At 63.8% G+C, this 230,686-nt stretch carries 187 protein-coding genes, 1 tRNA gene, 1 other RNA gene, 7 pseudogenes and 2 riboswitches (2 of these 198 only partly in view); of the genes and pseudogenes, 133 read left to right on the forward strand and 63 right to left on the reverse strand.

Going from position 1 to position 230,686, the window contains the following annotated elements:
- The 5 genes from ftsX to BBBF_RS02495 all read left to right on the forward strand — a co-directional run.
- On the forward strand, nucleotides 1-698 hold the 3' portion of the coding sequence (gene ftsX, locus BBBF_RS02475) for a permease-like cell division protein FtsX (RefSeq protein WP_003812215.1). The gene continues 226 nt to the left of window position 1, outside the view; 698 of the gene's 924 nt are visible here — the last part of the coding sequence; the start codon falls outside the window, past its left edge; it ends in the stop codon at nucleotides 696-698.
- 135 nt (nucleotides 699-833) lie between these two features.
- Nucleotides 834-2,294, forward strand: coding sequence for a CHAP domain-containing protein (locus BBBF_RS02480; RefSeq protein ID WP_013363207.1), 1,461 nt, complete (start codon nucleotides 834-836; stop codon nucleotides 2,292-2,294).
- Nucleotides 2,295-2,393: 99 nt separating this feature from the next.
- Nucleotides 2,394-2,873, forward strand: coding sequence for an SsrA-binding protein SmpB (gene smpB / locus BBBF_RS02485; protein ID WP_003812219.1), 480 nt, complete (start codon nucleotides 2,394-2,396; stop codon nucleotides 2,871-2,873).
- Nucleotides 2,874-2,916: 43 nt separating this feature from the next.
- Nucleotides 2,917-3,657, forward strand: a complete 741-nt coding sequence (locus BBBF_RS02490; RefSeq protein ID WP_177179426.1) for a pseudouridine synthase — start codon at nucleotides 2,917-2,919, stop codon at nucleotides 3,655-3,657.
- 108 nt (nucleotides 3,658-3,765) lie between these two features.
- Nucleotides 3,766-3,984, forward strand: a complete 219-nt coding sequence (locus BBBF_RS02495; RefSeq protein WP_003812223.1) for a helix-turn-helix transcriptional regulator — start codon at nucleotides 3,766-3,768, stop codon at nucleotides 3,982-3,984.
- A 157-nt stretch (nucleotides 3,985-4,141) separates the two neighbouring features.
- On the opposite strand, the gene BBBF_RS09495 is transcribed toward BBBF_RS02495, so the two are convergent.
- From BBBF_RS09495 to BBBF_RS02505, 3 genes are all read right to left on the reverse strand, one after another.
- The gene (locus tag BBBF_RS09495) at nucleotides 4,142-4,603 is read right to left on the reverse strand and encodes a GNAT family N-acetyltransferase (protein ID WP_074740526.1); all 462 of its coding nucleotides are present in this window, start codon (nucleotides 4,601-4,603) and stop codon (nucleotides 4,142-4,144) included.
- A 127-nt stretch (nucleotides 4,604-4,730) separates the two neighbouring features.
- On the reverse strand, nucleotides 4,731-4,895 hold the full coding sequence (locus tag BBBF_RS09930; RefSeq protein WP_003812227.1) for a hypothetical protein: 165 nt from the start codon (nucleotides 4,893-4,895) through the stop codon (nucleotides 4,731-4,733).
- 43 nt (nucleotides 4,896-4,938) lie between these two features.
- Nucleotides 4,939-5,012 (reverse strand) — tRNA-Val (locus BBBF_RS02505).
- 235 nt (nucleotides 5,013-5,247) lie between these two features.
- Between BBBF_RS02505 and BBBF_RS02510 the strand changes: the two genes are divergently transcribed.
- The 6 genes from BBBF_RS02510 to BBBF_RS02535 all read left to right on the forward strand — a co-directional run bounded on the left by BBBF_RS02510 (nucleotide 5,248) and on the right by BBBF_RS02535 (nucleotide 12,986).
- Nucleotides 5,248-6,822 carry a DivIVA domain-containing protein gene (locus BBBF_RS02510; protein ID WP_021648439.1) on the forward strand — a complete coding sequence of 525 codons (1,575 nt, stop codon included), beginning with the start codon at nucleotides 5,248-5,250 and terminating at the stop codon, nucleotides 6,820-6,822.
- A gap of 57 nt (nucleotides 6,823-6,879) precedes the next feature.
- Nucleotides 6,880-8,070, forward strand: coding sequence for a 1-deoxy-D-xylulose-5-phosphate reductoisomerase (gene dxr / locus BBBF_RS02515; RefSeq protein WP_021648440.1), 1,191 nt, complete (start codon nucleotides 6,880-6,882; stop codon nucleotides 8,068-8,070).
- A gap of 117 nt (nucleotides 8,071-8,187) precedes the next feature.
- Nucleotides 8,188-9,450 carry a flavodoxin-dependent (E)-4-hydroxy-3-methylbut-2-enyl-diphosphate synthase gene (gene ispG, locus BBBF_RS02520; protein WP_013389636.1) on the forward strand — a complete coding sequence of 421 codons (1,263 nt, stop codon included), beginning with the start codon at nucleotides 8,188-8,190 and terminating at the stop codon, nucleotides 9,448-9,450.
- A gap of 267 nt (nucleotides 9,451-9,717) precedes the next feature.
- The gene (locus tag BBBF_RS02525; RefSeq protein WP_021648441.1) at nucleotides 9,718-11,343 is read left to right on the forward strand and encodes an alpha/beta hydrolase family protein; all 1,626 of its coding nucleotides are present in this window, start codon (nucleotides 9,718-9,720) and stop codon (nucleotides 11,341-11,343) included.
- A gap of 64 nt (nucleotides 11,344-11,407) precedes the next feature.
- Complete coding sequence (gene recO, locus BBBF_RS02530) at nucleotides 11,408-12,190, forward strand: DNA repair protein RecO (RefSeq protein WP_021648442.1); 783 nt, start codon at nucleotides 11,408-11,410, stop codon at nucleotides 12,188-12,190.
- Nucleotides 12,191-12,194: 4 nt separating this feature from the next.
- On the forward strand, nucleotides 12,195-12,986 hold the full coding sequence (locus BBBF_RS02535) for an isoprenyl transferase (RefSeq protein WP_021648443.1): 792 nt from the start codon (nucleotides 12,195-12,197) through the stop codon (nucleotides 12,984-12,986).
- A gap of 135 nt (nucleotides 12,987-13,121) precedes the next feature.
- Here the strand turns inward: BBBF_RS02535 and BBBF_RS02540 are convergent, their stop codons facing one another.
- Nucleotides 13,122-14,096: a YwqG family protein gene (locus tag BBBF_RS02540; protein ID WP_021648444.1), complete on the reverse strand. Its 975-nt coding sequence runs from the start codon at nucleotides 14,094-14,096 to the stop codon at nucleotides 13,122-13,124.
- Nucleotides 14,097-14,282: 186 nt separating this feature from the next.
- Nucleotides 14,283-14,747 (reverse strand): annotated as a pseudogene (locus tag BBBF_RS10230) (hypothetical protein); the annotation flags it as partial.
- A gap of 248 nt (nucleotides 14,748-14,995) precedes the next feature.
- Here BBBF_RS10230 and dnaE point away from each other — a divergent pair.
- The 3 genes and pseudogenes from dnaE (at nucleotide 14,996) to BBBF_RS02555 (ending at nucleotide 19,753) form a co-directional block, all read left to right on the forward strand.
- Entirely contained in the window at nucleotides 14,996-18,565 is a 3,570-nt protein-coding gene (gene dnaE / locus BBBF_RS02550) for a DNA polymerase III subunit alpha (protein WP_003812245.1), read from the forward strand.
- 129 nt (nucleotides 18,566-18,694) lie between these two features.
- Nucleotides 18,695-18,763: pseudogene (locus BBBF_RS10510) on the forward strand (zinc-ribbon domain-containing protein); the annotation flags it as partial.
- 162 nt (nucleotides 18,764-18,925) lie between these two features.
- A complete protein-coding gene (locus tag BBBF_RS02555) occupies nucleotides 18,926-19,753 on the forward strand; it encodes a hypothetical protein (RefSeq protein ID WP_013363216.1) in 828 nt (275 codons plus the stop codon).
- 90 nt (nucleotides 19,754-19,843) lie between these two features.
- Here BBBF_RS02555 and BBBF_RS02560 read toward each other — a convergent pair whose 3' ends face one another.
- Nucleotides 19,844-20,149: a YhbY family RNA-binding protein gene (locus BBBF_RS02560; protein WP_003819828.1), complete on the reverse strand. Its 306-nt coding sequence runs from the start codon at nucleotides 20,147-20,149 to the stop codon at nucleotides 19,844-19,846.
- Between the two features lie 187 nt (nucleotides 20,150-20,336).
- Here BBBF_RS02560 and BBBF_RS02565 point away from each other — a divergent pair, with 187 nt between their 5' ends.
- The gene (locus BBBF_RS02565) at nucleotides 20,337-22,214 is read left to right on the forward strand and encodes an oleate hydratase (protein ID WP_013363217.1); all 1,878 of its coding nucleotides are present in this window, start codon (nucleotides 20,337-20,339) and stop codon (nucleotides 22,212-22,214) included.
- 30 nt (nucleotides 22,215-22,244) lie between these two features.
- Here BBBF_RS02565 and BBBF_RS02570 read toward each other — a convergent pair whose 3' ends face one another.
- The 3 genes from BBBF_RS02570 to BBBF_RS02580 all read right to left on the reverse strand — a co-directional run bounded on the left by BBBF_RS02570 (nucleotide 22,245) and on the right by BBBF_RS02580 (nucleotide 24,803).
- Nucleotides 22,245-22,568, reverse strand: a complete 324-nt coding sequence (locus tag BBBF_RS02570) for a DnaA ATPase domain-containing protein (RefSeq protein ID WP_003819832.1) — start codon at nucleotides 22,566-22,568, stop codon at nucleotides 22,245-22,247.
- A gap of 227 nt (nucleotides 22,569-22,795) precedes the next feature.
- Nucleotides 22,796-23,836 carry a helix-turn-helix transcriptional regulator gene (locus BBBF_RS02575; RefSeq protein WP_003815241.1) on the reverse strand — a complete coding sequence of 347 codons (1,041 nt, stop codon included), beginning with the start codon at nucleotides 23,834-23,836 and terminating at the stop codon, nucleotides 22,796-22,798.
- Between the two features lie 139 nt (nucleotides 23,837-23,975).
- Entirely contained in the window at nucleotides 23,976-24,803 is an 828-nt protein-coding gene (locus BBBF_RS02580) for an aldo/keto reductase (RefSeq protein ID WP_003815240.1), read from the reverse strand.
- Nucleotides 24,804-25,103: 300 nt separating this feature from the next.
- On the opposite strand from BBBF_RS02580, the gene BBBF_RS02585 reads away from it, so the two are divergent.
- From BBBF_RS02585 to BBBF_RS02600, 3 genes are all read left to right on the forward strand, one after another.
- Entirely contained in the window at nucleotides 25,104-26,012 is a 909-nt protein-coding gene (locus BBBF_RS02585) for an aldo/keto reductase (protein ID WP_003815239.1), read from the forward strand.
- A gap of 113 nt (nucleotides 26,013-26,125) precedes the next feature.
- Entirely contained in the window at nucleotides 26,126-26,536 is a 411-nt protein-coding gene (locus BBBF_RS02590) for a DUF4186 domain-containing protein (protein ID WP_003815238.1), read from the forward strand.
- A 470-nt stretch (nucleotides 26,537-27,006) separates the two neighbouring features.
- On the forward strand, nucleotides 27,007-27,225 hold the full coding sequence (locus BBBF_RS02600) for a hypothetical protein (RefSeq protein WP_013363221.1): 219 nt from the start codon (nucleotides 27,007-27,009) through the stop codon (nucleotides 27,223-27,225).
- A gap of 373 nt (nucleotides 27,226-27,598) precedes the next feature.
- Here BBBF_RS02600 and BBBF_RS02605 read toward each other — a convergent pair whose 3' ends face one another.
- Entirely contained in the window at nucleotides 27,599-28,555 is a 957-nt protein-coding gene (locus BBBF_RS02605) for a hypothetical protein (RefSeq protein WP_013363222.1), read from the reverse strand.
- 199 nt (nucleotides 28,556-28,754) lie between these two features.
- Between BBBF_RS02605 and hisD the strand changes: the two genes are divergently transcribed.
- The 6 genes from hisD (at nucleotide 28,755) to priA (ending at nucleotide 34,431) form a co-directional block, all read left to right on the forward strand.
- A complete protein-coding gene (gene hisD / locus BBBF_RS02610; protein WP_021648451.1) occupies nucleotides 28,755-30,152 on the forward strand; it encodes a histidinol dehydrogenase in 1,398 nt (465 codons plus the stop codon).
- 94 nt (nucleotides 30,153-30,246) lie between these two features.
- Nucleotides 30,247-31,422 (forward strand): histidinol-phosphate transaminase, encoded by a 1,176-nt coding sequence (locus BBBF_RS02615; RefSeq protein ID WP_021648452.1) that lies wholly within the window; start codon nucleotides 30,247-30,249, stop codon nucleotides 31,420-31,422.
- A gap of 137 nt (nucleotides 31,423-31,559) precedes the next feature.
- Complete coding sequence (hisB, locus tag BBBF_RS02620; RefSeq protein WP_003812269.1) at nucleotides 31,560-32,162, forward strand: imidazoleglycerol-phosphate dehydratase HisB; 603 nt, start codon at nucleotides 31,560-31,562, stop codon at nucleotides 32,160-32,162.
- Nucleotides 32,162-32,875 carry a hypothetical protein gene (locus BBBF_RS02625; protein ID WP_014759989.1) on the forward strand — a complete coding sequence of 238 codons (714 nt, stop codon included), beginning with the start codon at nucleotides 32,162-32,164 and terminating at the stop codon, nucleotides 32,873-32,875. The genes hisB and BBBF_RS02625 overlap by 1 nt, the downstream gene beginning before the upstream one ends.
- Nucleotides 32,876-32,943: 68 nt before the next feature.
- Nucleotides 32,944-33,594 (forward strand): imidazole glycerol phosphate synthase subunit HisH, encoded by a 651-nt coding sequence (gene hisH, locus BBBF_RS02630; RefSeq protein WP_003812274.1) that lies wholly within the window; start codon nucleotides 32,944-32,946, stop codon nucleotides 33,592-33,594.
- A gap of 111 nt (nucleotides 33,595-33,705) precedes the next feature.
- Entirely contained in the window at nucleotides 33,706-34,431 is a 726-nt protein-coding gene (gene priA / locus BBBF_RS02635) for a bifunctional 1-(5-phosphoribosyl)-5-((5-phosphoribosylamino)methylideneamino)imidazole-4-carboxamide isomerase/phosphoribosylanthranilate isomerase PriA (protein ID WP_003812275.1), read from the forward strand.
- A 73-nt stretch (nucleotides 34,432-34,504) separates the two neighbouring features.
- Here priA and BBBF_RS02640 read toward each other — a convergent pair whose 3' ends face one another.
- The gene (locus tag BBBF_RS02640; RefSeq protein WP_021648453.1) at nucleotides 34,505-35,950 is read right to left on the reverse strand and encodes a DUF2252 domain-containing protein; all 1,446 of its coding nucleotides are present in this window, start codon (nucleotides 35,948-35,950) and stop codon (nucleotides 34,505-34,507) included.
- Between the two features lie 106 nt (nucleotides 35,951-36,056).
- Between BBBF_RS02640 and glnA (BBBF_RS02645) the strand changes: the two genes are divergently transcribed.
- Nucleotides 36,057-37,394, forward strand: coding sequence for a type I glutamate--ammonia ligase (gene glnA, locus BBBF_RS02645; protein WP_003812280.1), 1,338 nt, complete (start codon nucleotides 36,057-36,059; stop codon nucleotides 37,392-37,394).
- A gap of 125 nt (nucleotides 37,395-37,519) precedes the next feature.
- Here glnA (BBBF_RS02645) and BBBF_RS02650 read toward each other — a convergent pair whose 3' ends face one another.
- Nucleotides 37,520-38,881 (reverse strand): DUF5067 domain-containing protein, encoded by a 1,362-nt coding sequence (locus tag BBBF_RS02650; RefSeq protein WP_021648454.1) that lies wholly within the window; start codon nucleotides 38,879-38,881, stop codon nucleotides 37,520-37,522.
- 231 nt (nucleotides 38,882-39,112) lie between these two features.
- On the opposite strand from BBBF_RS02650, the pseudogene BBBF_RS10580 reads away from it, so the two are divergent.
- Nucleotides 39,113-39,376, forward strand: a pseudogene (locus tag BBBF_RS10580) (MFS transporter); the annotation flags it as partial.
- A gap of 70 nt (nucleotides 39,377-39,446) precedes the next feature.
- Here BBBF_RS10580 and BBBF_RS02660 read toward each other — a convergent pair.
- The 3 genes from BBBF_RS02660 to BBBF_RS02670 all read right to left on the reverse strand — a co-directional run bounded on the left by BBBF_RS02660 (nucleotide 39,447) and on the right by BBBF_RS02670 (nucleotide 45,320).
- Complete coding sequence (locus BBBF_RS02660) at nucleotides 39,447-40,493, reverse strand: hypothetical protein (RefSeq protein WP_021648455.1); 1,047 nt, start codon at nucleotides 40,491-40,493, stop codon at nucleotides 39,447-39,449.
- An 80-nt stretch (nucleotides 40,494-40,573) separates the two neighbouring features.
- Nucleotides 40,574-44,662, reverse strand: a complete 4,089-nt coding sequence (gene hrpA, locus BBBF_RS02665; protein ID WP_021648456.1) for an ATP-dependent RNA helicase HrpA — start codon at nucleotides 44,660-44,662, stop codon at nucleotides 40,574-40,576.
- Between the two features lie 4 nt (nucleotides 44,663-44,666).
- On the reverse strand, nucleotides 44,667-45,320 hold the full coding sequence (locus BBBF_RS02670; protein ID WP_021648457.1) for a class I SAM-dependent methyltransferase: 654 nt from the start codon (nucleotides 45,318-45,320) through the stop codon (nucleotides 44,667-44,669).
- Between the two features lie 232 nt (nucleotides 45,321-45,552).
- On the opposite strand from BBBF_RS02670, the gene BBBF_RS02675 reads away from it, so the two are divergent.
- The 4 genes from BBBF_RS02675 (at nucleotide 45,553) to BBBF_RS02690 (ending at nucleotide 50,704) form a co-directional block, all read left to right on the forward strand.
- The gene (locus tag BBBF_RS02675) at nucleotides 45,553-46,482 is read left to right on the forward strand and encodes an AbaSI family restriction endonuclease (RefSeq protein WP_003812291.1); all 930 of its coding nucleotides are present in this window, start codon (nucleotides 45,553-45,555) and stop codon (nucleotides 46,480-46,482) included.
- A 257-nt stretch (nucleotides 46,483-46,739) separates the two neighbouring features.
- Nucleotides 46,740-48,242, forward strand: coding sequence for a GTPase HflX (gene hflX, locus BBBF_RS02680; RefSeq protein ID WP_003812294.1), 1,503 nt, complete (start codon nucleotides 46,740-46,742; stop codon nucleotides 48,240-48,242).
- 191 nt (nucleotides 48,243-48,433) lie between these two features.
- Entirely contained in the window at nucleotides 48,434-49,396 is a 963-nt protein-coding gene (locus tag BBBF_RS02685) for an L-lactate dehydrogenase (RefSeq protein ID WP_003812295.1), read from the forward strand.
- Nucleotides 49,397-49,765: 369 nt separating this feature from the next.
- Nucleotides 49,766-50,704 (forward strand): cation diffusion facilitator family transporter, encoded by a 939-nt coding sequence (locus BBBF_RS02690; RefSeq protein ID WP_003812298.1) that lies wholly within the window; start codon nucleotides 49,766-49,768, stop codon nucleotides 50,702-50,704.
- A 135-nt stretch (nucleotides 50,705-50,839) separates the two neighbouring features.
- Here the strand turns inward: BBBF_RS02690 and lexA are convergent, their stop codons facing one another.
- Nucleotides 50,840-51,556 (reverse strand): transcriptional repressor LexA, encoded by a 717-nt coding sequence (gene lexA, locus BBBF_RS02695; RefSeq protein ID WP_003812299.1) that lies wholly within the window; start codon nucleotides 51,554-51,556, stop codon nucleotides 50,840-50,842.
- Between the two features lie 134 nt (nucleotides 51,557-51,690).
- Here lexA and BBBF_RS02700 point away from each other — a divergent pair, with 134 nt between their 5' ends.
- Both BBBF_RS02700 and nrdR read left to right on the forward strand, forming a co-directional pair.
- The gene (locus BBBF_RS02700) at nucleotides 51,691-52,188 is read left to right on the forward strand and encodes a LysM peptidoglycan-binding domain-containing protein (protein WP_374058441.1); all 498 of its coding nucleotides are present in this window, start codon (nucleotides 51,691-51,693) and stop codon (nucleotides 52,186-52,188) included.
- A 143-nt stretch (nucleotides 52,189-52,331) separates the two neighbouring features.
- Nucleotides 52,332-52,799 (forward strand): transcriptional regulator NrdR, encoded by a 468-nt coding sequence (nrdR, locus tag BBBF_RS02705; RefSeq protein WP_014759997.1) that lies wholly within the window; start codon nucleotides 52,332-52,334, stop codon nucleotides 52,797-52,799.
- Between the two features lie 211 nt (nucleotides 52,800-53,010).
- On the opposite strand, the gene serA is transcribed toward nrdR, so the two are convergent.
- Both serA and BBBF_RS02715 read right to left on the reverse strand, forming a co-directional pair.
- Nucleotides 53,011-54,210 (reverse strand): phosphoglycerate dehydrogenase, encoded by a 1,200-nt coding sequence (serA, locus tag BBBF_RS02710; RefSeq protein ID WP_003819579.1) that lies wholly within the window; start codon nucleotides 54,208-54,210, stop codon nucleotides 53,011-53,013.
- Between the two features lie 10 nt (nucleotides 54,211-54,220).
- Nucleotides 54,221-56,500 (reverse strand): HelD family protein, encoded by a 2,280-nt coding sequence (locus BBBF_RS02715; protein ID WP_021648464.1) that lies wholly within the window; start codon nucleotides 56,498-56,500, stop codon nucleotides 54,221-54,223.
- 274 nt (nucleotides 56,501-56,774) lie between these two features.
- Here BBBF_RS02715 and mraZ point away from each other — a divergent pair, with 274 nt between their 5' ends.
- From mraZ to BBBF_RS02775, 12 genes are all read left to right on the forward strand, one after another.
- On the forward strand, nucleotides 56,775-57,224 hold the full coding sequence (gene mraZ, locus BBBF_RS02720) for a division/cell wall cluster transcriptional repressor MraZ (RefSeq protein ID WP_231855248.1): 450 nt from the start codon (nucleotides 56,775-56,777) through the stop codon (nucleotides 57,222-57,224).
- Nucleotides 57,224-58,336 (forward strand): 16S rRNA (cytosine(1402)-N(4))-methyltransferase RsmH, encoded by a 1,113-nt coding sequence (gene rsmH, locus BBBF_RS02725; RefSeq protein WP_021648466.1) that lies wholly within the window; start codon nucleotides 57,224-57,226, stop codon nucleotides 58,334-58,336. The genes mraZ and rsmH overlap by 1 nt, the downstream gene beginning before the upstream one ends.
- On the forward strand, nucleotides 58,336-58,806 hold the full coding sequence (gene ftsL, locus BBBF_RS02730) for a cell division protein FtsL (protein ID WP_014760000.1): 471 nt from the start codon (nucleotides 58,336-58,338) through the stop codon (nucleotides 58,804-58,806). Before rsmH ends, ftsL begins: the two co-directional genes overlap by 1 nt.
- Nucleotides 58,803-60,617 (forward strand): peptidoglycan D,D-transpeptidase FtsI family protein, encoded by a 1,815-nt coding sequence (locus tag BBBF_RS02735; protein ID WP_021647888.1) that lies wholly within the window; start codon nucleotides 58,803-58,805, stop codon nucleotides 60,615-60,617. The genes ftsL and BBBF_RS02735 overlap by 4 nt, the downstream gene beginning before the upstream one ends.
- Nucleotides 60,618-60,679: 62 nt before the next feature.
- The gene (locus BBBF_RS02740) at nucleotides 60,680-61,708 is read left to right on the forward strand and encodes a hypothetical protein (RefSeq protein ID WP_003817002.1); all 1,029 of its coding nucleotides are present in this window, start codon (nucleotides 60,680-60,682) and stop codon (nucleotides 61,706-61,708) included.
- 14 nt (nucleotides 61,709-61,722) lie between these two features.
- Complete coding sequence (locus BBBF_RS02745; RefSeq protein ID WP_003812319.1) at nucleotides 61,723-63,264, forward strand: UDP-N-acetylmuramoyl-tripeptide--D-alanyl-D-alanine ligase; 1,542 nt, start codon at nucleotides 61,723-61,725, stop codon at nucleotides 63,262-63,264.
- Nucleotides 63,265-63,281: 17 nt separating this feature from the next.
- Entirely contained in the window at nucleotides 63,282-64,388 is a 1,107-nt protein-coding gene (gene mraY / locus BBBF_RS02750) for a phospho-N-acetylmuramoyl-pentapeptide-transferase (RefSeq protein ID WP_021647889.1), read from the forward strand.
- A gap of 110 nt (nucleotides 64,389-64,498) precedes the next feature.
- Nucleotides 64,499-65,929 (forward strand): UDP-N-acetylmuramoyl-L-alanine--D-glutamate ligase, encoded by a 1,431-nt coding sequence (gene murD, locus BBBF_RS02755; protein ID WP_013389662.1) that lies wholly within the window; start codon nucleotides 64,499-64,501, stop codon nucleotides 65,927-65,929.
- Nucleotides 65,919-67,253 carry a peptidoglycan glycosyltransferase FtsW gene (locus tag BBBF_RS02760; protein WP_003817011.1) on the forward strand — a complete coding sequence of 445 codons (1,335 nt, stop codon included), beginning with the start codon at nucleotides 65,919-65,921 and terminating at the stop codon, nucleotides 67,251-67,253. The genes murD and BBBF_RS02760 overlap by 11 nt, the downstream gene beginning before the upstream one ends.
- Nucleotides 67,254-67,378: 125 nt before the next feature.
- Nucleotides 67,379-68,548: a UDP-N-acetylglucosamine--N-acetylmuramyl-(pentapeptide) pyrophosphoryl-undecaprenol N-acetylglucosamine transferase gene (locus tag BBBF_RS02765; protein WP_003812327.1), complete on the forward strand. Its 1,170-nt coding sequence runs from the start codon at nucleotides 67,379-67,381 to the stop codon at nucleotides 68,546-68,548.
- Between the two features lie 70 nt (nucleotides 68,549-68,618).
- Nucleotides 68,619-70,208 carry a UDP-N-acetylmuramate--L-alanine ligase gene (gene murC, locus BBBF_RS02770; RefSeq protein WP_033509473.1) on the forward strand — a complete coding sequence of 530 codons (1,590 nt, stop codon included), beginning with the start codon at nucleotides 68,619-68,621 and terminating at the stop codon, nucleotides 70,206-70,208.
- Nucleotides 70,209-70,648: 440 nt separating this feature from the next.
- The gene (locus BBBF_RS02775; protein WP_003817017.1) at nucleotides 70,649-71,461 is read left to right on the forward strand and encodes a cell division protein FtsQ/DivIB; all 813 of its coding nucleotides are present in this window, start codon (nucleotides 70,649-70,651) and stop codon (nucleotides 71,459-71,461) included.
- Between the two features lie 84 nt (nucleotides 71,462-71,545).
- On the opposite strand, the gene ssrA is transcribed toward BBBF_RS02775, so the two are convergent.
- Nucleotides 71,546-71,942, reverse strand: a transfer-messenger RNA (tmRNA) gene (gene ssrA, locus BBBF_RS09300).
- Nucleotides 71,943-72,032: 90 nt separating this feature from the next.
- Nucleotides 72,033-72,563, reverse strand: a complete 531-nt coding sequence (locus BBBF_RS02780) for a hypothetical protein (RefSeq protein WP_021647893.1) — start codon at nucleotides 72,561-72,563, stop codon at nucleotides 72,033-72,035.
- A gap of 100 nt (nucleotides 72,564-72,663) precedes the next feature.
- Here BBBF_RS02780 and dtd point away from each other — a divergent pair, with 100 nt between their 5' ends.
- Complete coding sequence (gene dtd, locus BBBF_RS02785; protein WP_033509472.1) at nucleotides 72,664-73,137, forward strand: D-aminoacyl-tRNA deacylase; 474 nt, start codon at nucleotides 72,664-72,666, stop codon at nucleotides 73,135-73,137.
- 216 nt (nucleotides 73,138-73,353) lie between these two features.
- Here dtd and BBBF_RS02790 read toward each other — a convergent pair whose 3' ends face one another.
- From BBBF_RS02790 to BBBF_RS02800, 3 genes are all read right to left on the reverse strand, one after another.
- Complete coding sequence (locus BBBF_RS02790) at nucleotides 73,354-74,637, reverse strand: MFS transporter (protein ID WP_013389667.1); 1,284 nt, start codon at nucleotides 74,635-74,637, stop codon at nucleotides 73,354-73,356.
- Nucleotides 74,638-74,705: 68 nt separating this feature from the next.
- A complete protein-coding gene (locus tag BBBF_RS02795; RefSeq protein WP_003812340.1) occupies nucleotides 74,706-75,602 on the reverse strand; it encodes a carbohydrate kinase family protein in 897 nt (298 codons plus the stop codon).
- A gap of 104 nt (nucleotides 75,603-75,706) precedes the next feature.
- On the reverse strand, nucleotides 75,707-76,915 hold the full coding sequence (locus BBBF_RS02800) for an ROK family transcriptional regulator (protein ID WP_021647895.1): 1,209 nt from the start codon (nucleotides 76,913-76,915) through the stop codon (nucleotides 75,707-75,709).
- A gap of 243 nt (nucleotides 76,916-77,158) precedes the next feature.
- Here BBBF_RS02800 and BBBF_RS02805 point away from each other — a divergent pair, with 243 nt between their 5' ends.
- Complete coding sequence (locus BBBF_RS02805) at nucleotides 77,159-77,893, forward strand: copper homeostasis protein CutC (RefSeq protein ID WP_022174135.1); 735 nt, start codon at nucleotides 77,159-77,161, stop codon at nucleotides 77,891-77,893.
- Between the two features lie 43 nt (nucleotides 77,894-77,936).
- Here the strand turns inward: BBBF_RS02805 and BBBF_RS02810 are convergent, their stop codons facing one another.
- Entirely contained in the window at nucleotides 77,937-79,076 is a 1,140-nt protein-coding gene (locus BBBF_RS02810) for an ROK family protein (RefSeq protein WP_003812345.1), read from the reverse strand.
- A 250-nt stretch (nucleotides 79,077-79,326) separates the two neighbouring features.
- On the opposite strand from BBBF_RS02810, the gene nagB reads away from it, so the two are divergent.
- From nagB to smc, 10 genes and pseudogenes are all read left to right on the forward strand, one after another.
- Nucleotides 79,327-80,139 (forward strand): glucosamine-6-phosphate deaminase, encoded by an 813-nt coding sequence (gene nagB / locus BBBF_RS02815; RefSeq protein ID WP_003817044.1) that lies wholly within the window; start codon nucleotides 79,327-79,329, stop codon nucleotides 80,137-80,139.
- A 137-nt stretch (nucleotides 80,140-80,276) separates the two neighbouring features.
- Nucleotides 80,277-81,531, forward strand: a pseudogene (gene nagA, locus BBBF_RS02820) (N-acetylglucosamine-6-phosphate deacetylase).
- A 283-nt stretch (nucleotides 81,532-81,814) separates the two neighbouring features.
- Nucleotides 81,815-83,485: an ABC transporter substrate-binding protein gene (locus BBBF_RS02825; protein ID WP_021647902.1), complete on the forward strand. Its 1,671-nt coding sequence runs from the start codon at nucleotides 81,815-81,817 to the stop codon at nucleotides 83,483-83,485.
- Between the two features lie 154 nt (nucleotides 83,486-83,639).
- Nucleotides 83,640-84,728 (forward strand): ABC transporter permease, encoded by a 1,089-nt coding sequence (locus tag BBBF_RS02830; RefSeq protein ID WP_003821622.1) that lies wholly within the window; start codon nucleotides 83,640-83,642, stop codon nucleotides 84,726-84,728.
- Nucleotide 84,729: 1 nt separating this feature from the next.
- Complete coding sequence (locus BBBF_RS02835) at nucleotides 84,730-85,881, forward strand: ABC transporter permease (RefSeq protein WP_021647904.1); 1,152 nt, start codon at nucleotides 84,730-84,732, stop codon at nucleotides 85,879-85,881.
- On the forward strand, nucleotides 85,874-87,607 hold the full coding sequence (locus BBBF_RS02840) for a dipeptide ABC transporter ATP-binding protein (protein WP_021647905.1): 1,734 nt from the start codon (nucleotides 85,874-85,876) through the stop codon (nucleotides 87,605-87,607). The genes BBBF_RS02835 and BBBF_RS02840 overlap by 8 nt, the downstream gene beginning before the upstream one ends.
- Nucleotides 87,608-87,775: 168 nt before the next feature.
- The gene (locus BBBF_RS02845; RefSeq protein ID WP_021647906.1) at nucleotides 87,776-89,374 is read left to right on the forward strand and encodes an aminopeptidase P family protein; all 1,599 of its coding nucleotides are present in this window, start codon (nucleotides 87,776-87,778) and stop codon (nucleotides 89,372-89,374) included.
- A 73-nt stretch (nucleotides 89,375-89,447) separates the two neighbouring features.
- Nucleotides 89,448-89,969: an NUDIX hydrolase gene (locus BBBF_RS02850; RefSeq protein WP_033509470.1), complete on the forward strand. Its 522-nt coding sequence runs from the start codon at nucleotides 89,448-89,450 to the stop codon at nucleotides 89,967-89,969.
- A 556-nt stretch (nucleotides 89,970-90,525) separates the two neighbouring features.
- On the forward strand, nucleotides 90,526-92,166 hold the full coding sequence (locus BBBF_RS02855; RefSeq protein ID WP_003812367.1) for a bifunctional folylpolyglutamate synthase/dihydrofolate synthase: 1,641 nt from the start codon (nucleotides 90,526-90,528) through the stop codon (nucleotides 92,164-92,166).
- 5 nt (nucleotides 92,167-92,171) lie between these two features.
- Entirely contained in the window at nucleotides 92,172-95,834 is a 3,663-nt protein-coding gene (gene smc, locus BBBF_RS02860; RefSeq protein ID WP_021647909.1) for a chromosome segregation protein SMC, read from the forward strand.
- Between the two features lie 173 nt (nucleotides 95,835-96,007).
- Here the strand turns inward: smc and BBBF_RS02865 are convergent, their stop codons facing one another.
- Together BBBF_RS02865 and BBBF_RS02870 are read right to left on the reverse strand one after the other, a co-directional pair.
- Nucleotides 96,008-96,733, reverse strand: a complete 726-nt coding sequence (locus BBBF_RS02865; RefSeq protein WP_033509468.1) for an aspartate/glutamate racemase family protein — start codon at nucleotides 96,731-96,733, stop codon at nucleotides 96,008-96,010.
- A 25-nt stretch (nucleotides 96,734-96,758) separates the two neighbouring features.
- Entirely contained in the window at nucleotides 96,759-97,994 is a 1,236-nt protein-coding gene (locus tag BBBF_RS02870; protein WP_013389675.1) for a carboxylate--amine ligase, read from the reverse strand.
- Between the two features lie 178 nt (nucleotides 97,995-98,172).
- Between BBBF_RS02870 and BBBF_RS02875 the strand changes: the two genes are divergently transcribed.
- A complete protein-coding gene (locus BBBF_RS02875) occupies nucleotides 98,173-99,378 on the forward strand; it encodes a DegT/DnrJ/EryC1/StrS family aminotransferase (RefSeq protein ID WP_021647911.1) in 1,206 nt (401 codons plus the stop codon).
- 79 nt (nucleotides 99,379-99,457) lie between these two features.
- Here BBBF_RS02875 and BBBF_RS02880 read toward each other — a convergent pair whose 3' ends face one another.
- Nucleotides 99,458-100,456 (reverse strand): lipid II:glycine glycyltransferase FemX, encoded by a 999-nt coding sequence (locus tag BBBF_RS02880; RefSeq protein WP_003812377.1) that lies wholly within the window; start codon nucleotides 100,454-100,456, stop codon nucleotides 99,458-99,460.
- A 44-nt stretch (nucleotides 100,457-100,500) separates the two neighbouring features.
- On the reverse strand, nucleotides 100,501-102,060 hold the full coding sequence (locus tag BBBF_RS02885; protein ID WP_003812379.1) for a UDP-N-acetylmuramoyl-L-alanyl-D-glutamate--2,6-diaminopimelate ligase: 1,560 nt from the start codon (nucleotides 102,058-102,060) through the stop codon (nucleotides 100,501-100,503).
- A gap of 211 nt (nucleotides 102,061-102,271) precedes the next feature.
- Here BBBF_RS02885 and BBBF_RS02890 point away from each other — a divergent pair, with 211 nt between their 5' ends.
- Both BBBF_RS02890 and BBBF_RS02895 read left to right on the forward strand, forming a co-directional pair.
- Nucleotides 102,272-102,913 carry a sigma-70 family RNA polymerase sigma factor gene (locus tag BBBF_RS02890; RefSeq protein ID WP_013363262.1) on the forward strand — a complete coding sequence of 214 codons (642 nt, stop codon included), beginning with the start codon at nucleotides 102,272-102,274 and terminating at the stop codon, nucleotides 102,911-102,913.
- Nucleotides 102,914-102,980: 67 nt separating this feature from the next.
- A complete protein-coding gene (locus tag BBBF_RS02895) occupies nucleotides 102,981-103,274 on the forward strand; it encodes a hypothetical protein (RefSeq protein WP_371316009.1) in 294 nt (97 codons plus the stop codon).
- A 193-nt stretch (nucleotides 103,275-103,467) separates the two neighbouring features.
- Here the strand turns inward: BBBF_RS02895 and BBBF_RS10700 are convergent, their stop codons facing one another.
- Both BBBF_RS10700 and BBBF_RS02900 read right to left on the reverse strand, forming a co-directional pair.
- Nucleotides 103,468-103,542, reverse strand: a complete 75-nt coding sequence (locus BBBF_RS10700) for a 50S ribosomal protein bL37 (RefSeq protein ID WP_003817083.1) — start codon at nucleotides 103,540-103,542, stop codon at nucleotides 103,468-103,470.
- Nucleotides 103,543-103,648: 106 nt separating this feature from the next.
- Nucleotides 103,649-104,605, reverse strand: a complete 957-nt coding sequence (locus BBBF_RS02900; protein WP_003812388.1) for an aldose 1-epimerase family protein — start codon at nucleotides 104,603-104,605, stop codon at nucleotides 103,649-103,651.
- Nucleotides 104,606-104,835: 230 nt separating this feature from the next.
- On the opposite strand from BBBF_RS02900, the gene BBBF_RS02905 reads away from it, so the two are divergent.
- The 3 genes from BBBF_RS02905 to ybaK all read left to right on the forward strand — a co-directional run bounded on the left by BBBF_RS02905 (nucleotide 104,836) and on the right by ybaK (nucleotide 106,763).
- A complete protein-coding gene (locus BBBF_RS02905) occupies nucleotides 104,836-105,825 on the forward strand; it encodes a 4-hydroxy-3-methylbut-2-enyl diphosphate reductase (RefSeq protein ID WP_021647914.1) in 990 nt (329 codons plus the stop codon).
- A gap of 54 nt (nucleotides 105,826-105,879) precedes the next feature.
- The gene (locus tag BBBF_RS02910; protein ID WP_021647915.1) at nucleotides 105,880-106,101 is read left to right on the forward strand and encodes a hypothetical protein; all 222 of its coding nucleotides are present in this window, start codon (nucleotides 105,880-105,882) and stop codon (nucleotides 106,099-106,101) included.
- Nucleotides 106,102-106,253: 152 nt separating this feature from the next.
- Nucleotides 106,254-106,763 (forward strand): Cys-tRNA(Pro) deacylase, encoded by a 510-nt coding sequence (gene ybaK / locus BBBF_RS02915; RefSeq protein WP_003820868.1) that lies wholly within the window; start codon nucleotides 106,254-106,256, stop codon nucleotides 106,761-106,763.
- Between the two features lie 137 nt (nucleotides 106,764-106,900).
- Here the strand turns inward: ybaK and gap are convergent, their stop codons facing one another.
- Nucleotides 106,901-107,956 carry a type I glyceraldehyde-3-phosphate dehydrogenase gene (gene gap / locus BBBF_RS02920; protein ID WP_003817090.1) on the reverse strand — a complete coding sequence of 352 codons (1,056 nt, stop codon included), beginning with the start codon at nucleotides 107,954-107,956 and terminating at the stop codon, nucleotides 106,901-106,903.
- Between the two features lie 206 nt (nucleotides 107,957-108,162).
- Entirely contained in the window at nucleotides 108,163-108,891 is a 729-nt protein-coding gene (locus tag BBBF_RS02925; protein ID WP_003820866.1) for a thiamine diphosphokinase, read from the reverse strand.
- A gap of 104 nt (nucleotides 108,892-108,995) precedes the next feature.
- Here BBBF_RS02925 and BBBF_RS02930 point away from each other — a divergent pair, with 104 nt between their 5' ends.
- The 17 genes from BBBF_RS02930 (at nucleotide 108,996) to BBBF_RS03010 (ending at nucleotide 126,413) form a co-directional block, all read left to right on the forward strand.
- The gene (locus tag BBBF_RS02930) at nucleotides 108,996-109,379 is read left to right on the forward strand and encodes a hypothetical protein (RefSeq protein WP_230958073.1); all 384 of its coding nucleotides are present in this window, start codon (nucleotides 108,996-108,998) and stop codon (nucleotides 109,377-109,379) included.
- Nucleotides 109,380-109,601: 222 nt separating this feature from the next.
- Entirely contained in the window at nucleotides 109,602-110,297 is a 696-nt protein-coding gene (gene infC / locus BBBF_RS02935) for a translation initiation factor IF-3 (protein WP_003817101.1), read from the forward strand.
- A gap of 18 nt (nucleotides 110,298-110,315) precedes the next feature.
- Nucleotides 110,316-110,510: a 50S ribosomal protein L35 gene (rpmI, locus tag BBBF_RS02940; RefSeq protein ID WP_003812404.1), complete on the forward strand. Its 195-nt coding sequence runs from the start codon at nucleotides 110,316-110,318 to the stop codon at nucleotides 110,508-110,510.
- A 47-nt stretch (nucleotides 110,511-110,557) separates the two neighbouring features.
- On the forward strand, nucleotides 110,558-110,941 hold the full coding sequence (rplT, locus tag BBBF_RS02945) for a 50S ribosomal protein L20 (protein ID WP_003812406.1): 384 nt from the start codon (nucleotides 110,558-110,560) through the stop codon (nucleotides 110,939-110,941).
- A gap of 148 nt (nucleotides 110,942-111,089) precedes the next feature.
- Nucleotides 111,090-112,058: a site-specific tyrosine recombinase XerD gene (xerD, locus tag BBBF_RS02950; protein WP_021647916.1), complete on the forward strand. Its 969-nt coding sequence runs from the start codon at nucleotides 111,090-111,092 to the stop codon at nucleotides 112,056-112,058.
- A 241-nt stretch (nucleotides 112,059-112,299) separates the two neighbouring features.
- The gene (locus BBBF_RS02955) at nucleotides 112,300-113,139 is read left to right on the forward strand and encodes a ParA family protein (RefSeq protein ID WP_003812409.1); all 840 of its coding nucleotides are present in this window, start codon (nucleotides 112,300-112,302) and stop codon (nucleotides 113,137-113,139) included.
- 36 nt (nucleotides 113,140-113,175) lie between these two features.
- On the forward strand, nucleotides 113,176-114,030 hold the full coding sequence (locus BBBF_RS02960) for a segregation and condensation protein A (RefSeq protein ID WP_021647918.1): 855 nt from the start codon (nucleotides 113,176-113,178) through the stop codon (nucleotides 114,028-114,030).
- Nucleotides 114,031-114,126: 96 nt separating this feature from the next.
- The gene (scpB, locus tag BBBF_RS02965; RefSeq protein ID WP_013389686.1) at nucleotides 114,127-114,699 is read left to right on the forward strand and encodes an SMC-Scp complex subunit ScpB; all 573 of its coding nucleotides are present in this window, start codon (nucleotides 114,127-114,129) and stop codon (nucleotides 114,697-114,699) included.
- A 173-nt stretch (nucleotides 114,700-114,872) separates the two neighbouring features.
- Complete coding sequence (locus BBBF_RS02970; protein WP_021647919.1) at nucleotides 114,873-115,685, forward strand: NUDIX hydrolase; 813 nt, start codon at nucleotides 114,873-114,875, stop codon at nucleotides 115,683-115,685.
- A 117-nt stretch (nucleotides 115,686-115,802) separates the two neighbouring features.
- Nucleotides 115,803-117,083: a quinolinate synthase NadA gene (gene nadA / locus BBBF_RS02975; RefSeq protein ID WP_003817112.1), complete on the forward strand. Its 1,281-nt coding sequence runs from the start codon at nucleotides 115,803-115,805 to the stop codon at nucleotides 117,081-117,083.
- A 52-nt stretch (nucleotides 117,084-117,135) separates the two neighbouring features.
- Nucleotides 117,136-118,785, forward strand: a complete 1,650-nt coding sequence (nadB, locus tag BBBF_RS02980; RefSeq protein ID WP_013389689.1) for an L-aspartate oxidase — start codon at nucleotides 117,136-117,138, stop codon at nucleotides 118,783-118,785.
- Between the two features lie 133 nt (nucleotides 118,786-118,918).
- Complete coding sequence (nadC, locus tag BBBF_RS02985; protein ID WP_003812421.1) at nucleotides 118,919-119,812, forward strand: carboxylating nicotinate-nucleotide diphosphorylase; 894 nt, start codon at nucleotides 118,919-118,921, stop codon at nucleotides 119,810-119,812.
- A 2-nt stretch (nucleotides 119,813-119,814) separates the two neighbouring features.
- The gene (locus BBBF_RS02990; RefSeq protein ID WP_003812423.1) at nucleotides 119,815-121,092 is read left to right on the forward strand and encodes a cysteine desulfurase family protein; all 1,278 of its coding nucleotides are present in this window, start codon (nucleotides 119,815-119,817) and stop codon (nucleotides 121,090-121,092) included.
- A gap of 180 nt (nucleotides 121,093-121,272) precedes the next feature.
- Nucleotides 121,273-123,195: a translational GTPase TypA gene (typA, locus tag BBBF_RS02995; protein WP_003812425.1), complete on the forward strand. Its 1,923-nt coding sequence runs from the start codon at nucleotides 121,273-121,275 to the stop codon at nucleotides 123,193-123,195.
- A gap of 691 nt (nucleotides 123,196-123,886) precedes the next feature.
- Nucleotides 123,887-124,354: a hypothetical protein gene (locus BBBF_RS03000; protein WP_021647921.1), complete on the forward strand. Its 468-nt coding sequence runs from the start codon at nucleotides 123,887-123,889 to the stop codon at nucleotides 124,352-124,354.
- Nucleotides 124,354-125,382 carry a prephenate dehydratase gene (locus tag BBBF_RS03005; protein WP_033509523.1) on the forward strand — a complete coding sequence of 343 codons (1,029 nt, stop codon included), beginning with the start codon at nucleotides 124,354-124,356 and terminating at the stop codon, nucleotides 125,380-125,382. Before BBBF_RS03000 ends, BBBF_RS03005 begins: the two co-directional genes overlap by 1 nt.
- Nucleotides 125,376-126,413: a prephenate dehydrogenase gene (locus tag BBBF_RS03010; RefSeq protein WP_021647923.1), complete on the forward strand. Its 1,038-nt coding sequence runs from the start codon at nucleotides 125,376-125,378 to the stop codon at nucleotides 126,411-126,413. Before BBBF_RS03005 ends, BBBF_RS03010 begins: the two co-directional genes overlap by 7 nt.
- Before the next feature lie 73 nt (nucleotides 126,414-126,486).
- On the opposite strand, the gene BBBF_RS03015 is transcribed toward BBBF_RS03010, so the two are convergent.
- A complete protein-coding gene (locus BBBF_RS03015) occupies nucleotides 126,487-126,738 on the reverse strand; it encodes a DUF6725 family protein (RefSeq protein ID WP_003812433.1) in 252 nt (83 codons plus the stop codon).
- Nucleotides 126,739-126,823: 85 nt separating this feature from the next.
- On the opposite strand from BBBF_RS03015, the gene BBBF_RS03020 reads away from it, so the two are divergent.
- From BBBF_RS03020 to BBBF_RS03040, 5 genes are all read left to right on the forward strand, one after another.
- Complete coding sequence (locus BBBF_RS03020; RefSeq protein ID WP_003820819.1) at nucleotides 126,824-127,828, forward strand: tyrosine recombinase XerC; 1,005 nt, start codon at nucleotides 126,824-126,826, stop codon at nucleotides 127,826-127,828.
- A gap of 396 nt (nucleotides 127,829-128,224) precedes the next feature.
- On the forward strand, nucleotides 128,225-129,208 hold the full coding sequence (locus BBBF_RS03025) for an ABC transporter permease (protein WP_021647926.1): 984 nt from the start codon (nucleotides 128,225-128,227) through the stop codon (nucleotides 129,206-129,208).
- 21 nt (nucleotides 129,209-129,229) lie between these two features.
- Nucleotides 129,230-130,174: an ABC transporter permease gene (locus tag BBBF_RS03030; protein WP_021647927.1), complete on the forward strand. Its 945-nt coding sequence runs from the start codon at nucleotides 129,230-129,232 to the stop codon at nucleotides 130,172-130,174.
- A gap of 17 nt (nucleotides 130,175-130,191) precedes the next feature.
- Nucleotides 130,192-132,390 (forward strand): ABC transporter ATP-binding protein, encoded by a 2,199-nt coding sequence (locus BBBF_RS03035; protein ID WP_033509520.1) that lies wholly within the window; start codon nucleotides 130,192-130,194, stop codon nucleotides 132,388-132,390.
- 172 nt (nucleotides 132,391-132,562) lie between these two features.
- Nucleotides 132,563-134,344, forward strand: a complete 1,782-nt coding sequence (locus tag BBBF_RS03040; protein WP_033509464.1) for an ABC transporter family substrate-binding protein — start codon at nucleotides 132,563-132,565, stop codon at nucleotides 134,342-134,344.
- Nucleotides 134,345-134,540: 196 nt separating this feature from the next.
- Here BBBF_RS03040 and BBBF_RS03045 read toward each other — a convergent pair whose 3' ends face one another.
- Complete coding sequence (locus BBBF_RS03045; protein ID WP_013363280.1) at nucleotides 134,541-135,959, reverse strand: C1 family peptidase; 1,419 nt, start codon at nucleotides 135,957-135,959, stop codon at nucleotides 134,541-134,543.
- A gap of 140 nt (nucleotides 135,960-136,099) precedes the next feature.
- Here BBBF_RS03045 and BBBF_RS03050 point away from each other — a divergent pair, with 140 nt between their 5' ends.
- The 8 genes and pseudogenes from BBBF_RS03050 (at nucleotide 136,100) to BBBF_RS03085 (ending at nucleotide 147,451) form a co-directional block, all read left to right on the forward strand.
- Nucleotides 136,100-136,957 (forward strand): exodeoxyribonuclease III, encoded by an 858-nt coding sequence (locus tag BBBF_RS03050; RefSeq protein ID WP_021647930.1) that lies wholly within the window; start codon nucleotides 136,100-136,102, stop codon nucleotides 136,955-136,957.
- Between the two features lie 139 nt (nucleotides 136,958-137,096).
- Nucleotides 137,097-137,918, forward strand: a complete 822-nt coding sequence (locus tag BBBF_RS03055; RefSeq protein ID WP_003820944.1) for a DUF3710 domain-containing protein — start codon at nucleotides 137,097-137,099, stop codon at nucleotides 137,916-137,918.
- A 39-nt stretch (nucleotides 137,919-137,957) separates the two neighbouring features.
- Nucleotides 137,958-138,731, forward strand: coding sequence for a DUF3159 domain-containing protein (locus BBBF_RS03060; protein ID WP_003815849.1), 774 nt, complete (start codon nucleotides 137,958-137,960; stop codon nucleotides 138,729-138,731).
- A 25-nt stretch (nucleotides 138,732-138,756) separates the two neighbouring features.
- Entirely contained in the window at nucleotides 138,757-140,019 is a 1,263-nt protein-coding gene (locus tag BBBF_RS03065; RefSeq protein ID WP_017143303.1) for a class I SAM-dependent RNA methyltransferase, read from the forward strand.
- A 4-nt stretch (nucleotides 140,020-140,023) separates the two neighbouring features.
- Nucleotides 140,024-140,638, forward strand: a complete 615-nt coding sequence (locus BBBF_RS03070) for a type 1 periplasmic-binding domain-containing protein (protein WP_033509463.1) — start codon at nucleotides 140,024-140,026, stop codon at nucleotides 140,636-140,638.
- Between the two features lie 297 nt (nucleotides 140,639-140,935).
- Nucleotides 140,936-143,476, forward strand: a pseudogene (locus tag BBBF_RS03075) (HAD-IC family P-type ATPase).
- Nucleotides 143,477-143,548: 72 nt separating this feature from the next.
- A complete protein-coding gene (gene acnA / locus BBBF_RS03080; protein WP_003815841.1) occupies nucleotides 143,549-146,254 on the forward strand; it encodes an aconitate hydratase AcnA in 2,706 nt (901 codons plus the stop codon).
- 339 nt (nucleotides 146,255-146,593) lie between these two features.
- Nucleotides 146,594-147,451, forward strand: coding sequence for a DUF559 domain-containing protein (locus BBBF_RS03085; RefSeq protein WP_003815839.1), 858 nt, complete (start codon nucleotides 146,594-146,596; stop codon nucleotides 147,449-147,451).
- A 363-nt stretch (nucleotides 147,452-147,814) separates the two neighbouring features.
- On the opposite strand, the gene ilvD is transcribed toward BBBF_RS03085, so the two are convergent.
- Nucleotides 147,815-149,677 carry a dihydroxy-acid dehydratase gene (gene ilvD, locus BBBF_RS03090; protein ID WP_003812468.1) on the reverse strand — a complete coding sequence of 621 codons (1,863 nt, stop codon included), beginning with the start codon at nucleotides 149,675-149,677 and terminating at the stop codon, nucleotides 147,815-147,817.
- A 230-nt stretch (nucleotides 149,678-149,907) separates the two neighbouring features.
- Between ilvD and rpoZ the strand changes: the two genes are divergently transcribed.
- From rpoZ to BBBF_RS03105, 3 genes are all read left to right on the forward strand, one after another.
- Nucleotides 149,908-150,231, forward strand: a complete 324-nt coding sequence (rpoZ, locus tag BBBF_RS03095; RefSeq protein ID WP_003812470.1) for a DNA-directed RNA polymerase subunit omega — start codon at nucleotides 149,908-149,910, stop codon at nucleotides 150,229-150,231.
- 189 nt (nucleotides 150,232-150,420) lie between these two features.
- A riboswitch (SAM riboswitch) is annotated at nucleotides 150,421-150,486 on the forward strand.
- The gene (metK, locus tag BBBF_RS03100; RefSeq protein ID WP_021647935.1) at nucleotides 150,482-151,699 is read left to right on the forward strand and encodes a methionine adenosyltransferase; all 1,218 of its coding nucleotides are present in this window, start codon (nucleotides 150,482-150,484) and stop codon (nucleotides 151,697-151,699) included. (Overlaps the previous riboswitch by 5 nt.)
- Before the next feature lie 187 nt (nucleotides 151,700-151,886).
- Nucleotides 151,887-154,127, forward strand: a complete 2,241-nt coding sequence (locus tag BBBF_RS03105; protein WP_021647936.1) for a primosomal protein N' — start codon at nucleotides 151,887-151,889, stop codon at nucleotides 154,125-154,127.
- A gap of 458 nt (nucleotides 154,128-154,585) precedes the next feature.
- Here the strand turns inward: BBBF_RS03105 and BBBF_RS09935 are convergent, their stop codons facing one another.
- On the reverse strand, nucleotides 154,586-154,828 hold the full coding sequence (locus BBBF_RS09935) for a hypothetical protein (RefSeq protein WP_054828643.1): 243 nt from the start codon (nucleotides 154,826-154,828) through the stop codon (nucleotides 154,586-154,588).
- Nucleotides 154,829-154,856: 28 nt separating this feature from the next.
- On the opposite strand from BBBF_RS09935, the gene BBBF_RS03110 reads away from it, so the two are divergent.
- Nucleotides 154,857-155,561 (forward strand): HAD family hydrolase, encoded by a 705-nt coding sequence (locus BBBF_RS03110; protein ID WP_003812477.1) that lies wholly within the window; start codon nucleotides 154,857-154,859, stop codon nucleotides 155,559-155,561.
- Between the two features lie 90 nt (nucleotides 155,562-155,651).
- On the forward strand, nucleotides 155,652-156,626 hold the full coding sequence (gene fmt / locus BBBF_RS03115; RefSeq protein WP_003812479.1) for a methionyl-tRNA formyltransferase: 975 nt from the start codon (nucleotides 155,652-155,654) through the stop codon (nucleotides 156,624-156,626).
- Between the two features lie 189 nt (nucleotides 156,627-156,815).
- Here the strand turns inward: fmt and serB are convergent, their stop codons facing one another.
- A complete protein-coding gene (gene serB / locus BBBF_RS03120) occupies nucleotides 156,816-157,478 on the reverse strand; it encodes a phosphoserine phosphatase SerB (protein WP_230958080.1) in 663 nt (220 codons plus the stop codon).
- Between the two features lie 442 nt (nucleotides 157,479-157,920).
- Between serB and arc the strand changes: the two genes are divergently transcribed.
- From arc to pafA, 5 genes are all read left to right on the forward strand, one after another.
- Entirely contained in the window at nucleotides 157,921-159,483 is a 1,563-nt protein-coding gene (arc, locus tag BBBF_RS03125) for a proteasome ATPase (protein WP_309485090.1), read from the forward strand.
- The gene (dop, locus tag BBBF_RS03130; RefSeq protein ID WP_021647942.1) at nucleotides 159,480-161,120 is read left to right on the forward strand and encodes a depupylase/deamidase Dop; all 1,641 of its coding nucleotides are present in this window, start codon (nucleotides 159,480-159,482) and stop codon (nucleotides 161,118-161,120) included. Before arc ends, dop begins: the two co-directional genes overlap by 4 nt.
- Before the next feature lie 146 nt (nucleotides 161,121-161,266).
- Nucleotides 161,267-162,100, forward strand: coding sequence for an inositol monophosphatase family protein (locus BBBF_RS03135; protein ID WP_003812487.1), 834 nt, complete (start codon nucleotides 161,267-161,269; stop codon nucleotides 162,098-162,100).
- 153 nt (nucleotides 162,101-162,253) lie between these two features.
- Nucleotides 162,254-162,457 (forward strand): ubiquitin-like protein Pup, encoded by a 204-nt coding sequence (locus BBBF_RS03140; protein ID WP_003812488.1) that lies wholly within the window; start codon nucleotides 162,254-162,256, stop codon nucleotides 162,455-162,457.
- On the forward strand, nucleotides 162,457-163,914 hold the full coding sequence (pafA, locus tag BBBF_RS03145; protein WP_033509519.1) for a Pup--protein ligase: 1,458 nt from the start codon (nucleotides 162,457-162,459) through the stop codon (nucleotides 163,912-163,914). The genes BBBF_RS03140 and pafA overlap by 1 nt, the downstream gene beginning before the upstream one ends.
- A gap of 162 nt (nucleotides 163,915-164,076) precedes the next feature.
- Here the strand turns inward: pafA and BBBF_RS03150 are convergent, their stop codons facing one another.
- From BBBF_RS03150 to BBBF_RS03205, 12 genes are all read right to left on the reverse strand, one after another.
- The gene (locus tag BBBF_RS03150) at nucleotides 164,077-164,358 is read right to left on the reverse strand and encodes an HU family DNA-binding protein (protein WP_003812492.1); all 282 of its coding nucleotides are present in this window, start codon (nucleotides 164,356-164,358) and stop codon (nucleotides 164,077-164,079) included.
- Between the two features lie 130 nt (nucleotides 164,359-164,488).
- Complete coding sequence (locus BBBF_RS03155; protein WP_021647945.1) at nucleotides 164,489-166,993, reverse strand: lysylphosphatidylglycerol synthase transmembrane domain-containing protein; 2,505 nt, start codon at nucleotides 166,991-166,993, stop codon at nucleotides 164,489-164,491.
- Between the two features lie 52 nt (nucleotides 166,994-167,045).
- Nucleotides 167,046-168,482, reverse strand: coding sequence for an adenylosuccinate lyase (purB, locus tag BBBF_RS03160; protein WP_003816427.1), 1,437 nt, complete (start codon nucleotides 168,480-168,482; stop codon nucleotides 167,046-167,048).
- 159 nt (nucleotides 168,483-168,641) lie between these two features.
- Nucleotides 168,642-170,177 carry an esterase/lipase family protein gene (locus tag BBBF_RS03165; RefSeq protein ID WP_021647946.1) on the reverse strand — a complete coding sequence of 512 codons (1,536 nt, stop codon included), beginning with the start codon at nucleotides 170,175-170,177 and terminating at the stop codon, nucleotides 168,642-168,644.
- Nucleotides 170,174-170,488 carry a hypothetical protein gene (locus BBBF_RS03170; RefSeq protein WP_003821652.1) on the reverse strand — a complete coding sequence of 105 codons (315 nt, stop codon included), beginning with the start codon at nucleotides 170,486-170,488 and terminating at the stop codon, nucleotides 170,174-170,176. The genes BBBF_RS03165 and BBBF_RS03170 overlap by 4 nt, the downstream gene beginning before the upstream one ends.
- Before the next feature lie 593 nt (nucleotides 170,489-171,081).
- Nucleotides 171,082-171,672 carry a DUF6466 family protein gene (locus BBBF_RS03175; protein WP_003816421.1) on the reverse strand — a complete coding sequence of 197 codons (591 nt, stop codon included), beginning with the start codon at nucleotides 171,670-171,672 and terminating at the stop codon, nucleotides 171,082-171,084.
- 26 nt (nucleotides 171,673-171,698) lie between these two features.
- Nucleotides 171,699-172,727: a vWA domain-containing protein gene (locus BBBF_RS03180; RefSeq protein WP_003812503.1), complete on the reverse strand. Its 1,029-nt coding sequence runs from the start codon at nucleotides 172,725-172,727 to the stop codon at nucleotides 171,699-171,701.
- Nucleotides 172,724-173,782 (reverse strand): vWA domain-containing protein, encoded by a 1,059-nt coding sequence (locus BBBF_RS03185; RefSeq protein ID WP_003821653.1) that lies wholly within the window; start codon nucleotides 173,780-173,782, stop codon nucleotides 172,724-172,726. The genes BBBF_RS03180 and BBBF_RS03185 overlap by 4 nt, the downstream gene beginning before the upstream one ends.
- Nucleotides 173,783-173,796: 14 nt before the next feature.
- Complete coding sequence (locus tag BBBF_RS03190) at nucleotides 173,797-174,369, reverse strand: hypothetical protein (protein ID WP_003816418.1); 573 nt, start codon at nucleotides 174,367-174,369, stop codon at nucleotides 173,797-173,799.
- Nucleotides 174,366-175,355 carry a DUF58 domain-containing protein gene (locus tag BBBF_RS03195; RefSeq protein WP_014760062.1) on the reverse strand — a complete coding sequence of 330 codons (990 nt, stop codon included), beginning with the start codon at nucleotides 175,353-175,355 and terminating at the stop codon, nucleotides 174,366-174,368. The genes BBBF_RS03190 and BBBF_RS03195 overlap by 4 nt, the downstream gene beginning before the upstream one ends.
- Nucleotides 175,352-176,458 carry an AAA family ATPase gene (locus tag BBBF_RS03200; RefSeq protein WP_033509459.1) on the reverse strand — a complete coding sequence of 369 codons (1,107 nt, stop codon included), beginning with the start codon at nucleotides 176,456-176,458 and terminating at the stop codon, nucleotides 175,352-175,354. Before BBBF_RS03200 ends, BBBF_RS03195 begins: the two co-directional genes overlap by 4 nt.
- 10 nt (nucleotides 176,459-176,468) lie before the next feature.
- Nucleotides 176,469-177,224, reverse strand: coding sequence for a uracil-DNA glycosylase (locus tag BBBF_RS03205; protein WP_033509514.1), 756 nt, complete (start codon nucleotides 177,222-177,224; stop codon nucleotides 176,469-176,471).
- A gap of 116 nt (nucleotides 177,225-177,340) precedes the next feature.
- Here BBBF_RS03205 and BBBF_RS03210 point away from each other — a divergent pair, with 116 nt between their 5' ends.
- The 3 genes from BBBF_RS03210 to groL all read left to right on the forward strand — a co-directional run bounded on the left by BBBF_RS03210 (nucleotide 177,341) and on the right by groL (nucleotide 180,371).
- On the forward strand, nucleotides 177,341-178,087 hold the full coding sequence (locus BBBF_RS03210; RefSeq protein ID WP_021647953.1) for a LytR C-terminal domain-containing protein: 747 nt from the start codon (nucleotides 177,341-177,343) through the stop codon (nucleotides 178,085-178,087).
- Between the two features lie 155 nt (nucleotides 178,088-178,242).
- Nucleotides 178,243-178,446 carry a cold-shock protein gene (locus BBBF_RS03215; RefSeq protein WP_003816407.1) on the forward strand — a complete coding sequence of 68 codons (204 nt, stop codon included), beginning with the start codon at nucleotides 178,243-178,245 and terminating at the stop codon, nucleotides 178,444-178,446.
- Nucleotides 178,447-178,745: 299 nt separating this feature from the next.
- Nucleotides 178,746-180,371, forward strand: coding sequence for a chaperonin GroEL (groL, locus tag BBBF_RS03220; RefSeq protein WP_003812522.1), 1,626 nt, complete (start codon nucleotides 178,746-178,748; stop codon nucleotides 180,369-180,371).
- Between the two features lie 160 nt (nucleotides 180,372-180,531).
- Here groL and BBBF_RS03225 read toward each other — a convergent pair whose 3' ends face one another.
- On the reverse strand, nucleotides 180,532-180,825 hold the full coding sequence (locus tag BBBF_RS03225; RefSeq protein WP_003812525.1) for a WXG100 family type VII secretion target: 294 nt from the start codon (nucleotides 180,823-180,825) through the stop codon (nucleotides 180,532-180,534).
- A 72-nt stretch (nucleotides 180,826-180,897) separates the two neighbouring features.
- Here BBBF_RS03225 and BBBF_RS03230 point away from each other — a divergent pair, with 72 nt between their 5' ends.
- From BBBF_RS03230 to BBBF_RS03250, 5 genes are all read left to right on the forward strand, one after another.
- Nucleotides 180,898-182,043 (forward strand): hypothetical protein, encoded by a 1,146-nt coding sequence (locus BBBF_RS03230; RefSeq protein WP_021647956.1) that lies wholly within the window; start codon nucleotides 180,898-180,900, stop codon nucleotides 182,041-182,043.
- Nucleotides 182,027-182,764, forward strand: a complete 738-nt coding sequence (locus BBBF_RS03235) for a response regulator transcription factor (RefSeq protein ID WP_003812530.1) — start codon at nucleotides 182,027-182,029, stop codon at nucleotides 182,762-182,764. The genes BBBF_RS03230 and BBBF_RS03235 overlap by 17 nt, the downstream gene beginning before the upstream one ends.
- A gap of 196 nt (nucleotides 182,765-182,960) precedes the next feature.
- Complete coding sequence (locus BBBF_RS03240; protein ID WP_021647957.1) at nucleotides 182,961-184,724, forward strand: sensor histidine kinase; 1,764 nt, start codon at nucleotides 182,961-182,963, stop codon at nucleotides 184,722-184,724.
- A gap of 116 nt (nucleotides 184,725-184,840) precedes the next feature.
- The gene (locus tag BBBF_RS03245; protein ID WP_021647958.1) at nucleotides 184,841-185,230 is read left to right on the forward strand and encodes a cold-shock protein; all 390 of its coding nucleotides are present in this window, start codon (nucleotides 184,841-184,843) and stop codon (nucleotides 185,228-185,230) included.
- Nucleotides 185,231-185,248: 18 nt separating this feature from the next.
- On the forward strand, nucleotides 185,249-186,322 hold the full coding sequence (locus BBBF_RS03250; RefSeq protein WP_021647959.1) for a DUF3027 domain-containing protein: 1,074 nt from the start codon (nucleotides 185,249-185,251) through the stop codon (nucleotides 186,320-186,322).
- A gap of 150 nt (nucleotides 186,323-186,472) precedes the next feature.
- Here BBBF_RS03250 and BBBF_RS03255 read toward each other — a convergent pair whose 3' ends face one another.
- A complete protein-coding gene (locus tag BBBF_RS03255; RefSeq protein WP_003816399.1) occupies nucleotides 186,473-187,468 on the reverse strand; it encodes a universal stress protein in 996 nt (331 codons plus the stop codon).
- A 136-nt stretch (nucleotides 187,469-187,604) separates the two neighbouring features.
- Between BBBF_RS03255 and BBBF_RS03260 the strand changes: the two genes are divergently transcribed.
- The 4 genes from BBBF_RS03260 (at nucleotide 187,605) to BBBF_RS03275 (ending at nucleotide 191,362) form a co-directional block, all read left to right on the forward strand.
- The gene (locus BBBF_RS03260; RefSeq protein WP_003816398.1) at nucleotides 187,605-190,181 is read left to right on the forward strand and encodes an ATP-dependent Clp protease ATP-binding subunit; all 2,577 of its coding nucleotides are present in this window, start codon (nucleotides 187,605-187,607) and stop codon (nucleotides 190,179-190,181) included.
- Nucleotides 190,182-190,402: 221 nt separating this feature from the next.
- A complete protein-coding gene (locus BBBF_RS03265; RefSeq protein WP_021647961.1) occupies nucleotides 190,403-190,756 on the forward strand; it encodes a hypothetical protein in 354 nt (117 codons plus the stop codon).
- A gap of 20 nt (nucleotides 190,757-190,776) precedes the next feature.
- Nucleotides 190,777-190,959: a hypothetical protein gene (locus BBBF_RS03270; RefSeq protein WP_003822905.1), complete on the forward strand. Its 183-nt coding sequence runs from the start codon at nucleotides 190,777-190,779 to the stop codon at nucleotides 190,957-190,959.
- An 88-nt stretch (nucleotides 190,960-191,047) separates the two neighbouring features.
- A complete protein-coding gene (locus BBBF_RS03275) occupies nucleotides 191,048-191,362 on the forward strand; it encodes an ATP-binding protein (RefSeq protein ID WP_003812543.1) in 315 nt (104 codons plus the stop codon).
- Between the two features lie 162 nt (nucleotides 191,363-191,524).
- On the opposite strand, the pseudogene BBBF_RS03280 reads toward BBBF_RS03275, so the two are convergent.
- Nucleotides 191,525-192,930: pseudogene (locus BBBF_RS03280) on the reverse strand (DUF349 domain-containing protein).
- Between the two features lie 88 nt (nucleotides 192,931-193,018).
- Here BBBF_RS03280 and hisS point away from each other — a divergent pair.
- The 3 genes from hisS to BBBF_RS03295 all read left to right on the forward strand — a co-directional run bounded on the left by hisS (nucleotide 193,019) and on the right by BBBF_RS03295 (nucleotide 196,963).
- A complete protein-coding gene (gene hisS / locus BBBF_RS03285; RefSeq protein ID WP_033509451.1) occupies nucleotides 193,019-194,413 on the forward strand; it encodes a histidine--tRNA ligase in 1,395 nt (464 codons plus the stop codon).
- A gap of 83 nt (nucleotides 194,414-194,496) precedes the next feature.
- Nucleotides 194,497-196,293: an aspartate--tRNA ligase gene (gene aspS / locus BBBF_RS03290; RefSeq protein WP_021647966.1), complete on the forward strand. Its 1,797-nt coding sequence runs from the start codon at nucleotides 194,497-194,499 to the stop codon at nucleotides 196,291-196,293.
- 280 nt (nucleotides 196,294-196,573) lie between these two features.
- Nucleotides 196,574-196,963 (forward strand): response regulator, encoded by a 390-nt coding sequence (locus tag BBBF_RS03295; protein WP_003822918.1) that lies wholly within the window; start codon nucleotides 196,574-196,576, stop codon nucleotides 196,961-196,963.
- Here the strand turns inward: BBBF_RS03295 and BBBF_RS10750 are convergent.
- Nucleotides 196,948-197,283, reverse strand: a complete 336-nt coding sequence (locus tag BBBF_RS10750; protein WP_229032475.1) for a histidine kinase — start codon at nucleotides 197,281-197,283, stop codon at nucleotides 196,948-196,950. The genes BBBF_RS03295 and BBBF_RS10750 overlap by 16 nt on opposite strands.
- On the opposite strand from BBBF_RS10750, the gene BBBF_RS03300 reads away from it, so the two are divergent.
- The 9 genes from BBBF_RS03300 (at nucleotide 197,269) to BBBF_RS03340 (ending at nucleotide 208,159) form a co-directional block, all read left to right on the forward strand.
- Nucleotides 197,269-197,667 carry a YbaK/EbsC family protein gene (locus BBBF_RS03300; RefSeq protein ID WP_231855238.1) on the forward strand — a complete coding sequence of 133 codons (399 nt, stop codon included), beginning with the start codon at nucleotides 197,269-197,271 and terminating at the stop codon, nucleotides 197,665-197,667. The two genes, BBBF_RS10750 and BBBF_RS03300, sit on opposite strands and share 15 nt — an antisense overlap.
- 94 nt (nucleotides 197,668-197,761) lie before the next feature.
- On the forward strand, nucleotides 197,762-198,562 hold the full coding sequence (locus BBBF_RS03305) for an amino acid ABC transporter ATP-binding protein (RefSeq protein WP_014760075.1): 801 nt from the start codon (nucleotides 197,762-197,764) through the stop codon (nucleotides 198,560-198,562).
- A gap of 15 nt (nucleotides 198,563-198,577) precedes the next feature.
- The gene (locus BBBF_RS03310; RefSeq protein WP_014760076.1) at nucleotides 198,578-199,417 is read left to right on the forward strand and encodes a glutamate ABC transporter substrate-binding protein; all 840 of its coding nucleotides are present in this window, start codon (nucleotides 198,578-198,580) and stop codon (nucleotides 199,415-199,417) included.
- Between the two features lies 1 nt (nucleotide 199,418).
- Nucleotides 199,419-200,096 carry an amino acid ABC transporter permease gene (locus BBBF_RS03315; RefSeq protein ID WP_003819283.1) on the forward strand — a complete coding sequence of 226 codons (678 nt, stop codon included), beginning with the start codon at nucleotides 199,419-199,421 and terminating at the stop codon, nucleotides 200,094-200,096.
- A 4-nt stretch (nucleotides 200,097-200,100) separates the two neighbouring features.
- Nucleotides 200,101-201,189, forward strand: a complete 1,089-nt coding sequence (locus tag BBBF_RS03320; RefSeq protein ID WP_021647970.1) for an amino acid ABC transporter permease — start codon at nucleotides 200,101-200,103, stop codon at nucleotides 201,187-201,189.
- Between the two features lie 168 nt (nucleotides 201,190-201,357).
- Entirely contained in the window at nucleotides 201,358-202,395 is a 1,038-nt protein-coding gene (locus tag BBBF_RS03325; protein WP_003816364.1) for a PPK2 family polyphosphate kinase, read from the forward strand.
- Between the two features lie 57 nt (nucleotides 202,396-202,452).
- Nucleotides 202,453-205,014 carry a DEAD/DEAH box helicase gene (locus tag BBBF_RS03330; RefSeq protein WP_021647971.1) on the forward strand — a complete coding sequence of 854 codons (2,562 nt, stop codon included), beginning with the start codon at nucleotides 202,453-202,455 and terminating at the stop codon, nucleotides 205,012-205,014.
- Nucleotides 205,015-205,112: 98 nt separating this feature from the next.
- A complete protein-coding gene (locus BBBF_RS03335; RefSeq protein WP_021647972.1) occupies nucleotides 205,113-206,519 on the forward strand; it encodes a replication-associated recombination protein A in 1,407 nt (468 codons plus the stop codon).
- A gap of 173 nt (nucleotides 206,520-206,692) precedes the next feature.
- Nucleotides 206,693-208,159 carry an MDR family MFS transporter gene (locus tag BBBF_RS03340; protein ID WP_017143319.1) on the forward strand — a complete coding sequence of 489 codons (1,467 nt, stop codon included), beginning with the start codon at nucleotides 206,693-206,695 and terminating at the stop codon, nucleotides 208,157-208,159.
- Between the two features lie 24 nt (nucleotides 208,160-208,183).
- Here the strand turns inward: BBBF_RS03340 and BBBF_RS03345 are convergent, their stop codons facing one another.
- On the reverse strand, nucleotides 208,184-210,649 hold the full coding sequence (locus BBBF_RS03345; protein WP_033509511.1) for an energy-coupling factor transporter ATPase: 2,466 nt from the start codon (nucleotides 210,647-210,649) through the stop codon (nucleotides 208,184-208,186).
- Nucleotides 210,650-210,826: 177 nt separating this feature from the next.
- On the reverse strand, nucleotides 210,827-211,447 hold the full coding sequence (locus BBBF_RS03350) for an ECF transporter S component (RefSeq protein ID WP_003812575.1): 621 nt from the start codon (nucleotides 211,445-211,447) through the stop codon (nucleotides 210,827-210,829).
- Nucleotides 211,448-211,452: 5 nt separating this feature from the next.
- A riboswitch (FMN riboswitch) is annotated at nucleotides 211,453-211,605 on the reverse strand.
- A 216-nt stretch (nucleotides 211,606-211,821) separates the two neighbouring features.
- On the opposite strand from BBBF_RS03350, the gene ppgK reads away from it, so the two are divergent.
- Nucleotides 211,822-212,583 (forward strand): polyphosphate--glucose phosphotransferase, encoded by a 762-nt coding sequence (ppgK, locus tag BBBF_RS03355; RefSeq protein WP_014760081.1) that lies wholly within the window; start codon nucleotides 211,822-211,824, stop codon nucleotides 212,581-212,583.
- A gap of 93 nt (nucleotides 212,584-212,676) precedes the next feature.
- Entirely contained in the window at nucleotides 212,677-213,867 is a 1,191-nt protein-coding gene (locus BBBF_RS03360) for a pyridoxal phosphate-dependent aminotransferase (protein ID WP_033509447.1), read from the forward strand.
- A gap of 124 nt (nucleotides 213,868-213,991) precedes the next feature.
- Here the strand turns inward: BBBF_RS03360 and BBBF_RS03365 are convergent, their stop codons facing one another.
- The 3 genes and pseudogenes from BBBF_RS03365 to BBBF_RS03375 all read right to left on the reverse strand — a co-directional run bounded on the left by BBBF_RS03365 (nucleotide 213,992) and on the right by BBBF_RS03375 (nucleotide 217,787).
- Entirely contained in the window at nucleotides 213,992-214,780 is a 789-nt protein-coding gene (locus tag BBBF_RS03365) for an ATP-binding cassette domain-containing protein (RefSeq protein WP_003816351.1), read from the reverse strand.
- Nucleotides 214,781-214,924: 144 nt separating this feature from the next.
- Nucleotides 214,925-215,464 (reverse strand): annotated as a pseudogene (locus BBBF_RS03370) (aryl-sulfate sulfotransferase); the annotation flags it as partial.
- A gap of 130 nt (nucleotides 215,465-215,594) precedes the next feature.
- Nucleotides 215,595-217,787, reverse strand: coding sequence for a hypothetical protein (locus BBBF_RS03375; protein ID WP_033509446.1), 2,193 nt, complete (start codon nucleotides 217,785-217,787; stop codon nucleotides 215,595-215,597).
- Nucleotides 217,788-217,867: 80 nt separating this feature from the next.
- On the opposite strand from BBBF_RS03375, the gene BBBF_RS03380 reads away from it, so the two are divergent.
- The 3 genes from BBBF_RS03380 to BBBF_RS03390 all read left to right on the forward strand — a co-directional run bounded on the left by BBBF_RS03380 (nucleotide 217,868) and on the right by BBBF_RS03390 (nucleotide 225,494).
- Complete coding sequence (locus BBBF_RS03380) at nucleotides 217,868-221,347, forward strand: tetratricopeptide repeat protein (protein ID WP_033509445.1); 3,480 nt, start codon at nucleotides 217,868-217,870, stop codon at nucleotides 221,345-221,347.
- Nucleotides 221,348-221,433: 86 nt separating this feature from the next.
- Complete coding sequence (ligA, locus tag BBBF_RS03385) at nucleotides 221,434-224,136, forward strand: NAD-dependent DNA ligase LigA (protein WP_021647980.1); 2,703 nt, start codon at nucleotides 221,434-221,436, stop codon at nucleotides 224,134-224,136.
- Nucleotides 224,137-224,363: 227 nt separating this feature from the next.
- Nucleotides 224,364-225,494: an Mrp/NBP35 family ATP-binding protein gene (locus BBBF_RS03390; RefSeq protein WP_021647981.1), complete on the forward strand. Its 1,131-nt coding sequence runs from the start codon at nucleotides 224,364-224,366 to the stop codon at nucleotides 225,492-225,494.
- A 127-nt stretch (nucleotides 225,495-225,621) separates the two neighbouring features.
- Here BBBF_RS03390 and BBBF_RS03395 read toward each other — a convergent pair whose 3' ends face one another.
- Nucleotides 225,622-226,446 carry a hypothetical protein gene (locus BBBF_RS03395; protein ID WP_033509510.1) on the reverse strand — a complete coding sequence of 275 codons (825 nt, stop codon included), beginning with the start codon at nucleotides 226,444-226,446 and terminating at the stop codon, nucleotides 225,622-225,624.
- Nucleotides 226,447-227,009: 563 nt separating this feature from the next.
- Between BBBF_RS03395 and BBBF_RS09800 the strand changes: the two genes are divergently transcribed.
- Entirely contained in the window at nucleotides 227,010-227,159 is a 150-nt protein-coding gene (locus tag BBBF_RS09800; protein WP_154656930.1) for a hypothetical protein, read from the forward strand.
- 102 nt (nucleotides 227,160-227,261) lie between these two features.
- Here the strand turns inward: BBBF_RS09800 and BBBF_RS03400 are convergent, their stop codons facing one another.
- The 3 genes from BBBF_RS03400 to BBBF_RS03410 are packed head-to-tail and all read right to left on the reverse strand — an operon-like array spanning nucleotide 227,262 to nucleotide 228,927.
- Nucleotides 227,262-228,320, reverse strand: a complete 1,059-nt coding sequence (locus tag BBBF_RS03400) for a hypothetical protein (RefSeq protein ID WP_145962175.1) — start codon at nucleotides 228,318-228,320, stop codon at nucleotides 227,262-227,264.
- Complete coding sequence (locus BBBF_RS03405) at nucleotides 228,272-228,700, reverse strand: nucleoside triphosphate pyrophosphohydrolase family protein (protein WP_021647986.1); 429 nt, start codon at nucleotides 228,698-228,700, stop codon at nucleotides 228,272-228,274. Before BBBF_RS03405 ends, BBBF_RS03400 begins: the two co-directional genes overlap by 49 nt.
- Nucleotides 228,701-228,747: 47 nt before the next feature.
- Nucleotides 228,748-228,927 carry a hypothetical protein gene (locus tag BBBF_RS03410; RefSeq protein WP_021647987.1) on the reverse strand — a complete coding sequence of 60 codons (180 nt, stop codon included), beginning with the start codon at nucleotides 228,925-228,927 and terminating at the stop codon, nucleotides 228,748-228,750.
- 157 nt (nucleotides 228,928-229,084) lie between these two features.
- Between BBBF_RS03410 and BBBF_RS03415 the strand changes: the two genes are divergently transcribed.
- Nucleotides 229,085-229,276 carry a helix-turn-helix domain-containing protein gene (locus BBBF_RS03415; protein ID WP_047937665.1) on the forward strand — a complete coding sequence of 64 codons (192 nt, stop codon included), beginning with the start codon at nucleotides 229,085-229,087 and terminating at the stop codon, nucleotides 229,274-229,276.
- Between the two features lie 133 nt (nucleotides 229,277-229,409).
- Here BBBF_RS03415 and glnA (BBBF_RS03420) read toward each other — a convergent pair whose 3' ends face one another.
- Nucleotides 229,410-230,686, reverse strand: the 3' portion of a protein-coding gene (glnA, locus tag BBBF_RS03420; protein ID WP_003812616.1) for a type I glutamate--ammonia ligase. 172 nt of this gene lie beyond the right edge of the window; the window shows 1,277 of its 1,449 coding nt (coding positions 173-1,449); its start codon lies beyond the right edge, outside the window — the gene reads right to left on this strand; the stop codon is at nucleotides 229,410-229,412.

Here is a 230,686-nt window from a genome sequence, read left to right on the forward strand (position 1 = left end):
GCAAGGCGCCGACCCAGCAGGAGATCGTGGATCTTGAGGACGTGATCAACAACGAGCTCGGCAGTGACGTGTCAAAGATCACGTATATGAGCCGCGAGGAGTTCTTCAAGAACACGTTCCTCAAGCAGTACCCGAACGGCGTGTACGAGGGACGTACCCTCACCGCCTCCGATATGCAGGATTCGCTGCGTCTCAAGCTCAAGGACCCGACCAAATACCAGGTGGTGTCGGAGGTGCTGACCGGGCGCACGGGCGTGGAGGCGGTTGTCGACCAGCGGCAGATCTTCGACCCGGTGTTCTCGGTGTTGAACCGGGCCACCGTGGTCACCGTCGTGCTGGCCGGTGTCATGGTGGTCGTCGCCATCATGCTGACCGCGACGACGATTCGCATGAGCGCCGCCTCCCGGAAGAACGAGACAGAGATCATGCGTCTGGTGGGTGCTTCGAACTGGACGATTCGATTGCCGTTCATCCTGGAGGGCGTGGTGGCGTCCCTGCTGGGATCGCTGCTGGCGGTCGGCGCGCTGAGCGGCATCGTCAAGGTGTTCGTCACCGATTGGTTGGCGACCAGCGTGCAGTGGATGCCGTTCATCACGCAGACGACGGTGTGGCTGACCGCCCCCGTGCTGGTGGTGGGGGCCATGCTGCTGTCGGCGGTTGCGTCCGCGGTATCGCTGCGACGCTATCTCAAGGTGTGACTTGCCGCCGCGTGTCGTCCGGGATGCGCGAAGTGTGAGATGAATCATTTCGCTGCCGGATGACACGCGGCGCATTTATCCAGTTTAATTCGTTACAATACGTTCAAATACGGCATTAATGGAAGGGCGACAACAATGGTGAAGATGGCGAAACGTGGGGGTACGTTCACCGCTTTGGCGCTTGCCGCCGCAATGGCCCTGGGGGCGGGATCGGTGGCCGTGGTCGCCCCGCCCGAGCAGGCCGCTGCGGTTACGGAGTATGAATACCAGCAGAAGGTATCGAACCACAACAGCCTCAAGAAGCAGCTGACCGGCGTCGATTCCAAACTTGCCGATCTCATCATCTCGTTGAATGACCTGACCGAGAACCAGATTCCCGCCGCGCAGAAGGCCGTACAGGAGGCCCAGCAGAAGGCCGAACAGGCGAAGAGCCTCGCAGAGGCGACTACGGCGCGGCTTGAGGCGGCGAAGAACGACCGGACCTCGCTTGAGGAGAAGATCAAGCAGACCGGTGAGGATTACGATGACGCCAAGGATGCGGTCGCTCAGCTCGCGCGCGAAAGCTTCCACGGCTCGGACGCCTCCACCCTGATGGACGTGGTGACCAATGCCACCACGACCGAGGACTTCGTCAACAAGATGCAGTCGGATGCCGCTGTCACACGCAGTGAGGCGAATGCCGCCGACGCCGCGGCCACCAGCCTCAGCACGTCGATGAACCGCAAGGAACGTCTCACGGCCATCGAGGACGAGATCACCCAGCTCAAGGGCCAGGCGGACAGCCAGGCGGCCAGCGCGCAGCAGGCCGCTGAGGATGCGGCGTCCAAGCAGAGTGAGCTGGAGGCCTTGCGCAAGAAGAGCGACGAGGAACGCGCCCAGCTGGAAGCGCAGAAGAAGAGCCTGAGCACCAAGGAAGCACAGGAGGCCGCCGAACTGGTGTCGATGAAGGCCGAGATCGATTCGTGGAGCGTGCAGAACAACACCGGTTCGGCGAATGCCGGCACCGGCGGACAGCAGCAGATCAAGCCCGGCGCCGGCAGCGGGTCGGGCAGCGGCTCCGGTTCCGGTGCCGGCTCCAGCAAGCCCGGTTCCGGTTCCGGCAAGCCCGGTTCCGGTTCCGGCAATGGTTCCGGTTCGGGCGGATCCCAGCCCGGCGGATCGGGACAGGCCAACGGCATGAACTACACGGTGCCCGGCAACTGCTATGAGGGCATGCCGGTGTGCTACGGGCACAGGACCGGCAACACGGTGGGCGGCAGCGCCTACCCGTGGAGCCAGTGCACGTGGTATGCGTACCGTCGCCGCGTGTACTACTACCATCTGCCCACCGGCTCATACATGGGCAATGGGCAGGATTGGGCGAACACCGGCCGCAGCCTCGGCTATCTGGTCAACCGCACGCCGCACGTCGGCGCCGCGATGGTGTTCCGTGCAGGCCAGCTCGGCGCCAACAGCCGTTACGGCCATGTGGCGGTCGTCGAGCGTGTGAACAGCGACGGATCCGTGCTGATCTCCGAGTGCGGCGCCAGCCTTCAGGGCGTGGCGCAATGGCGCACGATTTACAATGCTGGTAATTTCCAATACGTGCATTACTGAGTTCCGGGTGGTGTTTTCCGATTCGTCCGGTCACGGCCCGTGCAAGCGGGTCTGGTCTCATGATGTCTGTGTTGATGTGAGTGATTGAAGAGGAAGACCATGGCAAAGGAACAGGGCACTGTGCTCATCGCACAGAACCGCAAGGCCCGGCATGATTACCTGATCGAGGACAAGTACGAGGCGGGACTGGTGCTGACCGGGACCGAGGTCAAGTCGCTGCGCGAGGGGCGGGCGTCGCTCGCCGAGGCGTTCGTCTCCATTGACCGTCGGGGTGAAATGTGGCTGGAAGGTGCCAATATCCCCGAATATCTCAACGGCACGTGGAACAACCATGCGCCCAAGCGCAAGCGCAAGCTGTTGCTGCATGCGCAGCAGATCGTCAAACTGTCCCGTCAGATCGAGGCCAAGGGGTACACCATCGTGCCGCTCAGCCTGTATTTCAAGGATGGTCGGGCGAAGGCCGAGATCGCCCTCGCACGAGGCAAGCGCGAGTTCGACAAGCGCCAGGCGCTGCGTGAGGAGCAGGACAAGCGCGAGGCGCTGCGTGCCATGCGCTACAAGAACATGCGCTCCCGGTGAGAGCCGACGGACGGAAAGCGCTGTGGACAGGCCGTACCGGTGGGTGAGTGAGGAGCCCCATATCCCGTTCGATATCGACGTGGTGTATGAGGATGCCGGCATCATCGTCATCGACAAGCCGCATTTCCTCGCGACGACCCCGCGCGGCATGTGGTATCGGCAGACCGCGCTGATTCGGCTTCGCGAGATGTTCGACGAGCCGGACATCACGCCCGCGCATCGGCTGGACCGGCTCACCGCCGGCATCGTCGTGTTCGTGAGGGATCCAGCGCTGCGGGGCGCATACCAGATGATGTTCCAGGGCCGGAAGGTCAGCAAGACCTACGAATGCCTGGCTCCGTGCCGGCCGACGACACGGCCGCGATACGGCACCGTCGAGCGGCTGGACCCTCCTGCCGTGTTCCCGCTGCGCCGACGTTCGCACATCACCAAGCTGCGTGGCGTGCTGCAGGCGTTCGAGGAGCCGCAGGCCGTCAATGCCGAGACGGTGATCGATCTCGCGGCGGAAGGATATCCCTCGATGGGCGGGCGCTTATGCCACGGGAGGAACGGTCTGCGCGCCTACGAGCTGCACCCGCTCACCGGCAAGACCCATCAGCTGCGCGTGCACATGAACTCGATAGGGTTGCCGATCCATGGCGATGATTTCTATCCGCGTATCGTCGAACGCGCCTATGACGACTTCTCCACGCCGCTGGAACTGGTCGCGCGGTCATTGCGCTTCACCGACCCCGTCAGCGGGGAGCCGCGCGAATTCATCTCCCGCATACCTCTGGGTTGGTGAAGTTTACTTCACTTTTTCTGTTGACGTGTTCGCGTCTTGGCGGTAATATGAAGTTAACTTCATGAGAAGTAAGCTTCATGTTATGGAAGGAATTGATTGAAGACAAGAGTGAGAGAACTGCGAAAACAATCAAAGCTGACGCAACAGCAATTGGCCGACTTGGTCCATGTTTCAAACAGAACGATTATTTCCATCGAAAAGGAACAATATAGTCCATCGCTAATGTTGGCCTACCGAATTGCGGAAGTGTTCGGCGTGACTGTCGAAGAATTGTGTTGTCTCAAAGAAAACAGGGAATTGGAGGACAAGGATCAGGAAGCGAATTAACAATGTGAGAAGTTTCGTTACGGCGATCGTGGTTCTGATTCTGGGAATTGCCTGCTTGGGTATCGCTGCCTTCCGCGGTATGGCAACAAGATTTCCTATAGCCGGAATTGTTCCGCTTGCCTGGAGTGTGATTGATTTCTTCTTCGCCTTTACTCAATCAAGTATTGACAGCCAAGCCGAAAAGGTCACGGACGAACGCGATAGGTATATTGTGATGAAAAGCAGCAGGAAAGCCCTGCTGATCACCAATTACGTAATTGGTGCCGGTGAATTCCAGGGACAGCAGATGGTATTCCAGGTCGTTGGGGTCTGGCCCCTCATCCACGAATCCGAAGCGAGAGAACAAATCCATGCTTGGCTTGTTGCGCGGATCCACTTGAGTCAGCACGAGCGGCGTGCGATTGGAACGCCACGCATCATCACGAAGTCTCATAATCACCGAGGTGAGCAGCGTGTCTCCGAGATGTTGCCCCCGTACCTTCAGCGCGGTGGCGATGTACGAAATCTGGTAGATGCCTTCGTGCTCCTTGGTGGTTTCCACGCCGACACCGTATTCGCAGAAGCCGACCACTTCATCATGCAGGGGAATGTCCCCGGATACGACAAGAAGCGTGCGCATAACTCCGGTCGGGGTCTTGCGCACGCAGAGACCGCGTATATATCTCTGTGGATCCATCGCCCATTCGGGGTCTCCTGGCTTGCAGCACAGGAACTGTCTGAGGGCTGTCTGATGGTCTCTGGAGCATTCACGCTCGATGACGAGATTCAGATTCATCGACGGTGTCTTCCCGGGTGTTTGCCCTGCGTGACAGATAGTGGCGAGCGCTGTTGGTCAGCTTCATCCATTTCTCGTCCACTGCGTTGCGCGGCTTGCCGTCCTCAGGCGGCGCGTATGCCGGAATCAGTTTCACACCGGTGCCTGATATTGGCGGTGTTCCGCCGTTTCGTAATGTGTGGGCAATAAGGGACTCGAACCCCTGACATCCACCGTGTAAAGGTGGCGCTCTAACCAACTGAGCTAATTGCCCGCAGACTCACACTGTATCGTATAGTCTGTATCGGGACGCCGGCCGAGTGTCGTTGGGTGGAATTCCGCCGTCGGTCGAACCGTGGCGATGCTGTGCTTGCCGGCGCATGATATATGCCGTAATCGTGCGAAAGACGTGTGAGGATGCCGTTTTGCTGGGCCAAATGTGAAGCTGCGTCTCAACACTCACGTAAAGTGTGCAAGAGAAGTACTATCCGTAGGAGGTCGATACACCAATGGCGCATCAAGACGGGGCAGATAAAGGCGCATCGGGGATCGCTCGCGTTGGGAAGCGCAAATGGGGATACGATCCCGATCAGGTGGACGCTTTCCTGGATCGTGCACATGCGCTCTACGAGAGCGAGGATGCCCATCTCACGCAGCAGGACATCCAGAACGTGTCCTTCGATCTGAGCAAGGGCGGGTATGACATCACCCAGGTTGATGCGGCGCTGTCTCGGCTGGAGCAGGCCGTGGTCGACAAGCAGACGACGCGGGAGATTACCGAGTACGGTCGTGTGGCGTGGAAGGCCCAGACCGAAGAGCTGTACCGTCAGGTATGTGAGCACGCCGACCGCGGAACGGGGGAGCGGTTCGCGCGCGGACATGATCGCCGGCCGTCGTACGACCGCAAGCAGGTCGACCGACTGATCGACCAGATCGTGGACAAGGCCGCCGCAGGCCTTGGCGTGGACGGCGTGAGCGAACAGGACGTGCGCAAGCTCGCCGATCTGAATTCCGGTGCCGTCTCCAACGTGGTGTTCACGCAGCGCAAGGGCAAGAACGGCTATGACGAGCGTCAGGTCGATTATTACCTCAACTCGTGCGTGCAGCTGCTCAGCCGTCTCGAATCGTTCGCGCGCGTCTCCGATTATGTCGGTGGCGGTCACGAATCCGGCGGCAGCCGGCGTTCGTCCGGTGCAAGGAGCGCCTCCGACGCGGGTGTGACGCCGTTGTTCGGCGCGGACAACGCCTATGCACATGCGCCGTCGCCGGCGCGGCAGGAAGCGGAGCCTCAGTCCTTCGCACCCGCGAACGAATCGTTCCATGCCCTCCATGAGGCAGAGGAGGCGCTGTTCTCATCGCAGACGGCCGACGAGCCGAGCGTCGCGGCCGATGCGCAGTCCGTTCCTCCCTCCTTCGCTCCCGCCGGCATGTCCGGTACGGTCGTATCCGCGCCCGCCTCAGCGCTTCCGTCCGCGTTCTCGGACGGAGCCTCCGCCCCGGAGTCGCAGTCGTCGTTGGCGGCGCTGTCCCGGCGCACCGGCAGAAGCGTGAGTTCGAGCAACGTGAGCGCGGATCATGCCGCGGCTCCTGCCCCGGCGCAGGAGATTCCGTCTCCGGCCATCCCGGCGGCACCGGCATCGTTCGCCCCCTCGTACGCCGCGGTATCCGATCAGCCGGCCGCAGTCGCCGAGCCCCAGGCTCCCGAACGCGTCGCCAAGTCCGTGAAGGTTCCCGCGGAGCCAGTTGCAGCCGCACCCGCCGTTGCTCCCTCCGCGCCGGCCCCCATGCCGGTCTTCGATCAGCCCGTGGCCTCCGACGCCCATACCGATGCCAGTGTCGAGGCCCTGCCGTCGTTCGCGCCGTCCTCGTCGCCGTCGGCGAACGTTCCCGTTCATGCCGTAGACGATGCCGCGCAGACGCAATCCGATGGCTCTCACAAGTCATCGTCGGATGACCTATTCTCCAGCATGTACCTCAGCCCGGAAAGCAAGCTCGATTTCGACATCCCCGACCTGTCGTTCCCCACGCTCAACACGGGCGAGTTCTATAGCGGACTGAGCGGTTTCGGCAAGGACAACGACTGACCATTTCGTCGGCGCGGGAAGACGGATACACCACAGAAGACATAAAGAAGCATTGCAATGAGCCAGTATAGGAATACGGTTGTCATTCTCGGATCGACCGGTTCGATCGGCACGCAAGGTCTGGATGTCATCAGTCGGCATCCGGAGCGGTTCACCGTCACCGGTCTGGTCGCCGGAGGCGCGCATGTGCGGCTTCTGGCACAGCAGGTCGTACGTCATCATGTGCCGCAGGTGGCCGTATATGACGAGGCCGCCGTTCCGGCGCTGCATGAGGCACTTGAGGAGGTCGGAGCTCGGTACACGCAGATTCAGGCCGGGCCGCAGGCGGTCAACGCCATCGCCGGTTCCGGTGCCGACCTGGTGTTGAACGGCATCACGGGCTCGGTCGGACTCGAACCATCCATTGCGGCGCTGAGGGCTGGTTCTCAGCTGGCGCTCGCCAACAAGGAATCGGTCGTCGCAGGCGGTCACCTGCTTTTCGGCGCGCAAGTGCGCGATGACCAGATCAATCCCGTCGACTCGGAGCATTCCGCCATCTGGCAGTCGCTGCGGTCCGGCACCCACGCCGAGGTCAGCAGACTGGTCGTCACGGCCTCGGGCGGTCCCTTCCGCGGCTGGAAGCGCGCCGACATGAGCGACATCACCCCTGAACAGGCACTCAACCACCCCACGTGGCATATGGGACCCGTGGTGACCATCAACTCGTCCACCCTGATGAACAAGGGACTGGAGGTCATCGAGGCGAGCCGTCTGTTCGACGTGGCGCCGGATCGCATCGTCGTGACCGTGCACCCGCAATCCATCGTGCACTCGATGGTGGAGTTCGTGGACGGAGCGACCGTCTGCCAGGCGTCCCCGCCTGACATGCGGCTGCCGATCGCCTTGGGCCTGTCGGCGCCTGATCGTCTGGGTGATGTCGCGGCGGCGTGCGACTGGACGCATGCCAGCGAGTGGACATTCGAGCCACTGGACGACGAGGCGTTCCCCGCCGTCGCGTTGGCGCGCGAGTGCCTACGCGCGTCGGAGAAGCATACCGCGGTGCTCAACGCAGCGAACGAGCAGGCCGTGCATGCCTTCCTCGACCATCGACTGCCCTATCTGGGCATCGTCGACACGGTCAAGGAGGTCGTCGACGCGATGGACGGGGAGCTTCGCGGCAACCCGCTGTTCGCATCCGTGGAGGAAATGGGTCAAGTCGAGCGTGAGGCGCGCCGGCGAGCCGATGATTTGATAAACAGTCAGAAGTGAATCATTCGCGCGACCGCGCCCGGATTGATGGCATGGCACAGCCATGCGATCAATCAGTCATGCCCCGGCATGGATGTGGTGTCGCGCATAATCGAACAGGAAAGACCAATCATCAGCATGAGCGCGTTGCCGCAAACCAGTGCACAGACATCCGCGACCACAGGAACGGCGTCGGCCGTGACAGGATCGTTCCGCAAGACCGGAGAGCCGGATATCAGCGAGAGCCCGTTGCATCCGCGCCGCAAATCGCGTCGCATCATGGTCGGGCCGGTGCCGGTCGGCGGCGGCGCCCCCATCTCCGTGCAGTCGATGACCAACACGCTCACCGCGAACGTGCCGGCCACGCTGCAGCAGATCGCCGAGCTCACCGCCGCAGGCTGCGACATCGTGCGCGTAGCGGTGCCCAGCCAGGATGACGCCGACGCCTTGCCGCAGATCGTCGCCAAATCGCCGATTCCAATCATCGCCGACATCCACTTCCAGTCGAAGTACGTGTTCCAGGCCATCGACGCCGGCTGCGCGGCCGTGCGCGTGAATCCCGGCAACATCCGCAAATTCGACCAGGTCGGCCCCGACATCTGCAAGGCCGCCACCGACGCGGGCGTCAGCCTGCGCATCGGAGTCAACGCCGGATCGCTCGACAAGGAGCTGTACGCCAAGTACGGCGGTCCCACGCCCGAGGCGCTCGTCGCCTCCGCGCTCAAGGAAGCCCACATGTTCGAGGACGTCGGCTTCCGCGATTTCAAGATATCCGTCAAACACCACGACGTGATTACGATGGTGCAGACCTACCGGCTGCTCGCATCCAAGGGCGATTGGCCGCTGCATCTGGGAGTCACCGAGGCGGGGCCGGCATGGCAGGGCACCATCAAGTCATGCCTCGCGTTCGGCGCGCTGCTGGCCGAAGGCATCGGCGACACGATCCGCGTGTCCCTGTCCGCACCGCCCGTCGAGGAGGTCAAGGTCGGCTGCAAGCTGCTGGAGTACATGGGACTGCGCAAGCGCAAGTTCGACATCATCTCATGCCCGAGCTGCGGTCGCGCCCAGGTCGATGTCATCCAGCTGGCGAACGCGGTCACCGAGGGACTCAAGAACGTCACCGCGCCCATTCGCGTCGCCGTGATGGGATGCATCGTCAACGGGCCGGGAGAAGCCCGCGAGGCCGATCTCGGCGTGGCTTCGGGCAACGGCAAAGGACAGATCTTCATCAAGGGCAAGGTCATCGAGACCGTGCCGGAAGACCAGATCGTCGAGACGCTGCTCGCGCGGGCCAACGACATCGCCGCCCAGATGGAGGCCGACGGACAGGTGCCGGTAGGCGCCACCGGCCCTGTCGTCATCCCCATCCAGCATCCGAACGCGATGAACGCCGTTCGCTGAGGTTTTTCATCGGCGTCCGGCCGCCGTCGCCGCCGGCATCCGGCCGGACGGCCTGAGCGCGGCCGGATGTCGTCAGCTCACAGCGCAGAAGACCGGCGGATTGGCTAGTATGGTTGCGTGTTGAATCGGCAGCGTAACAGGTTTCGTATCCGCCGCGGCGAACGTCCCGCAGACGGGAAGTCGCGCGTATCCGACGAATCGGCCGCATCGCGGCGGCAACCGGGCGACAAGGCGTCGCCGGCCGCCTGGACGCGATGGCGCCGTCTGATGTGCACCGTGCCGATTTTCATCATCCTCATCGGCCTGCTGGTGTTCGTCTCCAATGCGACGGCCATGCCGTGGAACAATGAGCCCACAGGGCAGACTTTGTCGACACTGTCCGCCGATACCGGCGTGACGTTCGACAACCCGGGCGGCGTTCACCTCGCCAAGCGCGGCGAGTACGAGGTGAGCGAGCGGTCTGTATGGTTCGACGCGAAGAGACCATCTACGGGCGAGATCCAACGCACGCATGTCATCATCCGCGAGCCTGTCGGCGTCTCCGGGAAGCTGCCCGGCATGGTGTTCATGCACGGCGCGGGCTACGGTTCCGCCGTCGATTCGTTCGTCGACATGGCCTATGACCTGTCGTCCGCGGGATTCGTCACCGCCGTGCTCGACAAGCCGGTATGGTCCACGAACGACATAACACGCGATTATACGGGCTCGGCGGCCGTCTATGACGAAGTGATCCGCATGTTGCGCGGCCTCGACAACGTGGATGACAGGGAGGTCGGCATCTACGCGACCTCGGAATCGACATGGGTGTCGTCATATCTGCTGGACATGGACAAGGACATCGCGTTCCAGGTGCTGCTCAGCCCGATGGTGTTCACGCCGCGACAGGCGATAGGGTTCCTCGCCGCACAGGATTTCGCGCTGGTCGGAGCCCATGACGGATACCAGTCGATAGTCCGGCGCGTGTTCAACATCGATTTCGCGCTGTTCGGCGTCACGCTTCCCGACGTCCATACGCTCAAGCCGAGCGCGTATTCGATTCCGACGCTGGTAGCGTATGGATCGAAGGACGTGATGACCGCCCAGGTGGAGGGCGTGGAGGCGATCGTGGACATGGCCCTGCGCGCGGGCAACCATGACGTGAGCATCCGCGGCTATCCCGTGGCCAATCATGTGCTCCGGTTGGGCGACGAATCCGAAACCGGGACGCCGTTCGCGGACCAGTACGCCGCTGACGTGGTGGATTGGGCGGTCGGCACGGCGAAGGGCCTGCGCCAGACGAGCGAGCGCGTGGGAGGCGTGAACCTGTATCAGTCGATAGCAGTGCCGAAAGACCTGAAGGCGAATCGCGGCCTGACGGTGTACGGGCTGCTGCTGCACGTGTTCATGGTGTTCATGATGGTGCTTTCGCTGGTCATCGCCGTGGTCGCGCTGGTGGTGAAGATACGCGCGATGATCCGTCGCACCGGTCCGGCGCTGGGGTTCTCGCATGGTTTCGGCAACCAGCTGCTCACTCTGACGGTCACTACCGTGGCCACGCTGGCCCTGTTCGGCGCCGGTCTCGGACAGGTCATCATGGGTGTGGTGAAGATTGCCTGGGGCGGTGCTCCGCCAGAGAAGCCCGGACTCATGTATTGGAGCTGGCCGGTCATCCAGGTGGTGTGCACAGTGGTGGTGTGGGCGTGGTCCCGCGTGTTGGCCCGTCTGATCGAAGTGGCGTCGCTGCGCGGTGTCATCCGGTTCCCTCCGCGCAAGGGCGCGATCGGGGATGTGATGACAGGCCGTGATCCGGTGCTCGCCTCGACCAGACTTGGACGCGTGCTGTTCTGGGTGACGGCCGTCACCATGCTGTCGGTTCTGCTGATGTTCGCGTTCTGGGGATTGTTCGTCTACTGACGGCGTCCGCCGCAGCGAACGGTGGCGGAACCAATGGATACGCGAGGAACGGGAGGAAGCGCTTATGCCGCTGTATCGTGACGAAGGCGTCGTGTTGCGTACGACCAAACTCGGTGAAGCCGACCGCATCGTCACCTTGCTGACCCGCAGCCATGGCAAGATCCGAGCCGTGGCGAAGGGCGTGCGCCGTGTGAAATCACGGTTCGGCGGGCGGCTGGAGCCGTTCATGCGAGTTGACGTGCTCATCGCCACTGGGCGGACCCTGGACGTGGTGTCGCAGGCCGAGTCCATTTCGGCGTATGCGGCTCAGATCTGCGCCGATTACGGGGCGTACGGCATCGCCAATGTCATGGTGGAGACCGCCGACAAGCTGGTGTCCGCCGAAGGGGAGCGGGCCGTCGCGCAGTACCGTCTGCTGGTCGGCGGGCTGAACGCGCTGGCGCGTCACGCGCATCCGGCGGCGGCGATCGGGGAATCCTATGTGCTGCGTGCGTTGGCTTTGGCCGGGTGGACTCCGCGGCTGCATTCATGCGTGGTGTGCGGACGGCATGTCGCCGTCTCGCCGGTCGCCGGGGAGAGCGGCGATGACGGGGGCGCCGGGGAGGGCCGCATGTCGGGCCCGATGTTCTTCTCCCCGTCCGCCGGCGGGCTGATGTGTTCGACCGACCGCACGCCCGATGCGAAACGCATCGACCCGGACGAGGTGGTGCAGCTCTCGGCGGCGGTCGACGGGGATTGGGGAGTGCTTGACGGGGCTCCGCCGGATGCGCGGGTGTTGCGATTTGTTGAAGACTGGGGCGAGTATTATCTGGAACGCCCCATTCGTTCCTTGCGCTTGCTAGATTAGCGGTATGGCTTTTGAAAACGTCGATTACACGTCGCTGGACATTCCGGTGGCGCCATTTTCCGATCCTGCGCGTATCCCGGATTTCCCGAAGAACAAGGTGCCCCGTCATGTGGGCGTGATCATGGACGGCAACGGCCGCTGGGCGCAGCAGCGCGGGCTGGTGCGCACGGACGGCCATCAGGCGGCCGAGCCTGTGGTGTTCGACACGATCGCCGGTGCGATCGAGGCCGGCGTGCGGTATCTGAGCCTGTACACGTTCTCAACCGAGAACTGGAAGCGCTCACCGCAGGAGGTGCGCTTCCTGATGGGGTTCTCGCGCGAGATCATCCACCGTCGTGTCGCGCAGATGGACGATTGGGGCGTGAGAGTGCGCTGGTCCGGTCGCCGCCCGAAGCTGTGGAAGTCGGTGATCGACGAGCTTGAGGTGGCTATGGAGCGCACCAAGCACAACAAGGTCATCGATGTGGTGTTCTGCATCAACTACGGTGGCCGCGCCGAGATCGCCGATGCCTGCGCCGAGATCGCGCGCGAGGTGGCGGCGGGACGCATCAAGGGCGACCGCGTCACCGAGAAGATGATCGCCGACCACCTGTACAACCCCGACATTCCCGATTGCGATCTGGTGATCCGCACCTCCGGCGAGCAGCGCACGTCGAACTTCCTGCCGTGGGAGGCCGCCTACGCCGAGCTTGATTTCGTGCCCGAACTGTTCCCCGACTGCGGCCGCGATGTCCTCTGGCGCTCCATCGACCACTACATCCACCGCGATCGCAGATTCGGCGGCGTGAAGAAATAGGATTCCCGTTTCGCCCTGTGTTGGCGGGGCTGTTGTGAGGCGACCGGGAGAGCGCTCCTCGGGCGTCAAGACCACCCCCCCCAGTTTCGCTCCGCTCAACAGCCCCGCCAGCGGGGGCGAGAAGAGGAAAGCTGCTCAGTAGCAGTCCCAGGTGTAGAGCACGCGTGAGAAGTCAAGCCGTTCCAGATCGCTGGGGGAGATGAAGAAGTTCGCTACGCCGGAGTCGCCGAACGACACATCGTTGGTCGAATCGATCTGCAGCAGCAGGTCGGTCGCCTTGTTCCACAGCGGATCCCTGTCATCATGCGGGTCGCTTTGCGTGAAGATCGGGTATCCGCCGACCTGGTGCCCGCCCGACATCAGCAGTACGGCGAGCGAGTCGCGAATCTCCGCCTCATGTTCGCGGAAGAAGCCGTGGTCGTACTCGTTGAGCGTGCTGACGCAGCTTTGCAGCCGCCCCTCGAACCGGTAGTCAGTAGGCGTGATCGTCTGCTTGCCGGCCTGTGCGACTAGCCGTCGCTCGGTGTCGGGGTCGTTGAACGGCAGCACCGTGTCGTCATGCCAGGCGGGTTTGACGACACGGTTGGCATGCAGTGCGGTGACCGGCACGTTGGGGAGGTAGCGCACGCGCCACGAGCGTTGCGACTGCGGGTTGTCGTAGTCCGCTCCGTACAGGGTGTCCTCGCCGTCGATGAAGAACTGCAGCAGTCCCTGGGCGGGGAATCCGCGCAGCTGCGGCAGTTGGCTGAAGTTCAGCTGGGCCAGCAGATACAGCGGGTCCCCGGTGTCGAGATTGCGTGGCACCTTCATGCCTTCCGGCACGTAGAACGCGCCGCCGAGCTTGCTGTCGGTGATCTGTGCGGGGGAGTCGTCCTCGGTCAGACGCAGCACCGGCATTTCGGTGGAATACCGTAGCAGTTGCGATAGTTTCTCGGCGACGTAGTCGGTGATCCTGGGGATGTGCGCGGTGTCCTCGTAGGCGGCGTTTCGCTGGGATCTGCCGGTGACGCCAAGCTGGTCGATGGGGTTGCGGGGCCCCTCTTTGTCCACTTTCCCTACGATTTCCTGGGACGGTGTGTCACGACCGAATAATTTGTCCAGCAATCCCATGTGATTCCCCGTTTTCAGATCATCATCCTTGCACAGGAAAGCCTAGCAGCTGAAAGGCGATTTCGCTGACGCGATTGGTGAAGGCTTGGTACCGTCTTGCGGCGTGTCTTCCCGATTGCGTCAGCGGATTGGCCTCAGTCAGTCCAGGCCGATTGACTTGAGATGATGCAGCGTCAGCGAGGTGACGGTCAGCGAGCCGGATTCGGCGACGAGCATGATCTCGCGCGGCAGGGTCAGCTGTCCGCACCAGCCGTCGTCCTGCATGGGGATCGGCTCGACGAAGGGGCTCGTCCACCCGTACATGATCTGCCGCCCGTTCGTGTTGAACGACTGCGGCGCGTAGAAATTGTGGCCGCAGTCCCACGGGCGGAACTCGGTTTCCGGCTTGAACTCGCCGTCCTTCTCCTGTTCGAGGGACGGGGCGAAGGCGATGGGCTCGCGGCGTCAGGTGACCATGTCCTCGCTGGAGACATGACCCCAATGGCACAGGCCCCACTGGGTGCCGTAGGGGTGCAGCTGGTAGAACACGTGCCAGCGGCCCTTGTAGTAGCACAGGCCGTTCGGGTCGGCCTCCTTGCGGAGCTCGTCCTTCTGCTCGGACGGGACCCGGAACAGGTAGATGAGCAGCATGCCGAGGCCGCAGGCGGCCATGAAGCCGGCCGACAGCACGATGGAGCCGATCAGCGCGCCCGTGCGGGTAGGTCTTGTTGGGTGCTGAGGGTTCTCCGCACGGCTGCCGTGCCGTTGTGGGGAATCGTTTTTTTGTACTGGAACAATAGAACGTCAATCGATTTACGTCAAACGATTGACGTTGTGTGTCGTGCTGCGGAAGAGGGTTTCCGGCGAGGATTAACGGAACATATCTACCGGTGAGTGCGGCATGAGGTAAGGTGGAACGCATGGCTGGAAACTTCGTGCAACTGCATAACCACACGCACTACTCGCTGCTGGATGGGGCATCCAAGGTGCCCGATCTGGTCAAGCGCGTCAAGGAGCTGGGCATGCCGGCGGTCGGCATCACCGACCATGGCAACATGCACGGCGCCTACGAGCTGTGGCGTGCAGCGGTCGATTCCGGCGTCAAGCCGATCATCGGCATCGAGGCGTATGTGACCCCTGAAACCGCGCGGCAGGACAAGACGCGCGTGTCATGGGACACCAACTGGACCCCGGTTCCCGGCCATGCCCGCAACCCCGACGATGTCTCGGGCGGCGGCCTGATCACCCACCTGACCATGTGGGCGGAGAACGACGAAGGGCTGGTCAACCTCATCAAGGCGTCGTCCGTCGCCAACCTCGAAGGCCGTGTCATGCGATATCCGCGTATGGACAAGGAGGTGCTGTCCACCTACTCCAAAGGCGTGATCGCCTCGTCCGGCTGCCCCTCCGGCATCATCCAGACCCGTCTGCGCCTAGGCCAGTTCGACGAGGCGCTGCGTGCCGCCGGCGAGTTCCAGGACATCTTCGGCAAGGACAATTTCTACATCGAGCTGATGGACCACGGACTGTCCATCGAAAGCAAGGTTACCGGCGATCTGCTGACCATCGCCAAGAAGCTCGGCGCGCCCCTGCTCGCCACCAACGACTCGCACTACGTCATGGAGGCGGACAAGGACGCCCAGGACGCCATGCTGTGCATCAACTCCGGCGCCACGCTGGACGACCCCAACCGCTTCAAGTTCGAAGGATCGGGATACTACATCAAATCCGCCGAGGAGATGCGCGAGCTGTTCAAGGACCATCCCGACGCCTGCGACAACACGCTGGAGATCGCGGAACGCTGCAACGTGATCTTCGACGACCATGAGGATGGCGCGTTCATGCCGCAGTTCGACTGCCCCGAAGGGTGGGACGAGACCTCGCTGTTCCTCAAGAAGGTCGAGGAGGGCCTGGAGAAGCGCTACGACGGCAACCCGCCGATGGAGGTGCTCAAGCAGGCCGACTATGAATGCGGCGTCATCTGCCAGATGCAGTTCTGCGGCTACTTCCTCGTCGTCGCCGACTACATCAACTGGGCGAAGGAGCACGGCGTGATGGTGGGCCCGGGGCGAGGCTCCGCCGCAGGGGCCATGGTCGCCTATGCGATGGGCATCACCGAGCTCGATCCGCTCAAGCACGGCCTGATCTTCGAGAGGTTCCTGAACCCCGAGCGTGTGTCCCTGCCCGATATCGACGTCGACTTCGATCCCGAAGGCCGCATGCGCGTGCTGGGCTATGTGGCCGACAAGTACGGCCATGACAAGGTCGCCCAATGCGTGATCTACGGCACCATCAAGACCAAGCAGGCGCTCAAGGACTCCGCGCGCATCATGGGATTCCCCTTTGAGATGGGCACTCGTATCACCGAGGCGCTGCCGCCGGCCGCCACCGGAGGCAAGGACATCAGCGTGCACGACATCTTCGACCCGAGCGCCAAGCGCTACGCCGAGGCGCGCGAATACCGCGAGCTGTACGACTCCGATCCCGAAGTCAAGCGCATCACCGAGGAGGCGAAGGGCATCGAGGGGCTGATTCGCCAGACCGGAGTCCACGCGTGCGCCACGATCATGGGTTCCGCGCCGATCACCGACACCTCGCCGCTGCTGGAGCGCACCGACGGCACCGTCACCACCACGTTCGAGTACCATACGTGCGAAACGCTCGGCCTGGTCAAGATGGACTTCCTCGGCCTGTCCAACTTGACGGTCATCCGCGACACGCTCACCAACATCGAGCACAACGGCAAGGGCGTCATCGACTACACGAAGATCCCTCTCGATGACCGGGAGACGTACCAGCTGCTGTCGCGCGGAGACACGCTCGGTGTGTTCCAGCTCGATTCCGACGGCATGCGCTCGCTGCTCAAGACGCTCAAGCCCGATAACTTCAACGACATCTCCGCACTTATTGCCCTGTACCGACCGGGCCCGATGTCGATGGACTCGCACACCAACTACGCCAAGCGCAAGAACGGCCTGCAGAAGATTACGCCTATCCACCCCGAGCTCGACGAGCCCCTCAAGCAGGTGCTCGATGAGACGTACGGCCTGATCATCTATCAGGAGCAGGTGCAGTCAGCCGCGCGTATCCTGGCCGGCTATTCGCTGGGCAAGGCAGACGTGCTCAGGCGAGCCATGGGCAAGAAGAAGCCCGAGGTGCTGGCCAAGGAGAAGGTGCCGTTTTTCGCCGGCATGAAGGAGCATGGCTATTCCGAGGAGGCCGCAGAGGCGATCTGGGAGATCCTGGTCCCGTTCTCCGGCTATGCGTTCAACAAGGCGCACTCCGCCGCGTACGGCCTGATCTCCTACTGGACCGCATACCTCAAGACGCACTACCCGGTCGAGTTCATGGCCGCGCTGCTGCAGGGCGCGGCGACCAACAAGAACAAGACCGCCCTGTATCTGGGCGAGGCTCGGAGAATGGGCATCCAAGTGCTCTCCCCGGATGTCAACGAGTCGGTCTACGAGTACTCCGCAGTCGGCGACGTCGTCCGATTCGGGCTCGGGGCTATCCGCAACGTCGGCGAGAATGCGGTCAAGGACATCATCGCGGAACGCGAGACGGGCCGTGGCAAATACGTGAACTTCATGGACTTCATCCGCCGCGTGCCGTTGACCGCGCTGAACAGGCGACTGGTCGAATCGCTGATCAAGGCGGGCGCATTCGATTCGATCGACCCGAACCGCCGGGCGCTGTTCACCGTGCACGAGTCGGCGATCGACTCGGTGGTCGGCCTCAAGCGCAAGCAGGCGGAAGGACAGTTCGACCTGTTCTCCGACACGGAGGATTCGGGCGCCGACGCGATGGGGGATGCGACGGTCGCCGTGCCGGACATCGAGGAATGGGACAAGAAGGACAAGCTCAAGTTCGAGCGCGATATGCTTGGCCTCTACGTGTCGGACCATCCGCTGAGCGGCATGCAAGCAGTGCTCGCCGGGATGCGGGAGATGTCCATCGCCCATCTGATTGACCGTGCGCCCACCATGCCCAGCGGGCAGCAGGTCACGCTGGCGGGACTGATTACCAACGTCGATCGACGAGTCTCGAAGAAGGGCAACCCGTGGGCGATCGTCACCATCGAGGACATGGAAAGCTCCATCCAGTGCATGTTCTTCGGCAAAGTGTACGAGGCGGCGAGCACGGAGCTCATACAGGATGCGGTCGTGCAGGTGCGCGGCCAGGTCGAGGTTCGGGACGAGACCGTCAGCATGCGCGCCACGGAAATGCAGCCGGTCGCGCTGGAGACCGATGACGAGCGTCCGTTCCTGATCACCTTGCCGCTGGTGGCCCTGGGGCGCGGCAACATGCAGCAGCTTGCGCAGATCATCACGCGGCATCCGGGATTCTGTGAAGTGCGGCTTGCCGTGCTCGACGCCAAGGGCAACGCACGGGTGATGACCTTCGGCGATAGGTTCCGCGTCAAACGCGACACCAGCCTGTTCGCCGAGATCAAGAGCCTGTTCGGCCCGAGCTGCCTGCCGACGGCCTGAGACCATCAGCCGGAATGTGACCATATGCGCTACGGAATCCGCTGACGATGGGCGTATGCAGGTAGAATGAGAGCGAAACGGGGCCGCTGGCTGCCGTCAATTATGGGCCTGGACCTAGAGGGAAGAACGATGATAGTGTGTTCACATTGCGGCGCAGACAACGCCGTTGGAAGCTTGTTCTGCAGGGCGTGCGGTGCACAATTGACGGCGGCGACGGCACAGCCGGCCGCTGCGGCACCGGCGACGCCTGCGTACACGACGCAGCCGCAGACTTCGGCTTCGCAGGTTCCTCAATCGGCACAGGTTCCTCAATCAGTGCAGTATCCGGCGCAGCCGCCGCAACCGGTACAGACGACCGGGATGCCTCCCGTTCCCGCGGCGCCCGGCACCGCTTACCAGCAGCAGCCGCAAATGGCCGGATACCAGCAGCAGCCGTATCGGGCTCAGACGTATCCGCAGCAGCCGGTCGATTCCCAGCAGTACGGCCAATACCAGCAGCCGGGCGTCCCCGGAGTCCCCATGGCTCCCGTGGCACCGGTCGCGCAGAAGAAATCCAAGAAGCCGCTCATCATCGTGCTCGCCATCATCATCGTGGCCGCGCTGGTCACCGGTGGCGTGTTCCTGTTCCTGCACCTGTCCCAGCCGGGCGTCAACGGAACGTATTCACTCAGCGCCGGCGGCAACACCGGCACCCTGAGCGTCGACGGAAAGAAGATGTCGCTTGATCTGCCGGGCAATGACGACGGAAAGCCGGCGGTCAGCGCCACGATCGACAAGGTCACAAGTGGCAATGGCAGCCATTCATACACGCTGAAGGATCTGAAGTTCAGCGGTGCGAGCGGCAATTACGTGATGTCCGAGGTCACCGGCCTCATCGGGTACATCGGCGGTCTGGGCGAGGAACAGGGCACGGCCGTTCTCAACGCGCTCAGCCCGACCGTCACCATCCCCGATGGCGCGTCCAAGGGCGAGCCGAACGGCACCTGGTCGGTCTCCTGCTCGGTCATGGGACTGGGCATGGGCATCTCAGCCAACTTCAAGGATGATGGCACATTGACGATGTCGGTACAGGCCACCGGTCATGGCGAGTCGACGCTCCATGGCACATGGAGCAAGACCGGTGACGCGACATTCGACGTTTCCCTCGATGATCCCGATATGACTATGACACTGTCATTGAAGAAGTGACCTGCACGCGCTGAAAATATGGTTGTGGCCCCGACACGATACCGGTGTCGGGGCCACAACCATATTCGCGCACGAGGAATTCGGCCGCCGTCACTCGCGTGCGAGGCGGATGTGCTCGATGTCGTTGCGTGAGCTTTTGCGGTACAGCACGAACCGGTTGCCGATGACCTGCACCACCTGCGCGCCGATCTGGCCGGCGAGCTTGTCGGCGGCCTCCTTCGCCGTCAGACCGGAGCCGTCCTGCACGGCGACCTTGAGCAGCTCGTGGCTGTCCATCGTCTCCGATGCCTGCTTCACCGCGGCGTCGGTCAGGTCGTTCTTGCCGATGTAGAGCAGTGGGTTCAGCTGATTCGCCATCGCGCGCAGCTGCTTGACCTGCTTCTTGCTCAATGCCATGTTTGGTCCTCTCCGTCAATCTGATGTGCTGTGTACGAGGATAGCGGAGCGGCACGATGAACGGCATGGACGCTTCTGGAAATCCTTCAAAACACCGACTAATGTCTATGGCGGGGACGAAAGAAATGCGACATCATGTCTGGTAATGATGTCGCAGACATCCACAATATCCTCAAGGAGGCGGAATATGTATTATTCCAGTGGCAACTATGAAGCGTTCGCACGACCGAAGAAGCCGGCGGGTGTCGACGGCAAGTCCGCGTACATCATCGGCACGGGACTTGCGGCGCTGTCGGCGGCCTGCTATCTGGTGCGAGATGCGCAGATGCCAGGCAAGAACATCCACATCCTCGAAAAGGACGCGGTGGCCGGCGGGGCGTGCGACGGCGCCGACATCCCCGGCCTCGGCTATGTCATGCGCGGCGGGCGCGAGATGGACAACCACTTCGAGGTGATGTGGGACCTGTTCCGCTCCATCCCGTCGATCGAGACCGAAGGCGTCTCCGTGCTCGACGAGTATTACTGGCTCAACAAGGACGACCCCAACTATTCGCTGTGCCGCGCCACCAAGGACCGCGGGCAGGATGCGGGACTCCAGGGCAAATTCGGGCTGAGCGACAAGGCCTCGATGGAGATCATGAAACTGTTCTTCACTCCGGACGAGGAACTGTACGACAAGCCGATCACCGATTTCTTCGACGACGAGGTGCTGAAATCCAACTTCTGGCTGTACTGGCGCACCATGTTCGCGTTCGAGAACTGGCATTCCGCGCTGGAAATGAAACTGTACATCAAACGGTACATCCACCACATTGGCGGTCTGCCGGACTTCAGCGCGTTGCGGTTCACCCGATACAACCAGTACGAGTCGATGATCCTGCCGATGGTGAAGTACCTCGAAGCGCACGGCGTGCAGTTCCACTACAATACCAAGGTCGAGAACGTCGAGTTTGCGATCGGCGGCGGGAACGGACCCGAACGTGAGCGCACCGGGGTCGGACAGGACACGATCCAGAAGATCCAGGCCACGTCCGGCTTCTTCAAGCGCAACCCGTACGGCACGAACACGAAGAAACTCGCCGTCCGCATCGACATCGACCACGAAGGTGACAAGTCGTCCATCGACCTGACGCAGAACGATCTGGTGTTCATCACCAACGGCGGTTGCGTGGAGAACTCCACGATGGGATCCCAGCATTCGCCGGCCGCATGGAATCCGGACCTCAAGCCCGGTGGCGGTTGGGACATGTGGCGGCGCATCGCCAAGCAGGACCCGAGCTTCGGGCATCCCGACACATTCTGCTCGGACCCGGATGCCACCAAGTGGATGAGCGCCACGGTGACTACGCTCGACGCAGAGATTCCGCCGTACATCAAACGCATCTGCAAGCGCGACCCGTTCTCCGGGCGCGTGGTGACCGGTGGCATCGTGACCGTGGAGGACTCCAACTGGCTGATGAGCTGGACGCTCAACCGCCAGCAGCAGTTCCGTGACCAGCCCAAGGAACAGCTGTGCGTATGGGTGTATGGCCTGTTCCCCGACAAGCCGGGCAACTATATCAAGAAGCCGATGACCGAATGCACCGGCGAGGAGATCTGCGAGGAATGGCTGTACCACATGGGCGTGCCGATCGACAAGATCGAGGCGCTCGCGAAATCCCACGCGAACACCGTGCCGGTCATGATGCCGTACATCACCGCGTTCTTCATGCCGCGTTCGGCCGGTGATCGGCCGGACGTGGTGCCGGATGGCGCCGTGAACTTCGCGTTCCTCGGCCAGTTCGCCGAGACGCCGCGCGACACGATCTTCACTACCGAATACTCGATGCGCACCGGCATGGAGGCCGTGTACACGCTGCTCGACGTGGACCGCGGCGTGCCGGAGGTGTGGGGCAGCGTCTACGACGTGCGCAACCTGCTCAACGCCACGGTCAAACTGCGCGATGGCTCCCCGGTCACCGATATGAAGCTCAATGTCGTGGAGCGCGCCGTTATGAAGAAGGTCCTCAAGAAGCTCGGCAAGACCGACATCGGCATGCTGCTGCGCGAGTACGGGGCGATCTGACGGCATCGGCCTCGCAGCGAACCGTTCTCATTAGGAAACGTGTGAGGATTCCTCACGTAACCACACAAGTGAACATTTCGGTAAGGTCCGGAATTCCGGGCCTCTGAAGGGTTCCGTGTTCGTTTGGCGGACCGCAGGGCTCGCACGTTTCCCAATGAGAACGGTTCGCTGCGTATCGCGGGCTGTACGCCCCGCCTGATGCAATGCTCTCAGCGTCTGCAGCAGTTGCTCCTGCAAGGCCGTCCTGCCGGCGAAGTACTGGAAGTCGTCGATGAGTACCATGTCGATATGCCTAAACCGGTTGCCGGACAGGGTGATCCGGTCTTGTTGCAGGTCGGCATCCTGCGCCGTCATGACGAATTCATTGGCATGATCCTCACTGGTGAGATAGAGGTACTTCGCGGAAGGGAGTCAGCGCGAGCGTTTCGAATGTCTGATCCCTGTTCAGACGTGCAGTCAGATTGATGGCGGGCATGATCGTCTCCTGTGGGTTGCTCTCCATTCGGTAGACGGATTCGCCTCACCGAATGCGGGGATTCCAACATAGGGTCCGATTCACTTATCCGGTAGATATGTTCCTCTTATTGTTGCGCGTATGTCGACGCCAGATATTCCCCGGTATCGTGCAGCATCTTGCGCAATGAAGCCGGCGACAATATCTCGATGATGTGCGAATCCGCGTACTGCAACGCCCACCAAAGGGTCGCGTGTTCGTTCGCGACGACGTGCACATCGTATTCGCGCTCGCCGGTCTGGACGACATCGGCGTCGGCGAACCAGTCGTACAGCGGTTCAAGCGCCCCGTGGATCTTCATGTGGATCGGCGTCGCCTTGCCGTCCATCGGATAAGGTCGCTCGTTCATATGCCGCACGATGTCGAACGGTTGCCCCGGCGTGGGGCTGAAGCTGTCGAGCGTGCGTTTGAGTGAGTGGTCTGGCCCCTCAATGGACAGGTCCCGGATGCGTTCCACATGCAGGTAGGACAGCGAGTCATACCGGTGCATGTGGCACAGCAGGTAGTATTTGCTGTTCTTGTACATCAGGTGGTAGGGGTCCGCCAGATATGTCTTGATGTCGCCGTCGCCGTTACGGCGGGGGACGAGATTGCCGTTGACGTCGTACGTGCAGTACCGGAACCGGATCACGCGCCCGTATGCGATGGCATCGTTCAGAATCTCGATGTTGTTGAGGAACTCCGTATTGTAGTTCTTGGGCGTGGTGAGTTGTTCGAGGCCGCGCAATTGGCCGGATTTGCCGGCGAACGTGTAGATCTTGGCGATGAGTTCGCGTAGGTATTCGCCGTCCGAGCTCGACAGCGCCGCGCCGTCCACGAGCAGGCGCATCTGCGCGATGTCGAAGACCGGTTCGATGTACCAGCCGGGTCGGGGGTTGGCGCTTTCCGCGTTGACCAGATCCCGCCGGTCGAGGTGGCCCACATGGCGGTCGAACGGCGTCATGGACTGCAATGCCTTGAGATGCCCGCGCACGGTTTTGTCGGATACATTGATGCGTTTGCTGATTTCCGCGGCAGTGAGGCCGTGCTCGGGGTCGGTGTGCTTGATGAGCTGTTCCAGGATTTCGATGACGATCTGAGCGGTGGGGAGTGCCGATGATGCAGCCACGATGTCTCCTCTCCCTTGACGGATACCGTGCCACCTGGGTGATTAAAACGGTAGATAACTACCGGTAATCATATCATCGCCTGTTGCGTGTGGCGTATCGCTCTCAATGAGAGCGATACGCCACACGGATAAGGATCCATCAGAAATCGAAATTGTCCGGGTCGGCGCTGTTGCGCTTACCGGTGTCCATGGCACTGATCGCAGCCATGTCATCGTCCGACAGCACGAAGTCGAACACGTCGATGTTCTGCCTGATGCGATCGGCGTGCGTGGACTTCGGCAGCACGACGACGCCGCGCTGGATGTGCCAGCGGATCACGGTCTGCGCAGCGGACTTACCGTACTTCGCGCCGATCTCGGCCAGCTCGGGGATGGCGAGCAGGTCGCCGCCGGTGCCGCCCAGCGGGCTGTACGCCTCGGTGGCGATGCCCTTGGCAGACAGCTCGTCCACCAGCGGCTGGTTGGTGAACTGCGGCGAGGATTCGATCTGATCGACGGCCGGCGTCACGTCGCTGTTCTTCAGCAGGTCGGCGAGATGATGCGGCTGGAAATTGCTCACGCCGATCGCCTTCGCACGCCCGGAGGCATAGATCTCCTGCAGGTCGTCCCACGCCTGCTGCCAGACGTCCGCCGGCCAGTGGATCAGATACAGATCCACATAATCCATGCCCAGGCGGTCGAGGCTCTCCTGGAACGCTTCTTTGCCGCGGTGCGCGCGAATGTCGTCGTTCCACAGCTTGGTGGTGACGAACAGGTCGCCTCGCGGCACGCCGGAACGGCGGATTCCCTCGCCGACAGACGTCTCGTTGCGATATATCATCGCCGTGTCGATATGCCTATATCCGTTCTCCAACGCGGTCTGCACCGCGTTTACCGTCGTGTCGCCGTCCGGCGTGCGGAACACGCCCAGACCGATCTGCGGGATGACCGTGCCGTTGTTCAGCGTGATCGTCGATTGAATCGCCATGACCATTGTCTCCTGTGATATTGCCGATGATGCGTCGCAGACAATTGTAATGATGCCGGCGAAGGCGAATCGACAGGCGAGCAGGCAATGCTGCGCCCGCAGGACGTCCCAAATCGCAGGTCCCGGCCGGGACGGGGGGCGTTTCCTCGCCGTGCCCGACCGCGGGTGGGCAAGAGATGAACGATGACGCTTGCGCATGCATGGCCGCGTATTACCATGAGTACTGGTTCGCAGGTGTGGCGCCGTGGGGTGCCGGGCGGCGGCGATCGTCCGCCGCGAATCCGTGGGGAAACGAGGCATATGGTGAGTGATGACACGACGCGGGGGCAGCAGGGGAGTGCCGAGGCTCAGGAGCTGACGCTGAACGACAAGGCGCATTCGGTGATTCCTCAGATAGGGTTCGGCACGTTCCAGATTCCGCCGGAGGACACACAGCGCGCGGTCGAGGAGGCGCTGGAGATCGGCTACCGGCACATCGACACCGCGGCCGCGTACTACAACGAGAAAGAGGTCGGCGACGCGCTGAAGGCCACCGGCATGGCCGGCAAGGTGTGGGTGACGACCAAGCTGCGCAACTGCGACCAGGGGTATGATTCGACGATGGTCGCGTTCGACCGTTCCCGCAGCAACCTCGGCGTCGACGTGGTGGACATGTATCTGATCCACTGGCCATTCGCCGCGGCGGGGTTCTTCAAGGAGACGTGGCGCGCGCTGCTGAAGCTGCGCGACGAAGGCGCGGTCCGTGTGCCCGGCGTCAGCAACTTCCTGCCGCAGCACCTGCGTGCGCTGATCGAGGATTCCGGTGAGACCCCGGCCGTGAACCAGATCGAGGTCCATCCTCGGTTCAACCAGCCGGGAAACCGTGCGTTCTGCGCGGCGAACGGCGTGGCCGTCGAGGCATACAGCCCGCTCGGCCACGGAAAGGACATCGAATCCGAGCCCGTCGTCGCCGCGGCGAAGGCGCATGATGTCACGCCGGCGCAGGTGGTGCTGCGCTGGCACACGCAGGAGGGGCGCATCATTATCCCCAAGTCGAAGCACGTGGAACGCATGCGGGTGAACCTCGCCAGCTCCGATTTCGATTTGACGTCGGCCGAACTGGCGGCGATCGATGCGCTCGACGACCCGCATGACAACGTCAGCGCCGATCCGGCGACCTTCATGCATTCCCAGTCGTGGGCCGACCAGCACGTGCGCGGCAATATCTGATTGTGGCGGGGAGGGACGGTCGGCGGGATCACCCCCAGTCGGCTGCGGCTTGGTCTGTGGGCGAGATGTAAGCGGGCGTGGGTTGTGCGGAGGTGCGCGGTATGGATGGTGAAATGGAGCGGGTCTTGCCGGATGATGCGGACGATGGTGCCGAACGCCGGTGGATCGATGACACGCTGAACCGGCTTTCGCGCTCCTCATTCCGTGCGAAATTCGAGTTGTCGGCGAAGGACCGCGCGTATGCGCGGGCGAAGGGCAAGGCCATGATCGATCGCCATGCCCGCGAGCTGCTGCGCGCCCGCATCGGGGCGGCGAATCCGCGCAACGACGGGCGCCAGACGCCGTGGCGCGGGCATCCGGTGTTTACCGCGCAGCATGCCACCGCCACGTGCTGCCGCGGGTGCATCGCCAAATGGCACCATCTTCCCCAAGGCAGGGAGCTCACCGATGCCGAAATCGATCGCTTGGCGGACCTGGTCATGGCGTGGATAGAGCGCGATCTCATACGTCATCCCGCCGTCTGAGTTCGTCCATCGTGCTGCATCCGCCGCGGGCGAGGCATACGGTTCGGGGCCGATGTTGCCGCCGCCGAAAAAAATATGAAGGCGATTACAATCGTGATTTTTTGTGAAGGTGTTGCGTCGCTGCTGGATAAATGACCGTTTCTCAGTCGCAGAGGAAGTTATGGCGATGATGGCACAAGACGGAACCTGTCTCATATCACGGTCGTCGCGAAAGGAAAATTACTGGTTTGTAATGGAAAAACCAGACAACTATTTTCAAGGAAAGCGGTGCGTGGTGGCACTGATAGTGGCCATGACGCTTCTTTCGGGAGCGGGATTCACGGCGTCCGTAGCATCCGCGGACACCGACACGGTGGGCTATGAGACTGATCGCATTGCATTTTCAGGGGCTCGGACCGTATGCGGGGAGGGCTCCATCGATTTCGCGGCTCTGACCCGCTCCCGGATGTTCCTGATTGACGGGGGCCGGCGTGGAACTGAAGGGGCCTGACACCGACTATCAGTGCCCGGGTGGCATCATCGGCTTTGACAATTGCTCGAATGCCGGTTACGGCAGTGCGGAGATCATCCGTCCGACGGATGTCAAGGGAAAGAAGAAGCCGGATTCGTCGCGTCCCTATCTATGTTTCCTGGCCGAACACATGAATGTGCCTCCTGCTGACGATGCCGTGTACTATCTGCAGGAATGACCGGGCGCGGGCCTGCGCCGGACCGGTGTAGAGGTGACCGGGCTGTCGAAGTTGTGCCACACCAGGGCAATTTCGGCGGTTTTGAGCGTGGTGTGGCCACGTCCGTATGTAGGGATGTTTACACGTGGCGAGCAAACCGTTGGAAAATGGCGGTTTGTGGTTTCAGCTGTCTACCCGCGCTGTACCATACCAGAGAATGATAAGGTTAACATCGCATTGTGAGGCACGCGAATTGCCACACAATGCCTAAAAGACGTGTTTTCTCGCTGGTGTGGTACAGCCTCGACGCCGATCGTCTCACATTGCAGACGGTGAATCTCGAAGCATGGATGGCGCGGCCCTGCCGGTGCATGGCATGATGATGCGACTCGTGTCAGACCGCGGATTCACGTCGCTTTTTTCGGTCAGCCGCCTTTTCCCGGCGTGCCAGCTCCTCGACCGTCATGGCGATCACACGAAAATCGACGTCACAGCCGCGGAGGGTAAGCTCACGCGCGACATTGAGCGCGAATTCGGCACATGCGACCTCGTCTCTGATGTCATCGGCCGTTATGACGATGATCGTCCATCCCAATTGCCGAAGCCGGTCTCGTTTTTTGCGATCCCTGCGCCATTGGTGCTTGTCGGTCCGATGATGATCGCCGTCGTATTCCACCGCGACCTTGAAATGCTTCCATGCAATGTCCAGGCTCATTGGCTTGCCCGAATCGAACATCGCCCTGTCGACATGGCAGTTGACCTCCGCGTCGGGCAGGCCGTGCCGGAGGAGTACCAGTCTCGCCTTGCTCTCCTTCGGCGACAGCACGTTGGCCTTGACCAGTTGCAGTGCGGTCCGGCAAGCGGTCTTCCCGAGAAAGTATGGCGCATTGTCGATGAACTCGCGCAAGGACGACAAGACCAGTCGGGGATATCTGCCCGATGATTTCGATATGGCGGTGATGATGGCCTCCGCCAGTATGACGAGTTCCTCCAAGGACACGTGTGATGACAGCTGCGCCCAGGCATGGAAGGGATGCAACGCGAATACATTGCCCTTGATCGGTACGCACGCATCAGGATGAGTGGCGATCAGCTTCCATACATGCGGATGCGTGCCGGGAATGCGGCGCCGCCTCCTGTCGGGAGTGCTGGAGGTGATGTGCAGCATCTCCGCGTCCAGATCGCAGGCCTCCGGCAACGGCACCTGCTGCAGGGCGAGAGCGGTGGTCATGCCGAACAGCACATTGCCTCCGATGCGCCACGCCAATGCGGCGCAGCACATGATGGCATCCTGGGCGCGGTCGCGCAGCGATTGCGTCATGGGCGTTCTCTCGCCCATCGGCTGGAGCATCACATCGTTCATGAATGTCACGGTAGCGTATTCGCGCTGTCGGTGTGATGAACCATGGAAAAAATGTGGATATGTGGATGAATGCATGGATATCCACAGCTATCCACATCGCCGACGAGCCTGCGCGATTTCTCACGATGTGGGTGATACGGCGATTCTGGGAGGATTACGACAGCGTGCATTGGTACGATAGGGCGTTATGAGCGAGAACATCATGCGAATCATTGATCTACGGGGCAAGAACCTGTCCCGCGCCGAGTTACTTGCCGCGATGCCGCGCGCCGCGATGGGCACTTCCGAAGCCACCGATCTGGTGCGGCCTATTCTTGACGACGTCAAGGAACGCGGCGCCGCGGCCCTGCGAGACTTCGAGGAGAAGTTCGATCATGTGCGTCCCGAGCACCTGCGCGTGCCGGTCGAGGCGATGACCGCGGCACTTGAGACGCTTGATCCCGAAGTACGCGCCGCCATCGAGGAGTCCGTGCGTCGCGCACGCGCCGTCGCCGCCAACCAGGTGCCGAAGGACTTTTACACCGATCTGGCCGAAGGCGCCCGCGTCGCCGAGCGTTGGATTCCGATCCAGCGCGTCGGTCTGTACGTGCCCGGCGGCAAGGCTGTCTACCCGTCTTCCGTGATCATGAACGCCGTGCCGGCGCAGGCCGCTGGCGTCGAGTCGCTGGCCATCGCCACTCCGCCCGCACGCGACAACGCGGAAGGACTGCCCAACAAGACCATCCTCGCCACCTGCGCCATCCTCGGCGTCGACGAGGTCTACGCGGTCGGTGGCACCCAGGCCATCGCCATGTTCGCATACGGAGCCAAGGGCTCCGAGCCGCAGGACGGAGACGTGCTGTGCGACCCGGTCGACAAGATCACCGGCCCGGGCAACATCTTCGTGGCCACCGCCAAGTCGCTCGTCTCCGCGTTCGTGGGCATCGACGCGGTCGCCGGCCCCACCGAGATCGGCATCATCGCCGACAAGACCGCCGACCCGAGCCTGCTGGCCGCCGACCTGATCGGTCAGGCCGAGCATGACGAGCTCGCCGGCTCCGTGCTGTTCACCGATTCCACCGAGATCGCCGAGAAGGTTCAGGAGTCCCTGAACTACCGCGTGCCGCGCACCGAACACGCCGAGCGCGTCCACACGTCGCTGTCCGGAAGCCAGTCGGCCATCGTCCTGACCGACAGCCTCGACCAGTCCATCGACGCGGCCAACGCATATGCGGCCGAGCATCTCGAAATCCAGACTGCCGACGCGGACGCCGTCGTGCCACGCATCAAGAACGCGGGCGCCATCTTCCGCGGCCCGTACTCCCCGGTGCCGCTGGGCGATTACATGTCCGGCTCCAACCACGTGCTGCCCACCGGCGGCACCGCCCGCTTCGCCGCGGGACTCGGCGTGCACACGTTCATGAAGCCCGTCGAGGTCATCGAATACGACGAGGAGGGCCTGAAGGCCCTCGCTGCGCGCATCAACGCCTTCGCCGTCTCCGAGGACCTGCCCGCCCACGGCGAGTGTGTCCTGTCGCGCTTCGTCAAGGATCCGTACGACAAGGCCACGCTGCGCGAACAGGAGAAGGAAGCCGGTCTGCGCTAAGGGCTGCTTGGGTGGTTTGCCCCCCCAGTCTGCCGCGTGCGAATGCGAATACAACCCCCGTCAGCGGGACTATAGACGGAAAGAACAGAGAGCAATGAGTGAGAACAACAGCAATGCAATTCCGGCGAGCCTGCCGCTCAGGGACGATCTGATCGGCGAGGAGCCGTACGGCGCGCCGCAGCTCGACGTGCCGGTGTGCCTGAACGTCAACGAGAACCCGTATGCGCCGGATCCAGCCGTGTGCGACACCATCGCCAGGCGCGTGCGTGAGATCGCGCCCACGCTCAACCGCTACCCGGATCGCGAGCATATCGAACTTCGCCAGGCGTTCTCCGACTACCTCGCCCGCGAATCCGGCACCCGTCTCGACGTGGACGAACTGTGGGGCGCGAACGGCTCCAACGAGATTATGCTCCAGCTGTTCCAGGCCTTCGGCGGCCCGGGCCGCACCGCCTTGGGCGCCGACCCGACCTACTCCATGTACCCCGAATACGCGCGCGACACGTTCACTGGCTGGAAGCTCGCCCACCGCAACGCCGATTTCACGCTGAACGTCGACAGGGTAATCGAGGCCATCGCCGAGGTCAAGCCCTCGATGGTGCTGCTCACCAGCCCGAACAACCCCACCGGCACGCCGCTGCCGATGGCCGACATCGAACGCATCCTCGCCGCCTGCGAGACCGCCGACGTGGCGGGCGCGGGCGAAGGCGTCCACCCGATCCTCGTCATCGACGAGGCGTACGTGGAGTTCCGCAAGCCCGGCACGCCGAGCGCGGTCTCGCTCATCAAGAACCACCCGAACCTCGCCGTCAGCCGCACGATGAGCAAGGCGTTCGCATTCGCCGGCGCACGTGTCGGCTATCTCGCCGCGAGCAAGGGCATCATCGACTGCGTGCGCATCGTGCGTATGCCCTACCACCTGTCCGCCGTGACCCAGGCCGCCGCGCTCGCGGCGTTCGAACACACCGACGAGCAGCTGAGCCGCGTCGAGCACTTGCGTGAGATCCGCGAATCCACCGCCGAATGGCTGTCACGTCAGACCTACAAGGGCGAGCCGCTCGAAGTGGCCGAGTCCGGTTCGAACTTCCTGCTGTTCGGTGGGCATTTCGACGACCGCGAGGCCATCTTCGACGAGCTGCTCAGGCGCGGCGTGCTCATCCGCGTGGTCGGCCCGGACGGCTGGCTGCGCATGTGCATGGGCACCGACAAGGAGATGGAACAATTCCGTAACGCGCTGACCGAAGCATTGCGTATTGTAGAAAGCAGATAACAACTCCCGAAACGCCGGCGGCGCGCGCGACCATTAACGTCATGACCCGTCGTCGGCGACCGCCGACCGGCACACTGGCCGGCAGGCAAGCCGGGACTTATCGGGACATATCAGGATCAAGGACCAAGGAGCACATCATGGCGCGTACCGCGCACATCGTCCGCGAGACCAGCGAATCGCACATCGAACTCAGCCTGAACCTTGACGGCACCGGCAAGACCGACATCGACACCTCCGTGCCGTTCTACAACCATATGATGAACGCGCTCGGCAAGCATTCGCTCATCGACCTGACGATTCATGCGCACGGCGACACCGACATCGACGTGCACCACACCGTCGAGGATACGGCCATCGTGTTCGGCGAGGCGTTGAAGCAGGCGCTCGGCGACAAGCGAGGCATCCGCCGCTTCGCCGACGCCACCGTGCCGCTCGACGAGGCGCTCGCCAAGGCCGTCGTCGACATTTCAGGCCGTCCGTACTGCGTGTGCTCCGGCGAACCCGACGGCTTCGAATATTGCATGATCGGCGGCCACTTCACAGGCTCCCTGGTACGCCACGTCATGGAATCCATCGCCTTCCACGCCGGCATCTGCCTGCACATGCAGGTGCTCGCCGGCCGCGACCCCCACCACATCGCCGAAGCCGAATTCAAGGCGCTCGCGCGGGCGCTGCGCTTCGCGGTCGAGCCGGATCCGCGCATCCAGGGCCTGATCCCCAGCACGAAGGGCGCACTGTGATGAGCGGCAACGACGACAGGCACGGCGGAGACGACGGTTTCGACGACGACATCCATTTCAGCGACGAGGAACTTGAGGCCGCGCTGGACGGATTCGAGAAGGAATTCCGCGATTCGAACGCGGCTGCCGGCGAACCGGCGAACGACGCCGCGGCCGACAGCCCCGCAGACGATGCGGGGGCCGCGGATTCCGGTCAGGCACAGGAGGCCGACACCGCGGCCGCGTTCGACGACGAGCTGCAAGGGCTTCTGGGCAACAAGGCGAAGGCCGCCGTGCTGATTACGCGTGTCGCGTCCGCCCGCCTGCTCGCCGCGTTCTGCCAGCTGTCGGACGTGTCCGCCGACTGCATCGGATCGGAGGAAGGGGCCGTGGCCATCCTGCGCAACCTTGACGGCGACGGGCCCGAAGTCGCGGCACGCGACCTCACCATCGTCGTGTCGGGCATGTCGCTGGTGCTCGCCGTCAACCGTGCGGACAAGTTGGAGGCGACCGTCTATCTGCAAGGCAAGCCGGGGCAGACGATCGCCCCGCCGCTGCTGTTCACATCGACGGCGCCGTTCGTGGAGGATCTGCTGCTTGGCATCACCGACGAGGACGGCCTGATCGGCACCGGCATGAAAGTCGAACAGTCCGCGGATCTCGACCATGACCAGGCCATGGCCGTCATCGCGGAACACACGAAGTTCGGGCGCGGCTCGTCGCGCATTGAATAATCGGGCGGCCGGCGGTTGACGCCGCCCGTGCCCGTGCAGCCAAGGATTTTCAGACTGAAGGAGACGACATGACATCGGTGGTGGTATTCGACTATGGATTCGGCAACGTGCGTTCCATGGTGCGTGCGCTCGCCAATCTCGGCCTTGACACGACACTGACCTCCGACTACCGGCAGGCGCTTGAGGCGGACGGCATGGTCGTGCCCGGCGTCGGCGCGTTCGCCGCCTGCATGACCGGCCTGCGCGAGGTGTCGGGCGACCGCGTCATCCTCGACCGTCTGCGTGCCGGCCGCCCTGTGCTGGGCGTGTGCGTGGGCGAGCAGATCATGTTCGAGCGCGGCAACGAGCACGCAGACACCACCGAAGGACTTGGACTGATCGGCGGTACCGTCGATCTGCTGGATGCCGATGTCGTGCCGCACATGGGATGGGACACGGTCGAAGCGCCGTCCGGTTCCGCGCTGCTCGAAGGCGTGGAGAACGAACGGTTCTATTTTGTGCACTCCTACGCGGCGATGAGCGCCACCGCGAAGGATCTGAGCGCCGAGCAGGTCGATCTGGGCGGCGACGAGCATATCACGTGGTGCACGTATGGCCGCAGCAGATTCGTCGCCGCCTATGAGCGCGGCCCGCTGTCGGTCACCCAGTTCCACCCCGAGAAGTCCGCCGACGCCGGCAAACAGCTGCTGCGCAACTGGGTCGGCACGTTCTCGAAGTAGCCGGCTGAACGGCATGACCAGCCGGCGCGGCCGGGAACCCCGACTCACCCGGCAACGCGGACGGCGGGCCCCGAGCCTCAACGACTTCAACGATTCCAAAGGAGAACAACCATGTCACTCACATTGCTTCCCGCGGTCGACGTGCGCGACGGCAAGGCCGTGCGCCTGCGCCAGGGCGAATCCGGCTCAGAGACCGACTACGGCAGCCCGCTCGAAGCGGCCCGCACGTGGGTCGAGGCCGGCGCCGAGTGGATTCATCTCGTCGATCTGGATGCGGCGTTCGGCACGGGGAACAACCGCGCGCAGCTGCGTGAGATTGTTCATGAGCTCGGCGACAAGGTCAACATCGAGATGTCCGGCGGCGTGCGTGACGACGACTCGCTGTCCGCCGCGCTGGAGGCCGGAGCGGCCCGCGTGAACATCGGCACCGCCGCGTTGGAGAACCCCGAATGGACCGCCTCGGTCATCAAGCGGTACGGCGACCGCGTCGCCATCGGACTTGACGTGCGCGGCCACACGCTCGCCGCCCGCGGATGGGTCAAGGAGGGTGGCGACCTGTTCGAGACGATGAAGTTCCTCGACTCGGTCGGATGCTCCCGCTACGTCGTCACCGATGTGGCGCGGGACGGCATGATGAGCGGCCCGAACATCGACCTGCTGCGCGAGGTCGCGGAACGCACCGATGCCAAGGTCACCGCTTCCGGTGGCATCAGCAAGCTGGACGACCTGCGCGATATCAAGATCCTCGCCGATTTCGGCGTGGACTCGGCCATCCTCGGCAAGTCGCTGTACGCCCGCGCGTTCACGCTCGAAGAGGCGCTCGAAGTCGCCCGCTGACCGATACGGCTGTCGACGGGGGCCGCCCCCCCCGCCGCCCGTCACCGTCGGCTGGGCGGCCGGCGGCCCCTGCTCACTTCTTCGCGCCGCTTTTCTTCGAGCAGGGGAGCTCGCCCTTCTTGATGAGCTTCCTGAACAGGGAGTAATCCTCCTCGTTCTGCTCCGCATACGCCTGGGCGAACGCGGCTATCGCCTGGTCGAACTCGTCGGTGCCCCCAAGATAGTTGGCGATGGCCACGCTGTCGCCGGTGCGGGCATGCGCGTGCGCCAGGCACCATGCGCACATGCGGCCCAGATCCGACAATCCCAGCGCGTTCAGATGATCGATGTCGATCGAGCCCTTGCCGTTCCAGAATTGGCGCACGTAATAGTCGCGCGGCCGGCCGTCCTCCGCCACGAAACTCGCCCAGCCGAGCAGCACGTCGGCAGTGGATTGGATCAGCTTCTGCCCCTGCACCACACGCTCGCCATGCGTCGCATACGGCGAGCGGCCGACGAACCGTTCGAAGACCGACTCGTTGGCCTCCTTCATCTGCAGCATCAGCGGGTCGTCAAGCCCCCGTCCGGTGAGAATCGACACCCAGGCGCGGGTTCCGACCGAGCCGACGCCCACGACCTTGCGGGCGGTGTCATGGTACCGATAACGGTTCAGCACGTAACGCCGGTCCTCGTACAGGCTTTGCCGGTAGCTGTCATACAGTGCGTCCAGCCTCTCCCGCAGCACCCCGAGATCCGCATAGTCCTGCAGCTCGCTGATCGGCACCAGCTCCGGCGGCTTCGAGCGGAACCGCAGCCGCTTCTCGCCGCTGTCAAGATAGGTGAGCTTCGCGGCCGCATGGTCGGAATCACGCACCGACGCGCGCAGCGCGGCGTCGCGCAACGTGCGGTTGCGCTTGCCGTTCACCGTGCTTTCGTAATGGTCGAGCGCCGCCTCCACGTCGAGATGGTCGTACCAGACGTCGAGGAAGTCCATCTGCGAGAACTGGCGGATATGGTCGCGGTACGAGTGCACGCAGCGTGCGACCGCGTTGCGCCGGTCCTTCTCCTTGATGCCGTTCGCCCGCCCGCAGATCTCCACGGACACCGCGAGCCGCTTCACGTCCCATTCCCACGGTCCCGTGGCTGTCTCGTCGAAGTCGTTGATGTCGAACACGAGCCGGTCGCTGGGGGAGCGGAACATGCCGAAATTGCCGATATGCGCGTCGCCGACCGCCTGGACGGGGATGCCGGTGGTCGGCGTGTGCGCGAGGTCGTTCGCCATGATGAGCGCGGTGCCGCGGTAGAACGTGAACGCGGAATCGCTCATGCGGTAGTACCTCAGCGGGATCAGATCCGGCACCCGCTGCGCCGACTGTTCCTCCAAAAGCCCGATCACGTCGCGCCGGCGCGGCACGATCTTCCAGTCGGCGTGGCTCTCCAACGGTGTGGTCTTGCGCAGCGCGATGCCGGCCTTGGCCTGCCCCAGCGGCGTGTCGGCCATGTGCCATGACATATCGATGATGGGATGGTTCTCGCTCATGGCTCCACGATAACGCCGACGCGGGAGCGACATTCCGGCGATGCCCCGGCGTGTCCGATGGCATGTTAACGAGTCTCGTAACACGGACGTGAAACCATGAGGGATTATGGATAAGCAGCAAGAGTTTGCCCTGCGCACGGTTGAGGAACGCGACGTGCGCTTTATTCGGTTGTGGTTCACTGACGTGCTGGGCACGTTGAAATCCGTGGCCATCGCGCCCGCCGAGTTGGAGGCGGCGTTCGAGGAGGGGCTTGGCTTCGACGGTTCCGCCATCGAGGGAATGACGCGCGTGTCGGAGGACGACATGATCGTGCAGCCCGACCCGTCCACGTTCCAGATACTGCCGTGGCGTGGCGGCCCGCAGGGTACCGCTCGCATGTTCTGCGACATTCTCACGCCCGACGGCGAGCCGTCCCTGGGTGACCCGCGCCACGTGCTCAAGCGTGCGCTCGCCAAGGCGAAGGAGAAGGGTTTCACGTTCTACGTGCACCCGGAGATTGAGTTCTATCTGTTCGAGAACCAGACCGACTGGTCGAAGGCGCCGACTCCAATCGACGAGGGCGGCTATTTCGACCATGTGCCGCGCAGCCCGGGCATGGACTTCCGCCGCGCCACCGTCAACATGCTGGAGCAGATGGGCATCTCCGTCGAATACTCGCACCATGAGGCGGGTCCCGGCCAGAACGAGATCGACCTGCGGTATGCCGACGCGCTGACCACGGCCGACAACATCATGACGTTCCGCACGGTCGTCAAGGAAATCTCGCTGGAGCGCGGCATCCACGCCAGCTTCATGCCCAAGCCGCTCGCCGACGCGCCCGGTTCCGGCATGCACACGCACCTGAGCCTGTTCGAGGGTGATTCCAACGCGTTCTACGAGGCCGGCCAGGAGTTCAACATGTCCCTGACCGCCCGACAGTTCGCCGCGGGCATCCTGCATCATGCGGCGGAGATCTGCGCGGTCACCGACCAGTTCGTGAACTCGTACAAGCGACTGTGGGGTGGTGCTGAGGCGCCGAGCTACATCTGCTGGGGTCACAACAACCGGTCCGCGTTGCTGCGCATCCCGCAGTACAAGCCCGGCAAGGGCAACTCCGCGCGTATGGAGTTCCGTGGACTCGACCCGGTGGCGAACCCGTATCTGGCGTATTCGGTGCTGCTCGCCGCCGGTCTGGACGGCATCGAACAGCAGATGACGCTGGGCGAGCCGACCAGCGACGACGTGTGGGAGCTGACCGACGCCGAACGTCAGGCGATGGGCATCGAGCCGCTGCCGGATTCGCTGGACGCCGCACTGAAGATCATGGAGAAGTCCGATTTCGTCGCGGACGTGCTCGGCGAGCATGCGTTCGAGTATTTCCTGCGCAACAAGCATCAGGAATGGGACGAATACCGTGGCCAGGTCACGCCGTACGAGTTGAAGAAGTACCTGCCCAAGCTCTGACGTGACGTGAAACCGGCCGACTACCGGCAAACAAGAAACAGTGTGGGGATGATGGCTGCTGATCCGGCCATCATCCCCACACCGTTTTTGCTTGCCGAACCGACCGCCGCAGGATGCCGCTGCGGTCACTCGACCTTGCGCGGCGTCATCTTCTTGGTGACCATGTCGTTGCCCCCGTAGGTGCTGGACAGGCGAACCTTGACCGGCTGGCCCGGGTCTTCGACCACATAGGAGACCGTCGCCTTGGCCAGGACCCCCGGCTGGACGGAGCGGCTGAAACTCATGTTCTCGTACCCTTGTGGGAGCGGCGGCTCGGTGTAGTAGTTCATTTCCAGCTGTGAGCCGTCCTGCGTGACGGTGAGCTTCACGGCGTTGGACAATGGCTCATTGGCCTCGGATTGGTTCACCCATGTGATGGTGACGATGATGGTGTGACGGCCCTGATAGTCGTCGGGGCCCGTCGTCACGTCGTCGATGGAGACGAGGGCGTCCCCGCTGTAGCTGCTGATCCGCTTCATCTTGCGCTTCTCCGCCTCGGCGGCTTTCGGGGCGGGAGCGATGTCGTCAGGCTGGACCTGCTCGTATTGCGTGCCGCTGGTCGGTGCCTTGAACGCGGACACGATGCCCTCATGGTAGCGGGTCGCCTGATTGGCTACGACGTACAGGTCGCCCGTCGCGTCGTTCAGCTGGTACGCGATGGTCGCGTCGCTTTCCTCGCCCTTTGCGATCTTGATGTCGTCCGACTGCGTCTTGTACCCTTCGATGGATGAGCCGCCGCGGCTGTGCAGGTAGGTTTTGTTCAGGCCGATGCCGCTCTGATATACCTGCAGGTCCATGGCGAGTTCCCCGAAGGTCGTATTGGCATCGCCGGTGTTCTTCCAATGGTAGGTGATGATCACCGTCTTGTGCCCGTCGTGATCCGTGGGGCCGGTGGTCGCCTTGGCTATGGTGACCGTGGCCTTCCGGTTGCCGAACGATGTCGTCTCGCCGGTTTTCACGCGGGTCGGCTTGTTGTCTTGGGAGGGCGACTTGAATGAGTACGATGAGTCGTCTGAGTCGCTGCTGCCGCCTGTGCTGATGATATGACTCACCAGGTTTGATCCCAGCGCGAACACGATTATGGCGATGACGGCAACCCAGGATCGGCGCTGGCGCTTCGTGGCTCCGCCGGGTTTGCGGTCGCTCTTGGACTGCACGTGTCCGTAGCCGCCGCGATATGGATGGCCGTTGTAGGACGGATTGAGGGGAGCGTCGCCCGCTCCGGTCCGTGCCGGCCCGCCTGGTTCGTCTGCGGGGCTCGGGGCGGCCGGCTTGCCTGCCGGTCGGCGACGATCGGCATCGGGGCTGATTCGGCCGCTTCTGGGCTGCTGATACGCCGGCTCGTCGACCTGCGAGGTCTGGGAATCGATGCTGATGTACGCCGGCGAATCGTCCACATCGAACGGCGATACATAATCGTCGTCATGATGCCTGCTGAACAATCCCATGCCTGTTCCCTTGTCTCTCGGCCGCGCACGGTGATGCATGTCTTCTCCCATTGTAGGCGGCGTGCCGGTGCAGCGCGAGCGCCGGAAGGTGAAGACCGTCGAAATCGCCGGTGAATGATGGGCCGTGCGTCTTCGGCGCGTCTCCTGCGTGTCTCGGGGGCCTTGCGCGGCAGGAGGTGCCGCTAATGTATGTTCCGTCTGGAAGAAGAGAAAAACAGCAGGGGTACGGTCATGTCCGGTTCCGCCATCCGTGGGCGGCAGGGGAGCGAACGCTTCTTCACGCTGCCGGCCGTCACGCTGATCGCGTCCAGTTTCGTGCTGGGCATGAGCGATTTCGTGGTCGTGGGCATCCTGTCCGACATCGCCCACGGGTTGCGGGTCTCCGAGGTCACGGTCGGCAATCTGGTGTCGCGGTTCGCCACCCATCTGACGTTGATCGGCGTGTTCCTCGCCGGCAACATCCTGTGTGCGCTCGCGCCGAATTACGCGGTGCTGCCGCATTACAGCCACATGGCGAAGGTCGGTTTTCTGCCGCAGTTCCGCATGCGGGCCGGCAATGGCTGTCTCAGTGCCTTGCGTCTCCGAACCATCCCCGGTAGATGATCGAGAAGTTCCTGTTGCCGTAGCTGGAGCAGGAGTCTCCTTCCCCGGCTCCAGCGGCGAGCGCGGCCTCGTTCGGCTGGTAGGGCGTGTAGATGTACAGCAGTGCGGTCGCCTTGTTGCCGATGACCACGTTGGCACCGCCGCAGCTCGTGTTCGGATGGAACCTGACGAAGTTGAGCTTGCCGACATGGTAACCGTATGATGCCTCATGCCGCACGTAATACCTGTATCGATGCGCCGCGCCGTAGACCTGCCGGAAGAAGCCTGCGTACTGCGGGTCGCAGTCGTTGTCGTCGGGGCAGCTCAGGCCCATGGCCGCCTTGAACTGGAAGTCGGTCGGCTTGCTCGCGGTGACGAGCTGCTGTTCCTTCTGCAGCACGGTAAGCAGCACTTTCTGGCTGATGCCGCATGATCGCGACGATTTGTCGATGATCGTCGCCGCAGTCTCTCCCTTGGCGCCGTCGTATCCGTCGCAGTACCGGTCATCGGGCTGGTCCGTGGTGTCGAACGTGCGGTTTTTCAGGCATCCCGTCCCGGTGCAGTCGCCGCCGTGCTCATCGAGGAACGATTGCACTTCGGTGCGGCTCATCGCATAGCCGTTGAAGAACTGGCCGTCGGAGATGATGTTGCCCGGGTCGAAACCGTATCGGTCGCCCAGATTCTGCTGTCGTTCCTCGGCCGTCACGAGCGCGATGCGCTGTCCGACGAACGAGGTGGTGCCCCACGCCAGCGCCACGGCGCACACCGCCGCCAGCGCGGTGCCCGCCACCGCGAGGATGCGCCTGCGCCATCCAGCCCGCTTCCACCAGCGGCGCAGCGTGTTGCGTCGGGCCTTCGGCTTCGGGCGGCGGATCGCGGACCGTGCCGCTGTGCCGTGCCTGGTGTTTTTGGTGTTGTTTCCCCTGATGTTTTTCTTGGCGGGCGTACCGGGCCGGCGGTTGCGTTGCTTGCCGCCGTTCCGTCCTCCGGTCCGCCCGGTGTTGTTCCCCTGCTTCTTACATGTTGTCATCGTCCGTCATTGTAGCGCGGGGATATGTTGGATGCGCGGACTGGCCGTGCGCGGCGACGGGGGAGAGGCCGCGCACAGCGCTATTTGCCGAGCGTTTTCTTGATTCGCTGCAAGCTGACCGGCTTCGCGGTGCCAAGCTCCTGGGCCCACAGAGAGACGTAGAACTCCTCCAGCATCCAGCGCGCGTCGTCGGCCTGTTTCGTCAGTGCCTCATGGCGTGGGCCCGCGGGCTCCGTCTTGGCACGCTGAACGGCCTTGTCGACCAGCTGTCGCGCCTCGTCGGCCTCCCAGGCCCATCGCACGTCGCGGTTCTTGTCGTTCTTCGCCTTGGTGAGACGGATCAGGTCGGCCTCCAGATACTTCGGTATGCGCGGCAGGGCGGCGGGCGGCATCGCGCCGATGAACCCGGGGAACACCAGCGTGGCGATATGCTCGCGCACCGATTGCAGCACCGACAGCATCGGCAGGTCGGCCTTGCCGGAGGTCGCCTTGTCGACATTCGCGTACGCGCGCAGGATGGCGATGACATCATGGGCGAGGGCGTAGACGGTGTCCTCGTAGACCTCGGTCACCCCCATCACCGCATCGGCGAGCGCATCGTCGTCGGGGAGCGTGTCGATGTTCGGCAGCAGACGTTTGACGGTGGCCAGCTGCAGGTCCTCCACCAGCGCCTTGGTGGAGGGGTATGGCGCCGACGCGAGCATCAGCGCCTCGGCGCCGAGCCACCGAGACGAGATACGCTCCGAAGGCATGCGCAGCGCGTCCAGGGCGCCCCGCCACAGCATCACCGCGCGCGACTCGCTCGTCGCCCCGGCCTTGTGCAGCAGGTTGGCCTGTTCGACCAGTTTGCCCTGGCTGGCGGCCTGTTCCGCCTTGTGTTCGACCATGCGCCGGGCGGATGCCTCCGCCTGTTCGGCGAACTGCCGTTGCAACGCGGTCAGGGATTTGCCTGAACCCAGTACCTTCACCGGGCCACGTGCATGCCGCCGCCCGCGTGCGTTGCGCGGCGCGGGGAGTTGCTGCTCGATGGAGAACGTCATCCGCAGATAGGCGGGCAGCTTCTCCCATAGTTCGCCGGTCAGCACCTCCGGGTGGATCTGAGCGCCCACGGTGTCGATCGCCGCCTGGGTGAACACGTGCGGCAGGTCGGGCCATGCGTGGCCCTGGCCGTCGGACGTGCCGGTGCCGGGCAGGGCCGGATACCGGTCGTCTATCCATGCGCGGATCTTGCGCGCGGTGTCCGGTGCGGGCACGAACTGCACGCGCAGTGATTTCGGCAGGGACTTGATCAGCCCCACGATCAGCTCGTCGAGCAGTCCGGGAACGTTCCATGTGAACTGTTCCGGTGTCAGACGGGACAGCGCCTTGAGCGGCACGTGCACGGTCACGCCGTCGGCGGGGTCGTGCGGGTCGTAGATGTAGCTGAGCCGCAGGTCGATCGGCTGGCCGTCCGTGCCGAGCGCATGCCAATGGTCCGGATAGTCGGCGAGGCTCACCGACTCCGCCGATGACAGGCGTTCGACCTTGTCCGGGTCGAAATCGAGCAGATGCGGGTGTTCGCCGTGCTCGCGCTTCCACCATTTCGCCAGGTCGGCGACGCAGGTCACGTCATTGGGGATGACCGACTGGTAGAAGTCGTAGAGGTCCTCGTCGCTGACGGACTGCGAGACCTGCCTGGTGCGACTGGCGTCCTCGGCCGCCTCGTCCAGGATGTCGCGGTTTCGGGCCAAAAAATCGTCATAGCTGAACCGCTGCTGGACGTCCCCCTCGACAAGGCCCTGCCGGATCAGGAAGTCGCGGGCCTCCATGGGGTTGATGCGCCCCCATTGCACGGTGCGGTCCGAGATGATCGGCAGACCGTACAGCAGCACCTTCGCCGTGGCGACGGCGGAGCCGCGCGAACCAGACCAGTGCGGCTCCGCATACGTGGTGCGGGTCAGCTGCCCGGCCAGCGGCTCGGCCCACGCCGGGTCGATGGCGGCGCTGTACCTCGCCCACAGGCGGCTCGTCTCCACCAGTTCCGTGCTCATCACCCACTGCGGGGTGGATTTGGCCACGGCCGAGGCCGGGAACAATGCGAAATGAGTGCCTCGCGCGCCCTGATAGTCGTTCTTCGCCATCTTCTGAGCCCGCTTGATGGCCTTGGCCTTCGCCGCGCCCTTGAGACCGGCGAAATCGGAGGCCTTCGGCTCGCGCACGATCTGCATGCCCATCATCGACAGCAGGCCGGAGAGCATCGACGTGTGAATGCCGCGGTCGTCCCACGAGCAGCACAGCGAATGGGCCGCCTGCTGGTTGATCGGCAGCTGGCGTACCGCCAGATCGGGGCGGGAGGCCGGCTGCGGGGAGCCGACCTTGAACTTGAGTTCGCGGCACATCTCCGTCAGCTGATTGACCAGGTCCTTCCACTGGCGTACGCGCAGCCAGCTGAAATACTCGCTCTTGCAGATACGGCGCAGCGCATTGTTGCTCGGCTCGCCATCGGCCTGGAAGATACGGTCCCAGATGTTCAGCGCGGTCAGATAGTCGCTGGACGGATCCGCATACCGGTTGTGGATGCGGTCGGCCTCATCCCGGGCCTCGTCCGGGCGTTCACGCGGATCCTGAAGGCTCAGGAACGCCACGATCACCAGCACGGCAGCCAACGTGTCGGGCGTGCTGGATTTCGCGGCCTCGATCACCATGCGGCCGAGACGGACATCGATGGGGATGCGGGCGAGCTGCCGTCCGACATGCGTCAGCGTCACCTCGCCGCGCTTGCGGCCGATCGCCTTGAGCTCCGTCAGCTCGTTGAAGCCGTCGGAGACCGCCTTCATGTCCGGCGGGTCGATGAACCCGAAATTCGTCACATCCTCGGCCGTACGGGCGACGCCCACCGACAGCATGTGCAGCACCACGGCACCCAGCGATGTGCGCAGGATCTCCGGCTCGGTGAACCGAGGACGGTTCTCGTAGTCCTCACGCGAATACAGGCGGATGGCGATGCCGTCCGCGATACGGCCGCACCGGCCGGACCGCTGGTCGGCGCTCGCCTGGCTGATCGGCTCGATGGGCAGCCGCTGCACCTTGGCGGTCTTCGAATACCGGCTGATGCGGGCCGTGCCCGGGTCGACCACGTAGCGGATGCCCGGCACGGTCAGTGACGTTTCGGCCACGTTCGTGGCGATGACGATGCGCTGGTGCGTGTGCGGCTCGAAGACGCGGTGCTGCTCCTTGGACGACAGGCGGGCGAACAGCGGCATGATCTCGATGGCGTCGGGGTGGCGCATGTCGTCGGCGCGCGGGCCGTAATGGCGGCGCAGCGCGTTCTCGAACTCGTGGATGTCGCGCTCGCCGGAGGCGAACACGAGGATGTCGCGGGCGCCGCGCTCATGGCTGGAATGGATGATGAGCTCCGCGCACGCCCTGGCGACTGCCGTGGGCATGTCCATGTCGGGTTCGCGAGATGAGCCACGGTCCCGGCCGCCGTCGGAGGGCGCCGCCGACAGTTCGGCATACGATTCCTCGCCGGGCATCGCGCCGGTCTCGAATCCGGGCACGTGCCGCATCAGCGCGGGCGCGGTGCCCAGCGGCTCGTAGACGACCTGCACGGGGTAGGTGCGGCCGGAGACCTCGATGACCGGAACCTTCTCGTGCAGCGCATGCTCGAAATGCTCCTGAAACTTCACCGAATCGATGGTCGCCGAGGTGATGATCAGCTTCAGGTCGCGACGTTTCGGCAGCAGCGCGGTGAGGTATCCGAGCAGGAAGTCGATGTTCAGGCTGCGCTCATGCGCCTCGTCGATGACGATCGTGTCGTATTGCCGCAGCTGGGGGTCGCGCTGGATCTGCGCCAGCAGGATGCCGTCGGTGACGACGCGCAGCCGGGTCTTCGGCGACGTCTCGTCGGTGAACCGCACCTGATAGCCGATCTCGTCGCCCAGATGGACGCCCATTTCGGAGGCGATGCGTTCGGCGACGGTTCGCGCGGCGAGCCTGCGCGGCTGCGTGTGTACAATCTGCCGGCCGTGCGTACCGCGGCCGAGCTCCAGCAGGATCTTCGGCAGCTGCGTGGTCTTGCCCGAACCGGTCTGGCCCGAGACGATGACGACCTGGCTTGATGACACCGCCTTGGCGATGTCATCGCGAGCCGCCGAGACCGGCAGCTCGGAAGGATATGTGAATTTCATCCGTTTACTTGTTCCTCAACACTTCAATGACGCGATATCCCTTCGCGGAATGATACTTCGACACCTCATAATCGTCGCCCAGCGCGGTGGCGAGCCAGGGGATCAGCGAGTCGGCGCCCAAGTTTTTCTGCACCACCAGGTACGCGGCGCCTGCGGGGTTGAGCCGCGGCAGCCACGTCATCAGCAGGTCGTGCAGCGCGTCCTTGCCGATGCGGATCGGCGGGTTCGACCAGATCGCGTCGAACGTCAGATCGGCCGGCACCTGCTCCGGCGACGCGGCATGGATGTGCTCGCAGCCGTTGGACTTGGCGTTGGCGCGGGTCAGGTCGAGCGCGCGTTCGTTCACGTCCACGGCCCAGACGTCGGCCTTGGGCGAGGCGAACGCCAGCGCAAGCGACACGGGTCCCCATCCGCAGCCCAGATCCAGCAGCGTCCCCGTCTCCGGCGGCTCCGGCACCTCGCGCAGCAGCACCGACGTGCCCAGATCCAGGCGCGAGCCGGAGAACACGCCGTTCGACACCTCGACCACGGCATCCTGCCCGCGCAGCGTCACCTTCATGCGACGGCGAACGTCCTCGGAGGACGGTTCGGTGGCGAAATACTGTTCGGTGGCGTTCCCGTCCCGCTTCGAGGCATCCGAGGCATGCTGCGTTTTCATTCGTTCTCCCGCATATAGATGAGTGATGGCTTTCGACTTGGAACCATGATAGTCAAAGGCATGGTTAGCGGGGGAGGGCTGTGGATTCCTTTGCCTTCGAGAGCTCTGCGTCTCTTCGAGAATGCTTTCTGGCGCAATTATCCGGTAGATATCTACCGCAGTGACATTGCGTGGTGCACAATGCAATTGTCGGGCGGATGGATTCCGCCATCAATGGCGAAAGGATGGGATCATGAGTGGTGCGGATAAACTGGGATACCTGATTCGTGCGCTTTCGAGGACGAAGCGCAAGGATTACGAGAATTACGTCGTCAATGCCATATGGAACCGGTTGGCGATGGACGATGTCAAGCCGGTCACGCAACAGCTGGTGTTGTGGCCTGACGGGCGTCGGTCGTTCGTGGACCTGTATTTTCCTCAGGCGATGATCGGGGTGGAATGCGATGAGGCCTATCATCAGAGGCAACGGGAACGTGACCGCGAGCGCGAGATAACCATCACGGACGTGCTGCGTCAGATTCGCGGCGAGGACTATCGGGCGTTGCATGTGGATGTTTCCGGATCGTATGAGCAGGTGGAGCGATCCATCGACGACTGCGTGCGGCGGATACGTGCAGAGATCGAACGGCGCAGGCAGGCGAACGAGTTCACGCCGTGGACGGAAGCCTACGTCGATTACAAGGAGTTCTACAAGACGAGGGACGCCGTCAGCGTTGCGGATGACGTCGGCTTTCCCCGAATCGCCGACGCGGTCAACACGCTGTGCGGTTCCGAGTACAAGAGATTTCAGGAATCCTGGTTCGTCCCCAGCGTGATGCGCCAATGGTACGGCGACCGATATCGAGTCTGGTTCCCGAAGCTCGCCATAGGCGGGAAGGCCGTGGCAAACGGTTGGAACAACCGGCTGTCCGATGACGGCACCTATATCTACGAATACAACGAGGACGCCGATCTGGTGGATCCGGTCGGCGACGGCGACCCCAATGACATCCGTATAACGTTCGCCAAGTCCGCCGACCCGGTGACGCGGATTCAGGCGTATCGATTCGTTGGCGTGTTCCGCCGGATCTCGAACAGCGAGGACGGAACACGGAAGCGGTACCAGCGCATCGAAACCGTCTTCCCGATTCATCGCACGCCTTGTCTGCCAATCCACAGATAATGGCAAGCGTTTGGAGAACGTCGTTCCGTACTCACCATCGTGCATGCGATGCGGATCACCTGCGATGCGGACCACCGTGGTGTGGTTCATGCCTGCAGGGGCGTTTCGTGTCGGATGCCGAGTGACAGATGTCGAGTGACGGATACCGAGTGGCGGATGACGAGCAGAGAGCATGAGTGACAGCAGAGGTGCCATTGAGCCAACAGAATACCGTTGATGCGAATCAGGCCGGTCAGCCGGGCGAACAGGAAGAGCCGGTGCTGACCGGTGTGCTGGCCGACCAGTCGGACGTCTTGCTGGACGAGAACGGCGATGGGCACGTCGGGCAACGGGACGCCGAGGAGTGGGAGGAGCGCGAATCCCGCAACCAGCTCAAGCATGTCGCGGGTCTCGGGGAGCTGCAGGACGTCACCGAAGTCGAATACCGCAAGGTCCGCCTTGAGCGTGTGGTGCTGGTGGGCGTGTGGTCCAGCATGACCACCACCGCGGCTCAGGCCGAGGAGTCGCTTCGCGAGCTCGCCGCACTGGCCGAGACCGCCGGAGCGGTGGTGTGCGATGGTCTGCTGCAGCATCGGTACAAGCCCGACTCCGCCACATACGTGGGTTCGGGCAAGGCCCGCGAGCTGGCCGACATCGTCGCCGTGAACGAGGCTGACACCATCGTCGTCGACGATGATCTGCCGCCCAGCCAGCGGCGTGCGCTGGAGGATGCCACCAAGGTCAAGGTGGTGGATCGCACCGCGGTGATACTCGACATCTTCGCCCAGCACGCCACCAGCCGTGAAGGCAAGGCACAGGTGGAGCTCGCGCAGCTTGAATACATGCTGCCGCGTCTGCGCGGTTGGGGCGGGTCGCTGTCGCGTCAGGCGGGCGGCCGTGCGGCCGGGGCCGACGCGGGCATCGGATCGCGAGGCCCGGGCGAGACGAAGATCGAGATGGACCGTCGCGTCATCCGGAGCCGGATAGCCAGATTGCGGCGCCAGATCGCGCAGATGGCCCCGGCCCGTGAGGTCAAGCGCGGTTCGCGTCGACGGTACGGGCTGCCGACCATCGCCGTTGTCGGATATACGAACGCCGGCAAATCCTCGCTGACGAATCGTCTCACCGGTTCCGCGGAGCTGGTCGAGAACGCCCTGTTCGCCACGCTCGACACTGCGGTGCGTCGAGCCCGGGCCAAGGACGGGCGACTGTACGCCTACGTCGACACCGTCGGCTTCGTGCGAAACCTGCCGACCCAGCTGATCGAGGCGTTCAAATCCACGTTGGAGGAGGTCGCCGAAGCCGACATCATCCTACATGTGGTCGACGGTTCGCACCCCGACCCGTTCTCGCAGATTGACGCCGTCAACGACGTGCTCGCCGACATCGAAGGGGCCGAGGAGATACCGCGCGTCGTCGTGTTCAACAAGATTGACCGAATCGATGCGGCCACACGCGAGCGGCTGGCGGCGCTCGAACCGGAGGCGAGTCTGGTGTCCGCCGCCACGGGAGAGGGTCTTGACGACCTGCTGCGGCGCATCGAATCTATGCTGCCCGTTCCGGGCGTGCACGTGTCTGCGCTGCTGCCCTACGACGCCGGTTCGCTGCTGTCGCACGTGCGCGAATACGGCAACGTCGATTCCGTCGACTATCGCGCCGATGGCATATGGATCGAGGCGGATGTGGACCGCCGACTCGCCGCCCAGATCGTCGATAGGGCGATCGATGAGACGGACGGTGATGGCAGCGATCACATCGATGCCGAGCATGATGTCGATTGAGTGTTCTACCCATTGCCGCTGACGCAATGTCTGTGAGCGTTCACAACAATGTGACGCAAATCACCTTGCCTTCGGGGCGATAATGACTACGGCAATCAGCGCAAACGTCATCATGTGTAGATACAGTAAGTGTGTTGTCAAAATGAACCCCGCCAAACACGGGGCACTGTGCTAAGAGAGGTCTAGCAAACATGGTGGATTCACCCATTAAGCCCACAAAGCTCGCCATCGTCGGTGCCGGCGCAGTCGGTTCCACGCTCGCCTTCGCCGCCGCCCAGCGCGGTGTCGCCCGTCAGATCGTCCTCGAAGACATCGCCAAGGAGCACGTCGAAGCCGAAGTCCTCGACATGCAGCACGGCTCCAGCTTCTACCCCACCGTCTCCATCGACGGTTCCGATGACCCTGAGATCTGCCGTGACGCCGACATGGTCGTCATCACCGCAGGTGCCCGTCAGAAGCCCGGCCAGTCCCGCCTCGACCTCGCCGGCGCGACCATCAACATCATGAAGTCCATCATCCCGAACATGATGAAGGTCGCCCCGAACGCCATCTACATGCTCATCACCAACCCGGTGGACGTCGTCACGCACGTGTGCCAGAAGCTGTCCGACCTGCCGACCAACCAGATCTTCGGTTCCGGCACCAACCTGGACTCCGCTCGTCTGCGCTTCCTGATCGCCCAGCAGACCGGCGTCAACGTCAAGAACGTGCACGCCTACATCGCCGGCGAGCACGGTGACTCCGAAGTCCCGCTGTGGGCCTCCGCCACCATCGGCGGCGTCCCCATGTGCGACTGGACCCCGCTGCCCGGTCACGAGCCGCTCGATGCCGCCAAGCGCGAGGAGATCCACCAGGAAGTCAAGAACGCTGCCTACAAGATCATCAACGGCAAGGGCGCCACCAACTACGCCATCGCCATGTCCGGCGTCGACATCATCGAGGCCATCCTGCGCGACTCCAACCGTATCCTGCCCGTCAGCTCCATGCTGAAGGACTTCCACGGCATTTCCGACGTGTGCATGTCCGTGCCGACGCTGCTCAACCGTAAGGGCGTCAACACCGCCATCAACACCCCTGTCTCCGACCGCGAGCTTGCCGCCCTGAAGCGCTCCGCTGAGACGCTGAAGGAAACCGCTGCCCAGTTCGGCTTCTGATATCGGATTGATTGACGGGGCGCCGGTGCAGATCGGCGCATGAACCGCCCTCAGTCTTGCTTCGCGCCTTGCCATGCTGGCGCGGCTGTCGGTCAGGAGCCGGCGGTGCTCTCATCTTGCCCTCCCCGGTGGGAAGGCCATCGAGTGAAGCGAGACTGGGGGTGGTTTTGTTTATCGGCAGGGGTCCTCCTCGTCCTGGTATTCGCCCGCATCTGCTCACAGAGAACGTCGGCGCGCCGTTCGATTCGGTGTATAGTGAACCCTGTTGTTTGAAAACCTCGGCTTCGGCCGAGGTTTTCGTCGTTCTAGGGCTATTGAAAATGATTGTAGGAAACAGTTTCACATAGCAGGCAGAAGGAGAGGTACACTATGCCGCACATGCATGGAACGGTGAACGAGGTGACGCGCGGCAGCAAGGCGCACCAGCGACGGCTTATGATGACGCTGACCTTGACCGGCACGGTGTTCGTGGCGGAGATCGTCGGCGCCATCATCACCGGATCACTGGCATTGCTGGTGGATGCCGGGCATATGCTCACGGACATGTCGGTGTTGATTGCATCGACGGTGACGGCGGTGCTTATGCGTCGAAAGCCCAACAGCTCCCGCACCTGGGGTTGGGCCCGGCTTGAGGTGCTGACCGCGGAGGCGGGAGCGATGATCCTGCTGTTCGTCGGATTGTATGCGCTGATCGAGGCGGGGATGCGACTGTTCGGAGGATCCGCCGAACATGTGGCGGACAGTGGGCTGCTGCTGTTCTTCGGCATTCTGGGTCTGGCTGCCAATGTCGGCTCGATCATCATCCTTGCCGGGCAGCATAACGACAACATGAACATGAAAGCCGCGTTCCTCGAAGTGGTGAATGATGCCCTGGGCTCGGTGGCGGTCATAGCGTCGGCCGTGGTCATGATGCTCACCGGGTGGGATGGCTTCGATGCCATCGCCGGCGGCCTGATCGCGCTGCTGATGATTCCACGTGCGGTGAAGCTGTTGCGCGATGCGCTGAAAGTGCTGCTGGAGGAGACCCCGGACGGATTGAATCTCGACGAAGTACGTACGCATCTGGAGAATATCCCCCACGTCGTGGCCGTCCATGATCTGCATGCGAGCACCGTGTCCACCGGCATGCCCATGCTCATGGCGCATGTCGTGGTGGAACCCGGCATGAGCATGGATCAGGCGGCGAATGTGCTCAGCCAACTGCAGGACTGCCTGCGCGAGCATTTCCCCGTCTCGATTCCCCACACCACGTTCCAGCTCGAACCGCAGGGGTACCGTTCGCCCAGCGCCGAACAGCTGCACTCCTGAATGGGACGCCGCATTGCGCGGCTTGATACGACAATGGGTTGGGTGATTGCCTGAAATCGGGCGATTACCCAACCCATTGTCGTATCAAGCCGCGCGAGTGTATTGAATTGCAAGGTCCGGGACGGTTGGCTGCGGTCAGAGTCGACGCAGCACGCTGACGACCTTGCCCATGATCTGCGCGTGGGTGCCGTCGATGGGGGAGTATGCGGGGTTATGCGGTATCAGCCAGATGTGGCCATTGTCCTTGCGGAACGTCTTGATCGTGGCCTCGTCGTCGAGCAACGCGGCGACGATGTCGCCGTTGACTGCGGACGGCTGTTCGCGTATGACCACGTAGTCGCCGTCGCAGATAGCGGCGTCGATCATCGAGTCGCCGTGCACTTCGAGCATGAACAGTTTGCCGCTGCCCGTAAGCCGTTGCGGTAGCCGCATGACATCATCGATGTGCTGTTCGGCGGTAATCGGGACGCCGGCGGCGATGCGCCCGACCAGCGGGACGTCACGGGATGCGAGAATCGACTCGCTGGCCTCCGTGTCCCCGGGGAAGGGGAGTACCGTGGCGGTTTGCGAGTCCGTGCCGGAATCATACAACTCGATGGCGCGGCCCTTGTTGGCGCTGATATGAAGATAGCCCTTGCGCTCCAGTGCATGAAGCTGATGCTTGACCGATGACGGGCTCTTCAGCCCGACAGCTTCGCCGATTTCTCGGAAGGACGGAGCGAATCCCTGTTCCGCAATGTGCTTGCGTATGGCATCAAGCACCAGATGCTGCCTTTCGGTCAGGGCGTCATCGCGTTGCCGCGTGGCGTTTTTCGAGGTGGGTGCTGGTGTGCTCACGTCGACTCCTTTCATCTTCGTTCAATCATAGCGTGATTTGTTCCATGAAAACAAACATTCGTTCGATATGGCGTGTTGCTTTTGTCGAACCGCTGTGTCACTATGAGTACAGTTGTTCTATGAAACATGAGTTCGAGAAGGAGGGCGACATGATGGAACAAATGATTGCGGCAGCGGGGCTCCAGTGTGCATCAAGTCGTCATGATGCGATGCGCGATGTGGCGTTCGATGTCAAAAACAGCGATGTTCCAACGTTTTTGAGGAATATGGATTCTTCCGATGCGCGACGGCGTGATTCCCGGGTGATTATCGGAGTGTGCGACGAGCATGGTGTTCGCATGGCGAAGAGGGGTCATTCGACCATGTGTTTGACTCTTCGCGGCAAGATCGTGTTCTCGATGATGGGCGCCCTGCTGTGCCTGTGCATGATCGGCCTGCTGATGCCGCAGGTCGCCCGGTCGGCGCCGGATCTCTCCGCAGTGTACAGCTATACCGTGCAGCCGGGGGACACCTTGTGGTCATATGCCTCGGCCATCACTCCTGATGGGGGCGATGTGCGCGACACCATCGATGATCTGATATCGCTCAACCATCTCGATGGTGTCTCGTTGCAGGTGGGGCAGCAGCTCAAGGTGCCGATTGTCTGATTCCGGCGAATTCGGAGCGGTGCGTCCCCATGAGTGCTTTCTCGAATCGCTTCTTCGGCATTTACCGCCGGCCGCTTCCGGATTCGGACGTGACCGTTGACATGGGGAAGGGGCTTTGTCAACGCTTACGATATTCTGAGGTCATGCATTGTCCTTATTGTCAGAATTCCGATACCAAGGTCATCGATACGAGAATCAGTGATGACGGGTTCTCGATTCGTCGCAGGCGTGTGTGTCAGATATGCCACAAACGCTTCACCACCGTGGAAAGCACCATGTTGTTGGTGCGCAAGCGTTCCGGAAACGTAGAGCCGTTCGACCGAAAGAAGGTGGTGTCCGGCGTGAGGAAGGCCTGTCAGGGACGGCCCATCAACGAAGACGATCTACGCACACTCGGTCAGCGCGTCGAAGAGGATCTGAGGGCGAGGGGGCTTGCCGAAGTCGATTCGGACGATGTCGGCAAGGCGATATTGGCTCCTCTACGGGAGCTCGATGAGGTCGCCTACCTGCGATTCGCCAGCGTGTATCAGAATTTTGATGGTCTTGAGGACTTCCAGCGAGCCATAGACGATCTGCGCAAGGAAAAGCACGCCGAGGCGGAACAGCACTGAAACGGAACGGTGCTGAAACGGAACGGTGCTGAAACGAAGCAGTGCCGGAGCGAAGCAGTGCTGAAGCGGAACTGCGCTGGTCGAAACTGCGCTGACACGAATCAATGTTGATGTCGATGCCGACGTCGACATGTGACGCCTGATATGCGACCGGCCCCTTCCATGATCGAACAGCGGAAGGGGCCGTGTGGAAAACCGATGACCGGCTTGTTCAGCTGATCACGCGCATGCGAATCGTGCCCTCGATGTGGCTGAGCGCGTCCAGCGTGGTCTGGCTGGGCTTCTGCGATACGTCAGTGACCACGTAGCCGAGTTCGCCCTCGGTTCCGAGAGACTGCGCAGCGATGTTGATGTTCTCCTTGCCCAGCACATGGTTGACGCGGGCGAGAACGCCCGGCAGGTTGGCATGCAGATGCGCGATTCGAGCAGCGCTCTTGCACGGCCCCAACGTCACCTGGGGAAGGTTGACCGAAAGCATGGTCGACCCCTTGTCCCAGTAGTCCTCAAGTCGCTGCGAGACGAAATGCCCGATTGACTTCTGCGCCTCAAGCGTCGAGCCGCCGATATGCGGGGTGAGAATCATGTTGTCCTCGTCGGCGAGATCGGTGTCGAACGGATCGCCGCTCTTCTTCGGCTCGACGGGGAACACATCGACCGCGGCGCCGGAAAGATGACCGGAATCCAGATGACGCTTCAACGCGTCCAGGTTGGCGACGAAGCCGCGGGACAGGTTGATGAAAATGGCATTCTGCTTCATGCGGGCGAACTGGTCCTCGCCGAAGAAGCCAGTGTTGGACTTGCGGCCGTCCACATGCAGGGTCACCGCATCGGACTGCTCCAGCAGTTCGTCAAGGGTCTCGCAACGGTGGGCGTTGCCCATCGCCAGCTTCTCCTCGATATCGTAGAACACGACGCGCATGCCCAGAGCCTCCGCCAGCACGGACAACTGCGAGCCGATATTGCCGTATCCGATGATGCCCAAGGTCTTGCCGCGAACCTCATGCGAGCCGGAAGCGGACTTGTCCCACAAGCCATGGCGCATGTGATGCGTGTGGGCGGGAATGCGGCGCATCAGGCAGATGATGTCGCAGATCACCAGTTCCACCACGGAACGGGTGTTGGAATACGGGGCGTTGAACACGCCGATGCCATGCTTGCCCGCATAATCGAGATCCACCTGATTGGTGCCGATGCAGAAGCATCCGACCGCGGTCAGGGACGGGCATGCGTCGATGACCGCTGCGGTCACGGGCGTCTTGGACCGTATGCCGAGCAGGCTCACGCCGTCAAGCGCCTCGATGAGTTCCTTCTCGCCCAGGGCGCCCTTGCGCGTCTCCACTTCGAAACCGTGATCGCGCAGCGATTGCGCCGCATCCGGGTGAATGTTTTCCAATAACAGAGCTTTTGCCATGGTACCTACCTTATAGCTGCAAAGCTGTTTCGTCTTCCCCTGTCCGCACTATAACCAATCGCTGCGTTGGTCTGGTCATAGCCACGTAGAGATCCGAAGCCGCCACCAGGCGCGAGGGAGCATCCTGCTCGATACGTCCGGGCTGTACGACCACTACGGCGTCGAATTCAAGTCCCTTGACCGACTCCGTGGAACCGACGCTGATCTGCGCGTCCCACTCGTGCTGCTCGGACAGCCGGTCCGTCTCTTGCTGTCCCAGCGTACCCGGAAGCGTTGAAAAGATAGTGGATCGGAGCGGATCGAGCATGTGGGAAGGGGCGATGACCGCTACGCGACCGGTTCCGTCCGCATCCACGAACTGCTTGGCTAGCTGCGCGACATGCGATGCCGCGGTCGCGATCGTGTCGGATTCGCCGTCGACGATGATCCTGCGCACGGCGTCCGGTATCGTGCGCACGGCGTTGACCGTCGAGATATACAGTCCCGCCTTCTGCGCGAAGTCCGAGGCCAGGTCCGAAACCTCCTGCGGATTGCGGTAGTTGATGGTCAGCTCGTTGAGATCCCACCGCCGCTCGCCGAACAGCCGGTTCATCGTGCGGTCCCAGCGGCGCGTGCCGCCGAGCGCAGACGTCTGAGCCACGTCGCCGACGATGGTGAACGAGCGCGACGGGCACCGGCGGATCAGCATGCGCCAGTCCATCGCGGTCAGTTCCTGAGCCTCGTCGACGACCACATGCCCGTATGTCCACTCGCGGTCGGCCGCGGCACGCTGTGCGATGAACTCGCCGCCCTCGCCGTTCATCTGGTCGACCAGCATCTGCGAGGAGACGATGCCCGACCCGAGACCTACCGAGTTCAGGGTGTCCTGCGCGAACTGCTCCTCCTGGGCGCGCTTCGCGTTCTTGGCGGCGATCTGCGCCGCGATCTTGGGGTCGGGCCCCAGAAGCTCCATGGCCTCGTCCAGCAGCGGCACGTCCGATTGCGTCATCGGGGCGCCCTTGGGGCGGGTGAGCGCGGCGATGCCATCGTCGTCAAGCCACGGCGCGAGCGCGCGAAGACGGAGCGGATGGGACCACAGGTTGTCGATCAGCCACGTGCCGTTCATCGGCAGCCACGCGAGGTTCAGCGTGACCCTCACCTTGTCGTTCAGGCGAAGGTTCGTCAGCGCCTCGTTCAGCTCGTCGTCGGACGGCGTATAGTCCAGCTGCTCGGCGTAACGGTCCCGAAGCGCCATCAGCATGGTCCGCACGAAGGTCTCCCGCGCCTTGTTGTGCGGCTGGCGCGTGCGCTTCGCCTGGTCGATGGCCGCCCTGACATCGGTGTCGAGCATGCGGACCGCGAAGCCGTTCACGTGCACGGTGGGCAGGTCCTGCGGAACCCGTTCGCGCAGCGCGATGGCGTTGGCCACGACCTGCGCCATGCGACGGTCGCCCTTGAGCTTGGCGGCGAGCGGAGTGTCCGTCGCGGTCGCCTTGATGCCCGGGATGAGGTCGGCGATGGTGCGGCTGACGACGCCCGTCTCGCCGAGCGAGGGCAGCACCTGGTCGATGTAGTGCAGGAACGTCGTGCTCGGGCCGATGACCAGCACGCCGGAGCGCTCCAGCTTGCGCCGGTGCGTGTACAGCAGGTATGCGGCGCGGTGCAGCGCGACCGCGGTCTTGCCGGTGCCGGGCCCGCCCTGCACCACCAGAGCCCTGTTGAGATCTGAGCGGATGATGCGGTCCTGCTCCGCCTGGATCGTGGCGACGATGTCCGTCATCTTGCCGGTTCGGCGCGAACTGAGCGATGCCAGCAGGGCGCCTTCGCCGGTGAGCGTCCCGGCCTTCGAGGCCTTGTCCACCTGCTCGGAATGGACGTCGAGCACCTCGTCCTCGATGCCGATGACATCGCGGAAGTTCAGTGTGATATGGCGGCGCATGACGATGTCGCCGTGGTTGGATGGCGTCGCCTCGTAGAACGGGCGGGCCGCCTCGGCGCGCCAGTCGGTCAGTATCGGCTCGTGGTTCTCGCTGGACAGGCCGATGCGGCCTATGTACCGGCGCTCGCCCTTCACGTCATCGAGTCGGCCGAACACCAGACGGTCTTCCATGGCGCGCAGCTGGGTGAGCCGGTCCTCGTACATGGTGGCGAACGAGTCGCGTAACGTGCGCTGGGTGGGGGACCCGTGCGAGCCGGCCGCACGTACCGTATCCAACCGCGTGCGCGTCTGCGATCGCAGGGCGTCCAAGCGGGCGTATGCGCGGTCGACCGCTTGCTGTTCCTCGTGCAGTTGCGTTGATAATCCCGGCATTGATGTCCGTTCTCTCGGTGAAAACTCAGGCATTCAAATGTAGCGCAAGGGCAATACGAAGCCGTGTGGATGTGTCCTGCCGCAACGGCGCTCCGAAGCGGTTGTGGAGGATACGCATTAAAACTATGTGGAAAAACCATTTCGTAGGGATTTGTGGTGAGAAGTGGGGTACAGTGGTGGATTGGTGTATCCGGATTCACGGTTAGGAGGTGGAACGTTGGCAGACGACTCGCAAGTCCAGAACGCCACGAACCCCTCCGCACAGCCGGAGCCGATGGCCCTGCCCCCGCTGTTGCTGGGCACGTACACCCCGAAAATCGACGCGAAGGGCCGCATGGCCCTGCCTGCCAAGCTCCGTTCCCAGCTTGGCGCGGGACTCGTCATGGCGCGCGGCCAGGAACGGTGCGTCTACCTCCTGCCGCAATCGGAGTTCCGTCGCATCGCCATCCAGATCCAGCGCACGTCGATGGGCGACAAGGCCGCACGCGACTACCTGCGCGTGTTCCTGTCCGGAGCCGTCGACCAAGACCCGGACAAGCAGGGACGAGTGCTGGTACCGCAGATGCTGCGCGACTACGCGAACCTCGGCGACGACATCGTGGTGATAGGTGTGGGCACCCGCGCCGAGATCTGGAACCGCGAGGCTTGGGAACGATATCTGAACGAGAAGGAACAAGGCTATGCCGACATAGCCGACGACGTGCTTCCGGTGGTGGGATTCTGATGACTGATTATGCTTCGATTCACCAGCCAGTACTGCTTGAGCAGTGCGTGTCGCTGGTCGCCCCGGCGTTGCAGGACCCCGGATCCATCGCGGTCGACTGCACGCTCGGTCTGGCCGGCCACACCATCGCCTTCCTCAAAGCCGCGCCGCAGGCCCGCGTGCTGGGCATCGACCGGGATGCGGAAGCACTCGCCATGGCCACCGAGCGCATCGCCGGGGAAGGACTTTCGGACCGCTTCATACCTGTCCACGCCGCATTCGACGCGTTCGGCCAGGTGCTTGACGACCAGGGCATCGATCGGGTGAATGCGGTGTTCATGGATCTGGGTCTGTCGAGCCTGCAGATCGATGAGACGGACCGCGGCTTCTCCTACGCGCACGACGCGCCGCTCGACATGCGCATGGACGTCAGCCAGCCCCTGACCGCGCAACGCGTCCTGGCCGAGTACCCCGAGCGCGAGCTGGTACGCATATTCCGCGCATACGGGGAGGAACGGTTCTCCCGCCAGATCGCCCGCGAGATCGTGCGCCGTCGCGCGCAGGAACCTCTGACGACGTCCGCCCAGCTCAACAGGCTCGTCGACGAGGTGGTGCCGCAGGCGCACCGTCCCGCCGGAAACCCCGCCAAGCGCGTGTTCCAGGCATTGCGCATCGAAGTGAACGGCGAACTGGACAAGCTCGCCGGCACCCTGCCGCAGATAGCCTGCCGGCTCGCCCCGAACGGCCGCCTGGTGGTCGAGTCGTATCACTCATTGGAAGACAAGACGGTGAAGTCGTTCATGAACGAAGGACTGCGCGTGGACGCGCCGGCCGACATGCCGGTCATCCCCGACGACGCGCAGCCGTTCTTCGCGCCGCTGACGCGCGGCGCCGTCCAGGCCGGGCCGGATGAGATCGCAGCCAATCCCAGGTCGGCGTCGGTGCGCCTGCGCGGCGTCGAGCTGGTCAGGCCCCTGCCTGCGCGCTGGCGCCAGCGCTTCCGGCAGAACGCGCAAGTCGCCCGGGACCATGAGTCGGCCCGGGACGCGGGTGAAAACCGCGGCAGACACGGTGGCCGCGGCAGACATGACGACATGACGGCACGAAACACGACATCGAGAAGGAGGGGATGATGGCCTCGACATTGCGAACCGCCCGCTCCAACGCGGCGCCCGTGGCACCGGCGGGGCGCGGCTCGGATGGCGCCGCACGCCCCGCCGCCCGCCCGCAGCTGCACGTCATCGACGGCTCCTCCCAGCGCAACGGCTCCCGGTCCACCGGCAGCCTGGCCCGTATCATCGCCTGGACCCAGGCGCGCGGCGCGTCACTGATCCATGTCACGGTCGCCATCGTCTTCCTGGTCGCCACGTTGCTGATAACCCTGATGCTGCGCACGCAGATGGTTCAGAACTCTTTCGAATCCAACACGGTGCAAAACAACATCAACATGCTCACCCAGGACGTGCAGGACGATCAGGCGAAACTTGACGAGCTGATCTCGTCGCTGCCCGACAAGGCACAGAAGATGGGCATGGTGCCCCAGCAGGATTCCGTCACCATCGATCTCAACGGGTACAAACCCAGTAAGGGGTCCGCTCAATGATCGGCCGAATAACCGCAATGATACGGTTCGCCAGATGCCGCAAGTTCCTCTTCCAGTGCATCGCCATCGGCGTCATACTCGCGATGGTCGCCTCCGCATGCCTGTTCAAGCTGGCCTCCATCCAGCTGATAGACGGCCAGATGGCCGCACAGGCGGCGACCCAGGCCCGGACCAAGAAGGTGATCGTCCACTCGATGCGCGGCAAGATCACCGACACGAACGGCACCGTGCTGGCGCAGAGCGTCGAGCGATACACGATCATCGCCGACCCGTGGGCGGCCTCGCAGTTCGAGCCGATCGACTGCGACACGCAGAAGGCGAAGCAGGCCGGATTCTGCCACAAGGTCAACGGCAAGCCGGTCGGGGTCAAGGGATCCGCGGGCGTGGCCCGTCTGCTGGCACCCGTGCTGAAGATGGACGCGAAGACGCTCGGCGCCAAACTGACCGGCACCAGCCGGTACATGATCCTGAAGAAGGACGTGACGCCGACGGTCAAGCGGGCCATCGACGACCTGAATCTGGGTGGCGTGGTCTATGGCGAGTTGAGCAGCCAGCGCATCTACGCCAACGGCACCCAGCTCGGCGCGCTGCTCGGCGGCGTGGACGATTCCGGCAAGGGCGTCGCCGGGGTGGAAAGCATGGAGAACTCCGCGCTGACCGGCACGGACGGTTACGTCATCTACCAGCAAGGTAACGGCGGCGAGGAGATCCCCGGCACGCTGACCGGTTCCCAAGAGGCCGTGAACGGCTCCGACGTGGCGCTGACGCTGGACCATGACGTCGACTGGTACGTCAAGCAGGCGCTGCTGGAAGGCCAGAAGAAGACCAAGGCGACGTGGGCCATGGCGGTGGTCCAGGACATCCAGACCGGCGAGATACTGGCCCTGGAGGACACCGACGAATACCAGGCGGGCAGCGACCAGGCTAAGCTGAACGCGTCCCGTGCCGTCAGCGAAAGCTTCGAACCGGGCTCGGTGGGCAAGGTCATCACGATGTCCGGACTGCTGCAGACCGGGCTGCACAAGGCGACCGACAAGTTCACTGTGCCCTATTCGTACACCAAGGACGGGCAGGAATACCATGACTCGTCCGCGCACGGCGACGAGCACTGGACTCTGGCCGGCATCATCAAGAACTCCTCGAACGTGGGCGTGGTCATGGCTTCGTCGCAGTACACGAAGAAGCAGCGGTACGAGTACCTCACGAAGTTCGGCATCGGCCAGTCCAGTGGCATGTCCATCCCTGGCGAGTCGCGCGGGCAGCTCGGCACGCCGGAATCGTGGGACGGGCGAACCGGCAACACGATCCTGTTCGGTCAGGGATACTCCGTGAACGCGCTCCAGCTGACCAACGTCGTCGCGACCATCGGCAACAAGGGCGTGCGCAAGCAGCAGTCGCTGATCAAGTCGGTCACCCACGCCGACGGCACGGTGGAGACGCCGCAGGAGGGCTCTTCCACGCGCGTCATCGACGAGTCGGTCGCCGACCAGGTCAAGAACGCCATGGAATCCGTGGCCGAGGGATACAGCAAGGTGGTGAACGTCAAGGGATACCGCATCGCGGCGAAGACCGGTACCGCCGAGGTCGCGGGAAGCGACGGCCGGCTGACCTCGATCGTCGCCGATTTCGCCGGAATGATCCCGGCGGACAACCCGCGCTTCGCCATCACCGTGATCATGAAGGATCCGCAGGGCACCTACGGCGGCATGACGGCTGGCCCGGTGTTCGCCAAGATTGGTGAATTCCTTATGCAGAAGTACAACGTGCCGACTTCCAGCCCGCGCAACGATGCTATTGCAGTGGACTGGTAAGGGGCCGCGCCGGAAATCCGGCGGGGCGTCGACAAGGAACATACGGAAGAAAGGCGGAAGCGATGAGCGCAGTCAGTGAAGCCGTCGCGCGGCGGATGACGTTGGGATATCTGGCCGACACGTACGGGCTGGAACTCGACCCGGACTTCGCTTCGGGGGTCACCGTCACATCCATCGCGGACGACGTCGATTCCGTGGCTCCCGGATCCCTGTATGTTCCCGCGCAGAGCGTGGACGTCAAGCGGCTGGAGGAGGCCCGGGCCCGCGGCGCGTACGCTGCGCTGGTCCCCCCGTCGATGAAGCACGAGGACGGCCCCGCGCAGATGCCACTGCTGCGCGCGCGCCTGACGTCCCGGCAGCTGGGCGACATCGCCAGCGACATCGCGGGCACCCCGTCCAACGCACTCGCCATTTTCGTGGTTGGCTCGGATGACCCGAAACGCAGTGAACGGTACGCGTCATGCGTAGCGGATTTCCTGCACATGCTGGGCAATCCTGTCGGCGTCGTGAAATCATCCGGCTCGACGTCGCTGGAGCGCGAGCTCGACCTGACCTACCCGCTGTCGATACTCGACGTGCAGCAGACGCTGTCGGTCTGCGCGGAGGACGGCGCGGCGGCGATGGTGTTCGCGCTCAACGACCGTACACTCAAATCCGATGCGCTGACCAGCGTGAACGTCGACGTCATCGGCCTGGACTCGGCACGAGACCTGCGCCAGCCGACGCCGAGCGGCACCGGCGAGGATTCGCGTGCTGGCGAAGGCGGCGAAGCGGCATCTCCGTCCGGGCAGTGGGCGAGCGGGGAGGAGCCCGCCGGGTCGGCTGGCGACGCCCGGGACGACCTCGCACAGGCGCGGCAGCTGGGGGCGGGCTTCGGCTTCGAGGTCGACGAGCAGACCCACGTCGCCCGTGCCGACGCGCAATCCGACCTGCTCGCGGCGCAGGCCCCGTTCGCCTCGGACCGCGACAGTATCCGTGAATTGTCGCTCGCCATTGCCATGGTTATGGCGGCGGGGATTCGCAGAAACAACATTCGCAGTGCGCTGCGCGTATCTCACGAATTGGCTCATGGAGAGGAAAACAAGGCATGAACGCAGAGGCAACGATGATGCCTATGACCGTTCGGCAGGTGGCCGAGGCGGTCCAAGGCAGGCTGATCGTCCCGCAGACGGGCGACGGCGTCGAAGACGGAGCCGATGCACTGGCCACGTCGGCGGTCAGCGATTCGCGCCAGGTCCGTGAAGGCTCCGTGTTCGTGGCGATCGCCGGCGAGCGTGTGGACGGTCATGATTTCGTCGCTCGCGCCGGCGAATCCGGCGCGGTCGTGGCGCTCGTACAACATGAAGTGGATGCGCCGGTGGCGCAGATAGTCGTTCCCGATACGGTCGACGCGCTGGGCCTGCTCGCGAAGGCGAACATCGCCGCTCGGCGTGCGGCCGGAACGCCGTTCACCCTGATCGGCATCACCGGCTCGGTGGGCAAGACCACCACCAAGGACCTCATGGCCGCCCTGCTGTCCACGCTCGGCTCCACCGTGGCGCCCGTCGGCTCGTTCAACAACGAGATCGGCCTTCCTCTGACCGCGTTGAAGGTCGGCCGGGACACGCGCTTCTTCGTCGCCGAGATGGGAGCGAGCCATGTCGGAGAGATTACGCGCCTGACCACGATCGCCCCTCCGGACATCGCCGTCGTGCTCAAGGTCGGATGCGCCCATCTCGGCGAATTCGGCTCCGTCGAGCGCATCGCGCAGGCGAAAAGCGAGATCGTCCAGGGGCTGGTTCCCGATGGGCTGGCGGTGCTCAACGCCGACGACGCCCATGTGGCGGCGATGGCCCCCCTGGCGCCGCAAGGACATGTATTCTGGTTCGGCATGGCCGGCGACGACGCCGAAGCCAGCGCTGGCAACGCCGCATCCGGGAAGTCGGACGCACTGTTCGCCAGCGACGTGCGGACCGACGACGGCGACCGCCCCTCGTTCACCTTGGAACGGGCCGATGGCGGAACCGCCCATGTGCAACTGGCGATTCGCGGCACGCACAACGTGATGAACGCCCTCGCCGCGGCGAGCGTCGCCCACCTGCTGGGCGTACCGCTGCAGTCGATCGCCGAGACGCTGTCGCGTCAGTCCCGCATCAGCCCGCACCGCATGGCGGTGTCCACGGTCCGGCGCGGCGGGATGTCTTTCACGCTGATCGATGATTCATTCAACGCCAACCCCGACTCCATGCGAGCCGGTCTCGACGGGCTCGCCCGGTGGCGTTCCGATGAAGACCCGTACCGTATCGCGGTGCTGGGAGCGATGCTGGAGCTGGGCGGTGACGAGTCCGCGCTGCATGAGGGCATCGGCGAGTACGCGGCCGGCCTGCCCATCGACGCCGTCATCGCGGTGGGCAACGATGACGAGCATTTCGACGCGCTGGCTTCCGCCCTTGCGAAGGGCGCGCGGAAGCGGCGTGACGACAGTGACGGCAACACGCCGGAGGTGCATTGGGTTCACGACATCGATCAGGCCGACACCTTGGTCCGAGCTCTTGCCGGAGACCATGACGACACGGTTGTGCTGCTGAAGGGGTCGCACGCCTCGGGCCTGAGCGCCCTGGCGCAACGATGGACGACAGCGGACGGACAGCCGTCCGACCACGAATAGGAAGCGGGGAATCTGAGTTGATCGCGTTAATCATTGGCATTCTGGTCTCGCTTCTGGTGACCATCGCGGGCACGCCGATGCTGATCCATCTGGTGCATCGGCTGCACTACGGGCAGTACATCCGTCAGGACGGGCCGAAGTCGCATCTGGTCAAGCGCGGCACCCCGACCATGGGCGGCGTAGCAATCGTGCTGGCGATCGTGCTCGGATGGGGGGCGTCGGCACTGTACCGTTACGTCCGCTCGGGAGCGGTTCCCTCCCTGTCCGCGATGCTTGTGCTGTTCGCGATGCTGTCGATGGGCCTGCTCGGCTTCATCGACGACTTCGCCAAGGTGCGCAAAAAACAGAATCTGGGCCTGTCGGTGCATGCCAAGTTCATCGGCCAGTTCATCTTCGCCACGATCTACGCGGTTCTCGCGCTGATCATCCCCACCAAATCGGGGTTCCCCAGCGCTCAGGCAGGCATGAGCTTCATTGAGAAGCCGTTCTTCGACTTCCGGTTCGCCGGCGGCGTGGCCGCCGCGATCATATTCGTCATCTGGGTGAATTTCCTCATGACCGCGTGGACGAACGCGGTCAACCTGACCGACGGCCTTGACGGCCTGGCATCCGGTTCGTCGATGATCGCGTTCGCCGGATACGCCATCATCGCGTTCTGGGAAAGCTACCATATCAAGGGCGGCACGCACGAAGGGTTCTCGTATGCGGTGTCCGATCCGCTCGACCTGACCATCATCGCCTGCTGCGCGGCCGTCGCCTGCTTCGGATTCCTGTGGTACAACTCGAACCCGGCGACGATCTTCATGGGCGACATCGGTTCGCTGGCGCTCGGCGGCCTGTTCGCCGCGCTGTCCATCGCCACACACACCGAATTCCTCGCCATCATCATCGGCGGCCTGTACGTAATCGAGGTGATGAGCGACATCATCCAGGTCACTTCGTTCAAGCTCACGCACAAGCGCGTGTTCAAGATGGCGCCGATCCACCATCATTTCGAGCTTCTCGGGTGGAGCGAATCAAAGGTCGTCGTGCGCTTCTGGATGATCGAGTTCCTGTTCATGATCGTGGGCCTGATGATGTTCTACGTCGATTGGGTGTCCCGATCCGGGTTGCTGTTTGTCTGAACGGTACCGTGACGGCTCCGCGCCGCACAGCGTGGCGTGACCGCCGCGGTATAGGCAGGTTCGCATGAGAGCGTCCGCCGGTTCGGCGGTGCAATGACAAGGGAGACGATATGGATCTCAGTGACAAGACCGTTCTGGTGGCCGGTCTGGGTATATCCGGCCGCAGCATGATGGAAGTGCTGCGTTCCCGCGCAGCGCGGGTAATCGGCGTGGACGAGCATAAGCCGGAGGCCGACCTGCATTCGTTCGACGACATCGACTGGGATTCGGCCGACATCGTCATGACGTCGCCGGTGTTCAACCCGCGCACGCCGTTCATCCTCGAAGCCCAACGCCGAGGCATCCCCGTGTACAGCGAGGTCGAGCTCGCGTGGCGGCTGCGCGTGGACAGCGCCCGCACCGGCCGCCCCGCCCCGTGGGTGGGCATCACCGGCACGAACGGCAAGACGTCCACGACCGAGATGACCTCGGCCATGCTGTGCGCCGATGGCCTCGTTGCACCGGCGGTCGGCAACATCGGCAAGGCGGTGTCCCACGCCGCGGTCGATCCGGACAACGACGCGCTGTGCGTGGAGCTCAGCTCGTTCCAGCTGCATTTCACCGATTCGCTGGCGCTGGATTGCGCGGCGATCACGAACATCGCCGACGACCATCTCGACTGGCATGGCGGCATCGAAGCGTACGCCGCCGACAAGTCGAAGGTGTTTCGCAACGTCAGGCGCGCCCTGGTGTTCAACGCCGACGACCGGCGCGTCAGCGCGCTCGCCTCGGCGGCGCATACCGCCGAGGGATGCCGGCGCATCGGATTCACACTCGGCGTTCCCCAGCCCGGCCAGATCGGCGTGGACGACGGCTGGATCGTCGACCGCAGTGGCGTGGCCGGCGGCGCATTCGGCGATGAGACCCGCCTGGCGCCGGTCCAGGAGTTCCCCCACCTGTGTGAGCCGGACGGCACCGTGTACCCGCACCTGCTCGCCGACGCGATGACCGCGCTGGCGTTGGCGCTGGGAATGGGCGTGGACCTCGATAAGGCGTTGGCCGCGCTGAAGGCGTTCGCCCCCGGCGGCCATCGCATCCAGACGGTGGCGACGGCCGCGACGGGCGACGGCGGCTCGATACGCTTCATCGACGATTCGAAGGCGACGAACGCCCACGCGGCGCGGGCATCGCTGAGCAGCTTCGCCCCCAAGAGCGTGGTGTGGATCGCCGGAGGACTCGCCAAGGGAAGCCGTTTTGAACAGCTCGTGGCGGATCAGGCGCATACGATTAAGGCGGCCGTCATCATCGGCAAGGACCAGAAGCCGATGCTTGAGGCGTTCGCCGCCAGCGCACCCGGCATTCCTCTTACCGTGATCGAGCCCGAGCCCTCGGACACGGTGATGGCGCGCGCGGTCGATGCCGCAGGCGCATACGCCGGCACAGGTGACGTGGTGCTGATGGCACCCGCTTGCGCCTCCATGGACCAGTTCGTCTCCTACGCGGACCGCGGCACCCAGTTCGCGCGGGAGTCCTCACGATGGGTGACGCAGCATGGCAAGTGACGATCCGCGGCGACGCGCCCGCTCCGTAAGATCCGGCCAGCCTTCGCGGTCGGATGCTGGTTCCGCGGGCGCGGGCACTGGCACGGGCAGACGCACGGGGCAGGATTCGTCCGCCTCCCGACTGGCCGAGGCTCGGCGGGTCGAAGAGCGTGACGCCCAACGGCTCGGCAGGTTCACCGGACTGCGCAGCCTGCTCAACCCGCTGTGGTGCTATCACGGCTTCCGGGCCGCCGTTGTGGTGCTCACCGGCTTCGGCGTGATCATGGTGTTCTCCAGTTCCACCGTGTCGATGGTTTCCGCCGGCCGATCGCCGTTCTCGCAGGCCATCAGCCAGGGCATGTACTGTGTGATGGGTCTGGTCGTGGGCGTGGTTTTCATGTGCCTTCCGGCTCGTATGTACAGGCGTTTCAGCTTCGCCGTGGTGTTATTCGCGATGCTGCTGCAGCTGCTGACGTTCACGCCGCTCGGCGTCGAGGTCAACGGCAATGCCGGCTGGATCGGCAAGCGCGGCGTGTTCACGATGCAGCCGGCCGAGGTGATGAAGCTCGCCTTGTGCATATGGCTTCCGGCGGCCCTGCACTGGGCGAAGAAACACAGCGGTAAGATCGGCAAGTTGCGGGCATACGCCCCCCTGACGGTTCTGTATCTCCTGTGCCTGGGATTCGTGATGTTGGGCAAGGATCTGGGCACGGCCATGATCGTCCTGTTCATCGGATTCGTCGCGTTTCTTTTGGGAGGATATCCAGGCAAGGTCCTTGCGGCCTTTGCCGCCCTGGGCATCATCGGCATCGTGGGATTGATCGCATACAGTCCGAACAGGCTGAACCGCGTTCTGGCCGCGTACCAGGAGTGCAGCGGCACCGATGCCCAAAAGGTCTGCTACCAGTCGATACACGCGAAATACGCCTTGGCCGAAGGCGGTCTGTTCGGGGTAGGCTTGGGCAACTCCCGCGAGAAATGGAACTATCTGCCGGAGGCGCACAATGATTTCATCTTCGCCATCATCGGCGAGGAGACCGGTTTCATCGGAGCGGCCATCGTCATCATACTGTTCGTGGTGCTGGGAGGATGCATGATCAGCGTGGCCCTGCAGACCGCGGACCGTTACGCGTCGGTCAGCCTGCTGTGCATCACCGTATGGCTTGTCGGGCAGGCGCTGATCAACATCGGCGTCGTGGTCGGGGTTTTTCCCGTCATGGGCGTGCCGATGCCGTTCGTCTCGGCGGGCGGGTCGTCCCTGATCATGTGTCTGGCGGCGGCCGGCGTGGCCGCCTCGCTCATGCGCGCCCAACCTCAGATCAAGGCCGATTCGTCCCGCGCCTGACCGGAGGCGGGGCTGTCGGCGAAGCCAGCTGGGGTGGCCATAAGGCCCTGCCAACAGGGCGAAATATGTCAAAGTCGGCTTGACGAAGCCGCGTTTTTTCATCACTCACGCTAAGCTCGGAGATTATGAGTTCATCACCTGTGCATATCGTTCTGGCAGGCGGCGGCACCGCCGGTCATGTCAACCCGTTGCTGGCCGTGGCGGATGCGATTCGCCGTATCCGGCCCGAGGCTTCCATCAGCATCATCGGCACGGCCGTAGGACTGGAGCACGACCTTGTTCCCCGCGCCGGCTATGAGCTGGACACCATCGAAAAGGTCCCGTTCCCGCGGCGCCCCAACAAGGCCGCGCTCCAGTTTCCGGCCAAGTGGATGCGCGAGACCCGCAAGGTCCGCGATATCCTGCGTTCGCGTCACGCGGACGTTGTGGTCGGATTCGGCGGCTATGCCTCGGCTCCGGTGTATTCCGCGGCGCACAGGATGGGCATACCCGTCGTCATCCATGAGCAGAACGCCCGAGCCGGCATGGCCAACAAGCTCGGCGCGCGTTACGCTGCGTTCATCGGTACGGCGTACGAGAACACCGGCCTCAAGCCGGGATCCGGGTGCCGTATGGAGCGCGTCGGGCTGCCGTTGCGGCCGGCGATCAGCACGCTCGCGGCGCAGTTCGCGTCCGATCGCGCGTCCGTGCGCCAGTCGGGGGCCGAGGCGATGGGCATCGACCCAGCGCGTCCCATGGTGCTGGTCACCGGAGGGTCGCTGGGCGCGGTCAGCCTGAACAGGGCGGTGGCATCCAGTGCCGCGGTGCTGCTCGAACACGCGCAGGTCGTCCATCTGACCGGCAAGGGCAAGATCGACGAAGTGCGCTCGTTGGTGGGAGAGCGCGCCAATGCCGGGGTCTTCACCGGTGTGGGCCCTGATTCATACGGCAAGGGCGACTATCATGCGGCCGAATATCTGGAACGCATCGATCTGGCGTTCGCATGCGCCGATCTGGTGATTTGCCGGTCCGGGGCGGGATCGGTGTCCGAGCTCGCCGCCCTGGGCCTGCCTGCGGTGTATGTCCCGTTGCCGATCGGCAACGGGGAGCAGCGGTTCAACGCGCTTCCCGTGGTCAAGGCCGGCGGCGGGCTGATGGTGGCCGACAAGGATTTCACCGCGCAGTGGGTGCAGTCCCATGTGCCGTCGCTGCTCGCCGAACCGGACCGGCTGCGCGAGCTGGGCGACAAGGCATGGGAGTACGGCATTCGCGACGCCGCCGACACCATGGCCCGTCGTGTGCTTGAACTGGCGTAATGCGGCGCTCTGATTGGCGTCGGGTATGACCATAATGGTGACCAGCATGAATCATCAAGGAGAATCTGCAGTGTCTGAAGCGCAAACCAATGCCACCCCTATCGTCCTCGACCCGATGAGGGTCGCGTTCGCGCCCGACGCGACGGTGTTGCAACTGGGAAGGACCCATTTCATCGGCATCGGTGGCGCCGGTATGAGCGTGCTCGCCGAAATGCTCCATGAGCGTGGCGTCGACGTCGACGGTTCCGACCGTGAGGAAGGCTCGAAGACCGAACGGCTGCGATCCCTCGGCATCACCGTCGAAATCGGCCAGCAGGCCGACAACGTGCGTGGTGCCGACACCGTGGTGTACTCCAGCGCCATCAAGCCCGACAACCCCGAAATCGTCGCGGCGCACGAGCGGGGCATCCGCATCGTGCATCGCAGCGACATCCTGGCGTTGCTGATGAACGGCCGCCGGGCGGTCACCGTCGCCGGAGCGCATGGCAAGACCACGACAAGTTCGCTGCTATCCCACATCCTCGTCCATGCCGGAACCGGGAAGCTGGCCGATCCCAGCTACGCCATCGGCGGCACCATCCAGGCACCCGGGGGAGCGGTACTGGACGGCGGGCATGCCGGACGCGGCGACGTGTTGGTCGCGGAGGCGGACGAATCCGACGGCAGCTTCTGCAAGTACCGTCCCTCGATCGCGGTGATCACGAACGCGCTCGCAGACCATCTCGACCATTATGGCGACGAGGCGCATTACTGCGCCGCGTTCGTCGACCATGCGGGGCATGCAAGCGGACATGTCGTCATGACGGGCGATGACGAGGGCGCCGTGGCCGTGCTGCGCGACCTCGACCCGTCCGTGGCCCGTCGAACGATCGTGTACGCCACCAAGGATGCCGATCAGATCGGGGACCTGCGCGGCGCCACGCTGGTGCGCATCGATGCCGAGCATGAGAGCGCCGACAGCGGCCGGGAGACCTTCACCGTCCATGTGCCGGCGTCGCTCGCGTCGGTCTGCGGCTGTGGCGACGCCGATCTGGCGTTGCCGGTCAGCCTCGCCATCCCCGGCATGCACAACGCGCGCAACGCGACCGCGGCCATCCTGGCCGCGATGCTGTTGGGCGTGACCCCCGAGGCCGCAGCCCAGGCCGCCTCGACGTTCCTCGGAGCCTCGCGCCGGTTCCAGGTGCGCGGCGAGGAGAACGGCGTGACGGTGGTCGACGATTACGCGCATCATCCCACGGAGATCAGCGCGCTGCTCGACGCCGCCCGGCGCCGGTACCCGCGTTCCGTCATCCGGGTGCTGTTCCAGCCACACCTGTTTTCGCGCACGCGTATGTTCGCCCACGAGTTCGCCGAGGCGCTGTCCAAGGCCGATGACGTCATCGTCACCGGCATCTTCCCCGCACGCGAACTGCAGCGGGACTTCCCGGACGTTTCCGCCATGACCATCGTCGATGCCGCGCAGGACGTGCCGCACGCTTCGGCGCAGGGCGACGGGACGTGGATCAGCGCGGTCGACGACATGCAGGTGGCGGCTCAGATGCTGGCGATGCGCTGCCGTCCCACGGACGTGGTGTTCACCGTCGGCGCGGGGGACATTACCGCCATGGGCGCGGTGATCCTGCACGCACTGGGGGCCCGGCACAATCTCGGTGACCGCTGATGGCACGGCGGGTCGTTTCCTCACATGGCGATGCCGGTCGTGAGGCCGGGCAAGGGTCCGGCTCGCGCAAGCCGCGCACGACGGCAGACAGGGCCTCATCGTCGGGTGCCGAAGCCAATCGCGTCGCCGTGACACGGGAACGCCAGACCAGGAAAAAGCCTCGCACCGCGTCGAATGACGTGTCCCGGAAGGCTGCATCCGGAGAGGCGTCGCCGGGGAGAACCACGGTCGGGAAGGCGACGGGCCGGCAGATGACGTCCGGCAGGAAGTCGGAAAAGGCCTTAGAAAAAGAGACTTCCCGACAGGTAAAGGGCGGGAAAACAGTCTCCCGAAAATCGAGGTTCGGAAAGACGGCGTCCCGGAGCGTTTCGTCGTCCTCGTCCCGGTCGGTATCACGCGCCGAAGGTTTCGTCGACGCGCGTCGCCTGCACAGCGAGGATGTGGTCAAGAAGACGCTCGATGAGAACGTCGGCGTGCTCGGCGTGGCGACCCGTCCCAAAGTGCTGGATTTCGACGCGCGCCTGAAGGAGCGGAAGAAGGCGGGCACCCGGGTCGCCGCCATCCGCGTGCTGATTGTGATATTGGCCGCGGCGCTGGTGTCCGCGCTGATCTGGCTTCTGTTGTTCTCATCCGTGTTCCGTTTGGAAACCTCGCAGATCAGCGTCAGCGGCGGCAACGAATGGGTGAGCGAGAAGGATGTGCTGGATATCGCGAACCAGCAATCCGGCAAATCGCTGTTCCTGGTCTCCGCAGACAAGGTCAGCTCGCAGCTGAAGAACATCCCCGGCGTAACCCAGGCGAACGTCGTCAAACGGTATCCGCGCTCGCTGGAGATTGACATCAAGGCGCAGCAGCCCGCCGCCATGCTCAAGGAACCAGATGGAACCCTGGTGGCGGTCGACCGCAAGGCCCGCGTGCTCAACGCGGTGGGCAAGGCGTCCATGAAAGGTATTCCGGTCATCGAGGTGAGCTCGGTGGACAACGGTCTGAACAGCCGCGCCGTCAAGGAGGCACTGACCATCCTCGGCGGTCTGCCCGACACGATGCGCACCGTCATCACCAAGGTGAGCGCGAAAACGCAGGATTCCATCACCACCGAGCTGAGTTCCGGCAAATATGTCGTCGTCTGGGGTGATTCGTCCGAGCTGAAACTCAAGTCGGCGATCGTCGACAAGCTGCTCAGCGACCCGTCGCTGATAGGAGACAAGCATCAGATCGACGTGTCGGCCCCGAGCCGACCCATCATCAAATAGCGCGCGTTTCGCCGTGGGCAGGACGCGAAACGTGGGTGAAAATACGAAAAGGGCCGCATGATCGTTGGAATCATGCGGCCCTTGGAGTGGAGCTGCGGGGAATTGAACCCCGGTCCGATGACCGAACCCTCAGTCTTCTACGTGCGTAGTCTGCTGGCCATATGGCGGTTTTTCTGCCCCCATCGATGTCGCAGACAACTGATGGCGGGCATATCCGCAGTTAAAGTCCCCGAATCACCCTGTGGCTCAATGATTCAGGCGAGTCTTCTAAACGACGCTCAGCATCCCCCCAAAGACGAGAGGGAGTGAACGGAGCGGCTGCTCACTGTTTAACCCTGGCGCGAAGCTCAGGCAGCGAGAGCGAACTCAGTGCGGTTAGATTTAGCACTTATTCTTTTGCAGGGGACATCCACGAGCGGACCCTGCGTTCTCGGCACGCTTCCCTGCGACGAACAGGTCACCGTCGAAACCGATCAGCCCCGATATTGAATTATCAATTCGCATTCCGGTTTATGACCGGACATTTCATTATATCCCAGCTGCTCGAAAAAGCAAGTCGGTCATCAGTCGGTCACCATACGCGCTTGGTGCCGGTCTGGACGCGCTTGGTTCCCGTCCGCACCTTTTTCGTGCCGGACTTGATGCTCTGCACCTGATACGAGCCGTGATCCTCCTGCCGGGTCCCGACCTGGATCTGCTTGTCCTGCCAGACCTTTTCGTACCGGTAGTTGTCGGGGAGGCCGGACTTGAGCAGGTAGTCACCGTGCTCCTCGAACGCGGGGTCGTTCACGTTCGCAGTGAACCAGTCGTGTTCAAAGATGGCGCGTCCGGTCGGCACCTGCACCCGTTGCGTCTCATAGACCGGCCGGGTCTCCCAGTGTCCGGAGGGGCCGCCGTTCGGGCCGCTCCTGTCGGGCTGTGCAGTGGAATCGAGCTGCGCGGATTTGCCGTCGGCATTGTCGGCGTCGGTGCCGTCCTTACGGATATTGTCCCCGGTTGCTTCGTTCTTGCCACCGGGGCCGGACACCCCCCCCTCGGTTTCCGGAGAGGTTCCCTGTTCTCCGGAGGCGACGGTGCCGGCCGGCTTCGGTGGACGCGGCATAATCGCGTGTTCGTTCGCGCTTATGGTTTTTTTTGGGGGGGGTATGCCGTGGTATGCCCAGTTCGGATGCGGTGGCGGTGGGTGCGATAGAATCCGATACATGAAAGTGGTATTGCAGCGTGTGTCGCAGGCGTCGGTCGATGCCGTCAATGAGCTGGGGGATTTGGATCCCACGTTCGACCTTCAGCAGATCGGTCCGGGGTTCCTGCTGCTGGTCGGCGTGACCGATGAGGACGGCGATGACGAGATCGCATGGCTGGCGCATAAGATTCTGCGTCTGCGCGTGTTCGAGGACGAGCAGGGCAAGATGAACCGGTCGATCCAGGACATCGGCGGTGAGATCCTGTCCGTGTCGCAGTTCACGCTGTTCGCCGACGTGCGCAAGGGGAACCGGCCGAGCTTCGTCGGCGCGGGCAAGCCGGAACATGCCGACATCATGTGGATCAAATTCAACGAGGCGCTGCGCTCCGGGGGCGTTGCAGTACGCGAGGGGCGTTTCGGCGCCCATATGCGCGTCGGCCTGGTCAACGACGGCCCGGTCACGATCGTCATCGACACCGCCGACCGCCATTGATCGGTCGGGCCGCGGCTGCGCCGTCACCGTGCGAGGGTACCGTCCCGCGTGACGGTGCCCGTGACGCAACCCGTGCAACCCGCGCGGAGTATTGCCGTGTCCGTGTCGGTTCTCGAATATGCGAAAACCCGCCCGACCGGCTGCCGGTCGTAACCGGTCAGTCAATCGGGCGGGCTCTGCGGGGCGGTCAGTCAGCGCCGAAGTGCCTTGACCCTATCAGGCTTCCACGGGTTTCTTGCCGCTTTCGAGCACCCTGTAGGCGAAGCCGACGACGAGTACGTAGAGGCAGCCGATGGCCATCACGAGGATGCCGCCGAACTGACCTGCGACGTCGGCCGCGGCACCCATGATGGGCGGGAAGATCGCGCCGCCGATCAGGCCCATGAGCATCAGGCCGGAGATCTCGTTCTGACGGTCCGGACGGTACATGAGCGCGTGGGAGAGGAACAGCGAGAACACGTTCGAGTTGCCGAAGCCGACGAGTGCGACCGCGACCCAGAACAGCCAGACCGGCGGATTGGTCGGCACGAGCGTGAAGATCGCGAAGCAGATGGCGGAGAGCGTCATGATGACGCCGCAGATGCGCACGCCGAGCTTGTTGCTGATCTTCTGGAGCACGATGCCGCCGGTGAAGCAGCCGATCATGCGGGCGACGAAGTACACCATCGTCGCGGAGGACGCGATGGCTGTGAACGTGTCGCCGGTGTGCTCGGTCAGGATGCGCGGCGCCTGCGCGTTGATGGCGACGTCCACGCCCACGTGCGCCACGATGCCGAGGAAGCACAGGAGCACGATGCGGTCGGAGAACAGCAGCTTGAAGCAGCGGCCGATGGTAGTGGTGCCGGCGTCAGGCGCGGGCTCCTCGATCTTGTCGAACGCGAGCAGCACGTAGCCGAGGATGCCGACGATGAAGTAGATCACGAACAGTATCCACCACATGCCGACCTGCTTGCCGTCAGCGTTGGTGTAGGTGAAGGCGGAGATGCTGTTCGCGCCCCACATGGCGATCCACGGGGCGAACAGGGAGGCGAACGCCTTGACGAACTGGCCGAGGGTCAGCGTGGAGGCGAGCTTATCACCCTTGACGAACACGGTCAGCAGCGGGTTGAGCGACACCTGCATCAGTGTGTTGCCGATGCCGAGGAACGCGAAGGAGATGACGATGAGCACCAGCTGCACGGTGGACTTCATCGGGCACAGCAGGTAGGCGATGATCGGCAGTGCCATGGCGACGAGCGTCACCAGGATGGACCACAGCACGGTCTTGCGCCGCCCGATCTTGTTCATCAGGATGCCGGTGGGCACGGAGAAGATCAGGAACCAGAAGAACACCATGGTGGTGAACAGGTTGGCGGTTCCGTCGGCGAGACCGAACTCGGCCTTCACGTAGTTCGTCGCGGTGCCGACCAGGTCGACGAAGCCCATGACGAAGAAGGCGAACATGACAGGCAGGATCTTGGCGAATCCCGCGTTGACTGGCTTGGTGGTTTCGTTGCTCATTGCGATGTTTCCCTTTTCTCTGATAATGAGCTGTGATTATTTGATCGTCGGTGCATCCTGCGGGCGTGTCACTGCGCGGCCTGCGCGAGGTAGTCGGGCATGGTGTCCGGGTACTCTGGCCAGGCGCCGTTGGCGGTGCAGACGTACGCGGCGGTGTTCACGGCCTTGCGGTGCGCCTCGGCCAGCGTGTCGCCGAGCAGCGTACGGGCGGTGAACGTGCCTGAGAAGGAGTCGCCGGCGCCGACGGTGTCGACGACCTCGACGTGCGGGGTGGCCAGCGTGGAGGACTCGCCGTTCTTGGAGATGATGGTGGAGAACGTGGAACCGCCGGTCAGGATAACGTAGTCGAGGCCGTACTCGCTCATGAACCAGCGGCAGGCGTCGTCATCGGAGGTGCCGCGGATGTCGAACATGTCGCGCAGGAGCAGCAGTTCGGCGTCGTTGATCTTGAAGACGGTCGCCGCTTCAAGCAGCTCCTCGATGAGCTCCTTGGAGTAGTGGTCGCCGCGCAGGTTGATGTCGAAGAATTTCATTGCGCCCGGCTTGGTGTGCTTGAGCAGCTCGATGATGGTGTCGTGGGTCTCGGGGGAGCGCAGGGCCAGCGTGCCGTAGCAGATGGCGTCGGCCTGCTCCACGACCTCGATGAGCTGGCGGGTGAGCAGCAGGTGGTCCCAGGCGACGCCCTTGACGATGGTGTACTCCGGGATGCCGTTCTTCAAGCTGACCTCGACAGTGGAGGTGGGCCATGCGTTGCGCTGGATGATGGAGTGGATGCCGGCCTTCTCGGCTTCGGCGAGCAGCTCGTCGCCGAGCGCATCCTCGCCGACCGCGCTGATTGACCAGCCGTCGGCGCCGTTCATCTTCGCGTGGTAGGCGAAGTTGACGGGGGCGCCGCCTGCGCGCTTTCCGCTGGGCAGCATGTCCCACAGGAGCTCTCCGAGAGACAGAACGATGGGCTTGGTCATGATGGTTTCCTTTCCGGGATGGTTGCTGTGGTTGTTGTGTTGTTGTGTTGCTGCGGGGTCCTCCGTTGTGGGGACCCCGGAAATCCGTGATGTTCCGCGGGCGGTCACGACAGTTCGAAGAACTGTGGCGGGTGGTCGAGGAACTGGTTGATGGCTACGGCCGCGGCGCCGTTCAGGGCGGCGTCCGCGGGCAGGGCGGACAGGGTGATGGCGGTGGTGTCGTTGAGCTCGTGGATGACGTGCTTGTCGATGACCTTGTGCACTTCGTCGAGCAAGAGCTGCCCGGCTTCGGCGACGATGTCGCCGATGACGATCTGCGAGGGGTTGAAGGAGTTGAAGATCGTGATGCAGCCGAAACCGACGTACCGTGCGACCCGCTTGATCAGTGCGATCGCGCGCTTGTCGCCGCCGCGGGCCAGTGCGAACAGCGCTCGGCATGCCTGCAGGTGGGTCATCGTGCCGGCATCGGCGATCAGATCGTCTTCCTTCAGGATCATCTCGTGGATCGCGGGGGTGGAGCAGTAGCGTTCGAGGCATCCGACGTTGCCGCAGTCGCACGGCTTGCCGTTGATGTCGATGCTGACATGGCCGATTTCGGTGGCCGCTCCGAGGGCGCCGTTGATGATGTTGCCGTGGTCGATCACGCCGAGGCCGACGCCTTCGCCGACGAGGTAGTAGGCGAGGTTCTCGGTGGTGATGGTGGGATCGAACAGGTATTGGGCCATCGCGCCGGCGCGGGCGTCTTGCTCCACGAACACGGGGACGGTGAACGCGTTGCTGAATTCGTGGATGAAGTTGACTTTCTGCCATCCGCGCATCGAGGACACGACGGCGGTGCGTCCCACGCTGCGCAGGTAGGGGCCGGGGACGGCCATGCCGATGGCGATGATGCGTCGGTCGGCTTCGATCAGCGAACCGATGGTGTCGTGGAGCTGCATGATCGCCGAGTCGATGGTGTCTTCGGTGACTTGGGGCAGTTCCTGCACGGTCAGCGGTTTGCCGGCGAGGTCGAACACGCCGAGCTGTACCAGGCTTCGCGCGAATTTCACGGCGATGACGTGGAATTCTGCGGTGTCGAGAGTGAGCCCGATGGAGCGGCGGTTCTTGCGCCCCTCGAAATCGCCGGTCTCCTTGATGGCGCCGGCTTCTATGAGCTTGGCGGTGATCTTGGTGATGGCGGCGGGGGTGAGGTCGAGGGCTTTGGCGATCTGCGCGCGAGAGCTGATGCCGTGCTGGTACAGGTGCTGCATGATCCGCGAACGGTTGGTTTCGGACACTGATGCCAGGGTTGCGTTGGCGATGGTGTTGGTCATCACTGCTCCTTCGCTGTCGTGCCGTGTGCGCGGTCGTTGCGTGTTGTTGTCATGCTCGTCATTGAATATGAACGATGTTTATATATTAACACTGTTAATCAAAAAAAGGGAGGCGCGCCGTTGTTCGGCGTGTCGCGCCTTGTCCCACGGTTTGCGCGTGTCGGGGCGTGGGATGGTTCGGGTGCCCTCGTGCGGGATGGTACGGTGATAGACAAGGTATGTGACGCATCGAAGGAGATGACAATGACGGTTGAAATCGCGGTGCAGGACGTGGAGGGCGCCCGCATCGCACATGAGGAGGGGGCGGATCGCGTCGAACTGTGCGCCGCTCTGATGGGCACGGGCGGGCTGACCCCAAGCTTCGGCATGATCCAGGCATGCTCCCATGTCGGCGTACCCCAAGGCGTCCAGGTGCTGATCCGTCCGAGAGGCGGTTCGTTCGTGTTCACCGATGAAGAGAAATACGTGCAGATCGCCGACGTCCGTTCGGCCATCCTCGCCGGGGCGTCCGGCGTCGTCGTCGGAGGCATGACCGAGGACGGGCGCATTGACGTGCCGTTCACCCGCGCGCTGGCCGAGGCCGCCCGCAACGAGGCCGTGCGCTGCAATCGCAAGGTGCAGGTCACGTATCATCGTGCGTTCGACATGCTCGACGATCAGTTCGCCGCGCTGGATACCCTGATCGAACTTGGCTTCACCCGCGTGCTCACCTCGGGTGGCGCCGCATGCGTCCCGGATGGTCTGGGCCGCCTGCGGGAGCTGTCCGAATACGCCGCGGGGCGCATCCAGATACAGGCCGGCGGCGGTGTGACCGTCGATCTCATTCCCGCCTTGAAGGAGACGGGCGTGTCGGCGATTCATTTGTCGGCGAAACGCACGATGACATCGGATGGGGGCCCCGGAGGCGGAGGCAATGGCGTCATGGTATGCCGCACCGATCGGGATGTCGTGCGTGCCGCAGTCGCCGCCGCGCGCTGAAAATCCAAATCCTCCCGCTGACGGGAGGTGGCGCGCAGCCTGATCAGCGGTTTTCCAGGTAATCGTGGAGAACTGATAGGGCTTCGCCACGCAGGGTGATTTCGCCCTCGCACTCGCATCGGCGGATGATGGTCCGCGTGTGGAACGACGAGCCGGTCAGCAGGTCGAGCTGCGCCTGCGCGGCCGACAGCAGGGTGTCGTTGACGATGTCGCTCTGCCCGTACACGCACACGTCGGCAAGGTCCAGCAGTCCCACGGGCATGGACAGCGCCGTGCCCAGATAGGTGCCGGCCTCGCGCAGGATGCTCGCGCGCATCCGTTCGTCGCTGCGCTGCAGCCGTGCGTGCAGCGAGGTCGCCGAGACCAGGCGTTCGAGGCACCCTCGCTTGCCGCAGGCGCACGGAGGGCCCTGCGGGTCGAGGGAGATGTGGCCGATCTCGCCGCCGGCGTGGTTCTCGCCGAACACCGGCACGTCGCCCAGCAGCACGGCGCCTCCGACGCCACGGCGCAGGCGGACGAACATCATATTGGGGCCGCCCTTGCCGAACAGTCGCTCGGTGAACATGGCGGCGGTCGCGTCGTTGTTCACGGTGACGGGAAGTGAGAAACGCCGTTCGATGGGCGTGCGGACGTCGACGTTGCGCCAGCCGAGCAGCGTGGAGCGCTTCACCAGGCCGTTGCCGTCGACCACGCCGGGCATGGCGAGCCCGATGCCGATGACGTTCTGCGTGGCGGCGTGCAGGGGAGTGATGACCTCGTTGATGGTGTCGAAATCCACATGGTTCACCGCCCGCAGCGCGTGTTCCACGTGCATGACCGGCTCGCCGAGCAGGTTCGTGGCCTCGCCCTGGATGAGATGCGGCTGTGACAGGTCGATGCTGATGATATGCAGCGTGTCGGGGTCGACGCTCAGCAGCGTGCCTCGCTTGCCCTTGCCGCCGTTGGACTCGCGGCCGTTCTCGCGCAGCAGGTGACAGCTGAGCATGCTGTTGACCACATCGGAGACCGCCACGCGGGACAGTCCCGTGCGCCGCCCCAATTCGGCGCGTGAAAGTTGGACGTCGGGGAACAGCAGGCTGAAGATCAATGACCGGTTCGTGCGTCTTGCATCGGCGGGACTTGCCTTGCCGCTCTGTCCCGGGTTGTGGGGGCCCCATATCCCGGATTGCTGGTAAGCGGTCATAAGTCCCTGGATCCTTTCCGTGGCTCTCCGCGAGACCATTTCCGGTCACGCAATGTTCATTCTACGGTCGCTCATGTTCAATGTCCGTTGTGTCGCCGAAGATGCGGATATACACATTAGTTAGTATCATTAACAAATAGCGGATGCGCATGTCACGGGAAACGCAAGAATCGCGTGACGGCACGGCTGGTCGCTGATGACAACGGGGTGGCCGAACCGCTGAAGAATGAACAACACAAGGAGGTTGCACATGCCTGAAGTGATTATCGTGAAGGATCAGGATGAGGCCGGCGAGCTGTACGCCCGCTGCGTCGCCGATCTGATCAAGGGCAAGCCGGACGCGGTGCTGGGTCTGGCGACCGGTTCGAGCCCGCTGGCCGCCTACCGTCACCTCGCCGCCATGGTGAAGGCCGAGGACATCGACGTGTCGAAGGTGCGCGGTTTCGCGCTTGACGAGTACATCGGTCTGCCGCTGACCCATCCGGAGTCCTACCACAGCACCATCCACCGCACCGTCGTCGAGCCGCTCGGCCTCGACCCGGAGAAGGTGCACGTGCCCGGTGACGTGCTCGACGGCGCCCCGCTGGAGGACGGCGAGCGTATCGCCCACGCCGGCCCCGAATACGATGCGGCCATCGAGGCCGCGGGCGGCATCGACGTGCAGATCCTCGGCATCGGCACCGACGGCCACGTCGGCTTCAACGAGCCCGGCTCGTCGCTGGCCTCCGGCACGCGCGTCAAGACGCTGGCCGAGCAGACCCGCGTCGACAACGCCCGCTTCTTCGACGACGACATCAACCAGGTGCCGACCCACTGCATCACGCAGGGCATCGGCACGATCCTCAAGGCCCGTCACCTGGTGCTGCTGGCCTTCGGCGAGGGCAAGGCCGAAGCGGTCGAGGAGACCTGCGAGGGCGGCGTGAGCGCCTTCTGCCCGGCTTCCGCTCTGCAGCTGCACCCGCACGCGACGATCATCGTCGACGAGGCCGCCGCCTCCCGCCTGCGCCACAAGGACTACTACAAGTACGCCTTCGAGCACAAGCCGGCTTGGCAGGGCATCTGATCAGCGCCCTGACAGGCATATCGATATGCGCTCCCGAACCGGGGCGCATGACGGATGGGTTCCCCGTCTGGGGGACCCATCCTCGCATGGGGCGGTCATCATCGCGCCCCGAATCACATACAAAGAGGTAGGACAATATGACTCAATCACGAGAACAGATCGTCGCGCGGGTGACTGATGCGCTGAAGGGCGAGGCGGGTCGCGTCGCCGTTCGCGGTGCCCGCAAGGTGGATGCGTGCGGCGTCCAGGATCATTTCTGGCTGACCGCGGCGGACGGTGTCATCGTCGCCACCGGCACCGACGACGAGGCGTTCGAGTCGGCGTGTCGTTCCATCGGCCTTGATCCGGCTGACGAGACGGCCATCATCGATGCGGCCGGGCAGCTGATCACCCCGGGCTATGTGGACATTCACGCGCATGGCGCATGGGAGCATTCCTTCGATGACGGTCCGGAAGGCATCGACATCGCGCGTGCCGGTCACGCCGTGCACGGCACGACCAGGCAGGTGCTGTCGCTGATCACCAACCCCATCGACGTGATCTGCGCGAACCTGAAGAACGTTCGCGCCAAGATGGACGAGCGCCCCGACGTGCTCGGCGCCCATCTCGAAGGTCCGTTCCTGGCGCTCGCCCGCAAGGGCGCTCATGATCCCGAGTGCCTCAAGGACCCGGTTCCCGAGCTCGTCGACGAGCTGCTGGGCGCTGCCGACGGCTGCATCCGCCAGATCACCATCGCGCCCGAGCTGCCTCACGGCATCAGCGCCATCAAGCAGTTCACGAAGGCGGGCGTCGTGCCGGCCGTCGGCCACTGCGACGCCGATTACGAGACCGCCAAGGCCGGTTTCGACGCCGGCGCGGGCATCATGACCCACATGTTCAACGCGATGAATGGACTGCACCACCGCAAGCCGGGCCCGATCCCGGCGGCCGTGGAGGATCCGCGCGTCACTATCGAGCTGATCAACGACGGCTTCCACGTGCAGGACCCGATGGTCAAGCTGGGCTTCGAGTTCGCACCCCACCGCACGGCGTTCGTCACCGACGCGATGGCGGCCACCGACTGCCCTGACGGCCCGTACAAGCTGGGTGCGCTGGACGTGAACGTCGTCGACGGCCACGCCCGTCTGGTGTCGAACGGTGCCATCGCCGGCTCCACGCTGCTGCTTGAGGTCGCCGTGCAGCGCGCCGTCAATGAGCTGGGCATCTCCCCGGTCGACGCCGTCGAGGCTGCCACGCTGGCGCCCGCGCGCGTTCGGCTACGACAAGCCGAACACGGTCACCGGCGCCCCGCTGGGTCTGCTCGCGCCCGGGTACGCCGCCGACCTGTTGCTCACCGATCCGTCCAGCTGGACGGTCAACCAGGTGTGGTGCGCCGGCCGCAAGCTGAAGTAAGGCGCAGCCGCAAGGCGTTGATTGCATTCGTCACGGGAAACTGTGATAGGTCGCGATGAGGGCCGTCTGCATATGCAGGCGGCCCTCATCTCATGTACAGCCTTGTCGCCCCCACCTCTTCCGGTCTCATAATGTGGGCATTGTGTGGCGGATGTCGCAAAATACCGGAATAGTTGCAATTCCAAGGGTTATTCGGCCACAAGCCGCACCCTTGCACATCCAGCCGATTCGTATGGAAACACATGGCTAACACAATAACCCCATAGTCTTGGTGACCGTGCCAATGAAGACGGCGCGGAGAGTAGTTAAGGAAGAGGTATTTCCCTTGAAGAATCATCGCAAGTTTTTGGCGGCTGTCGCATCCATCGCGGCAATCGCATCGCTGACCGCATGCGGCGGCGTGAAGGACGTCAATACGGCGAGCGGATCCGCGATCACCATCGGCACCACCGATAAGATCACCAGCGTGGATCCCGCGGGCTCTTACGACAATGGTTCGTATGCCGTGCAGATTCAGATTTTCCCGTTCCTGTATGCACAGGATTACAATACGTCCGAATTGAGCCCGGATATCGCCGCCGATGACGGTACATGGAATGATGACGGCACCGAATTCACCGTAAAGATCAAGGAAGGGCTGAAGTTCGCGAACGGTCATGACCTGACCGCATCCGATGTCAAGTTCTCGTATGACCGCATCAAGACGATCAACGACGCGAACGGCCCGAGCTCGCTGCTCGCCAACGTCGAATCCGTCGAGGCTCCGGACGATACCACCGTCGTGTTCAAGGACTCCGTGCCGTTCGATGTGACGCTCAAGCAGGTCATGTCCAGCCCGGCCGGACCCATCGTCGACGAAGAGGTCTTCGACGCCGACAAGCTGACCGACGCCGACACCATCGTCAAGGGGAACGCGTTCGCCGGCCCGTACAAGCTCACCGCGTTCAAGATGAACGAGACCGCGTCCTACGAGAAGAACGACAGCTACAAGGGCCTGACCCCGGCCAAGAACGACGCCATCCAGGTCAAGTACTTCGCCGACGCGTCCAACCTCAAGCTCAACGTCCAGCAGGGCCAGATCGACGTGGCCTTCCGCTCGCTGACCCCGACCGACATCGAGGACCTGTCCAAGGACTCCAAGGTCAAGGTCGTCAAGGGGCCGGGCGGTGAGGAACGCTTCCTGACCTTCAACTTCAAGATCCAGCCCTACGGCGAGTCCCAGTCCGACGCCGACGCCAACAAGGCCAAGGCCGTGCGCCAGGCCGTCGCCAACCTCATCGACCGCGATGAGCTGAGCAAGAAGGTCTACAAGGGCACCTACACCCCGATGTACTCCTTCATCCCCGACGGACTGTCCGGCCATGACGACACGCTGAAGGCCACCTATGGCGACGGTGAGGGCAAGCCCGACGCCGCCAAGGCCAAGAAGGTGCTGGAGGACGCCGGCGTTTCGACCCCGGTCGACCTCAAGCTCCAGTACAACGGCGACCACTACGGCTCCTCGTCCGCCGACGAGTACGCCGCCATCAAGTCCCAGCTGGAGGCCGACGGCCTGTTCAAGGTCGACCTGCAGCAGACCGAATGGACGCAGTACAACAAGGAACGCGTCGTCACCGAAGACTCCGACGGCTCGTACCCGGTCTACCAGCTCGGCTGGTTCCCGGACTACTCCGATCCGGACAACTACCTGTCCCCGTTCTTCCGCGACGGCAACTTCGTCAACAACGGCTACTCCAACAAGGAAGTCAACGATCTGATCGTCAAGCAGGCAGGCGAGAAGGACGCCACCAAGCGTGAGGAGATCCTCAAGCAGGTCCAGGCCCTGGAGACCGAGGACCTGTCCACCATCCCGCTGCTGCAGGGTGCCCAGGTGGCCGTCACCGGAACGAACATCAAGGGTGTCGTGCTCGACGCCTCGTTCCGCTTCCGCTACGCATCAGTGACCAAGTCCTGATCCAGTCCCGGCTCCCGCCGACGCGGGGCGACGCCCGTGAAGCCGGTCATGGATGGTGCAGTTGACGCCAAGCCATCCATGACCGCCGCGGGCGATCCCACACGCCGCGGGAGCATCATCCGTATTCGATCGTTTTTCCCAGAAGGAGCATCGCGTGTCCGAAAGCGCCACGGCGTCGGCACCTGCGAAGACGCAGCCGAAAGCCAAGAAAAACCGTTTGTCCAGTGGGTTTTTCCGTTTCGTATTGACCAGATTCCTGCTGATCATCCCCACTGTATTCATTCTCGTCACCATCGTGTTTTTCGTGATGCGTGCCACCGGCGACCCGATTTCCGCCGCCATGGGCGGACGCCTGACTCCCGAAGAGCTGCAACGCCGTATCCATGCCGCCGGCTATGACCGTCCGCTGGTCGTGCAGTACCTCGACTATCTTGGCGGGCTGCTGCGCGGCGATCTGGGCACCACGCTCACCGACAACCAGCCGGTCACCACCATCCTGACCCGCTACGGGGCGGCCACGTTCGAGCTCGCGTTCCTGAGCCTGATCGTCGCTCTGATCGTCGGCATCGGACTGGGCCGTCTCGCCGCCAGGCGCCGCGACCACGCCGCCGATGCGGGCATCCGCGTGTTCGCCATCCTGTGCTATGCGACGCCGGTGTTCTTCCTGGGACTGATGCTCAAGCTCGTCTTCGCGGTGTGGCTCAACGTGCTGCCCCCATCCGGTCGTTCCAGCTTCGCCAGCGACATGCAATTCCAGAGGCTGGTGTCGCCCACGGGCTTCTACATCATCGATGCCTTCCAGCTGGGTGACATGAGCGTGCTGGTCGATGTGCTGCGTCACGCGGTGCTGCCCGCCCTCGCGCTGGGTCTGCTGACCGCAGGCGTGTTCATCCGTCTGGTGCGCACCAACGTCATCTCCACGTACACGTCCGGCTACGTCGAGGCGGCGCGCTCCCGCGGCGTGTCGGAGGGCCGTCTGCTGTCCAAGCACGCCTGGCGACCCGCAATGATCCCGATCATCACGGTCATGGGCATGCAGATCGCGCTGATGCTCGCCGGCGCGGTGCTGACCGAGACCACCTTCGAGTGGAAGGGTCTGGGATTCATGCTGTCCCAGTACCTCAAGCAGCGTGACTTCGTCGCCGTGCAGGGCATCGTGATCCTAATCGCCATCATCGTCGCCGTGGTCAACTTCATCGTTGACGTGATCAGCGCGCTCATCGATCCGAGAGTGAGGTACTGACATGACCGAAAGCACTGCAACCAAAGTCGGCGTGCCCGGCGATAAGCGGCTCGGCGACCTCAAGGTCAACAAGCCGGTGCCATGGTACGGCAAGCTGCCGGTGGTGCGCGACCTGAAGATCGCGGTCGGCTGGCAGAAGGCCATGCTGGTCACGGGCCTTGTCATCACCGGCGTGTTCCTGCTCGTGGCGGTCTTCGCCCCGCTGATTGCGCCTTACGGATACTCGCAGATCAAGGACGCGGACGGCGTGTCGTTCCCGACGCAGGCCGCCCCCTCGTCCAAGCACATCTGGGGCACCACCGTCGGCGGATTCGACGTGTTCAGCCGCACGGTGTGGGGAGCGAGGACCGCGGTCATCGCCATCATCGTCGCCGTGCTGCTGTCGATCTTCGCCGGCGTGCTGCTCGGCCTCATCTCCGGATATTTCGGCGGATGGGTCGACCGCGTGCTGGTCGTGATCGCCGACGCCATCTACTCGTTCCCGTCGCTGCTGCTCGCCATCCTGATGGCCATCATGATCTCCGGCGGCCAGTCCGGCCTGTGGAGCGGCATCCTGGCATCAGGCATCTCCATCACCGTGGTGTACATCCCGCAGTACTTCCGCACCATCCGCGCCGAAGTGGTGCGCATCAAAGGGTCGGCCTACGTCGAGTCGGCGAAGGTCGTGGGCGCCTCCACATGGCGCATCATGACCAAGCACCTGCTGAAGAACTCGACGCGCACGCTGCCCGTCATCCTTACGCTCAACTCGTCCGAGGCGATTCTGACACTCGCCGGACTGGGCTTCCTCGGCTTCGGCATCGAGCCGACGTCCGCGGCCGAATGGGGGTATGACCTGAACCGTTCCGTCGCCGACGTCACCGCCGGCATCTGGTGGACGGCCGTGTTCCCCGGCATCGCCATCGTGCTGATCGTGCTGGGCATCACACTGGTGGGCGAATCGCTCAACGATCTGGCGGATCCGCGTCTTCGTGCCCGCAAGTCCGCCGGCGAGGTCATCGGATCCATCGAAGACACGTCCGTCGACCCCAGTGAGAAGCCGAGCGCCGACAACGAGGTGATCGCGGAGCTCAAATCCGAAGGCAAGCCCCAGGTCAGTGTGGAGAACCCTGCCATCGCGCAGGTGATGGAAAAGGAGACCGACCATGAGTGACTCGACCAACGTCAAGGACACGTCCGGCAATCTAGCCGAAATCGAGAACCTCAGCGTCTCGTTCATGACCGATGCGGGCTCCATCAAGGCCATCGACAAGGTGGATTTCACCATCCCGCGCAAGACCGTGGTCGGCGTGGTCGGCGAATCCGGCTCCGGCAAGTCGGTGACCGCCCGTTCGATCATCAAGCTGCTGCCCGAGACCGCCACCACGTCCGGTGCGATCTACCTGTCGAACCTTGCCGACTCCGAACGCCTTGACGTGCTGAGCCTGTCCGGTGAGGATCTGCGCCGCATGCGCGGCTCCGAAGCGGCCATGGTGTTCCAGGAGCCCAACTCGGTGCTCAACCCGGTGTACACCATCGGCTGGCAGATCGAGGAGGGCCTGCGCGCCCACGGCATGAAAGACAAGAAGGAGCGCCGGGCGAAGGCCATCGACATCCTCAAGAAGGTCGGCATCCCCGAGGCCGAGACCCGCATCGACTACTATCCCCACCAGTTCTCCGGCGGCCAGAAGCAGCGCATCGTCATCGCGATGGCGCTGGTGCTCAACCCCGGGCTGATCCTCGCCGACGAGCCGACCACCGCGCTCGACGTGACCGTGCAGGCCGAAATCCTCGACCTGCTGCGTCTCGCCCGCGACGAGTTCGACGCCTCCGTGCTGATCATCACGCACAACATGGGCGTCATCGCCGACATCGCCGACCAGGTGGTCGTGATGTACCGCGGCCATGTCGTCGAGCAGGGCGATGTGGAAAGCATCTTCTACCATCCCAGCCATCCCTACACCCAGCGCCTGCTGGCTGCGGTGCCGCGCATCGGCCAGAAGCTGGTCGTGCGCGATGTCGACGGCAAGCCGATCGACCGCACGTCGGATTGGCATGACGAGCCACTGGCCGTCGAGGCGAAGGGACTGACGATCACGTACCCCGGGCACCTGATGCAGCCCGACTTCGTGGCCGTAGACGGCATCGACTTCGCGATCCACCGTTCCGAAGTGCTCGGTCTGGTGGGGGAGTCCGGTTCCGGGAAATCCACCACCGGCCGCGCGATAGCCGGCCTGCAGAAAGTGAGCGGAGGCTCGCTCAATGTGCTCGGCGTCGAGATGAACGGCGTCAGGGAGCGTGATTTCAAGCCCAAGCGTGCCGACATCGGATTCGTGTTCCAGGATCCGGGTAGCTCGTTCAACCCGCTGATGACCATCGCGGAGAACGTCGCCGAACCGCTCATCGTGCACCGCAAGTACTCGTCGGTCGCTGACGCGAAGGAGTACGTGGGCGACCTGCTGGAGATGGTGCAGCTGCCGAGGGCGTACATGAGCCGATTCCCGCACGAGCTGTCGGGTGGCCAGCGGCAACGCGCCTCGCTGGCACGCGCGCTGGCGCTCAAGCCGTCGCTGCTGATCGCCGACGAGCCGACGAGCGCGCTCGACGTGTCGGTGCAGGCCAAGGTCCTTGAACTGTTCAAGAAGCTGCAGGTTGAGATCGGATTCGCCTGCCTGTTCATCACCCACGATCTGGCCGTGGTGGACATGCTCGCCGACCGTATCATGGTCATGCACAAGGGACGCATCGTCGAGCACGGCGACGCCGACGACATCATGCAGCGGCCGAGCAACCAGTACACGAAGAAACTGCTCGCCTCGCTGCCGGTTCCCGACCCGCGCGAACAGCAGAAGCACCGCGCCCACCTGCACGAGCTCCTGGCCGCCGAAAACGCGGCCTAGCCGCTAGCCCCAGCAGGATTACCGGTTCCGCCCCGCTGGCGGGAGGACACATATCGACTCCACGCGAACGTCGTATGGGCGGGCGTGGTGCGACTAGTATAGGGAAGGAATTGTCAGTCGGTTTTCGAACGGCACAGGTTTTCGAACAGTACGAAGGAGCGTCACACGATGAGCGAAGTCATCACCGAGAAGGACAAGGAATACGAGGCCCGCGAGGAGGCGAACGCCCCCGGCGCGGATCAGGCGATGAGCGACCGTGTGAACAACCGTTCGCTGCGTCCCAATTCCAGCGCCTTCATTGATTTCATGAAGACCGGTTGGGACGCCAGCGAACCGGAGATCGAGCCGCTCGAATCCTCGAAGTTCACGCCGGCGCGACTCGCCGCACTGGGCAAGGCGTTCCCCGGCGAGCGTCTGGTGATTCCGGCAGGCAGTCCCAAGGTGCGCAACAACGACTGCGATTACATGTTCCGCCCGGACACCACCTTCGCGTACTACACCGGCCTCGGCCAGGATTACGAGGCGGGTGCCGTGCTGGTGCTCAACCCTCTCGACCCGGATTCGCCCGAGGCGAAGGCCGGCAAGACGCATGAGGCCGAGCTGTTCGTCGCCCCGCGCGCCGACACCGCCACGCAGGACTTCTTCATGAACGCCCATTACGGCGAATACTGGGTGGGCCCTCGCGCCGGTCTCAAGGAAATGACCGCGATGACCGGCATCGAGACGCACGACATCGCCCAGCTGGCTGACGCGCTGTCCAAGGACGTCGGGGCCGAGGCCGGTGCGGTGCGCGTGCGCGTGATCAGCGACGCCGACCCGCAGGTCACGTCACTGGTCGAATCGATCCGTGAGGCCAACGGCTATACCGACCCGGACAAGAACAACGCAGCCGACGACAAGCTGCACGAGTTCGCCGCCGAAGCCCGCATGGTCAAGGACGAGTACGAGATCGGAGAGATGCGCAAGGCTGTCCAGGCCACCAAGCACGGCTTCGACCACATCCTTGCGAAGCTTCCCGAAGCGCTCGACAAGCCGCGCTCCGAGCGCATCCTCGAAGGCGCGTTCAACGCGGTGGCCCGCGAGGAGGGCAACGCGCTGGGCTACGATACGATCATCGCCTCCGGCGAGCACGCGCCGATTCTGCACTGGATGCGCAACACGGGCGTCGTGCGCAAGGGCGACATGCTGCTCATCGATGCCGGTGTGGAGGTCAACAGCCTGTACACGGCCGACATCACCCGCACGTTCCCGACCAACGGCAAGTTCACCGATTTCCAGCGCCGGCTCTACCAGGCGGTGCTGGACTCCCAGCAGGCCGGCTTCGAGGCCGCCAAGCCGGGCGCCACGTACTCCGACATCCATCACGCCTGCATGCGCGTGATCGTGCAGCGCCTGCACGACTGGGGGCTGCTGCCGGTGGACGTCGAGGAATCGCTGTCGCCCGAAGGCCAGCAGCACCGCAGGTGGCTCGCCTGCGGCGTGGCGCACCACCTCGGGCTTGACGTGCACGATTGCGCACAGGCTCGCTACGAGTCGTACCAAGGCGCGAAGATCGAACCCGGCATGATCTTCACCATCGAGCCCGGCCTGTACTTCCGCGAGGACGACCTGCTGATTCCGCCGGAATACCGCGGTATCGGCATCCGCATCGAGGACGACGTGCTGATGACCGAGAACGGCCCCGAATGGATTTCCGCAGGCATCCCGAAGCAGCCCGACGACGTCGAGCAGTGGATGGCCGACATGGCCGCAGGCTCCAAGGCCTGATTGTTCCGATACGATGCCGCCCCTTTCAACGGGGCGGCATCGTCGGTTGTACGCAATATAAGGAGGAATGCCCATGCCAACACCCGAATTCGTATTGGAGTTGCGCAAGAAGATCGGCCATGACCTGTTGTGGCTCAACGGGGTCACCGGCTGCGTGCTGGACGACCGGGGCCGCCTGCTGCTGGGCCGTCGCTCCGACACCGGCGAGTGGGCCATGGTCTATGGCATCAACGAGCCCGGTGAGCAGCCGGCGGATACGGTGGTGCGCGAGATCAAGGAGGAGACCGGCATCGACGCGGTCGTCACAGACCTGGTCGCCGTCACGTCGTCGTCACGCGTGATCACCTATGCGAACGGCGACAACACGATGTACATGGACCACTCGTTCCTGTGCGCTCTCAAGCCCGGCGGCAATGCCGAGCCGTATGTGGGGGACGAGGAAAGCCTGAACGTGGGCTGGTTCGAACTGGATGATCTGCCCGAGCCCCTGGCCGCCAGCACTGTGGAGCGGCTGAAGCTGTTCCGGCGCTATCTCGACAACAAGCGCCGGGGCGACGCCCACGCGCTGTTCGTCGCCGACGGGGTGCAGCGCTAGCGGCGGGTCTGTTTGCGTTTCTAAGTGCGCGCCGAAACGACAAGTGCGCGAACATAGGGACGCAAACCAGGCCATTTGCGTCTCTAAGTGCGCACGGTTGTCGTTTCGGCGCGCACTTAAGGACGCAAACGAGCGCTACACGGTCGTCATAGGGGTTGACCGGTGTGACGTGCCATCCGTCTCACTCGTCTTCCATGTCGGCGAGCTCATGCGCCGGGCAGGCAAGCGCAAGCACGGCCGTGGTCGCTATGAACGCGACGCCACTGAGGATGATTGCCCGCATGATCCATCTCCTATCGCGTGGTCTTCTCATCGGAGAGCCGAACCTTTCCTTATCAAGTACAGCACCATATAAGAGCTCGTTTCATGGGTCAGGTCATACGAACGGTCAATTTTTGGTGACGACTTCGTGAATTACGCCGTCATCGTGCCTGCGATTGGCGTCGCAATGACGCGGCGGCGACCTGCTGGCCGGATATTGCCGTCGGCATATGACAGGACGACCATTAGAATGGCGTAACGGAACCATTGACAAGCAAACGAGGTCGACATCAGCATGTCTTTTGAACATCCGAACCGCAACAACGAGTCCATCCGCGACGTGGAGCGCGACATCATGCGCCGCCCGCCGGAGCACAACACCACGAATCTGGATCTGGACCGGATGAACCTCATGCTCGACGTGCTCGGCCATCCGGAGCACTCGTTCCGTGTGATCCACGTCACCGGCACGAACGGCAAGGGGTCGACCGCCCGCATGGCCGAGGCCCTCTGCCGGGCGTATGGGCTGCGCACCGGCCTGTATACGTCGCCGCACCTGGAACGTATCAACGAGCGCATCGCCATCGACGGGCAGGAGCTGAGCGATGACGATTTCGTGGACATGTGGGATCAGATCAAGGATCTGGTCGCCATCGTCGACGCGAAGATGGCCGAGTCCGGCCGCCCCCCGATGAGCTTCTTCGAGGTGCTGACATCGATGGCCATCTGGAAGTTCGCCGACGCGCCGGTCGACGTTGCCGTCGTCGAGGTCGGCATGGGCGGCCTGTGGGACGCGACGAACGTGCTGGACGCGGACGCGGCCATCATCGGCCCGGTCGACATGGATCATATGCAGTGGCTTGGCGACACCGTCGAGCAGATCGCCACCGAGAAGGCCGGTATCATAAAGCCGAACTGCACCGCCATCATCGGGCCGCAGCCGCATGAGGAGCGGGTCATGCCGATTCTGATGGAGGCCGCCGAGCGCAACCATGCGACGCTGATACGCGACGGCTATGAGATGGAGGTCACGGACCGCGTGCCTGCGGTCGGCGGCCAGATCGCCACGCTGCACACACCGAACGGGGTGTACGAGCAGGTGCCGATCGCCAAGTTCGGCGAGCACCAGGCACACAACGCGCTCGCCGCGCTCGCTGCCGCGGAGGCGGTCATCCCGGTCAACGGGCCGTTGAACGGCGACCTGGTCGGGCAGGCGCTGCAGGGCGTCAAGGTGCCCGGCCGCATAGAGCAGATCCGCACGTCGCCGACGATCATCCTTGACGGCGGACACAACGTGAACGCGGCCGAGGCGCTGCGCAAGGCCATCGAGGAAAGCTACGACTTCACACAGCTGGTCGGCGTCGTCGCGATGATGGGCGACAAGCAGGTGGAGGAGTATCTCGGCGTGCTGGAGCCGATCCTGAGCCAGGTCGTCGTCACCGAGAACTCGTGGCGCGACCGCGTCATGCCGGCCGAGGAACTGGAGAAGATCGCCGTCCAGGTGTTCGGCCGCGACCGTGTCATCCGCGAGGACAGCCTGCCAGACGCCATCCAGAAAGCGGTCGACATGGTGGATGTCGAGGATGAGACCGGAGTCGGCTACGGCCGTGGCGTGCTGGTCTGCGGCAGTTTCGTCACCGCCGGAGACGCGCGCACGCTGCTCAAGGAGCGGATGAACGCCGACCTCGCCAAGCCGAAGGCCGAGCGTGTCAATCCCTCGGTGGGCGAGCCCGAGCCGCGCACCGGCGCCGGAGACCCTGCACGGTCCGGGGTGGAATCGGACGCCGACACGGACTTCGCCACCGATGCGAACCCCGATTTCAACGAGAACGACTTCGGCGATTTCGGCTTTGACAAGGCCGCCAAGGAGGCTGCCAAGGAGGCCGCCAAGGAGGCGGATGCCGCCGACGGCGGTCCCAAGGGCGGACAGGCCTAGTCGACATGTATCTCAAGGAACTCACGCTGCGCGGCTTCAAATCGTTCGCATCTGCCACGACGCTGCGATTCGAGCCGGGCATCACCGCGGTCGTCGGTCCGAACGGTTCCGGCAAGTCGAACATCGTCGACGCGCTCACCTGGGTGATGGGTGAACAGGGCGCGAAGAACCTGCGCGGCACGTCGATGGAGGACGTGATCTTCGCGGGAACGTCCTCCCGCCCGCCACTCGGCCGCGCACAGGTGAGCCTGACGATCGACAACACCGACCACACGCTGAACATCGACTACAGCGAGGTGACGATCAGCCGCACCATCTTCCGCAACGGGGGTTCCGAATACGCGATCAACGGCTCGGCCTGCCGTCTGCTCGACATCCAGGAGCTGTTGAGCGACACCGGGCTCGGGCAGCAGATGCACGTGATCGTCGGGCAGGGGCGGCTGGACGCGATTCTGAGGGCCGATCCCAGCGGCCACCGCGCGTTCATCGAAGAGGCCGCGGGCATCCTCAAGCACCGCAAGCGCAAGGAACGTGCGCTGCGCAAGTTGGCGAACACCGAAACGAACCTGTCGCGGCTCGACGACCTGCTGAGCGAGATACGACGGCAGCTCGGGCCGCTTGGCCGGCAGGCGCGTATCTCGCGCAGGGCCGACAGCATCCAGGTGACGTTGCGCGATGCGCAGAGCCGCCTGTACGCCGACGATGCCGTCGCCGCGATGGCGAAGCGCGACGCGGTGCGCGGCGAGCTGGCTTCGGTGCGTCACGACCTGCAGGCCGCGCAATCGGAGCTCGCCCGGGTCAAGGTGCGCATCGAACAGATCGAATCGCTGAGCGCGCAATCCAGCCCGGCACTCGCGCGAATCAACCAGACCTGGCATGAGATGTCTCAGATACAGGAACGGCTGAAATCGTTGTCCTCACTGGCCGGCGAACGCGGACGGTCGCTGCTCGGGCAGCTGGTGACCTCTCTCGGCGAGGACCCCGACATGCTGAACAAGCGGGCGGAGGAACTGGAATCGCAGGCGCGGCGGCAGTCGGAGACAGTCAACGACATGCGCATCGCGCTCGACAAGGCGATACAGGAGCGCGCCGACGACGAGAAAAAACTCGCCTCGGTGCGGCAGACCCTGGCGGAGCTGCGCAAAAGCGCCCAGCAGCGCGACTTGCAGATCGCGAACCTCAACGCGCTGATCGCCCGCGAGGAGGCGGCCGCCGAACTTGCAGACACACGCGCCAAGGATTTCACCGCGCAGCGCGAAACACTTCAGACCCAGTTGTCGCAGGCGCGCTCGCAGTGCGAGTCGTTGGAACGCGAGGCCGACAACGGCGACGATGACGGCGGCAAGGCGCTGGAACAGGCGCGGGCCGATCTCGCCAAGCGGCAGGAGGCGCTTGACGACGCGCTCGCGCGGCAACGGGACGTCGACGGTTCGATCATCACGCTGCAGGCCAAAGCCGACGCGCTGCGCGACACGCTGGAATCGCGCAACGCCTCCGGCGCTCTCGAACAGGACGATCAGGTGGCCGCGATGGGGCGGCTCGCCGATTTCATCCACGTCGAGGAAGGCTGGGAGGAGGCCATCGCCCACGCGCTGGACGCGTTCTCGGGCGCCATCGTGGTGCCGGGGGAGCGCAACCTCCTGCATGCGCTGCGCAAGGCGAAGCAGGATCGTCTGGGCAAGGCCGTGCTCGTGATGTCCGACGCGGCTGAAAGCGGTGCCGGTGCCCCGGAACAGGTGGCCGTCGCTGAGGAGAACGATGGTTCGCCATATCGGACGCCGTGTGCGGCCGGCACGATGGTGTCGGCGAATCCGGATGCACCGGACCCGGGCCGAGCCGCGGGGGTCGTCGGCGCGGTGCGGCTGCTGCTCAACAACGTCGTCGCGGTCGAGACGATGGATGAAGCCGTGCGGATGGTCCGCGACGGCGGATGGGCGCAGGCCATCACCCGCGACGGGGAGGTCGTCAACCCGGTGGGTGCCGTGGGCGGTTCATCACTGTCGCAAAGCGATCTGTCCTTGGCGGCGAGGCGGGATAAGGCGCTGAAGCGGATTACGGTGCTGCAAGGGCAGCTGGACGACATCACGCGGCAGGTTGGCGAGGCCCGTCAGCGGCGGGACCAGGGGCGAGTGCTGGTCGACAAGGAATCGCAGCGGCGCATTCAGGCCAAGCTCAAGTCCGAACAGGCCGCGAAGGCGTTGCAATCGGCCGAGTCGCGGATGAAGGGCGTGGAACGTCAGGTCGCGGCGATCGAGGAGAAGCTGCGCGGCAGTGTCGAGGAACGCCGGAGCCATCAGTTGAAGCTCGACGATTTGCGGCGGGCGCTCGCCGCGATCCGGGATTCCGGCGCGGAACATGCCGACGTCGACGAGCTGGGGGAGCGCGAGCATCGGCTGGAAGCCGCGTTGAACGCTACCCGCGAGCATGAGGTCACCGCGAAGATCGCGTGGACGGAGGCGGAACGCAAGGTCGAGTCGTTCAAGCGGCAGGCCGGGCTGTTGCGCGACAACGCCGCGGAGGCCACGCAACGACGCGCGCGCATCGAGGCCATGAACGAGCGTCGCAAGGCGCAGGCCGCGCACGCGCAGCGCATCGCCGACGATGCCGCGCAGGTCGCCTCCCTGGTGGCGGCGAGCATCGACGATGTGATCGCCAAGCGCGAGGCGCTGCAGGCCGAGGCATCGAGCCACGACGCGGAGCTGAAGACGCTGCGGGCGCAGCGCGATGGCATCGAGCCGAAGGTCGCGGGACTGCAGCGGCGTGAACACGAGCTGGATGTGGATCGCGAACGATTGGCCGGGGAATTCGGGCAGTTGACGCAGAAGGTGTCGGATGACCTGGGACTTTCCATCGACGAGCTCACCCGCGATTTCGGCCCCGAGCGGCCGGTGCCCGTGCTGGACGAGAACGGGCGTCCCGTGCCGCGTGCGGACGCTTCTGAACCTGAATCCGAGTCCGAACCAGGCTCCGAATCTGACGGAGGCGACGACCCGAGCCGGTTCGAAACCGTTCCGTATGACCGTGCGGAACAGCGCAAGAGGCTGGAGAAGGCGAAGCGCGACCTCGCCGCGCTCGGCAAGGTCAATCCGTTGGCCGGCGAGGAATACGACGCGCTTGAGACCCGCAACCAATACCTGAACGACCAGCGCAACGACGTGGTCAAATCTCGCGATGATCTGATGAAGCTCATCAGGGATCTGGATTCCACGATGGTGAGCGTGTTCAAATCCGCGTTCGATGATACCGCCGCCGCGTTCGAGAAGATGTTCGCCACGCTGTTCCCCGGCGGTACCGGCCGTTTGCGTCTCGACGACCCCGATGACCTGCTTGCCACGGGTGTCATCGTCGAGGCGAGCCCGGCCGGCAAACGCGTCAAGCAGCTGAGCCTGTTGTCCGGCGGGGAGCGGTCCCTGACCGCGCTGGCGCTGCTGTTCGCGATCTTCACCGCGCGGCCGAGCCCGTTCTACGTGATGGACGAGGTGGAGGCCGCGCTCGACGACGTGAACCTGACCCGCCTTATCAACGCGTTCAACGAACTGCGCGAACACGCCCAACTCATCATCATCACCCACCAGCAGCGTACGATGTCGATCGCCGACGCGCTGTACGGCATCACGATGCGCTCCGACGGCGTCACCGCCGTAGTCAGCCAGAAACTCAGCCGCTGACCCCACATCGAAGACCACCCTCCGGCGCTGCGCGCCACCTCCCGTCAGCGGGAGGATTACCGATTGCCGACCCGCTGGCGGGAGGTGTCGGCCGTAGGCCGACTGGGGGTGGCCGTGCATCCGGGGATGTGGCTGTTGCTCCGCCCGACCGACCTTTTTCGCCTGCGCCGACTCTAGCGGCGGATGGCCTTGGCCCAGCTGACGGTGTCCTCCACGAGGACGGCCTGGGCGTCGATGATCGGCAGCTGAGGCAGCGGGAACGCCTCGTTGAGCACGGAGAGCTCGGTGCAGCCGAGCATCAGCGTATCGCAACGGCACGTGCCGGCCGGATCGAGCATCGCCTGCAGCACCGACTCGTAGCGCTGCAGATTCAGGTCGCCGGTTCCCTTCACGTCGTCGTAGATCAGTGACGTGATGCGCTCCTGCAACTCGTCGTCCGGCTCGACGAAGGTGTAGCCGGCCTCCTCGACGGCCTGACGGTACACGCCCGAAGCCCGCGAGCCCATCGTGCCGAGGAATCCGACGCGGTGGAAACGCTCCTTGGGGTATTGCCCGGCCATGTGCGCGACGGCGCCGCGCGGCATGTGCAGGATCGGCACCGGCGTCAGCGACTGGAAATGATCGTAGAAGTAATGCGCGGTGTTGCAGGTGAGCACGATGAAGCTCGCGCCCATCGCGGTCGCCTTGTCGATGTCGTCGGCGATTATCGGGAACGGGTCATCGTCGGACTGCCCGATGATGAACGCGGTCCGGTCGGGCACGGCCGCGTCGTTGAACACGACGTAGTCGAGGAACTCCTGGTCGCTGTGGGCGTGCGTCTCACGGTTGACCAACCGGATATAGCTTTCCGTGGCCAGCGTGCCCATGCCGCCCAATACCGCAAAAAATGGTCGTCTCATAAATGTCGCCGTCGATTCCGAAAAGTCAGTCGTTCTTGCCGAGATACGTGTCGTAGTTCTTCGCGGTCAGCCGGTGCAGCCTCCACAGCAGCAGCCGGCGCCTGAACGACAGGTCCCGCCCGTAGCGCAGCGTCCAGCCGGATTTGCCCGCCTTGTGCAGCGCGATTCCGCGGTCAAGCGCCTCCCCCGGCTCCGCGTACTTCTTGAGCGTCGAGAACGGCACCTCCAGCAGCATGCTGTCACCGCGGCCGATGACCGTGTCGCCCTCCATCGGGTTGCCGAGCACCAGGTCGTCGACGAAATACTCGGCCAGATTGAAGCCGTTAAGCGTCACGAAGAAGTTCGTGCGGCCCTGGCGCAAGTTGATTTCGAACAGCTTGTACTCTCCGTCGCGCGGGTCGAACTTGATGTCGAAGTTCGCGACGCCCTCATATCCGATGCTTTCCAGGAAGCTCTTGATCTTCAGGCAGAATCCCTCGTTGTAGTCGGGGATGATCGCCGCGTAGTTGCCGATGGCCTCCGGCGTCGGGTCGGCGAGCAGCACGTGGCCGAGCACCATCATGCGCACATGGTGGTCATGGTCGACGTAGGCGTTGAGCACGCGCATGTTGGCGTCGGAGCCGGGGATGAAGTCCTGGATGATCAGCTCGGAGCCGTAGCCGGCGCCGTAGATCGCGGAGACGACATGGGCCAGCTCCTCGGGCGTGTGCAGAATGAACGCCTTCTTGCGTCCGGGGAAGTCCACGTGCAGGTATTCGACGCTGTTCGCCGGCTTGACGGCCACGGGGAAGCCGAACGGCAGGTCGTGATACTTGCCGGCCGCGGCACCGGCCTTGTCCAGAACGAACGTGAGCGGGTGCGGCAGGTCATACTGGGCGCACAGCTCGTAGAAGGAGGTCTTGTTGCTCAGACGGTCGTGCAGGTCGGCATCGACCGACACGAACGTGAAATACGGCTTCAGCTCGTCCTTGTACCGGCTCAGCAGCTCGCTGTAGTCGTCACCGCACGCGATGAGCAGGAACGTGGTGTCGGGTCGCTCGGACGTGAGCCGGCGACCGGCCTCGACCATGTGACGGCGGAAGGATTCCGGCTCGGTGAAGTCCGCGAAGAACGTCGGCTCCATAATCGAACTGAATTTGGTGACGGAAAGCTGCATACGGCCGTATACCAGCGATTTCAGGCCATACGCGCTGTGGAACGCGCGGGCCATCGCGTAGGCGCAGGTTTCACTGCCGAGTAGTACAGGCTGGAAAGCCGTCATTATCGATCCTTCTGTTGGACGTTCACGATTGCTTATGACATTCTACATACTCCGTGTGGCGATGGGAGGCCGTTTCGTGCGCAGAGTGCGAAGATGCGGTCACGCGGGCCGTTGCCCCTGGCGCGGGGGGACGATACATTGAAATAAGACGTATTCTCCCGATGGAACGAGGTTGGTCATGGAAGAGACGACGGCACGGGGATTCGCGGAACTTCGTGAGGCGTTGGCGTCCCGCACCGGGACGCGGCCGGAGGACTGGTTCCCGGTCTTCAAGGCACGGTACGGCATGCAGGTGGCGTTCGACGCAGTGAGGTCGGTTCGTGGCGACGGCTCGGTGCTCACCCAGCTGTTCACCTGCTGCACGGCGGTCGATCCGATTGTTGTGAGCGGGCTGAGACCGCGGTATGCGGATGTGGGCGCCGACACGATGGGCATTGACGTCGCCAAGGTGGAGTCCATGCCGCTGGGGAGCGACGAGCAGGTGCATGCGATGGTGATGCAGCATACGTTTGGCGCGATCGATGAGGACTCGTCCCGGCGGCTGGCCGCGCTGGCGGGGGAGATGGGGGCGTTGCTCGTCGAGGATTGCGCCCACTGCGTGACCCGCATGGCCCGTGATGCTGCGGGATGGCCGTTGGCCGACATTTCCGTGCACTCGTTCGGCGTGGAGAAGATGCTGCCGACCAGATTCGGCGGCGCCATCTGGGTCAATCCGCGGCTGCGTGAGCGGGATGCGGCGCTGGACGCCGAGACCCGAGGCCGGCTCGCCGCGCTGGAGCAGCCGTCCCATCATCTGGATACGGTCACGAAACTGTATATCAACGAGAACCGCGTGCTGTCGCGTCTGGGCGGATTCGGCGGGTGGATGCGTGAGCGACTCACCGCTTCGGGCTGGTATGAGCCGCCGATTTCCGACAAGGAGCGTCGCGGCGCACTGGAATATGAGCCGATGACGGTGACGCCGTGGATCGCACAGCAGGCGGTGGCCGGCATCTCCGCGCTCGACGCCAATGAGAATGGGCGGCGCGCGGTCGTGACCATGTATCGCGAGGCTTTTGCGGGCGTCGACGGGTTGGACGTTCCGGCAGTGGCGATGAACGGCGAGGCGCAGCCGCTGTTGCGGTTCCCGTTGTTCGCGCGGGATACCGAGGCGGCGGAGCGCATCATCGCCGCAGCGCGGCAGGCGGGTGGCTACGCCGAACGCTGGTACCGCCCCGAACTGTTCCCCGGCGTGACCGATCCGGCCGCCTATGGGCTCGACACGTTGGACCGCTCCACCGTGCCGGTCAGCGACCGTCTGGTCTCCACCGCGCTATGCCTGCCCACCGAACTGGGTGAAGACGCGGTTCGCCGCGTCATCGACGCCGTCCGCGCCGCCGTCTGACCACCGGCACGTCTGACCGCCCTCTGGCGCGCGCAGCGGGTGTTCAGACGTCTCACCCCGTTGCACCGCGCCGGGAATCTTACTTCTTGAGGGTGTTCTTCAGTGATTTGGCGAGCTTGAGGGAGCTGTAGAAGGCCTTCTTGATCGGCACGTCACGCCCGGCGGCCACCGGGGTGATTTCCTCGGTGAACTTGCACTTGAATTCGTTGAGGCCGTTGAGGCTCGGTGCCAGCTCGGAGCCGATGCCCATCAGATCGTATTCGGTGATGCCCTGCGAGCCAAGGATGCAGCACTCGGTGTACAGCAGCTTGTCGGTCACGTGCAGGCGCATCACGTCGTTGCGCATGCCGGCATAGTAGCGTACCGCGTGCGTGCCGTTGACGGTCACGATTGACCATGCCACCACGCGGCCCTCGATGCGGGCCGCGAACACGCGGCAATGATCCGCGCCCAGCGCCTCGATCATGTCGGAGTAGTCGGTGATCGGAGCGGGCGTGAATCCGTCGCGCTTGCCGGTCTCCACCATCACGTCGTAGTATTCCGCGAAGTCGGCGATCGCCTGCTTCGTCTCGTCGGCGATGTCGGCCGGGCATTCGCGCAGCGACTTGCGTACGTCGCGGCGGCCGCGACGCTTCATGCGACTCAGGATCGCATCGTCGCCGCCGGTCACGTCGATCACCACGGTCTGGTCGTACGGCACGGTCGACAGCACCGGCACGGTGCCGTCGGTGAACCACGTGTCGATGCGGATGAACGCCACGTGCCTGTCCGCTCGGTGCACTTCGGCGGCGATCGCGTCGATGGCCTCGCGTTCCAGCGCCTCGTCCGGCTTGACGATCCAGACCGGGCCGTGCATCGAACGCAGGTAATGGTATCCGTGCGTCTCCATGTCGATGAACGCGATGAACGCGACGGTCTCGCCGTCTCGCTGGATCAGGTACACGCCCCAAGGAGTGCGGCCGGGGATGTCCGCCTGGAAGCGTGCCCACACGTCGGTCTGTTCGATCGGCAGCGTCACGCCGGCATCGGCCGCCGCCTGTTCCATTTGCTGGTAGTCGGTTTTCTGTAACGTAATCATGCTTGTCTTGCTTGTCTTTCTATCGGTTCGTGCGCTTTGGCGGCTCAGGCGAACATGCGCTCGACGATGCGGTCGTCGCCCTCGAACGGCACGTGCTTGTTGTGGTCCTTGATCCAGCGTTCGTCACCCTTGCCGATGATGAGGATGATGTTGAACCGGTCGGCGTGCGCTCGGGCGTCGTAGATCGCGTTCGTGACGGCGGTCGGGCGGTCGGAGATGACGGTGGACGCGATGCCGGGCACGGTGATGTACCGTTGCATCTCCGTGCAGATGTCGATGAACGGTTCGGTGTCCGTGTCCTCGGCGGTGAAGATGAAGCTGTCGATGCGATGCTGCGCCGCTTCGACGATCTCCTTGCGCCGGTCGTACGCCTTGTTGCCGGCCGAGCCGGTGACAAGCGTGATGCGCGGGTGCTGCGAGCCGAACCGCTCGTCGACGAAATCGAGCAGCGCGGTCACGGAGGCGTAGTTGTGCGCGTAGTCGACGATCGCCAGCGTGTTGGACTGCGGGTCGTGGAACTGCTCCATGCGGCCGGCGATGCGCACCGGCTCCATCGCGTGCGTGGCTGCGGCGTCGGCGGTCAGGTCGATTCCGGCGGCATGCGCGATGGCCAGCGCCGCTGCCGCGTTGGCGTAGTTGAAGTCGCCGTCCAACGCCAGACGGAACTCGCCGAGATCAGCGCCGTCTGCGGCGATACGGTAGGCGCTGTGCTCGGCGTTCGCCGGGCTTGCGGTGACATCGGCGGCATCGGATCCGGCGGGGCTCTGCCCGTCCAGCAGCTCGAACGTGGTGACCGGCACGCCGGCGTCCGCCGCGTCCTGACGCAGCAGGTCGGCATGATCGCTGGCCGCGCCGAGCACCAGCGCACGGCTGTTGCGCACGATCTGGCGCTTGCAATACAGGTAATCCTCGAACGTCGGATGCTCGATCGGGCTGATATGGTCGGGGGAGATGTTCAGGAACGTGGCCACGTCGAACGTCAGCCCGTACACGCGCTCGACCTTGTACGCCTGCGAGGAGACCTCCATGACGAGGTACTTCATGCCGTTGTCAGCGGCCTCTCGCATCATGCGGAAAGCGTCCATCGACTCGGGCGTGGTCAGGTCGGACTCGACGTACGTGTGCCCGTCCAGGCAGTTGTCCACGGAGGAGAACAGCGCTGCCTTGCCGTGCGAGTGGGCGTTCAGCACGGCCTGGGTGAAGTACGCGGTCGTGGTCTTGCCCTTGGTGCCGGTGATGCCGACCACGGTCAGCTCGTCCTGCGGGCGTCCGTAGAACTCCGCGGACAGCAGGCTCATGGCCTTGCGCGCGTCATTGACGATCAGGCCGGGTGCGCCGGTCTCTGCCGAAAAATCGGTGTCGGCCACGTATGCGGCCAGCCCGCGCTCGTCGATGTCATGCAGATACTCGGCCTTGAACCGCCCCTTGCAGCACAGCAGCGTGCCCTCGCGCACGTCCCTCGTGTCATAGGTGATCGCCGAAAAAGCGGTGTCAGCCCCTTCGATGTCGTGCGCATCAAGCGTCCAACGATCCGCGCGGATGATCTCCCGAAGCAGACCGTGCCGCTTGAGCAGTTGCGCCGCCGATGCCAACGTTACCGTCATACCAAAACCTTTCCTCATGGTGCCGCTGTCATTGTACAAGCCCGACGACCGCGGGAACGATATGCGCGACATGTGCTGATAAGTCCATCACAAAACCGTGCCCACGCTCACAATTTCACCGCACGTCTTGCATACAATAGTGAGCGTGACCGACGAACAGCAACCGAACGAGACCACGGCGCAGGCGCGAGCGAGATTCGAGAAGCTCGCCATGCCCGCGGTCAACGCGCTGTACCGCCAGGCGATGAAGCTCACCAACAATCCCGATGATGCCCAGGACCTTGTGCAGGACACGTTCGAACGCGGGTTCAAGGCGTTCGACAGTTTCGAGGACGGTTCGAACTTCGAGGCGTGGATGACCACCATCGAGCGCAACGCATACTTCAACCAGTACGCGAAGGCGAAGCGGCGGCCGCAGCGGGCCAACGACTCCACCGGCGAATACGACGACTGGGACATCTACGCGGCGTCCGAGCACTCCTCGGAGGGGCTGAAATCCGCGGAGCAGGAGTATCTGGACGCCTTCGCGCCGCAGGAGATCATGGCGGCGCTCGCAAAACTCCCGCCCGAGCGCCGGCAGGTGTTCATTGACGCAGCCATCGACGGCAAGTCGTACCAGCAGGTCGCCGACGAGCAGGGCGTGAAGATCGGCACGGTGATGAGCCGCCTGAACCGTGCGCGCACCCAGTTGAAACGCGAACTGTCATCGTACGCGCTGGCGCATGGATACGGCGACGCCCGCAAGCAACTGCCAAGTTCACCGTCCGCGAACTCCAGATCCCCGGTGAGCGTTCATAATGGAGATGACGGAATGCGATCCGTTGCGACGAGCGAAAGGAGCAGGCGTGAGTGACCCTATTGAGCGGCACAGCCATATTTCCATCACACGGCAGACGCCTGTGGGCATCGTCCATGCGGATATGCATATCACATCGGTGGAGATTTCGGGCATGCCCGGTGACATGGGCGATGATCTGGTCGGGGACTGTTTCGACCCGGATTCGTGTTGCGACGAGCATGAGAAGGCGATGATCGCGGCGCTGCGTGCGTATCTGCGGCCCGAGGTCGCGCCGGAATGTCTGCTGGCGCGGTTGCGCGACACGCTTGACCGCTGCTGCTGCGAGGATGGCGGGAATGCTGCCGGTGCCGTCGACGAGCCGGGACGGTCCGCGCAACCCGCGCAGCCTGTACGCGGCGCTGCGGTCGTGTCCTGAGACGCGATTTCGGCTTGGGCCCCTGTCTCGAAGCTCGGCAAGCAGGATAAAACGGGCCTGCATAATAAAACGGAATAATAAGATAACAAACGGGTCTGCCCGGCTTTCGCTGGGACAGACCCGTTGTCGTCTGTTATGACACCGCCGTATATGGCGATGTCTCGCGGCGTGGAATCACGCCGTCAGGCAAGAATCAGGCGTTCGGCCTTTTGCCGTGGTTGGCGGCCTTCTTGCGACGATCCTTGCGCTTGCGTCCGCGCATGCCCATGATGGACTCCTTTACTACGATTAATAAGCCTTGGGAATTATCACATACGGGGTAGACGTTGTGCAAGTGGCGAATTGTCACCAGCCGTAGGACGGCCGGGTGCCGGTCACTTGACCGTCACCTCGTAGCGTACCACGGTCGTGACGCTCTTGCCGGGCTCTATCACGGTCAGGTGGTCGCCGCTGCGGAACGCGTTGGCCGGGGCGGTCATCGGTTCGACGGCGATGCCGTTCGGATGCTGGTCGAACGGGGCGCCGGTGGCCGTGTAGCATTGCCACGCGTTGATGGTCTCGTCGCCGACCAGCTTGATCTCCATGCCATCGGGGCGGGTGAACACGGTCGTTGTCGTGCCGTCGTCGGCGCGGTGGACGTCCACCCAGGCGTCGTCGAACGCGCGTCCGTCCAGAACCGGGTCGTCGCGCAGATCGAACTTGGTGCCGTCCACAGGCTCGGTGCCGTTCGGCACCAGACCGGCGTCAACGGTGACGTGCGTGTCCGCGTCGATCTTCAGGCGGCATGCGGCCGAATCGGCGTCACGCTGCTCGCTGGTCTCGCCGTTTTTGCCGTTCGCCACCCACGGGTGCAGGCCGAGCGCCCACGGCGCCGGCTCGTCGCCATCATTGCGGGCGCTGACCGTGACGGTCATGCCCTTGTCGTTCAGCTCGTACGTGGCGGTGACGGTGACGTCGAACGGATAGCCGTCGAGGTTCGGGAAGCGCAGTGACTGGGTGACGCTGTTCTCGGTGAGCGATTCCAGCTTCCACATGTACTGGTATGCGTAGCCGTGGTTCGCGTTGTTGCGCGGCTCGGGATGATACTCGTTGACCGGCGCGCAGTAGTGCTTGCAGTTGAAGTCGTATTCGCCGTCCTTGATGCGGTTCGGCCAAGGCGCGAGGATATAGCCGCAGCAGGTCGGCGTCAGGTCGTCCGGTCCGTAGCTGCAGAACACCTCCTTGCCGCCGTAGTCGAAACGGCGCAGCTTCGAGCCGAGCTCGCAGACGACGGCGGAGAAATCGCCATGATGGATGGAATACTGGTTGCCGGTACGCGGTGTGGTGCCCATTGCTTGCTCCATGATCGACAGTGATATTGTTACCGCTCGCTATCATAGTGTGCGCTGGGCTTCTGCCGTGTGCGGTCGGGGTGTCGCCTGTTGCCCCCGGGCATTGTCATGTGCCGGTATCGCACGTGTAGGGATGTTCCGGCCGCACCCGTGCGTGTGCCTTTGCTACGCTGAGTCGTTGTGATTGAGTGATGCCGCATGGCGGCCACTGACTGCATGAGGAGGATGATATGGCGAAACGCATCGTGCTGGCGGACCCGCGCGGATTCTGCGCCGGGGTGGACCGGGCGATCCTCACCGTGCAGACCATCCTGAAGGCCGCGTCGGCGCGGGTGGATGGCCTGCCGCCGGTGTATGTGCGTCGTCAGATCGTGCACAACCGGCATGTCGTCGAGGATCTCGCCGCGCAGGGGGCCGTGTTCGTGCAGGAGCTCGCGGAGATACCTGACGAGGCTGCTGCCGCCGGCATCCCGATCGTGTTCTCCGCGCACGGCGTGTCGCCGCAGGTCAAGGCGGAGGCCGCACGCCGCGGCATGCACGTCGTGGACGCCACCTGCCCGCTGGTCAGCAAGGTGCATCGTGAGGTATTGCGTTTCGTGCGCGAAGGCTACGAGATCATCTACATCGGCCATCGGGGGCATGATGAGGCGGTCGGCGTGGTGGGGGAGGACCCCGTGCACGTGCATCTGATCGAACATGAGGCGGACGTGGATTCGCTGGATTTCCGGCCGGAGCAGAAGCTGGTGCTGCTCACGCAGACCACGCTCAGCATCGATGAGACGGCCGGCACCATCGCGGCGCTCAAGTGCCGGTTCCCGTGGATGAAGGAGCCGCCGAGCTCCGATATATGCTACGCCACGTCCAACCGCCAGGCCGCGGTGAAGCTCGTTGCCGAGCAGTCCGATAGCGTGGTGATCGTGGGGTCGGCGAACTCCTCCAACTCGGTGCGGCTCATGGAGGTCGCGCAGGGGGCGTTGGGGGAGCGCGGGCGAGCGCACCGCGTGGATGACGCGAACGAGCTCGACCCGTCATGGTTCGACGGGGTCGAGGCGGTCGGCATCTCGTCGGGCGCATCCGTGCCGGACGAACTGGTCGCGGGCGTCATCGAGGCCTTGCGCGCACAGGGCTTCACCGATGTATCCACCGTGGAGACCATCAAGGAGAACATGCATTTCGTGCTTCCGGCGGAACTCCGCCGGAAGCCCTCGCAGGCGCGGTAGTGCGCCTGCTCGCCTCATCGCCGCTGGCGGGACGAGGCGTATAGCAAACCCTATGTGAGGGTGTTCAACGCCAATGACGGGGCCGCCACGGTTCCCGGCATCGCGGCGGGGGAGTGCTCCACACTCGCGGTCGACGGCAAGGTGACGCTGACGGGAGGCTCCACGGTGAACGTGGGCGCTGACGGGTATGCGGCGGCGGGACTGTCCGCCACCGGTGCGCCCGTGGGCGCCGTCGCGCTTGCCGACCGCAGCCGGGGCCTTGCTGCGACATCGTGAAACCAGTGGCCCAAGCGGCGGAGAATCCGCCGAATAGTCGAGGCATTCCCGATTCGCGCTCTCAAAACTCGCAGATACGAAAAGCCGTTTGTTGGAAAATGGCGGTTTCCGATTTCGTACCTTCGAGTTTTGAGAGCGGTAGTATGGAAAACATGGGCAAAAAAACGAAGCATGAGAAGGGTGCCGGCTCCACGCCGGCGACTGTGCAGCTGGAGAAGGCCGGAGTGCCGTTCAAGACCTACGAGTACGAGCATTCCAACGACCACATGGATGACGGTTACGGGGTGGAAGCCGCGAAGAAGCTCGGATTCGATGAGCATCAGGTGTTCAAAACGCTGATGGCCGACACCGGTTCCGAGCGCGTGGTGGGCGTGGTGCCGGTCAGCGGACACATGGATCTGAAGGCGTTGGCGGCGGCGGTCGGTGCGAAGAAGGCATCGATGGCCGACCCGAAGGTCGCGATGCGCGAGTCCGGCTATGTGGTCGGAGGCATCTCGCCGCTCGGGCAGCGCACGCATCACAAGACCGTGCTTGACGAGAGCGCTCTGCAATTCGACGAGATCCTGCTGTCCGGCGGCAAGCGCGGGTTTTCGGTCGGCGTCAATCCGCATGATCTGCTCAAGGTATTGAACGCGGTCGCTGGGCCCATCGGTACGTGGTGACGGAGTCCGGCTCAGCCCGCCGGCAAGTGCCGAGCCGGTAAAAACAAAGGGTTTATGGTTTGGGCTCCCACAGCGAAGCACTGTGGGAGCCCAAACCATAAACCCTTGTGGAATCTAGCGGCCTAGACCGCGGGGATTCACTCGGAGATCTCGGCGAAGTACAGCAGGGTACGGATCATGTTGCAGGTGAAGCCGTACTCGTTGTCGTAGAAGGACACGGTGCGGGCCATCGTGGTGCCGTCAACGGTGTTCACGTCGGTCTGCGTCGGGTCGAACACGCCACCGTGGGTGTCGCCGATGATGTCGGAGGAGACGATGCCGTCCTCGTTGTAGCCGTAGTACTCGGTGTTGGAGAAGGCTTCCTTGAACGCGGCGTTGATCTCGTCAGCGGTGACTTCCTTGTTCAGGACGGTGGTCAGCTCGGTGATGGAGCCGTCCGGGACCTGGATGCGCTGGGCATGGCCCTGCAGCTTGCCGTTGACCTCGGGCACGACCTTGCCGATGGCCTTGGCGGCACCGGTGGAGTGAGGGATGGTGTTGATCGCGGCGGCGCGGTTGTTGCGAGCCTTCGGGAAGCGCGGGCCGTCGAGGATCATCTGGGTGCCGGTGTAGGCGTGGATGGTGGTCATGAAGCCGAGCTTGATGCCGAACTTGTCGTTCAGCAGCTTGACCATGGCGGCCATCGAGTTGGTGGTGCAGGAACCGGCGGACACGATGTTGTCGGAAGCCTTCAGGATCTCGTGGTTAACGCCGAACACGACGGTCGGGGTGGTCTCGTCCTTGGCCGGGGCGGAGATCAGGACCTTCTTGGCGCCGGCGTTCAGGTGGGCCTGGGACTTCTCGGCGGAGGTGTAGAAGCCGGTGCACTCAAGCACGAACTCGACACCGTCGTTCTTGACCCACGGGATGTTGTTGGCATCCTTCTCGGCGTAGACCTTGTATTCCTTGCCGTCGACCACGATGGCGTCGTCGGTGGAGGTCACGTCGACCGGGGTGCCGTCGTCGTGACGGAAGGTGCCGTGGGTGCTGTCGTACTTCAGCAGGTAGGCGAGCATGGACGGCGTGGTCAGATCGTTGATTGCAGCGACCTCGATGTCACCGGCCTGGCCACCGCGAGCCTGCAGCTCGAAGATGCGGCGGAAGGCGAGACGACCGATACGACCAAAGCCGTTGATACCAATCTTAACTGTCATGTGTTCTCCCTTTGTAGGGTAGACCGTTTGCGCATGGATGCGCTATGGCCTTTGTTTACCAACAGTGTCTACTGTAATGCGCCGTCTGTACTAGAGCAACGGTGTCGCGCTTGCTTTGAGCATAAAACGGCCATATTTCGTTAACGCTAACAAATATGTCTGTACAGCCTGCGGCGATTCGATGCGAGGCATTCCGCACCGCGGCCTCACCGCACCGCCAGCGCCGAGGACACCGTCGTGTCGAGCGCGCCCAGATCCCCGCCGAACGGATGCCGCAGTCTCACCACAGGCAGCGGCGCCTCGATCGGGAACGTGATGATCAGCGTGCCCGACTCCACCGAGACCGTCGCCGCGGAACCGTCCACGAACTCGTTGCTCACCCCCTGCACGACGGTGTTGGCGAGCGCGGCGCCCTCCAGCACGTATTTCAGCCCGGCGATGGTGACGCCATGGCAGACGTCGCTGTGCGAGAACACCGAGATCATGCGGCGCGGGGCGACATGATTGGCCGGGAACTCCAGCGCCCCGTCCGCGATCGCGGTAACGATGCTGCCGTCGCCGTACAGATATCCGATGCCGCCATGCGAGGCCAGTAGCGCCATCAGCTGCATGTTGGCGATCGTGTGGTCGATGCGACCGCCCAGCGCTCCATATATATGGAACTCGCGTGCGCCGCGGCTCCATCCGACCTTCAGCGCGCTCAGCAGATCCGGATCGTCCTTCTGCGGCGGCAGGCGGACGCTGCGGTCGCCGTCCGGCACGTCGCCGGACAGCGAATCGAAATCGCCGATGACGAAATCCGGCGACAGCCCCATCGCCCGCATATGGTCGAGCCCGCCGTCCGCGGCGATCGCCAGCATCCCCTTCTCGATAGCGGGCGCGGGCCCCTCGTAATACTCGCCAGCGCCGAAAATCACGCAACGTTCATATGCCATGCTGCCACTGTATCGTGTGCACGGCACTGCGCGTCGCGCCTGCTGATCGTCACCGTGTCGACGAACTTCCCGGTCATCGCCGCGTTAGCTGCATGCCGATCTTCGTGCCGCCGCTATTCCTGCTCGGCACGGTCACGCCGGGCCTCAACAAGTTCGCGGCCGACTCGCTGGGGAACAACGCCTCCGTCGTCGGACGACTGTCCGCCTGCAATACGGTCGGCTCGATTCTCGGCACCTTCCTGCCGACCTTCGTGACGATCCCCGCGGTGGGCACGTTCGTGACGTTCCCGATCTTCTCCGGACCGCTTCTGGCATCGGCGATGGGCGAGGTGGCGGGCCGGTTCGAGACCATCGCCGACCCGGACGGCAAGCCGGGCGCCACGATCCTGACCGACGACAAGGCGCCGGTCGATGGCTTGCCTGCGCCTGGACCGGAACTTGTGGCGACACGCCCGGTCTGGGGGTGTGGTAGTATCTACAAGGCTTGAGAAATCAAGAAAGCGGGGCAACCCCACCTGGAAGCCTGTCATGGCCTCGGGTCCAAGGCAATAGCCTATCCGGTCGCGTGGAATGCGCGGTCGTGAGCATGCCTCATGAGGCATGCGATCATGCGAATATGTATGATGGCCGGCGCTGCAGTGCGCACGGTTCGGTGAGCCATGGATTCGTCCGTCATGCCCGGTATCCGGCGAAGGTCCGCTTCGGAGAACATGAGGATTGGAGTCATCATTAGCGACGAACCACGTATCAATGACGAGATTCGCGTCTCGCAGGTACGCCTGATCGGCCCGAACGGCGAGCAGGTGGGAGTCATCGCGACCTCGGTCGCGCTCAACCTGGCGAAGGAAGCGAACCTCGATCTCGTCGAGGTGGCGCCCAACGCCAAGCCTCCCGTCGCCAAGCTGATCGATTACGGCAAGTTCAAGTACAACGAGAAGATCAAGGCCCGTGAGGCCCGCCGTAACCAGAGCACCGCCGAAATCAAGGAGATCCGCTTCCGCCTGAAGATCGATGATCACGATTTCGAGGTCAAGAAGGGCCATGTGGTCAGGTTCCTCAACGGCGGCGACAAGGTCAAGGTGACCATCATGCTGCGCGGCCGCGAGCAGTCCCGCCCCATCGGCGGCGTCGAACTGCTGCAGCGTCTGGCCGCAGACGTCGAGGAGTACGGCACCGTCGAGTCCCGGCCGAAGCAGGAAGGCCGCAACATCATCATGACGCTTGCGCCCAAGGGCAAGAAGGTGCACACCCAGTCCGAGCAGCGCCGCCGCGGCGACCAGTCGCGCGCCGAGCGCCAGGCCCGTCAGGCCGCCCGCCTCGCCGCCAAGCAGGAGGCGCAGAGCCAGGCAGCGGCGGCGTCCGCAGCCGCGATCGACGACCAAGACAAGACTTCCGAAACGAAGTAACCAACAAGGAGGGCAGCAATGCCGAAGATGAAAACCAATTCCGCCGCGTCCAAGCGCGTCCGTGTCACCGGCTCGGGCAAGCTGATGCATGCAGGCAGCGCCATGCGCCACAATCTTGAGCACAAGTCCGCTCGCAAGCGTCGTGCGCTGAAGGCCGACGGCGTGCTGGCCACGGCCCAGTCCAAGAACATGAAGAAGCTGCTGGGCCGCTGAACCGCGCCAGCCGAATAGATACGTCAAAAGAAAGCTGAGGAATAACTATGGCACGTGTCAAGCGCGCAGTGAACGCCCACAAGAAGCGTCGCGTCGTTCTCGAAAGGGCCTCCGGCTACCGTGGCCAGCGCTCCCGTCTGTACCGCAAGGCCAAGGAGCAGCTGCTGCACTCCTTTACCTACAACTTCCGCGACCGCAAGGCTCGCAAGGGTGACTTCCGCAAGCTGTGGATCCAGCGCATCAACGCCGCCGTCCGCGCCGAAGGCATCACCTACAACCGCTTCATCCAGGGTCTGCACCTGGCCGGCATCGAGCTGGACCGCCGCGCCCTCGCCGAGCTGGCCGTCTCCGATCCCGAGACCTTCAAGGCCATCGTCGAGCAGGCCAAGGCCGCTCTGCCCGAGGACGTCAACGCTCCGGTCGAGGCCTGAGCCGCGAACCTCGGCGGATGCGCCTTCGCGCGCATCGGCAACCGCATGAGAACCCCGCCCTGTGCGGGGTTCTCGCATATCATGCGGGAACGTGCAGGTATGCAAGCCTTCCGCACGCATACAGGGTTCTCGCATATGATGGGGCACCATGTACAACGGATCCACCCGGCTTCTTGACCAGTTCATCGCGCATATCTCCGTCGAACGCGGACTGGCCAGGGCGACCGTGCGGGCATACGAATCCGATCTTCGCCGCTATCTCTCGTGGCTCGCGCACACGCGCGGCATCACCGATCCCGATGCCATCGGCAAAGCCGACATCGAGGAGTACGTGGCGCAGCTGGATTCGGACGGCGACAGCGCGCGCAGCAAGGCGAGGAGGCTTGCCAGCATCCACGAGTTCCACCGGTTCGCCCTCGCGCAGCACGCCGTGAGCGACGACGTGTCCGCCACGGTCAAGGCACCCAAGAGCGCGCAGATGCTGCCGGATGTGCTGACGATCGACGAGGTCTCCCGCCTGCTCGACGCGATTCCCGACCCGCACGGCACCGACGCGGCGCGGGGGAGAGCTGGCATCGGAGCGTTGCCGGACGCCGTGCTGCTGCGTGACAGGGCGCTGATCGAATTCATGTACGCCACCGGATGCCGCGTCTCCGAAGCGGTCGGAATGAATCTGGACGACATCGACATCGACGACGCGCATGTGGCGCGGCTGACGGGCAAAGGATCCAAGCAGCGACTCGTCCCGCTCGGCGAATACGCATGTCGCGCGCTGCGCCGATACCTCGCCGAGGGGCGCGGCACGCTGGAGGGCCGCGCCAAGGGCACGCCGGACCGCCGCGCGGTATTCCTCAACAAACGGGGACGCCGGCTGTCTCGCCAGTCGGTATGGGAGGTCATCAAACTGGCGGGGGAGCGGGCCGGCATCGATCGTCCGCTTCACCCGCACACGCTCCGGCACTCTTTCGCCACGCACCTGATCCAGGGCGGCGCCGACGTGCGCACCGTGCAGGAACTGCTCGGCCATGCCTCGGTCACCACCACGCAGATATACACGCACGTCAGCCCGGAGACCTTGATTGAGGCGTACCTCACCTCGCATCCGCGCGCGCGGTGAACGCGGAGCGGTTGCCCGGGCGCGATAGCATGGATGCGACATGCGAAGGAGGCAGCTCGACATGCAGCAGGCGGCATATTCCCGCTTCGACGGCGACGACGCGGGAAACAGGCAGGGAACGCTGCCGATCCGCGGCACCTACGCCGCCGCGCCACGGGGAGACGACGGGTCTTCGGCGGAAACGGTGATGGTCGGCACGTCCGGCGGCCCCGCGCACACTGGTGATGATAAGGTGAACGGTATGCCTACTGATCTGCTTGGACGAGAATACGAGACGTTCCCCGCGCCGAAACCGCTGTCGCAGCACGGTCCCGCGCGCATCATCGCCATATGCAACCAGAAAGGCGGGGTGGGCAAGACCACCAGTTCCATCAACATCGCCGGCGCGCTCAGCCAGTACGGGCGCCGTTGCCTGATCGTCGACTTCGACCCGCAAGGAGCCGCGACAGTCGGCCTCGGCATCAACGCGAACGCTGTCGAGAACACCGTGTATACTGCGCTGTTCGACCCGTCGATCGATCCGCACGAGATCGTACAGCACACGGATTTCGAGAATCTGGACATCATGCCGGCGAACATCGACCTGTCCGCCGCCGAGGTGCAGCTGGTCACCGAAGTCGGTCGCGAGCAGATCCTCGCCAGCGTGCTGCGAAAGCTCCGCAACGAATACGACGTGATCATCGTCGACTGCCAGCCGTCGCTGGGCCTGCTCACCGTGAACGCCTTGACCGCCGCGGACGGCGTGATCATCCCGGTCGCCGCGGAGTTCTTCGCGCTGCGCGGTGTGGCGCTGCTCATGCAATCCATCGAGAAGGTGCAGTCGCGCATCAACCCCGACCTGCAGGTCTACGGCGTGCTGGTCACCATGTTCACGCGCACCCTGCACTGCGAGGAGGTGCTGCAGCGCATCTACGAGGCGTTCCAGGACAAGGTGTTCCATTCGGTCATCTCGCGGTCCATCAAGCTGCCGGACGCCACCGTGGCCGCCGCCCCGATCACGATCTACGCTCCCGGCCACAAGACCGCGAAGGAATACCGCGAGGTGTCGCGCGAGCTGATCGCCCGCGGCATCGTCGCGTGATGGCGCGGCCATGGTGAGCGGCGCAAGTGCGATGCGATGAGCGAGTTGACGGAACCTGCCGACGGCGGCGAGATCGGAGGCGATGCCGCCGTCTCCCCGGGATTCTCCGTCGAACTGGAGGTCTATTCGGGGCCTTTCGACGCGCTGCTGTCCATGATCGCGAACCGGCGGCTGGAGCTCACCGAGGTGTCGTTGTCGGAGATCACCGAGGAGTTCCTTGCCTATGTGCGCACGCTGGATCTCGCGCGCGACATGGAGGAGGCGAGCGCGTTCCTCGATGTCGCCTCGGTGCTCGTCGAGGCGAAGAGCGCGGCGCTGCTGCCGCATGACCAGACGGATGGGGAGCGCGACGAGCAGAGTCTCGAAGCGCTGCGTGAGCGTGACCTGCTGTTCGCCAGGCTGTTGCAGTATCGTGCGTTCAAACAGGCGGCCGGCGATTTTCGCGCCCGGCTCGCTGCCAATGCCGGCAGGTTCCCGCATCCGGCATATGTCGATGAACGTGTCGCGGCGATGCTGCCGGAGCTTGCATGGTCGCTGGGCGCAGAGGACTTGGCGCGCATCGCCGCACAGGTGTTCGCCAACGCGCCGGCCAGCGAGGTGTCGCTGCATCAGCTGCATGTGCCGCTTGTCGACCTGCGCGCGCAGGCGGCGGTCGTGCGCGACCGGTTGCAGGCGTTGCCGGCCGGCGGTTCGATGACGTTCGTGGAATTGACGCGTGACGCACACCGCCGTGTAGAGGTGGTCGCGCGTTTTCTGGCGGTTCTGGTGTTCTTCAAGCAAGGCGTGCTGCAGTTTCGGCAGGCCGGGCCATTCGAGACGCTGCATCTGCGCTGGGTCGAAGACGCCCAGGACACCGGTGTGGTCGACATCGCGGAGGGGGACTTCGCATGAGGCTCGCAAAACGTGAAGATACAGGCAGCGTCGTATTGGAAAATAGCGGTTTGGTTTTTTATATCTCGACGTTTTGTGAGCGAGAAAGGTGACGTGATGGATGCGCAATTCACGGCGGAGGACTTTCCGGGTGGTCTGAGGGCCTGCATGGAGGCGATTCTGATGGTCGCCGACCAGCCGCAGCACGCCGCCGACCTGGCGCGGGTTCTGGGCGTGGGCGAGCAGGAGGCTCGTGCCGCGCTGGAGCGTCTGCGCTCGCAGTATGACGAGGAGGGGCGCGGCTTCGAGCTGCGGCATACCGCGCGTGGCTGGCAGTTCGCGAGCCGGGCGCAATACGAGCAGGTGGTGTCGGCGTTCGTGACTGACGGGCAGACCGCGCGCCTGTCGCAGGCAGCGTTGGAGGCGCTGGCCATCGTGGCGTACAAGCAGCCTGTGACGCGCGCCCAGGTCGCGGCGATCCGCGGCGTGAACTCCGACGGCGTGATTCGTTCGCTGACAGTGCGCGGACTGGTCCGCGAGGATGGCGTGGACGAGGATTCCCGGGCCGCGCTGCTGGTAACCTCCGGCCTGTTCCTGGAACATCTCGGATTGGAGTCGCTCGACCAGCTGCCCCCGCTCGCCCCATTCCTGCCCGAACGCGAGACCACCAACGTCCCCGACGGCGAATAGGAGTTGCCGGAGGGCTGTCGGCCGTAAGCCGACTGGGGTGGTCGGTGTTTCAGCGTATGTAGGTTATGCCGCCTCCGCGGCCTCGCATGACACACCACTTAAAGTCATGTTGACTATAAGTGATATGCTCTGGTCTTGAACTGGAGAGCACACCAGTCGGAAAGTGGGCATGCATGGTCGGCGGAAACGTGTCGGAGCGGCGGATGCAACCGCCGGCCGTCGGGGTCTCCGTGGTGATCCTGGCCCTGGGGCCGGAGGAGACCGCGGCGGATTGCCGTGACGCGATGCCCTCGCGTCTGTGGCTGCCGCTGGTGCGCCGCGTGCGCCAGCCGTTTCTGGGGCGGTGGGCGCTGCCGGGCGGCGATTTGCGCGCCGACCGTTCGCTGGAGCAGTCCGCCTATCACGCGTTGGAGACCACCACGGACCTGCATCCTCGCTACCTTGAACAGCTGTATACGTTCGGCGATCCCGCGCGATCGCACGGTGGCCTGCCGATGGTCTCCATCGTCTACTGGGCGCTGGTCGGCAAGGCCGAAGCCCATGATTTCACCGAGGCGGACAACGTCCGGTGGTTCCCCGAGGACGAGCTTCCCGAACTGGCCTTCGACCATCGGCAGATCATCGACTATGCGTTGTGGCGCCTGCGCAACAAGATCGAATACCCGGATATCGCCACCAAGCTGGTCGGTGACACGTTCACGCTGCGCCAGCTGCATCACGTGTATGAGGCCATAACCGGCGAGGCCATCGACGTGGCGAATTTCCGGCGTCGCATGCTGCTGTCCGGCGAGCTGGAGGATACCGGCGAGAAACTGCGCGATGGCCGCCACCGCCCGGCGGCCGTGTACCGGTACAACCCCGACCGTTCCCGCGTGTCGACGGCCCCGCCCGTCGGGCCGCCACGCGACGCGCCGACCATCGAGGAGCTGGAGGGCCAGCGCATCGAGGACGCGCTGTCCGCGTTGATGCCATCGGCACGCGCATGACGGGAGGCGGGCGGCAAGACCCGCGTCCGTGCCGTATAACCGCATATTGATTTTGGCCGGCCACCCGGTTGTCAGATACGTTGGCGTGCCCGCACGCCTTAGAGAAAGGAACACACCATGAGCGCAACATTGTCCGCCCTGTCAGTGGATGAGATCATCGCCCGCCTCGGTGCGCAGAGCACCTGCGACGCCGGCCTGACCCAGGATCCGTGGCATTTCGACACCACCAAGCCCAGCTACGGGCCGGGCGCGTCCATGCTCGACAAGCTGCCGCACAACGCACCTCGCCAGCAGGTGCTGCCGGAGGAGTACCGCAACGCCTCCGACGAGGAGCTGCAGGAGCGCATTCGCTCGGCCAAGTCCCGTCTCGGCAGCAAGCTACTGATTCTGGGGCATTTCTACCAGCGTGACGAGATCATCTGCCACGCCGATTACGTGGGCGACTCGTTCCAGCTGGCCAAGAACGCCACGCAGTGCCCGGACGCCGACCACATCGTGTTCTGCGGCGTGCATTTCATGGCCGAGACCGCCGACATCCTCTCCACGCCGGAGCAGACTGTGACGCTGCCGAACCTCTCCGCCGGCTGCTCGATGGCCGACATGGCCAACATCGACCAGGTCGAGGAGGCCTGGAGCCAGCTCGGCGAGATCTGCGGCACCAAGCCCGACGCGGACGGCAGGCAGCAGATCATCCCGGTCACCTACATGAACTCGTCCGCGGCTTTGAAGGCGTTCTGCGGACGCAACGGCGGCATCGTGTGCACCTCGTCCAACGCGCACGCCGTGCTTGAATGGGCGTTCGCGCGCGGTAAGCGCGTACTGTTCTTCCCCGACCAGCATCTGGGCCGCAACACCGCCCGCGCGATGGGCATTCCGCTGAGCGAGATGCCGCTGTGGGACCCGTACAAGGCGCAGGGCGGCGCGACCGACCCGTCCGACTACGCCAAGGCCAAGATGATCCTGTGGAAGGGCTTCTGCTCGGTGCACCAGCGCTTCACCGTCGAACAGATCGAGAAGGCGCGCGCCGCGTTCCCGGGCGTCAAGGTGATCGTGCACCCGGAGTGCTCGATGCAGGTCGTGGACGCGGCCGACGGCACCGGCTCCACCGCGTACATCGTCAAGGAGATCGCCAACGCGCCGGCCGGATCGGCCATCGCCGTGGGCACCGAGATCAACCTCGTGAACCGCCTGGCCGCGCAGTACCCCGACAAGACCGTGTTCTGCCTGGATCCGGTGGTCTGCCCGTGCTCCACGATGTACCGCATCCACCCGGCGTACCTCGCCTGGGCGCTGGAGAACATCGAACAGGGCAACATCGTCAACCGCATCACCGTGGACGACGACACCGCACGCGAGGCAAAGGTGGCTCTGGAGCGCATGCTCCAGGTGCACCCGTGATCGCAAGCTCCCGTCAACGGGAGCACATCAACAATATTGAGGAAGCAGCACAATGAGCAACGCTGAAATCGTCGTAGTCGGCGCGGGCGTCGCGGGCCTTTCCGCGGCGCTGGCGGTGGCCGATGCCGGCCAGGACGTGACGCTGGTCACCAAGGCCGACCTGGTGGAATCCAACACCTACCATGCGCAGGGCGGCATCGCCGCGGCGGTCTTCGCCGACGACGACCCGAAACTGCACGCGGCCGACACGATGGCCGCGGGGCATGGTCTGTGCGAGCCCCGTGCCGTGGAGATACTGACCCGCGAGGGCGCCGACCGTGTGCGGCAGTTCGCCGCCGCGGGCGTGCATTTCGATCGTGACGCGCAAGGCCACATGCTGCGTGGCCTCGAAGCCGCGCATTCGCGGGCCCGTGTCGTGCACGCCGGGGGAGACGCCACCGGCAAGGTGGTCGAACTGGATGTGTCCGCCATGGTGCGGGCCAATCCGCTCATCCACATCATCGAGCATGCGTTCCTTGAGGATTTGATTGTGCGCGACGGCGCCATCGCCGGCGTGCGGCTGCTCGTCAGGGGCGGCGAGACATTCCGCAGCGCCGACATGGCCGCTTCACGAGTCATCCTCGCCACCGGTGGCGCCGGACGTCTCTACCCGTACACCACCAATCCGGCCGTCGCCACCGCGGATGGTCTGGCGGCCGCATGGCGTGCCGGCGCACAGGTCGCCGACGTGGAGTTCTACCAGTTCCACCCCACCGCGATGGCCGTGGGCGAGCACTTCCTCGTTTCCGAGGCGGTACGCGGCGAGGGCGCGGTGCTGCTCGACGAGCACGGCGAACGGTACATGACCCGTGTCGACGAGCGCGCCGAACTCGCGCCGCGCGACGTGGTGGCCCGCGAGAACTTCCGCGTCATGCAGGCGCAGGGCGGCAAGCCCGTGATGCTCGACGTCTCGCCGATGCGCCGCGAGAACCCGGATCTGGCCGAGTTCCTGCGTCACCGGTTCCCGACCATCGACGCCTATACGCGTTCTCTCGGCTTCGACTGGAGCAAGGAGCCGATTCCGGTCGCGCCCGCCGCGCACTACTACATGGGCGGCATCCGCACCGATCTGGAAGGCCGCGCGAGCATCCCCGGCCTGTATGCGGCCGGCGAATGCGCCCGCACCGGCGTGATGGGATCCAACCGGCTCGCGTCGAACTCGCTGCTTGAAGGACTGGTGTACGGTCGTCGCGCCGGGCTCGCCGCCGTGAACGATCCGGCCGGTTCCGTGTGGAATCCGGTCTGGTTCTCCAACTCGGCCACCAGCCGCATCGTCAGCGACACACCGGTCGAGCTGAGCATGCCGGCACCCGATGAGCGTGCCGGGGCCAATGGCCGGCCTGCCATCTGGGATCGCACCCGCATCCAGAACACGATGTGGGCCGGCGTGGGCGTGTTGCGCGACGGCGACGGCCTGCGCCAGGCCATCGACCAGCTCGGCACCGGCCTGGCGCTGGCCGATGCCGACGCGACGGAACCCGCTGCCACGGCCTGTGAGCCTGACCCGATCACCCGCCTGGAAAACCGCAACCTGCTCACCGTCGGCTACGTCGAGGCCAACGCCGCGCTGCGCCGCACCGAGTCGCGCGGCGCCCACGCCCGCACCGACTATCCCGAGTCATGCGACGAGTGGGCGCAATCCATCGCCTACATCAACGCCTAGCGCTGTTTGCTCACTTGTCGGTTGGCGCCGGACTGTCGTTGCACGCCGCCGGAGTGGTCTCGGTACCCTGACCCGATGCATTGCGATTAATCCCGCAAGAACGACAGCAGTCCATATCAAGAAAGACCCGATCATGCTTACGCAACACATCATCCGCACCGCCGTCGAGGCGGCGCTCGCCGAAGACGCGCCCTACGGCGACATCACCTGCGAGACCACAATCCCCGCGGACGAAACCGGCTCGGCGCACCTCACCGCACGCGAGAGGGGCGTGATGAGCGGCATCGCCGTGTTCACGGCCGCCTTCACGGCGCAAAATCCCGGTATCGGCGTCTCGCCCCTGATCGCGGACGGGGAGCGATTCCAGCGCGGCCAGATCCTCGCCACCGTGGAAGGTCCGGTACGTGACCTGCTCGCCGCCGAACGCATCGCCCTCAACTTCACCCAGCGCATGAGCGGCATCGCCACCATGACCGCCTCCTTCGTGGACGCGGTCAACGCCATCTACGATGACGGACATGACGGGACCGTCACCCGGCCGCATCGCTACGAGCGCACTCGCATCGTCGACACGCGCAAAACCACCCCCGGCCTGCGCCCGTTCGAGAAATACGCCGTGGTCTGCGGCGGAGGCCACAACCACCGTTACGGGCTGTCCGACGCGGTGATGATGAAGGACAATCATCTGGCGGCGCTCGCCGCACGCGGCATCGACCTGACCGGCGCGATCCGCCACGTGCGCGAACAGGTGGGCCACACCACGCATATCGAAGTGGAAGTCGACCGGCTTGAGCAGATTCCCGCCGTGCTCGCCGGCGGTGCGGACACCATCATGCTCGACAACTTCTCGCTCGATGACACCCGCCGCGGCGTAGATATCATCAACGGCAAGGCCATCGTGGAAGCCAGCGGCAACATGAGCATGGAGCGCGTGCCGGCCGTGGCCGCCACCGGTGTGGACGTGATCTCAGTGGGCGCGCTGACGCACAGCGTACGCAGCATCGACCTCGGATTGGACTGGAACTAGCCATGACTGACACTCCCAATGCATCCGGCGAACCCGACGAGCTGTATCTGGACGCCGCTGCCACCGAGCCGGTGACCAGGAACGTCATCGAGGCGATGATGCCGTTCATGACCGACGCATACGCGAACCCGGCAAGCATGCATCAACCCGGCAAGACGGCGGCGAGGGCGCTTGATGCCGCCCGCGCCTCGTTCGCCGCCGGTCTCGGCGCTCGCCCGGACGACGTGATCTTCACTTCCGGCGGCACCGAGTCGGACAATCTGGCCATCAAGGGCATCGCCATGGCACGTATGCGCGCACTCGGCCTGCAGCCGGTCTACGGTCTTGCCGGAATCGATGACGAGCCGTCCGGCGTGAACCCCGCGCAGGCCGGTGAACATCCGGCGATCCGCCGTCCGCGCATCATCATCTCATCCATCGAGCACCCGGCCGTCGCGCAATCGGCGCAATGGCTGCACGAATGGTTCGGCTTCGAAGTCGTGCACATTCCCGTGGACGGTCAGGCTCACCTCGACCTTGACGCGCTCGAACAGGAGCTCGACGGCGAGGCCGGTGAACGCACCACGCTGGTTTCCGCCATACTGGCCAACAACGAGGTCGGCACCGTCGAACCCGTGGAGGAGCTGGTCCGCATCGCCCACGCGCACGGGGTTCCCATTCATGTGGACGCCGTGCAGGCGGCCGGGCAGATTCCCATCCGCATGCGCGATTGGGATGTGGACGCGCTGAGCGTGTCCGGACACAAGTTCGGTACGCCCAAGGGACTGGGGGCGCTGCTGGTCCGCGGTCGAACCCCGATCGAGCCGGTGCTTTCCGGCGGCGGTCAGGAGCGCGGGCTGCGCTCCGGCACGCAGAACGTGGCCGGTGCGGTGGCGCTCGCCATAGGGCTCAACGAGTCGAACGCGCGCATGGCGGCGCAGTACCGGGAGCTGACAGATTCCCGCGACATGCTGATTGACGCCGTGCGGCGGGTGGTGCCTCGCGCCGAACTCACCGGCGACCCGGTCAGTCGTCTGCCGGGACATGCGTCATTCATTTTCCCCGGAGTCACCGGCGAAGCTCTGCTTGTCGATCTGGACGCCCGAGGCATAGCCGCCTCGTCCGGATCCGCCTGCGCCATTGGCCGTCACGAGATTCCCGGCACGCTGCTTGCCATGGGGCTGGAACCGCAGATCGCCAAATCCGCCCTGCGTATGACATTCCGCCGTCCCCTCACACGGGAGGAAATCGAGCGCATCTCCATGGCCTTGGAAGACTCCTACACCGAGCTGACGTATTAGTGCACATGGTCTCCAGTCAACGATCCCTGCGGGGGCAACGTGTGCTGTTACTCGTCGGAGGACGGTTCGGTTGTGTGTCAAGGCGTATCGCTAGGCTTGTGCCGGTTTGCGTGTAAGTACAGATATGAACCAAAACAAGTACCGAACGGTTACGCGAAGAATCAATTAAGAGAGGTTTCTATGGCGGTTCGCGGTGATATTCGTAATGTGGCTATCGTGGCACACGTCGATCACGGCAAGACCACGCTGGTAAACGCGATGCTCCAGCAGTCCCACGTGTTCAACGAGCGCGAGGAGGTGCCGGATCGTGTGATGGACTCCAACGATCTGGAGCGCGAGAAGGGCATCACCATCCTGGCCAAGAACACGGCCGTGGAATACACCGGTCCGCTGGCGGCCAAGTACGGTTACCCGGACGGCATCACGCTCAACATCATCGACACCCCCGGCCACGCCGATTTCGGTGGCGAGGTCGAGCGCGGCATCTCGATGGTCGACGGCGTCGTGCTGCTCGTCGACGCTTCCGAAGGCCCGCTGCCGCAGACCCGTTTCGTGCTGCGCAAGGCCCTTGAGGCCAAGCTGCCGGTGATTCTGTGCGTCAACAAGGTGGATCGTCCGGACGCCCGTATCGAAGAGGTCGTCTCCGAATCCACCGACCTGCTGCTGGGCCTCGCCCAGGACGTCATCGAGGAAGGCGTCGACCTCGACCTTGACCACCTGCTTGACCTGCCGGTCGTCTACTGCGCGGCGAAGGCCGGCTACGCGTCCGTCAACCAGCCCGAGAACGGCGGCCTGCCGGACAACGACAACCTTGAGCCTCTGTTCGAGGACATCATCAAGTACATCCCCGCCCCCGAATACGAGGAGGGCGCGCCGCTGCAGGCGCACGTCGCCAACATCGACTCCTCCGACTTCCTCGGACGACTCGGCCTGGTCCGTATCTACAACGGCACGCTGGAGAAGGGCAAGACCTACGGCCTGTCCCGCGTGGACGGTTCCATCGAGAACTTCCGCGTCGTCGAACTGCTGCGCACGCAGGGCCTGGAGCGCACTCCCGTCGAATCCGCCGGCCCCGGTGACATCGTCGCCGTCGCGGGTGTCAACGACATCATGATCGGCGAGACCATCGTCGACCCGAACGACCCGAAGCCGCTGCCGCTCATCCACGTCGACGACCCGGCCATCTCGATGACCTTCGGCACCAACGACTCTCCGCTGGCCGGCCGCGAAGGCAAGGACCACAAGCTTACCGCCCGCATGCTCAAGGATCGTCTCGACCGCGAGCTCATCGGTAACGTGTCGATCAAGGTGCTGCCCACCGACCGCCCCGACGCCTGGGAAGTCCAGGGCCGTGGCGAGCTCGCGCTGGCCATCCTCGCCGAGCAGATGCGCCGCGAAGGCTTCGAGCTGACCGTCGGCCGCCCGCAGGTGGTCACCAAGACCATCGACGGCAAGATCAACGAGCCGATGGAGAACACCACCATCGACGTTCCCGAGGAATACATGGGTACCGTCACGCAGCTCATGGCCGACCGCAAGGGCCGCATGGACTCGATGAGCAACCACGGTTCCGGCTGGGTGCGTCTGCAGTTCACCGTGCCGTCCCGTGGCCTGATCGGCTTCCGCACCGCGCTGCTGTCCGCCACGCGCGGCACCGGCATCGCCTCCTCGCTGTCCGCCGGCTACGCGCCGTGGGCCGGCGCCATCGTCACCCGCCAGAACGGCTCGATGGTTTCCGACCGCGCCGGCGTTGCCACCCCGTACGCCATGCAGCGGCTGCAGGCCCGCGGCAACTTCTTCGTCGAACCGCAGTCCAACGTGTATGAGGGCCAGGTCGTCGGCATCAACAACAAGCCGGACGAGTTGGACGTGAACATCACGCTGGCCAAGCACATGACCAACATGCGTTCCTCCACCGCCGACGTGCTGGAAACGCTGACTCCGCCGATCAAGATGAGCCTTGAGGAGTCGCTCGACTTCGCGAATGAGGACGAGTGCGTCGAGGTCACCCCTGAGGCGATTCGCGTGCGCAAGATCATCCTCAGCCGTGAGGACTGGTACAAGTGGCGTGCCAAGCAGCGTCGTCAGAACAACAACGCCTGACGGCGTTGCCGTTCTGACGACCGTCGCGGGCGCTGATTGCGCGCCCGCTCCCTTCACCTACGGACAGTCCGCTGGACTGTCCGTTTGGCGGTTCAGCAGTCCAACAACGCCTGACGGCGTTGCCGTTCTGACGACCGTCGCGGGCGCTGATTGCGCGCCCGTCTGCTTGCTTCTGATTACGGAGAGTCCATTGGGCTCTCCGTTTTTGTTTTTCGAGGGGCTGTTCTGACGGGTCTGTGTGCCACACCAGGCCGATTTCGGCGTTTTTAGGGCTGGTGTGGTACGACGGAAATTCCTGCGATTGGGACGAATGTTTGTTCATCGTTGAAAAATGGCGGTTTCTATGATTTTGCCTGTTGCCATACCAGCGAATGTTAGGGCTAACATTCCATTGTGTGGCAATATGTTGGCCACACAATGCGATTTTTGCCTGTTTTGACGCTGGTGTGGCATGTTCTGCGGCAGCGGCATGGTGTTATGTCCCGCCAGCGGGGGCAAGATATGAGTTCGCCGGGCCTTCTGGCCTGTAATTGGATGGCCTGCGGACACGGCTTCCGCTGTTTGCCATACGGCTCATTGCGCCAGCGGAGCGAGATTTCACCGCGCCGATACAGCGCATCTCCTTATACTGGTGACCATGACTCAATCGGATGATCGTTCAATTCTGCCTTGGTCTCATCGGCTCAGCCCCGTGCTGCGCGGACTCGTCACCGTCGTTGCCGGCATCCTGTGCGGCATCGTCGGCACGTTCGCGCATCGCATGGGCGCTTCGGCCAACATTCCGTATGGACTGGTGCTCGCCTTCCTGATTCTTGGCATATCGGCGTGGTGTGCACGCTCGCGGCTTGACGTCGTCGGTCTCGCCCTGCACCTGATCGCCTCGTCCGGCACGATATGGCTGATCGCTGTGCAATCCACCGGCGACGCGTTGACGCCGGTCGGATTCAGCGGATCATCGGTGCCGTATTTTTCCCAGCGTGTGGGATACCTGTGGCTGATCGGCTGCATCGTCGTCCAGCTGATGCTGATGTTCCTGCCCGCGCGATGGTTCGCCATCACGCCCAAGACCGATGGAAAGACCGACGACAAGAATTCGCAGCAGCCATCGCAGCTGTCCGTGTCCCGGCAGACTCCCGACACGCTGGCGGAGAGCCGATGATGGCCGAGTATACGTTGCATTTCCTGGGGCCGACCGGGACGTTCACCCATCAGGCGGCGATCGAGGCCGCCAAGATGATCCGCCCATCCGGCGCATCCGTGACGCTGACACCCGAGCCGGACGTCCCGACGATTCTTGACGCGGTGCAGCGTCGGGGTGACTGGGGCATCATCGCGTGGGAAAACAACGTGGAAGGGTACGTCGTGCCGAACCTCGACGCGCTCATCGACGCTGACAATGTGGTCGGATTCGCCCGAGTCGGCGTGAACGTGTCATTCGACGCCTTCACCTTGCCCGGCACATCACTCGCCGATTGCCGTACCGTCACCGCCCATCCGCACGGGTTGGCGCAATGCCGCCGTTTCACGGCCGACCATCAGCTGCAGCAGCTGCCGTCATCGTCGAATGGTGCCGCCTGCCGAGACCTTGAGCCCGGCCAGGTGGCGCTCGGACCGAGCATCTGCGGCGATTTGTACAATCTGACGCGCGTCGCCCCCGCCGTGGGCGACTATGCCGGCGCGCGCACCGAGTTCCTGGCACTCGCCCCGCGGGACGAGGCCATCACCGTGCTGCGCGAGCGGGCATCACGGACGGCCGGGGATGAGACAGTGGAATCGATGCCGGCTCCGGGGGAGACGACCGACCCCGTTTCGGAATACGAATCGATCATCGCGTTCATACCGCTGAGCACAGGCCCCGGCGTGCTCGCGAATCTGCTGGACGTGCTGCGCGACGCCGGTCTGAACATGACGAGTTTCATATCTCGCCCGATTAAGGGACGCGACGGCACGTACAGTTTCATCGCGACCATCGATGCAGCGCCTTGGCAGGAACACCTGCGCGACGTGCTGACACAGGTCGTCGACCATGGCGATTGGGTGAAGACGCTGGCGGTGTATCCGCGCCGCGAACGGCCGAACCCGCCGATCTACGCGTGGTCGCTGCCCAACGGGGGAGTGCGCCGCGAGCCGGCCGCGCCCGGCACATGGACGGAAGGCGACACTGCGCGAAGGGAATTGCTGTGGTAGGAAGTCATGATACTGCGGCCGCCGTACGGCTCACGGTCGGAGTCATCGGACTCGGCCTGATCGGCGGGTCGCTGGCCCGAAGGCTCGCCATCCGCGGGGTGTCGGTCGTCGCGTGGAACCATCGCCCGCATCCATACGCCCAGGCCGAAGCCGATGGCATACGCTGCATGCGCACGCTCGCCGAACTGGTCGAAGCGCAGCCGGAGGTCATCGTGCTGTGCAACCCGCTGAAGGCGATGCCGGCGATTCTCGGCGAGTTGCGGCCGCTGCTCGAACCGTATCAGGACATCACGCTCACCGATGTGGGCAGTGTCAAGATGATGGTCCGCGATCAGGTGCGGGACGCGGGTCTGGCGGGCCGCTATGTCGGCGCGCACCCGATGGCCGGCAACGAGCTCTCGGGATGGGCCGCCGCTGCCCCGGCGCTCTACGACAACGCGCTGTGGGCCATGACCGTGGATGGCGACACCGATTACCGTCGTTTTCTCGCCGTCGCGCGGATGATCACCGACGATGCGGGCAACCGCGTCATCGTGCTCGACGACGATACCCATGACCGCGCTGCCGCGCTGATCTCACACATGCCGCACGTCGTCGCCACGGCGCTCATCAACCAGCTGACCGACGACCCGGACCGCAACATCGCAGCTGCGCTCGCCGCGGGAAGCTGGAGGGACATGACGCGCGTCGCGCTGACCGATCCGGACCGCACCCGTGCGATGGTCGAAGAGGACGCCGACAATGTGGAACGACTGCTGCGCATGATGGCGGCGCGGCTTACCGAGGTCGCGGACGAATTGCATGGCGCAGATGCAGGTGCCATCGCCGCGTTTTTCGCGGATGGACAGCCGTTCCGCGACTACAAGTCCGCGGTCAGAAGCGGTGCGGACGGGGACGGGCCGGTCTTCGACCTGACGATACCCGCGGAGGGATGGCAGGCGGCACTGCTCGATTCCGCCCGCCGCGGCGAGCATATCCTGCGTTTCGGCGACGACTATACCGCCTGCGTGCAGCGTCGCAGCGCGATGTGATGCTGCGGGCTACTTGACGATAGACCACCCCTAGTCGGCCACGGGCTGACTAGGGGCTTGACGGCACCACAGCTCAGGGGCGGGTGAAGTGGCGTTCGGGGACGGGTTTGAGGGTGATGATGGTGTCGGCGTCGATGGTCACGCGATGTTCGGGGCGTGACCCGTTGGCCGCCGCGTCGCGGATCATATCCAACGTGTGACCGTCCCATGAGGTGACGTGTCCGACGTAATCGCGGTATTTCATGCGATGGTCGGTCGGATCGACCCCTTCGGACACTCGGACGACCACTCGCGCGTTGGCAGGGATTTCATTGGGAATTGCCATGGGGACTCCTTTGCCGTCGGTTTGTTCCATTCTAGTGGGTGAAACGCGGTTTTGCGGGATAGAATCGGCAAAGAAAGGAGTGTGCATGGATGGCGATGGTGATCTGTCCGCGTTCCTTGCGTATCTGCGGGCCAACAGGGGATTGTCGGGCAATACGGTGAAGGCGTACGGCACCGATGTCAGGGAGTGCCTGCATGCACTGGCGTCGCGCGGCATCGCAGATCTGCGTCAGGTCACGACCGACGACCTGCGTGGATGGATGGCGTTCGAGACCCGCGACCACGCCCGCTCCAGCATGGCCCGCAAGGTCGTGTCGGTCCGTTCGTTTTTCGCTTGGGCGCATGAGCATGGCAGGATCGAGGCCGATCCGGCGGCCGTGCTGATGACGCCGAAACTGCCGGACACGTTGCCTTCGGTGCTGACTGAGGCCCAGGCGGAGCGCCTGATGGACCGTGTGGATGACGATGCGTCGCTGCATGCCGCCTCATCGCAGCGTTACGAGACACGGCATGATGAGATGCCCCGCCTTGATTCGGCCCATCGGGGCGAAGGGATGAGTCAGCGTGACGAAGTCGTGGCGCTACGTGATGCGGCCATGCTGGAATTGCTGTACGCGACCGGTATCCGCGTGGCGGAACTCGTCGGGCTCGACATCGGCGATGTCGACTGGTCCCACCGCACGATACGGGTTACGGGAAAGGGCAGCAAGCAGCGCGTGGTGCCCTTCGGCGACCCTGCCGAGAAGGCGCTGGCCGGCTGGAAGGAGCATGGCCGACCATTGATATTGCGCAGAGCCGGTGCGGGCACTCTCGATACGGCCGCGTTGTTCCTCGGCATGCGCGGCCGCCGCATCGACCAGCGTATCGTGCGCGATGTCGTGCATCGTGCCGCCCGCGAGAGCGGGGTGCCCGATATCAGCCCGCATTCGCTGCGGCACAGCGCGGCGACGCACATGCTGGACGGGGGAGCGGACCTGCGCGAGGTTCAGGAGATGCTCGGCCATTCGTCGTTGCGCACTACGCAGCGGTACACGCATGTGTCGATCGAGCAGCTGAAGGAGCGGTACCGCCAGGCGTTTCCTCGGGCCTGACATCGTCACGTTCCGAGCTTGATCGTCCCGCGATTGCCTACGTCGACAACTCCGCGATAACTCCGCGGTCATCCTGCGCTTACCCTGCGCTTACCCTGCGGTCATCTTGCGATCAACCCGTGATTTCGCCTCGATTGCCCTGCAATCCGCATGATTCCGGGGTGCAACAGGCGAATTGTGCACGTTCACATCATTTAAAATCTTGAAATGTGATACAAATATGAACAAAATGTGGCAATTAACGTCGAAATCTTGACGGAAGCGTATCCTTATCACGTTTTGCGTTTACATGGGGTGACTATAATCGGTCACCAACAAGAACGCCGCCATCCAAAGGCGACAGTCGAGTGAACGCTTTTGTCGTTCGGAACAAGGAGGAAGGATGGCCCCGGCTCAATGCTGAAGTTCATCGCCAAGCGCCTCGCCAACTACGTCGTCATGCTGTTCGTGGCGATTTCATGTACGTATTTTCTGGCTTCTGGTTTCATGCGTCCGCGCTCGAATTACGAGTCGAGGACTCCCCGCCCTCCGGCAGCGTCCATCAACCGCAGCTTGGATCTGGCCAATATCAATGATCACACCAATATCTTCACTCGGTATTGGCGTTGGCTGACCGGTGTCGTCACCAGATGGGACTGGGGACTGTCCCCTGATCTGGGGTCGGTCAACGGTGCGCTTGCGCCGCGTATCGTTGCCTCCACCGAGCTGGTGACGATCGCCACAGTCCTTTCCATCGTGCTTGGCGTGGCGCTCGGCATCTACACCGCGCAGCGCCAGTACAAGTGGCAGGACCGCCTGTTCGGCACCACTGCCACGTTCTTCCTTGTCATCCCGACCGCCGTGTTCGCTCTGCTTGTCGTGATGCTCGCCATCTTCATCAACGGCGCCAGCGGCTTCCGCCTGTTCTATGTGACGGGTCTGTCCAGTTATACAGGAAATAACTGGTTCCTGAGATTGGCTGATTTCGGGCAGCACATCATCCTGCCGACCATCGTGCTGACGATTCTGGGCATGGTCTCCTACCATCTGACGCAGCGCACCTACCTGCTTGACGAGATGCACGCCGATTACGTGCGCACCGCCCGTGCGAAGGGTCTGACCCGCCGCCAGGCCATCCGTCGCCACGCGTTGCGCGCATCCCTGATTCCGACCGCCGTCAACGTCGCATTCTCCATCGCCTCGGTGTTCACCGGCGCGGTCATCACCGAATCTATCTTCGCCATCAACGGCTTGGGCCGGTACTTCATCCAGGCCATTCTCGACAACGACATCAATGCCTCGGTCGCCATCGCGGCGTTCGGCGGCGTGTGCACCCTCGCCGGTGCGCTGCTGACCGACATCGTGTCCGCGTGGCTTGATCCGCGCATCAAGATGAGCTGAGTGCAGGGGATGTGAGAAACAATGACTGATACAACCGTCAAAAACAACGAAACGACACAGAAAGAGTCCGACGAGAGCACGTCGAAGGGCGATATCAAGCACATCGGTTACGCCGGCCTGATCGCGCGTCGTTTCTTCCGTCAGCGCTCCGCCGTGGTCGGACTGATCATCCTTCTGGTGCTGGTGTTCTTCGCGCTGTTCGGCGCCAACATCGGCAAGTGGGCGTATGACGACCCTGACTTCCTCGCCCTGTCGGCAGGTCCGAGCGCCAGCCACTGGCTGGGAACCGACTCCGGCGGCTCCGACCTGTACGCCATGGTGGTGCGTGGTCTCGGCAAGTCGCTGATGATCGGCATCATCACCTCGGTGGCGACGATGGCGATCGCCTCGCTGCTGGGAACGGCCATCTCCTTCTTCGGCGGCTGGGTCGAGCGCGTCGGCATGTGGCTGCTCGATATGCTGCTCGTCGTGCCGTCGTTCCTGCTGATCGCAATGATCGTGCGCACCGCGAACGCCACCACCGGATGGATCTGGCTGATCATCGGCCTGACCGCGTTCGGCTGGGTCGGCTATGCGCGAATCATACGAACGCTGACGTTGTCGCTGCGCGAGCGCGACTACGTCAAGGCGGCCCGGTTCATGGGCGTCGGATCGTTCAAGATCATCGTGCGTCACCTCATGCCGAACCTCGCCTCGATGATCATCATCAACACGGTGCTGGGCGTCGTGGGCGCTGTCAACTCCGAGACCGCACTGTCGTACCTTGGTCTGGGCGTCAAGGCGCCCGACGTGTCGCTGGGTTCCGTCCTGCAGTCCGGCGCCGTGTCCATGCAGACCGCTCCCTGGCTGCTGGTCTTCCCCTCCATCGCCCTGGTCCTGTTGACGTTCAGCATGCAGCTGATCGGTGACGGTCTGCGCGATGCGCTTGATCCCAATTCACGTGCGAGCGGAACGGTGGGTGCCTGATGTTCAGAAAGACAATGATGAAAAACAACAAGTCAAAGGGCAGCGTCTCAAGCGAGCACAAGGAGATCGTGCGCGACGACATCCTCCAGTACGAGCTGCTTGAAGGCAACGGCCCCAAGGGCGCGCCGAAGGGCGATCCGATCATGCAGGTGCGCGACCTGCACGTGTCCTTCGCCACAGAGGCCGGCGTGTGCCGTGCGGTGCGAGGCGTCAACTTCGACCTGTGGCGCGGGCGTACGCTCGGCATCGTGGGCGAGTCCGGCTCCGGCAAGTCCGTGACCGCGTTGAGCCTGATCGGCCTGCTCGACGACAACGCCAAGGTCACCGGCTCCATCATCATGAACGGCGAGGAGCTCATCGGCAAGACCGACGAGGAGATGAGCGAGATCCGCGGCGAGCGTATCGCCATGGTGTTCCAGGATCCGCTGTCCGCCCTGACCCCGATGTTCACCATCGGCGACCAGATCGCCGAAGGCCTCATCACCCATCATCCCGACATGTCCAAGCAGCAGATTCACGACCGTTGCGTCGAGCTGCTCGAACTGGTCGGCATCCCGCAGCCCGAGGAGCGTCTCAGCAGCTTCCCGCACCAGTTCTCCGGTGGTATGCGTCAGCGCGTGATGATCGCCATCGCCATCGCGAACAACCCCGACGTCATCATCGCCGACGAGCCGACCACGGCCCTCGACGTGACGATTCAGGCGCAGATCCTCGACGTGCTCGCCAAGGCGCAGAAGGAGACCGGCGCCGCCGTCGTGCTCATCACCCACGATCTGGGCGTGGTGGCCGGCGCGGCCGACGACATCCTCGTCATGTATGCCGGTCGTCCCGTCGAGCGCGCCAGCATCGACGACATCTTCCAGCACCCCTCCATGCCGTACACGATGGGTCTGCTCGGCGCCGTGCCGAAGCCGCACATCGCCGCCTCCCAGCGTCTCGTGCCGATTCAGGGCAACCCGCCGTCGCTGGTCGACATCCCGAAGGGATGCCCGTTCTCGCCACGATGCCCGCTCGCCACCCCGGAGTGCTCGCTGTCTGAGCCGAACCTGGAAGTCGTGGACGCGAACTCCGGTCATCTCGCCTCCTGCCGTCGACTGCAGGAGATCATCGACAAGAACATGAAGTACACGGACGTGTTCCCCGTGCCCGACCTGCTTCCCGCCGACTGGGCCGACGTCCCGCGCGACCAGCGCCCGGTGACGCTGGAGGTCGACCACCTGGTCAAGCACTTCCCGCTGACCGGTGGTGGCATGTTCCGCCGTACCATCGGCCAGGTCGCGGCCGTCGACGACGTGACGTTCAAGATTCGTCAGGGGGAGACCCTGGCGCTGGTCGGCGAGTCCGGCTCCGGCAAGTCCACCACGCTGATGGAGATCATGAACCTCATGAAGCCCGAGGACGGACGCATCGTCGTACTCGGCCATGACCTCGCCGAACTCAAGAAGAAGGCGGAGCGCAAGGCGTTGCGCAAGGACCTGCAGATCATCTTCCAGGATCCGATGAGCTCGCTCGACCCGCGCATGCCCATCTACGACGTGCTCGCGGAGCCGCTCAAGGTGCACAAGTGGAGCAAGGAGAAGATCAACCGCCGCATCGGCGAGCTGATGGAGCTGGTCGGCCTGAACCCCGACTACGTGGATCGCTTCCCGGCGCAGTTCTCCGGTGGGCAGCGTCAGCGCATCTCCATCGCCCGCGCCCTCGCCACCGATCCGAAGGTGCTGCTGCTCGACGAGCCGATCGCGTCCCTCGACGTGTCGATTCAGGCGGGCATCATCAACCTGCTTGAGGACCTGCAGGCCAAGCTGAAGATCTCATACCTGTTCGTCGCGCACGATCTGGCGGTCATCCGCCACATCTCCGACCGCGTGGCCGTCATGTACCTCGGCCAGGTGGTCGAGCTCGGCGAGACCGAGGACGTGTTCACCCATCCGCGTCACCCGTACACGCAGGCGCTGCTGTCGGCCATCCCCGTGCCCGACCCCGTGGTCGAGCGCACCCGCCAGCGCATCATCCTCAAGGGAGACCTGCCGTCTCCGTCCGAGAAGCACCCGGGATGCCGTTTTGCGTCCCGCTGCCCCGTCAAGCTGCGGCTCACTCCCGAGCAGCAGAAGATGTGCGAGACGAAACGCCCGGTTTTGACGTCGGATGACCAGATAGCGACCGAATTCGCCTGTCACTTCCCGCTGGATGTGAACGACGAATCCGCGCCGTTCTAAAGTCTTTCGGGCCGGTCATATGACCGGCCCGATTGCATTGGTTTCGCCGAAAAGTGAAAAGTGACGCCAATGTTAACAAAACGTGGTGTATCATCACGGTTCTAGTTGCGAGATATTTTGAAGGAGAGAACGGCACGCGCAACTCGTGCTGTTCAGGAGAGGAATGCAAAGTATGAGTTTTGCATCTACCGCGCGTAAGGTCACCGCCTTCGCCGCCGCTGCAGCCACGCTTCTGGCGCTTGGTGCTTGCGGCAACAGCAACAACGGCAGCGCCGGCAACAACGGCGCCAAGTCCACTTCCGAACCGCAGGAAGGTGTTCCCACCAACTACACCGGTTTGTTCCCGATGCCGGATCCGGGCAAGGCCTACAACAACCCGAAGGACCGCGGCGAGCTGAAGCAGGGTGGCACCCTCACCCTGCCGATCACCGAGATCGGCCCGAACTGGAACGCCATTGACGTCAACGGCAACACCGTGTACATGAGCGGCCTGTGGCGCTTCTACATGCCGTGCATCTGGGAGTACCCGGCGGATGGTTCCCTGGAGAACATCAAGCCGAACACCAACTACGTGACCAAGGTCGAGCAGACCTCCGACAGCCCTGAGACCGTTGTCTTCACGATCAACGACAAGGCCTCCTGGAACGACGGCACCCCGATCACCTGGAAGGACTTCGAGTCCACCTGGAAGGTCCAGAGCGGCAAGAGCGACAAGTTCACCCCGGCCCTCACCACTGGTTACGACCAGATCAAGAGCGTCACCAAGGGCGACACCGACAAGCAGGCCGTCGTGACGTTCGAGAAGGACTTCTACCCCTACCAGTCCCTGTTCAACCTGCTGTACCCGTCTGAAGCCCTCACCGGCGACGACACCAAGGACGGCGACACCTTCTCCAAGGGTTGGTCGAACGACTCTCACTCCGACAAGTGGGGCGCCGGCCCGTTCGTCGTCTCCAAGAGCTCCGACTCCGAAGTGACCTTCACCCCGAACCCGAAGTGGTGGGGCGACAAGCCGCTGCTGGACAAGGTCGTGCTCAAGCAGATGGAGCCGTCCGCTGCCATGAACGCCTTCAAGAACGGTGAGATTGACGCCGTCGGCGCTTCCGACGCCGAGTCCATGACGAGCGCGAAGACCGTGAAGGACGCTTACCTGCGTCGTTCCTACGACTCCGGTGTGTACACGCTGACCATCAACACCAAGAACATCCCGCTGGAGGTCCGCAAGGCCTTCGTCCAGGGTGTCGACCGCAGCCAGCTGCAGAAGATCGACTTCCAGGGTATCGAATGGACCGAGAAGACCCCGGGCTCCCTGATTCTGCCTCAGTTCCAGGACGGCTACGAGGACAACATGCCCGCTGAGTCGAAGTTCTCCACCGCCAACGCCACCAAGACCCTTGAGGACGCCGGCTACAAGAAGAACAGCGACGGCTACTACGAGAAGGGCGGCAAGGTCGCGGCCATTACGTACACGACGTTCTCCGACTCCGCCTCTACCAAGGCCAAGGCAACCGCCATCCAGAAGATGGCCAAGACCGTCGGCATCAAGGTGAGCATCGACATCAAGGCTTCGAACACCTTCTCCGACACCGTCAGCTCTGGTAACTGGGACATGATCGGCCTCGGCTGGTCCGCTAGCGACCCGTTCGGCTACGCGTCCTCCGCTTACCAGCTCTACGGCTCCAAGTCCGAGTCCAACTTCTCCTTCACCGGCACCGACGAGATCGACAAGGAGCTCGAGTCCATCCCGGGCATCAAGGACAGCACTAAGGCCATTGCTCAGTTCAACAAGGCTGAGAAGGAAGCCCAGAAGCTGTACGCTCAGATCCCGTACGAGAACGGCCAGATCACTGTCGCCGTCAAGAAGGGTCTTGCGAACTACGGTCCTGCAGGCTACTCCTCCGGCGCGCGTGTCATGGTGACCGTTCACCCCGAGAACCTCGGCTGGGAGAAGTGAGTCGTCTGATTCATCGATCTCATTGAGATAGCGATATAGAAGTCCCCCGTGGCTGCAAAGTCACGGGGGACTTCTCGTATGTGTGGACGATGTTGGACCACCCCCAGCCGGCCATGCCGGCAGCCCCCGATAGCGGGGGGTTGCCAGCCGAAGGCTGACTGGGGGTGGTCACGCTGGCAGAGCGGGTATGCCCCGCTCAGCGGCAGACCTTGGAGATCGGCTGCCAGGGCTGCAGGGTCACCGGTTCGGAATCCACCGCGGCGAGCGTGCGCTCGTCCAGGTATTCCTTGCGGATGATGAGCTCCTGAACATAGCGGTCGAACCACGCGCCGGAGGCGACATAGTAGCCGTCCTTGCCGTTGTCCTTGCCCCAGCTGTTCTCCACCTTCCAACGGTCCGGCTCACCGGCCTTGTCGAGGTTGACGCCGGTGAGCGTCATGGCGTGGTTGCTGCGCGAATCGTTGTATTCCAGACCGTGCGCCTTGTCCGATGCGAACTCGGTGCCGAACAGCTCATCCACGCGCACGGTGCCACGATCGAAGATGCCGGCCTTGCGCAGTGAGAACTGCGCGCAGTCGCAGGCGAACCAGATTGGGTGGCCTGCGGTCAGCTGGTCGACGGCGGCCTTGCGGAACACGTCGAGCGGCACGTTGATGAAGTCCATCGGAGCGGCCTCCGCCACGTTGCCCACGAACGCCAGCTGATAGCGGCGGTAATACGGGGTAGAGGCGAGCGGGGAGTTCGTCAGGCTCACGAAATCATCCAAATCCTCGCCCACGTACTTCGCGTAGAACTCCTGCGGCGTGATGCCGTGTTCGACGATCTGCCTGCGCGAGTCGATGCCGGACTTCGTGCCGGACTCGGACGCCTTGGCGTCATCCTTGCCCTCGTCCTTGACGCGCAGCAGCAGATCGAAGCTCGCCGGTGGCTCGCCCATTGCGATAGCGCAGATACGGTACACGACCGACATCTGCCCGGTCTTGAGCGAGCGCAGCTCCTCAACCGACTTGCCGGCCTGATGGGCGTCGCGCAATTCGGCGGCGAATTCGCGCAGCTTCGTGTTCAGGTACTGCTCGAACGCCGAGGAATCGCGGGAGTTCGACGACTCCGGGTAGGCCTCCTTCGGCACCAGACCGTACTTCTTGACCAGCGCGACGAACATCTGCCACCAGCCGCCATCGTCAGCCGGGCCTTCGTTGACCGCCTCGAAGATGCGGCTGTCCGTGGTCTTGTCGAGCGTCTTGAGCACGTTCTCAAGGTAGAAGTTCGACTTCTCCAGCTTGTCGTAGAAGAACAGATAGCTTTCGGAGAACTCGAAATCGTCGAGGTTCCACTTGTGCATCAGCTCGTAGCGCAGCGTGTTCAGCGATGCGAACATCCAGCAGCGGCCGGAATGCTCCTGCGAGGTGATCGACCCCTGCTTGAGTTCGACCGAGAACGTGCGGGGGAGCTCGCGCACGCCGCGATACGAGGTCGCGGCCTGGAGAATGCCGTTCGATACCGCCGCGTTCGCCGCCACGAGGTTCGCGCGGTCCGCGTTGAACGCCGCGGAGTATTCCCTGAGCTGTTCCGCAGTCAGTGCCAGGTTGTCGGGCTGGTTGGAAGCCATGTCCATGATCCTTTCCTATTGTCGGAATGAAAAACTGCCACGAAGCAGTCTACTCCGCCTACGTAGGCCGTGTGTGAGCGGGGAGCGGAAGATTCCGGTCGAAACTGCGGCTCGCACTGTCAACGGGACGGATATAGGATGGCCTCATGATCACCATCACCACATCCAACGTGAACGGCATCCGCGCCGCCAAGCGCAAGGGCATCGAGACATGGGCGGGCGAGCACGCCCCGGACATCTGGTGCATGCAGGAGGTCCGCGCCCCGCAGGACGAGCTCAATCCGATATTCGGCGAGTTCGGGTTCGAATACGCCACCGCCGGCAAGATCGCCGACCAGAGCGAGCTGACGGCGATGAACGAGGTCTGCCGCGTCAAGGGACGCGCCGGCATCGGGCTGCTGACCGACCTGCCCGTGACAGCCCGGCGATACGGTTTGTCCGGGCTGGACGAGGATGTGGATTCCGGCCGATGGATCGAGGCCGACGTGACGACGCCACAGGGCTATGGAATCACCGTCGCATGCGTGTACGTGCACGCGGGCAACAGCGACGATCCGGTGAAAATGGCGCAGAAATACCGCTTCCTCGACACCATGCTCACGCGCATGGGCGAGCTGCGGGACGAGGCCTCGCGCGGCGGCAGGCAGGCCGTGCTGTGCGGCGACTTCAACATCGCGCACACGCCGCTCGACATCAAGAACGCCAAGGCCAACATCAAGCATGCCGGGTTCCTGCCCGCCGAACGCGCCTACATCGACCGCTGGCTGGGGGAGTACGAGTTCGTGGACGTCATACGCTCGCTCGCCGGCGACATCCAGGGGCCGTACACGTGGTGGAGCCAGCGCGGCAGGGCGTTCGACAACAACGTTGGCTGGCGCATCGACTATCAGTTCGCCACTCCGGAACTCGCCGAGACGGCACGAGGCTTCGTCATCGACAAGGCGCCCAGCTATGACGCCCGCTGGTCCGACCATGCGCCGCTGACCGTCACGTATGACGTGTGATCATGCAATCCATGACGCGCTCTGGGCCATGCGGCGGCCGTTCGGACCGGCGACAATCCGGAGGTGTCTTCCAAGCCAATCACAAGCCCTAGTGCTACGCTAGTCACGGTTGCAACCTGTACAACGAAATGAGGAACCCATGGGACTGTTTGGATTCGGCAAGAAGAAGCGTGAACGCGAGGAAGCCGAAGCGAAGGCCGAGAATCGCGAGGACGAGGCCGCCGTCGACACCGAGGAGACCGCCGCCCCGACCGACGTGGCGGACACGTACGAAGGCCGCGGCGAATCCTACGGACCGTGGGACGTCGATGACGAGAACGTGCCGGATTACGACGAGTACCTCGACATGGGCTCTTACTACCTGCCGTATCTCGCGGGCTTGCAGCTGCGCATCAAGGCGAACCGCAGCACCCAGGAGATCCTCGGCGCGACCATCAGCTACGGCGCGTCCAGCCTGGAGATCGAGGCGTTCGCGGCGCCCAAGACCATGGGTCTGTGGGACGACGTGCGCGCCGATTTGCTCGAGGCCAACGAGAAGGCATCCGAACACGCGGGCGTGTTCGGCACCGAACTCCACCTGCCGGTCACCGTCAAGGGCGGCAAGACTGTGAACACGCGCATCGTCGGCGTGGATGGCCCGCGTTGGATGCTGCGCGGCATCTTCTCCGGCAAGGCCGCGAACGATGACGGCAACTCCGACACCGAAGCGCTCAACAAGTATTTCGCCGACATCGTCGTGGAGCGCGGCGACGAGCCGCTCGCCCCGCGTGATCTCATCCCGATGCACCCGCCGGTGACCCCCGCCCAGCGTCAGGCGGCGGCCAAGACCAAGGACCAGGCCGACGACAAGGAGCATCTCGACGACATCCCGGACAAGCCCGAAGGGCCGTTCGACTCCGATCAGCAGACCGAGGTCAAGACCACGCTGTCGCGTGGACCGATGTTCTCCGAAGTCCGCTGACGAATCCCGGCGCTCGACGCCGGGAGCCAAGGAACGAGCATGACCGATCAGAACCAGAAGAAACGTACGGGTATGGCGTCCCTCGCCGCCGCGGGCGAGGGGGAGGACTTCTCCGTCATCGACGCCATCGGCGGGCCGCGCGGCGTCATCGAATCGATGCTGCCGGGCGTGTTGTTCGTCGTGTTGTTCGTCGTCACCAGCAACCTCAATCTCACGATCGGTGTCTCCGCGGCGCTGGCGGTGCTGCAGGTCGTCATCAGGCTCGTGCAACGGCAGTCGGTCATGGGCGCTCTCAGCGGCCTGATCGCCGTCGGTATCTGCCTGATATGGGCGTGGCAGAGTCATGAAGCGCGCAACTATTACATGTTCGGCTTCCTCACCAACGCCGTGTACATCGTGCTGCTGTCCTTCACCCTGCTCATCCGCGTGCCCGGTCTGGGGCTCATGGTCGAGTTCATCCGTACCATCCCCACCGAGCATTTCCGCGCGTGGCTGCACGGCTGGCTGGACGACAAGCCGCTCAGGCGCGCCTACACGATCGTCACCGTGCTGTGGATCGGCGTGTTCGCGCTGCGTCTCATCGTGCAGGTGCCGCTGTACCTCGCCGATTCCGTGGCGCTGCTGGGCACGGCGCGCCTGCTGATGGGCATACCGTTCTGGGCGCTGGCGATATGGGTGTCGTATCTGATCATCGCCACCCCGCTGCACCGGCACATCGCCGCGGCCAAAGCGGCGGCCGGCGGCGGCAAAGACGGTGACAGTGACGGCCACAACAGCGGTGATGAAGGTGACAACGCAGCCGGACAGGCCTGATCCGGTCAAATCGCGAAAGGAAACAATGAACGCGCAAGTGCGTATCGAACGTTATGCCGACCAGGGACGATGCGTCGGGCATATCGATGGCCGTGTGGTATTCGTGAGGTTCGCCCTGCCGGGCGAGCTGGTGCAGGTCGCATTGGATGAACCGCACGACCGCGACGACCGCTACTGGACCGGCGAGGTCGTCGAGGTCATCGAACCGAGCCCCGATCGTGTGGATCCCGCATGGCCGCTGGCCGGGCCGCTTGCCATGGGTGGTGGCGTCGGTGGCGCCGATCTGGTGCACGTGAGCCTGGAAGGGCAGCTTCGCTGGAAGGCCGCCACCATCAGCGATCAGATGAGCCGTCTCGGGCACGTGGACGTCACCGTGCCGGTGGAACGGGCCGAAGGCGACACTGAGAACGGCGGCCTGCACTGGCGCACCCGCATCGAGATGATCGCCGATGACGACGGCATGCCGTCGATGCGTCGGCGCGGCTCGCACAAGCGCGTGCCGCTGGACACGATGCCGCTCGCGACAGACAACCTGCTTGCCGTCGCCGATCGCGAACACGTGTGGGATGGCGGGTTCGAACCCGGATCCCAAATTCGCCTGTCTGTGCCCGAACCGAGGAAGCAGCCCATCGAGGGCAATTACGCCGTGCTCGTGGACGGCGAACTGCGCGCCGGAAACCGGCATCTGATGGAGACCGTCACCGTGAACGGCCGTGACTTCCAATACATGGTCGACGCGAACGGCTTCTGGCAGGTGCACCGTCAGGCACCGGTCATGCTCGCCGGCCATGTGATCGACCTAGCGAACAAGGCGCTTGACGGAATGACCTCCGCCTGCATATGGGACTTGTATTCCGGTGCCGGACTGTTCACGCTGCCGCTGGCCACGATGATCGCCGAACGCACGCGCATGCTCAGCGTGGAGGGCGGCAAGACCGCGGTGAAGAACGCGCAACGCAACCTCCGCGCGTTGAACCTGCCTGATGTGGACGCCCGTTGCGGCGATGTGTCCGCCACGCTCGCGCACGTGCCGGCCCATCTGTCACGACCCGATCTGGTCGTGCTCGATCCTCCCCGCGCCGGTGCGCACGCCAAGGTGTGCCGTCAGATCGCGCAGGCAGGCGCGAAGGACGTCATCTATGTCGCCTGTGACCCGACCAGCCTCGCCCGCGACACGGCGACGCTGATCTCGCTCGGGTACCGCCTGTCGGACATTCGGGCGTACGACATCTACCCGATGACCCACCATGTTGAGACGGTGGCCTGGTTCACACGCATCGGACGGTGAGGCGATGGGTCGGGTACGCGGCGATCATGATTGCGGGTTCCTGCGGCGCATGTGGCGCCGTGGGATTGGCATCGCGTGCGCCGCGGCCGCGGTGATGTCGCTCACCTCCTGCGTGCCGCAGGGCAAGGCGGTCGGCGATACGCAGGAGAGCGAACCGGAGATCGCCCATGAGGGCGTCCAACGGCAGGATATCGTCGTCGGCGTCATCGGCTCCGTGGACACCGGCCTGGACTCTGATGTGCTGAACGCCTTCAACAAGGCCGGGTTGAAGGCACCCTACGTATCCACCAGCATGGTCGACGATCCGGATGCCGCCGCGCAGCGCGGAGTGCGGTTCATGGTCACGCGCAAGGCCTCCGTCATCATGATCGACGGCATTGCCGTCAACGAGAAGAACGCCGAAGACTGGGATGCCGCGTTGCAGTCCGCGCGCAAGGCGGGCGTTCCCGTCATCCTCCTGGATCCGGTCGCCCCGCCCGACGACGATACGTTATTCGCCGTCACGTTCACGCTTACCGGCAAGGGAGACGGCGTGACCGCCCTCGACGACGCCGTCGTCACCATCGTCGACGACAAACCCCACCCCCGCACGATGAACGTCACCGACAACCTGTCCTGACCTTCCGATATCCGGAGCTCTTCCGCGGGAGCGGTAGTCCGTATTTTCGCCCCGCTGGCGGGGCTGTCGCGGAGCGACTGGGGGCGGCTTGGCGTTTCATCGCCTGCCGGCTATTCCGTCTGACCACCCTCCGGCGCTGCGCGCCACCTCCCGCCGGCGGGAGGTGTGGAGGCGTAGGTGGCTGCGGTGATCAGCCGAGAGCCACACCTCATCCTGCTGCGCTCGATGGGGGACGTGTGTGAAAATACCGCCTGGGAATGGTGCCCCCGTTATGCTGCCACGGGTAGGCTAGTACGTATGAATGCAACCCTGAATCTGCCTGAAGTCGAGGAAAACGGCCTGACCGCCTCGCAAGTGCGCGCCTGCGAGGAGAGCGGTCAGACGAACGCGGTGAAGAGCACCACGTCGCGTTCGATACTCGACATCGTGCGGGCCAACGTCTTCACGCTGTTCAACGGCATCATCTTCGCCGCGATGGTACTGGTGCTGATCACCGGGTCATGGAAGGACGCGGTGTTCGGCTTCGTCATCCTCATCAACACCGGTATCGGCATCGTCACCGAGCTCAAGGCCAAGCGTACGTTGGATCGGCTGTCGATTCTCGTCACATCGGATTATGCGGTGCGCCGAGACGGCGAGAACACGGAGGTTCCTTCGCGCGACATCGTACTCGGCGACCTGCTGTGGATACGTTCCGGGGAGCAGGTGCCGGCTGACGCGCAGGTCCTGTCATCATACGGGCTCGAACTCGACGAATCGATGCTGACCGGCGAATCGCGCACCGTGCGCAAGGAGGACGGCGACCAGGTGTACTCCGGGTCGACGGCGGTGTCCGGCGTGGCGCTCGCGCGGGTGAACGCGGTGGGCGAGCACAGTTACGCGGCGACGTTGACCGCACAGGCCAAGGTATACAAGAAGACGGTGTCCGACCTGAACAAGGGCATCAACACGATCCTGAAGTTCATGACGTTCCTGGTGGTGCCGCTGTGCGTGCTGCTGGTCTGGTCGCAGATGAGGACCGTGGGCGGATGGAACGCCGCGATAGCTTCGGGGGAGTGGCGGCAGGCCATCGTGTCAGCTGTAGCGGGCGTTGTCGGCATGATTCCCGAAGGCCTGGTATTGCTCACCTCGCTCAACTTCGCGGTCGCGGCGATGCGGCTCGCCCGCAAGAACACGCTCGTGCAGGAACTCGAATCGGTGGAGACGCTGGCTCGCGTGGACTGCCTCAATCTCGACAAGACCGGCACGATCACCGATGGCGGCATCATGTTCGACCGTCTGGTCATGCTGGAACGCATGGACGGCGACGATCGCGTGGAGAGCGCGGCGACTCAGGCGCTGTATGACCTGTCGAACGAGGAGCAGCCGAACGGCACGGGTCAGGCCGTGCTCGACGGGCTGGGGGAACGCGGTTACCATGCCGGCCCGGTGCGAGCGCGCGTGCCGTTCTCGTCGGCCCGCAAATGGAGCGCCATCGTCACCCCGGCCGCAGCCGCGGAAACGGAATCGGCCGCCGACCGCGAGCCGCCGACCGTCTAGTATATGGGCGCACCGGAAGTGATGCTCTCCGCGCTTTCCGGAGAGCACGGCGATGTGCTCGAAGCGGTCAATGATTACGCGAATTCCGGCAACCGCGTGCTGCTCATCGCGCGGGCGACGCTCATACGGAAGAGCGAGGGCGATGCCGCAACAGATTCGTCATGGTTCACGCAGTCGCCCGAACTGCTGCCGGACGCCGAGCCGGTCGCGCTCGTATTGTGTTCGGAGTGCGTGCGCGACGACGCGCAGCCCACACTGGCATGGTTCCGCGATCAGGGCGTGCGCTGCCGCATCATCTCCGGCGACAACCCGGTCACCGTCGGCGCGATCGCGGCCAAAGTGCGACTTACAGGAGACCGCGAGCCGCACGCCATCGACGCGCGCACGCTGCCGCAGGACATCAACGAGCTCGCCCGCGTGCTGGAGAACGTCGATGTGATCGGCCGCGTGCTGCCCGACCAGAAGAAGGCGATCGTCCAGGCGCTGCACACCAGTGATCACGTGGTCGCCATGACCGGAGACGGCGTCAACGATTCGCTCGCCATCAAGGAGGCCGATCTCGGCATCGCGATGGGCAACGCCGCGCCCGCCACCAAAGCCGTGGCACAGGTCGTGCTCGTCGATTCGAAGTTCTCGCACCTGCCCGACGTTGTGGCCCGCGGCCGTCAGGTCATGGCGAACATGGAGCGCGTCGCCAGCCTGTTCCTCGTCAAGACCGTCTACTCGGCGCTGATTTCGCTGGGCGTGGTACTCACTGCGATCCCGTTCCCGTACCTGCCCCGGCATATCACGTACGTCGGCGCGCTGACTATCGGCATGCCGGCGTTCATCCTCGCGCTCGCGCCGAACACGCGGCGTTACATCCCCGGCTTCCTGCGGCGTGTCGTGTATTTCGCGCTGCCGGGAGGCGTCGCGATCGCATTGTCCGTGCTGCTGTCGTCGTGGCTGTTGCCCGATGTGATGGGCTGGGATGTGAACAACGCCGCCGATTTGTCCGCGTTGCGCACCACCTGCGCGATCATCGTGTTCGTGCTGGGCGTGTTCATGCTCGCCCGCGTGGCGCAGCCGCTCAATTCGTGGCGCGGCGTGCTGGTTGCCGTATTCGCCGCGGCCGGCGTCATCGGCATGTTCATTCCGTTCGTGGCGAGGTTCTTCGACCTGCATCTGCCGACCGGGCGGGTATTGATCGCCACGGTGGCGGCGCTGCTGATTTCCACGGTCCTGTTCGCGGTCTGTCACGTCATCCTCGCCTCGGTGACGCGAATTTTCCCACATATCAAGCCGACACGCCAGAGCTAAAGTAACGTATCGGTATCGTTGGTAGCGGATAATCTCTTGTGGAATAGCATTTCATTTGATCTCGGAGGAAGCATGTCTGTGCGAGACGACCAGTTGGCGACACTGAACGTGGCCGGCAAGGACTATGACTACTACCGCATTGCCGACCTGCCCGGCGTCGACCATCTGCCGTACTCGCTCAAGGTCCTCGTCGAGAATCTGGTACGCAACATCGACGGCGCGAACATCACGGACGAACACGTCAAGGCGCTGCTGAACTGGGCCCCGCAGGCCCAGCCCAGCCATGAAATCCAGTTCACGCCCTCGCGTGTGATCATGCAGGACTTCACCGGCGTGCCCTGCATCGTGGACCTCGCCACCATGCGCGACGCGGTCAAGGATCTCGGCGGCGACCCTGAGGTCATCAACCCGCAAGTCCAGTCCGACATGGTCATCGACCATTCCGTGCAGATCGACAAGTACGGCGTGGCTGACGCGGTCCAGCAGAACATGGACATCGAATACCAGCGCAACGGCGAACGCTACCAGTTCCTGCGCTGGGGCCAGCAGGCGTTCCGCAACTTCCGCGTGGTGCCGCCGGGAACCGGCATCATTCACCAGGTCAACATCGAATACCTGGCGAAGGTCGTCATGACGAAGACCTCCGGCTTGGATGATGGCCGCGAGCTCGCCTACCTCGACTCCTGCGTCGGCACCGACTCGCACACCACCACCGAGAACGGCCTGGGCGTGCTCGGCTGGGGCGTGGGCGGCATCGAGGCCGAGGCGGCCATGCTCGGCCAGCCGATCTCCATGCTCGTGCCGCGCGTCGTCGGCTTCAAGCTCACCGGTTCGATCCCCGAGGGCGTCACCGCCACCGACGTGGTCCTGACCATCACCGACATGCTGCGCAAGCACGGCGTGGTCGGCAAGTTCGTCGAGTTCTACGGCGAGGGCATCGCCTCGGTGCCACTGGCCAACCGCGCCACCATCGGCAACATGGGACCTGAGTTCGGCTCCACCTGCGGCATCTTCCCGATTGACGGCGTCACGCTCGACTACCTGCGCCTGACCGGACGTTCCGAGGAGCAGGTCGCGCTTGTCGAGGCGTACGCCAAGGCCAACAAGCTGTGGGGCGACGCCTCCGACCCGGACTATGTCGAGCCGCAGTACTCCGAATACGAGGAGCTCGACCTCGGCACGGTCGTGCCGTCCATCGCCGGCCCGAAGCGCCCGCAGGACCGCATCCTGCTGTCCGAGGCGAAGGACATGTTCGAGAAGACCGCACCCGCCTACGAGACCGACAAGACCGTCAAGGACCCGGTGGCCGTGTCCACCGACTTCCGTGGCGATTTCGACATCGAAAACGGCGACGTGGCCATCGCCTCGATCACCTCGTGCACCAACACCTCCAACCCGTCCGTGATGATCGCCGCCGGCCTGATCGCCCGCAACGCGCACGCCAAGGGATTGAGCCCCAAGCCGTGGGTCAAGACCTCGCTCGCCCCCGGCTCGCAGGTCGTGGCCGACTACCTCAAGGCCGCGGGCCTCCAGGACGATCTCGACGCGCTCGGCTACCAGCTGGTCGGCTTCGGCTGCGCCACCTGCATCGGCAACTCCGGACCGCTGCTGCCCGAGATCTCCGAAGCCATCAACGCCAACGACCTGACCGTCACCGCCGTGCTGTCCGGAAACCGCAACTTCGAAGGCCGCATCAGCCCGGACGTCAAGATGAACTACCTGGCCTCCCCGCCGCTGGTCATCGCCTACGCGCTCGCCGGCACGATGGACTTCGACTTCGAGACCCAGCCGCTCGGTACCGACGCAGACGGCAATGACGTGTATCTGAAGGACATCTGGCCGACCAACGAGGAGGTCGCGGCCGTGGTTGACGGTACCGTCAGCCGCGAGATGTTCCTCAAGGACTACGCCTCCGTGTTCGACGGCGACCACCGCTGGAAGGGCCTCGACGTGCCCGAAGGCGAGCTGTTCGCATGGGACGAGCATTCGACGTACGTGCGCAAGCAGACCTTCTTCGACGGCATGAAGGCCACGCCGGAGCCAGTCGCCGACATCCACGGCGCCCGCGTGCTGGCGTTGCTCGGCGACTCGGTCACCACCGACCACATCTCCCCGGCGGGCGCGTTCAAGGCGTCCAGCCCGGCTGGCAAGTACCTGACCGAGCGCGGCGTGGAGCCGAAGAACTTCAACTCCTATGGCTCGCGTCGAGGCAACCACGAGATTATGGTGCGTGGTACCTTCGGCAACATCCGCCTGCGCAACCAGCTGCTCGCCTCCGTCGGCGAGGAGGTCACGCCGGGCGGGTTCACTTACGATTTCACGACTGGAAAGCCTTCGACGATCTTTGACGCCTCGCTCAACTACAAGGCCGCCGATATTCCGCTCGTCGTGCTGGCCGGCAAGGAGTACGGCACTGGCTCGTCGCGTGACTGGGCCGCCAAGGGTACGGTGATGCTCGGCGTCAAGGCCGTCATCACCGAGAGCTTCGAGCGCATCCACCGTTCCAACCTCATCGGCATGGGCGTGCTGCCATTGCAGTTCCCGGCGGGGGAGTCCTATGAGTCCCTGGGTCTTGACGGCACCGAGACCTACGACATCGCCGGCGTGGACGAGCTCAACAGCGGCGTCACCCCGAAGACCGTGCACGTCACCGCCACGCACACCGACGGCTCCACCACCGAGTTCGACGCGGTGGTCCGCATCGATACGCCCGGAGAGGCGGACTACTATCGCAACGGCGGCATCCTTCAGTACGTCCTGCGCAACCTCATGAAGTAAGCGGCCCGAAGTCCCTTGACCCCATGGTCAAGGGACTTCTTTTTTTCTTTCTTCCCCTCCTTCTCTTCCTTTACCTTTTCCCTCTTCCTTTCCTCTTTCCGGGAGTTATCCACAGGCGCGACACGCCCGGACTGCATTGCACAATCCTCGGTAGCATCTCCATAGAACGGCTGTATTGCAATGGTTCGACAACGTGGCATGACTATTGTGCGGCGCAGTCCGGGCGTGTCACGATCGAGCCTTCGACCACATTGCCCGAAAACCTGAAGACCGGGCCGGAAAACCTGTTACCGTTCGTCCATGTTTGAGATGCGAAACGAACCGCCACCGAACCAATACATGCGGCATCAGGCGTGGCTCATCCAGCGCTATTACCTGAAGCGTTGCCGGGCGGTCAGGGATACGCTGGAGCATGAGCCGGTATTCGCGTTGTCGTCGGCGCTGGGACTGATGGGCATTGCACCGCCCGAGACCGCCGTCCTTGATTTGGGCAAGGAACATATCGTCGTTCGGAATCGTGACGCGCGACGCGGTCATCCCGCCAATGTCGCATGTCACGCGTGGTCATTGCTGGACGACCGTATCGTAATCCGCATCTTTGATCTGTACTGCACGTCACCCGCCGCGACGTTCGCCCAATTCGTGCGGTTCAACTGGTTCGAGGAAACAATCATATTGGCGGATCGGCTGACATGCCGTGACGAGCGGCTGAGGCGCGCGACCAAACAGGAACTGATGGATTTCCTTGATGAGCGGAAGGTCTATGGCGGCAAGGCCGCACGCCGGGCGTTGCGTTTGTCTCGCCCGAACACCGATTCCCGGTGGGAACGGGAGCTGCGTCTGGATGCGATGAAATGGGGATTGCCGAATCCGGAGGCGAACCATCCGGTCGATTTGGGGTCTGGATTGGCATGGCTTGACATGGCATACGAGAAGTATCGCGTGGCGATGGAATTTCATGGGCAGCAGCATCTGGAACAGTATGTAGCGGACACGAGGCGCATGAACGCATTGGCGGCCAAGAATTGGGTGGTGCTTCCGGCCTGGCAGAGTACGGTGCTTGACCAGGCCGAACTGCATCGATACTTCAGTCAGGTGGCCGCCGCTTTGGAGCATGCCGGTGCCGTCGATTTTCTGCATCCGCGCATGGATCTGTGGACGTTGAGCGGCAATCCGGAGCTGCTGGAACCGTTTTGACGTAGGAGCGACCGATTGGTATATGGTCCGAGACAGGGATGGCAGTCGTCGTGATACGACACGCCCGGAGTGCGCAGCACGACCGATGAATAGTCGCTGCGAGGTAACGGTATAAACCCGTTCTGGACTCCGGACACAACGATTGTGCTGCGCAATCCGGGCGTGTCGTGTTATGGGAACACCGGTGTATCGAGGAAAGAGGGAAACTTGAAGAGAGAAAGTCGGGAACACAGTTGAGGGGGCATAGAACAGATGGAAGAGAGACGGCCGGCAGGATGTGGGAGAAGTCCTCGGAACGGGATAAAGAAGAACCGTTTCGCTTACGCCGGCGAAACGGTTCTCGAGTAGTGACGGACGATCCCGTCACGCGAGGCCGGAGAGCTTGTTGATGAGCTCGGGGTCTCGCGTGGCGCCCTTGTCGGCGGAGCGCGCGAAGGCGGCGTACGCCTTGAGGGCCTGGCTCACCTTGCGGTCGCGGTGCGCCACGTAGCCATCGCCGGCCTCCAGTTCGCGGCGGCGCTCGGCCAGCTGCTCGTCGGTCAGCTCGACGTTCACGGAACGGGCCTCGATGTCGATGTCGATGATGTCGCCGTTCTTGATGAGCGCCACCGGGCCCTTGTTCGCCGCCTCGGGAGCCATGTGCCCGATGGCCAGACCCGAGGAGCCGCCGGAGTAGCGACCGTCGGTGAGCATGGCGACCTGCTTGCCGATGCCCTTGCCCTTGACGAAGGACGTCGGGTACAGCATCTCCTGCATGCCCGGGCCGCCCTTCGGACCCTCGTAACGAATCACCAGCGCCATGCCGGGCTTCAGCGTGTCGTCGAGGATCACCTCGATGGCCTGCTCCTGCGAATCGACCACCAGTGCCGGTCCGCGGAACTTCCAGATCTCCTGCGGCACGCCCGCGGTCTTGACGACGCAGCCGTCGGGAGCGAGGTTGCCGCGCAGCACGGCGAGACCGCCCTCGTGGATCTCCGGATGGTCGATGTCGTGGATGGCGCCGTTGGCGCGGTCGCGGTCCAGTGAGTCGAACAGCGTGGTGTGCGTCCACGGTTCGGGAGAGATGATGTGGCCGGGAGCCGCCTTGTACATCTGCTGGGCTTCTTCGGTGCAGGTGGGACGCATGATGTCCCAGTCCGCCAGCTTGGCTTCCAGCGTCGGGTAGTCGATGGAGTGCACGTTGGTGTGCAGCTTGCCGGCGCGGTCGAGCTCGCCGAGGATGCCGGTGATGCCGCCAGCGCGGTGAATGTCGGAGATCTCCCACTTGCCGGACGGCGACGCCTTGCAGATACACGGCACGGTGTGCGAGATGCGCTCGATGTCGTCAAGCGTGAAGTCCACGTCGGCGGACTGCGCCATGGCGAGGATGTGCAGCACGGTGTTGGTGGAACCGCCCATAGCGACGTCCATGGTCATGGCGTTCTCGAACGCCTCCTTGGTGGCGATGGAGCGCGGCAGTACGGAGTCGTCGGAGTCGTCATAGTACTGGTGGGCGATCTTGACGACCTGCTGCGCGGCGCGCTTGAACAGGTCCTTGCGGTAGGAGTGGGAGGCGAGGATCGTGCCGTTGCCGGGCAGCGCCAAGCCGATGGCCTCGGTCAGGCAGTTCATCGAGTTGGCGGTGAACATGCCGGCGCAGGAGCCGCAGGTCGGGCAGACGGTCTTCTCGTAGTTGAGCAGCTCCTCGTCGGAGACGGAATCGTCGGCGGTGGCGTACATCACGTCGATGAGGTCGGTGCTCTTGACGGTGCCGTCGGCGAGGATCGTGGTGCCGGCCTCCATCGGGCCGCCGGAGACGAACACGGTGGGGATGTTGAGGCGCAGCGCGGCCATGAGCATGCCGGGGACGACCTTGTCGCAGTTCGGGATGCAGATCAGTGCGTCGGCGCAGTGCGCGTTGCACTGGTATTCGACGGTGTCGGCGATGATGTCGCGGCTGGGCAGGGAGTACAGCATGCCGGTGTGGCCCATGGCGATGCCGTCGTCGACGGCCATGGTGTTGAACTCGCGCGGGATGCCGCCGGCCTCCTTGATGGCCTCGGAGACGATACGGCCGACCTTGTTGAGGTGGACGTGGCCGGGCAGGAACTCGTCGAACGAGTTGGCGATGGCGATGATGGGCTTCTTGCCCATGTCGTCACCTTTGACGCCAGCTGCACGGTAGAGGGCTCGGGCACCTGCGAAGACGCGCCCGTTCATGATTTTTGCAGATCGCATTTCAGTCATGGTTCTATTCAAGCTCTTGCAAGGGACACGCGACATGTCAAGAGTCGGAATATGGAATTTTCATAAGTGTTACAAAACTCACAGTGGATTAAGCCTATGTAGCCTTCTATGTTGTCTGCAAGTCGGCAACGAACTGGCAGAATCCACCGGACCCGCTCCGGTCGCTGCGTGAGGCTATAATTGCTGCGGTTGAGATAGATTTCCATCATGTGATTCGGAGACTTGCAAAAATGGCAGAAGAAACCAAGGATACCGAGGTCAAGGGCAACGAGGAGTTCGGCACCGCGCCCGTGCCCGAGGGTTTCGCGAACCCGCCGATCGACGATCTGATGAAGCACGCCGATTCCAAGTACGCGCTGGCCATCTTCGCCGCCAAGCGCGCCCGTCAGATCAACTCTTACTTCACCCAGCTCAACGAGGGCCTGCTGCAGAACGTCGGCCCGCTGGTCGAATACCAGAACCAGGAGAAGCCGCTGTCGATCGCTTTCCGCGAGATCGACGAGGGCCTGCTGGAGGAGACTCTGGGCGAGGATGATCTGAGCGAAGGCAACTGATTCGTCTGAATCCGTCCGGTTCGCTGTACGCGGTATTTGCTTTTTCTGGGGCGACACTCTTGCCCTTGACGGCGGTGACGTGTACAACTGAGCGTCAGGAGCGAACGACTTGGGGCTCGCGCCGACCGAAGGTCTGGCACGGGCCCTTTTCGTAGCCTGTTCAGGTCCTGCAACAACAGAATGAACCAACGTATCATTGTGCCTTATCCGCAAAAGGCGGGTAGGGCGATAAGTCCGAAAGAGGGATGATATGACCAATCAGGAGCGCAAGCTCATCTCGGCCGAATCTGTGACCGAAGGCCACCCCGACAAGGTATGCGACCAGATTTCCGACGAAATCCTCGACGAACTGCTTCGGCAGGATCCGCAGTCGCACGTCGCCGTCGAGACCTCCGCCGCGACCGGTGTGTTCCTCGTGTTCGGTGAGGTGACGTCAAAGGGGTATGTCGACGTCCAGTCCACCGTGCGCGAGACGCTGCGCCGCATCGGCTACACGTCTTCCGAGGTCGGCCTCGACGCCGACTCCTGCGGCGTGATCGTCGCCATCACCGGCCAGAGCGCCGAGATCAATCAGGGTGTGGCGCGCCTCACCGGCGAGAAGGAGACCGAGGCCAGCCGCGAGGAGCGGTACGAGGCCCAGGGCGCCGGCGACCAGGGCGTGATGTTCGGTTACGCCACCGACGAGACCGACGTGCTGATGCCGCTGCCGATCTATCTGGCCCACCGTCTGGCCTTCCGCCTGACCGAAGTGCGCAAGTCCGGCGAAGTGCCGCACCTGCGCCCGGACGGCAAGACCCAGGTGACCATCGAATACGACGAGAACGACAAGCCGTTGCGCGTCGACACCGTGCTGATCTCCACGCAGCACGACCCGGAGGCGAGTCAGGAATGGCTGGCCGCCCAGCTCAAGGAGCATGTCATCGACCCGATGCTGGACGAGGTGCTCGGCGACGGTGTCAAGCATGACGATTACCGTCAGCTCGTCAACCCGACCGGCTCGTTCGTCCTCGGAGGTCCGGCCGCCGACGCCGGCCTGACCGGCCGCAAGATCATCGTCGACACGTACGGCGGCGCCGCCCACCATGGCGGCGGCGCGTTCAGCGGCAAGGACCCGTCCAAGGTCGACCGTTCCGCCGCGTACGCGACCCGCTGGGTGGCGAAGAACATCGTCGCCGCGGGGCTGGCGCACCGTGTCGAGCTGCAGGTCGCCTACGCGATTGGCGTGGCCGAACCGGTGTCGGTCAACGTCGAGACGTTCGGCACCGAAATCGGCGTGACCCGCGAGCAGATCCAGCAGGCCGTGCGCAAGGTGTTCGACCTGCGTCCCGCCGCGATCATCGACGAGCTTGACCTCAAGCGCCCGATTTACGCGAAGACCGCCGCATACGGCCACTTCGGCCGCGTCGACGTCGAGTTCCCGTGGGAGCGCACCGACAAGGTCGAAGAGCTCAAGGCCGCCATCCGCTGACTGGCAGATCACAACGATCACCCTCGGTTTCACTTCGTAACGTCCCCGCCAGCGGGGGCTGCCGCGAAGCGAAACCGGGGGTGGTCTTGTCTATACACACAACATGCATACACAAAAAAGCCGCCGGACACCCCGAGAAGGTTGCCGCCTGCGGCGGACTTCACCGGTGGCGTGATACAAATGAACCATGAGTACGAATGACGCGCAGCAGTTGGCGTTTGACGGCATGGCGCCGCGCAAACGCCGCAAGCGCGCGCCCGCCGAGAAGATTGTGGCCGCGGAAGACCCGATCGCGCAGGTGGTGCTGGACGCGCAGGCGACCCATCTGGGCCAGACATTCGACTATCTCGTGGAGGAGCGGTGGTCGCAGGCCGCACGGCCCGGCGTCATGGTGCGGGTCCGGTTCGGGGGCAGGCTCCTCAACGGCGTGATCTGGAAGCGCGCGGCAGCCAGCGCCACGCCCCGCTCCGCGCTGAGATTTCTTGAACGGGTGATCAGCCCGCACGTGCTGGTATCCGAATCCATGCGTGACGATATCACGCGCATCGCCGACGCCTATGGCGGCACGCGGGCCAACATACTTCGCCTGGCGGTTCCCCCGCGCGTGGCGCGCATCGACGGCGAACAGCAACTGGCCGCGCGTTCGCTATGGGTGGGAAGGCCCAGATTCTCGCACGTCTCGGACGAACTGATGCAACGGTGCTTCGACACGATACAGGCTTCATATGACGGCGCCGCCATGCTGCGCTCATCCCTGGAGGGCAGCTCGTTCGCCGCCCTGGTGATGGATGCGCGTCCGGGAGCGCGTGCGTGGGCTCGTGACGCCGCGTGGATGATCGCTGCCGCGATGAGGCAGAACCGTGCCGCCGTGGTGGTCCTGCCCGGGATAAGACAGTGCGAGGATCTCGCCGTTGCCCTGGAGGGACTGGGACTGTCCCGTTTCGCGCCGGGCGGCGCCGAGCACGGCGGATACTCCGGTGACTTCGTCGTGCTGGCCGCAGGACTGCCGCCGGCGGAACGGTACCGTGCCTATCTGGCGGCGGCGACCGGTCAGGTCGGGTGCGTCATCGGACTGCGTGCCGCCATGTATGCTCCGGTCGAGGGGCCGGCCCTGTTCATGATGGTGGATGATGCCGCGTACCAGCAGGCCGACGGGATGATGCCGTACGCGCAGGCACGCGGCGTCATGCGTCTGCGCGCCGAGTCGCACGGGGGAGTGTTTGTGGCGCTGTCGTACGCCCGTAGCCCGTTGAGCCAATGGGAATGCGAGGACCACACGGCCGTGACTGCCGTGAGCGGCCCGAGCGCATCCGTCACGCCGTTGCCAGCCGCTCGCAGGGATCAGATGCCGTGGGTGCGGTGGCTGAACCGCGAGGAGCTGGCGCGTCTCGCCGACCCGAGCATAGGCGCCCGCGTGCCGCATACTGCGGTGACGGTGTTGTCGAAGGCCTTGCAGACAGGGCCAGTGCTGCTGTCCATCCCCTCGGACGGCATGCAGGAGGCGTTGAGCTGCGTGAAATGCCATGCGCAGGCTCGTTGCGCGAAATGCACCGGCCCGCTGGGGCGCATGGGTGATGGGGTGCCGCGCTGCCGGTGGTGCGCTGCGGCGGCGGTCGACTGGCATTGCCCGCATTGCGGCTGCGAGCGCATGCGCGTGATACGGGTTGGCGCAACCGGCACCGCCCGCGAGCTGGGCGGCCTGTTCCGCGGTGTGTCCGTCGTCATATCGTCGCCGAGCCAGCCGCGAGGCGTCGTCGAGTACGTGGATGATGCGCCGCGCATCGTCATCGCCACGCCGGGAGCGGAGCCTCGCGTGCTGCCTGCATCCCGTCAATCGGAGCAGGATGCCGGCGAATATCGTGCCGTGACGATCCTGGACGCGTGGAACAGTCTGTATGCGCCGGGTGTGGACGCCCGCGTGGACGCGCTGACGGCGTGGATGCGGATCATGGCGTTGTGTGCGCCCCGCACTCGTGGTGGACAGGGTCTGCTGATTGGTGAATGCGATCCTGCAGTGGCCCATGCGCTGATGATGTGGGATTCGGCGTCGCTCGCCCGGAACGAATTGCTGGAGCGTGGGCAGGCCGGCATGCCTCCGGTGTGCGCGGTCGCATGCGTATGGGGGCGTCGGGATGCGGTGATGGCCGCCTTGGACGATATCGGCGTGCTGCGCGGCGATTGGGCCTCGCTGGATGTTGCGGGGGAGCCGATACCCGGCATGCTGGGGCCGGTGCCGATAGCGGCTCCGGTGACGGTGAGCGAACGCGAGCTGGAGAGCATGCAGGACCGGGTCAAGGCCCTGGTCCGTGTGCCGGTCGGCATGCGTGCCCAATTGGCCGTCCGCCTGCGGTCCGCGGTGGCGCGTCACATGGCGTCGCGCACTCCCGGCGAACTGCGGTTCCAAATCGATCCCAAGGATTTGATCTGATCCGAGAGATTATCCGCCGCGTCGAGGTGTCGTTTCGAGGAAAGCGGCGGCGTGACATGTCTGACTGCCGATTGAATCAGCATTCGGAACCTTTTGTTTCGGTTGGTGAGATGAGACGGGGATTCTTTGCCACGAAACGTCAAAAATCGCTGTTTTCGGCATTCGGCCCACTTCTTGTGCCACAAAATCGGATTTAACCGGTTACATGCCGTTTCGAGCCATGAGACCGAAACTGGGAATCATTGGAAAATGGCGATTCTGTTATTCGGAGCGGATTTTTCGTGTCGGTCGCGTGGCACGAAATGTCGAGAACGCTTGTTTTTCGCATTTCGTGGCAATGTTTTGACCAGGCCGTCACTGCATCCGGTGCCACCATGCAGGCCGGGCCTGATTCACTGGCGGAGACCAAAACGGCCGGCAAGTCGCGGAAGGATTCCTCTTTCCGAGAATGCTCTAGCTCAGACGGGTGCTGGCACGGCGACCGTTGTCTTGCTCACGGCGATTATGGCGCTGATTGATGTCGGCGTATATGACATCTGCCGCGTAGATTCGGGGCTGCCGAAACGATTCGGACGAAAGCTTTCAGACGCGGCGCTTATAGTTGCATGCCGGAATGCATCGGTGCGGCGGATGATTCGCCGCGTCGTCTCGATGGCATGGAACCATGGATGTGCGCGGCCGCGCGCCGCGGAATCGTTCATTGGAATCGTTCATATGGATGGAGGCATCATGAAGGGTTGGCCGGGCGAACCGGATATGGAACATGACGTGCTGGTGGCGCAGGGACCCGCCGCGGCCGCCGACGGCAAGCCGATCAGCAACGTGATTTTCGATTTCGGCAACGTGCTGATCTACTGGGATCCGTCCGTCGTGCTGCTGCCCAGGTATTCGCAGGAGACCATCGACCAGTTCCTCGACAATGACATCTCCGGCTTCTACGACGCGAACGACCGCATGGACGGCGGCGCAAGCCCCGACGAGGGCGTGGCGTGGATGCGCGAGCATTACGGCGACAAGTGGGCGGATATCCTGCGCTACTATCTCGACAATTTCGAGGATTCCCTGACCGGCGTCGTGCCGGGTGCCCGCGTGCTCGTCAACGATCTGAAGGCCGCCGGCATTGGAGTATGGGGCCTGTCGAACTGGGAGAAGGAACTGTTCCCGATCGCGCTGAAGCACTGCGAGATCCTGCAGCGGCTCGACGGCCGTCTGGTGTCGGGGTACGTGCACATGCGCAAGCCGCACAAGGACATCTACGAGAAGGCCTTGGAGGAGTTCGGCATCAGCGCCGAAAGCAGCGTATTCATCGACGACAAGGCGATGAACATCGCGGGCGCGAACGAGGCCGGCATCCGCGGCATTCGCTTCTCGGACGCCCGCAAGCTGCGCGAGCTGCTGATCGAGCAGGGCATCGATATCCCGGCGGTTCAGTGACCTCCGCCCGTCCGCACGTCGTCCGGCGTTCGACGATGATGACAGGGCAGATGGCCTGAAGTCCCAATACCGTGGAAGGAAACGGAACACATGTTGAAAATCCTCTTTGCCGGCACGCCTGACGTCGCGGTGCCGTCCCTGCGCGCCCTCGCCGCGGACAGCGAGCACTTCGAAGTGGTCGCAGTGCTCACCCGCCCGGACGCGCCCACCGGACGCGGACGCAAGCTCACGCCCAGCCCGGTCAAGACTGCCGCGCTGGAACTGGGATTGCCGGTACTGGAATCCGACCCGGCCGAGCCGACGTTCCTTGACGAGCTGAAGGTCACCGGCGCGCAGGCCGCCGCGGTCATCGCATACGGACGAATCCTGAAGCAGTCCGTGCTGGACGCGCTGCCCTGCGGCTGGTACAACCTGCATTTCTCGCTGCTGCCGCATTGGCGTGGCGCGGCCCCCGTGCAACGAGCCATCTGGTCGGGCGACGATATGACCGGCACCAGCGTGTTCCGCATCACGCGAGCGATGGATGCCGGCCCGCTGCTGGTGCAATCCGAAACGCCGATCGGCGAGCATGAGACCGCCGGCGACCTGCTGACCCGTCTGGGAGAATCCGGAGCGCTGGTGCTGCGCGACGCGCTGCGCACCGTCGAGGACGGTACCGCCGATCCCGTGGAACAAGCGGAAGGCGATTACCCGGTGGCGGAGAAGATCCGCGTCAACGACGCGCATATCGATTTCAGTGCGCCGGTGGAAGCGGTCGACCGTCAGATTCGCGCGTGCACGCCGAATCCCGGGGCATGGACCGAACTGGATGCAGGCGGGCTCGGGCTCGACGACGGGCTGTCCACGCTGCACGTGCTGCGGGCGCACCCGGCCGATATGACCAATCCGAACGTACCCGGGTCGTTGGTGTCTGGGGCGCTCGCAGCTGGAAAGAAGAATGTCTGGATCGGCACAGGCTCCACACCTCTGGAATTGCTGGAGGTCAAGGCGCAGGGCAAGAAGGCGATGCGCGCCGCCGACTGGGCGCGAGGAGCCCGACTCTCCGAAGCCGCGCGCTGCCGGTAACGAGGTGCGCGTTGCGGACTGGAGGTAAGTGAAACCACCCCCAGTCTCGCTGTCGCTCGCCCTCGCCTGCAAATGGCCCTGCCCTTTGCTTTACGGCTCGGCCCGCCAGCGGGGCAATTATCACGCTCTCGCTGGAGGGAGCTGTCGCGAAGCGACTGAGGATGGTCTTGGCGCTATCGTCGTGCGACGTCAGCGCAGGAAGTCCAGCACCTTGGTCAGGTCGCGCTCGTTGATGGACTCGTGGGCGGCGAGCTGAGTCTTCGGCTTGGCGCAGAAGGCGATGCCGAGCCCGGCCGCCTGAATCATCGGGATGTCGTTCGCGCCGTCGCCGACCGCCACGGTCTGGCTCATGGGAACCCCGTCTCGGGCGGCCCACGCCTGCAATGCATGCAGTTTCACCGTCTTGCACACGATATTGCCCAGCACCTTGCCGGTCAGCGCGCCATCCACCACTTCCAGACGGTTCGCCAGCCAATGGTCGATATGCCCTTCGGCGGCGAGACGGTCAACGACCTCATGGAATCCCCCGGACACGACGCCGACCTTCCAACCATGACGGTGAAGCTCGTCGATCAGCGCCAACGCGCCATTGGTGAAGTGCAGCTTGTCGTGCACGGTGTCGAACACGCTCACGGGCAGTCCCTTGAGCAATGCGACACGCTCACGCAGCGCATCACAGAATTCGATTTCCCCGCGCATGGCACGTTCGGTGACCTTCGCTATCTCGTCGCCGCTGCCGGCCGCCTCGCCGAGCTCGTCGATGACTTCCTCGTCGATCAGCGTGGAATCCACATCCATGACAAGCAGACCAGGCTTCGACAGCGTCGGCGCGGCCGCGGTGCCGTCACCCATGGTGTCCGAGGGCGATTGGTGCGCGGCCGCGAACGCCTCCACGTCGGACACGTCATACGATTCGTCAGAAGGTTGCAAAGTTTCGTCAAGCATACCGTCGATTGTCGGAAATCGTTGGGACAATATCCGGTATGCATGAATCCCTGCGCATATCGGCCTTCGCGCCCGCTGCGGTGCACGGAGCGGGCGACTCCGGCTCCGCTGTCGGCGCCATTGCCAAGGTCATTGTGGCCGTCGCGGCCCCGGCGATTCGCCGGGCGCGTAATCTGATAGGGAAGCGTGCTCGAAAAAGGGGCGAACAGTGAACGATATCATGCACGACGGCACTCCGGATGGCATATGGAACTCGCAGGACCATCCGTCAGGCCTACCTGATTCAGGGCCGGTCTCATCGGCGGGCACGGGTGCCGAAAGCGCCACGGCACGACAGGACGCGAGGAAGATACGGGAGAACGTCGCACATGAGCTGGCGGCCGCCAATGACCAGCTGATGGCCAAGAACCATGCGCTCGCGCAGGCGCTGTCGCGTGCGGGCAAGGAACTCACCAAGGCGAAGGCGCAGCTGTCACAGATGGCCCAGCCCCCGAAGACCTTCGCGACGATGGTCAAGGTCGACTCGTCGATGACCGACGAGCTCGGCGTCCAGCATGCGTCGGCCGAGATCCTGACGGGCGGCAGGCGGCTGGTCGTGCCTGTGGCCGCCAACGTCAACGCGTCCCGGCTGACGGCCGGCGCCTGCGTGCTGCTCAACGAGAACATGGTATTGGTCGAGCAGCGCGGCACTGACATGCTCGGCTCTGTCCGCACGATCCGCCAGGTGTTTGATGACGGGCGTCTGATCGTCGCGGATGGCGGCGGCAACCCCAGCGTGATCCGGCGCTCGGGAGCGTTGGCGCACGAGACGTTCGCCAACGGGCAGCGCGTCATCGTCGACCCGTCGGGCCGGCTCGCCCTGGAACTGCTGCCCGACGAGAACGATGCCGACCTGGTGCTGGAGGAGGTTCCCGATGTCACCTTCGCCGACATCGGCGGGCTTGACAGCCAGATCGAACGCATCCGGGACGCCGTGCAGCTGCCGTTCCTTCACCGCAGCCTGTACGAACGGTACAATCTCAAGGCGCCCAAGGGCGTGCTGCTGTACGGCCCTCCCGGCAACGGCAAGACCATGATCGCCAAGGCCGTCGCCCATGCGCTTTCGGATGGTTTCGGCAGGGGCAGCGGCGTGTTCCTCTCGGTCAAGGGGCCGGAACTGCTCAACAAGTTCGTCGGTGAATCCGAGCGTCTGGTGCGTCAGATCTTCACCCGCGCGCGCGAACGTGCCGCGGACGGCCGGCCGGTCATCGTGTTCATCGACGAGATGGATTCGCTGCTGCGCACCCGCGGCACCGGTGTCTCCAGCGACGTGGAGACCACGATCGTGCCGCAGTTCCTCTCCGAACTCGACGGCGTGGAGAGCCTCGACAACGTTATGGTGATCGGCGCCTCGAACCGCGTGGACATGATCGACCCCGCCGTGCTCCGCCCGGGACGACTGGACGTGAAGATCCGCGTGGACCGCCCCGGGGCGGATCAGGCGGCATCCATCATTCGCCACTATCTGACCGACGACCTGCCCCTGCAGCCCGGACTGGACGCCGACGGCCTGTCGCGCGTTCTGGTGCGCGACATCTACACGCGCTCGTCGCGACGGCACCTGTGCGACGCGTGCAACGACCAGGGGCAATGGTCGGCCATCTTCCTCTCCGACGTCGCGTCCGGTGCCATGCTCAAGAACATCGTCGACCGCGCCAAGACGAAGGCGGTGAAGGCGTCCATTCTCGGCGGCGACGACGTGGCGTTGAACGTCGAGTTGCTGGGAGAGGCCGTGGAGGACGAGTTCGTGGAGACACGAGGGTCGGTAATGGATGTCGATCCGGTGCAATGGTCGAGAATCAACGGCATGGACAACGGGCGCGTGGTCCGTATCCGTCCGGTTCCGCGCAAGGAAAAGGAGAACATGCAATGACCGTGCGACGGGTGATGGGCACGGAGACCGAATACGCGGTCTCGGCGCCCGCTGCCTCACATGCCAATCCGGTGCAGCTGTCGTTCGACGTAATCGGCGCTGCCGCCGATCCCGAACGTTCGCGCATACGCTGGGACTATCGTCAGGAGGACCCTGTCAACGACGCGCGGGGCACCCGTCTGGAGAGGGCCGCGGCCCGCCCCGACATGCTTACCGACGAGCCGCAGCTCAACATCGTCAACGTCATCGCCCCCAACGGCGGCCGCATGTACGTAGACCACGCGCACCCCGAATACTCGGCGCCGGAGACCACCGACCCGTTCGAGGCGGTGCGGTACGACCATGCCGGCGACCTGCTGATGCGGCGGGCGGCCGCGTCGGCGAGCGCGGGAACGGGGCACGACATCGTCCTGCACCGCAACAACGTCGACGGCAAGGGCGCCAGCTGGGGCACCCATGAGAACTACATGATGCTCAGATCGGTGCCGTTCGACACGGTGGCGGCGCTGATGACCGCCCATTTCGTCTCACGGCAGATCTACGCCGGATCCGGCCGCGTCGGCATAGGGGAGCGCAGCGAGACCGCCGGATACCAGCTCAGCCAGCGTGCCGACTACATCCACGCGATCCTCGGACTGCAGACCACCTTCGAACGCCCTATCGTCAACACGCGCGACGAATCCCACAGCCCATCCGATTATCGTCGCCTGCACGTGATCGTCGGCGACGCCAACCGCATGGACGTGCCGCAGACGCTCAAGCTGGGCGCCACCAGCATGCTGCTGTGGCTGGCCGAGCACGCGGGCGAGACCGGCTATGATCTGGCAGCGCTGCTGGACTCCATGGCGCTCGTCGACCCCGTGTCGGCCATGCACACGGTGTCGCACGACCTGACGCTGCAGGCCGAGCTGCCGCTGCGCGACGGGGGCGTCACCAACGCGTGGATCATGCAGGTGAGGCTGCGGGCCGCCGTGTACGAGATGGGGGCGCTGGTGTACGGCACCGACACGCGCGGCGAGCCGCTGTGGCCGGACAAGCCCACCACCGGCATCATGGCGCTGTGGGGGCAGGCACTCGCCGACGTGGCCGCCATCCGGCATGCCGACGACGATACGAGACTGAATATGCAACCCGAGGCGTCGCGGGTGGAATGGCTGATGAAATGGCAGCTGCTGGAGCGTCTGCGCCGCAGGCACGGTTTGTCGTGGAACGATCCGAAACTGCGGGCGATCGACTTGGGGTGGGCCGCCTTGGACCCGGTCCGCTCGATATTCGAGAAGGTCAGGTCGCGCACCGAGCGCACGGTCGACGACCGGCAGGTCGCCGATGCCGCTGGCAATGCGCCGCAGACCACGCGCGCATGGCTGCGTGCCGCGGTCGTGAACCGGTATGCGAGCCAGGTGGTCGCTGTCTCATGGTCCCATCTGACCGTCCGCAGGCATGATGCGCCGCAGACGGGGGAGGAGTCGTACGGCAATGCGAGCCGTCCGATCGTCCGGCCGTCCGACCTGTGCTCGCTCGACATGTCCGATCCGTGCGCCTTCGACAAGGCGCACATGGCCGCGTTCGTGGACGGCACGCGAAACGCCGATGAGCTGATAACGCAAATCGATCGGAACATCACCGCCGGAAGGTAATATCGATACAGGCATGAAATGGCATTACCGTGGGCGCACCACTGGCCGATGCGCATCATGGGGCAGCCATGATGGCGAGCGATGACGATCAAAGGCGCGAACGCCACGACCAGAGACAACGACCGACAGACGAGGTTGATGCAGACATGGATTTGCGAGAAATGACACAGGCCGTCGCCCAAGTGGCGCGGCATGCCGGCAGGCACGCCCTTCAGGAGCAGGTGAACCCCCACGACCTATCCACGACGATGGTGTCGCCCGGCGAGACGAAATTCACTAGCGAGGTCAACACCCGGCTGATTCGCTATACCCGCGCGCGACTGTCCGAAATCGAACCGTTCCAGGGCTTCTGGGAGGAGCGTCCGGAGGACAACCAGCCGGGGGAGAGGTACTGGTGCGTCGGCAATATCGACGGAGCCATCAATTTCATCCGCAACATGGCCGAATGGACCGTGACCATCTCACTGTTCGAGTTCGACGAGCACTGCCATGCGCGCCCGATCATGGGTGTGGTCCATGCGCCCGCCATGGGCATCACGTACATGGCGGCGAAGGGCCAGGGCGCCATCAGGATACGCCGCAACCCCGTGGGCGGCGACAAGCGCGAGAAGGTCATGCCGTCGATCACTGCGACGCTGGATGGCTCCGTGGTCAGCTACGGTATGTCGTATGTGCCGGAGGAGTCCAAGCGGGCCCTGTCCGCGGTAGCCTCCATCGCGGGTAAACCGGCCGATATCAAGCGAGTGGGTCCGGCTTCGATGGATTTGTGCAAGGTGGCCGACGGCACGTACGACGCCTATTTCGAGCCTCACCTGCACAAGTGGGATGTTCCGGCCGTCTCGGCCGGCGCCGTCGTGGTATGGGAGGCGCAGGGGCGTCTGAGACAGTGGAACGGCGAGCTGATCCATTGGCGTCGCGAGAACGATGTCGTGGCGTCGAACGGCCTGATCGGCGACGAGCTGCAGCCGTATCTGCAGTGATCGGGCGCATACAGACATATGCAGGCGTCTGCCGGCGGTGACGAATACGTGCGTGCGTGGCAGATGTCTGCGATTCGGTGACGGCATGCCGGATGTCCGGCCTGTGCCGGCATCGGCGGAAGAAGAAAACCGGAAGGAAAGGGAGGGACGGATATGCCTCAGGAATTCGCTCACACGCGGTCGTCCTCGCAGAAGCAGGACACCGACGAACAGCTGAATGACGTGTCGATGGCGGCACAGGCCGAGACCGACGCGGCCGCGGACGCTCTCGACGCGGTGCTGGACGACATCGAATCCACGCTGGAATCCAACGCCGAGGAGTACGTGAACAGCTTCGTGCAAAAAGGCGGCGAATGATGCCGCAGCTGCGTGACAGCGGCAATCATGGGAGTTGGCAGGAAGCGCGGAGGTCTTCGCAGTTCCAGGGATTCGCCCGCATTTTCGGCGTGGAGACGGAGTACGGCGTATCGGTGACGGGTTCGGACCATCCGGTCGACGCGGCGCAGGTCGCGATGATGATGTTCCAGCCTGTCGTGTCCCGCGCGCGTTCCACGAACACGTACCTGACCAATGGTTCGCGGCTGTATCTCGACGTCGGCTCCCACCCGGAGTATGCGACCGCCGAGGCCCGCGATCCGATGGACGCCTTGCTGCAGGATCTGGCGGGGGAGCGGGTCATGGCCGGATTGGCCCTCGGCGCGCAGGCCCGGCTTCGTGCCAGGTACGGGGACGGCGTGAACGTGCACGTGTTCAAGAACAACGCGGACTCGGCGGGCCACTCGTTCGGGTGTCACGAGAACTATCTCGTACGCCGATATGTGCCTCTGGAAACCGTCGAGCACGAGCTGCTGCCGTTCCTGATAACGAGGCAGCTGTACACCGGAGCCGGGCGGGTCACCGATCAGGGATTCGAGATCACGCAGCGGGCGGACTATCTGGATGAGGCGGTGTCATCGGCGACGACGCGGTCGCGCCCCATGGTCAACACGCGTGACGAACCGCACTCAGATCCGGATGAATTCCGCCGGCTGCATGTCATCATCGGCGACTCCAATCGTTCGCAATGGGCGACATGGATGAAACTCGCCGTGACGCATCTGATTATCTGCGTCATCGAGGAGGCCGCCCGGCTCGGTGAGGATTCCGGTTTCGCGTCGTGCGCGTTGGCCGATCCCGGTGCCGCGAACCGTGCGGTCAGCGCCGATCTGACATGCGTGACCGCCCGGCTTCGTCTTGCTGACGGCTCCGAGCCGGTGTCTGCCGTGCAGATGCAGCGCAGGTACCAGGCCGTCGTCCGTGATTTCATGGAACGTCATCATGATGCCGTTGACGACGCACTGCCGCGCACGGACGTGGATCAGATTCTTTCCGCATGGTCGCTGGTTCTTGACCAGTTGGAGGCCAGCGATGTGGAAGCGTTGTCGGACCGCGTCGACTGGGCGGCGAAATACCGCCTGTTCCAGGCGCTGAAACGCCGCAAGGGCGAAGTGACGGATGCCATGCGCGAACGGCTGGACATGGATTACCATGACATCGTCAACGGTTCGCTGTATCCGTCAATGCTGCGTCGAGGCGTGATGCGGCAGCTGGCCACGCCCCAGCAGGTGGAGCATGCCGTCTCGGAACCGCCGGCCGATACCCGTGCCGCGTTGCGCGGGGCCTTCGTCGCCAAGGCGCTGTCCACGCAATGCCGGTTCTCCTGCGACTGGACGCGATTGTCCGTCATGGCTCCTGAACGCAGCGAAGTCGTGCTGCTGGACCCCTTCGAATACCAGGCGAATGCCGACGTCCAACACCTGATGAACCTGCTATAACGCCCCGCTGGCGGCTGGGCCGTCGGCGAAGTCGACCGGGGGTGCCGACCGGAGGCGCCCCAGCCCAAGTCCAGATACGAAAAAGCCCCTGACTCTTCATTGGTCAGGGGCTGTATTTGTTCACCATGATATCGAAATCGGTGACAATGGCACGAACCGGACTTACTCGGTCACGGCCTTCTTCAGCAGGGAGCCGGCGGAGATGCGCACGCCGTAGGTCGCCGGGATCTCGATGATTTCGCCGGTGCGCGGGTTGCGGCCGGTGCGGGCAGCGCGCTTGACGCGCTCAGCGGAGAACAGGCCGGTGAGCTTCAGGCCTTCGCCGGACTGCATGGCCTCGACGAACACGTCCTGGAAAGCGTTAACGGCGGCCTCAGCCTGAGCCTTGGTCAGATTGGACTTCTGGGCGATCTTCGAAACGAGATCAGACTTGTTGTATGCCATAAAGCATCCTTCTTTGATCTGGGGGCTTCGATTGCCGAATCCCCGGTGTTCATCAATGATGATAGCGCATGATGTAGGCAAACGCCGCATTTTTTAAGGGTTTTCCACACTTTTTCCGGTTGTTGGGCGGTTATATGAGATTGTGTTTGTCGAGCCAGCGCATGGACAGCGCACCGAGGGGGATTCGCAGCCAGTAGAACAGCGCACGGTACAGCAACGTCGCGGAGAGCGCGATGCCCGCGGGCACGCCTGCCGCGCCGAACGAGAACGTCAGCGCCGCTTCGACGCCACCGAGGCCGCCGGGGGTCGGCACCGCGGAGCCGATGGCATTGGCGACCAGGAAGATGAACAGCGTCTCCAGCGGATTGGTCATCTGTCCGAACGCCAGCAGCGCCGCCCAGAATTCCAGTCCGGTGGCCACGTTGAGGATCAGCATGCCCAGCACGCTGAACGACAGCTCCTTGGGATTGGTGAGCACGTCGATCAGCTGCCGTGCGTAGGCCTTGACCAGGGGCAGCAGCCTGTCCGTCGCGTAATGCCGGATGGGTGGGATCATCATCGCCACGGCAAGCGCCATCAGCACGATGCCGACGATGACGATCAGGGTGTTCGTCGGAATCATGCTGCTAAGCGCGTCGCTGCCTGTGAATATGCCGATGACGAACAGCATGAGCACTGTGCCGCCATAATACACGGCCATGACGGCGCTCATGATCGCGGTGGCGGTCGTATTGCGGTAGCCGCTTTTGCGCAGGAACTGCAGGTTCACGAATGCGGGTCCGACGCCGGCGGGCATGGACACCATCGCGAATCCTTGCGCGACCTGTGACATGAAGATGCCGAGCGGGTTGCGCTTGTCGCGTTCGATGAAGGCCCCGAGCTCCAGCGCGGAGCCGAGCAGGGCGATGAGTTCGAAGACCAGGCAGACGATCGCCATCACCGGGTTGGCGTTCTTCACCGCGGAGATGACCTCGTCGGGCTTCAGTTGGGTGAAGATCACCACGACGGCGACGATCAGCAGCACCATGCCGATGAAGGAGCGCGGGCTGAACCGGGACAGGGACACCGGCTCCATGGCCTCGGCGGTCTCCTGCGGGGCCAGCGCGCGCATCTCGGCGCGCATGTCGTCCACGATGTGCTTGTTCCAGCCCGGCAGGGCCCGCGTGCCGGCGGGAACGGCCGCCTTCTGGATGAATGGGGTCAGCGAGATCATCGTGTCGTCGCCGAGCACGTCACGGCCTGCGGTGACCGCGCGTTCGGGGCCGATGAGCACGGCGAGCAGCAACAGCAGTTGCACCTGATCCAGTGCGATGTTCGGGGCCGCGCTGGCGTCGTCCCCGTTCTGCCATCCGGCTATGATCGGCGTGCCGGATTCCAGTCGCGCGAGGGTGTCCGGCGTGATGCGGCGATGCGTGTACCCGCGCTTGTTCGCCACCGACAGGAAACGCAGCAATGCGATGGCGTCCTTGTCGGACAACGTGTTGAGGTTGCACTCGTGCATGATGTCGTCGCCGTGCAGCACCAGGATCGAAGTCTCGCCGGTGTCGGCCACGCCGTAGATCTTGGGGGTGGGCAGGCCCGCATTGCGCAATCCCAGAATCATCGCCATATGGTGCTGGGTCGCCTCTCTCGGCGAGCGGTCGCGCCGCATGGCGACGCCGGTGAACCGGACCCACTGCCACAGCTGTTTGACGTAGCCCGCCGTGCGCGCCTGGCTGTCCAGAGCGGAGACGACGAAGGCCCGTCCCCAATCATCCACGGCATCGTACAGTCGAGATCCTTCGACCAGATCGTCGTCGAGGGTCGAGGCGAGGGAGCCATGGGACAGGTCGACGTCCATGCGGCGCTTCAGCGAGGTGATATGCAGTCCGATGCCGTTGAGCGCCTGCACGAGATCCTCGCCCCATGCGCCCTGGTTCTTGGTGCCGGCTGCGAATCGGATCAGCATGCCGACCAGCCGGCCTACGGACAGGGACACGATAACTCCGGTCACGGAGTTGATCGACAGCAGGATCAGGATGGCCGACGAGATGTAGAGGATGTTCCATCCCCATTTGACCGTCGATCGTGTACGCCGAGGCCCCGCGACGGTCAACAATGCCGCGGAACCCGCGTAGAAGTCCGGCAGCAGTCCCGTTCCGATGATCGAGCTCGGCGAACACAGCGCGGTGATAAGTGTGAAGTTCCCGAAGGTCGACACGGCCATCGATATGCCCCAGACGGTCGCTAGGCCACCGAACATGGCGAGTAGGGCCAACGCCGATTGCAGCCACTCCCGTCCCACCAGCAGCTGGACGATGGCCATAACGGCGATGGTCACGATGGTCAGCTGCTGCAGCATCGAGGTCGGAAGATCGACCATCCAGTTCAGTGCACGTCCGGCGCTGTGGGCATCGGACTCGACTCCCGTGACGAAACCGCTCAGGTAGATGGAGGACAGTATGGCCACCGCCGCGAGCAGCACGGCGGAGACGGCGTGGACCAGATCGCCGAAATCGTGGATGCGGCGCGGTGCGACGTCCTCGATGACCGGGTGGGCCGTGGTGCCGGATACGTCGTCGCTCATCGGACGCGCGTCCAGCGACGCCTTGGAATCGTCATCGCCGGACGTTGCGGTTATCGTCTGATCGTTCATCACCGTTCCTGTGCTGATTGATCGTCGATGGAAATGGGAATTATCGGACGGCTCAGCGGTCGAAGTCGACCAGCGCGCCGGCGACGCCCGTGTAGGTGGCGGGGGTCAGCGCCTTGAGCCGCGCGGCCGTGGCGGGGTCGAAGGACTGCTGGTCGATGAAGCGCTCGACCGCCTCCTTGCTGATCTCATGGCCGCGCATGAGTTCCTTGACCTTCTCGTACGGCTTGTCCATGCCGGGCAGGCCCTTGAGCTCGCAGGCGCGCATCGCGGTCTGGATCGGCTCGCCGAGCACCTCCCAGTTGGAGTCGAGTTCGCGTTCGATGACGATGTCGTTCGGGTGGATGGACTTGAGTCCTCCCATCAGGTTGTACAGGGCGAGCTGCGAGTAGCCGAGCGCCGAACCGATGTTGCGCTGGGTGGTCGAATCGGTCAGGTCGCGCTGCCAACGGGACTCCACCAGCGTGGCGGAGAGCGTGTCGAGCAGCGAGCAGGACAGTTCGAAGTTGGCCTCGGCGTTCTCGAAGCGGATCGGGTTGACCTTGTGCGGCATCGTGGAGGAGCCGGTGGCGCCCTTGACGGGCACCTGGGCGAACACGCCGCGCGAGATGTACATCCACACGTCCACGCACAGGTTGTGCATGATGCGGTTCGCGTGGGAGACGGTCGAGTAGAGCTCGGCCTGCCAGTCGTGGCTTTCGATCTGCGTGGTCAGCGGGTTCCAGGTCAGGCCCATGCGGTTGGTGACGAACTCGCGGGAGACGGCGATCCAGTCGACGTCCGGGCAGGCGGCCAGATGCGCGCCGAAGGTGCCGGTCGCGCCGTTGATCTTGCCCAGGTACTCCTGGTTCTCGATGTGCCTCAGCTGACGGTTCAGACGGTAGACGTAGACGGCGAGCTCCTTGCCGAGCGTGGTCGGTGTGGCCGGCTGGCCGTGGGTGAGGGAGAGCAGGGCCTTGTCCTTGTATTCCTCGGCCTTGGCGGCGAGGTGGTCGATGATCTCCTTGAACGCCGGCGTCCATACCTGCTCCATCGCGTTCTTCACGCAACGGGCGGTGGACAGGTTGTTGATGTCCTCGGAGGTGCAGGCGAAGTGCACAAGGGTCTTGAGCGCGTCGTTGATGTGGGTGAGCTCGGCCGGCGCTTTGTCGAGCTGGTCGTCGATGTAGTATTCCACGGCCTTCACGTCATGGTGGGTGACGGCCTCGTGCGCGGCATGCTGCTTGATGCCTTCGGCGCCGAAGTCCTCGGGGATGGCCCGCAGGAAGGCGATCTCGGCGTCGGTGAACGGCTCCACGCCTTCGACGATCGGCTGGTTGCCGTTGCCGTCGAAGCCGTTGGCCAGCAGGATCATCCATTCGACTTCGACGCGCATGCGCTCGCGGTTCAGCGCCGGCTCGCTCAGATATTCGACGAGAGGTGCGGTCTGCTTGTGGTAGCGTCCGTCGAGCGGGGTCAATGCAATTGCGGGGGTGATGTCAGTAAGCTTCATAGCATCCCAGATTACTTCCAGCCGTAAACCTGATGCGAAACCGATGCGTGTTCGTTTCGCCCCCGTTCCTGATGCCTTCTTCGTCCCGGCATGTCGTTCTCCTCTCGTTTTCATCTGCTGACTGCTGTTTCCCCCGTGTTTCCGGTGCGTGCACGCCCGTCAGTCATGCGACATGCGCCCCTCGTAGTATCGGGTGTCGATGAGTTCGCCGTCGATGATCTGCTGGAAATGCCGTTCGTGCGCGTCCACGGCGGGCGAGCCGAGATCGGTGGCGTTGCGGTACGCGGCCTGATGATATTTGAGCCAATGGGATATCTCCTTGGTCTTCGGCGCGTCGGCCACCAGTGCTCCGGCGTAGTTCGACTCGACCGAACCGGTGTTCTGGCCGGGCGTGCACGACCCGTCGGCGTTCACCGTCGGCGGCGTGACGCCGGTGGTCTGCGTGACTTTGCCCCTTACGGTGAGCCATTGTTCGGTCGAAGGGTTGCGGCCGCCATCGAGCGAGGCGACGAGCTCGTCCTCGATCTCTATGCTGGTCACCCAGGTCTTGGGCGGTATCGGATGATTGGCGACAGGAGAGCCGGCGGTCACCACGTGATCGATGGCGTAGGAGTCCTTCAGGTCGGAGGCCAGGGCCGCGGCCACGATGCCGCCCTGGGAATGCCCCACCAATGCCACCGGCTCGTCCTTGCCGATGCCGGCTTGTCTCATGGCTTCCTCGACCATGCGGAAGCTGTCCGCGTTCCTGCGTCGGTTGGCGTTGGAGCTCATGAGTTCGAGGTTCTGCTCCCATCCGAACGGCGAATCGTCCTGCCCGTCCGTGCCCGGTATCAGGATTAGCCAGCCTGTCGTCCCATCGGAACGGCGGTATCGCTGGACCGCTATCGTCGCATAACTGAGTCCGCTGTTAAGGGTGATCTTGCCTAGGCGTTCCTCGGCGAGCCGTCGGAGGTTTTCCATGGACGAGGCCACGGAATGCGAGGCCCCGGCCACCTGAGACGTGGATTGCACCTCACGCACGGTGAGTTTGTTGCCCTGCATGGCGTTCTTGAACTTCGACGTGTACTTTGCGATGCGTTCCGCGGCGCCGGCGACCTGGGTACCGCCGAGGATGTGCGCGATGCGGTTGTTCGTGATGCGTCCCGCCAGCGATGCCAGCAGCTCCTCATCCATTTTCGATGTGGCATCGAGCGCCCGCACGGGGTTGAGCTTGCCGTCCTTGATGGAGCCCGAGACGAATCCGTAGAGCGACAGCATCCCCAGCGTGTTCCATCCGACGCTGGGCAGCACGGTCGTCATGATCTGCGCGGCCTTGCGAAGTTTCGTCTCCGCCTTGGTCTCCGCTTCGTCATACAGGCTGTGGGCGCGGACGATCAGATCGGCGACCTGTTCCAGGTCCCCGGCGAGCGTGGCGCACTCCCGCGCGTGGGTGACGCATTGCTCCAGCAGACGCGCATATGGCATGGAGACGTGACCAGGTTCTCCATCGCCGCCGCTGCCGGCCAGCGCAGGGCAGAACGCCGCGCCCGCACGGTCCTTTCGGAGCTGGTCGTGGACCACCGACCAGAAGAACCCCGCGCCCTTCATCTCCTTCGCCTGATTGCGCAGCGATGCCACGGCGGCCGTATATCGTTCACGGGTTGCCGGGGCGTATTGCGTGCCTCCGTGTATCGACGAAGTGACCATCCAGTTCATGATGAGCCTCCGCTCCAGGCGAGTTGCCCGGTCTGCCGCACGCGGTCGTCGATGGATGCCGCCAACCTCGTATCGCGGTCCAATGTTCGTGCGCACAGTGTCGCCGCATTGCCGGTCCAATCCAGGTTCTTGGCGGCGGCCATCGCGGTTCTGGACTGTTCCAGCGCGTTGGAGGTCAGCCGTTGCAGGGAGCCGATGCGCTCCCGGCTGGACCCGACAGCGGTGCGGCAAGGGCAGTCGGCGCCGGCGATCGACGCCATCGCGTTCCCCCATATCGGGAACGCGCCGTTGAAGATAGTGCAGGTGTTCATGGTTCCATGAACGCATGCACGGCCATCCGCGCGCAAGCGGAGCGGAACATGTGGTCGAAGGCTCCCGACTTATCCACACACTCGGCGTGTCATCCACAGCAAATGTGGACGACGAGACCGGCGCCGTCGCGGAGCACTGAATGGAGTGATGCGCAATGGTGCCCTCGCTGGCGGGCTGAGCCGTGAAGCGAGTAGAGGGGCTGTTTGCAGGCGAAGCCGCCTGGGGCGGTCCCGGGTGCCTCTCATCCGCAGCGCCACTTGTGCCGTGGCCCGTCTTTCCATCAGGGGAGAATCGACCTGACTTCGCCGCCGATTGCCGTGCTAAGGATGCTGTGCCGGGATGGCCACACCAGGGGGAAAAACATGGGAAAAATGCATTGTGTGGCTTTTGTTGTGCCACACAATGGAATGTGAGCCTTCTCATTACGTGGTATGGCAGAAAGCGAATCACAGAAACCGCCATTTTCCAATGATTCGGGAAAACGCTCTGATACCGGCGTTGCCACACCAGCCTAAAAACCGTCGAAAATCGTGTGGTGTGGTACACGGGCAGCCGGAACCGGACAGCTGGAACCAGGCGGCGCCCGGGCCAATCACCATGGCTTGGTGGTGGAGTTTGTGTTGGAGGAGCTTTTGCCCTTACCGCCTTTGGAGCCGTTCTGCGAGTTGGACTGCTGATTCGACTTCAGTAGGTCGTCCACTTGCTTGCGCTGCTCCTGCGTCAGACCGCCGCTCTGCTTGGCGTTGCCGTCCGATCCGGGCGCGGTCTGCGCGTTGGAGGTTTCGGTGTTTTGCTGCTTCTGGAGCTGCGCGTTGATGCGTTCGGTCAGCGTGGCGGAGACTGACGCGTTGGTGTCGATCACGTTCTTGACTTGCGGCAGTAGCAACGCGGACCATGCGGCCGCGTCTGCGAACCTGGCGTCGGCTTTTTGCTGGAGTGCGCTGAGCGTCGACAGGTCGGCGTCATCCTTGGAAGCGGCCTTCAGATTGCCGTTCAGTTGCGAGGTGGCATCGTCGAATGCGGTGACAGCGATGAGGTTCGCGCCGGCCGCGATGCCCGCGCACAGGCAGGCCATCGCGACGATGCCGATCAGGATGCGCGACCATAGCGGAGTGCGCGCTACTGCGCGGTCTTTCGCCTCGCGGCCGTTCGCCTCGCGCTTCTTCACTGTGTTGCTTTTCATCGCACGATTCGTTGATTTCCGGGATTTCATAGCATCCTCCGTGACATGGCGATCCATGCGCCGATCTCCCAGGCGAGCAGCAGGCCCAGCGCCACGGCGAACGGCCATATCACGGGAATCGTACGCTCCCGCCGTTTGACCGTCTGGGTGAGCCTCCACTGTCTTGATGCCTTGGCGGACACGGCCTGTTCGATGGTGTGCGAGGCGTCCACGTGCAGGTATGAGCCGCCCATCTCATCGGCGATGGATTCCAGCGTGGCCTCGTCGAGCTTGGATATTCCTGGCTTGCCGGTCGTCGGGTCGGTCACCCACTGCCCGTCGGATTGCTGTCCCGTTGCTGTGCCGTCGCTGGCCATCGGTATCTTGCCACCCGCATCAGAGCCCACGCCGATGGTGAACGAGTCGTCAAGGTACCGCCTCAGCGCAGAATAGCTACGGCGTGCGGTGTCGGAGGTCTGCTCGCCGTCCGTGATCACATACAGCACGATGATGTCATCGGGATGTTGATCCCTGATTGATTTGAGCGACAGCATCAGCTGGTCGAGCGGCGTGTCGAGACTCGATCCGGCCGATGTGGACGTGGATTCGACGGCCAGCGTGTCGGCCCAGCCGTCAATGGCGATGGAGTCCGGAGTCAACGGCACATCCAGGGTGCCGCTCGCGCCGAAGCGCAATGCGGCGAAACTGGAATCGGCGTACGTCGACGTGATGCCCTTCACGATGCGCTTGGCCGCGTCAAGACGGCTGATTGTACCCGAGGAGCCGTATTCCGCGTCCTTGACCGCCATCGATCCGGTGACGTCGACCGCCACCATGACATCGGTGGCATTGATAGCCCGGCTGGTGGTGGTCGTCACGATGCTGGGCGTCAGCATCATCACGGCGGCGAGCAGGAACATTATCACCCTGCGTATGCAGGCGGTCAGCGTCTCATCGCTGGAGCGCCTGCGCCGCACATGCACGACGACCACCGCGACCGCGAACGCCAGCATGAGCGCCGCGATCGCGCCGCCCGCGATCCAACCCAGAGCCGGGGCGAATGTCATCGGTCTCATCGTCTCAACCTCCATGCCAGTATCATCCATATCGCAAGCAGCACGACCAGCATCAGCGTCCACCATCCCGGCGCGTCGATCAGCGCGGCCTGGCTTGACCGTCGGCTTTCGCTGGTACGCCGGCTGTCAATCTGCCTCACCAGCTCGTTGATGTCGGATGAGCCCGACTGGGTGAGGAACGTTCCGCCGCGGGACTCGATCTGCTGCTTCATCTCGGTGGTTGTGGCGTCGCCCTCGCTCTGGCGTGGCCCGGAGAACAGGCCGTCCACGCTGATATGCGAAGCTTCGGCCATATCGAGCGCCTGGGCGAGTGAATACGTCGGCGTGCCGGACGCCACGTTGTCTGTGGCGAGCACGATCGAGGCGGGGCGCTGCCGTGCGGCGCCGGACGTGTCGCCATAGGCGAAGCCGGGTATCATCGCGGCGCAGCTGACCAGCCCGTCCCCGATCAGTGATGTCGAGTTCTTGCGGTTCTGCGTGCCTTCCAGCCAATCGGCGATCTTTTGGTAGTCCTTGTCGCTCATCTTGTCGATGTCGTCCTGCGATTCGACGCCACGGAGCGCGTCCGCCGCCTTGGTCAGCTGGCTGGAGACCAGGTCGTAGTCGTCGGTCAGGGGGAACACCGTGCGCGATGTCGAGTTGAAGATGCTCAGGGCGATGCGTTCTCCCCGGAAATGGCTCACCAGTTCCAGATATGTTTCGATGACCGCCCGGTCATAGGGGAGCGCCGAACCTGACACGTCGAGGCACAACACGATGTCGCGACTGCTGGAGCGTTCCGCGTCGCGGTCCACATGCGCCGGTCTGGCGATAAGAACCGTGCAGATGGCCAGCGCCGCCACCAGCGCCGCCACGGCGATCCGCCCCAGCAATCGCCACAGATGGAACAGATGCGATGCATGCTCGGTATTGAGGTCGTCGTCAAGACTGTATACCGGCATGCCGTCCCGCGGGGGACGCCTGCGGCCTCGGAAGATCGCGATGACGGCCACCAGCACTGCCGCGACGAGCACGGCCGCCACGGCGGCATACGGCCACAGCCAATGGATGCTCATGTCGTTCGTGGTCATCAGCGCCACCTTTCCACAAGGTTCAGCACCCAGTCGGCGGCCTGTTCCACGGTGGCGTCCTTCGCCTGCGCGTTGAACTCGGCGTTCGCGAACTCCGGCGGATACAGCGCGGCTATGGTCTGGCGCAGCAGCGTGAAACCGTGGACTCCCGAATCACCTGCCAGGGAGCCTGCGGAACGTGACGCGATCTCCTGCAGCGTCGTCGAACCGAGCTCCGCGCTGCTGGCCTGCGACGCGAAGTCCCTCGCCACGGCGGCGAGCTCGACGAAGGCGTCCTCGCGCGAAAGCTTCCCGGCCCCGTTGCGCTCCACGATGTCATGCACGCGGCTTTTCCACTGCGAGACGGGGGCGAGGGCGTTGTGAGACCCTCGGGGAGCGGCTACGCGTTTCGCACGTCGAGGACGGGACATGATGACGATCGCCACAATCAGGATCAGCAACGCGATGAAGCACGCCATCGTCACTATGGGCAGCAGAGACGCGACGGGCACATCCGTCACGGGATGCAGGTCGTTCACGTCCACGGCTGCGGCCAGCGTCGACGAGGTCACGAAACCGTTCATGACGTTCATGCAGGCACCTCCGACGTCAGGTTCAGCGATGGCGGCACGCGCAGCTGATTGCGGATGGAACGGCCGAGCGAACGCGACACCAGCCGCACGAAGGCATCGAACATCATGTCGCTCGACGCGGCGCGGATCATTCGCGAACCATGTTTGGCGAGTTCGTGCTCCAGAGCGGCGCACACGTATCTGCGATGCAGCGCCACCTCTTCCGCGGCCTTCGCGTTGCGCAGCAGGGCGGGGATGCGGCGCCCGGATTTTCCGTCATACCATTCGCGGGCGGCCTCGGATGGGTCGAAGGGGTTGGCCGTCGCCACGGTGATCAGCACCACGGGGTGGGTGGCGGCTATGGCGCCGATGACGTTGATGTGACGCTTGCGCAGGGCCAGCTCGTCGGTGGCAAGCACGATGAGCGCCTGACGGTCGCGTATGCGGCGCGCGTAATCCAGCAGAGCGTCGATGTTGCGGCCGTATGACCAATCCCGCCGCAAGGCGTCGTCCAGCGTGCGCTCGAACTGCGCGAACCCGCCGTTGAACGGCATGCGCGTGATGCTGTGGGCGTCGGCGAACACCAGGGAGACGTCATCGCTGCGCCGCAGCGACAGCGCGGCGAACATGCGCAGCGCGTTGCCTGCGACCGCGTAGGCCGGCTCGCCTGACGCGCATCCTCCGGTCATCTCCTCGCCGACATCGCACAGCAGCCACACCTGGCTGGTCGCCTGGCGCGCATGCTGCACGACCATCGGGCGGCCGAGACGGGCGCTGGCTTTCCAATCGATGAGACGCGCCTCGTCCCCCGGCCCGTAGACGCGGATGTCCATCGGGTCGTCATTGCCTCCACGCCGGTTCGAGGCGTGCTCGCCCTCCAGGACGCCCAGCGCCTTGCGAACGGTCGGAAGGCTCAGCGAATTGCCCAGCGCCTCGATCTTCCTGCGGATCCGGTCGTCGGAAGATGAGGAGTGTGAGGAGTGTGAGGGGTGTGAGCCATCGATCATGGGACGTGAACCGTTTCCACGATCCGATCGATCACCTGGTCGCTGGTCACGCCGTCAGCCAGCGCCTCGAAGGTCAGGATCACACGGTGCCTGAGCACTTCGTGGACCATCATCTTCACATCCTCGGGGATGACGTAATCCCGGCCGGCGAGCAGCGCGTTGGCCTGCCCGCTGCGGATCAGGGCGATCGACGCGCGGGGGCTCGCACCGAGGCGGACCGTCGAGCTCAGGCCCTTCAGCGGCTTGTTTCCGGCACCGCGCGAGGTCGCCACCAGATCGACGGCGTAGCGCATGATCGCCTCCGACACATGGACGCGCCGCGCCGATTTGCGCAGAAACTCCACATCCTGAATGGTGATCGTGTCGGACGGCAGCGATTTCGGATCGAACATGTCGGTGCCGCGGCGCGTGAGCATCGCCAGCATGCTCGTCTCCTCGTCGGCCTTGGGATAGGTCATGACGGCCTTCATCATGAATCGGTCCATCTGGGCTTCCGGCAGGTTGAACGTGCCCTCCTCCTCGATGGGGTTCTCGGTGGCGATTACCATGAACGGCTTGGGCAGCTCGATGCGTTCGCCGCCGATCGTCGTGGCGCCTTCCGCCATGGCCTCAAGCATCGCCGACTGCGTTTTGGCGTTGGATCGGTTGATCTCGTCGAGCAATACGAAATTGGCGTGGATCGGGCCGATCTGGGTGGAGAACCGCTGGGTGGAGAAGTCAAACACCTGGGTGCCCACCAGATCGGACGGCATGAGGTCGGGCGTGCATTGCACTCGGCGGAACGTTCCCGAGACCGAGGTGGCCAGCGTCTGGGCCGCGGTGGTCTTGGCCAGGCCGGGCACGGATTCGATGAGGATGTGGCCGCCTGCGACCATCGTGGCGATCAGCGCTTCGCGCAAGTCGGACTGTCCGACCAGCGTCTGGGCGAATCTGGCGCGGATGCGGTCGGTGAGTTGCCGTGCGCGTCGCAGGTCATCCTGCGTCAGCGCGGCGGAAGGCGCCGGCACGGGCGTGCGCATGGGGGCGGCCGGCATGGCGCCCGTCATGGGGATCGCGTTCGCGAGCTGGGACGGCATTGAAGGTTTCGAGGTGAATAAAGCCATGCTGCCCACCTTACCGTGACGAAGCAACCGCGGAGTGGGGATCGGGCCGATCCGCCTGCGCCGATGGCAGTGACCAGTCGACCGGTTCCGCGCCCATGGAGACCAGCGCTTGGTTGGCGCGGGAGAACGGGTGGGAGCCGAAGAACCCGCGGGATGCGGACAGAGGGCTGGGATGCGGCGAGGCGATGATGGTCGCGTTGGTGAGCAGCGGCGCGAGGCTCTGCGCGTTGCGCCCCCAGAGGATCGCCACCAGCGGCTTCGGCTTGCCGTCCGCGTCCACCCGGACGTCAAGGGCGCGGATGGCGGCCTCGGTGATGGTCTCCCATCCCTTGCCCTGATGGCTGTTGGGGCGTCCCACGCCGACGGTCAGGCACCTGTTCAGCAGCATCACGCCGCGCTGGGTCCAGGGTGTCAGGTCACCGTTGGCGGGCATCGGCACGTGCATGTCGTCGACGAGCTCGCGGTAGATGTTGACCAGGCTCTTCGGCAGCGGTCGGACGTCGGGCGCCACACAGAAGCTCAGGCCGACCGGATGCCCCGGAGTCGGGTAGGGATCCTGCCCGACGATCAGCACCTTGATCGAGTCGAATGGAATTGTGAAGGCTCTGAGGATATTATGGCTTGCGGGCAGGTACTGACATCCTGCCTGCAGTTCGGAGCGGAGGAAATCGCCCATGTGATGGACCTGCGGCTCCACGTCCTGCAGCGCGGCGGCCCATCCGGGCTCCACGAGCTGCGACAATGGTTTGACTGGATGTTGACTCATGGCCTCTACTGTAGCGAGCGTGTCGAAGCTGTGCATATCCGGTGCATGACTGACGGCCGTCGCGCACTTGGGACAACATGGCCGGTAGACTTGATGAACGATACGGAAGGGTGATTATGGCCAAGGACAAGGAAACATACGATTCGTATGCCAAAGACGTGTTCGACAATCCTCCGGCAGGTCCGGTGGGCGTGCATCGGGGCGCGCGGTCGGCCGGGGCGCGCATGACGCCTTTCCTGATCGTGTTGCTTGTGGTGGCCCTGGCGGGCGTCGGCACATGGGGTGTGCTGTCGGGAATGTTCTCCGACGTGCTCTTCGGGAACAACGGCACGTCGCAGGCGGCCGACGACAAGGCGTCCGACAGCGGCGACTCGAAGACCGGCGACACGACGAAGTCCGGCACGGGCGAGCAGTCCACTTCTAGTTCGACTGACGGTTCCTCCGACACGGCTTCCAATACCTCCACGGATTCCGCCCAGAGCGATACGACATCGAGCAGCAGCGACGGTTCGACCGATGCCACCGACACGAACGGGCAGGGGACGGACTCCACCGCCTCGTCCGACACGCATTCGACGCCGCCGGCCACCGCCGAGGCGAACAAGGCCACTTCCGTCCGCGTGATCAACGGAACCAAGATCTCCGGTCACGCCGCCAGCCGTGCGTACACGCTCAAGCAGGCCGGATACAAGAACGTCGTCTCCGCCAACCCCTCCGGTACGTTGCCCGCGAGCACCGTGGTCTGGTACCAGAACGAGACCGATGCGGCGACCGCGAAGGACATCGCCGTGACCTTGGGCATCTCCGACGTGCGGCAGATGTCGGGCATCTCCGCACCCGTCGTCGTCGTGCTGATGCAGTGACCGTACATCGGCCGAGAATCCGCGTCCCCGTAGGCTTTGTGCGAATGTCCCCTAGTACCGTACAATGATATGGAGTCGCGAGGTGGGGGATGCGGTGCGGTTTTGAGCTCTCTTCCGTTTGTTCGCGGCATAGGAACAAGGGAAAGAATATAACAATGGCACAGGGAACTGTGAAGTTCTTCAGCGCTGGCAAGGGTTACGGATTCATTACCTCTGATGCTGGTGGGGATGATGTGTTCGTGCACTACTCGGTTATTCAAGCCGATGGTTTCAAGACGCTGAACGAGGGCGATAAGGTCGAGTACGAGGCCGAACGTGGGCCGAAGGGAATGCAGGCCACGAAAGTGGTCAAGCTCTGAATCGTGCGAGGCTTTGCGCGTCATCGAAGCTCCGGTACCCAATGGGTGCCGGAGCTTTTTCCTTTTCTTTCGGCTTTACCGGATCGGTATCGGCATGCTCCGGCCTTCGCGGATCACGCGATGATTTCAAGCCAACAGCGCAATCCTCATGAATATGTTGGCACTCGGGCACCGAGAGTGCTAATCTCCCAATTAGCACTCGGGGAGTGAGAGTGACAGCCGGCAGCTGACGGTCGGCGGCCACGCCTCGCCCCCAGGTGAGATTCAGTACCGTGAAGCCATTTGGAGGATACACAACCATGGCAAAGATCATTGCATACGACGAGGAAGCTCGTCAGGGCATGCTTGCGGGTCTCGACAAGCTCGCCAACACCGTGAAGGTCACTCTGGGCCCGAAGGGCCGCAATGTGGTGCTCGACAAGTCCTATGGCGCACCGACCATCACCAACGATGGCGTCTCCATCGCCAAGGAAATCGATCTTGAGGATCCGTACGAGCGCATCGGCGCCGAGCTGGTCAAGGAAGTCGCCAAGAAGACCGACGACGTCGCGGGCGACGGAACCACCACCGCCACCGTGCTGGCCCAGTCCCTCGTGCACGAAGGCCTGAAGAACGTTGTCGCCGGCTCCAACCCGATCGCGCTGCGTCGCGGCATCGAGAAGGCCACCGACACCATCGTCAAGGAACTGGTCGCCGCCGCCAAGGACGTGGAGACCAAGGACCAGATCGCCGCCACCGCCACGATCTCCGCAGCCGACCCCGAGGTTGGCGAGAAGATCGCCGAGGCTCTGGACAAGGTCGGTCAGGACGGCGTCGTGACCGTCGAGGACAACAACCGCTTCGGCCTTGACCTTGAGTTCACCGAGGGCATGCGTTTCGACAAGGGCTACATCGCCCCGTACTTCGTGACCAACGCGGACGACCAGACCGCGGTTCTTGAGGATCCGTACATCCTCCTGACCTCCGGCAAGGTTTCCAGCCAGCAGGACGTCGTCCACATCGCCGAGCTCGTCATGAAGTCCGGCAAGCCGCTGCTGATCATCGCCGAGGACGTCGACGGCGAGGCGCTGCCGACCCTCATCCTGAACAAGATCCGCGGCACCTTCAACTCCTGCGCCGTCAAGGCCCCCGGCTTCGGCGACCGTCGCAAGGCGATGCTGCAGGATATGGCCATCCTGACCGGTGCTCAGGTCGTGTCCGACGAGCTGGGTCTCAAGCTCGACTCCATCGACATGTCCGTGCTCGGCACCGCCAAGAAGGTCATCGTCTCCAAGGACGAGACCACCATCGTTTCCGGCGGCGGCGACAAGGCCGACGTCGAGGCTCGCGTGGCCCAGATTCGCGCCGAGATCGAGAAGACCGACTCCGATTACGACCGTGAGAAGCTGCAGGAGCGTCTCGCCAAGCTGGCCGGCGGCGTCGCCGTCATCAAAGTCGGCGCGGCCACCGAGGTCGAGGCCAAGGAGCGTAAGCACCGCATCGAAGACGCCGTGCGCAACGCCAAGGCCGCTATCGAAGAGGGCCTGCTGCCCGGCGGTGGCGTGGCGCTCGTCCAGGCTGCCAAGAAGGCCGAGTCCGCAGAAGCCGTCACTTCGCTGACCGGCGAAGAGGCCACTGGTGCCGCCATCGTGTTCCGCGCCATCGAGGCCCCGATCAAGCAGATCGCCGAGAACTCCGGCGTGTCCGGTGACGTGGTGTTCAACAAGGTTCGCGAGCTGCCGGAGGGTCAGGGTTTCAACGCCGCCACCGACACCTACGAGGATCTGCTGGCCGCCGGCGTCGCCGACCCGGTCAAGGTCACCCGCTCCGCTCTGCAGAACGCCGCGTCCATCGCCGGCCTGTTCCTGACCACCGAAGCGGTTGTCGCCAACAAGCCGGAACCGAAGGCCGCCGCTCCGGCCGCCGGCGCCGACATGGGCTACTGATCCGCTCTCGGAATCCGCCATCGCAGCGCGGTAGCGCGTTGCAGCAGCGGATGCCGTAACACGGATTTGCCGCGATGTGAAGGGCTTCGACCTGTTGAGGGTCGGAGCCCTTTTCGTATGTCTGCGGGCGTACCGGAGCGGATCACCGCCGTGATACTGTTCAGCCGGAAGCGAACAGTCGGGACGCCTGCGCTTCGGCGTCGGCGTAGACGGTGGATGCCTGGGTGAGCGCCTGCTGGATGGATTCCAGCGACGCCTCCATCTGCTGCTGTGCCGCACGCCACTGCGCGCTCACCGAAGTGAACTGTGTGGCGGCACCGCCACGCCAGGCGTCCTGGAGACCGTTGAGGTTCGTATACATTCCGTTGACCGCCTGCCGGATGGCGGCGATGGACGCCGAAACGGCGGCGGAGGAGGATTGGATCCGTTCGGAATCCACTTGATATTGGGGCATGGTTGTTCCTTTCCTGTATTGTTCTGTTTTCGCCCGGTGACGTTGAAGCGTCCGGCCGGTAATGTGGAGGATATGACATTGCGAACGATGAGATACGGAAAAACGGATGATGTGGTCGAAGGCTCGGCCATTTTGGGGGTTATCGGCGTGTCGCGCGACGGATTTTCTCTGTGGAAACGGCTGTTTTCCGCGGTTTTGACGGTGCTGGTCATAACAATGTGGATAACTTCGCCCGGTGCGGTCGCATACGCCGCCGGGGACGATTCGTCGTCCTCGGACCAGGGGCAGGCCACGTTCTCCCAGGACATAACCGATCCCTACAACGTGCTCGGCTCCAATCTGACGAAAGTTACGGACGCCATATCCAGCACCTACGACAGCACCGGCGTGTCGGTCAAGCTGTCATACATGCTGCATTTCGAGGGGGTAGAGGACCCCGACCAATGGGCGCAGGAGGCGTTGGACGCCACCAACCCCAAACCGAACACCGTGCTGCTGGCCGTGGCCCTCAACGACGGCAAGCTCGTGGTCGCCGTCTCCGGCAACTCGGAATCGTGGCTGTACAACAAGACCACGTCGGACCAGCTGCTGAAAAGCGCCTACGGGCCGGTCAGCGGCAGGAACCCCGACTGGTCCGGCTCGGCGATCGCCATGATGGATTCCATCGCCACGATCAAGACGACCACAGCGCAGCGCGGCACGGTGTGGAAATGGGTGGGCATATCCGTGATGTGCGGCGTGCTGGTGGTTCTGATCGTCATCGGCGTCGTGACGGTGGTTCGCCGTCGTCGCGATACGAAGGGCAAGCAGCCGGATGCCGAGAAGGACGCAGGAAAATCCACAGAGAAAGCCACGAAGAAAGACACGGGCAAGTCCGCCAAGAAGCGGCGCTCCAAGGGTGATGCAGCCGAGTCGGACTCCCCGGCGGAGGACGGCGGCGGGCCGCAGTCCGCTTCAAGTGAATCCGACGGGCAGTCCGCTCCGTCCGTACCCATGACGCGCCGCGAACGGAGGGAGGCATCCCGGCGCGGAAAGCGGTTCGGAACGTCGTCGGCCGCCACCGCGCCCAAGCCGGGCAACACCGACGAAGCCGCCGACGAAGGCTCCCGGGAGCGTTTCGACGCGTGGCTGGCGTCCATTGTCCCGCAAGACACAGATGGTGTTCAGGAAACATCCAGAACATCGAGTCAAGCTGGTAACCATGAGCAAGCCGATTGAAGCATCCATTGTTGTTGTCGACGACGAACCGTCCATCCGTGAACTGCTCGTCGCATCCCTGCATTTCGCCGGATTCGATGTGGCCACCGCCGCATCGGGCTCCGAAGCCATCGAGGTGATCGAGAAGACCCAGCCCGACCTGATCGTCCTCGACGTCATGCTCCCTGACATCGACGGATTCACCGTGACCCGCCGCATCCGGCAGGAGGGCATTGGCGCCCCCGTGCTGTTCCTCACCGCCCGCGACGACACGCAGGACAAGGTGATGGGATTGACCGTCGGAGGCGACGACTACGTGACCAAGCCCTTCAGCTTGGAGGAGGTCGTGGCCCGCATCCGCGCGATTCTGCGTCGCACCCGTGAGCAGGTGGAGGACGATCCGATCATCCGCGTCGGCGACCTTGAGATCAACGAGGATTCGCACGATGTGTCCCGCGCCGGTCATGCGATCGATCTGAGCCCGACCGAATACAAGCTGCTGCGCTACCTGATGGACAACGAGGGCCGTGTGCTGTCGAAGGCGCAGATCCTCGATCACGTCTGGCAATACGATTGGGGCGGTGACGCGGCGATCGTCGAGTCGTACATCTCGTACCTGCGCAAGAAGGTCGACGGCATCATGGTGACCGACGACAACGGTGAACAGCACAAGGTCACCCCGCTGATCGAGACCAAGCGAGGCATCGGCTACATGATTCGCGAGCCCAGAGTCTCGGCGTGAGGCGGGCGCGATGACCGCACAGACACCTCCGCCGACGGGTGACGGAACCGCCGCAGGCCCGGCCCCGGCACCGGGAACCGTGCCGACCGGCACGGCCGGGACCCCGGGAACCGCGCAGATACCTCCGCCGACAGCCGCCCCTGCGAGCCAGAAGCGTGCGACCCATACCAAGGGTGTGTGGGCGACACTGAAATCGATGTTCGTCGGGCGCCTGGACGCCGTTCCGCTTGCCACCAAGATCGTGGCGTGCACGGTCATCCTGCTGATCGTGGGTACGGCCGGTATATCACTGACGTTGCGCCAGCTGGTCGGCAACTACATGCTGGAGAAGACGGACACGCAGCTGTTCCGTCAGGCGCAACTGGTCCTCAACAACATCAATACCATGCGCCAGCAGAATAACGCCGAGAAATCCAGCAGCAGCCTGCTGTACAGCTACTTCGTGCAGATCCGCAACAGCGACGACACCATCTTGCGCAACGCCATCGTCCCCACTCTCAAGGACGGCGTCAGTTCGATGCCGTTGCTGCCTATGAACGGCAGCCGCGGAGGCGTGCAGCTCCAGCAGTCGTTCACCACCAACGCCGTCGTGACGTTGAGTGGGCGGAGCGTGGACCATTCCACGCTGTCCACCGCCGAATCGCCGTGGCGCGTCGTGGCGCTGCCGTGGACCGATGAGGACGGCAAGCCCGGCGGCGTATGCTACATCGGTCTGTCGCTGAGCGACCAGCTTGACACCGTAAAGACATTGACCCGTTACTGCATCATCGTCGGCGTAGCCATCGTCATACTCGGCGCCCTGCTGGCCACGCTGATGACCCAGAGAACACTGTCTCCGTTGAAGCGCATCGAGAAGACCGCCGCGAAGATCGCCGCCGGCGACCTCACACAACGCGTGCCCCCGGCGCCGGAGAACACGGAGGTCGGTTCGCTGTCGGTCTCGCTCAACGCCATGCTCACCCGAATAGAGCAGAGCTTCCACGAGCAGGAGGAGACCACGGCGAAGATGAAACGATTCGTCTCCGATGCCAGCCATGAGCTTCGCACGCCGCTCGCGGCGATCCACGGGTATGCGGAGCTATACAAGATGCAGCGTGACCTGCCGGGTGCGCTGGGACGCGCCGATGAGTCGATCTCGCATATCGAGGATTCGAACACCCGCATGACGGTACTGGTGGAGGACCTGCTGTCGTTGGCGCGCCTCGACGAGGGGCGTGGCATCGACATCACCCAGCAGGTGCCGCTGACCACGCTGGTCACGGACGCGACCGAAGACCTGCACGCGCTCGATCCGGGCCGTGAGATTCGCCGCGGCACGCTGACATTCCAGCCGCGCAACGGGGATGAGCCGGCCGATCTGGAGTTCGTCGAAGGCCCGCTGCCCGATGTCACGCTGAAAGGCGACGGGTCGAGGCTGCGGCAGGTGGTCACCAACATCGTCGGCAACATCCACCGCTACACGCCCGCCGACTCCCCGGTGGAGATATCCGTCGGCGTCATGCCCGCGTCGATCAGCCCCGAATCGTTGGCCCACATGTCCGCGAATGACGCCTCGATGCGCTACTTCATCGAAGCCGTGGACGTAAGCCGCTCCATGCAGATGGGCATGAACTACGCGGTGATCCGCTTCAGCGACCATGGTCCGGGCGTGCCCGAGAACTCCCGTTCCAAGATCTTCGAGCGGTTCTACACCGCGGACCCGTCCCGGGCGCGTCTCAAAGGCGGCACCGGGCTTGGCATGGCCATCGCGCAGTCGGTGGTCAAGGCGCACAAGGGCTTCATCTGCGCGACCGACTCCCAGGGCGGCGGCCTCACGCTCACGGTGGTGCTGCCCATAGCGCCGCTGGAGCCGAAGATCGCCGTGGACGAACCCCCTCAGGACGCCAAGGCGGAACGCAAGGCCGAACGCAACAAAGCCAAGCAGGAGAAACAGCAGGCGCGGCAGCACAAGAGCGAGTGATTCGCGTCCGGTGCGCTGCCGCGTGCCGTGCGTTCATGCATTGAGGTAAACTGATACTTTGATGTATTCATGAGCAGATCGAGAATCTGCCGGTCCGACGAGTAACGAGGTGTGCCATGCCCAGTGGGCGCGTACGTTGGTTCGACGCGAAAAAGGGATTCGGATTCATTACGAACGACGAGGGCGAGGACGTGTTCCTGCCCGCAGCGGCTCTGCCGGATGGCGTGACCACCCTGCGCAAAGGCGCCCGCGTGGAGTTCTCCGTGATCGACGGCCGCAAGGGGCCACAGGCCATGGGCGTGACGCTGGCCGCATCCGTGCCGTCCCTGGTCAAGGCGACCCGCCCGAAGCCGGATGATATGGCCGCCATCGTGGAGGACCTTATCAAGTTGCTGGATTCCGCGGGCAACGAGCTGCGTCGCCATCGGTATCCCTCCGCCGCCGACAGCCGGAAGCTCGCCACACTGCTGCGTGGCGTGGCTGACAGCTTCGACGTGCAGGAATGAGGGGACAGGGGATAGTACATGCCTGAAACGACCATGCCTGAGACGGTTGTGGACGAACCCGGTATCGCGGATTCGCCCATCGCCTCCATCGACCCGAAAGACGCTGCCCGTGCCATGGCCGTCGAGGCTGCCGAGGACGAGAACGGCGTCGGAGAGTTCGTCGAGGCCATCGACGCCGGTGACGGCATCACCGATTACCGGTTCGTCTCGCTGATGCGCGGCTACGAGGGATGGCAGTGGTCCGTGACGATGTTCCACGATGTCGAACGCGACACGTGGACGGTGAACGAGTCAACGCTTATTCCCATGGAACAGGCGCTGCGCCCTCCGGAATGGATTCCATGGAAGGACCGTCTGCTGCCGGCCGACCTGTCGGTGACCGACTCCATCGGCACCGACCCGGATGACCCGCGGTTGGAGGAAGGTTTCCGGGCGACCGCCGAAGCCGAGACCGGTGACACGCGCGTTTCGGATGCACGGGACGTGGAAGCGGCCGGGGCCCCGGGCAAGGTCGATGCCGCGGATGAGGCATCGGATACCGGAGCATCGGATTCTGAGGCGCCCGACAGCGAACCTGTGGAGTCCCAGGACGCTCAGCCCACCACAGCTGCGGAGGATGTCGATGACGCGGTGAGCGCATTCGATCTGTCCCGCCGCCATGTGCTGTCCCCGCTGGGCCGCGCCCAGACCGCGCAGCGCTGGTATGAGGGCCCTCGCGGCCCCAAGTCGTTGTCCACCAAGACCGCGTCGGGCAATCTGTGCTCCACCTGCGGGTTCTTCGTCGCGTTGCAGGGCGATCTGAGCGAAATGTTCGGCGTCTGCGCGAACAAGTGGAGCCCGGACGACGGCAAGGTCGTCTCGCTCGACCACGGATGCGGCGAACATTCCGAAATCGAGCCGCCCGAGCCGAGCCACATGTGGATTCAATCCAAGCCCGCGTTCGACGACCTGCATATCGATGTCATCGCGCAGGCGCCGCGGGACGAGCGCGGCGAAGTGGAGCTGATCGAGAAGCTCGGTGCCGCCGGCCTGCCGTTCGACGTGCCCAAGGGCACGATCATCCTCAAATCCCAGCTGCCTGAAACGCGCTGACCCGAATCGCCTGCAACACGGGCAACGTCACGGCGACCGAATGGCGGAATGACGATGGAACGATAATCGCCTGTGACACCACGCGAAGCGGTGTCACAGGCGATTCGTCTATATCCGGGGTTGCGCATCCGGGCCAGCGCGCGATGGCGCTCAGTGCACGATGGTGACCGTGCACTCCGCGAAGTTCAGGATCTGCCTCGACACGGAACCGAGGAAACGGGCGTCCAAGCCGCTCAGGCCGCGGGATCCAACGACCAGATGGCTGGCGAACCGGGATGCCGTGGTCAGGCCCTTGGCCGCCGCGATGTGGAACGCCTTGCCCGTCACCTGAAGCCCGTCGGGAATATCGGCCTGCTCGATCATGCGACGGACGATGTCCTGCGCGTGATCCTGACCGGCGCCGATCGAGGCGATCGCGTTCTCATAGCCGGGTACCTCGCCCAGATCCTTCAGCTGCCAGCAGAACATGACCTGCAGTGGGGCGTGATGCAGCGCGGCGAAATCAATGGCGAACCGCAACGCATGACGGGACGTCTCGGAACCGTCCACGCCGACGACCACCGGACGTTTGCCCTTGGCCGCGGCCAGCTCATCGTCATCATGGTGAATCGGCATACCGGGGGCGAGCGAATGCGCGATATCATCCTGCACGCTCTTGTCCTCGTTGCCGGCGATCCTGACCACCGTCACCGGCACCTTGGCGGATTCGGCGAGGGAGGACGACAGCGACCCCACGAACCATCTGGTCACACGACCCAGGGATCGGCGGCCGACGACGATCTGTTGGGCATCCGCTCCGATCTGCAGCAGTCCAGTCGTGCCGGAGGCGTGCACGGAAGTGAGCTTCAGGTTATCCGGGTCGAATGCGATGCCGGCGCTCGCCTCATTCACCCAATCCAGCAGTTGCTCGGTGATGGCCTTGCTCGCCTTCTCCCACGCGTCGGGATTGTCCGGCTGGGCTCCCATATCCCACGAATGCGTCCACGCATAGACCGCGTTGACCGCCCTGCCGCTCAAGGACGCCTCCCTGAGCGCCCACTGCAAGGCCGTGAACGACTCCTCGGAGCCGTCCACCCCAACGACGATGTCGCCGGCTCCGTCCGACGTCCGCGGCTCGGACTCGATGTTCACATCTGGTTGCGTCATGACATCCTCCTTGTTGGCATGTTATATTCAGCATATCGTTTTTCATTGCGTTATGAGCGCAATTATCGCGAGGAAAGGCATAAACGTCATCGCGAATCGGTAGAGTGGTGTGGACTATCGAGATGGAAGGACAAGCATGTTCGAACGGTTTACCGACCGTGCACGGCGCGTGATCGTGTTGGCGCAGGAAGAGGCGCGCACTCTCCAGCACAACTACATCGGCACCGAACACCTGCTGCTCGGCCTGATCCGCGAAGGTGAGGGGGTCGCCGCCAAGGCGCTCGCATCCAAGGGAGTGACCTTGGACGACACCCGCAAGCAGGTCGAGGAGATGATCGGCAAAGGCAATGCCGCCCCCAACGGGCACATTCCCTTTACTCCGCACGCCAAGCAGGTGTTGGAGCTGAGTCTGCGCGAGGCGCTGCAACTCGGTCACAGCTATATCGGCACCGAGCACATCCTGCTCGGCCTGATCCGCGAAGGCGAGGGCGTGGGCACCCAGGTGCTCATCAAGATGGATGTCGACCTGGGCGAACTGCGTTCGGCCACTATCGACATGATCCATGGCAACAGCGGCGGCGCCAATGCCTCCGGCAAGGGCGATCTGGCCAACGCCGGCGGCGTGCAGGACAAGCGCAGCCAGACCGGTTCGGCCATTCTGGACCAGTTCGGGCGCAACCTGACCGCCGAAGCGGCCGAGGGCAAGCTCGACCCGGTGATCGGGCGCACCAACGAGATCGAACGTGTCATGGTCGTGCTGTCGCGCCGCACGAAGAACAACCCCGTGCTGATCGGCGAGCCGGGCGTCGGCAAGACCGCCGTCGTCGAAGGCCTCGCGCAGAAGATCAACGCCGGCGACGTGCCGGAGACGCTGAAGGACAAGCAGGTCTATTCGCTGGATCTGGGCTCCATGGTGGCCGGCTCGCGCTACCGCGGCGATTTCGAGGAACGCCTCAAGAAGGTGCTCAAGGAGATCAAGACGCGCGGCGACATCGTGCTGTTCATCGACGAGATTCACACGATCGTCGGTGCCGGTTCGGCGGACGGCGCCTTGGGCGCGTCTGACATGCTCAAGCCCATGCTGGCTCGCGGTGAGCTCCAGACCATCGGTGCCACCACCACCGACGAGTACCGCAAGTACATCGAGAAGGACGCGGCGCTGGAACGTCGTTTCCAGCCGATTCAGGTGCATGAGCCGACAATCGCGGAGACCATCGAAATCCTCAAGGGCCTGCGCTCGCGCTACGAGAACCACCACCACGTGACCATCACCGACGGCGCGCTGCAGTCCGCCGCGGAGCTGTCGTCCCGCTACATCCAGGACCGCAACCTGCCCGACAAGGCCATCGACCTGATCGACGAGGCCGGCGCGCGGCTGCGCATCAAGCGCCTGACCGCCCCGCCCGAGCTCAAGGAACTTGACCAGAAGGTCGCGAAAGTCGCCGCCGAGAAGGACAAGGCCATCAAGGACCAGGACTTCGAGAAGGCCGCCGAGCTGCGCGACAACCAGGAGAAGCTGGAAGCGGAGCGCAAGGAGAAGGAATCCTCCTGGCGCGAGGGCGAGTCCGATGTCGAGATGGTCGTGAACGAGGATGTGATCGCCCAGGTGATCTCCTCGACCACCGGCATTCCGGTGTTCAAGCTCACCCAGGCCGAGTCGAAGAAGCTGCTCGGCATGGAGTCCGAGCTGCACAAGCGCATCATCGGCCAGGACGAAGCGGTTTCCGCGCTGTCCCGTTCGATTCGCCGCACTCGTGTGGGCCTCAAGGATCCGAAGCGTCCTGCGGGCTCGTTCATCTTCGCCGGCCCGACCGGCGTCGGCAAGACCGAGCTGGCCAAGGCGCTGGCCGAGTTCCTGTTCGACGATGAGGACGCGCTGATTCGCGTGGACATGTCGGAGTTCTCCGAGAAGTATGCGGCATCGCGTCTGTTCGGTGCTCCTCCGGGATACGTCGGTTACGAGGAGGGTGGCGAGCTCACCGAGAAGGTGCGCCGCAAGCCGTTCTCCGTCGTGCTGTTCGACGAGATCGAGAAGGCCCATCCGGACATCTTCAACACGCTGCTGCAGGTGCTGGACGACGGTCACCTGACCGATGGTCAGGGACGCAAGGTGGACTTCAAGAACACCATCATCATCCTGACCACCAACCTAGGTACGCGCGACATCGCCAAGGCCGCCAACACCGGCTTCAACCTTGGCTCGAACGCGGAGTCCAGCTACCAGCGCATGAAGGATCAGGTCAGCTCCGAACTCAAGCAGCAGTTCCGTCCCGAGTTCCTGAACCGTCTTGACGACATCATCGTGTTCCGTCAGCTCACCGAGCCGCAGGTGCGTCAGATTGTCGACCTCGACATCAAGCAGCTCAACGACCGTCTGTTCGACCGTCACATGTCGCTGGAGCTCACCCCGGCCGCCAAGGACCTGCTCGCGCAGAAGGGCTTCGACCCGCTGCTCGGTGCTCGTCCGCTGCGCCGCGTGATCCAGCGCGACATCGAGGACGCCATCTCGGAGAAGATCCTGATGGGCGAACTCGAAGACGGTCAGCGCGTGGTGGTCGACTCCGAAGGCGAGGGCATCCTCGGCGAGTTCACCTTCCGCGGCGAACAGTTCGACGACGCCAAGCCCGAGAACGAGCCGGCTGCGGAGCCGGCAACGGAGGAGTCAGCTGACAAGTCGGCTGACAACGCCGCTCCCGCCTCGCAGGAGGCCTGATCGGGTACCGGTTGACCGCCGACTGACCACCCCCAGTCTCGCTACACTCGACAGCCCCGTCAGCGGGGGCGTGAATTGACTCCCGCTGGCGGGGCTGTCGCGAAGCGACTGGGGGTGGTCTGCAATATCCTCCCACTCATGCCGTCCTCAGGACGGCAAATCACCCGCGCTCATACTCCCACCATGCGATTCCGTCCTGCAGTGGAAACCGACACAACGAAGTGTTGGTCAGAAAGTATCTGGCCGCGATCATTACTTTGGCCTGTGCTATGACATGTGCGATACCAATTGCACACGCAGACGGAACTTCTCCCGAAAACGAGTTGGTCACCGTCGTGTTGGTACAGGACGCTGAGAGGATGGTCAGCGCCGACATTCCCGCACAGTATGTGCAGGAGTATAAGAACAGGCTCAAGAACGAAGAATTCAAGGCCGCCGAGATTGCCGAGGCGACCGGCTCCGAGATAAGTCTCATGACCACGACAGCTAACAACCCGCTGAAGCCAACCGTGACATATTTCCGGAAAAGCAGCTGCTTCATGCAATTCATATGGCCGGTGGTTTGTCATACCTGAATGTAACGAACGGCCTATTCATGATTGCTATCATCGTATTCGCCGGTCTGCTTGGCCTGTTGCTCAGTATGATGATGCGTCGGCAGCAGACCCGTGAGCAGGCGCATGAGCGCATGCTGGAGCGGGAGCGTCAGGAACATCACGCTCAGACGCTCGATTACGCCACGCAGGTGCACGACTCGGGCGGACGCGGTATCCGTTGATCGGTTGCGTCGACTATGTGACGCTCTTCGAGAAGAGCTTGCCGGCAAGGGATTCCATGGAGGGTTCGCGCTGCACGACAATGGACTCATGGAAGACATCGACCCCGATCATATGACGCTGCTTGGCGAGCTGCTCAATGAAATCGCCCATAACATCATCCGGCATTGCCCGGCAGGTTGCGAATTCGATTGCAGCGTGATGCTTCACGATGACGTCGCAGAAGTCACCCAGTACAATTCCGTGACTCATCCGGCCGATAAAAGTGAGACGGCGGTCTCCACACATATGGGACTTGGCCTGTGTCGTGACAGACTGCTCCATATCGGCGGCATGCTGCGCACCGAGGTCGAGGACGGCACTTGGATGCTGTATGCCCGTGTGCCTCTATCGCATCAAACCTGACCACTGTCGTAGCGTCCGCGGTGTCGTAATACAAAAAAGAGCGCCGGGGAGAATTCCCTGACGCCCATGCCAACGAGACGATGACAGCCGGTAATCGGTGTGTCGGCCGACCGTCCTGACGACGGCGGCCGGCCGACACACCGGGCCGGACAGCGAATCGGCCTACTTGATAGCGTTGAGCCACTGCTCCTTGGTGGCCTTCTCCGCCTCCAGCTTGGCCTTCTTCTTTGGGTCGGACTCGGTCGCGATCTTCTCGTCAAGCTCGGCGAGCTGAGCGGTCAGCTGCTCCTCGAAGCTGGACTTGCGGGCGTCGGCCTCCGGATCGGTCTTCTTCCACGCGGCGTCCTCGACGGCCTTGATCTGCTTGTCGACGGCGTCGAGACGGCCTTCGATGCGGCGCATGTCGTCGCGCGGCACATAGCCGATCTGATCCCACTCGTCTTGGATGGCTCCCAGCGCCTGACGCGCCTTCTTCGCGGCGGCCTCGTCGGCGACGGGTACCAGGGCCTCGGCCTTCTTCAGCAGCTCCTCCTTTTCTCGGAGGTGCTGATCTGGTCACGGTCGGCCTGACGCGCGTTGAAGAACTCGTCGGCTGCCTTGCGGAACTGCGCCCACAGCGCGTCGTCATCGCTGCGGCCGACGCGGCCGGCCCGCTTCCAACGGTCCATCAACTCGTTGAACCGGCGCGAGGTCTCGCCCCATGCGGTCGAGTCCTTCAGCTGGTTCGCCTCGGCGATGATCGCCTCTTTCTCGGCCTTGGCATGGGCGCGCTCGACGTCGCGGGCCTGCGACCACTTGCGGCGGGCCTGGTTGAACGTGGTGCGTGCGGCGGAGAAACGCTTCCACAGCGCGTCGGCCTGCGGCTTGTCGATGTGCACGGACGTGCGCTGATGCTGCTGCCACTGGTCGAACAAGGAACGGAACTTGTCGGCGGTGGAACGCCAGTTGATCTCGTCATCCAGCGAGGATGCGAGGGCCTCGGCCTTCTCGACGATCTTGGTGCGTTCTTCGACAGCCTTGGCGATCGCCGCCTTGCGGGCCTTGGTGAGCTCGGCCTTCTTCGCGGCGCCGGCCTCCTTCAGCTGCTCGAACTGCTGCTTCAGCGCGGCCATGTCGCCGACCGCCGCGGGCTTGTCGGTCTCCTGCTCAAGGGACTTCAGCGTCTCGTCGATCTCGTGCGACTTCACCGTGTCGGAATGCAGGCGGCTCGCCAGCAGATCCAACTTGGCCTTGAGGTCAAGGTAACGACGGGCGTACAGCGACAGCGCCTCCTCCTTGGAGACGTCGGGGAACTGCCCGACCTCACGCTCGGAGTCGCCCTCCCTGACGTACACGGTACCGTTGTCGTCGACGCGGCCGAACGCTTCGGCCGCCTTCACCTCGGCGTCCGAATAGCTGGATGCCGAAGCGGCGGGGGCGGGGCGCTTGACCGCTTTCTTGGCGAATGCGGCCGGCGAAGGGGCGTGGGGTTTCGGCGCGGATGCAGGGGTCGGTGCCGGTGTGGGCGTCGTTGCCTGCTCGGTGGGTTCGGTGGTGTTGTCGGATATGGTGGCAGTCTCGTCGGCCATGGCCAGCTCCTTATAAGCTTGAAGGTAGTCGTTGGCTGGGGAAAAATCCGAATGGATTTTTCCGCAACCTCCCCTATTATAGGGAATCGTGGCTAAAGGCGCATCAATATCAGGATTTCCAGAGTGGCTCCCCTCTGAACGTGTTGTGGAGCAGCGTGTCATCGACACGCTCCGTAGGGTTTTCGAGCTCAACGGTTTCATCGGCATCGAGACACGCGCGGTGGAACAGGGCTCCAGTCTGCTCAAAAAAGGCGAGACCAGCAAGGAGATTTACCTGCTGTCCCGTCTGCAGGAGGTCGGGCACGAATCCGACACGCCGGTCAATGACCGGTTGGGTCTGCACTTCGATCTGACCGTGCCGCTGAGCCGGTATGTGGTCGAGCATTCCGGCGACCTCGCGTTCCCGTTCAAGCGTTGGCAGATTCAGAAGGTGTGGCGTGGCGAACGTCCGCAGGAAGGACGTTTCCGCGAGTTCGTCCAGGCCGATATCGACGTAATCGGCAACGGCGACCTGCCCGACCATTACGAGGTCGAGCTGCCGCTGGTCATGGTGTCGGCTCTTGAGGAGCTGCGCGCATTCGGCCTACCCAAGGCGACCGTGCACGCGAACAACCGCAAGCTGTCCGAAGGCTTCTACCGCGGACTTGGCCTGACCGACATCGAGGGAGTGCTTCGCGAGATCGACAAGCTCGACAAGATCGGCGCGGACGAAGTGGCGAAGCTGCTCGTCGACACGTGCGGCGCCGATGAAGCGCAGGCCCGCGCCTGCCTGGAACTGGCCGAACTCACCGCCGCCGACGGCAAGGAGCTCGCCGACAAGTTCGACGCGCTGTGCGCCGCGCACGGCATCGCGGCCGATTCCGCCGCGTACATGCTGGCCCGGCAGGGACTGGACACGCTCGCGATGATCGTCGACGAAGCCGCCCTCATCCGCCCGGGCGCGGTGATCGCCGACCTGAAGATCGCCCGTGGACTCGACTACTACACCGGTTCCGTATACGAGACCTTCCTCGACGGGGCGGCGTCGCTTGGCTCGATCTGCTCCGGCGGCCGTTACGACAACCTCGCCTCGCAGGGCAACCGCAAGTACCCGGGCGTCGGCCTGTCCATCGGCCTGAGCCGTCTCGTGTCGTACATGCTGCACTCCGCCGGAGCGCACGCCAGCCGCGTCTGCCCGGCATCCGTGCTCGTCGCCGTGTGGAATGAGCAGGATCGCTCCGCCGCGAATCTCATCGCGAACACGCTGCGCTCCCGCGGCATCGCCGCGGACGTCGCGCCCACTGCGGCCAAACTTGGCAAGCAGATCAAATATGCCGACAAGCTTGGCATCCCGTATGTGTGGTTCCCGGCCGGCGCGACGGACGGCGACGACACGGCATCCGACGAGGTCAAGAACATCGTCACCGGCGATCAGCAGCCGGCCGATCCCAAGTCGTGGCAACCGGATACTGTGTATGCCCGGCAAACCGTTGTAATCGACTGATTTTCGTCAGCGCCCGTCCTCTGCCGGGGACGGGCGCGCGTTGCAGGGAAACCATTGCATAGATTGCATAAGAAAGAGGAAGCATGAGCCAGACGGCTTACAGAACACATCATGCCACCGAGGTGACCGAAGCACTCGTCGGTCAGAAGGTGACGCTCGCAGGTTGGGTCGATCGTCGCCGCGATCACGGCGGCGTGGCGTTCATCGATTTGCGCGACAACTCCGGCTTGGTGCAGATCGTCATCTACGACGAGGAGATGGCGCGCCCGCTGCGCTCCGAGTTCGTCATCCAGGTCACCGGCGAGGTTCGTCTGCGCCCGGACGGCAACGAGAACACGCATCTGGCCACCGGCAAGATCGAAGTCGTCGTCGAGACCATCGATGTGCTCGCCAAGTCCGATGCGCTGCCGTTCCAGGTGTCCACCGCGCTCGAAAACGAGTCCGAGAACAAGCTGCCCGGCGAAGATGTGCGACTGAAGTACCGTTACCTCGACCTTCGCCGTCCGTCCATGCAGCACAACCTCAAGTTGCGCTCCGACATGGCCAAGGCCGCCCGCCACGCGCTGGAGGAGATGGACTTCACCGAGGTCGAGACCCCGACCTTCATCAAGTCCACCCCGGAAGGTGCCCGCGACTTCGTCGTGCCCGCCCGTCTGGTGCCTGGCTCCTGGTACGCGCTGCCGCAGTCCCCGCAGCTCTTGAAGCAGCTGCTCATGGTCTCCGGCGTCGAGCGCTACTACCAGCTCGCCCGCTGCTACCGTGACGAAGACTTCCGCGCCGACCGCCAGCCCGAGTTCACCCAGCTCGACATGGAGATGGCGTTCGTCGACCAGGAGGACGTGATGGCCATGGCCGAGAAGGTCATCGCCGCCATCTGGAAGTCCGCCGGCTACGACGTGCAGCTGCCGATTCAGCGCATCACCTGGCAGGATGCCATGGACAAGTACGGCTCCGACAAGCCGGACCTGCGTTTCGGCAATCCGCTCGTCGAGCTCACCGAATACTTCAAGGACACGCCGTTCCGCGTGTTCCAGGCCGACTACGTCGGCGCCGTCGTCTTCAAGGGCGGTGCCGCCACCCCGCGTCGTCAGTTCGACGCATGGCAGGAGTGGGCCAAGCAGCGCGGCGCCAAGGGCCTCGCCTACGTGTCCTTCACCGAGGATGGCGAGCTCAAGGGACCCGTCGCCAAGAACCTGTCCGACTCCGAGCGCGAGGGCCTGATGGCCGCCGTCGGTGCCGAGTCCGGCGACGCCGTGTTCTTCGCCGCCGGCTCCCGCGAATCCTCCCAGCTGCTGCTGGGTGCCGTGCGCGTGGAGCTCGCCCGTCGCGCGGGTCTGCTCGATCCGAAGAAGTTCGCCTTCACCTGGGTCGTGGACTTCCCGCTGTTCAAGCCCACCGACGACCCGGATGACGATGATGTGGCCGTCGGCCACTCCAAGTGGACCTCCATGCACCACCCGTTCACCATGCCGAGCAAGGACTGGATCGACAAGTTCGATCAGGATCCCGAGCACGCCATGTCTGACTCCTACGACATCGTCTGCAACGGCGAGGAGATGGGCGGCGGTTCCGTGCGTATCCACCGCGACGACATTCAGGACCGCGTCCTCAACGTCCTCGGCATCGCTCCCGAAGAGGCCAAGGAGAAGTTCGGCTTCCTCCTCGACGCCTTCAAGTTCGGCGCCCCGCCTCACGCGGGCATCGCCCTGGGCTGGGACCGCACCGTGTCCATCCTCGCCGGTGCCGACACCATTCGCGACGTCATCGCCTTCCCGAAGGCCGGTGGCGGTCGTGACCCGCTGACCGGCGCCCCGGCTCCGATCAGTGACGAGCAGCGTGCCGAGACCGGCGTCGACTACGACCCGGATGCCGAAGACTGAGTAACATCTCGCTGTCTTCTTTGACGGGAGGGCCCAGACCATACAGGTCGGGGCCCTCTTTGCATATCCGTCTGCGCAGTACACAGGCCGTTTTTTTTCGCAGTTGTCCGCACCCTGCTACCCGTGAGGATTGCCGAACTGCTGTTTTGCGTTCCTATGTGCGCGCCGAAACGACAAGTGCGCGCACATAGCGACGCAATGACGGCCAAAGCACATCAGATGCATGCCATATCGACCATCTGATGATGGGCGATGAGGTCGGGCAGGGCACAATGGGATCGTGATCACCATTGGAATCGTGGATAACGACCGGTTCGCATTGCCCATGCTGGATATGCCGCTGACCGACATTCCCGGTCCCGAGATCTGCCGGCGTGTTCGTGCTGCATCAGCCGACATCGTGGTACTTGGCATCACATCGTATTCGTTGGATCATTACCGTCAGCTGGCGATCGATGCGGGCGCCCAGGGGTTGATTGCCAAAAGCGTGACGCCGAAGGAACTCGCCGAAGCCATGCGGAATGTCCTAGTACGGCCGTTCCCGGGTTTCCCGACCACGGAACAGGCACATGGGTCGATAGTATCGGCATCGGCGCGACGGCCCCGGACACTGTCGAAGCGGGAGCGTGAGGTGTTGGGTCTGTATGCCGACAACTATTCGACGGCGTAGATTGCGGAGCGCCTGGGAATAGCGGATTCGACGGTGTCCGTGGTGGTGCGGCACGCGAAGGTCAAGCTCGACGTCGCCGCTCGGTCGGAGGCCGTGCGCGTGTTTCGTGCATTGTACTGAGTCGAATACGGCTTGAACATCGTGCGTCTGTTTACGGTGACCACCCCCAGCCGCCGGTACCGATCGAAGCCGCTGCCATGTCGATCCGGCATGTTGATGACGTCATGCGTGTCATGCAGCGCCCGCATGACGATGGAGCGCAGCGATTGTGCTTCCGCTTCCTCCAGCAGCCCTGCGTCGAGGTCATGATCGATACGCATGACCGCGTAGGCGAGATCGTTGGAGATTCGGTCGTGCACACGCACAAGACCCGCAAGGCACCGCCCGAATTCGCCGCGGCTTTCGTCACCGCGGACACGCACGCCGACCTCAACGGCGTGGTCAAGCACACGCTGGAGGTGTCCAAGGTCAGTTTCGTGCCGATTGACGCGGCCGTCGAGGCGACCGGCATGGAGTCGGGCGGCATGTCGCCGATCGGACTGCCCGATGACTGGCCGCTGCTCGTCGACCAGCATGTGCTGTCGATTCCCAAGCTGTATCTCGGCTCCGGCATCCGCCCGTCCAAACTGGTGGTCGACGGCTCGATCTTCGCTGATATTCCCGGCGTCCGATTCGTCCCCGGTCTGGGCAAGCCCCGGCAGTAAGACGCCGTGCGGCCGCGGGCGAGTCGCACAGGCGAGTCGCATGTTGGACGAGAATGTGAGCTTCTTGTGCCTTCAATAGTTTATACTGCTCAATATGTCAGAAAAACAAGAAGCAATACTCCCCGTGGTGCCGCTGGTACCGGGCAATGAACCCACAGGACGACCTCTCGTCGAACTGACTCACGTGGAAAAGTACTTCGGCGACCTCCACGTATTGAAAGACATCAACCTGACCGTCAACAAGGGCGAAGTGCTCGTCGTCGTGGGGCCGTCCGGCTCCGGAAAGTCGACGATGTGCCGCACCATCAACCGCCTGGAGACCATCGAGTCGGGCGACATCCGCATCGACGGCAAGGCGCTGCCCCAGGAGGGCAGACAGCTCGCGCAGCTGCGCGCCGAAGTCGGCATGGTGTTCCAGTCGTTCAACCTGTTCGCCAACAAGACGATCCTTGAAAACGTTACCCTCGCGCCCATCAAGGTGCGCCACATGGACAAGAAGGAAGCCGAGCGTCTCGCCATGGATCTGCTGACCCGTGTCGGCGTCGACTCGCAGGCGTCCAAGATGCCCTCCCAGCTGTCCGGCGGCCAGCAGCAGCGCGTGGCCATCGCCCGCGCGCTCGCCATGCGCCCGAAGGTCATGCTGTTCGACGAGCCGACCTCCGCGCTCGACCCCGAAATGGTCAACGAGGTGCTGGACGTGATGGTCGAGCTCGCGCGAGAAGGCATGACGATGATCTGCGTCACCCACGAGATGGGCTTCGCGCGCAAGGCGGCCGACCGCATCGTGTTCATGGCCGACGGGCAGATCCTTGAGGAGAACACGCCCGACGAGTTCTTCGGCCATCCGAAGACCGAACGCGCCAAGGACTTCCTGTCGAAGATCCTCACGCACTGATTGGTCGTGACGCATATGACGGTATTCAACACTCGCATCAGGCGCATCGCCCGCCGCGCGCTCGCGGCGCTCGCCGCCGTGGCATGCGCGATGTCGCTGGCCGCGTGCGGCGCCGACGAAAGCGGCAAGATACGCATCGGCATCAAGTTCGACCAGCCCGGCCTCGGCTTCAAGAAATCCGGAACATACGTCGGCTTCGACGTGGACGTGGCCAAGTACGTCGCCAAGAAGCTCGGCTATTCCGAAGACGAGATCGTCTGGAAGGAAGCCCCCTCCAAGCAGCGTGAGGCCATGCTGCAGAACGGCGACGTCGACATGATCCTCGCCACCTACTCGATCACCGACGAGCGCAAGAACGCGGTCTCCTTCGCCGGCCCGTACTTCGTGGCCGGGCAGGACCTGCTCGTGCGCAAGGACGACCATTCCATCAACGGCCCCGAAGACCTCAACGGCAAGCGCCTGTGCTCGGTCACCGGTTCCACTTCGGCCGCCACAGTCAAGGAGAAATTCGCCTCCGAAGTGCAGCTCATGGAGCAGCCCGGCTATGCGGAATGCGCCACGGCGCTGTTCTCCGGCATCGTGGACGCGGTCACCACCGACGACATCATCCTCGCCGGCCTCGCCTCCGCCTCGCGCGGCAAGCTGCGCGTCGTCGGCCAGCCGTTCACGCAGGAATACTACGGCGTGGGCATCAAGAAGGGCGACACGGCGCTCGCCAAGAAGATCAACGCCGCCATCGCCGAGATGATCAAGGACGGTTCCTGGGAGCGCGCCATCGCCGACAACACCGAGGGCACGTCGTACACGCCGAACGCGGAGTACAACCCGCCGAAACCGACCGAGGGGGAGAAGTAGCATGGACGGATTCATCCAACTGTTCAGCGAGTACGACGTTCCCGCCGCGTTCCTGGTCAACATCGAACTGACGCTGTGGTCGGCGCTGTTCTCGCTGATTCTCGGCGTGGTGCTGGTCATGATGCGCATCTCGCCGATATCCTCGCTGCGCACCGTCGCCGGAGCCTACGTGGAACTGTTCAAGAACCTGCCGCTGACCATCATCATGGTGTTCATGGTGCTGGGCGCCTACGCGCAGCTCAAGCTCACGTTCTCCGACACGTTCGTCACGAACTTCTTCTGGCTGGCGGTGACGGGCCTGAGCCTGTACACCGCGGCGTTCGTGTGCGAGTCGCTGCGTTCAGGCATCAACACCGTGCCGATCGGCCAGGCCGAGGCGGCTCGTGCGCTCGGATTGGGCTTCATGCAGTCGGCCACGCAGATCATCCTGCCGCAGGCGTTCCGCGGCTCGGTCGCGCCTCTCGGCAATACGCTGATCGCGTTGCTGAAGAACTCCACGGTGGCCGCGGCCGCGTCGGTGGCCACGGAGACGTCGTCGCTGATGAGCACGATGATCGAATTCCACCCGGACGTGATCGTGCAGATCTTCCTGATCTTCGCGTTCGGCTATGTGATTCTCATCATCCCGATCGGCATGCTGACCACGTACCTGTCCAACAAGCTCGCCGTGCGGAGGTGACGACATGGCTGATACTTCCAATTCCGTATTGTTCGACCAGCCCGGTCCCAAGGGACGTCGCACCATCCGCATCGTCAACTGGGTCGCCGCGCTGATCTTTGTCGGCGTGCTGGTGCTGATCCTGATGCGCCTGCACAACCCGCCGGACGGCGAGAACCAGCTGAGCTGGGAGCTGTGGAAGCCCGCGCTGGAGCGTGAGGCGTGGACTGATTTCTATCTTCCCGGCCTGTGGATGACGGTCAAGGCGTCCATCGTCGCCGTTGTCGGCTCCGTGGTGTTCGGCCTGGTGTTCGGCGTCGGCCGACTGCTGCCGAACGTGGTGCTGCGGGCGATCTCGTCGGTCGTCGTGGAGTTCTGCCGCGCGGTGCCGGTACTGCTGCTGATGATCTTCTTCTGGCGCTGGTTCGCGTTCGCGGGACTGTCCAGCCCGTCCTACTGGGCAGTGGTGCTGGCCCTGGTGCTGTATAACGGCTCCGTGGTCGCCGAGCTGGTGCGTTCCGGCGTCGGCAACCTACTGAACGGGCAGCGTGAGGCGTCGCTCGCACTGGGACTGACCGAGACGCAGTCGCTGATGCAGATCGAGGTGCCGCAGGCCGTCTACGCGATGTTGCCGGCCGCCGTCACGCAGCTGGTCGTGGTGCTCAAGGATACCGCGCTTGGATCGATCATCATGTACACCGATCTGCTGCAGGAGTCGCGCCGTCTCGGCTCGATGTACTTCAACATCCTGCAGACGCTGGTCGTGGCCGCGGTCGTGTACTTCATCGTCTGCTGGCTGCTGTCGCGTCTGGCCGAATGGCTGCCGTCGCGCATGCAGCAGCGCACCGCGGCGCCGGCCGAACCGGAACCAGTTCCGCCGATCGCGATCATGGATCCGTCCAACGTCAACCAGATCGCCGTCGCCAAGGAGGTCGAGGAGCGCCCCCTGCGCGGCACGCCGCTCACATACCACGCGCACCATCGCGGCAGCAACGCCTCGATCCACAACTGGCAGCGCACGCGCTACGAGCAGGGCTTCGACGAGGCCCATCCCGATCCGCAGGGCGGAGATGAGGGCGATGCCGAGCAGAAGAACGCTGAAGACGACGCGTAATGACCCGGTAGATTACGGTCCGCGCAGGAATACGCGGACAGCGTCCCACAGCCTGACCCGATAACGGCCGGGCCGGCACTCCCCGACAGGGGATGCGCCGGTCCGGCCGTTCGATATTCCGCCGCGGAAATGCTTCACAAGGCGGCGCATGGGACGTACAATCGGGGCATGGCCAAAGGCGACGGAAAATCGGACAAGACAGATAAGCCGGACAAGTCGGGCAAAGGAGCGAAGTCCGAGAAGACGGACAAACGCATCGACAAGGTACTGCGGCTCGCCACGAACCGCATCGAAACCATCGAATCGAGCACGACGGTGGCTGAACGACTCGCGAACGCCGCCAAATCCAGTGAGCTGCTCAGCGCTGTATGGTCGCTGCCACCCGCGCAGCGTCTCATGTTCCATCACGGCGTGCATATCGACGATGTCGCCGGAGACTCCACACCCGGCTTCCCAGGTGGCAGAGATGACGCTGAACGGTTCATCACGCTCAGCTCATCGGAGATCGCCCGATATCAACGGCTGCTGTATGCGAACGGCGTCAAGGGCTCGCGCCGCCGGCTGCTCATCGTGCTGCAGGGCATGGACGCCTCCGGCAAGGGCGGCATCGTGCGCCACGTGTTCCGGCAGGGCGACCCGATGGGCATCCACTATCACGGTTTCGGCAAGCCGACCGACGAGGAGACGCGGCACGGCTTCCTGTGGCGGGTGGAACGCGAGCTGCCAAAGAACGGGTGGATCGCGGTGTTCGACCGCTCGCATTACGAGGACATCGTCATGCCGCATGTGTACGGCACGTATCCCGAGGCCGAATGGCGCGGCCGGTACGATCTGGTCAATGAGTTCGAGCGTTCGCTGGCGGCCGACGGCTGCGCGATTCTCAAGATCTTCCTCGTCGTGAGCCAGGAGGAGCAGAAGAGGCATTTTCTCGGGCGTCTCAACGACCCGACCAAATACTGGAAGTTCGACATGTCCGACCTGGACGCGCGCGAACGCTGGGACGACTATATGGGCGCGTGGCAGGAGGTGTTCGAGAAGACCAGCACGCAGACTGCGCCGTGGTATCTGGTGCCCGCCGACAACCGCTGGTACTCGAGGGCCGTGGTCTCCGAGCTGCTGCGCACCACATTGAAGAACATGAACATGACATGGCCGGGACTCGACCCGGACGTCGATCCGGACGAGGTTCGGCGGCTGCTGGGGTGAACTTGCGCCCGCCGGTCGATTCCGCGAGCTGCGCCGGCGTGTAGACTGGGAACCACTATGGCAGATACAGAACATTATGGTTCGCTGGGGGCGCTGGCGCCCGCGTGGGACGAGGGCGAGCGCAACATCGACACGGACGAGATCTACGAGCGGTTCTTCGGCTGGGTGGCCGACGTCAAGGGTGTCGAGCCGTGGCCTCATCAGGAAGAGGCCATCATGGACCTGCTGGCAGGCGACCATGTGATCCTCAACACGCCGACCGGCTCCGGCAAGTCGCTGGTGGCGCTTGGCATGCACTTCGCCGCGCTGTGCACCGGGCGGCGCTCCTATTACACCGCGCCGATCAAGGCGCTGGTCTCGGAGAAGTTCTTCGATCTGGTCGAGGTGTTCGGCCGCGACAACGTCGGCATGCTCACCGGAGACACGCATATCAACGCCGATGCGCCGATCATCTGCTGCACGGCCGAGATCCTCGCCAACCAGGCGCTGCGCGAGGGGCGTCGCGCGGACGTCGGCTGCGTGGCCATGGACGAGTTCCACTATTACGGCGACTCGGAGCGCGGCTGGGCGTGGCAGGTGCCGCTGCTGACGCTGCCGGACACGCAGTTCCTGCTGATGAGCGCCACACTCGGCAACGTCGACGCGATCGCCGACAAGCTGGAGGACATGACCGACACTGACGTGGACGTGATCGCCGACGCGCCGCGCCCGGTGCCGCTCACTTACGAGTACACGCTCGATCCGCTGGAGAAGACCGTCGAACTGGCGTTCCGCAAGGGCGAGACGCCGATCTACGTCGTGCATTTCTCGCAGGATGCGGCGCTCGACACCGCGCAGTCGCTCGCCTCGACCGGCGTGTCCAGCAAGGAGCAGCGACAGGCCATCGCCGAGGCCATCAAGGGTGTGAAGTTCACGACCGCGTTCGGCAAGATACTGCAACGGCTGTTGCGTACCGGCGTCGGCATCCACCATGCCGGCATGCTGCCGCGATATCGTCGTCTCGTCGAGCAGCTTGCGCAGCAGGGGCTGTTGCCGGTCATCTGCGGCACCGATACGCTGGGAGTCGGCATCAACGTGCCGATCCATTCGGTCGTGCTGACCGCGCTGACGAAGTTCGACGGCACCAAGATGCGTCGCCTGCGCGCCCGCGAGTTCCATCAGATCGCCGGCCGCGCCGGCCGCATGGGCTTCGACACGGAGGGACTGGTCGTCGCCGAGGCGCCCGAATACGAGATCGAAAACGCCAAGGCCGTCGTCAAGGCCGGGAACGATCCGAAGAAACTCAAGAAAGTCAAGCGCAAGAAGGCGCCGGAAGGGTTCGTCACGTGGAACCAGAGCACGTTCGACAAGTTGATTGACGCCGCGCCGGAAACACTCGTCCCGCACATGAAGATCACTCATTCGATGGTGCTCAACGAGGTCACGCAGGGCGGTGACGCGCGCCGGCGCGTCGACGAGCTGATCGACGACTCCGCGCAGACGCCGGACCAGAAGGAGCATCTGCATGAACGTGCCGACGAGATATTCCAGACCCTGTTCGACACGAAGGTGATCGAGACCGAAGAGCGCGACGACGGTGGGCTTGACTACTTCCTCGACGTGGACATGCCCGACGATTTCGCGCTCGACCAGCCGCTCAGCCCGTTCCTGCTCGCCGCGCTGGAACTGCTCGACCCTGAATCCGACATGTACGCGCTTGACGTGATTTCCATGGTCGAGGCCACACTCGAAGACCCCAAGCAGGTGCTGCGCGCGCAGGAGCGGCAGGCGCGCGACGCCGCGATGATCCGGATGAAGGAAGACGGGTTCGAATACGACGAGCGCATGGACAGGCTGCAGGAGATCACCTATCCCAAGCCGCTGGAGGACATGCTTGACGCGGCGTTCGATCAGTACCGGCACGACGTGCCGTGGGCGAACGACTACTGGCTGAGCCCCAAATCCGTGGTACGCGACATGGTCGAGACCGCCTCCGACTTCACCGGATACATCTCGCGGTACAACATCGCCCGCTCGGAGGGCACGCTGTTGCGCTACCTGTCCGACGCCTACCGGGCGCTCGCCCGCACCGTACCGGACGACAAGCTCGACGATCAGCTGCGCGACGTGATCTCATGGCTGCGCGTGGTCGTGCGTTCGATCGACTCCAGTCTGGTGGATGAATGGGAGAACGCCGGCGCGTCCGATGATGCCTCGCAGGCGGCCGCCAGTCTGGCCGCGCCGGGCGCGAAGGCCGCGGTGGTGGAGGACCGGCGCGGGCTCACCGTGCTGATCCGCAACGCGCTGTTCCACCGCGTGCAGCTCATGGACCTTGACAAGCCCGAGGCGCTCGGCGCTCTCGACAAGGAGTGGGGCTACGGCGTGCATGAGTGGGAGGACGCGCTCGACGACTTCTACGACGAACACGAGTACGTGAACACCGACGCCAAGGCGCGTTCGGCCGAGCTGTTCATGCTCGACGAGAAGCACGAGAACGATGAGCACAGCTGGCATGTGCGCCAGATCATCGACGACTCCGACGGCGACCACGACTGGGCCATCACCGGCACCATCGACCTGGACGCGACGCAATCCAGCGGCGAAGTCGTCTTCTTCGACTACGCCGTCACCAACGACTGACGCCGCCAGCACCCGCCAGCGGGGGCTGGCGCGAAGCGACTGGGGGTGGTCTGTCCGGTATCGAACCTATGTTCGATGCCGTGTTGTAGAGTGTAGGCATGACTGAGAATGATCTGTTCGGGGCGGCGGATGTGCCCGACGATATGACGCGACCGTTGGCCGTGCGCATGCGGCCTCGGACGGTCGACGAGGTGTTGGGGCAGTCCCATGTGCTGGGGAAGGGCTCCCCATTGCGGCGTCTGGCGAATCCCTCGTCCAAGGGGTCGCTGACCGCGCCGAGCTCCATCATCATGTTCGGACCTCCCGGCGTGGGCAAGACCACGCTGGCGACCATCGTCGCCCGTCAGTCGGGGCGCGCGTTCGAGGAGCTGTCGGCGGTGACATCGGGGGTGAAGGACGTGCGTGACGTGCTCGCCCGCGCGCGGCGCAGACTCGTCGGCGACGGCACGGAGACCGTCCTGTTCATCGACGAGGTGCATCGTTTCTCCAAATCGCAGCAGGACGCGCTGCTGCCCGCCGTCGAGAACCGTGACGTCACCTTCATCGGCGCGACCACCGAGAATCCGAGCTTCTCCGTCATCAAACCATTGCTGTCACGTTCCGTCGTCGTCAAACTCGAATCGTTGGAACCGTCCGATCTCGTCACGCTCATCGCACGCGCGGTGGAAGACAAGCGCGGATTGAACGGCGAAGTCAAAATCGACAATGCGGCGGTCAACGAGATCATCCGCATGGCCGGCGGTGACGCCCGCAAGACGCTGACGATCCTCGAAGCCGCTGCAGGTGCCGTCACCGGAGACAAGGCCCGCAGAAAAGGCGCGCGGCGTCCGACCATCACGCCGGATGTGGTCTCGCAGGTCATGGACGCCGCCACCGTGCGCTACGACAAGGACGGCGACGACCATTACGACGTCATCTCCGCATTCATCAAATCGATGCGCGGCTCCGACCCGGATGCCGCGATACACTACCTCGCACGCATGCTGCGAGCGGGCGAGGATCCGCGGTTCATCGCCCGTCGCATCATGATCGCCGCCAGCGAGGAGGTCGGCATGGCCGCGCCGCAGATACTGCAGGTCACCGTCGCCGCCGCACAGGCCGTCGCGATGATCGGCATGCCCGAAGCGCGCATCATCCTCGCCGAGGCGACCATCGCCGTCGCCACCGCACCCAAATCGAACGCCAGCTACAACGCCATCAACCAGGCGCTCGCCGACGTGGACGCCGGGCTCATCGGCCAGGTGCCGCTATACCTGCGCAACGCGCCGACCGCGTTGATGAAAAGCTGGGGCAACCATGACGGCTATCGGTACGCGCACGACTGGCCGGGTGCCGTCGCGCCGCAGGAATACCTGCCCGAGGAGCTGCGCGGCCGCGAGTACTATCATCCCAACGACCGCGGATACGAGCACGAGGTCAGCCAGCGCTTGGACAAAGTCCGCTCCATCCTGCACAGTGAAACCGCGCCGGACGGCTATACCGAGTCCAAAGAGCAGAACGGATAAATCGCCCCGCCCGGCGGGGTTGCCGAGCGGTAGCGAGGCTGGGAGTAGTTCATCGCAACCGCCACTCCGCCCTCGTCCGGCAATCCGTTACACTGTAATGTGGCCTGACGCAGTGTGGGTATCGTAAGGGCAGTCCGGAAACAACTGGCGTCGGTCTGAATGGATTTCATCACATGACCTCAACCTCGCAGGAGCGCATCCCCAAGCGTCTGATCGGCGCCATCGTCGCCGTGGGCTCGCTGGCATTCATCGGCATCCTCACCGAAACGGTGATGACCGTGCTGTTCCCGGAACTCATGACCGAATTCGGCGTGAACACCGCCACCGTGCAATGGATCACCACCGTGTATCTGCTGGTGGTCGCGGCCACGATGCCGCTGTCGTCGTTCCTGAACCGCCGCTTCCGGCTGAAGTCCCTGTTCATCGCGGCTGTGGTCCTCGCCGTGACCGGTTCGGCGATCATGATCGTCGGCCACACCTTCCCGGTCATCCTGCTCGCCCGCGTGATCCAAGGCATCGGCTCGGGCGTGGCGACGCCGCTGATGATGAACATCATCCTCGAACAGTCGCCCCGCAGCAAGGTCGGCCGCCTCATGGGCGTAGGTTCGCTGGTGATCACGGTCGCCCCGGCCATCGGCCCCACCGTCGGCGGCGCAGTGTCGAGTGTTTTGCCGTGGCGTGCCATCTTCGTCATCGCCATTCCGATCGTGCTGTTGGTCTCCCTGCCGCTCGGACTGCACTGCATCGAGCAGAAACGCCCCACCGAGGACGCGCGGCTCAACCCAGTGCAGTTCGTGGCGATAGTGCTCGCCCTGAGCGGCATGATCTTGGCGCTCAACCAGATGGGCGTCGCGGTCAGCGCTGCGGTCAACGGCTCTTCGGCGACACGTCCCGTCATCATCACCGTCGTGAGCCTGGTCGTCGGTGTGGGCTCCCTGGTGTTCTTCGGCTGGTCATCCAGCCGCTCGTTCTCGCCGCTGATTCGTCTGGGGTGGCTACGAGACCGTGTCGTCCAGCTTCATCTACTCGCGTACCTGATTCTGCCGATCGTCGGCATCGGATTCGGATACGTCATCACCAATCTGGCCCAGATGTCGCTTGGCACCAGCGCGTTCCACGCCGGCGTCCTCGTGCTGCCGGGCGCTCTGGTCGGTGCGTTCTTCGCGCCCGTCGGAGGCATGCTGTACGACAAATTCGGCCCGACGAAGCCGATTCTTTCGGCGATTTCGGTGGCCACGTTCGGACCGATCCTGCTGCTGGCATTCTCCATGCGGTTGACGCCTGCGCTGCTCGCCGGCTTCTACTTCATTTTCGGGCTGTGCTATGCGCTGGGATTCTCCAACATCATGACCAGTGCGCTGAGCGGCATCGACCACGCGTTCATGCCGGATGGCAATGCCGTGTTCAATACCGCATTGCAGTTCGGCGGTGCCGTCGGCACCGCACTGTTCTCGATGATTCTCGGCGTGGCTCAGGCGGGCGCCGGCTCGGCCGAAAAGGGGAGTGCCGCGTTCCGTCACGCCACGGCCGTGGGCGGCACGTGGATGTTCGCGACGATGACGGTGATCTGCCTGATCGCGATCTGCTCGCTTGCCTGCGCGTTCCGTATCCGTGCGTCGAGAACGGCTGCCGAGCGCTGACTCCCGCTCCGGGGATGGTTCAGGTCAGAGCCATCCCACCGCCAGCAGCGCGACGACGTAGGCGACGCACGCGGCTGCGACCATTAGATCGCGTCGGCGCGCGCGCATCACTCTCCAATGGGTGCGGTGGATGCCTTCCTCGTAGCAGCGCGCGTCAAGCGCCAGACTGAGATTATCCGCGTGACGCAGCGCCGCCACAAGGATCGGCACGATGATGGCGAACAGCGCTTTGACACGAGTGGCCGGCGAACCGGTCTCGATCGTGCCGCCGCGGGCCGATTGCGCGTCGATGATCGCCTTGGTCTCGTCGCTGAGCGTCGGCAGGAACCGCAGCGCAAGACTCATCACCAGAGCCACTTCCTGCGTGTGCCAGCCGATCTTTCTGAACGGCAACAGCAGGGAGCCGAACGCATCCGTCATCGCGGTGGGGGTCGTCGTCGCAAGGAACACGGCACCCAGGATGATCACCAGCGCGAGACGGCACGAATACAGCACCGCGACCATGAGCCCGCCGGTGGTGATCGGCAGCGGGCCGATATGCGCAAGCGTCTCGCCGGAGCGGGCGAAGAACATGTTCACCAGGCCCATCACCGCGAATACGATCAGGAACACGCGCACGGAAGACAGCAAACGCAGCGGATGCAGCCGGGCGGCCGCCACGACGCATGCGGTCAGGACGGCGCCCATCGCCAGCTGCGCCGGCCTGGTGATGACGAATGCGGTGAACATCAACGTCAGGAACGTTACCATCTTCGCGCGCGGATCCAGGGACGCTACGAATGACGGACGGTTCCTGGATCCGTCTTCAATGGACTCGATGCCGGCTTTGCCGGCGTTCGTGGAAGACTCGGTGGCGTCGCCGACGCTGGTGTCTCCGTCGTCTCCGGTACCGCAACCATCGCCTTCGCCGTCGCCATTATGCGATCCCATGGTGATGATGCGGTCCGCGCAGTGCTCGGCCTCGTCGATGGAATGCGTGATGATGAGCACCGCCACGCCCTGACTTTTCAGGGAACCCAGCAGCGCGTGGATGCGGGAGACCGCCGATTCGTCCAGACTGGCGGTCGGCTCGTCCATGATGAGCACACGAGGGCGGCATGCGATGACGCCCGCGATGGCGACGAGCCGCTGCTGCCCGCCCGACAGGTTGAACGGAGAACGGTCGGCGAGATGCTCGATATGCAGCATCCGCAGCGCCTCCTCTACGCGGGTGGCCACCTCCAACTCGCTCAGATGCTGGTTGCGTGGGCCGTACGCCACATCCTCGGCGACGGTGTCAGCGAACAGCTGACGCTCCGGATGCTGCATGACATAGCCGACGTTGCGCCGCAGGGCCGCGCGTTCTTTTCGGGTGAGTGCGCGAGGCCGTTTCCCGTGTTTCGACGACGAGACCGGCAATCCGGCCACGGTGATCGATCCGGCGGACGGGCGGTCCAAGGCGCACAGCAGACGTGCGAGCGTGGTCTTGCCGGCGCCGTTGGAACCCATCAGCGCCACGATTTCGCCTTCGGCGACGCGCAGAGAAAGATTCTCGAAAACCGGGGCGTCGCCATCGTCATAACGATATGACAGGCCGGATACTGCGATGGCGTCGGATGCTGAGCCTGTAGGTGGAATGGGTGATGCGTCCGACTTGGTAGACGCCGGTTTTACGGGTTGTCCGGATTTCGCTGGTTGCGCGGGCGACGCGGCCGCGGTGGAACCTCCGGGCTCCTCAGCTGCCGACTCCGTGGAGCCCGCAGCGTCAGTCGCGTCAGCGTGGCTCCGCGCAATCACTTGCTTCGCCGCAATCGCGTCCCTGTCGGCTTCGACCTGCGTGAGCAGCCCGCCGTCTATGCGAAGTACGCGGTCGGCGTGCATGGTCTCGTCATGATGATGCGTGACCAGCACGATCGTCGTGCCACGCCGTTGCAGCATGTCGAGGATGCGCATCACCTCGATCCGCGCGTCGGGATCCAGCATCGCGGTCGGTTCGTCGAGCACCAGCATGCGCGGGTTCATCGCCAGCATTCCGGCGATGGCGATACGCTGCTGCTGGCCGCCGCTCATGCGCGTCGGATCCGCGTGGCGGAACCCCGCCATATCCACCGATTGCAGGGATTCGTCGATGCGCCCGCCGATGTCGTCCCGAGCCACGCCGAGGTTTTCCGGGCCGAATGCCACATCATCCTCGACGATGGTGGTGACGATCTGATCCTCCGGATTCTGGAACACCGTGCCGATGCCATGCCGGGCATCGCGGTATTCGCTCGGATTCGCTGAAGCGGTCTCGCCGTCGAAGACATGATGGCCCAGCAGCGTCATATCGCCGCCGTCCGGGGCGGCGAGACCGGCGATCAGACGCGCCAGAGTGGATTTGCCGGAGCCGTTGGGGCCCACCAGACACAGCCGCTCCCCGCTGCGGATGGTCAGGTCGATGCCGTCAAGCACCCATGTGACGCCGTTGTCATAGCTGAATCGCACATGCTCAAGTCGTGCGGCGGGAACCATGCTGTTCATATCATTCCATTCACAAAACATCGTGGTCAATCCATATCATAGAGGCCATTGTCACCGCTGACGGATGCAGCCCGCCAGAGAGGTCATCACCCGGACTGTCGGAAATAAGCCTCGTGCGATGACCCTTTTGGCGGGCTGCCCTAGGCGGCGACTTCGCGCCGCATCATGTCAGCGATTCAGCAGGTTCGAAATCGGCTTGTACACCAGGAACGTGACCACGCCGTGAATCACGAACTTGATCAGGTTGAACGGCAGCAGTGCGGGAACGATGATGGCCGCCACCTCGGAGACCGGCCAGCCGGTGTAGATCGGCGTGATGACCAGATTGCCGGCGATGGCCGCGACCAAGGCCAGCAGGGCACCGACGACCAAACCGATGACAGCGCCCTTGCGCGTGTGCACGTGGCGATAGATGAGCGCCGCCGGCACCGACAGCGTCAAAGCCACCAGCACGGCCATCAGCGTGCCCCACGGGTCCATGAACACGTGCGGTACGAAGCCGAGCACACTGACGATCGCGGCTGCGGCCGGGCCGTACGCGAAGCCGGCGATCAGGCACACGATGCCGGACGGGTCGTATTTGAGGAACGAGAACGCCGGGTTCGGCAGGATCGGGAACGAGATGAAGCTGGTCGCCATCGCCAGCGCCACGAACAGCGCGTACATGGCGATGCGGCGGGTCGACCAGCGGCCGGAATCGGCGACGCCGGTCGAATGCGCCAAATCCGGGCGCGTCGGCTTGGCCGCGTTCGACGAATCGGCTGAATTGGGTTGCGAAGATACACTCATGGTGAGCTCCGTTTCTTCCATCCGGACTTTGACCGTTGGCTCCGGATTCCCACCGGATCAGCCGCTTGCGCGGGTCGCGGGCTGCCGCGGCCGCCGTTATGAATCCCGGCTCCGCAGGTCACCGCCAGTAAGGAATTGCACCTTCCCTGAAACTTGCTTGACCATGTATACGCCGGGGTGTGGATGATTGACGTAACGTTGCCCACATAGCGAACATGAGGCATCCATGCGCGTAGGTGGCCCCATCCACTACGTTGTGCCGGTTTTCGCGCTGCATACCGGCGCAATTGCCCATTTCGACACGATTTCGTTATACAATTTCGCGTACAGCCACTATGACGTGCGTGTCGCACACCATCCAACAGGAGGTCATGATGATTGATACCGCTCAAGCGTTTGGCGTGGATATCGGCGGATCCGGTATCAAGGCCGCTCCGGTCGACCTGAACAAGGGGGAGTTCGCCGAGCCCAGGCTGAAGATCCTCACCCCGTCCGAGTCCACCCCGCAGGCGATCGGATCGGTGCTGCGCAAGCAGCTCGAACATTTCGAGATTCCGGAGACGGCTCCGGTCGGCATCTCTTTCCCCGCTCCGGTCAAGCCCGGCCAGAAGCTGAATTGGATCGCCAACCTCGACCAGTCGTGGGTAGGCGTCGACATCACCGAGGCGCTGTCCGAGGAGTGCGGCCGTCCGGTCACGGTCGTCAATGACGCCGATGCCGCCGGCTTGGCGGAACAGCAGTTCGGCGCGGCCAAGGGTCAGGAGGGTCTGGTCGTCGTGACCACGCTCGGTACCGGCATCGGCACGGCGCTGATCTATGACGGCGTGCTCATCCCGAACACCGAGCTCGGCCACATCGAGCTGGAGGGCGGCAAGGGCGACGCCGAGCGCTACGCATCCTCCGCGGTGCGCGAGCGCAAGGAGCTCAGCTACAAGAAGTGGGCCAAGCGTCTGACCAAGTACTACAGCCTGATCGAAAAGTACTTCAGCCCCTCGCTGATCGTCATCGGTGGTGGCGTGAGCCGCAAGAGCGACAACTTCGTGCCGTTTATCGACATCGATACGCCGATCGTCCCCGCGAAGCTGCGCAACGAGGCCGGCATCATCGGTGCCGCCTACTACGCCAGCACCAAGTAGCGCAGAGGGCACAGGCACATACATTCGCACGCCACACCTTGGCCGACCATCGTCCCGGCAATGCAGGACGCATGGTCGCGGTAGGGTAGTGGCGTGCGTTTTTCTTCCCGAGTAGATCTGAGCGAGCCCAATCCCATAGCCGCAGCCGAGACACATTGCCGGCGCGAAGGCATGCCCCTGGGCAAGCTCAACGATTCCAATCCCACACGTCACGGACTTGCACCGGCACTGGTGCCGGGCACGTACACCGCCGACCCGAGAGGCCCGCGACCCGCACGGGAGGCGCTGGCCTCCTTCCTGACCGAGCTTCACCGGGGCGCCGAAGGTGCCGGCACCGCGCCGGCGGCGGATCCGAATCGCCTCTATCTGCTGAGTTCCACGTCACAGGCGTACTCGTGGCTCATGAAGCTGCTGTGTGACGCGGGCGATGCGGTGCTCGCCCCCAAGCCGGGGTATCCGCTGATCGAATCCATCGCCCGCCTGGAATGCGTCGACACTATCGAATACCAGCTGCGTTTCGACGGGTCATGGTACATCGACGTCGCCGAGTTGCGCGCGCTGCTGGACGGGCCGCAGGGGGCGCGTATACGCGCTTTGGTGCTCATCAACCCCAACAATCCGACCGGGTCCTACGTCAAGGCGGGGGAGCGCGAGCAGCTCGTCGGCCTGTGCCGCGAGCGCGGTGTCGCCATCATCGCCGACGAGGTGTTCTACGATTACGCACTGGAGCCGTTCCCCGGCAATGCACGGCTCGCCGGCGAGGCGGGGGCGCTGACGTTCGCGTTGGATGGGTTCTCGAAGATGCTCGCCGCGCCCCATGCCAAGGTCGGCTGGATTCAGGTGTCGGGCCCTGAGACGGACGTTCGCGAGGCCATGCGTCGGCTGGATGTCATCGCCGACGACTACCTGCCGATGAGCGACATCATCGCCTCCCGCATCCCGGACCTGTTGGAGGCGGCGAAGGTCCAGACCGACCTCGTGCGCGGCCGGGTGCAGGGCAATCTCAGGGCACTGCACCGCATGCTGGAGTCCGACCCGCTCGGCGTCGTCTCCGTGCTGCGGGCCGAGGGCGGCTGGAACGTGCTGCTGCGCGTGCCGGGCGTCATCGATGAGAACGAGCTGGTGCTGCACATGATTGACGCGCATGGCGTCTCCGGCCAGCCCGGCTATTTCTTCGACATGGCCTCGAACGGCTATCTGGCCATATCGCTGCTGCCCGAACCGGACGAATTCGCGCATAACGTGCGCGTCGTGCTGGACTCGGTGGCCGAATTGCTGGGGTGATTGTCGAAGGACGCTCTCAAAACTCGCAGATACAGATTCCACGTTTTCTGCGTTTTGGCCATTTTCCGCCGTTTTCGCGTAAAAGCGGAAAACGTATCTGCGAGTTTTGAGAGCGTGCTTTCCGCTATCGTGCCACTTTGGACCGAATCAGGTCCTCATAGAACGCGGCCGCGGCGGCAGGTTCCCCGTCGAATACCACCGCGTGGTCGTCGACCACCAGCGCCCGGTCGATCGCGTACTGCGGCCGTGTGATCATGTCCACGTCATGCGTGGCGAAAATGACCTGCTTGTTGTAGCCGAACAGCGCCTTCGCCACGTGGGCCGAGCCGATCTCGTCCAGGCCCTTGGTGGGCTCGTCCGCCACGATCGCCGCGGGGGAGAAGCTCAACGCGCTGGCGATGGCGAGCAGGTGCCGCTGCTCGCTGTTGAGCGAGCTGGCCGACTGCCGAGCCACGGTGCTGAGCCCGAAATGCGCGAACAGGTTGCCGACGATGGCCAGCCGCTCTGATTCGGGCACCTTGTGCTTTTTCAACGGCTGGTCGATCGCCTCGCGGATGGTCGCCGCACGGTAGTAACTGTCGGGGATCTCCTCGCGGCGGACACGCCCGACGATGTCCTCGATGCGTTTGAGATCACGCTTGACGGCGGGGCTGAGCGCGGTCTCGCCAGCGGTGATGGAGACGGATCCGCTCGTGGCGGCCAATGCTCCGTCGAGCAGCTTGAGCAGCGTGGTCTTGCCGGCGCCGTTCAGCCCGATGACCGCCACGCGCCTGTCATCGGGCGTGATCGTCAGCGATGTGGGAAGAAGCCCGACGGAACCGTCCTCATAGGTGTGTCCGGCTTGGTCCAGCGTGAAGGTCACCTGCGATGGCAAGGCTTCGTCCTTGCCGAAGAGCGAGTCAAAAAGTCCCATGACTCCTATAGTAGCGGCATCGGCGCATTCGCATCGGCCCGCATCGCGAGAAGGCCCGGCGGCCGCCGGTACGCGGTCGTCGGGCCTTCTCGTCATGGCCTGCGGGCGATCGTCTTCGCGTCAGGCGAAATAGAAGCCCTTGAAATCGTACTGGTACACGCGGTACTGCGAGCGGGAGTCCTTGTCCTTGGAGGACTTGGCCGTGCTGATGTCGGCGATGGTGGTCCAGTCGTAGTCGGGCCGGGTCATCGCGTAGCCGAAGTCGTTGTCGAACATGTAGATGTAGTACTGGCCGTCGGGCAGCAGCTGGATGGTGTTGAAGTGGATCCAGTCCCAGCGCCCGGATGCGGTCGGATCGGATTCATCGATGCCGGAGTGGCCGGTGGAAGCCTTGTAATCGGGGAACATCTCGCCGAAGTCGACGAGCTTCGTCACCTTGCCAGTGCTCGTGTTGACCTTGATGGCCTGGTCCTGCACGGCATGGTCGGATCGTGTCAGGTCGGTGGCGAGGGAGACGATGTTGCCGTCATCGTCGAGCGCGTAGTCGTGGTGGAGGATGAACCGGTCACCCAGGTCGATGATCTTCTCCAGCTTTCCGAACCGGTTCATGCCGACGAAATGCTTGGTCGACGCGGAGAACCACATGAGCCCGTTGTCGTCGAACAGCAGCCGTTGCGAGCGGTAGCACGGTAATAATACGCAGAGGAAACGCTATGTGTTGTCTGGCGATTTCCTGAATCGCATGAATGTCGATTATGGCGGGCGGCTTATACGTGTCGCGGTCCGGTGCCGTCCGCGACACGCCCGCGGGCGTCTACAGCCTGAACCAGGCGACGACCGTGTCGTAGAGGACCGGATTGTTGTTGATCAGCGAGTCGTCGCGGCCCGGGATGAAGCAGGCCAGCACAGCCAGGATGATGGATGCCATCAGCACCGCCACAACCAGTCCGCGGACGCATGCGAGCACCATCGGGTGACGCTTCGTGACGTCTCGCCGAGGCTCGTTGCGTTCCGACGGATCGGGCGCACCAGCCGCGATCGCGTCGCCACCGGGATGCATGAGATACAGCATCGGCGCCAGCGCGGCGATCGCCATCATCCACCCGAAATCGCAGATGTAGCGCCATCCCAGGCCCGCGGTGTGGCTGTCGAACACCGCCAGCAGCACCGCCAGGGCCAGGGAGCACGTGGCGAGCCCCCAGTAACCCGACCTGTGCATCCTGCGTCGCAGGAACGGGGCCGCCAGCGCGAGCAGCAGCAGCGGGCATGTCGCGAACAGGCCGCCGGCCATCAGCTCGTAATAGCCCCATTCGCGGAACGCTATGGGCGTCATGCCAATGAAGGGGAACTCCGACGTGAACCGCAACGGCAGGAACAGGTAGGCGCCCACCGACGGCAGGAAATTGGCCGTCGGCTGCACGAACCTGGTCATGTCGGTGACGGTCATCTGGTAGTCATTGCCGAAATCCAGCGGCGACCCGAACCGGGCGACGTTGTAGGCCATCAGCGGCAGCACCACGATCAGGGCGGGGATGATGACGGCGGCCGGCGCTCGCAGGGCCCTTCGCGGGGGCAGGGAGCGGCTTTTCAACCCCTGCAGCAGCGAGGTGATCTGCGGCCAGAAGATCGGGAAGCACAGCAGCGCGGACAGCGCGAACGTGGGCCGGCATCCGAAATTCGCCGCGATGCATGCCGCGCCGGCGGCGAGATAGCGCAGCGATAGTGGTTGGGCGCCCGCGACCGACCAGCTGCCCACATGGACGTGCTCCCCGCGCCCGGGATGCCGTTCGGGTGTCGCTTTGAGCCACAGCCACAGGCCGAGCGTCGTGAACATCAGGGATGCGGCGAAGGGCACGGAGTAGAAATTCAGGCGGAAATGCAGATAACTGGCGTTCGAGCCGAGCAGGAACATCACGATGACGATGGACGTGGCCGCCACCGATGCGTTCGGGCACAGACGGTGCGTCAGCCGTATCACCAGCAGGCATGCGAAGACGGCGAACAGGAACATCATCAGCAGTATGCACACGGACGTGGGCAGCATCATGCCGCCGGGCGTCCATAGGGACGTTATCGCACGGAACGGCAGGAAGAACAGCACCACGGGCACCACGCCGAAATACGAATACCAGTGGCCGCCATAGAAGGCATAATCCCAGAATATCTGCGTCTTGCCGGATTCGAACAGCTGACCGCGCACCAGGATGTCATGCGGGTTCGCAGCCTGCGCCAGCTCGGGGGAGACCGGCAGATCCAGCCACACGCGGCCGTTCAGCAGCGACTGCGCGACATGGTCGTACTGGTCGAAGTCGTAGGTGTAGCCATGCGGGTTGGGGAACACCAGCGGCCCGGAGACGAGGAATTCGCCGACGATGCGCACCATGGTATAGATGGCCAGCGGGGCGAGGAATGCCACGAGCGCCCACCGCTGCCGTACGCTCGCAGGATTGAGCCGTATGCGCCACAACGCGGAGCCGGGTCGCCACAGCGCGACCAGTAGCGCCACCGCGGCCATGATCGACACGCGCAGCCAACTGAACTCGAAGGGAACCCGAACGTTAGCTCTGACCGCGGAGAACGGGATACGAGAGCCCACGGGCTCCTCGATCCACAGGCGAACCGAGCTGCCCGGCTTCACCTTAAGGTACAGCGAGCGCGGCGCCGACGTGGAGACGGAGGTGATCTCGCCGGCGCGCGAATCGGTGTCGGCGCGCACGAACACGTTGTTCGCCGCTTTGACGTCGCCTCCTTCGGGCGTGTTCGCCGTCTCGATGCGCACGTATGACGACGTGCCGTCCGCACTCACTTCCATGTACGCCGACGTCGGGTCGGTGACGGTGAGGATGCCGTCCTCGCCGCGTTTGAGACCGTCTCCCATGACGTTCGTCGCCGCGGCGGAATCGGTGCTGGCACCGAGCGTGGTCCAGAACGGCATGTTGAACGCCACGCATTCGATCACCAGGATCGCCAGCAGCGCCACAAGCATGGCTGGCAGTGACCGTCGCATGTGGTCTCGGGAAATGACGGAAGAACGCACCCCATTATTCTATCGGCTTCATGTCGGGTTGGATTGAAAGAATGTGTGCCATGTTCCGAAACGCTTCACACTTCCCGTCAGAAGGCTCTCTTGGAGGGCTGATCTCAGGCCTGTCCGGCGCGTTGCGACAGGTGGGGGACGCCGCCGCGTCCGTACTGGGCGGGCGTGGCGTTCGTATGGACGAGGACGGGCAGGGACCGTTCGAGGCGGCGGTGCAGGCCGCAGCCGGGTCCGGCAACGACACGGATGCGATGATGGCCGCGCTCTCGAAGCATTCGGTGAGATTGACGCCGCTTATCAAGCGTCGCGTGTTTCCCGACCTGCCCGGTGTCCCGCGCGGTGTGGCGCTGGGATGGGCGCAGCTGACCTCGGGGGAGGGTGCCACCATCTCGATAGGGCTGTTCATCGGGCATGACCGTTTCTCGCAGATCGCGCTCGCCGACGGGAACGGGCGCGTGTTCGTGACCTCCGACCCGCATGCCGATACGCATGATATGAAGCCGCGGTTCATGCTCGTCAAGGAGGAGGAGCTGGACGCCGTCGACGGCGCGAGATTCGGCGCGAAGGCGCGGCCGCCGTCTGCGGTGACGGGGGCCTCGACCGGCGAGCCGGCGGGCACGGTCCGCGCGTTTCAGGGCGGCATCGTGGGACGGGACGCCACAGGGCGCATGACATGGCTTGCCTCGTGGCTGAAGACGGGAAACCGGTACACCCTGGAGCAGATGCGCTCCCCGCTGCCCGCCTCGCTGCGGCAGCGTCTGGATTACCGTGACGCCATCTCCATCGCCTTCCTCGCCGCATACATGCTGCCCGAAATGCGGGGGCTGCTCATCGGGTTCGGATCGGGCAACATCTTCCGTCGCCTCAACCGTGAGGCGCCGATGGGTGCCATACGCCGCAGCATACGCGACACGATGGAGGCTCGCGCGCACGGCATGCGAGCGTCCGGTCTGGAGGATCATTTCGCCGACCTGATGCAAGAGGCCGGCGCCCTCGACCATGCGTCCGGCCTGGAGGCGGTGCACGGGGCCGAACCGCTGCACCTGTATACGTCCAGTTACTCCGGCGGGTATTTCTTCGCGTGGGACTCCGGACTGGAGTTCCGCGCCGCGCTGCGCTCGCTGAGAATCGAGGGTAATCTCAACCGTTTCGCCGCAGTGAGCGCGTGGATCGAACGATCCGCCCGCAACGGCGGCGTGACCGAGGACACGGTCACGCGCGCGCAGGCCGCGCAGATCGATCTTGCGCTGCTGGACGATCCGGCGCTGATGGCGCTGCCTTGGGAAGGGAACCCCGCGATATCCGAAATCGATTTCCCGCACGACGACGGCGTGGCGGCGATACGACACGTGTGGCGGTACGCGGGCGAGACCGCTGACCGGATGCTTCAAGACAATCCGAATCCCGCGGGCGGGCGGGTCGGTTCCGACCCAGGGGCGTCAGAATGGGGGTACCGTCAGGCGGTGTCCCGGCTGCTGCGCCAGCTGAGGCTCCCGTATCGCTTCGACATGGAATTCCGCAGCAATCTCGAACAGGGGACGACCGCGGTGGCGTTCACCACGGCGGGCCCCTCCATGATGCCGGAAAGCCGCTATGACGAGTGCACCCACGATTGGGTCTCGTTCTCGCAGGGGGAACGGGCCGCCATGAGCGCCGCGTACAATCTCCGCGTCGGGCTCATCATCGCGGCACTGTGCTTCGGCGCGAGCGAACGGGTCGATCAGGTGTGCGTGCGCATCGATTCCATCGGTCTGGAAGAGGCGGTCGCCGAGCAGGACAGCGCGATCTCCGATCTGATGAGCGCAGCGCTGCGATCGTTCGAGCGCTTGCACACGGGCGATGCCGGCGCGTCCAAGGCCGATCCGAAGGACGGTGACCATCACGGCGATCCTTCGCATACGCCTTCCGCGGAGCCGGCGCCTGATGCCCGCACCCCGCAGGCGGATGCCAGAGGCGCCCAGGACGCGAAGACGGATTCCGCCGGTGAGTCCGTTTCTGCGACCGTCGAGGATGATGATCTGCAGTCGTTGGAGAGCTTCGCCGACATGATGAAGGACATCAATTTCGAAGACTTCGTACGGGACTCCCCGCAGGAAGTCCAGGACTCCGACTCCGGCGATACGGGTCAGGCGGATGACGCCGGAGCGGCCCCCGGCGGCGAAGGCAACGAAGAAGGCGACACCGACCCCATGGATGCGCTGCGCCGCAGCCCCACCGTGCGAAACCTCGTCACCGTAACGTTCACCAGGCAGGAGTTGCTGCAGCGGCTGCGCGAAGACGCGTTGCGGCACCCCGCCGACACCTATCGCCTGTTCGGCGCGGTGATGGACATCGACGAGCGGGGCGGACTCGCCCCCATCAGCGCCGAATTCGACCTGCGTGACGCGAGGTTCTCCCCGACGGGCTCCCAGGAGGAGCCGGAACTGTCGGACAAGGTCTTCCCGGCGACTGTCGCCGGCATCCTCGGCACGGACAACGCCGAGGGCCTGTCCATCCAGCGGGCGGACCTGCTGCAGCGCTGCGTCGACGAATTCCACCGGCTCGCCGCCGACGGGACTCTGGCGTCGGTCTCCAAGGCGCAGCATGCGATGCATGTCATCGACCGCGTCGCCGATCCGGAGCTGTCCGAATTGTCGTCACGCGTCACCAGTGCGCTCATCGACGGTACCGACACACCGGACTTCACCTTCCAGCTGGCGGACGAACTCGACCGGGAACGCACGCGGGCCCGCGACCTGCTGTTCTCCGGTCAGGACGATCAGGCCGTGACCGTCGCCGAAGCGGCCATCGAACGTGTGGAATCGGCTTATGCCGACAATCCGGGCGTGCCACGGTATTTCAACTCGTATGCCGAGCGCGTCGTCTACAACCGCCTGTTCGCCACGGACGGCGAACGCACGGTGCTGATCCCCGACAACCTGTTCTACGCGCACACCGAGCTGGCGGACCTGCTGTCTCAGCTCAAGGGCGCGAAGGCCGCGCTGCCGCACCTTAACGCGATGGTGGCGTATGCTCCCGCTTACCCGTTCTCGCACATGAAGCTCGCAGTGCAGCTCGCCCGCAACGAGGATTGGGATTCCGCGCGCGCGGCATGCCTGAACGCGCTGCGCGTGGCGCTCGACCGTGATGACGCCGCATTCGCCTACTACCGGCTGGCATACGCGGAATGGATGCGCGACCGTTTCGATATCGCCGCCGCGGCCTACATCATGAGCGAGCACATCGCACCGGGGCAGATCGGGGCGCTTGACGGCGAGCTGAGGGAACTGCTCGCACGCGCCGAATCCCAATGCATAGCGGTGCCTACCGACGTGGAGTCGGCAGCCGGCGTGCTGCGCATGCACGATCTGCCGGTGTGGCCCCACACCCAGGTCGCCGCGATCGTGCGCGACGCCGCCCGCGTGTGCGTGGACGAGGGCATGTTCGTTCCCGCACGGACGCTGTCGATGGCGGCCGCCCGTATGAACGACGGCGACAACGGCGGTGTCGACATGGTGCAGTCCCAGTTCCTGAGATCGCTCAACTCCTGATGCCGTGGCGCGGGCGTCGCCGAGGCGGGTTCATGTTTTCGATTACAATCGAATCCAGATGAATTCGCACATACGAAGGGGAAGTGATGGCTCGCGCAGCGGTTTCGCAATCATCCGGCGACCAGTTGGCTTGGGATTTCGACGATCCGGACGCCGGGGAGGCTCCGGCGCCGGTCGAGAACGAAGGCGCCGCCCGGTTCGCGCCCGGCTCATCCCAGTGGGTCGCCGCGCTGCAGTCCACGGACGCTGATGCGGCCCGGCTGGATCGGCTGGATGTGTCCTCGCTGTCGAACGAGGTTGCAGCCCGCCTGTGGGCACGCGTCGCGGCGTGGGTCGAGGCCGACCAGATCGCCTATTACATCGATGACGCGCCGGTCTCGTCCGACGCGGCCTACGATGCACGCTTGCGTTGCCTGCAACGGCTGGAGGCGGAGTTCCCGTCGTTGGATTCACCGCAATCTCCCACGCACCGGGTCGGCGGCACGTTCTCCAATGATTTCGCTTCGGTGCGGCATCCGTCGCGTATGATGAGCCTTGACGACGTGTTCTCGATCGAGGAGCTGCGCGATTGGTACGATTCGGTGCTGCGCGATTTGGACTGGCCTGAGGGCAAGCCGTTGCCGATGACCTGCGAGGTGAAGATAGACGGCCTGGCATTGAATCTGATATACCGCAACGGCGTGCTGGAACAGGGGCTGACGCGTGGCGACGGCGTCACCGGTGAGGACATCACGCTCAATGTGCGCACGATCGGCTCCATTCCCGCCAATCTCGGCGGGCCGGCCGCGGATATCCCCGAGTTCGTGGAGATCCGCGGCGAGGTGTTCATGCGTTGGGACGATTTCAAGGCGCTCAACGGTGAACAGGAGGATGCCGGGCGCCCTCCGTTCGCCAACCCGCGCAATGCGGCGGCCGGATCGCTCAGGCAGAAGGATCCGCGCATCACCGCCACAAGGCGGCTGAGCTTTTACGCGCATGGCATCGGTACGCTGCGCTGGGGCTCGGGGCGGCCCGCCGGCCCGCATGACGTCGTCGCCGACCAGTCCGAGGCGTACACGCTGTACTCCAAGTGGGGAGTGCCGGTGTCGCCGCACAACCGTGAGGTCACGTCGTTCGCGCAGATCCTCGACATGATCGACTATTACGGCGAGCACCGCGGCGACATCGAGCACGCGCTCGACGGCATCGTCGTCAAGGTCGACGATCTCGGCCTGCAGAGGTCGCTGGGCGCGACCTCGCGGGCGCCGCGTTGGGCCATCGCCTACAAGTACCCGCCCGAGGAGGTCAACACCGAACTGCTGGACATCACCGTGCAGGTCGGGCGTACCGGGCGCGTCACGCCCGTCGCCGTGCTCAAGCCCGTGTATGTAGCGGGGTCCACGGTGTCTCGCACGACATTGCACAATCCGTTCGAGGTCAAGCGCAAGGGGGTGCTGATCGGCGACACGGTGGTGGTGCGCAAGGCCGGCGACGTGATTCCCGAGCTGGTCGGGCCGGTCGTGGAACGCCGCAGGGGGCGTGAAGACGACCTGCGCGAATTCGTCATGCCGGATCGTTGCCCGTCCTGCGGATCGAAGCTCGCACCGGCCAAGGAGGGAGACAAGGACATTCGCTGCCCGAACGTGGAATCCTGCCCCGCCCAGCTGACCGAGCGCATCATCAACCTGGCTTCGCGCAAGGCGTTCGACATCGAGCATCTGGGCGACCAGTCGGCCATCGCGCTGACCAACCCAGAGGAGAACCGGCCGGATTCGCCGGATACGTTCGCTCCGAACATCACCGAGATTCTCGTCAAGCCCGGCGAGGAGCCGGAGCCGTACGAGCCCGTGGAGGGACTGCGGCTGCCGGAACGGCAGAAGCCAGTGCTGTCGAGCGAAGCGGGGTTGTTCACACTGGACGCCGCGGCGCTCAGGGATGTGCGCGTGTGGCGTGAGGCCGCGATCATCGAGATCCATGAGACGGTCACGGCTGACGGCAAGACCAAGCGCACTCGCAAACGCATCGGTGGCTCGGGCCTATGGCATCAGGTCCCGGCGTTCTGGACCGCGCCCACGCCGGCGAAGAAGCTTTCCGCGCGACGGCAGGCTGCGGCCGGCGCGCCGGCCGACGCTGCGGCTGAGCCGTATCCGGGATATGACGTGCCGGCCGATGCGGTGGTCGTGCGCGTCGATCGGAAGACCACGCGCAACGGCACGGTCGACGTCCCCGTGTACGTCCGCCCCGGCGAGAACACGCGCAAGATGTTCGACGAGATGGACAAGGCCCGGCACGCCGACCTGTGGCGGGTGCTGGTCGCCTTGTCGATACGTCGTCTCGGCCCGCCCACGGCCCGTCTGATCGCCTCCGCCTTCGGCTCGCTGGAGGCCATCGAGCAGGCGGGCGTGGACGAGCTGTCGGCCATTGACGGCATCGGCCCGGAAATCGCCGAATCGGTGGTCAATTGGTTCGCCGCCGCCCGTGAGCCGAGGGATTGGCGGGGCGAGACGCTGCGCGCCTGGCAGGCGGCCGGCGTCGGGGTCGCCGCCGCCGAGACCAGCACGCTGCCGCAGACGCTTGCCGGAAAGACCGTCGTCGTGACTGGTTCTCTGGAGGGATTCTCGCGTGATTCCGCCAAGGAGGCCATCATCGAGCGCGGCGGCAAGGCTGCCGGCTCGGTCAGCAAGAAAACCGATTGGGTCGTCGTCGGCGAAAACGCCGGCTCCAAGGCCGCCAAGGCCGAAGAACTTGGCATCCCCATGCTTGACGAAGCCCAATTCCGCACCCTCTTGGAAACCGGCGCCGTGCAATAGACTGCCGCCCCCTCTCCGCTGACGGAGGGCTGTCGCGGAGCGACTGGGGTGGTCCATGCCTATAAACCCACCCCTCAGTCTCGCTTCGCGAGTCAGCTTCCGCCGGCGGGAGCAAGTACCCGCCCCGCGCTTTGCGGCCCATTTCACAGGGTGGATTTCACGCCGCCTCTGGCACGCCATCGATTCACACGCTAGTCTGGTACGCGGCAATAAGGAGGATAGGATACATGACAGACGCACGCCACATCGAGGCGCAGATCTACGAACGGCTCAACAAAGTCATCGACCCGGAGCTCGGCCGCTCCATCACCGATCTGGGGATGATCGCCGCAATCAACGCGGTGGGCGCCACCTCCCAGGGCGACGGCGACGTGCCGTCATATGACGTGACCGTGCATGTGGAACTTACGGTCGAGGGCTGTCCGCTGTCGCAGACCATCACCAATCAGATCAACGGCGCAATCGTCTCATATCCCGACGCGAAGCTCACCCCGCACATCGAGGTCTCATCCATGAGCCATGACAAGCTCGCCGACCTGGTGGCGGGTCTCAAGGCGGAGCGCAAGCAGAATCCGTTCAACAAACCGGGCGTCAAGACGCGCATCTTCGCGATCGCCTCCGGCAAGGGCGGCGTCGGCAAATCATCGGTGAGCGCCAATCTGGCGGCGACCTTCGCGGCGCTCGGGTACGACACCGCGGCCATCGACGCGGACATCTACGGTTTTTCGCTGCCGAAGCTGTTCGGCGTGCACACGCAGCCGACGAACCTCAACGGCATGCTGATGCCGGTGACCGCATGGGGCGTCAAGCTGATTTCGATTGGCATGTTCGCCGGTGCCGACCGTGCGATTCTGTGGCGCGGGCCTCGTCTGCAGCGTTCGCTGGAACAGTTCCTGTCGGACGTGTGGTGGGGGGATCCGGACGTGCTGCTGCTCGACCTTGCCCCGGGCACCGGCGACATGGCGATTTCGGTGGCTCAGGCGTTGCCGAACGCGGAACTCGTCGTCGTCACCACTCCGCAGCCGTCGGCTTCGGATGTGGCGGTGCGCTCCGGTCTGGTCGCATTGCAGGTGCCGATGAAAGTACGTGGCGTGGTCGAGAACATGAGCTGGTATGAGCATAAGGGCGAGCGACTGGAGATCTTCGGCGCGGGCGGCGGTCGGCGTGTGTCCGATCAACTGACCGAGACGCTTGGCTATGACGTGCCTCTACTCGCTCAGCTGCCGCTCGACCCCGATTTGCGCGAGGTGGGCGAGTCCGGCCGTCCGGCGGTTCTGAACGAGGACGGCGCACTGCGCTCGGATGTCCTGGGGCGCACGTTCCGGGAGCTTGCCGAGGGTCTTCTTCGCAGCGAATGATTCTCAATAAGAAAGGTGCGAGGATTGCGCACAAATACGCACAGTCGCACATTCCTAGGAGTGGCGGAATAGAGCCGTTTCTGTATATTTCATGTGCGTTTGGCCGGCAGCCGGACTCGCACCTTTCTTATTGAGAACCGTTCGCTGCGAGCCAGTAGTGCAAATGACGCTGCCGGTTGACGATGTCCCGGACCATCTCGATGAAGGCCCGCCTTGATTCCTCCGTCCGCAGGTCATCCGCGGTGACCATGATGATGGTCCAGCCATTGTGCTGCAGCTCGTTGAACCGCGCGGCGTCCTTGCGCATCTGCTCGGGGCTCGCATGATATGCGCCCTGATATTCGAATCCCACCTTGCAGTCGGGGTAGGCCATATCGATCAGTCTGGTTCCGTGCCTAAGCCTCACTCGGTAATTCGCATATGGCCTGCCGAGCCCCGAATCTAAGAGAATGCCGAACAGAGGTGTTTCGGGTGGTGAATCCGTGTCCTCGACGATGTACGGGAGCGCCTCCTCGCATTTTCTCTTCCCCGCGAAACGGGGGCTCGCGTCGAGGTATGCGGCGAAGTCGTCTTTCCTGGCCTTCTTCCTGCGTTCCTCGCGGCTGGCAAACGCCGAGGCTATCGTTGCCAGGGCTTCCGTGTCGCAGTAGGTTGCCATCTGCGCCCATGCCATGGCGGGGGAGGCCATCCAGAACCGTTCATATTCGTATTTGCAGTATTCCTCCTTTCCGGAGAACACATGGAATGTGACTCCGGCGATGTGATTGCGATCCTGTGCGCGAGGCACACTGACATGGACGCGATTCAACGCCAGATCGGTTTTCGGCACGGGAGCTCCCCAGTATCGTATGGCGTTGATATATCCGACCCTGAGCGGTCTCTTGGTGCGCATGGCGGCTTCATTGCAGCGTTTGTGTTCGTTCCGCCGCCCGTTGACTATATCCGTGTTCATGAATCCCATGGGGCAACGGTATGGAATGGAATGTGCCGATGGCAAGCGATTTCGGGGTATGTGGTCGAAGGCTAGGCATTTTTGGCATGTCTTCGGCGTGTTATCCACATTCCATGTATCAGCGAACGGTTCTCATTAAGAAAGGTGCGAGTCGGTTCTGCGGGCAAACGAACATGAAATTGATGGAAACGGCGTTATTCCGCCGATATGAGAAATGTGCGATTGTGCGTATCTGTGCGCAATCCTCGCACCTTTCTTAATGAGAATCATTCGCTGATACATCGGGGAGGAGGAAAGAGAAGGAGGGAGAAAAAGATGAGGAGGGGAAGAGAGAGGAAGAGATAATGGAAAAGCATCTATCAGATGTGGAAGTAGGAGCATCCTTTAGCGCGATGTCGGCGCAAAACGTTGGAATACCGCCATAAACGGCTTCATTTCGCCGTTTCCAAGGGTTTTTACATGACCTGTAAAACTGCTATCGCCAGCCATGTGCGGCTATTTCCGGTTAGGATAACTAGACCTGCGGCCGGGGCGCATAGCACTGGATCATGGAAAAAACCGATATGCGCTGCACACTCACATTCTTCGACTCCGCCGGCGAACTGCAACCGATCATGCTGACGGGCAAAACGCACGTCGTCTCCGCGTATGGCCACACCCAGACGCTCGCCCTCGCCATTCTTCGCGTTGCCGGCTCCGGGGCGTATGTCTAAAAACCCCGCGTGGGTTCCATAAGGGGCTATGCGTCCCCGAGCGCATGTCGTCGTGACTGCCGTGTCGTAGGCTCGTATCGTTTCGCCCACGCACCAATTGCGTCATTGCAGGTTGTAGATAATCGCGACCATGCCGAATACACACAAACCAAACTCACCAACCACGGCAATTGCCGCGGGCCACAGCCAATACGCGCCGCGATCATGCTCAATCGCCCATCGTGCGCCATCCAGTTCGTTCGGGATGACGACCGCGGCGAGCAGCAGCATCATGCCGAATGCTGCGGCGGCCTTCCCAATCCCCGATAAACCCTCAAAGGCAAGCATACCCAACAATGGCACACCCGGAGAGAACACCGCCAGACGACGTGCCAGACGGCCCTTCGCCTCGTCGCCCGCACGTTTGCGCAGGATGCTCCAAAACGCAAGACCCGCGACCAAAGCGGCACATACCATCGACGTGAGCAGACCTGGAATGATATTCGGGTACATGTCAGGGAAGTCCTCTCCCCAATCGGCGTGCTTCAACACCGGTTCGGTGAGCATGCCCGCCACACCCACCGGCATGAGCAACGCCGCCAGCAGACAGAACGGACGGCACCTACGGCCCGTGAACCCATTGACAATCAGAAGAGTGGATACATGCAGAGGGGTGCAGGAGCTGAACATGAGGACCACGATCCAGACGATGGGACCTCCCCAATCCCCCAACCAAGTGTCGTGCCAACGAACCCCGAACCACGACAGTATGGCCAGACTCGCACGCTCGTACTCGCCATGGCCGGTTAGGTAATACCATATGTTCGCCACATACACGCCGACATACCAAGCGAACAGCAGAACCGTCCGCCACGCCATGCCACGCACCGTCGCCGGACGCTCCCCATCCCCGCGTTCGGGAACGGTCGTGGCGAACATCGAGAACACGCCGAGCTCATTGGGCTCGTCGGAATCACGCCTCCTCCCGCGCCGGCACCCACCGGCCGAACCATCCTCGTCCGAACCGTCCATTCCACGGGACGACTCCAGAACGGGACCCAAATCCGAATCGTCATCCATCACCATGCGTTCCCCCACAACCTTCACGATGCCCTCAACCGGTTTTTCGAACATCATTGCTCCATTCGTTGTTTCTGTCTCATGGTTTTTCGTTCCACCCATTCGTCCAGCTCATCGTCGGTGATGTCGTACATGATTTGCAGCAGTTTCAGGCAGATGGTCACGTCGGCCATCTCCTCGGCCAGATTATGTTCCGAGTCGGGCCTGCCGCGCAATCGTTTGCTGACGGCCTGAATGAGTTCGGCGCATTCCTCCATGCACACGATGGACTGCTTGTCCCGTCCGAACCGTTCGACACTCTTGCACCAGACGGCGCGACGGTCGACCTGTCCGTCGCGCATACTGTCCACGATGAGCAGAGACTCCCGAAGCACGTCGGCGCGACCACGCCAATAACCAGAGCCTTCACTGGAGCCCGATACGCTTTCGGCCGAGCCAAGCTTGTCGATAAGACGCTCCCTAAGCCAATTCAGATTCTTCACCGCGCCCCTCCGTTTCGTCGAGTGTGGCGTGAAGCATCGTAGTCTCCTCACAGCATGTCTTCAAGTCCGTCGGTGACGGCGGCCAGGGCGCGGCCCAGCCCTTTGCCCATGACGGCCGCCTTCGCGCCGTACAGTCCGGTCAGATACGCGTACAGGCGGGTCAGGTCGGCGTACACGCACGCCGAACCCGCACCCTGGCCGGCCAGAACATCGTGGTGAACGGCCATCACCTAGCGCCGGGCATCCGAACGTCGCGGCAGGCCAGCCGGGTGCGACGGCGCCGCAACGCCGTTGGATCCTCGCGATGCATAGCCGCTGCTATGACGAAACCGAAGAGAACATCCGCATCCGAAAATGACGTCGCCGACCCCAAGGAAGCTCTACGTGCCCATCGAGCACCGCCCGCTACTGGGAGTGCCGGAGGCGGTCGCCCTGACCGGGCTGGACGAGAAGGTCATCCGACTGGCCATACGCCAAGGCAAGCTCATCGCCTGCTACGTCCATTCGTCGACCAAGCGCATCCGACGGCGTGATCTGGACGATTGGCTGTCCGCGTTGCCGGAACGGCCGCGATGACGAAACGGCCCCCGCGTGGTTCAAAACGAATCACGCGGGGGCCGTTCTTTGAAACACAACTAGACCATAACTAGACGAGCTATACTGGCAGAGTAAAAACCCAACCGGCAGTAGGGCTCAGGGGCTTCGCCTATCAGATGTGGAAGTACAGCTCGTACTCCAGCGGGGTCGGGGCCAGGCGAGCCTGGTCGATTTCGCCGCGCTTGAGGTCAAGCCAGGTCTCGATCAGATCGTCGGTGAACACGTCGCCGGCGGTCAGGAAGTCGTGGTCCTCTTCCAGGGCGTTCAGGGCCGCGTCGAGGGAGCCCGGCACCTGCTTGATGTTGGCGTGCTCTTCGGGCGGCAGCTCGTAGAGATCCTTGTCGACCGGCTCCGGGGGCTCGATGTGGTTCAGGATGCCGTCGAGGCCTGCCATCATCTGGGCGGAGAAGGCGAGGAACGGGTTGCAGGACGGATCCGGTGCACGGAACTCGATGCGCTTGGAAGCGGGGGAGGTTCCGGCCAGCGGGATACGGATGGCGGCGGAACGGTTACGGGCGGAGTAGACCAGCGAAACCGGAGCTTCGAAGCCCGGCACCAGACGGTGGTAAGAGTTCAGCGACGGGTTCGTGAACGCGACCACTGCGGAGGAGTGCTTGATCAGACCGCCGATGTACCAGCGGGCGATGTTGGACAGGCCGCCGTAGCCCTGCTCGTCGTAGAACAGCGGCTTGCCGTCCTTCCACAGGGACTGGTGGCAGTGCATGCCGGTACCGTTGTCGCCTGCGATCGGCTTGGGCATGAAGGTCACGGCCTTGCCGGCGAGCGCTGCGGTCTCGTGGACGACGTACTTGTACTTCATCAGGTCGTCGCCAGCGTGCTGCAGGGTGTTGAAGCGGTAGTTGATCTCCTGCTGACCGGCGCCGGCCACCTCGTGGTGGGAGCGCTCCAGCTGCAGGCCGACCTTCTGCAGGTTGGCGACCATGTCGTCGCGCAGGTCCTGGTAGTGGTCGCACGGCGGAACCGGGAAGTAGCCCTTCTTGATGCGGTTCTTGAAGCCGATGTTCGGGGTGCCGTCCTCTTCGGTGTCGACGCCGGAGTTCCACGGAGCCTCAATGGTGTCGACCTCGTAGAAGGAGCGCTGCATGGAGTTCTCGTAGCGCACCTTGTCGAAGATGAAGAACTCGGCTTCGGGAGCGAAGGAAGCGGTGTCGGCGATGCCGGTGGACTTCAGGTAGGCTTCGGCCTTGCCGGCGACCTGGCGCGGGTCGCGGGAGTACGGCTCGTCGGTCAGCGGGTCGACGATGGAGAAGGCCACGTCGAGGGTCTTGTGCTTGCGGAACGGGTCGACGAAGGCGGTCGTGACATCCGGGATCAGCTTCATGTCGGACTCGTTGATGGCCTGGAAACCCTGCACGGACGAACCATCGA

It is taken from the genome of Bifidobacterium bifidum ATCC 29521 = JCM 1255 = DSM 20456, assembly GCF_001025135.1.
Taxonomy (GTDB): domain Bacteria; phylum Actinomycetota; class Actinomycetes; order Actinomycetales; family Bifidobacteriaceae; genus Bifidobacterium; species Bifidobacterium bifidum.

Bases quoted from the DNA above. Each gene is read 5' to 3' on its own strand.
- BBBF_RS02480 (WP_013363207.1), top strand. From the start codon at position 834: ATGGTGAAGATGGCGAAACGTGGGGGTACGTTCACCGCTTTGGCGCTT.
- smpB (WP_003812219.1), top strand. From the start codon at position 2,394: ATGGCAAAGGAACAGGGCACTGTGCTCATCGCACAGAACCGCAAGGCC.
- BBBF_RS09495 (WP_074740526.1), bottom strand. From the start codon at position 4,603: ATGCGCACGCTTCTTGTCGTATCCGGGGACATTCCCCTGCATGATGAA.
- BBBF_RS02510 (WP_021648439.1), top strand. From the start codon at position 5,248: ATGGCGCATCAAGACGGGGCAGATAAAGGCGCATCGGGGATCGCTCGC.
- dxr (WP_021648440.1), top strand. From the start codon at position 6,880: ATGAGCCAGTATAGGAATACGGTTGTCATTCTCGGATCGACCGGTTCG.
- ispG (WP_013389636.1), top strand. From the start codon at position 8,188: ATGAGCGCGTTGCCGCAAACCAGTGCACAGACATCCGCGACCACAGGA.
- BBBF_RS02525 (WP_021648441.1), top strand. From the start codon at position 9,718: ATGTGCACCGTGCCGATTTTCATCATCCTCATCGGCCTGCTGGTGTTC.
- recO (WP_021648442.1), top strand. From the start codon at position 11,408: ATGCCGCTGTATCGTGACGAAGGCGTCGTGTTGCGTACGACCAAACTC.
- BBBF_RS02535 (WP_021648443.1), top strand. From the start codon at position 12,195: ATGGCTTTTGAAAACGTCGATTACACGTCGCTGGACATTCCGGTGGCG.
- BBBF_RS02540 (WP_021648444.1), bottom strand. From the start codon at position 14,096: ATGGGATTGCTGGACAAATTATTCGGTCGTGACACACCGTCCCAGGAA.
- dnaE (WP_003812245.1), top strand. From the start codon at position 14,996: ATGGCTGGAAACTTCGTGCAACTGCATAACCACACGCACTACTCGCTG.
- BBBF_RS02555 (WP_013363216.1), top strand. From the start codon at position 18,926: ATGCCTCCCGTTCCCGCGGCGCCCGGCACCGCTTACCAGCAGCAGCCG.
- BBBF_RS02560 (WP_003819828.1), bottom strand. From the start codon at position 20,149: ATGGCATTGAGCAAGAAGCAGGTCAAGCAGCTGCGCGCGATGGCGAAT.
- BBBF_RS02565 (WP_013363217.1), top strand. From the start codon at position 20,337: ATGTATTATTCCAGTGGCAACTATGAAGCGTTCGCACGACCGAAGAAG.
- BBBF_RS02570 (WP_003819832.1), bottom strand. From the start codon at position 22,568: ATGACGGCGCAGGATGCCGACCTGCAACAAGACCGGATCACCCTGTCC.
- BBBF_RS02580 (WP_003815240.1), bottom strand. From the start codon at position 24,803: ATGGCGATTCAATCGACGATCACGCTGAACAACGGCACGGTCATCCCG.
- BBBF_RS02585 (WP_003815239.1), top strand. From the start codon at position 25,104: ATGGTGAGTGATGACACGACGCGGGGGCAGCAGGGGAGTGCCGAGGCT.
- BBBF_RS02590 (WP_003815238.1), top strand. From the start codon at position 26,126: ATGGAGCGGGTCTTGCCGGATGATGCGGACGATGGTGCCGAACGCCGG.
- BBBF_RS02605 (WP_013363222.1), bottom strand. From the start codon at position 28,555: ATGCTCCAGCCGATGGGCGAGAGAACGCCCATGACGCAATCGCTGCGC.
- hisD (WP_021648451.1), top strand. From the start codon at position 28,755: ATGAGCGAGAACATCATGCGAATCATTGATCTACGGGGCAAGAACCTG.
- BBBF_RS02615 (WP_021648452.1), top strand. From the start codon at position 30,247: ATGAGTGAGAACAACAGCAATGCAATTCCGGCGAGCCTGCCGCTCAGG.
- hisB (WP_003812269.1), top strand. From the start codon at position 31,560: ATGGCGCGTACCGCGCACATCGTCCGCGAGACCAGCGAATCGCACATC.
- BBBF_RS02625 (WP_014759989.1), top strand. From the start codon at position 32,162: ATGAGCGGCAACGACGACAGGCACGGCGGAGACGACGGTTTCGACGAC.
- hisH (WP_003812274.1), top strand. From the start codon at position 32,944: ATGACATCGGTGGTGGTATTCGACTATGGATTCGGCAACGTGCGTTCC.
- priA (WP_003812275.1), top strand. From the start codon at position 33,706: ATGTCACTCACATTGCTTCCCGCGGTCGACGTGCGCGACGGCAAGGCC.
- BBBF_RS02640 (WP_021648453.1), bottom strand. From the start codon at position 35,950: ATGAGCGAGAACCATCCCATCATCGATATGTCATGGCACATGGCCGAC.
- glnA (WP_003812280.1), top strand. From the start codon at position 36,057: ATGGATAAGCAGCAAGAGTTTGCCCTGCGCACGGTTGAGGAACGCGAC.
- BBBF_RS02650 (WP_021648454.1), bottom strand. From the start codon at position 38,881: ATGGGATTGTTCAGCAGGCATCATGACGACGATTATGTATCGCCGTTC.
- BBBF_RS02660 (WP_021648455.1), bottom strand. From the start codon at position 40,493: ATGACAACATGTAAGAAGCAGGGGAACAACACCGGGCGGACCGGAGGA.
- hrpA (WP_021648456.1), bottom strand. From the start codon at position 44,662: ATGAAATTCACATATCCTTCCGAGCTGCCGGTCTCGGCGGCTCGCGAT.
- BBBF_RS02670 (WP_021648457.1), bottom strand. From the start codon at position 45,320: ATGAAAACGCAGCATGCCTCGGATGCCTCGAAGCGGGACGGGAACGCC.
- BBBF_RS02675 (WP_003812291.1), top strand. From the start codon at position 45,553: ATGAGTGGTGCGGATAAACTGGGATACCTGATTCGTGCGCTTTCGAGG.
- BBBF_RS02685 (WP_003812295.1), top strand. From the start codon at position 48,434: ATGGTGGATTCACCCATTAAGCCCACAAAGCTCGCCATCGTCGGTGCC.
- BBBF_RS02690 (WP_003812298.1), top strand. From the start codon at position 49,766: ATGCCGCACATGCATGGAACGGTGAACGAGGTGACGCGCGGCAGCAAG.
- lexA (WP_003812299.1), bottom strand. From the start codon at position 51,556: ATGAAAGGAGTCGACGTGAGCACACCAGCACCCACCTCGAAAAACGCC.
- BBBF_RS02700 (WP_374058441.1), top strand. From the start codon at position 51,691: ATGATGGAACAAATGATTGCGGCAGCGGGGCTCCAGTGTGCATCAAGT.
- nrdR (WP_014759997.1), top strand. From the start codon at position 52,332: ATGCATTGTCCTTATTGTCAGAATTCCGATACCAAGGTCATCGATACG.
- serA (WP_003819579.1), bottom strand. From the start codon at position 54,210: ATGGCAAAAGCTCTGTTATTGGAAAACATTCACCCGGATGCGGCGCAA.
- BBBF_RS02715 (WP_021648464.1), bottom strand. From the start codon at position 56,500: ATGCCGGGATTATCAACGCAACTGCACGAGGAACAGCAAGCGGTCGAC.
- mraZ (WP_231855248.1), top strand. From the start codon at position 56,775: ATGGCCCTGCCCCCGCTGTTGCTGGGCACGTACACCCCGAAAATCGAC.
- rsmH (WP_021648466.1), top strand. From the start codon at position 57,224: ATGACTGATTATGCTTCGATTCACCAGCCAGTACTGCTTGAGCAGTGC.
- ftsL (WP_014760000.1), top strand. From the start codon at position 58,336: ATGGCCTCGACATTGCGAACCGCCCGCTCCAACGCGGCGCCCGTGGCA.
- BBBF_RS02735 (WP_021647888.1), top strand. From the start codon at position 58,803: ATGATCGGCCGAATAACCGCAATGATACGGTTCGCCAGATGCCGCAAG.
- BBBF_RS02740 (WP_003817002.1), top strand. From the start codon at position 60,680: ATGAGCGCAGTCAGTGAAGCCGTCGCGCGGCGGATGACGTTGGGATAT.
- BBBF_RS02745 (WP_003812319.1), top strand. From the start codon at position 61,723: ATGATGCCTATGACCGTTCGGCAGGTGGCCGAGGCGGTCCAAGGCAGG.
- murD (WP_013389662.1), top strand. From the start codon at position 64,499: ATGGATCTCAGTGACAAGACCGTTCTGGTGGCCGGTCTGGGTATATCC.
- BBBF_RS02760 (WP_003817011.1), top strand. From the start codon at position 65,919: ATGGCAAGTGACGATCCGCGGCGACGCGCCCGCTCCGTAAGATCCGGC.
- BBBF_RS02765 (WP_003812327.1), top strand. From the start codon at position 67,379: ATGAGTTCATCACCTGTGCATATCGTTCTGGCAGGCGGCGGCACCGCC.
- BBBF_RS02780 (WP_021647893.1), bottom strand. From the start codon at position 72,563: ATGCCGCGTCCACCGAAGCCGGCCGGCACCGTCGCCTCCGGAGAACAG.
- dtd (WP_033509472.1), top strand. From the start codon at position 72,664: ATGAAAGTGGTATTGCAGCGTGTGTCGCAGGCGTCGGTCGATGCCGTC.
- BBBF_RS02790 (WP_013389667.1), bottom strand. From the start codon at position 74,637: ATGAGCAACGAAACCACCAAGCCAGTCAACGCGGGATTCGCCAAGATC.
- BBBF_RS02795 (WP_003812340.1), bottom strand. From the start codon at position 75,602: ATGACCAAGCCCATCGTTCTGTCTCTCGGAGAGCTCCTGTGGGACATG.
- BBBF_RS02800 (WP_021647895.1), bottom strand. From the start codon at position 76,915: ATGACCAACACCATCGCCAACGCAACCCTGGCATCAGTGTCCGAAACC.
- BBBF_RS02805 (WP_022174135.1), top strand. From the start codon at position 77,159: ATGACGGTTGAAATCGCGGTGCAGGACGTGGAGGGCGCCCGCATCGCA.
- BBBF_RS02810 (WP_003812345.1), bottom strand. From the start codon at position 79,076: ATGACCGCTTACCAGCAATCCGGGATATGGGGCCCCCACAACCCGGGA.
- nagB (WP_003817044.1), top strand. From the start codon at position 79,327: ATGCCTGAAGTGATTATCGTGAAGGATCAGGATGAGGCCGGCGAGCTG.
- BBBF_RS02825 (WP_021647902.1), top strand. From the start codon at position 81,815: ATGAAGACGGCGCGGAGAGTAGTTAAGGAAGAGGTATTTCCCTTGAAG.
- BBBF_RS02835 (WP_021647904.1), top strand. From the start codon at position 84,730: ATGACCGAAAGCACTGCAACCAAAGTCGGCGTGCCCGGCGATAAGCGG.
- BBBF_RS02840 (WP_021647905.1), top strand. From the start codon at position 85,874: ATGAGTGACTCGACCAACGTCAAGGACACGTCCGGCAATCTAGCCGAA.
- BBBF_RS02845 (WP_021647906.1), top strand. From the start codon at position 87,776: ATGAGCGAAGTCATCACCGAGAAGGACAAGGAATACGAGGCCCGCGAG.
- BBBF_RS02850 (WP_033509470.1), top strand. From the start codon at position 89,448: ATGCCAACACCCGAATTCGTATTGGAGTTGCGCAAGAAGATCGGCCAT.
- BBBF_RS02855 (WP_003812367.1), top strand. From the start codon at position 90,526: ATGTCTTTTGAACATCCGAACCGCAACAACGAGTCCATCCGCGACGTG.
- smc (WP_021647909.1), top strand. From the start codon at position 92,172: ATGTATCTCAAGGAACTCACGCTGCGCGGCTTCAAATCGTTCGCATCT.
- BBBF_RS02865 (WP_033509468.1), bottom strand. From the start codon at position 96,733: ATGAGACGACCATTTTTTGCGGTATTGGGCGGCATGGGCACGCTGGCC.
- BBBF_RS02870 (WP_013389675.1), bottom strand. From the start codon at position 97,994: ATGACGGCTTTCCAGCCTGTACTACTCGGCAGTGAAACCTGCGCCTAC.
- BBBF_RS02875 (WP_021647911.1), top strand. From the start codon at position 98,173: ATGGAAGAGACGACGGCACGGGGATTCGCGGAACTTCGTGAGGCGTTG.
- BBBF_RS02880 (WP_003812377.1), bottom strand. From the start codon at position 100,456: ATGATTACGTTACAGAAAACCGACTACCAGCAAATGGAACAGGCGGCG.
- BBBF_RS02885 (WP_003812379.1), bottom strand. From the start codon at position 102,060: ATGACGGTAACGTTGGCATCGGCGGCGCAACTGCTCAAGCGGCACGGT.
- BBBF_RS02890 (WP_013363262.1), top strand. From the start codon at position 102,272: ATGCCCGCGGTCAACGCGCTGTACCGCCAGGCGATGAAGCTCACCAAC.
- BBBF_RS02895 (WP_371316009.1), top strand. From the start codon at position 102,981: ATGCATATCACATCGGTGGAGATTTCGGGCATGCCCGGTGACATGGGC.
- BBBF_RS02900 (WP_003812388.1), bottom strand. From the start codon at position 104,605: ATGGGCACCACACCGCGTACCGGCAACCAGTATTCCATCCATCATGGC.
- BBBF_RS02905 (WP_021647914.1), top strand. From the start codon at position 104,836: ATGGCGAAACGCATCGTGCTGGCGGACCCGCGCGGATTCTGCGCCGGG.
- ybaK (WP_003820868.1), top strand. From the start codon at position 106,254: ATGGGCAAAAAAACGAAGCATGAGAAGGGTGCCGGCTCCACGCCGGCG.
- gap (WP_003817090.1), bottom strand. From the start codon at position 107,956: ATGACAGTTAAGATTGGTATCAACGGCTTTGGTCGTATCGGTCGTCTC.
- BBBF_RS02925 (WP_003820866.1), bottom strand. From the start codon at position 108,891: ATGGCATATGAACGTTGCGTGATTTTCGGCGCTGGCGAGTATTACGAG.
- infC (WP_003817101.1), top strand. From the start codon at position 109,602: ATGAGGATTGGAGTCATCATTAGCGACGAACCACGTATCAATGACGAG.
- rpmI (WP_003812404.1), top strand. From the start codon at position 110,316: ATGCCGAAGATGAAAACCAATTCCGCCGCGTCCAAGCGCGTCCGTGTC.
- rplT (WP_003812406.1), top strand. From the start codon at position 110,558: ATGGCACGTGTCAAGCGCGCAGTGAACGCCCACAAGAAGCGTCGCGTC.
- xerD (WP_021647916.1), top strand. From the start codon at position 111,090: ATGTACAACGGATCCACCCGGCTTCTTGACCAGTTCATCGCGCATATC.
- BBBF_RS02955 (WP_003812409.1), top strand. From the start codon at position 112,300: ATGCCTACTGATCTGCTTGGACGAGAATACGAGACGTTCCCCGCGCCG.
- BBBF_RS02960 (WP_021647918.1), top strand. From the start codon at position 113,176: ATGAGCGAGTTGACGGAACCTGCCGACGGCGGCGAGATCGGAGGCGAT.
- scpB (WP_013389686.1), top strand. From the start codon at position 114,127: ATGGATGCGCAATTCACGGCGGAGGACTTTCCGGGTGGTCTGAGGGCC.
- BBBF_RS02970 (WP_021647919.1), top strand. From the start codon at position 114,873: ATGGTCGGCGGAAACGTGTCGGAGCGGCGGATGCAACCGCCGGCCGTC.
- nadA (WP_003817112.1), top strand. From the start codon at position 115,803: ATGAGCGCAACATTGTCCGCCCTGTCAGTGGATGAGATCATCGCCCGC.
- nadB (WP_013389689.1), top strand. From the start codon at position 117,136: ATGAGCAACGCTGAAATCGTCGTAGTCGGCGCGGGCGTCGCGGGCCTT.
- nadC (WP_003812421.1), top strand. From the start codon at position 118,919: ATGCTTACGCAACACATCATCCGCACCGCCGTCGAGGCGGCGCTCGCC.
- BBBF_RS02990 (WP_003812423.1), top strand. From the start codon at position 119,815: ATGACTGACACTCCCAATGCATCCGGCGAACCCGACGAGCTGTATCTG.
- typA (WP_003812425.1), top strand. From the start codon at position 121,273: ATGGCGGTTCGCGGTGATATTCGTAATGTGGCTATCGTGGCACACGTC.
- BBBF_RS03005 (WP_033509523.1), top strand. From the start codon at position 124,354: ATGGCCGAGTATACGTTGCATTTCCTGGGGCCGACCGGGACGTTCACC.
- BBBF_RS03015 (WP_003812433.1), bottom strand. From the start codon at position 126,738: ATGGCAATTCCCAATGAAATCCCTGCCAACGCGCGAGTGGTCGTCCGA.
- BBBF_RS03020 (WP_003820819.1), top strand. From the start codon at position 126,824: ATGGATGGCGATGGTGATCTGTCCGCGTTCCTTGCGTATCTGCGGGCC.
- BBBF_RS03025 (WP_021647926.1), top strand. From the start codon at position 128,225: ATGCTGAAGTTCATCGCCAAGCGCCTCGCCAACTACGTCGTCATGCTG.
- BBBF_RS03030 (WP_021647927.1), top strand. From the start codon at position 129,230: ATGACTGATACAACCGTCAAAAACAACGAAACGACACAGAAAGAGTCC.
- BBBF_RS03035 (WP_033509520.1), top strand. From the start codon at position 130,192: ATGAAAAACAACAAGTCAAAGGGCAGCGTCTCAAGCGAGCACAAGGAG.
- BBBF_RS03040 (WP_033509464.1), top strand. From the start codon at position 132,563: ATGAGTTTTGCATCTACCGCGCGTAAGGTCACCGCCTTCGCCGCCGCT.
- BBBF_RS03045 (WP_013363280.1), bottom strand. From the start codon at position 135,959: ATGGACATGGCTTCCAACCAGCCCGACAACCTGGCACTGACTGCGGAA.
- BBBF_RS03050 (WP_021647930.1), top strand. From the start codon at position 136,100: ATGATCACCATCACCACATCCAACGTGAACGGCATCCGCGCCGCCAAG.
- BBBF_RS03055 (WP_003820944.1), top strand. From the start codon at position 137,097: ATGGGACTGTTTGGATTCGGCAAGAAGAAGCGTGAACGCGAGGAAGCC.
- BBBF_RS03060 (WP_003815849.1), top strand. From the start codon at position 137,958: ATGACCGATCAGAACCAGAAGAAACGTACGGGTATGGCGTCCCTCGCC.
- BBBF_RS03065 (WP_017143303.1), top strand. From the start codon at position 138,757: ATGAACGCGCAAGTGCGTATCGAACGTTATGCCGACCAGGGACGATGC.
- BBBF_RS03070 (WP_033509463.1), top strand. From the start codon at position 140,024: ATGGGTCGGGTACGCGGCGATCATGATTGCGGGTTCCTGCGGCGCATG.
- acnA (WP_003815841.1), top strand. From the start codon at position 143,549: ATGTCTGTGCGAGACGACCAGTTGGCGACACTGAACGTGGCCGGCAAG.
- BBBF_RS03085 (WP_003815839.1), top strand. From the start codon at position 146,594: ATGCGGCATCAGGCGTGGCTCATCCAGCGCTATTACCTGAAGCGTTGC.
- ilvD (WP_003812468.1), bottom strand. From the start codon at position 149,677: ATGACTGAAATGCGATCTGCAAAAATCATGAACGGGCGCGTCTTCGCA.
- rpoZ (WP_003812470.1), top strand. From the start codon at position 149,908: ATGGCAGAAGAAACCAAGGATACCGAGGTCAAGGGCAACGAGGAGTTC.
- metK (WP_021647935.1), top strand. From the start codon at position 150,482: ATGACCAATCAGGAGCGCAAGCTCATCTCGGCCGAATCTGTGACCGAA.
- BBBF_RS03105 (WP_021647936.1), top strand. From the start codon at position 151,887: ATGAGTACGAATGACGCGCAGCAGTTGGCGTTTGACGGCATGGCGCCG.
- BBBF_RS09935 (WP_054828643.1), bottom strand. From the start codon at position 154,828: ATGAACGATTCCGCGGCGCGCGGCCGCGCACATCCATGGTTCCATGCC.
- BBBF_RS03110 (WP_003812477.1), top strand. From the start codon at position 154,857: ATGAAGGGTTGGCCGGGCGAACCGGATATGGAACATGACGTGCTGGTG.
- fmt (WP_003812479.1), top strand. From the start codon at position 155,652: ATGTTGAAAATCCTCTTTGCCGGCACGCCTGACGTCGCGGTGCCGTCC.
- serB (WP_230958080.1), bottom strand. From the start codon at position 157,478: ATGGGTGACGGCACCGCGGCCGCGCCGACGCTGTCGAAGCCTGGTCTG.
- dop (WP_021647942.1), top strand. From the start codon at position 159,480: ATGACCGTGCGACGGGTGATGGGCACGGAGACCGAATACGCGGTCTCG.
- BBBF_RS03135 (WP_003812487.1), top strand. From the start codon at position 161,267: ATGGATTTGCGAGAAATGACACAGGCCGTCGCCCAAGTGGCGCGGCAT.
- BBBF_RS03140 (WP_003812488.1), top strand. From the start codon at position 162,254: ATGCCTCAGGAATTCGCTCACACGCGGTCGTCCTCGCAGAAGCAGGAC.
- pafA (WP_033509519.1), top strand. From the start codon at position 162,457: ATGCCGCAGCTGCGTGACAGCGGCAATCATGGGAGTTGGCAGGAAGCG.
- BBBF_RS03150 (WP_003812492.1), bottom strand. From the start codon at position 164,358: ATGGCATACAACAAGTCTGATCTCGTTTCGAAGATCGCCCAGAAGTCC.
- BBBF_RS03155 (WP_021647945.1), bottom strand. From the start codon at position 166,993: ATGAACGATCAGACGATAACCGCAACGTCCGGCGATGACGATTCCAAG.
- purB (WP_003816427.1), bottom strand. From the start codon at position 168,482: ATGAAGCTTACTGACATCACCCCCGCAATTGCATTGACCCCGCTCGAC.
- BBBF_RS03165 (WP_021647946.1), bottom strand. From the start codon at position 170,177: ATGAACTGGATGGTCACTTCGTCGATACACGGAGGCACGCAATACGCC.
- BBBF_RS03170 (WP_003821652.1), bottom strand. From the start codon at position 170,488: ATGAACACCTGCACTATCTTCAACGGCGCGTTCCCGATATGGGGGAAC.
- BBBF_RS03175 (WP_003816421.1), bottom strand. From the start codon at position 171,672: ATGAAAAGCAACACAGTGAAGAAGCGCGAGGCGAACGGCCGCGAGGCG.
- BBBF_RS03180 (WP_003812503.1), bottom strand. From the start codon at position 172,727: ATGAGACCGATGACATTCGCCCCGGCTCTGGGTTGGATCGCGGGCGGC.
- BBBF_RS03185 (WP_003821653.1), bottom strand. From the start codon at position 173,782: ATGAGCATCCATTGGCTGTGGCCGTATGCCGCCGTGGCGGCCGTGCTC.
- BBBF_RS03190 (WP_003816418.1), bottom strand. From the start codon at position 174,369: ATGAACGTCATGAACGGTTTCGTGACCTCGTCGACGCTGGCCGCAGCC.
- BBBF_RS03195 (WP_014760062.1), bottom strand. From the start codon at position 175,355: ATGATCGATGGCTCACACCCCTCACACTCCTCACACTCCTCATCTTCC.
- BBBF_RS03200 (WP_033509459.1), bottom strand. From the start codon at position 176,458: ATGGCTTTATTCACCTCGAAACCTTCAATGCCGTCCCAGCTCGCGAAC.
- BBBF_RS03205 (WP_033509514.1), bottom strand. From the start codon at position 177,224: ATGAGTCAACATCCAGTCAAACCATTGTCGCAGCTCGTGGAGCCCGGA.
- BBBF_RS03210 (WP_021647953.1), top strand. From the start codon at position 177,341: ATGGCCAAGGACAAGGAAACATACGATTCGTATGCCAAAGACGTGTTC.
- BBBF_RS03215 (WP_003816407.1), top strand. From the start codon at position 178,243: ATGGCACAGGGAACTGTGAAGTTCTTCAGCGCTGGCAAGGGTTACGGA.
- groL (WP_003812522.1), top strand. From the start codon at position 178,746: ATGGCAAAGATCATTGCATACGACGAGGAAGCTCGTCAGGGCATGCTT.
- BBBF_RS03225 (WP_003812525.1), bottom strand. From the start codon at position 180,825: ATGCCCCAATATCAAGTGGATTCCGAACGGATCCAATCCTCCTCCGCC.
- BBBF_RS03230 (WP_021647956.1), top strand. From the start codon at position 180,898: ATGACATTGCGAACGATGAGATACGGAAAAACGGATGATGTGGTCGAA.
- BBBF_RS03235 (WP_003812530.1), top strand. From the start codon at position 182,027: ATGAGCAAGCCGATTGAAGCATCCATTGTTGTTGTCGACGACGAACCG.
- BBBF_RS03240 (WP_021647957.1), top strand. From the start codon at position 182,961: ATGTTCGTCGGGCGCCTGGACGCCGTTCCGCTTGCCACCAAGATCGTG.
- BBBF_RS03245 (WP_021647958.1), top strand. From the start codon at position 184,841: ATGCCCAGTGGGCGCGTACGTTGGTTCGACGCGAAAAAGGGATTCGGA.
- BBBF_RS03250 (WP_021647959.1), top strand. From the start codon at position 185,249: ATGCCTGAAACGACCATGCCTGAGACGGTTGTGGACGAACCCGGTATC.
- BBBF_RS03255 (WP_003816399.1), bottom strand. From the start codon at position 187,468: ATGACGCAACCAGATGTGAACATCGAGTCCGAGCCGCGGACGTCGGAC.
- BBBF_RS03260 (WP_003816398.1), top strand. From the start codon at position 187,605: ATGTTCGAACGGTTTACCGACCGTGCACGGCGCGTGATCGTGTTGGCG.
- BBBF_RS03270 (WP_003822905.1), top strand. From the start codon at position 190,777: ATGATTGCTATCATCGTATTCGCCGGTCTGCTTGGCCTGTTGCTCAGT.
- BBBF_RS03275 (WP_003812543.1), top strand. From the start codon at position 191,048: ATGGAAGACATCGACCCCGATCATATGACGCTGCTTGGCGAGCTGCTC.
- aspS (WP_021647966.1), top strand. From the start codon at position 194,497: ATGAGCCAGACGGCTTACAGAACACATCATGCCACCGAGGTGACCGAA.
- BBBF_RS03300 (WP_231855238.1), top strand. From the start codon at position 197,269: ATGATCGATACGCATGACCGCGTAGGCGAGATCGTTGGAGATTCGGTC.
- BBBF_RS10750 (WP_229032475.1), bottom strand. From the start codon at position 197,283: ATGCGTATCGATCATGACCTCGACGCAGGGCTGCTGGAGGAAGCGGAA.
- BBBF_RS03305 (WP_014760075.1), top strand. From the start codon at position 197,762: ATGTCAGAAAAACAAGAAGCAATACTCCCCGTGGTGCCGCTGGTACCG.
- BBBF_RS03310 (WP_014760076.1), top strand. From the start codon at position 198,578: ATGACGGTATTCAACACTCGCATCAGGCGCATCGCCCGCCGCGCGCTC.
- BBBF_RS03315 (WP_003819283.1), top strand. From the start codon at position 199,419: ATGGACGGATTCATCCAACTGTTCAGCGAGTACGACGTTCCCGCCGCG.
- BBBF_RS03320 (WP_021647970.1), top strand. From the start codon at position 200,101: ATGGCTGATACTTCCAATTCCGTATTGTTCGACCAGCCCGGTCCCAAG.
- BBBF_RS03325 (WP_003816364.1), top strand. From the start codon at position 201,358: ATGGCCAAAGGCGACGGAAAATCGGACAAGACAGATAAGCCGGACAAG.
- BBBF_RS03330 (WP_021647971.1), top strand. From the start codon at position 202,453: ATGGCAGATACAGAACATTATGGTTCGCTGGGGGCGCTGGCGCCCGCG.
- BBBF_RS03335 (WP_021647972.1), top strand. From the start codon at position 205,113: ATGACTGAGAATGATCTGTTCGGGGCGGCGGATGTGCCCGACGATATG.
- BBBF_RS03340 (WP_017143319.1), top strand. From the start codon at position 206,693: ATGACCTCAACCTCGCAGGAGCGCATCCCCAAGCGTCTGATCGGCGCC.
- BBBF_RS03345 (WP_033509511.1), bottom strand. From the start codon at position 210,649: ATGGTTCCCGCCGCACGACTTGAGCATGTGCGATTCAGCTATGACAAC.
- BBBF_RS03350 (WP_003812575.1), bottom strand. From the start codon at position 211,447: ATGAGTGTATCTTCGCAACCCAATTCAGCCGATTCGTCGAACGCGGCC.
- ppgK (WP_014760081.1), top strand. From the start codon at position 211,822: ATGATTGATACCGCTCAAGCGTTTGGCGTGGATATCGGCGGATCCGGT.
- BBBF_RS03365 (WP_003816351.1), bottom strand. From the start codon at position 214,780: ATGGGACTTTTTGACTCGCTCTTCGGCAAGGACGAAGCCTTGCCATCG.
- BBBF_RS03375 (WP_033509446.1), bottom strand. From the start codon at position 217,787: ATGCGACGGTCACTGCCAGCCATGCTTGTGGCGCTGCTGGCGATCCTG.
- BBBF_RS03380 (WP_033509445.1), top strand. From the start codon at position 217,868: ATGTTCCGAAACGCTTCACACTTCCCGTCAGAAGGCTCTCTTGGAGGG.
- ligA (WP_021647980.1), top strand. From the start codon at position 221,434: ATGGCTCGCGCAGCGGTTTCGCAATCATCCGGCGACCAGTTGGCTTGG.
- BBBF_RS03390 (WP_021647981.1), top strand. From the start codon at position 224,364: ATGACAGACGCACGCCACATCGAGGCGCAGATCTACGAACGGCTCAAC.
- BBBF_RS03395 (WP_033509510.1), bottom strand. From the start codon at position 226,446: ATGAACACGGATATAGTCAACGGGCGGCGGAACGAACACAAACGCTGC.
- BBBF_RS09800 (WP_154656930.1), top strand. From the start codon at position 227,010: ATGCGCTGCACACTCACATTCTTCGACTCCGCCGGCGAACTGCAACCG.
- BBBF_RS03400 (WP_145962175.1), bottom strand. From the start codon at position 228,320: ATGGGTGGAACGAAAAACCATGAGACAGAAACAACGAATGGAGCAATG.
- BBBF_RS03410 (WP_021647987.1), bottom strand. From the start codon at position 228,927: ATGGCCGTTCACCACGATGTTCTGGCCGGCCAGGGTGCGGGTTCGGCG.